The organism is Pseudomonas sp. QLc11A, from assembly GCF_052112305.1.
Lineage (GTDB): Bacteria > Pseudomonadota > Gammaproteobacteria > Pseudomonadales > Pseudomonadaceae > Aquipseudomonas > Aquipseudomonas laurylsulfatiphila.
The window spans coordinates 227815-447018 of the sequence record NZ_JAVAJJ010000003.1 but is presented as its reverse complement, the minus strand read 5'-3'; the positions used below and the strand labels follow the sequence as shown (position 1 = coordinate 447018).

Annotated in this window: 201 protein-coding genes, 5 tRNA genes, 1 other RNA gene, 2 pseudogenes and 1 riboswitch (1 of these 210 only partly in view); of the genes and pseudogenes, 99 read left to right on the top strand and 110 right to left on the bottom strand. The window is 60.4% G+C overall.

The features are described from left to right. Positions 1 to 168: 168 nt before the first annotated feature. Positions 169 to 846, bottom strand: a complete 678-nt coding sequence (locus Q8X48_RS07515) for an alpha/beta family hydrolase (RefSeq protein WP_407799579.1) — start codon at positions 844 to 846, stop codon at positions 169 to 171. Between the two features lie 95 nt (positions 847 to 941). On the opposite strand from Q8X48_RS07515, the gene ccoN (Q8X48_RS07510) reads away from it, so the two are divergent. From ccoN (Q8X48_RS07510) to Q8X48_RS07435, 16 genes are all read left to right on the top strand, one after another. Continuing rightward, positions 942 to 2366, top strand: a complete 1425-nt coding sequence (ccoN, locus tag Q8X48_RS07510; RefSeq protein WP_095965203.1) for a cytochrome-c oxidase, cbb3-type subunit I — start codon at positions 942 to 944, stop codon at positions 2364 to 2366. 10 nt (positions 2367 to 2376) lie between these two features. Beyond that, positions 2377 to 2985 (top strand): cytochrome-c oxidase, cbb3-type subunit II, encoded by a 609-nt coding sequence (gene ccoO, locus Q8X48_RS07505; RefSeq protein WP_008020035.1) that lies wholly within the window; start codon positions 2377 to 2379, stop codon positions 2983 to 2985. A gap of 3 nt (positions 2986 to 2988) precedes the next feature. Beyond that, entirely contained in the window at positions 2989 to 3183 is a 195-nt protein-coding gene (locus tag Q8X48_RS07500; protein WP_407799576.1) for a cbb3-type cytochrome oxidase subunit 3, read from the top strand. Beyond that, on the top strand, positions 3180 to 4133 hold the full coding sequence (gene ccoP / locus Q8X48_RS07495; protein WP_217837672.1) for a cytochrome-c oxidase, cbb3-type subunit III: 954 nt from the start codon (positions 3180 to 3182) through the stop codon (positions 4131 to 4133). The genes Q8X48_RS07500 and ccoP (Q8X48_RS07495) overlap by 4 nt, the downstream gene beginning before the upstream one ends. A 482-nt stretch (positions 4134 to 4615) precedes the next feature. Beyond that, positions 4616 to 6058, top strand: coding sequence for a cytochrome-c oxidase, cbb3-type subunit I (gene ccoN / locus Q8X48_RS07490; RefSeq protein WP_008050393.1), 1443 nt, complete (start codon positions 4616 to 4618; stop codon positions 6056 to 6058). Beyond that, positions 6058 to 6666, top strand: a complete 609-nt coding sequence (gene ccoO / locus Q8X48_RS07485; RefSeq protein WP_007905434.1) for a cytochrome-c oxidase, cbb3-type subunit II — start codon at positions 6058 to 6060, stop codon at positions 6664 to 6666. Before ccoN (Q8X48_RS07490) ends, ccoO (Q8X48_RS07485) begins: the two co-directional genes overlap by 1 nt. 5 nt (positions 6667 to 6671) lie before the next feature. Beyond that, a complete protein-coding gene (locus Q8X48_RS07480) occupies positions 6672 to 6857 on the top strand; it encodes a CcoQ/FixQ family Cbb3-type cytochrome c oxidase assembly chaperone (protein ID WP_003175465.1) in 186 nt (61 codons plus the stop codon). Then, on the top strand, positions 6854 to 7831 hold the full coding sequence (gene ccoP, locus Q8X48_RS07475; protein WP_407799574.1) for a cytochrome-c oxidase, cbb3-type subunit III: 978 nt from the start codon (positions 6854 to 6856) through the stop codon (positions 7829 to 7831). The genes Q8X48_RS07480 and ccoP (Q8X48_RS07475) overlap by 4 nt, the downstream gene beginning before the upstream one ends. 912 nt (positions 7832 to 8743) lie before the next feature. Continuing rightward, positions 8744 to 10159, top strand: a complete 1416-nt coding sequence (gene ccoG, locus Q8X48_RS07470) for a cytochrome c oxidase accessory protein CcoG (RefSeq protein ID WP_102673241.1) — start codon at positions 8744 to 8746, stop codon at positions 10157 to 10159. Between the two features lie 11 nt (positions 10160 to 10170). Continuing rightward, complete coding sequence (locus Q8X48_RS07465) at positions 10171 to 10710, top strand: FixH family protein (protein WP_407799573.1); 540 nt, start codon at positions 10171 to 10173, stop codon at positions 10708 to 10710. A 154-nt stretch (positions 10711 to 10864) separates the two neighbouring features. Further along, positions 10865 to 13318 (top strand): heavy metal translocating P-type ATPase, encoded by a 2454-nt coding sequence (locus Q8X48_RS07460; RefSeq protein WP_407799571.1) that lies wholly within the window; start codon positions 10865 to 10867, stop codon positions 13316 to 13318. 22 nt (positions 13319 to 13340) lie between these two features. Then, positions 13341 to 13559 (top strand): cbb3-type cytochrome oxidase assembly protein CcoS, encoded by a 219-nt coding sequence (ccoS, locus tag Q8X48_RS07455; protein ID WP_007971444.1) that lies wholly within the window; start codon positions 13341 to 13343, stop codon positions 13557 to 13559. Further along, entirely contained in the window at positions 13552 to 14235 is a 684-nt protein-coding gene (locus tag Q8X48_RS07450) for a sulfite exporter TauE/SafE family protein (protein WP_407799569.1), read from the top strand. Before ccoS ends, Q8X48_RS07450 begins: the two co-directional genes overlap by 8 nt. Before the next feature lie 199 nt (positions 14236 to 14434). Next, a complete protein-coding gene (gene hemN, locus Q8X48_RS07445; protein ID WP_407799596.1) occupies positions 14435 to 15817 on the top strand; it encodes an oxygen-independent coproporphyrinogen III oxidase in 1383 nt (460 codons plus the stop codon). Positions 15818 to 15907: 90 nt separating this feature from the next. After that, a complete protein-coding gene (gene fnr, locus Q8X48_RS07440; protein ID WP_015095997.1) occupies positions 15908 to 16642 on the top strand; it encodes a fumarate/nitrate reduction transcriptional regulator Fnr in 735 nt (244 codons plus the stop codon). Positions 16643 to 16722: 80 nt separating this feature from the next. Further along, positions 16723 to 17271 carry an adenine phosphoribosyltransferase gene (locus Q8X48_RS07435; protein ID WP_008028553.1) on the top strand — a complete coding sequence of 183 codons (549 nt, stop codon included), beginning with the start codon at positions 16723 to 16725 and terminating at the stop codon, positions 17269 to 17271. Between the two features lie 148 nt (positions 17272 to 17419). Here the strand turns inward: Q8X48_RS07435 and Q8X48_RS07430 are convergent, their stop codons facing one another. The 5 genes from Q8X48_RS07430 to dnaX all read right to left on the bottom strand — a co-directional run bounded on the left by Q8X48_RS07430 (position 17420) and on the right by dnaX (position 23239). Continuing rightward, the gene (locus Q8X48_RS07430) at positions 17420 to 18568 is read right to left on the bottom strand and encodes an acyl-CoA dehydrogenase family protein (protein WP_407799567.1); all 1149 of its coding nucleotides are present in this window, start codon (positions 18566 to 18568) and stop codon (positions 17420 to 17422) included. A gap of 193 nt (positions 18569 to 18761) precedes the next feature. Further along, complete coding sequence (recR, locus tag Q8X48_RS07425; RefSeq protein WP_008050204.1) at positions 18762 to 19364, bottom strand: recombination mediator RecR; 603 nt, start codon at positions 19362 to 19364, stop codon at positions 18762 to 18764. 79 nt (positions 19365 to 19443) lie between these two features. Beyond that, positions 19444 to 20478, bottom strand: coding sequence for an NADP-dependent oxidoreductase (locus Q8X48_RS07420; RefSeq protein WP_407799565.1), 1035 nt, complete (start codon positions 20476 to 20478; stop codon positions 19444 to 19446). Positions 20479 to 20750: 272 nt separating this feature from the next. Continuing rightward, on the bottom strand, positions 20751 to 21089 hold the full coding sequence (locus tag Q8X48_RS07415; protein ID WP_007971455.1) for a YbaB/EbfC family nucleoid-associated protein: 339 nt from the start codon (positions 21087 to 21089) through the stop codon (positions 20751 to 20753). Positions 21090 to 21157: 68 nt separating this feature from the next. Next, a complete protein-coding gene (dnaX, locus tag Q8X48_RS07410; protein ID WP_407799563.1) occupies positions 21158 to 23239 on the bottom strand; it encodes a DNA polymerase III subunit gamma/tau in 2082 nt (693 codons plus the stop codon). A gap of 123 nt (positions 23240 to 23362) precedes the next feature. Between dnaX and Q8X48_RS07405 the strand changes: the two genes are divergently transcribed. Further along, positions 23363 to 24160, top strand: a complete 798-nt coding sequence (locus Q8X48_RS07405; protein WP_407799561.1) for a substrate-binding periplasmic protein — start codon at positions 23363 to 23365, stop codon at positions 24158 to 24160. Between the two features lie 60 nt (positions 24161 to 24220). Here Q8X48_RS07405 and ffs read toward each other — a convergent pair. From ffs to Q8X48_RS07375, 6 genes are all read right to left on the bottom strand, one after another. Next, an RNA gene (gene ffs, locus Q8X48_RS07400) (signal recognition particle sRNA small type) lies at positions 24221 to 24317 on the bottom strand. A gap of 111 nt (positions 24318 to 24428) precedes the next feature. After that, complete coding sequence (locus Q8X48_RS07395) at positions 24429 to 25595, bottom strand: zinc-binding metallopeptidase family protein (protein ID WP_407799560.1); 1167 nt, start codon at positions 25593 to 25595, stop codon at positions 24429 to 24431. A 208-nt stretch (positions 25596 to 25803) separates the two neighbouring features. After that, entirely contained in the window at positions 25804 to 28161 is a 2358-nt protein-coding gene (gene ligA / locus Q8X48_RS07390) for an NAD-dependent DNA ligase LigA (protein ID WP_407799559.1), read from the bottom strand. Positions 28162 to 28418: 257 nt separating this feature from the next. Beyond that, positions 28419 to 29273: a cell division protein ZipA gene (gene zipA, locus Q8X48_RS07385; protein WP_007971469.1), complete on the bottom strand. Its 855-nt coding sequence runs from the start codon at positions 29271 to 29273 to the stop codon at positions 28419 to 28421. Positions 29274 to 29531: 258 nt separating this feature from the next. Beyond that, positions 29532 to 33020 (bottom strand): chromosome segregation protein SMC, encoded by a 3489-nt coding sequence (smc, locus tag Q8X48_RS07380; RefSeq protein WP_407799557.1) that lies wholly within the window; start codon positions 33018 to 33020, stop codon positions 29532 to 29534. 2 nt (positions 33021 to 33022) lie between these two features. Further along, entirely contained in the window at positions 33023 to 33682 is a 660-nt protein-coding gene (locus Q8X48_RS07375) for a GntR family transcriptional regulator (RefSeq protein ID WP_095965188.1), read from the bottom strand. Positions 33683 to 34139: 457 nt separating this feature from the next. Here Q8X48_RS07375 and xdhA point away from each other — a divergent pair, with 457 nt between their 5' ends. The 4 genes from xdhA (at position 34140) to guaD (ending at position 40297) form a co-directional block, all read left to right on the top strand. Next, positions 34140 to 35594, top strand: a complete 1455-nt coding sequence (gene xdhA, locus Q8X48_RS07370) for a xanthine dehydrogenase small subunit (protein ID WP_407799555.1) — start codon at positions 34140 to 34142, stop codon at positions 35592 to 35594. Continuing rightward, a complete protein-coding gene (gene xdhB / locus Q8X48_RS07365; RefSeq protein ID WP_407799553.1) occupies positions 35587 to 37986 on the top strand; it encodes a xanthine dehydrogenase molybdopterin binding subunit in 2400 nt (799 codons plus the stop codon). The genes xdhA and xdhB overlap by 8 nt, the downstream gene beginning before the upstream one ends. Before the next feature lie 141 nt (positions 37987 to 38127). Further along, a complete protein-coding gene (gene xdhC, locus Q8X48_RS07360; RefSeq protein ID WP_007971477.1) occupies positions 38128 to 38985 on the top strand; it encodes a xanthine dehydrogenase accessory protein XdhC in 858 nt (285 codons plus the stop codon). Positions 38986 to 38992: 7 nt separating this feature from the next. Then, positions 38993 to 40297 carry a guanine deaminase gene (gene guaD / locus Q8X48_RS07355; RefSeq protein WP_015096024.1) on the top strand — a complete coding sequence of 435 codons (1305 nt, stop codon included), beginning with the start codon at positions 38993 to 38995 and terminating at the stop codon, positions 40295 to 40297. A 166-nt stretch (positions 40298 to 40463) separates the two neighbouring features. Here guaD and Q8X48_RS07350 read toward each other — a convergent pair whose 3' ends face one another. Then, positions 40464 to 41228 carry a GntR family transcriptional regulator gene (locus Q8X48_RS07350; RefSeq protein WP_407799552.1) on the bottom strand — a complete coding sequence of 255 codons (765 nt, stop codon included), beginning with the start codon at positions 41226 to 41228 and terminating at the stop codon, positions 40464 to 40466. Between the two features lie 356 nt (positions 41229 to 41584). Here Q8X48_RS07350 and Q8X48_RS07345 point away from each other — a divergent pair, with 356 nt between their 5' ends. Further along, a complete protein-coding gene (locus Q8X48_RS07345; protein ID WP_126046510.1) occupies positions 41585 to 42799 on the top strand; it encodes a benzoate/H(+) symporter BenE family transporter in 1215 nt (404 codons plus the stop codon). Between the two features lie 115 nt (positions 42800 to 42914). Here the strand turns inward: Q8X48_RS07345 and Q8X48_RS07340 are convergent, their stop codons facing one another. Continuing rightward, positions 42915 to 43259, bottom strand: a complete 345-nt coding sequence (locus Q8X48_RS07340) for a YggL family protein (protein WP_007971486.1) — start codon at positions 43257 to 43259, stop codon at positions 42915 to 42917. Positions 43260 to 43494: 235 nt separating this feature from the next. Between Q8X48_RS07340 and dacB the strand changes: the two genes are divergently transcribed. Then, positions 43495 to 44955: a D-alanyl-D-alanine carboxypeptidase/D-alanyl-D-alanine endopeptidase gene (gene dacB / locus Q8X48_RS07335; RefSeq protein WP_407799550.1), complete on the top strand. Its 1461-nt coding sequence runs from the start codon at positions 43495 to 43497 to the stop codon at positions 44953 to 44955. Positions 44956 to 45093: 138 nt separating this feature from the next. Here dacB and Q8X48_RS07330 read toward each other — a convergent pair whose 3' ends face one another. Further along, positions 45094 to 47493 carry a sensor domain-containing diguanylate cyclase gene (locus tag Q8X48_RS07330; RefSeq protein ID WP_407799548.1) on the bottom strand — a complete coding sequence of 800 codons (2400 nt, stop codon included), beginning with the start codon at positions 47491 to 47493 and terminating at the stop codon, positions 45094 to 45096. A gap of 194 nt (positions 47494 to 47687) precedes the next feature. Next, entirely contained in the window at positions 47688 to 49958 is a 2271-nt protein-coding gene (gene rlmKL / locus Q8X48_RS07325) for a bifunctional 23S rRNA (guanine(2069)-N(7))-methyltransferase RlmK/23S rRNA (guanine(2445)-N(2))-methyltransferase RlmL (protein WP_126046516.1), read from the bottom strand. A gap of 530 nt (positions 49959 to 50488) precedes the next feature. Between rlmKL and rmf the strand changes: the two genes are divergently transcribed. Further along, a complete protein-coding gene (gene rmf, locus Q8X48_RS07320) occupies positions 50489 to 50704 on the top strand; it encodes a ribosome modulation factor (protein ID WP_003223300.1) in 216 nt (71 codons plus the stop codon). Positions 50705 to 50990: 286 nt separating this feature from the next. On the opposite strand, the gene Q8X48_RS07315 is transcribed toward rmf, so the two are convergent. Both Q8X48_RS07315 and Q8X48_RS07310 read right to left on the bottom strand, forming a co-directional pair. Then, positions 50991 to 52010, bottom strand: a complete 1020-nt coding sequence (locus Q8X48_RS07315) for a quinone-dependent dihydroorotate dehydrogenase (protein ID WP_057399260.1) — start codon at positions 52008 to 52010, stop codon at positions 50991 to 50993. A gap of 143 nt (positions 52011 to 52153) precedes the next feature. After that, positions 52154 to 52744 carry a hypothetical protein gene (locus tag Q8X48_RS07310; RefSeq protein WP_407799545.1) on the bottom strand — a complete coding sequence of 197 codons (591 nt, stop codon included), beginning with the start codon at positions 52742 to 52744 and terminating at the stop codon, positions 52154 to 52156. Positions 52745 to 52968: 224 nt separating this feature from the next. On the opposite strand from Q8X48_RS07310, the gene Q8X48_RS07305 reads away from it, so the two are divergent. The 8 genes from Q8X48_RS07305 (at position 52969) to cobA (ending at position 64567) form a co-directional block, all read left to right on the top strand. Then, positions 52969 to 54180 (top strand): CmpA/NrtA family ABC transporter substrate-binding protein, encoded by a 1212-nt coding sequence (locus tag Q8X48_RS07305; RefSeq protein ID WP_407799544.1) that lies wholly within the window; start codon positions 52969 to 52971, stop codon positions 54178 to 54180. A gap of 15 nt (positions 54181 to 54195) precedes the next feature. Next, positions 54196 to 54771: an ANTAR domain-containing response regulator gene (locus tag Q8X48_RS07300; protein WP_007971495.1), complete on the top strand. Its 576-nt coding sequence runs from the start codon at positions 54196 to 54198 to the stop codon at positions 54769 to 54771. 338 nt (positions 54772 to 55109) lie between these two features. Then, positions 55110 to 56321, top strand: a complete 1212-nt coding sequence (locus tag Q8X48_RS07295; RefSeq protein ID WP_015096058.1) for a nitrate/nitrite transporter — start codon at positions 55110 to 55112, stop codon at positions 56319 to 56321. A 7-nt stretch (positions 56322 to 56328) separates the two neighbouring features. After that, positions 56329 to 57996 carry a protein kinase domain-containing protein gene (locus Q8X48_RS07290; protein ID WP_407799543.1) on the top strand — a complete coding sequence of 556 codons (1668 nt, stop codon included), beginning with the start codon at positions 56329 to 56331 and terminating at the stop codon, positions 57994 to 57996. A 290-nt stretch (positions 57997 to 58286) separates the two neighbouring features. Further along, the gene (gene nirB / locus Q8X48_RS07285) at positions 58287 to 60740 is read left to right on the top strand and encodes a nitrite reductase large subunit NirB (RefSeq protein ID WP_015096060.1); all 2454 of its coding nucleotides are present in this window, start codon (positions 58287 to 58289) and stop codon (positions 60738 to 60740) included. After that, positions 60737 to 61054: a nitrite reductase small subunit NirD gene (gene nirD, locus Q8X48_RS07280; RefSeq protein ID WP_007971500.1), complete on the top strand. Its 318-nt coding sequence runs from the start codon at positions 60737 to 60739 to the stop codon at positions 61052 to 61054. The genes nirB and nirD overlap by 4 nt, the downstream gene beginning before the upstream one ends. Beyond that, complete coding sequence (locus Q8X48_RS07275) at positions 61054 to 63771, top strand: nitrate reductase (protein ID WP_407799542.1); 2718 nt, start codon at positions 61054 to 61056, stop codon at positions 63769 to 63771. The genes nirD and Q8X48_RS07275 overlap by 1 nt, the downstream gene beginning before the upstream one ends. A 10-nt stretch (positions 63772 to 63781) precedes the next feature. Then, on the top strand, positions 63782 to 64567 hold the full coding sequence (cobA, locus tag Q8X48_RS07270) for a uroporphyrinogen-III C-methyltransferase (RefSeq protein ID WP_126046534.1): 786 nt from the start codon (positions 63782 to 63784) through the stop codon (positions 64565 to 64567). A gap of 75 nt (positions 64568 to 64642) precedes the next feature. On the opposite strand, the gene Q8X48_RS07265 is transcribed toward cobA, so the two are convergent. The 8 genes from Q8X48_RS07265 to ppsA form a co-directional block, all read right to left on the bottom strand. Further along, positions 64643 to 65674: an OmpA family protein gene (locus Q8X48_RS07265; RefSeq protein ID WP_015096064.1), complete on the bottom strand. Its 1032-nt coding sequence runs from the start codon at positions 65672 to 65674 to the stop codon at positions 64643 to 64645. Positions 65675 to 65781: 107 nt separating this feature from the next. Continuing rightward, on the bottom strand, positions 65782 to 66372 hold the full coding sequence (sigX, locus tag Q8X48_RS07260; protein ID WP_015096065.1) for an RNA polymerase sigma factor SigX: 591 nt from the start codon (positions 66370 to 66372) through the stop codon (positions 65782 to 65784). An 89-nt stretch (positions 66373 to 66461) separates the two neighbouring features. Continuing rightward, entirely contained in the window at positions 66462 to 67286 is an 825-nt protein-coding gene (locus tag Q8X48_RS07255) for a mechanosensitive ion channel family protein (RefSeq protein WP_007916401.1), read from the bottom strand. Positions 67287 to 67288: 2 nt separating this feature from the next. Further along, on the bottom strand, positions 67289 to 67537 hold the full coding sequence (locus tag Q8X48_RS07250) for a hypothetical protein (RefSeq protein ID WP_007971509.1): 249 nt from the start codon (positions 67535 to 67537) through the stop codon (positions 67289 to 67291). Positions 67538 to 67599: 62 nt separating this feature from the next. After that, entirely contained in the window at positions 67600 to 68595 is a 996-nt protein-coding gene (locus tag Q8X48_RS07245) for a zinc transporter ZntB (RefSeq protein WP_126046538.1), read from the bottom strand. 27 nt (positions 68596 to 68622) lie between these two features. Beyond that, a complete protein-coding gene (gene rraA / locus Q8X48_RS07240; RefSeq protein WP_027922555.1) occupies positions 68623 to 69114 on the bottom strand; it encodes a ribonuclease E activity regulator RraA in 492 nt (163 codons plus the stop codon). Positions 69115 to 69252: 138 nt separating this feature from the next. Next, entirely contained in the window at positions 69253 to 70242 is a 990-nt protein-coding gene (locus Q8X48_RS07235; protein WP_015096068.1) for an alpha/beta fold hydrolase, read from the bottom strand. A gap of 218 nt (positions 70243 to 70460) precedes the next feature. Continuing rightward, positions 70461 to 72836, bottom strand: coding sequence for a phosphoenolpyruvate synthase (gene ppsA / locus Q8X48_RS07230; RefSeq protein ID WP_095965145.1), 2376 nt, complete (start codon positions 72834 to 72836; stop codon positions 70461 to 70463). Between the two features lie 174 nt (positions 72837 to 73010). Here ppsA and ppsR point away from each other — a divergent pair, with 174 nt between their 5' ends. Then, a complete protein-coding gene (ppsR, locus tag Q8X48_RS07225) occupies positions 73011 to 73829 on the top strand; it encodes a posphoenolpyruvate synthetase regulatory kinase/phosphorylase PpsR (protein ID WP_007971527.1) in 819 nt (272 codons plus the stop codon). Between the two features lie 221 nt (positions 73830 to 74050). Here ppsR and prpF read toward each other — a convergent pair whose 3' ends face one another. The 5 genes from prpF to Q8X48_RS07200 form a co-directional block, all read right to left on the bottom strand. Continuing rightward, a complete protein-coding gene (prpF, locus tag Q8X48_RS07220) occupies positions 74051 to 75253 on the bottom strand; it encodes a 2-methylaconitate cis-trans isomerase PrpF (protein WP_126046542.1) in 1203 nt (400 codons plus the stop codon). 66 nt (positions 75254 to 75319) lie between these two features. Continuing rightward, positions 75320 to 77914 carry a Fe/S-dependent 2-methylisocitrate dehydratase AcnD gene (gene acnD / locus Q8X48_RS07215; RefSeq protein ID WP_407799541.1) on the bottom strand — a complete coding sequence of 865 codons (2595 nt, stop codon included), beginning with the start codon at positions 77912 to 77914 and terminating at the stop codon, positions 75320 to 75322. 203 nt (positions 77915 to 78117) lie between these two features. Continuing rightward, positions 78118 to 79245, bottom strand: coding sequence for a bifunctional 2-methylcitrate synthase/citrate synthase (gene prpC / locus Q8X48_RS07210; protein WP_007971533.1), 1128 nt, complete (start codon positions 79243 to 79245; stop codon positions 78118 to 78120). A 164-nt stretch (positions 79246 to 79409) separates the two neighbouring features. Then, positions 79410 to 80300 carry a methylisocitrate lyase gene (gene prpB, locus Q8X48_RS07205; RefSeq protein ID WP_015096071.1) on the bottom strand — a complete coding sequence of 297 codons (891 nt, stop codon included), beginning with the start codon at positions 80298 to 80300 and terminating at the stop codon, positions 79410 to 79412. Continuing rightward, positions 80297 to 81016, bottom strand: coding sequence for a GntR family transcriptional regulator (locus Q8X48_RS07200; RefSeq protein WP_007971537.1), 720 nt, complete (start codon positions 81014 to 81016; stop codon positions 80297 to 80299). The genes prpB and Q8X48_RS07200 overlap by 4 nt, the downstream gene beginning before the upstream one ends. A 296-nt stretch (positions 81017 to 81312) precedes the next feature. Between Q8X48_RS07200 and rloA the strand changes: the two genes are divergently transcribed. From rloA to pabB, 4 genes are all read left to right on the top strand, one after another. Continuing rightward, complete coding sequence (gene rloA / locus Q8X48_RS07195) at positions 81313 to 81849, top strand: retropepsin-like aspartic peptidase RloA (RefSeq protein WP_015096072.1); 537 nt, start codon at positions 81313 to 81315, stop codon at positions 81847 to 81849. Positions 81850 to 81854: 5 nt separating this feature from the next. Continuing rightward, positions 81855 to 83390 (top strand): osmotic stress tolerance membrane protein RloB, encoded by a 1536-nt coding sequence (rloB, locus tag Q8X48_RS07190; protein WP_015096073.1) that lies wholly within the window; start codon positions 81855 to 81857, stop codon positions 83388 to 83390. After that, positions 83390 to 84376, top strand: coding sequence for an alpha-L-glutamate ligase-like protein (locus tag Q8X48_RS07185; protein ID WP_407799540.1), 987 nt, complete (start codon positions 83390 to 83392; stop codon positions 84374 to 84376). Before rloB ends, Q8X48_RS07185 begins: the two co-directional genes overlap by 1 nt. 235 nt (positions 84377 to 84611) lie before the next feature. Next, positions 84612 to 85955 carry an aminodeoxychorismate synthase component I gene (gene pabB / locus Q8X48_RS07180; protein ID WP_407799539.1) on the top strand — a complete coding sequence of 448 codons (1344 nt, stop codon included), beginning with the start codon at positions 84612 to 84614 and terminating at the stop codon, positions 85953 to 85955. Positions 85956 to 86067: 112 nt separating this feature from the next. Here the strand turns inward: pabB and thrH are convergent, their stop codons facing one another. Next, positions 86068 to 86685 carry a bifunctional phosphoserine phosphatase/homoserine phosphotransferase ThrH gene (gene thrH, locus Q8X48_RS07175; protein ID WP_407799538.1) on the bottom strand — a complete coding sequence of 206 codons (618 nt, stop codon included), beginning with the start codon at positions 86683 to 86685 and terminating at the stop codon, positions 86068 to 86070. A 173-nt stretch (positions 86686 to 86858) separates the two neighbouring features. Between thrH and Q8X48_RS07170 the strand changes: the two genes are divergently transcribed. The 3 genes from Q8X48_RS07170 to Q8X48_RS07160 all read left to right on the top strand — a co-directional run bounded on the left by Q8X48_RS07170 (position 86859) and on the right by Q8X48_RS07160 (position 90491). Continuing rightward, entirely contained in the window at positions 86859 to 87599 is a 741-nt protein-coding gene (locus Q8X48_RS07170) for a phosphoadenylyl-sulfate reductase (RefSeq protein WP_102673279.1), read from the top strand. 565 nt (positions 87600 to 88164) lie between these two features. After that, positions 88165 to 89706, top strand: a complete 1542-nt coding sequence (locus tag Q8X48_RS07165; RefSeq protein WP_407799537.1) for an NCS1 family nucleobase:cation symporter-1 — start codon at positions 88165 to 88167, stop codon at positions 89704 to 89706. Positions 89707 to 89762: 56 nt separating this feature from the next. Next, positions 89763 to 90491 (top strand): aspartate/glutamate racemase family protein, encoded by a 729-nt coding sequence (locus Q8X48_RS07160; protein ID WP_008017624.1) that lies wholly within the window; start codon positions 89763 to 89765, stop codon positions 90489 to 90491. 132 nt (positions 90492 to 90623) lie between these two features. Here the strand turns inward: Q8X48_RS07160 and Q8X48_RS07155 are convergent, their stop codons facing one another. After that, the gene (locus Q8X48_RS07155; RefSeq protein ID WP_407799536.1) at positions 90624 to 91547 is read right to left on the bottom strand and encodes a LysR family transcriptional regulator; all 924 of its coding nucleotides are present in this window, start codon (positions 91545 to 91547) and stop codon (positions 90624 to 90626) included. A 124-nt stretch (positions 91548 to 91671) separates the two neighbouring features. Here Q8X48_RS07155 and Q8X48_RS07150 point away from each other — a divergent pair, with 124 nt between their 5' ends. Further along, positions 91672 to 92418: a 3-oxoacyl-ACP reductase family protein gene (locus Q8X48_RS07150; RefSeq protein ID WP_407799535.1), complete on the top strand. Its 747-nt coding sequence runs from the start codon at positions 91672 to 91674 to the stop codon at positions 92416 to 92418. A 140-nt stretch (positions 92419 to 92558) separates the two neighbouring features. Here Q8X48_RS07150 and Q8X48_RS07145 read toward each other — a convergent pair whose 3' ends face one another. Then, positions 92559 to 93254 carry an HAD-IA family hydrolase gene (locus Q8X48_RS07145; protein WP_095964046.1) on the bottom strand — a complete coding sequence of 232 codons (696 nt, stop codon included), beginning with the start codon at positions 93252 to 93254 and terminating at the stop codon, positions 92559 to 92561. Between the two features lie 247 nt (positions 93255 to 93501). On the opposite strand from Q8X48_RS07145, the gene Q8X48_RS07140 reads away from it, so the two are divergent. Beyond that, positions 93502 to 96720 carry an RHS repeat-associated core domain-containing protein gene (locus Q8X48_RS07140; RefSeq protein WP_407799534.1) on the top strand — a complete coding sequence of 1073 codons (3219 nt, stop codon included), beginning with the start codon at positions 93502 to 93504 and terminating at the stop codon, positions 96718 to 96720. Here Q8X48_RS07140 and Q8X48_RS07135 read toward each other — a convergent pair. The 6 genes from Q8X48_RS07135 to Q8X48_RS07110 form a co-directional block, all read right to left on the bottom strand. Beyond that, a complete protein-coding gene (locus tag Q8X48_RS07135) occupies positions 96683 to 96925 on the bottom strand; it encodes a hypothetical protein (protein ID WP_095964044.1) in 243 nt (80 codons plus the stop codon). The two genes, Q8X48_RS07140 and Q8X48_RS07135, sit on opposite strands and share 38 nt — an antisense overlap. A 107-nt stretch (positions 96926 to 97032) precedes the next feature. After that, complete coding sequence (locus tag Q8X48_RS07130) at positions 97033 to 97215, bottom strand: hypothetical protein (protein WP_015096083.1); 183 nt, start codon at positions 97213 to 97215, stop codon at positions 97033 to 97035. Between the two features lie 16 nt (positions 97216 to 97231). Then, positions 97232 to 97699: a YMGG-like glycine zipper-containing protein gene (locus tag Q8X48_RS07125; RefSeq protein WP_407799533.1), complete on the bottom strand. Its 468-nt coding sequence runs from the start codon at positions 97697 to 97699 to the stop codon at positions 97232 to 97234. A 112-nt stretch (positions 97700 to 97811) separates the two neighbouring features. Further along, positions 97812 to 98180, bottom strand: a complete 369-nt coding sequence (locus Q8X48_RS07120) for a hypothetical protein (RefSeq protein ID WP_015096085.1) — start codon at positions 98178 to 98180, stop codon at positions 97812 to 97814. A gap of 310 nt (positions 98181 to 98490) precedes the next feature. Next, positions 98491 to 98679 (bottom strand): hypothetical protein, encoded by a 189-nt coding sequence (locus Q8X48_RS07115; RefSeq protein WP_033047548.1) that lies wholly within the window; start codon positions 98677 to 98679, stop codon positions 98491 to 98493. A 144-nt stretch (positions 98680 to 98823) separates the two neighbouring features. Further along, the gene (locus Q8X48_RS07110) at positions 98824 to 99144 is read right to left on the bottom strand and encodes a YbjQ family protein (RefSeq protein WP_015096087.1); all 321 of its coding nucleotides are present in this window, start codon (positions 99142 to 99144) and stop codon (positions 98824 to 98826) included. Between the two features lie 300 nt (positions 99145 to 99444). On the opposite strand from Q8X48_RS07110, the gene Q8X48_RS07105 reads away from it, so the two are divergent. Then, positions 99445 to 100026, top strand: a complete 582-nt coding sequence (locus Q8X48_RS07105; RefSeq protein WP_407799532.1) for a hypothetical protein — start codon at positions 99445 to 99447, stop codon at positions 100024 to 100026. Between the two features lie 155 nt (positions 100027 to 100181). Here the strand turns inward: Q8X48_RS07105 and Q8X48_RS07100 are convergent, their stop codons facing one another. The 3 genes from Q8X48_RS07100 to Q8X48_RS07090 form a co-directional block, all read right to left on the bottom strand. Next, on the bottom strand, positions 100182 to 100514 hold the full coding sequence (locus tag Q8X48_RS07100) for a type II toxin-antitoxin system HicB family antitoxin (RefSeq protein WP_008017639.1): 333 nt from the start codon (positions 100512 to 100514) through the stop codon (positions 100182 to 100184). Between the two features lie 44 nt (positions 100515 to 100558). Next, on the bottom strand, positions 100559 to 100765 hold the full coding sequence (locus tag Q8X48_RS07095) for a type II toxin-antitoxin system HicA family toxin (RefSeq protein ID WP_407799531.1): 207 nt from the start codon (positions 100763 to 100765) through the stop codon (positions 100559 to 100561). Positions 100766 to 101080: 315 nt separating this feature from the next. Further along, positions 101081 to 101170 (bottom strand) — tRNA-Ser (locus tag Q8X48_RS07090). Positions 101171 to 101478: 308 nt separating this feature from the next. Here Q8X48_RS07090 and Q8X48_RS07085 point away from each other — a divergent pair. The 3 genes from Q8X48_RS07085 (at position 101479) to Q8X48_RS07075 (ending at position 104240) form a co-directional block, all read left to right on the top strand. Then, the gene (locus Q8X48_RS07085) at positions 101479 to 102168 is read left to right on the top strand and encodes a crotonase/enoyl-CoA hydratase family protein (RefSeq protein ID WP_102702387.1); all 690 of its coding nucleotides are present in this window, start codon (positions 101479 to 101481) and stop codon (positions 102166 to 102168) included. A 214-nt stretch (positions 102169 to 102382) separates the two neighbouring features. Continuing rightward, positions 102383 to 103105, top strand: a complete 723-nt coding sequence (locus tag Q8X48_RS07080; RefSeq protein ID WP_095964037.1) for a lysophospholipid acyltransferase family protein — start codon at positions 102383 to 102385, stop codon at positions 103103 to 103105. A gap of 163 nt (positions 103106 to 103268) precedes the next feature. Next, positions 103269 to 104240: a magnesium and cobalt transport protein CorA gene (locus Q8X48_RS07075; protein WP_407799530.1), complete on the top strand. Its 972-nt coding sequence runs from the start codon at positions 103269 to 103271 to the stop codon at positions 104238 to 104240. 100 nt (positions 104241 to 104340) lie between these two features. Here the strand turns inward: Q8X48_RS07075 and Q8X48_RS07070 are convergent, their stop codons facing one another. The 3 genes from Q8X48_RS07070 to Q8X48_RS07060 all read right to left on the bottom strand — a co-directional run bounded on the left by Q8X48_RS07070 (position 104341) and on the right by Q8X48_RS07060 (position 108533). Then, the gene (locus Q8X48_RS07070) at positions 104341 to 105063 is read right to left on the bottom strand and encodes an amidotransferase (RefSeq protein WP_007971914.1); all 723 of its coding nucleotides are present in this window, start codon (positions 105061 to 105063) and stop codon (positions 104341 to 104343) included. A 95-nt stretch (positions 105064 to 105158) separates the two neighbouring features. Then, a complete protein-coding gene (locus Q8X48_RS07065; RefSeq protein WP_407799529.1) occupies positions 105159 to 107303 on the bottom strand; it encodes a 3-hydroxyacyl-CoA dehydrogenase NAD-binding domain-containing protein in 2145 nt (714 codons plus the stop codon). A gap of 24 nt (positions 107304 to 107327) precedes the next feature. Further along, on the bottom strand, positions 107328 to 108533 hold the full coding sequence (locus tag Q8X48_RS07060) for an acetyl-CoA C-acetyltransferase (RefSeq protein WP_407799528.1): 1206 nt from the start codon (positions 108531 to 108533) through the stop codon (positions 107328 to 107330). A 603-nt stretch (positions 108534 to 109136) separates the two neighbouring features. Here Q8X48_RS07060 and Q8X48_RS07055 point away from each other — a divergent pair. Further along, positions 109137 to 109959 (top strand): annotated as a pseudogene (locus Q8X48_RS07055) (c-type cytochrome). 123 nt (positions 109960 to 110082) lie between these two features. Here the strand turns inward: Q8X48_RS07055 and Q8X48_RS07050 are convergent. The 10 genes from Q8X48_RS07050 to Q8X48_RS07005 form a co-directional block, all read right to left on the bottom strand. After that, the gene (locus tag Q8X48_RS07050; protein WP_407799527.1) at positions 110083 to 110892 is read right to left on the bottom strand and encodes a transglutaminase family protein; all 810 of its coding nucleotides are present in this window, start codon (positions 110890 to 110892) and stop codon (positions 110083 to 110085) included. After that, positions 110889 to 111839: an alpha-E domain-containing protein gene (locus tag Q8X48_RS07045; protein WP_007971901.1), complete on the bottom strand. Its 951-nt coding sequence runs from the start codon at positions 111837 to 111839 to the stop codon at positions 110889 to 110891. Before Q8X48_RS07045 ends, Q8X48_RS07050 begins: the two co-directional genes overlap by 4 nt. Positions 111840 to 111851: 12 nt before the next feature. Beyond that, a complete protein-coding gene (locus Q8X48_RS07040; protein ID WP_407799526.1) occupies positions 111852 to 113261 on the bottom strand; it encodes a circularly permuted type 2 ATP-grasp protein in 1410 nt (469 codons plus the stop codon). A 413-nt stretch (positions 113262 to 113674) separates the two neighbouring features. Next, positions 113675 to 114019, bottom strand: coding sequence for a ribonuclease E inhibitor RraB (locus tag Q8X48_RS07035; protein ID WP_007971898.1), 345 nt, complete (start codon positions 114017 to 114019; stop codon positions 113675 to 113677). A gap of 210 nt (positions 114020 to 114229) precedes the next feature. Next, positions 114230 to 114463 carry a hypothetical protein gene (locus tag Q8X48_RS07030; protein ID WP_407799525.1) on the bottom strand — a complete coding sequence of 78 codons (234 nt, stop codon included), beginning with the start codon at positions 114461 to 114463 and terminating at the stop codon, positions 114230 to 114232. Positions 114464 to 114669: 206 nt separating this feature from the next. Continuing rightward, a complete protein-coding gene (gene speE, locus Q8X48_RS07025) occupies positions 114670 to 115545 on the bottom strand; it encodes a polyamine aminopropyltransferase (protein WP_407799524.1) in 876 nt (291 codons plus the stop codon). A 261-nt stretch (positions 115546 to 115806) separates the two neighbouring features. Next, the gene (locus Q8X48_RS07020; protein WP_407799523.1) at positions 115807 to 115998 is read right to left on the bottom strand and encodes a PLDc N-terminal domain-containing protein; all 192 of its coding nucleotides are present in this window, start codon (positions 115996 to 115998) and stop codon (positions 115807 to 115809) included. A gap of 83 nt (positions 115999 to 116081) precedes the next feature. After that, on the bottom strand, positions 116082 to 116612 hold the full coding sequence (locus Q8X48_RS07015; protein WP_015096101.1) for a hypothetical protein: 531 nt from the start codon (positions 116610 to 116612) through the stop codon (positions 116082 to 116084). Positions 116613 to 116843: 231 nt separating this feature from the next. Then, the gene (locus Q8X48_RS07010) at positions 116844 to 117362 is read right to left on the bottom strand and encodes an ankyrin repeat domain-containing protein (protein WP_217835898.1); all 519 of its coding nucleotides are present in this window, start codon (positions 117360 to 117362) and stop codon (positions 116844 to 116846) included. A gap of 97 nt (positions 117363 to 117459) precedes the next feature. Continuing rightward, on the bottom strand, positions 117460 to 119298 hold the full coding sequence (locus Q8X48_RS07005) for a long-chain-acyl-CoA synthetase (protein WP_407799522.1): 1839 nt from the start codon (positions 119296 to 119298) through the stop codon (positions 117460 to 117462). Positions 119299 to 119665: 367 nt separating this feature from the next. Here Q8X48_RS07005 and Q8X48_RS07000 point away from each other — a divergent pair, with 367 nt between their 5' ends. Further along, positions 119666 to 119944: a DUF3509 domain-containing protein gene (locus tag Q8X48_RS07000; protein ID WP_015096104.1), complete on the top strand. Its 279-nt coding sequence runs from the start codon at positions 119666 to 119668 to the stop codon at positions 119942 to 119944. Positions 119945 to 120068: 124 nt separating this feature from the next. On the opposite strand, the gene mtnC is transcribed toward Q8X48_RS07000, so the two are convergent. From mtnC to aroC, 5 genes are read right to left on the bottom strand one after another with little or no spacing between them, the layout of a single operon-like run. Beyond that, entirely contained in the window at positions 120069 to 120752 is a 684-nt protein-coding gene (gene mtnC / locus Q8X48_RS06995) for an acireductone synthase (protein WP_407799521.1), read from the bottom strand. 4 nt (positions 120753 to 120756) lie between these two features. Then, a complete protein-coding gene (locus tag Q8X48_RS06990) occupies positions 120757 to 121302 on the bottom strand; it encodes a 1,2-dihydroxy-3-keto-5-methylthiopentene dioxygenase (protein WP_407799520.1) in 546 nt (181 codons plus the stop codon). Between the two features lie 20 nt (positions 121303 to 121322). Further along, the gene (locus Q8X48_RS06985) at positions 121323 to 121949 is read right to left on the bottom strand and encodes a methylthioribulose 1-phosphate dehydratase (RefSeq protein WP_407799519.1); all 627 of its coding nucleotides are present in this window, start codon (positions 121947 to 121949) and stop codon (positions 121323 to 121325) included. Then, on the bottom strand, positions 121946 to 123097 hold the full coding sequence (locus Q8X48_RS06980; protein ID WP_407799518.1) for an MFS transporter: 1152 nt from the start codon (positions 123095 to 123097) through the stop codon (positions 121946 to 121948). The genes Q8X48_RS06985 and Q8X48_RS06980 overlap by 4 nt, the downstream gene beginning before the upstream one ends. A gap of 29 nt (positions 123098 to 123126) precedes the next feature. Then, a complete protein-coding gene (aroC, locus tag Q8X48_RS06975) occupies positions 123127 to 124218 on the bottom strand; it encodes a chorismate synthase (RefSeq protein ID WP_085716874.1) in 1092 nt (363 codons plus the stop codon). Between the two features lie 83 nt (positions 124219 to 124301). On the opposite strand from aroC, the gene Q8X48_RS06970 reads away from it, so the two are divergent. After that, on the top strand, positions 124302 to 125300 hold the full coding sequence (locus Q8X48_RS06970; RefSeq protein WP_407799517.1) for an alpha/beta hydrolase: 999 nt from the start codon (positions 124302 to 124304) through the stop codon (positions 125298 to 125300). Between the two features lie 95 nt (positions 125301 to 125395). Beyond that, positions 125396 to 126187, top strand: a complete 792-nt coding sequence (locus tag Q8X48_RS06965; protein ID WP_407799516.1) for a hypothetical protein — start codon at positions 125396 to 125398, stop codon at positions 126185 to 126187. 127 nt (positions 126188 to 126314) lie between these two features. Here the strand turns inward: Q8X48_RS06965 and prmB are convergent, their stop codons facing one another. Beyond that, positions 126315 to 127223, bottom strand: coding sequence for a 50S ribosomal protein L3 N(5)-glutamine methyltransferase (prmB, locus tag Q8X48_RS06960; RefSeq protein ID WP_407799515.1), 909 nt, complete (start codon positions 127221 to 127223; stop codon positions 126315 to 126317). A gap of 239 nt (positions 127224 to 127462) precedes the next feature. On the opposite strand from prmB, the gene Q8X48_RS06955 reads away from it, so the two are divergent. The 5 genes from Q8X48_RS06955 to Q8X48_RS06935 all read left to right on the top strand — a co-directional run bounded on the left by Q8X48_RS06955 (position 127463) and on the right by Q8X48_RS06935 (position 130240). After that, entirely contained in the window at positions 127463 to 128053 is a 591-nt protein-coding gene (locus tag Q8X48_RS06955; protein ID WP_007974909.1) for a cysteine hydrolase family protein, read from the top strand. Between the two features lie 131 nt (positions 128054 to 128184). Next, positions 128185 to 128505: a hypothetical protein gene (locus Q8X48_RS06950; RefSeq protein ID WP_015096113.1), complete on the top strand. Its 321-nt coding sequence runs from the start codon at positions 128185 to 128187 to the stop codon at positions 128503 to 128505. Between the two features lie 78 nt (positions 128506 to 128583). Beyond that, positions 128584 to 129141 carry a Smr/MutS family protein gene (locus tag Q8X48_RS06945; protein WP_095964020.1) on the top strand — a complete coding sequence of 186 codons (558 nt, stop codon included), beginning with the start codon at positions 128584 to 128586 and terminating at the stop codon, positions 129139 to 129141. Positions 129142 to 129218: 77 nt separating this feature from the next. Further along, positions 129219 to 129764, top strand: a complete 546-nt coding sequence (folE, locus tag Q8X48_RS06940; RefSeq protein WP_007988130.1) for a GTP cyclohydrolase I FolE — start codon at positions 129219 to 129221, stop codon at positions 129762 to 129764. 104 nt (positions 129765 to 129868) lie between these two features. Next, a complete protein-coding gene (locus Q8X48_RS06935; protein WP_007988133.1) occupies positions 129869 to 130240 on the top strand; it encodes a glutathione S-transferase N-terminal domain-containing protein in 372 nt (123 codons plus the stop codon). Between the two features lie 185 nt (positions 130241 to 130425). Here the strand turns inward: Q8X48_RS06935 and Q8X48_RS06930 are convergent, their stop codons facing one another. Further along, positions 130426 to 131592 (bottom strand): aminotransferase-like domain-containing protein, encoded by a 1167-nt coding sequence (locus Q8X48_RS06930; protein WP_407799514.1) that lies wholly within the window; start codon positions 131590 to 131592, stop codon positions 130426 to 130428. A gap of 82 nt (positions 131593 to 131674) precedes the next feature. Here Q8X48_RS06930 and Q8X48_RS06925 point away from each other — a divergent pair, with 82 nt between their 5' ends. From Q8X48_RS06925 to Q8X48_RS06915, 3 genes are all read left to right on the top strand, one after another. Then, the gene (locus tag Q8X48_RS06925; protein WP_015096116.1) at positions 131675 to 132121 is read left to right on the top strand and encodes a MarR family winged helix-turn-helix transcriptional regulator; all 447 of its coding nucleotides are present in this window, start codon (positions 131675 to 131677) and stop codon (positions 132119 to 132121) included. Between the two features lie 345 nt (positions 132122 to 132466). Beyond that, a complete protein-coding gene (locus Q8X48_RS06920) occupies positions 132467 to 133816 on the top strand; it encodes an NCS2 family permease (protein WP_126046597.1) in 1350 nt (449 codons plus the stop codon). A 72-nt stretch (positions 133817 to 133888) separates the two neighbouring features. Then, the gene (locus tag Q8X48_RS06915) at positions 133889 to 134515 is read left to right on the top strand and encodes a LysE family translocator (RefSeq protein WP_053157031.1); all 627 of its coding nucleotides are present in this window, start codon (positions 133889 to 133891) and stop codon (positions 134513 to 134515) included. 193 nt (positions 134516 to 134708) lie between these two features. Here Q8X48_RS06915 and uraH read toward each other — a convergent pair whose 3' ends face one another. Continuing rightward, entirely contained in the window at positions 134709 to 135062 is a 354-nt protein-coding gene (gene uraH / locus Q8X48_RS06910) for a hydroxyisourate hydrolase (RefSeq protein ID WP_007988144.1), read from the bottom strand. Positions 135063 to 135495: 433 nt separating this feature from the next. On the opposite strand from uraH, the gene puuE reads away from it, so the two are divergent. The 9 genes from puuE to Q8X48_RS06865 all read left to right on the top strand — a co-directional run bounded on the left by puuE (position 135496) and on the right by Q8X48_RS06865 (position 143638). Next, entirely contained in the window at positions 135496 to 136422 is a 927-nt protein-coding gene (gene puuE / locus Q8X48_RS06905; protein WP_126046599.1) for an allantoinase PuuE, read from the top strand. Further along, on the top strand, positions 136419 to 136934 hold the full coding sequence (gene uraD / locus Q8X48_RS06900; RefSeq protein WP_095964014.1) for a 2-oxo-4-hydroxy-4-carboxy-5-ureidoimidazoline decarboxylase: 516 nt from the start codon (positions 136419 to 136421) through the stop codon (positions 136932 to 136934). The genes puuE and uraD overlap by 4 nt, the downstream gene beginning before the upstream one ends. A 90-nt stretch (positions 136935 to 137024) precedes the next feature. Continuing rightward, the gene (gene alc / locus Q8X48_RS06895; protein ID WP_007988149.1) at positions 137025 to 138020 is read left to right on the top strand and encodes an allantoicase; all 996 of its coding nucleotides are present in this window, start codon (positions 137025 to 137027) and stop codon (positions 138018 to 138020) included. A gap of 124 nt (positions 138021 to 138144) precedes the next feature. After that, positions 138145 to 138648, top strand: coding sequence for an ureidoglycolate lyase (locus Q8X48_RS06890; RefSeq protein WP_008146154.1), 504 nt, complete (start codon positions 138145 to 138147; stop codon positions 138646 to 138648). 50 nt (positions 138649 to 138698) lie between these two features. Continuing rightward, on the top strand, positions 138699 to 140003 hold the full coding sequence (locus Q8X48_RS06885) for a urate hydroxylase PuuD (RefSeq protein WP_407799513.1): 1305 nt from the start codon (positions 138699 to 138701) through the stop codon (positions 140001 to 140003). Positions 140004 to 140168: 165 nt separating this feature from the next. Beyond that, positions 140169 to 141521 (top strand): nucleobase:cation symporter-2 family protein, encoded by a 1353-nt coding sequence (locus Q8X48_RS06880; protein ID WP_407799512.1) that lies wholly within the window; start codon positions 140169 to 140171, stop codon positions 141519 to 141521. 169 nt (positions 141522 to 141690) lie between these two features. Continuing rightward, positions 141691 to 142476 (top strand): outer membrane protein OmpK, encoded by a 786-nt coding sequence (locus Q8X48_RS06875; RefSeq protein WP_126046605.1) that lies wholly within the window; start codon positions 141691 to 141693, stop codon positions 142474 to 142476. Then, entirely contained in the window at positions 142476 to 142820 is a 345-nt protein-coding gene (locus Q8X48_RS06870; protein WP_407799511.1) for a hypothetical protein, read from the top strand. Before Q8X48_RS06875 ends, Q8X48_RS06870 begins: the two co-directional genes overlap by 1 nt. 32 nt (positions 142821 to 142852) lie before the next feature. After that, positions 142853 to 143638: an outer membrane protein OmpK gene (locus Q8X48_RS06865; RefSeq protein WP_407799510.1), complete on the top strand. Its 786-nt coding sequence runs from the start codon at positions 142853 to 142855 to the stop codon at positions 143636 to 143638. Positions 143639 to 143781: 143 nt separating this feature from the next. Here Q8X48_RS06865 and Q8X48_RS06860 read toward each other — a convergent pair whose 3' ends face one another. After that, positions 143782 to 144954 (bottom strand): patatin-like phospholipase family protein, encoded by a 1173-nt coding sequence (locus tag Q8X48_RS06860; protein ID WP_407799509.1) that lies wholly within the window; start codon positions 144952 to 144954, stop codon positions 143782 to 143784. 151 nt (positions 144955 to 145105) lie between these two features. After that, positions 145106 to 146038: a lipid A biosynthesis lauroyl acyltransferase gene (locus Q8X48_RS06855; RefSeq protein ID WP_126046609.1), complete on the bottom strand. Its 933-nt coding sequence runs from the start codon at positions 146036 to 146038 to the stop codon at positions 145106 to 145108. A 118-nt stretch (positions 146039 to 146156) separates the two neighbouring features. Between Q8X48_RS06855 and minC the strand changes: the two genes are divergently transcribed. The 7 genes from minC (at position 146157) to Q8X48_RS06820 (ending at position 152987) form a co-directional block, all read left to right on the top strand. Further along, positions 146157 to 146894, top strand: coding sequence for a septum site-determining protein MinC (gene minC / locus Q8X48_RS06850; protein WP_046037759.1), 738 nt, complete (start codon positions 146157 to 146159; stop codon positions 146892 to 146894). A 202-nt stretch (positions 146895 to 147096) separates the two neighbouring features. Beyond that, positions 147097 to 147909 carry a septum site-determining protein MinD gene (minD, locus tag Q8X48_RS06845; protein WP_007974946.1) on the top strand — a complete coding sequence of 271 codons (813 nt, stop codon included), beginning with the start codon at positions 147097 to 147099 and terminating at the stop codon, positions 147907 to 147909. 3 nt (positions 147910 to 147912) lie between these two features. Continuing rightward, on the top strand, positions 147913 to 148167 hold the full coding sequence (minE, locus tag Q8X48_RS06840; protein WP_007974947.1) for a cell division topological specificity factor MinE: 255 nt from the start codon (positions 147913 to 147915) through the stop codon (positions 148165 to 148167). 91 nt (positions 148168 to 148258) lie between these two features. Continuing rightward, positions 148259 to 148894, top strand: a complete 636-nt coding sequence (locus Q8X48_RS06835) for an RluA family pseudouridine synthase (protein WP_015096127.1) — start codon at positions 148259 to 148261, stop codon at positions 148892 to 148894. Positions 148895 to 149117: 223 nt separating this feature from the next. Next, on the top strand, positions 149118 to 150407 hold the full coding sequence (locus Q8X48_RS06830; protein ID WP_407799508.1) for a M18 family aminopeptidase: 1290 nt from the start codon (positions 149118 to 149120) through the stop codon (positions 150405 to 150407). Positions 150408 to 150578: 171 nt separating this feature from the next. Continuing rightward, on the top strand, positions 150579 to 150755 hold the full coding sequence (locus tag Q8X48_RS06825) for a hypothetical protein (RefSeq protein WP_015096128.1): 177 nt from the start codon (positions 150579 to 150581) through the stop codon (positions 150753 to 150755). A 78-nt stretch (positions 150756 to 150833) separates the two neighbouring features. Further along, the gene (locus Q8X48_RS06820; protein WP_407799507.1) at positions 150834 to 152987 is read left to right on the top strand and encodes a mechanosensitive ion channel domain-containing protein; all 2154 of its coding nucleotides are present in this window, start codon (positions 150834 to 150836) and stop codon (positions 152985 to 152987) included. Between the two features lie 131 nt (positions 152988 to 153118). On the opposite strand, the gene Q8X48_RS06815 is transcribed toward Q8X48_RS06820, so the two are convergent. Further along, entirely contained in the window at positions 153119 to 153832 is a 714-nt protein-coding gene (locus Q8X48_RS06815) for a UTRA domain-containing protein (protein WP_015096130.1), read from the bottom strand. A gap of 363 nt (positions 153833 to 154195) precedes the next feature. Between Q8X48_RS06815 and Q8X48_RS06810 the strand changes: the two genes are divergently transcribed. From Q8X48_RS06810 to Q8X48_RS06785, 6 genes are all read left to right on the top strand, one after another. Further along, positions 154196 to 155260, top strand: coding sequence for an ABC transporter substrate-binding protein (locus tag Q8X48_RS06810; protein ID WP_095964005.1), 1065 nt, complete (start codon positions 154196 to 154198; stop codon positions 155258 to 155260). 165 nt (positions 155261 to 155425) lie between these two features. Further along, positions 155426 to 156232: an alkaline phosphatase family protein gene (locus Q8X48_RS06805; protein ID WP_407799506.1), complete on the top strand. Its 807-nt coding sequence runs from the start codon at positions 155426 to 155428 to the stop codon at positions 156230 to 156232. Between the two features lie 5 nt (positions 156233 to 156237). After that, positions 156238 to 157074 carry an ABC transporter permease gene (locus Q8X48_RS06800; RefSeq protein ID WP_162139253.1) on the top strand — a complete coding sequence of 279 codons (837 nt, stop codon included), beginning with the start codon at positions 156238 to 156240 and terminating at the stop codon, positions 157072 to 157074. Beyond that, complete coding sequence (locus Q8X48_RS06795; RefSeq protein ID WP_126046617.1) at positions 157061 to 157861, top strand: ABC transporter permease; 801 nt, start codon at positions 157061 to 157063, stop codon at positions 157859 to 157861. The genes Q8X48_RS06800 and Q8X48_RS06795 overlap by 14 nt, the downstream gene beginning before the upstream one ends. Then, positions 157858 to 158847, top strand: a complete 990-nt coding sequence (locus Q8X48_RS06790) for an ABC transporter ATP-binding protein (RefSeq protein ID WP_007974966.1) — start codon at positions 157858 to 157860, stop codon at positions 158845 to 158847. Before Q8X48_RS06795 ends, Q8X48_RS06790 begins: the two co-directional genes overlap by 4 nt. A gap of 34 nt (positions 158848 to 158881) precedes the next feature. Next, positions 158882 to 159535: an HAD family hydrolase gene (locus Q8X48_RS06785; protein ID WP_407799505.1), complete on the top strand. Its 654-nt coding sequence runs from the start codon at positions 158882 to 158884 to the stop codon at positions 159533 to 159535. 113 nt (positions 159536 to 159648) lie between these two features. Here Q8X48_RS06785 and Q8X48_RS06780 read toward each other — a convergent pair whose 3' ends face one another. Beyond that, a complete protein-coding gene (locus Q8X48_RS06780) occupies positions 159649 to 160611 on the bottom strand; it encodes a zinc-binding dehydrogenase (RefSeq protein ID WP_126052871.1) in 963 nt (320 codons plus the stop codon). 138 nt (positions 160612 to 160749) lie between these two features. Between Q8X48_RS06780 and Q8X48_RS06775 the strand changes: the two genes are divergently transcribed. Continuing rightward, positions 160750 to 162831, top strand: coding sequence for a carboxy terminal-processing peptidase (locus Q8X48_RS06775; protein ID WP_193601766.1), 2082 nt, complete (start codon positions 160750 to 160752; stop codon positions 162829 to 162831). 146 nt (positions 162832 to 162977) lie between these two features. Continuing rightward, positions 162978 to 164762: a bifunctional diguanylate cyclase/phosphodiesterase gene (locus tag Q8X48_RS06770; protein WP_407799504.1), complete on the top strand. Its 1785-nt coding sequence runs from the start codon at positions 162978 to 162980 to the stop codon at positions 164760 to 164762. A gap of 510 nt (positions 164763 to 165272) precedes the next feature. Here the strand turns inward: Q8X48_RS06770 and Q8X48_RS06765 are convergent. The 5 genes from Q8X48_RS06765 to Q8X48_RS06745 form a co-directional block, all read right to left on the bottom strand. Further along, positions 165273 to 165680, bottom strand: a complete 408-nt coding sequence (locus Q8X48_RS06765) for a sel1 repeat family protein (RefSeq protein WP_407799503.1) — start codon at positions 165678 to 165680, stop codon at positions 165273 to 165275. After that, positions 165681 to 166052 carry a hypothetical protein gene (locus tag Q8X48_RS06760; RefSeq protein WP_003223109.1) on the bottom strand — a complete coding sequence of 124 codons (372 nt, stop codon included), beginning with the start codon at positions 166050 to 166052 and terminating at the stop codon, positions 165681 to 165683. Next, a complete protein-coding gene (locus tag Q8X48_RS06755) occupies positions 166049 to 166390 on the bottom strand; it encodes a helix-turn-helix domain-containing protein (protein ID WP_007974980.1) in 342 nt (113 codons plus the stop codon). The genes Q8X48_RS06760 and Q8X48_RS06755 overlap by 4 nt, the downstream gene beginning before the upstream one ends. Before the next feature lie 114 nt (positions 166391 to 166504). Further along, positions 166505 to 166960: a YkvA family protein gene (locus Q8X48_RS06750; RefSeq protein ID WP_407799502.1), complete on the bottom strand. Its 456-nt coding sequence runs from the start codon at positions 166958 to 166960 to the stop codon at positions 166505 to 166507. 292 nt (positions 166961 to 167252) lie between these two features. Next, complete coding sequence (locus tag Q8X48_RS06745) at positions 167253 to 167969, bottom strand: FKBP-type peptidyl-prolyl cis-trans isomerase (RefSeq protein WP_015096142.1); 717 nt, start codon at positions 167967 to 167969, stop codon at positions 167253 to 167255. A gap of 267 nt (positions 167970 to 168236) precedes the next feature. Here Q8X48_RS06745 and Q8X48_RS06740 point away from each other — a divergent pair, with 267 nt between their 5' ends. After that, the gene (locus tag Q8X48_RS06740) at positions 168237 to 170039 is read left to right on the top strand and encodes a di-heme-cytochrome C peroxidase (protein WP_407799501.1); all 1803 of its coding nucleotides are present in this window, start codon (positions 168237 to 168239) and stop codon (positions 170037 to 170039) included. 28 nt (positions 170040 to 170067) lie between these two features. After that, entirely contained in the window at positions 170068 to 171204 is a 1137-nt protein-coding gene (locus Q8X48_RS06735) for a catalase family protein (protein ID WP_407799500.1), read from the top strand. Between the two features lie 128 nt (positions 171205 to 171332). On the opposite strand, the gene Q8X48_RS06730 is transcribed toward Q8X48_RS06735, so the two are convergent. The 4 genes from Q8X48_RS06730 to Q8X48_RS06715 form a co-directional block, all read right to left on the bottom strand. Continuing rightward, positions 171333 to 171409, bottom strand: a tRNA-Asp gene (locus tag Q8X48_RS06730). Between the two features lie 19 nt (positions 171410 to 171428). After that, positions 171429 to 171504, bottom strand: a tRNA-Val gene (locus Q8X48_RS06725). Positions 171505 to 171702: 198 nt separating this feature from the next. Next, positions 171703 to 171779, bottom strand: a tRNA-Asp gene (locus Q8X48_RS06720). A gap of 19 nt (positions 171780 to 171798) precedes the next feature. After that, a tRNA-Val gene (locus tag Q8X48_RS06715) sits at positions 171799 to 171874 on the bottom strand. Positions 171875 to 172033: 159 nt separating this feature from the next. Between Q8X48_RS06715 and rdgC the strand changes: the two genes are divergently transcribed. The 3 genes and pseudogenes from rdgC (at position 172034) to sugE (ending at position 174489) form a co-directional block, all read left to right on the top strand. Continuing rightward, complete coding sequence (gene rdgC / locus Q8X48_RS06710; RefSeq protein WP_007969735.1) at positions 172034 to 172954, top strand: recombination-associated protein RdgC; 921 nt, start codon at positions 172034 to 172036, stop codon at positions 172952 to 172954. A 136-nt stretch (positions 172955 to 173090) separates the two neighbouring features. Next, positions 173091 to 174056 (top strand): annotated as a pseudogene (locus tag Q8X48_RS06705) (bile acid:sodium symporter family protein). 118 nt (positions 174057 to 174174) lie between these two features. After that, the gene (gene sugE, locus Q8X48_RS06700; RefSeq protein ID WP_007977599.1) at positions 174175 to 174489 is read left to right on the top strand and encodes a quaternary ammonium compound efflux SMR transporter SugE; all 315 of its coding nucleotides are present in this window, start codon (positions 174175 to 174177) and stop codon (positions 174487 to 174489) included. A gap of 118 nt (positions 174490 to 174607) precedes the next feature. Here the strand turns inward: sugE and Q8X48_RS06695 are convergent, their stop codons facing one another. The 3 genes from Q8X48_RS06695 to Q8X48_RS06685 form a co-directional block, all read right to left on the bottom strand. Then, positions 174608 to 176482, bottom strand: a complete 1875-nt coding sequence (locus Q8X48_RS06695) for an MFS transporter (RefSeq protein WP_407799499.1) — start codon at positions 176480 to 176482, stop codon at positions 174608 to 174610. Between the two features lie 96 nt (positions 176483 to 176578). Then, on the bottom strand, positions 176579 to 177730 hold the full coding sequence (locus Q8X48_RS06690) for a TDT family transporter (RefSeq protein ID WP_407799498.1): 1152 nt from the start codon (positions 177728 to 177730) through the stop codon (positions 176579 to 176581). Positions 177731 to 177835: 105 nt separating this feature from the next. Beyond that, entirely contained in the window at positions 177836 to 178147 is a 312-nt protein-coding gene (locus Q8X48_RS06685; RefSeq protein ID WP_126046640.1) for a cupin domain-containing protein, read from the bottom strand. Between the two features lie 207 nt (positions 178148 to 178354). Between Q8X48_RS06685 and Q8X48_RS06680 the strand changes: the two genes are divergently transcribed. After that, a complete protein-coding gene (locus Q8X48_RS06680) occupies positions 178355 to 181825 on the top strand; it encodes a hybrid sensor histidine kinase/response regulator (protein WP_407799497.1) in 3471 nt (1156 codons plus the stop codon). Between the two features lie 162 nt (positions 181826 to 181987). Here Q8X48_RS06680 and rmuC read toward each other — a convergent pair whose 3' ends face one another. Continuing rightward, positions 181988 to 183352 carry a DNA recombination protein RmuC gene (gene rmuC, locus Q8X48_RS06675; RefSeq protein ID WP_217838453.1) on the bottom strand — a complete coding sequence of 455 codons (1365 nt, stop codon included), beginning with the start codon at positions 183350 to 183352 and terminating at the stop codon, positions 181988 to 181990. A 175-nt stretch (positions 183353 to 183527) separates the two neighbouring features. Further along, positions 183528 to 183851 carry a sel1 repeat family protein gene (locus Q8X48_RS06670; protein WP_015096151.1) on the bottom strand — a complete coding sequence of 108 codons (324 nt, stop codon included), beginning with the start codon at positions 183849 to 183851 and terminating at the stop codon, positions 183528 to 183530. 997 nt (positions 183852 to 184848) lie between these two features. Here Q8X48_RS06670 and Q8X48_RS06665 point away from each other — a divergent pair. From Q8X48_RS06665 to Q8X48_RS06655, 3 genes are all read left to right on the top strand, one after another. Further along, positions 184849 to 185073: a hypothetical protein gene (locus Q8X48_RS06665; protein ID WP_007898912.1), complete on the top strand. Its 225-nt coding sequence runs from the start codon at positions 184849 to 184851 to the stop codon at positions 185071 to 185073. 275 nt (positions 185074 to 185348) lie between these two features. Beyond that, the gene (locus Q8X48_RS06660) at positions 185349 to 185831 is read left to right on the top strand and encodes a hypothetical protein (protein WP_007977587.1); all 483 of its coding nucleotides are present in this window, start codon (positions 185349 to 185351) and stop codon (positions 185829 to 185831) included. A gap of 146 nt (positions 185832 to 185977) precedes the next feature. After that, positions 185978 to 187255, top strand: a complete 1278-nt coding sequence (locus Q8X48_RS06655; protein WP_407799496.1) for an OmpP1/FadL family transporter — start codon at positions 185978 to 185980, stop codon at positions 187253 to 187255. A gap of 89 nt (positions 187256 to 187344) precedes the next feature. Here Q8X48_RS06655 and Q8X48_RS06650 read toward each other — a convergent pair whose 3' ends face one another. The 14 genes from Q8X48_RS06650 to cobO form a co-directional block, all read right to left on the bottom strand. Further along, positions 187345 to 187911 (bottom strand): glutathione peroxidase, encoded by a 567-nt coding sequence (locus Q8X48_RS06650; protein WP_407799495.1) that lies wholly within the window; start codon positions 187909 to 187911, stop codon positions 187345 to 187347. A gap of 54 nt (positions 187912 to 187965) precedes the next feature. Next, the gene (locus Q8X48_RS06645; RefSeq protein ID WP_263288213.1) at positions 187966 to 188088 is read right to left on the bottom strand and encodes a hypothetical protein; all 123 of its coding nucleotides are present in this window, start codon (positions 188086 to 188088) and stop codon (positions 187966 to 187968) included. Then, the gene (locus tag Q8X48_RS06640; RefSeq protein WP_015096156.1) at positions 188085 to 189293 is read right to left on the bottom strand and encodes an MFS transporter; all 1209 of its coding nucleotides are present in this window, start codon (positions 189291 to 189293) and stop codon (positions 188085 to 188087) included. Before Q8X48_RS06640 ends, Q8X48_RS06645 begins: the two co-directional genes overlap by 4 nt. Before the next feature lie 52 nt (positions 189294 to 189345). After that, positions 189346 to 189750, bottom strand: a complete 405-nt coding sequence (locus Q8X48_RS06635) for a MarR family winged helix-turn-helix transcriptional regulator (protein ID WP_007984513.1) — start codon at positions 189748 to 189750, stop codon at positions 189346 to 189348. 187 nt (positions 189751 to 189937) lie between these two features. Then, positions 189938 to 190669, bottom strand: coding sequence for an adenosylcobinamide-GDP ribazoletransferase (locus tag Q8X48_RS06630; protein ID WP_407799494.1), 732 nt, complete (start codon positions 190667 to 190669; stop codon positions 189938 to 189940). A 2-nt stretch (positions 190670 to 190671) separates the two neighbouring features. Then, complete coding sequence (gene cobC / locus Q8X48_RS06625) at positions 190672 to 191247, bottom strand: alpha-ribazole phosphatase family protein (RefSeq protein ID WP_407799493.1); 576 nt, start codon at positions 191245 to 191247, stop codon at positions 190672 to 190674. Then, on the bottom strand, positions 191244 to 192299 hold the full coding sequence (cobT, locus tag Q8X48_RS06620; protein WP_407799492.1) for a nicotinate-nucleotide--dimethylbenzimidazole phosphoribosyltransferase: 1056 nt from the start codon (positions 192297 to 192299) through the stop codon (positions 191244 to 191246). Before cobT ends, cobC begins: the two co-directional genes overlap by 4 nt. Further along, the gene (gene cobU / locus Q8X48_RS06615) at positions 192296 to 192817 is read right to left on the bottom strand and encodes a bifunctional adenosylcobinamide kinase/adenosylcobinamide-phosphate guanylyltransferase (protein ID WP_095963914.1); all 522 of its coding nucleotides are present in this window, start codon (positions 192815 to 192817) and stop codon (positions 192296 to 192298) included. Before cobU ends, cobT begins: the two co-directional genes overlap by 4 nt. Positions 192818 to 192967: 150 nt before the next feature. Further along, positions 192968 to 194419, bottom strand: a complete 1452-nt coding sequence (locus Q8X48_RS06610; protein WP_407799491.1) for a cobyric acid synthase — start codon at positions 194417 to 194419, stop codon at positions 192968 to 192970. Then, positions 194416 to 195408, bottom strand: a complete 993-nt coding sequence (gene cobD, locus Q8X48_RS06605; protein WP_407799490.1) for a threonine-phosphate decarboxylase CobD — start codon at positions 195406 to 195408, stop codon at positions 194416 to 194418. The genes Q8X48_RS06610 and cobD overlap by 4 nt, the downstream gene beginning before the upstream one ends. Then, positions 195401 to 196309, bottom strand: a complete 909-nt coding sequence (gene cbiB, locus Q8X48_RS06600; protein WP_007977557.1) for an adenosylcobinamide-phosphate synthase CbiB — start codon at positions 196307 to 196309, stop codon at positions 195401 to 195403. The genes cobD and cbiB overlap by 8 nt, the downstream gene beginning before the upstream one ends. Then, positions 196306 to 196956, bottom strand: coding sequence for a 5,6-dimethylbenzimidazole synthase (gene bluB / locus Q8X48_RS06595; RefSeq protein WP_407799489.1), 651 nt, complete (start codon positions 196954 to 196956; stop codon positions 196306 to 196308). Before bluB ends, cbiB begins: the two co-directional genes overlap by 4 nt. Further along, the gene (locus Q8X48_RS06590) at positions 196953 to 198335 is read right to left on the bottom strand and encodes a cobyrinate a,c-diamide synthase (protein WP_407799488.1); all 1383 of its coding nucleotides are present in this window, start codon (positions 198333 to 198335) and stop codon (positions 196953 to 196955) included. The genes bluB and Q8X48_RS06590 overlap by 4 nt, the downstream gene beginning before the upstream one ends. Further along, the gene (cobO, locus tag Q8X48_RS06585; protein WP_007984541.1) at positions 198332 to 198943 is read right to left on the bottom strand and encodes a cob(I)yrinic acid a,c-diamide adenosyltransferase; all 612 of its coding nucleotides are present in this window, start codon (positions 198941 to 198943) and stop codon (positions 198332 to 198334) included. The genes Q8X48_RS06590 and cobO overlap by 4 nt, the downstream gene beginning before the upstream one ends. 82 nt (positions 198944 to 199025) lie before the next feature. Further along, positions 199026 to 199258: riboswitch (cobalamin riboswitch) on the bottom strand. Between the two features lie 153 nt (positions 199259 to 199411). Here cobO and Q8X48_RS06580 point away from each other — a divergent pair. Continuing rightward, positions 199412 to 199996, top strand: a complete 585-nt coding sequence (locus Q8X48_RS06580; RefSeq protein ID WP_407799486.1) for a hypothetical protein — start codon at positions 199412 to 199414, stop codon at positions 199994 to 199996. A gap of 66 nt (positions 199997 to 200062) precedes the next feature. Further along, positions 200063 to 201376: a PQQ-dependent sugar dehydrogenase gene (locus tag Q8X48_RS06575; protein WP_407799484.1), complete on the top strand. Its 1314-nt coding sequence runs from the start codon at positions 200063 to 200065 to the stop codon at positions 201374 to 201376. Between the two features lie 106 nt (positions 201377 to 201482). Here Q8X48_RS06575 and Q8X48_RS06570 read toward each other — a convergent pair whose 3' ends face one another. The 6 genes from Q8X48_RS06570 to Q8X48_RS06545 all read right to left on the bottom strand — a co-directional run bounded on the left by Q8X48_RS06570 (position 201483) and on the right by Q8X48_RS06545 (position 206835). Continuing rightward, the gene (locus tag Q8X48_RS06570; RefSeq protein WP_407799483.1) at positions 201483 to 202145 is read right to left on the bottom strand and encodes an O-methyltransferase; all 663 of its coding nucleotides are present in this window, start codon (positions 202143 to 202145) and stop codon (positions 201483 to 201485) included. Between the two features lie 18 nt (positions 202146 to 202163). Next, entirely contained in the window at positions 202164 to 202700 is a 537-nt protein-coding gene (locus Q8X48_RS06565; RefSeq protein ID WP_046037633.1) for a C40 family peptidase, read from the bottom strand. Positions 202701 to 202865: 165 nt separating this feature from the next. Further along, positions 202866 to 203510, bottom strand: a complete 645-nt coding sequence (locus tag Q8X48_RS06560; protein WP_217835947.1) for a C40 family peptidase — start codon at positions 203508 to 203510, stop codon at positions 202866 to 202868. 221 nt (positions 203511 to 203731) lie between these two features. Then, positions 203732 to 204436, bottom strand: a complete 705-nt coding sequence (gene hda, locus Q8X48_RS06555) for a DnaA regulatory inactivator Hda (RefSeq protein ID WP_007898944.1) — start codon at positions 204434 to 204436, stop codon at positions 203732 to 203734. Positions 204437 to 204666: 230 nt separating this feature from the next. Then, the gene (locus Q8X48_RS06550; protein WP_407799480.1) at positions 204667 to 205740 is read right to left on the bottom strand and encodes an AI-2E family transporter; all 1074 of its coding nucleotides are present in this window, start codon (positions 205738 to 205740) and stop codon (positions 204667 to 204669) included. A gap of 36 nt (positions 205741 to 205776) precedes the next feature. After that, the gene (locus Q8X48_RS06545; protein ID WP_407799478.1) at positions 205777 to 206835 is read right to left on the bottom strand and encodes a DUF2066 domain-containing protein; all 1059 of its coding nucleotides are present in this window, start codon (positions 206833 to 206835) and stop codon (positions 205777 to 205779) included. A 385-nt stretch (positions 206836 to 207220) separates the two neighbouring features. On the opposite strand from Q8X48_RS06545, the gene purM reads away from it, so the two are divergent. From purM to Q8X48_RS06520, 5 genes are all read left to right on the top strand, one after another. Next, on the top strand, positions 207221 to 208279 hold the full coding sequence (gene purM / locus Q8X48_RS06540) for a phosphoribosylformylglycinamidine cyclo-ligase (protein WP_217835949.1): 1059 nt from the start codon (positions 207221 to 207223) through the stop codon (positions 208277 to 208279). Beyond that, complete coding sequence (gene purN / locus Q8X48_RS06535; protein ID WP_407799477.1) at positions 208279 to 208929, top strand: phosphoribosylglycinamide formyltransferase; 651 nt, start codon at positions 208279 to 208281, stop codon at positions 208927 to 208929. Before purM ends, purN begins: the two co-directional genes overlap by 1 nt. A gap of 8 nt (positions 208930 to 208937) precedes the next feature. Beyond that, complete coding sequence (locus Q8X48_RS06530) at positions 208938 to 209651, top strand: DUF3108 domain-containing protein (protein WP_407799475.1); 714 nt, start codon at positions 208938 to 208940, stop codon at positions 209649 to 209651. Between the two features lie 352 nt (positions 209652 to 210003). Beyond that, entirely contained in the window at positions 210004 to 210420 is a 417-nt protein-coding gene (locus Q8X48_RS06525) for an OsmC family protein (RefSeq protein WP_407799474.1), read from the top strand. A 62-nt stretch (positions 210421 to 210482) separates the two neighbouring features. Continuing rightward, on the top strand, positions 210483 to 211343 hold the full coding sequence (locus Q8X48_RS06520; RefSeq protein ID WP_407799473.1) for a pirin family protein: 861 nt from the start codon (positions 210483 to 210485) through the stop codon (positions 211341 to 211343). 147 nt (positions 211344 to 211490) lie between these two features. On the opposite strand, the gene Q8X48_RS06515 is transcribed toward Q8X48_RS06520, so the two are convergent. The 4 genes from Q8X48_RS06515 to Q8X48_RS06500 all read right to left on the bottom strand — a co-directional run bounded on the left by Q8X48_RS06515 (position 211491) and on the right by Q8X48_RS06500 (position 215197). Continuing rightward, on the bottom strand, positions 211491 to 212219 hold the full coding sequence (locus Q8X48_RS06515) for a dienelactone hydrolase family protein (protein ID WP_407799472.1): 729 nt from the start codon (positions 212217 to 212219) through the stop codon (positions 211491 to 211493). 66 nt (positions 212220 to 212285) lie between these two features. Beyond that, positions 212286 to 214190, bottom strand: coding sequence for a molecular chaperone HtpG (gene htpG, locus Q8X48_RS06510; RefSeq protein WP_407799471.1), 1905 nt, complete (start codon positions 214188 to 214190; stop codon positions 212286 to 212288). An 81-nt stretch (positions 214191 to 214271) separates the two neighbouring features. Next, positions 214272 to 214724 (bottom strand): PaaI family thioesterase, encoded by a 453-nt coding sequence (locus tag Q8X48_RS06505; protein WP_407799470.1) that lies wholly within the window; start codon positions 214722 to 214724, stop codon positions 214272 to 214274. Beyond that, positions 214721 to 215197: a PaaI family thioesterase gene (locus Q8X48_RS06500; protein ID WP_126046697.1), complete on the bottom strand. Its 477-nt coding sequence runs from the start codon at positions 215195 to 215197 to the stop codon at positions 214721 to 214723. The genes Q8X48_RS06505 and Q8X48_RS06500 overlap by 4 nt, the downstream gene beginning before the upstream one ends. A 159-nt stretch (positions 215198 to 215356) precedes the next feature. Between Q8X48_RS06500 and Q8X48_RS06495 the strand changes: the two genes are divergently transcribed. Beyond that, positions 215357 to 215638, top strand: a complete 282-nt coding sequence (locus Q8X48_RS06495; RefSeq protein ID WP_407799469.1) for a hypothetical protein — start codon at positions 215357 to 215359, stop codon at positions 215636 to 215638. Positions 215639 to 215705: 67 nt separating this feature from the next. Here the strand turns inward: Q8X48_RS06495 and Q8X48_RS06490 are convergent, their stop codons facing one another. The 4 genes from Q8X48_RS06490 to sucD all read right to left on the bottom strand — a co-directional run. Beyond that, on the bottom strand, positions 215706 to 216107 hold the full coding sequence (locus Q8X48_RS06490) for an MAPEG family protein (protein WP_015096183.1): 402 nt from the start codon (positions 216105 to 216107) through the stop codon (positions 215706 to 215708). Next, positions 216107 to 216844, bottom strand: coding sequence for a DUF599 domain-containing protein (locus Q8X48_RS06485; protein WP_015096184.1), 738 nt, complete (start codon positions 216842 to 216844; stop codon positions 216107 to 216109). Before Q8X48_RS06485 ends, Q8X48_RS06490 begins: the two co-directional genes overlap by 1 nt. Before the next feature lie 257 nt (positions 216845 to 217101). Then, positions 217102 to 218415 carry a branched-chain amino acid transport system II carrier protein gene (gene brnQ, locus Q8X48_RS06480; protein WP_407799468.1) on the bottom strand — a complete coding sequence of 438 codons (1314 nt, stop codon included), beginning with the start codon at positions 218413 to 218415 and terminating at the stop codon, positions 217102 to 217104. A gap of 430 nt (positions 218416 to 218845) precedes the next feature. Continuing rightward, positions 218846 to 219204 carry the 3' portion of a succinate--CoA ligase subunit alpha gene (gene sucD, locus Q8X48_RS06475; protein ID WP_003223019.1) on the bottom strand. It continues 523 nt past the right edge of the window, so the window shows 359 of its 882 coding nt (coding positions 524–882); its start codon lies beyond the right edge, outside the window; it ends in the stop codon at positions 218846 to 218848.

The following is a 219204-nucleotide window of genomic DNA, read 5'->3' as shown; positions in this document are numbered from 1 at the left end:
CTTCCGGGTTTTTTATTATCAATTTGAAAAGTATGTTGTCTGTGCGCCCGCCTTCGCGGGCAAGCCCGCTCCCACAGGGTTTTGCATTGATCACACGATCAAGCCACACCACAGATCACTGTGGGAGCGGGCTTGCCCGCGAAGAGGCCATTTGCAACACCACACCTTTCACTGAAGGAATGAAGCCACCCTCTCAGCCGCAGCCGCCAAATGCTGCTCATGGCTAAAGCCCGAAGCCTTCAACGGCTTCAAGTCATGATCCCCCGCCACCAGCCAGAACACCTCGATAACCGGCGATAGCGAATACCCTTCGACCGCCTCCCGGTTGCCCAACGCATCGCGCTCGCCTTGCACGATCAAGGTTCTAGTCTTCAGCCCGGCCAGATGCTCGACCCGTGGCTTCTGCGGCTTGCCCACCGCATAAAACGGATACCCCAGGCACACCAGCGCATCCGCCCCCAACTCATCGGCCAGTAAACTGGCCATGCGCCCACCCATGGACTTGCCGCCGATGGCCAGCGGCCCAGTGACATGGCGTCGCACCTGGGCATACACCTCACGCCAGCATTCGAGCAGTTTCGGCGCCGGATTCGGTGGGCGCTTGCCGCCGTCGAGGCGCCGCTGCGCCATGTAGGGAAACTCGAAGCGCAACACGTTGACGCCTTGTGCAGCGAGGCGTGCAGCCATGTCGCTCATCCAGTCGCTGTCCATCGGTGCGCCGGCGCCGTGGGCGAGGATCAGCGTCGGCGCTGCCTTGCCAGCGGCCGCATTCCACAACCATCCATGATCCCGCACGCACTGCGCCCATTGATCCCCGTCAATACCGGCCTTGTGCCCTTTGTCCATGCTTGCCTCGCTTTTAGTCTGCCTATAACTCCGGCCGAAGGGTGCGCTGCCTTGCGCGAGTGCGCTCACTTCGGCTGAACCGTGGATGGGGAACCATGAACACTTCTATCAGTACCGCCTACAACTACAAGGTGGTCCGCCAATTCGCCATTATGACGGTGGTGTGGGGCATCGTCGGCATGGGGCTCGGGGTTTTTCTCGCTGCCCAGTTGGTCTGGCCCGAACTCAACTTCAATTTGCCCTGGACCAGCTTCGGCCGCTTGCGCCCGCTGCACACCAACGCGGTGATCTTTGCCTTCGGCGGCTGCGCGCTGTTCGCCAGCTCGTTCTATTCGGTGCAACGCACCAGCCAGACGCAACTGTTTGCACCGAAAATCGCCGCGTTCTGCTTCTGGGGCTGGCAGCTTGTGATTCTCCTGGCGGCCATCAGCCTGCCGCTGGGCTACACCAGCTCCAAGGAATACGCCGAGCTGGAATGGCCGATCGACATTCTGATCACCATTGTCTGGGTCGCCTACGCCATCGTGTTCTTCGGCACGATCATGCAGCGCAAGACCAAGCACATCTATGTCGGCAACTGGTTCTTCGGTGCGTTCATCATCACCGTGGCGATCCTGCACATCGTCAACAACATGGAGTTGCCGGTCAGTTTCACCAAGTCCTATTCGCTGTACTCCGGTGCCACCGACGCGATGGTGCAATGGTGGTACGGACACAACGCCGTGGGCTTTTTCCTCACCGCCGGTTTCCTCGGCATGATGTATTACTTCGTGCCGAAACAGGCCGAGCGCCCGGTGTATTCCTATCGCTTGTCGATCGTGCACTTCTGGGCGCTGATCACCCTATACATCTGGGCAGGCCCCCACCACTTGCACTACACCGCGCTGCCGGACTGGGCGCAGTCGCTGGGCATGGTGATGTCGCTGATCCTGCTCGCGCCGAGCTGGGGCGGCATGATCAACGGCATGATGACCCTGTCGGGCGCCTGGCATAAGTTGCGCAGCGACCCGATCCTGCGCTTCCTCGTGGTGTCCCTGGCGTTCTACGGCATGTCGACCTTCGAAGGGCCGATGATGGCGATCAAGACGGTCAACGCCCTCTCCCACTACACCGACTGGACCATCGGCCACGTACACGCCGGCGCGCTCGGCTGGGTGGCGATGATTTCCATCGGCGCGCTGTACCACATGATCCCGAAAGTCTTCGGACGCGAGCAGATGCACAGCATCGGCCTGATCAACGCGCACTTCTGGCTCGCCACCATCGGCACCGTGCTGTACATCGCCTCGATGTGGGTCAACGGCATCGCCCAGGGCCTGATGTGGCGTGCGGTGAACGAGGACGGCACGCTGACCTACTCCTTCGTCGAGACCCTGGTGGCCAGCCACCCTGGCTTCGTCGTGCGGCTGGTGGGCGGCGCGATCTTCCTCAGCGGCATGTTCCTGATGGCCTACAACACCTGGCGCACCGTGCGGGCCTCGCAGCCTGCCGAAGTCGCCGCTGCCGCGCAGATGGCCTGAGGAGTCCGCCATGAAACACGAAACTATCGAGAAAAACGTCGGCCTGTTGCTGCTGCTGATGATCCTGGCCGTGAGCATCGGTGGCCTGACCCAGATTGTCCCGCTGTTCTTCCAGGACGTGACTAACAAGCCGGTGGAAGGCATGAAGCCCTACACCGCGCTGCAACTGGAAGGCCGCGACATCTACATCCGCGAAGGCTGTGTCGGTTGTCACTCACAGATGATCCGTCCGTTCCGCGCCGAGACCGAACGCTACGGGCACTACTCGGTGGCCGGCGAAAGCGTTTGGGACCACCCGTTCCTGTGGGGTTCGAAACGTACCGGGCCGGACCTGGCGCGGGTCGGTGCGCGCTACTCGGATGACTGGCATCGCGCGCACCTGTACAACCCGCGCAACGTCGTGCCGGAGTCGAAGATGCCCGCCTACCCGTGGCTGGTGGCCAATCAACTCGACAGTAGCCACACCGAAACCAAGATCAAGGCCATGCGCACCCTGGGCGTGCCGTACACCGACGAAGACATCACCGGCGCCGTCGCTTCGCTCAAGGGCAAGAGTGAAATGGATGCACTGGTCGCCTACCTGCAAGTGCTCGGCACTGCCATCAAGAGCAAGAGGTGAGCAATGTTTGAATTGAGCACTGGAATGATCCGCGGCCTTGGCACCGTCGTCGTGTTCGTGGCCTTCGTCGGCCTGACCCTGTGGGTATTCAACGGCAAACGCGGCCCGGAATTCGCCGAAGCGCGCCTGCTGCCGTTCGCCGACGAACCACAACCCGACCTCACCGAAGATTCAGCAACAAGGAGTACCCGGCCATGACCACCTTCTGGAGTACGTGGATCTGCGTACTGACCATTGGCAGCCTGATCGGCCTGACCTGGCTGCTGATCGGCACCCGCAAGGGCGAGACCAAGGGCAGCGTCGACCAGACCATGGGCCATAGCTTCGATGGCATCGAGGAGTACGACAACCCGCTGCCGCAATGGTGGTTCATGCTGTTCGCCGGCACGCTGGTGTTCGCCGTCGGTTACCTGATCCTTTATCCCGGCCTGGGCAACTGGAAAGGCGTCCTCCCCGGCTATGAAAACGGCTGGACCGGGGCCCACGAGTGGGAAAAGGAAATGGCCAGGGCTGACGCGAAGTTCGGACCGATCTTCGCCAAATTTTCGGCTATGCCACTGGAAGAAGTCGCCAAAGACCCACAAGCGCTGAAAATGGGTGGCCGCCTGTTTGCTTCCAACTGCTCGGTGTGCCACGGCTCGGATGCCAAGGGTGCATTCGGTTTCCCCAACCTGACCGACAGCGACTGGCGCTGGGGTGCCAGCGCAGAAACCATCAAGACCACCATCATGGGTGGCCGGATGGCGATGATGCCGGCCTGGGGTGAAGTGCTGGGGGAGGAAGGTGTGAAAAACGTCGCCGCTTATGTGCGCCATGATCTGGCCGGCCTGCCGTTGCCGGAAGGCAGCAAGGCGGACCTGCAAGCCGGACAGCAAGCCTTCAGCACCACCTGCGTCGCCTGCCATGGAGCAAATGGCCAGGGCACCGAAGCCATGGGCGCGCCGAACCTGACGCACCCGGCCGGCTTCATTTACGGCACCAGCCTGACGCAGCTTGAACAGACGATTCGTCATGGCCGCCAGGGCCATATGCCGGCGCAGAACGAACTGCTCGGCAATGACAAGGTGCAATTGCTGGCCGCGTATGTGTACAGCCTGTCCCACGGTTTGAATACCGAGCGTCTGCAGGCTGAAGACAACCGCGAATAAATCCCGACCGCTCTGCTGCCGCATTCTCCCGGATGCGGCAGTTCCCTGCCCCTTTGCGACGCATTGTCGCACCCTCTCTGACTCTTCCTTTCGGTTCCCCGGATTCAGGTCTAAGCTTCCCCCGATGCGGACTGGCCGGTGCCGGTTCCAGGTCGACCCTGAACGTTGTGTTCGACGAATCTGCCCGATGACAGGCCGCAAAGGCTGGTAGATACCGGCTGTCGCGCCAGTTGCCTTCGGTCAGCCAAACGTTGAGTTTGAACACACTCCGTTACATCCGACCTGACCCCCTCACCTGATCAGTCCACCAGGACCTTTTGCCCGCGGGCAATTTTGTCCCTACGCGGCGCATGGAAAGGCCGCAGAATCAGCATTTGAAAGCATTGACCCAGGTCATGGCGCGTTGCAATGACCCCCTGCTTTCTCCATACTTGCGGCCGATTTTTAATCCTAATAAAACACCCAAACCGTGGAACCTTAGAATGAGCACAGCAATCAGTCCGACTGCTTATAACTATAAGGTAGTCCGCCAGTTCGCCATCATGACGGTGGTCTGGGGGATCCTTGGCATGGGGCTCGGTGTCTTCATCGCCTCGCAACTGGTCTGGCCGGAGTTGAACTTCGGTCTGGCATGGACGAGCTTTGGACGCCTGCGCCCGCTGCACACCAACCTGGTGATTTTCGCCTTCGGTGGATGTGCACTGTTTGCCACTTCCTATTACGTCGTGCAGCGAACCTGCCAAACGCGACTGATTTCCGACAGCCTCGCTGCCTTCACCTTCTGGGGATGGCAAGCGGTGATCGTCGGCGCGATCATTACCTTGCCGATGGGTTTCACCACCACCAAGGAATACGCGGAACTGGAATGGCCCCTGGCTATTCTGCTGGCCATTGTCTGGGTCACCTACGGTCTGGTGTTCTTCGGCACCATCGTCAAGCGCAAAACCAAGCACATCTATGTGGGTAACTGGTTCTACGGCGCCTTCATCGTCGTGACCGCGATGCTGCACATCGTCAACCACATGTCGCTGCCGGTCAGCCTGTTCAAGTCCTACTCGGCCTACTCGGGTGCGACGGACGCAATGATCCAGTGGTGGTACGGCCACAACGCCGTGGGCTTCTTCCTGACCACCGGCTTCCTGGGCATGATGTACTACTTCGTGCCGAAACAGGCCGAGCGTCCGATCTACTCCTATCGCCTGTCGATCGTGCACTTCTGGGCGCTGATCACCCTGTACATCTGGGCCGGTCCCCACCACCTGCACTACACCGCATTGCCGGACTGGGCTCAGTCGCTGGGCATGGCAATGTCGATCATCCTGCTGGCACCGAGCTGGGGCGGCATGATCAACGGCATGATGACCCTGTCGGGCGCCTGGCATAAGCTGCGCACCGACCCGATCCTGCGTTTCCTGGTGGTGTCGCTGGCGTTCTACGGCATGTCGACCTTCGAAGGCCCGATGATGGCCATCAAGACCGTCAACTCGCTGTCGCACTACACCGACTGGACCATCGGCCACGTACACGCCGGCGCTCTGGGCTGGGTAGCGATGATCTCGATCGGCGCCATCTACCACATGATTCCGAAACTGTTCGGTCGTGCGCAGATGCACAGCACCGGCCTGATCAACACGCACTTCTGGCTCGCGACCATCGGTACCGTGCTCTACATCGCTTCGATGTGGGTCAACGGCATCACCCAGGGCCTGATGTGGCGTGCAATCAACGACGACGGCACCCTCACCTACTCGTTCGTCGAAGCGCTGCAAGCCAGCCACCCGGGTTTCATCGTTCGCGCCCTGGGCGGTGCGTTCTTCGCCACCGGCATGCTGTTCATGGCCTACAACGTATTCCGTACCGTACGCGCCTCGAACCCGGCTGAAGCCAAAGCCGCCGAACAGATTGCCGTAGTTGGAGCTCACTGATGAAGCATGAAGCAGTCGAGAAGAACATTGGCCTGCTGGCCTTCTTCATGGTCATCGCCGTCAGCGTCGGCGGCCTGACCCAGATCGTTCCGCTGTTTTTCCAGGACGTCACCAACAAGCCGGTCGAGGGCATGAAGCCCCGCACCGCCCTTGAACTGGAAGGCCGGGACGTTTATATCGCCAACGGTTGTGTCGGCTGCCACTCGCAGATGATCCGTCCGTTCCGTGCTGAAACCGAACGTTATGGCCACTACTCGGTCGCCGGTGAAAGCGTCTGGGACCACCCGTTCCTGTGGGGTTCCAAGCGTACCGGTCCGGACCTGGCCCGTGTCGGCGGTCGTTACTCCGATGACTGGCAGCGTGCGCACTTGTACAACCCGCGCAACGTCGTGCCCGAATCGAAAATGCCGGCCTACCCGTTCCTCGTGGAAAACAAGCTCGACGGCAAAGACACCGCCAAGAAAATGGAAGTGTTGCGCACGCTCGGCGTCCCTTACACCGACGAAGACATCGCCGGCGCCAAGGATGCCGTGAAGGGCAAAACCGAAATGGACGCGCTGGTGGCCTATCTGCAAGGCCTGGGCACCATCATCAAAAGCAAACGGTGAATTAGATGGATATCGGGATGATTCGTGGCCTGGGCACCGTTGTCGTGATGGTGGCCTTCATCGGACTGGCACTGTGGGTGTTCAGTCCCAAGCGCAAGTCGGAGTTTGAAGACGCGACCTTGCTGCCTTTCGCGGATGATCCCGAAGCCATCAAGCACGTCGAGCAAGCTTCTAGGAGTAACAAAGAATGACTACATTCTGGAGTCTGTACGTCACAGTCCTCAGTCTCGGTACGATCTTTTCCCTGACCTGGCTGCTGCTGTCGACCCGCAAGGGCCAGCGCACCGAGCAGACAGACGAGACGGTCGGGCACTCCTTCGACGGGATCGAGGAGTACGACAACCCGCTGCCGAAATGGTGGTTCATGCTGTTCGTGGGCACCATCATCTTCGCACTGGGCTACCTGGCGCTGTATCCGGGCCTGGGTAACTGGAAAGGCCTGCTGCCGGGTTACGGCTACCTCGACAACGAGAAGCAGACCCCCTTCGCCAACGGCCAGACCGGCTGGACCGGCGTCCACGAGTGGGAAAAGGAAATGGCCAAGTCGGACGCCAAGTTCGGTCCGATCTTCGCCAAGTTCGCGGCCATGCCAATCGAAGAAGTGGCCAAGGACCCGCAAGCCCTGAAGATGGGTGGCCGCCTGTTCGCCTCCAACTGCTCGGTCTGCCACGGTTCCGACGCCAAGGGCGCCTATGGCTTCCCTAACCTGACCGACGCCGACTGGCGCTGGGGTGGTGAGCCGGAAACCATCAAGACCACCATCATGGGCGGCCGTCATGCGGTGATGCCGGCGTGGGCTGAAGTGATCGGCGAGCAAGGCGTGGCCGACGTGGCCGCGTTCATCCTGACCAACCTCGATGGCCGCAAGCTGCCGGAAGGCGCCAAGGCCGACCCGGCTGCCGGGCAGAAACTGTTCGCCGCCAACTGCGTGGCGTGCCACGGTCCGGAAGGCAAAGGCACGCCAGCGATGGGCGCACCCAACCTGACTCACCCGGCAGCGTTCATCTACGGTTCGAGCTTCGCTCAACTGCAGCAGACCATCCGCTACGGCCGTCAGGGCCAGATGCCTGCGCAAGAGCAGTTGCAAGGTAACGACAAGGTTCACCTGCTGGCCGCTTACGTCTACAGCCTGTCTCACGGTGAGAAGGCAGCGGACGCCGAGTAAAGCAAAGGCTTGATGCAATAAAAAACGGCCCCGCCAAATCACATTGGCGGGGCCGTTTTCATTTCAAGTCCATACACACTTATTTGCGCACAGCTCCGTGGACTTGCTGGCAAGCCCTCCCGGTTATTATTTTTCACGCCCTCTTCGATCAACTAATAAAAAACGGCTTCGCCATTTTAGTTGTCGAAGCGGTTTTTAGACGTTCATGAATACACTTCGCATTCATGTGTACTGGCTGTAATCAAGGAAGGTTACCGCCACCCAAACTATCCAGACCGCCGGTCCCTTTCTTTTTGTCTGAAGATCGTCTTACCCGGGCTTCTTGCGCAGTCGACTCCAACGTATCGACAGTCGTAGAGGGTGCCGGAATCGTGCAATCTGTACCAGGCTCATGAGCTTCGACAGTGATTGGCCCAACCGTCTGAGTTGCTCGAGTGCAACCTTTATCATCATTAGACATTTTTACTCATCCTTAAGTAGACATTTAAAGTATATACGACGCACAATAAAACTTTATTGCCACCGCGCTAACAACTTATTAAATCAAGAACAAAACATCCATCTACCAATAATCACAAGGCATGACCAAAGTTAAAAATGTATTCTTTATGCAGTAGACATTGGATGTATCCTTCCCTCCGTTGAAGCTCAACGGAGAAAAAGATAAATCGTCTATAGTCGTCTCAGTAAGGCCTACGCTTTCGGCAACAGGTCCATACTTCACAAGTCAATTGACTCAGATCACGTTTTGTTACATTCGCTACACCATTCATGATTTTTACCCAACGCGACCAAAGGTCGCACCCGCAGGCTAGAGCGACAGGCGTATCATTGCGCCACTGCAACACCCCTTTTTGACCGCGGTCGGCACGTACTGACCGAGGCACTTTTCCACTGCCGTGGGATGCAATGATGAGCAACCAGATTCCGGTACACGACGTCACTCCACCTGCCAAGAACGCGAACAACAGCGTCGACCTCTACGCCGCCAGGGAAAAAATCTACACCCGCGCCTTCACCGGCCTGTTCCGTAACCTGCGGATGACCGGCGGTGCCCTGTTGTTCCTGCTGTATTTCGGTACGGTGTGGCTGGACTGGGGCGGTCATCAGGCGGTCTGGTGGAACCTGCCGGAGCGCAAGTTTTTCATTTTCGGCGCCACCTTCTGGCCCCAGGACTTCATCCTGCTGTCCGGCATGCTGATCATCGCCGCGTTCGGCCTGTTCTTCATCACGGTGTACGCCGGCCGGGTCTGGTGCGGATATACCTGCCCGCAAAGCGTGTGGACCTGGATCTTCATGTGGTGCGAAAAAGTCACTGAAGGTGATCGCAACCAGCGCATCAAGCTCGACAAGGCGCCAATGAGCGCCAACAAGTTCCTGCGCAAATTCAGCAAGCACAGCCTGTGGCTGTTGATCGGTTTCGTCACCGGCATGACCTTCGTCGGTTACTTCTCGCCAATCCGCGAACTGGTGTTCGACTTCTTCACCGGTCAGGCCGATGGCTGGTCTTACTTCTGGGTCGGTTTCTTCACCCTCGCCACTTACGGCAACGCTGGCTGGTTGCGCGAACAGGTGTGCATCTACATGTGCCCGTACGCGCGCTTCCAGAGCGTGATGTTCGACAAGGACACCCTGATCGTTTCCTACGACCCGCGCCGCGGCGAAGGCCGTGGCCCGCGCAAGAAAGGCATCGATTACAAGGCCCAGGGCCTGGGTGACTGCATCGACTGCACCATGTGCGTCCAGGTCTGCCCCACCGGTATCGACATCCGCGACGGCCTGCAAATCGAATGCATCGGCTGCGCCGCCTGCATCGATGCCTGCGACGCCATCATGGACAAGATGGATTACCCGCGCGGGCTGATCAGCTACACCACCGAGCACAACCTGTCCGGGCAGAAAACCCATAAACTGCGTCCACGCCTGATCGGCTATGCCGTGGTACTGCTGGCGATGATCAGCTTGCTGGTGACCGCGTTTTTCATGCGTGCGCTGGTGGGTTTCGATGTCAGCAAGGACCGCGTGCTGTACCGCGAGAACGCCGAAGGCCGGATCGAAAACGTCTACAGCCTGAAAATCATGAACAAGGACCAGCGCGACCATACCTACCTGCTCGAAGCCTCCGGCCTGCCGGATCTCAAATTGCAGGGCCGGCGCGAGATCAAGGTCGCGGCCGGCGAGATCGTCAGCCAGCCTGCCGAGCTGTCGGTCGCGCCGGAAAAACTGCCGTCGAGCACCAACGAGGTGAAATTCATCCTCAAGGATGCCGATGACGACAGCGTCCACATTGAAGCCAAGAGCCGGTTCATCGGCCCACAAATTCGTTGAGAGAACTGAACATGCCCGCAGCAACTGCCGCAAGCCCCTGGTACAAGCACCTCTGGCCGTGGATCATCATCGGGATCCTGGCCTGCTCGGTTGCCCTGACCTTGTCCATGGTGACCATCGCGGTGAAGAACCCGGACAACCTGGTCAACGACAACTACTACGAGGCTGGCAAAGGCATCAACCGCTCCCTCGACCGTGAACTGCTGGCCCAGAACCTGAATATGCGCGCCAGTATTCATCTCGATGACGTGACCGGCGAAGTTGACCTGCGCCTGAGCGGCGACAGCCATCCGAAAACCCTGGAGCTGAACCTGATCTCGCCGACCCAGCCGGAGAAGGATCGCAAGATCACCCTGACCCGCAGCGAAACCGAACAGGGTCGCTACATCGGCCAGTTGAGCGACAAGATCGAAGGCCGGCGTTTTGTCGAATTGCTCGGCACCCAGGACGACCATATCTGGCGCATGTTCGAAGAAGAACTGGTCAACCATGACAAGGATCTGCAGCTCGGTGATGAACCTCTGCAAGGCGCCGAAGACCTGAAGAAATAAAGCAGCGCTTCGCGCATCGCGAGCAAGCTCGCTCCCACAGTTGATCACCGCCATGCTCAGAACCTGAGTACACCTATGATCCCTGTGGGAGCGAGCTTGCTCGCGATGAGGCCCTATCAGACGCCAGAGATTCAGCAGTACTAGTGAATACTCCATGACCACCACCCCACTCCCCTGCTACCACTGCGCCCTGCCCGTCCCGGCCGGCAGTCGCTTTACCGCCGTCGTACTCGGGGAGTCCCGCGAGTTCTGCTGCCCGGGTTGCCAGGCTGTGGCCGAGGCCATCGTCGCCGGCGGCCTGGATAGCTATTACCAGCACCGCAGCGAAGCCTCGGCCAACCCCGAGGCGCTGCCGGTACAACTGGTCGACGAACTGGCGCTGTACGACCGCGCCGATGTGCAGCAACCCTTTGTCCGCCACGAAGGCGAAATGGCCGAAACCACACTGCTGATGGAAGGCATCAGTTGCGCCGCCTGCGGCTGGTTGATCGAGAAACACCTGCGCACCTTGCCGGCGGTGGCCGAAGCGCGCCTGAACCTGTCCAACCATCGCCTGCACGTGCGCTGGAGCGACGCGCAATTACCCCTGAGCCGGGTCCTCAGCGAACTGCGCCACATCGGGTACGCCGCACACCCCTATCAGGCCGATCGCGCCAGCGAACAACTGGCCAGCGAAAACCGCCTGGCCCTGCGCCAGCTTGGCGTGGCCGGGTTGCTGTGGTTCCAGGCGATGATGGCAACCATGGCCACCTGGCCTGAATTCAACATCGACCTCAGTCCCGAACTGCATACCATCCTGCGCTGGGTCGCGCTGTTCCTCACCACCCCGATCGTGTTCTACAGCTGCGCGCCGTTTTTCAAAGGCGCCATGCGCGATCTGCGCACCCGCCACCTGACCATGGACGTTTCCGTGTCGCTGGCCATCGGCAGCGCCTACGTTGCCGGGATCTGGACCTCGATCACCGGGGTCGGCGAGCTGTATTTCGATGCCGTCGGCATGTTTGCCCTGTTCCTGCTGGCCGGGCGTTATCTGGAACGGCGCGCCCGCGAGCGCACGGCCGCCGCCACCGCGCAGCTGGTGAATCTGTTGCCCGCCTCGTGCCTGCGCTTGACGCCTGAAGGCCAGAGCGAACGCATTTTGCTCAGCGAACTGCGAATCGGTGATCAGGTACTGGTTCATCCAGGCGCCATTCTCCCGGCTGACGGCAAGATCCTCGACGGCCAATCGAGTATCGACGAATCGCTGCTGACCGGCGAATACCTGCCGCACCCTCGCACCCTCGGCGATGCGGTCACCGCCGGCACCCTGAACGTCGAAGGCGCACTGACCGTCGAGGTCCAGGCCCTGGGCCAGGACACGCGCCTCTCGGCCATCGTTCGCCTGCTCGATCGTGCCCAGGCCGAAAAACCGCGCCTGGCGGAAATCGCCGACCGCGCCGCACAATGGTTCCTGCTGTTGTCGCTGATCGCGGCTGCGGCCATTGGCCTGCTGTGGTGGGAACTGGACTCCTCGCGAGCCTTCTGGATCGTGCTGGCGATGCTCGTGGCGACCTGCCCGTGCGCCTTGTCGCTGGCGACGCCGACCGCCCTCACCGCGGCCACCGGCACCTTGCACAAACTCGGCCTGCTGCTGACCCGCGGTCATGTACTGGAAGGCCTGAACCAGATCGACACGGTGATTTTCGACAAGACCGGCACACTCACCGAAGGCCGGCTGGCGTTGCGCTCGATCCGCCCCCTCGGCGCCCTCGACAGCGACCAATGCCTGGGCCTGGCCGCCGCCCTGGAAAATCGCTCCGAACACCCCATCGCCCGTGCTTTCGGTCGTGCGCCGATGGCGGCCGAAGAAGTCCACAGCACACCGGGTCTTGGCCTGGAGGGGCTGGTTGAAGGGCGGCGCCTGCGCATCGGTCAACCGGGATTCGTCTGCGAACTCAGTGGCGCCCTGGTGCCGCCGATGCCCGAAGAAGCCGGCCAATGGCTGCTGCTCGGAGACAGCAAAGGGCCGCTGGCCTGGCTCGTCCTCGATGATCGCTTGCGCGCCGATGCGCCGGCCTTGCTGGCCGCGTGCAAGGCGCGGGGCTGGCGCACGCTGTTGTTGTCCGGCGACAGCTCGCCGATGGTCGCCAGCGTGGCAGCGGAACTAGGCATCGATGAAGCGCGCAGCGGCTTGCGCCCGGACGACAAACTGCAAGTCCTGCAACAACTGCACAAGGAAGGTCGCAAGGTGTTGATGCTGGGGGACGGCGTCAATGACGTGCCGGTGCTGGCAGCTGCGGATATCAGCGTCGCCATGGGCTCGGCCACTGACCTTGCGAAAACCAGTGCCGATGCGGTGCTGCTGTCCAACCGCCTCGACGCGCTGGTGCAAGCCTTCAGCCTGGCGCGGCGCACCCGTCGGGTCATTATCGAGAACCTGTTGTGGGCCGGGTTGTACAATGGCCTCATGTTGCCCTTCGCCGCCCTCGGCTGGATCACTCCGGTCTGGGCGGCGGTAGGCATGTCGATCAGTTCGTTGACCGTGGTGCTGAACGCGCTGCGCCTGACTCGGATGCCGAGCGAGCGCGCCCTCGACACCCCGCCAGAAACCCGCCCGCTGCCGGCCTGAGCCGCGCGGGCATGGAGTCCAGATGCCAGCTCTCTACGTGATGATTCCCGCTGCGCTGCTGATCGTGGCCATCGCCGTCTATATCTTCTTCTGGGCGGTCGACAGCGGGCAGTACGACGACCTCGACGGCCCGGCCCACAGCATCCTGTTCGACGACCAGGACCCGAACCACACCGCCGCCGTCGACGAAGCCAGCGGCCAACCGGCCAAACCGCAAGACAAGGCCCCGCCCCATGCTTGAACTGGCGCCACTGCTGGTATCGGCGGTGATCCTCGGCTTGCTCGGCGGCGGTCATTGCCTGGGCATGTGCGGCGGCTTGATGGGCGCGCTGACCCTGGCGATTCCCAAGGAGCAACGCAGCCGCCGCTTTCGCCTGCTGCTGGCCTACAACCTGGGGCGGATTCTGAGCTACGCCTGCGCCGGACTGTTGATCGGCCTGGCCGGATGGGCCGTGGCCAGCAGCCCGGCGGCGATGTTCCTGCGCATCCTCGCCGGCTTGCTGCTGATTGCCATGGGTCTTTACCTGGCCGGCTGGTGGAGTGGCCTGACCCGTATCGAAAGCCTCGGTCGAGGCTTGTGGCGGCACATCCAGCCAGTCGCCAACCGGTTGCTGCCGGTATCGAGCGTTCCGCGCGCGCTGCTACTAGGTGCGCTCTGGGGCTGGCTGCCGTGCGGCCTGGTTTACAGCACCTTGCTGTGGTCGGCCAGCCAGGGCAACGCGCTGGACAGTGCATTGTTGATGCTCGCGTTCGGGCTTGGCACCTGGCCGGTGCTGCTGGCGACCGGCCTGGCCGCCGAGCGCGTCAACGCGGTGTTGCGCAAGCGCAGCGTGCGGATGGCGGGTGGGGTGCTGGTGATGCTGTTTGGTCTCTGGACCTTGCCGGGGCCGCATCAGCATTGGCTCATGGGTCATTAAACCGGCGGCGCGCCCATCGCGAGCAAGCTCGCTCCCACAGGTTTTGTGTACACAGCGACTCCCCTGTGGGAGCGAGCTTGCTCGCGATGAGGCCCTCACAAACGACAAAGATTCTGACCTTGATACAAATCAAGATGCCCAATCCCGCCCTCGCATAAAGTGGCCGACACTGCCAGCCTATCCGGGGAATGCCCGCATGATGCTCGACGCCATTCGTTGGGACACTGATCTGATCCGCCGTTATGACCTGGCGGGACCCCGCTACACCTCGTACCCGACCGCCATGCAATTCAACAGCCAGGTCGGCACTTTCGACCTGTTTCATGCCCTGCGCGACAGCCGCAAGGCCCAACGCCCACTGTCCCTGTACGTGCACGTGCCGTTCTGCGCGAACATTTGCTACTACTGCGCCTGCAACAAGGTCATCACCAAGGATCGCGGCCGGGCGCAGCCGTATTTGCAGCGCCTGGAACAGGAAATCCAGCTGATCGCCTGCCACCTCGACCCCACGCAGAAAGTCGAGCAGCTGCACTTCGGTGGCGGCACGCCGACCTTTCTCAGCCACGACGAACTGCGCCAGTTGATGGCGCACTTGCGCAAACACTTCAATTTGCTGGACGACGATTCCGGCGACTACGGCATCGAGATCGACCCCCGCGAGGCCGATTGGTCAACCATGGGACTGCTGCGCGAACTGGGTTTCAATCGGGTCAGCATCGGCCTGCAAGACCTCGACCCGGCGGTGCAGCGAGCGGTCAATCGCCTGCAAAGCCTGGAAGAAACCCGCGCCGTGATCGATGCCGCCCGCACCTTGCAGTTTCGCTCGATCAATATCGACCTGATCTACGGCCTGCCGAGACAGACGCCGGAGAACTTCGCCCGCACCGTCGAAGAGGTCATCAACCTGCAACCGGACAGGTTATCGGTATTCAACTACGCCCACCTGCCGGAGCGTTTCATGCCCCAGCGGCGCATCAACAGCAATGAACTGCCGACACCCGCGCAGAAACTGGAAATGCTGCAGCGCACCATTGAGCAACTGATCAGCGCCGGTTACCGCTACATCGGCATGGACCACTTCGCCCTGCCCGACGACGAGCTGGCGATCGCCCAGGAAGAATCGACCCTGCAACGCAATTTCCAGGGCTACACCACCCACGGTCATTGCGATCTGATCGGCCTCGGCGTCTCGGCAATCAGCCAGATCGGCGACCTCTACTGCCAGAACAGCAGCGACCTGAACCACTATCAGAACACCCTGGCCTCAATGCAACTGGCCACCAGTCGTGGTCTGCTGTGCAATGCCGATGACCGGCTGCGGCGCGCGGTCATTCAGCAATTGATCTGCAACTTCAGCCTGGAATTCTCCGACATCGAACAGGCCTTCAACGTCGACTTCCAGGGCTACTTCGGCGAACTCTGGCCCCAACTGCAAGACATGGCCAAAGACGGGCTGATCGAACTCGATCGCGACAGGATCACCATCCTGCCCGCCGGGCGACTGTTGGTGCGTTCGGTGTGCATGGTGTTCGACGCGTACCTGGAACAACACAGTCGCCAGCGATTTTCGCGGGTGATCTAATTCTGCAAGCTAGCGCCCCAGACTGGCCTCGATCTCCTATGGTGAGTTACCCTTACGTCTTATGTGTGATTTCCCACAAGGATTGAAGAAATGTCCGAGCCAGTAAAACAGCGCGCTCATAATCAAGCCCATTGCAAGGATTGCAGCCTGGCTCCTCTTTGCCTGCCTCTTTCGCTGAATCTGGAAGACATGGATGCGCTGGACGAAATCGTCAAGCGCGGCCGGCCGCTGAAAAAAGGCGAGTTTCTGTTTCGCCAGGGCGATACCTTCGATTCTGTCTACGCCGTCCGTTCCGGCGCCCTCAAGACCTTCAGCCTGAGCGACAGCGGTGAAGAACAGCTCACCGGCTTCCACCTGCCCAGCGAACTGGTCGGCCTGTCGGGGATGGACACCGAAAAGCACCCGGTGTCGGCGCAAGCCCTGGAAACCACCTCGGTGTGTGAAATTCCTTTCGAACGCCTCGACGAGCTGGCCCTGCAACTTCCGCAGTTGCGCCGTCAGTTGATGCGGGTGATGAGCCGCGAAATCCGTGACGACCAGCAGATGATGCTGCTGTTGTCGAAAAAGACCGCCGACGAACGCATCGCCACCTTCCTGGTCAACCTGTCGGCACGTTTCCGCGCCCGGGGTTTTTCCGCCAATCAGTTCCGCCTGAGCATGTCGCGCAACGAAATCGGCAACTACCTGGGCCTGGCGGTGGAAACCGTGTCCCGGGTCTTTACCCGCTTCCAGCAAAACGAGCTGATTGCGGCAGAAGGCAAGGAAATCCGGATTATCGATCCGATCCAGCTGTGCGCCCTGGCCGGTGGCTCACTGGAAGGCTGAAACAAAACGTTGCGGCTGAGCGCAACGGTTCAGCCGCCGTTATACTGCCTCGTTTGCAGCCCTGCCAGGACACCTAGACGATGGTCTTCGACTCCTTCGACATCAAATCCCTCATCCGCCCGGTCATCGACTTCCCGAAGCCGGGCGTGATCTTTCGCGACATCACCCCGCTGTTCCAGTCGCCCACGGCCCTGCGCCTGGTGATGGACAGCTTCGCCCACCGTTACGTCGAGGCTGACTTCACCCACATCGGCGCCATGGATGCCCGTGGCTTCCTGATCGGTTCGGTACTGGCCTATCAGTTGAACAAGCCGCTGGTGCTGTTTCGCAAGCAAGGCAAGCTGCCGGCTGACGTGCTGGCCGAGGGCTATGCGACCGAATACGGCGAAGCCTTCCTGGAAGTGCACGCCGACAGCCTGTGCGAAGGTGACTCGGTGGTGATGTTCGATGACCTGATCGCGACCGGCGGCACCCTGATTGCCGCCGCCAACCTGATCCGCCGCATGGGCGCGCGGGTGCATGAAGCGGCGGCGATCATCGACCTGCCGGAGCTGGGTGGCTCGCAGCGCCTGGAAGACATGGGCATTCCTACGTTCTGCCTGACGCAGTTTGCGTTGGCTGACAAGTAAGCGGCGCCTGTCCCGGCGCCATCGCGGGCAAGCCCGCTCCCACAGTGATCTCTGTAGCAAACACAATTTGTGTCTACCTATGATCCCCTGTGGGAGCGGGCTTGCCCGCGATGGCGTCAGCGGCAACACCACTGAATTCAAGCTCGGCTCAGAGCCCCATCTGCTTGCTGATGATCTCGTTCATCACTTCCCGCGTCCCGCCGCCAATCGACAAAATCCGGTTGTCACGGTACAGCCGCTCCACCAGGCTCTCGCGCATGTATCCCAGCCCACCGAGTATCTGCACCGCATCGGTCACGATCCGGTCTGCGGTATCCGTCGCAAAATTCTTGGCCATGGAAATTTCCTTGATCACGCTCTGCCCCGCCGCCATCTTTGCGGCCTGGCGGTAAGTGAACTCCCGGGATACTTCCAGCGCAGTCGCCATCTCGGCGAGGCGATGCTTGATCACCTGAAACTTGCCGATCGGTTTGCCAAAGGCTTCACGCTGGCGCGCCCACTTCAGGCTTTCCTCCAGCGCCAGCTGTGCGGTCATGTTGGCCATCAGTGCCAGGGCCAGGCGTTCGCTCTGGAAATTGCCCATGATGCAGGCAAAGCCCATGTTCTCGGCGCCGATCAGGTTTCCCACGGGCACCGGGCAATCATCGAAGAACAGTTCGGCCGTGTCTGACGCCCACCAGCCCATTTTCTTCAGTTGCCGTCCTACGGTGAAACCGGGCGTACCCTTTTCGATCAGCAACAGGCTGATGCCGGAGAACCCCGGCTCACCGGTACGCACCGCGACGGTATAAAAGTCCGCACGCACACCGCTGGTGATAAAGGTTTTGCTGCCATTGACCCGGTAAAAATCGCCGTCGCGCACGGCGCGGGTTTGCAGGTTGGCGACATCGGAGCCGCCGCCGGGCTCGGTGATGGCCAGGGCGCTGATCTTCTCTCCCGACAACACCTGGGGCAGCACACGATCCCGCACTTCGGGTCGGGCCCACTTGAGAATGGGCGGCAAGCCGATATCCAGCGACCCCAGGCCGGCCACCAGCCCGCCTGAGCCGCAACGCATCAACTCTTCACTGGCGGCAACCTTGGCGAACAGATCCCCTTCGTGGCTGCCTCCGTAGGTTTCCGGATAACCGATGCCGAGAATCCCCGCTGCGCCGGCTTTGAGGTAGAGCTCGCGAGGGAAGCTTTCGGCTTCTTCCCACTGCTCGATATCAGGAAGAATCTCGCGCTCGACGAAACGTCTGACGCTGTCGCGGACCAATTGGTGGCTGGGGTCGAAGTATTCCTGAAAGGCAGACATCGGCGAGCTCCACTGAAGGGGTCAGTGAAGTTAACCGAGCGCTTGCTTGGTTTTCAACAGGATTGTGTCATTCAGACGGACCGCGTCGCCTGCATCGCGAGCAAGCTCGCTCCCACATTGGTTTTATGTACGCCGCACTACCCTGTGGGAGCGAGCTTGCTCGCGATGGCGTCAGCATGGACGCCACATGAACTCAGAGCGAAATCGGCTTACGCCCGGCAAACGAATGCGCCAGCGTGCCGCCATCCACCAGCTCCAGCTCGCCACCGAGCGGCACGCCATGGGCGATACGCGAGGCGATCAGGCCTTTGCTGCTGAGCAACTGGGCGATGTAATGCGCTGTGGCCTCACCTTCCACGGTCGGGTTGGTCGCCAGGATGACTTCGGCGAACGTGCCGGCCTCTTCGATCCGCGCCATCAATTGCGGAATGCCGATGGCTTCCGGCCCCAGACCGTCGAGCGGCGACAGATGCCCCTTGAGTACGAAGTAGCGCCCGCGGAAACCGGTCTGCTCCACCGCGTAGACATCCATCGGACCTTCCACCACGCAGAGCAAGGTGTCGTCGCGACGGGTATCGGCGCATTGCGGGCAGAGATCATCTTCGGTCAGCGTACGGCACAAACGGCAATGACCGACCCCTTCCATGGCCTGGCTCAAGGCCAGCGCCAGTCGCGAGCCACCGCTGCGGTCACGTTCGAGCAACTGCAACGCCATGCGCTGGGCGGTTTTCTGACCCACGCCTGGCAGAATTCGCAGGGCGTCGATCAGTTGGCGAATCAAAGGGCTGAAGCTCATGGTGGAAAAGTCCGACAAGACAACGAGACGCGGTTTATACCCGCGCCTCGGTTGAGCGTCAAATTGCAGCGTCGATTACTCAGTCCCGGGAAACCTGAACCACCAGTTTGCCGAAGTTGCGCCCTTCCAGCATGCCGATGAACGCGTCGGGAGCCTGTTCCAGGCCATCGACCACGTCTTCGCGGAATTTCACCTTGCCATCACGCACCCAGGGCGCCATGGCACTGAGGAATTCCGGCTGGCGATCACCATAGTCATCGAACACGATGAAACCCTGGATGCGCACCCGCTTGGTCAACAGGGTGCGCTGCAACAGGGGCAGGCGATCCGGCCCGCTCGGCGCTTCATGGGCGTTATAGGAGGCAATCAGGCCGCACAGTGGGATCCGCGCCTTGGGATTGAGCAACGGCACCACAGCGTCGAAGACCTTGCCACCGACGTTTTCGTAGTAGATGTCGATGCCCTTGCCGCAGGCCTTGGCCAGTTCATCGGCAAAGTCAGGGCTCTTGTGGTCGATGCAGGCGTCGAAGCCCAGCTCGTCGACCACATAACGGCACTTGTCCGCCCCGCCGGCCACGCCGACCACACGCAGCCCCTTGATCTTCGCCACCTGGCCGACCACCGAACCCACAGCGCCTGAGGCCGCTGCAACCACCAGGGTTTCGCCGGCCTGGGGCTGGCCGATGTCCATCAGGCCCATGTACGCGGTCATGCCCGGCATTCCCAGCACCCCAAGGGCCATCGATGCACTGGGCAATCCCGACGGCACCGGGATGATGCTGCGCCCGTCATTGATGCTGTGGCTTTGCCAACCGGTGGCACCGACCACCAGGTCTCCTTCCTGAAACTTCGGATTGAGCGAGCGTTCGACCCGACTGACCGCACCGCCGGTCATCACTTCGCCGATTTCCACCGGTGCGGCGTAGGACGGCGCGTCGCTCATGCGTCCGCGCATGTAGGGATCCAGCGACAGGAAAACGGTCTTGAGCAGCACCTGACCGTCGGCGAGTTCCGGCAACGCCACCCGCTCCATGCGGAAGTTTTCCGGCGTTGGCGCGCCGACCGGGCGTGAAGCCAGGACAATGCGTTGATTGAGGGTCATGGGGTCGGACATGGCAGCGTCTCCTGTGATCGATGGGGTTCGGTGATATAGGGAGCAGACCTTTGTGGCGGTATGGGGTTCGATGTGTTTTCAGTTGCACCGGCGCGACTTCATCGCGAGCAAGCTCGCTCCCACAGGGGATTCTCGCCGTACACAAATCCCCTGTGGGAGCGAGCTTGCTCGCGATGACGGCACTTCAGACACCACATTTCCAATGCCAGAAACAAAAATGCCAAGCGCAATGCCTGGCATTTTTTGTAGCTCATCTGCCGCCTGAAGGCGAATCAGAATGGCAGTTTCATGCCCGGCGGCAGTTGCATGCCGGCAGTCATGCTGCCCATCTTGTCCTGGCTGTTGGCTTCGATCTTGCGCACGGCATCGTTGACCGCGGAGGCGATAACCGCTTCCAGCATTTCCTTGTCGTCTTCGCTCATGCCTTCGACCAGGCTCGGGTCGATGGTCACGCTCTTGACGTCATGGCGACCGGTCATCACCACGGTGACCATATCGCCACCGGCCTTACCGGTGACTTCGGCGTTGGCCAGCTCTTCCTGCATCTTGGCCATTTTTTCCTGCATCTGCTGCGCCTGCTTCATCAGGCCGGCCATGCCACCTTTCATCATGGTAATCACCTCAAAAGTACTTGGATCAAAACAGCGCCCGGCGGAATGTAGCCGAGCGCCTTCAGTTATTAGCCCTGAGTGACCAGGGCGTCGACAGGTTCAATAGTATCGTTACGGACCACCGCACCGAACTGCTGCATCATTTGCTGGATGAACGGATCACCGTGGATCGATTCCTCCGCCTCGCGCTGACGGTTGGCGCGGCGGCGCGAAGCCGCTTGTGCCGGGGTTTCCTGCTCGGGCTTGATCAGCTCGATGCTCAGGGTCAGCGTGCGCTGGTGATACTGGTTCAGCGCATCGTTGAGGCGACGCTGCTGAGTGGCGTTGAACAAGGCACTGTGGGCCGGGTCCAGGTGCATCAGCCAATTGTCGCCATCCACCGCGATCAGCGTGCAGTTGGCGGCGATGCTGCCGGTCATGCCGGAAATCGGCAATTTCGGGAACAGCTCCAGCCATTGCAGGGCCAGGCCGGTGGCCGGCATTGCCGCGGGTTCAGGCTCGGGCTCCGGAGCCGGGTCGGCGGCATGCTCGCTGGCCAGTTCGTCGAGGTAACTGTAGGCCGAATCCATGTCCGGCTCGATGTAATCCTCGTCCAGCGGCGGCTCGTCATCCAGGTCCATGCCCGGCGTTGCGGCATCGACGTCCGCCACCGAAGGCTCCGGGATTGGCGCGGCGGCCCACTCAGGGGCGTCCGGCACCACGCTGTCCGGCGTCGGCAACGGCATCGGCGGTAATTCGGGTTGTTCGCTGGCGGTTTCCAGCACCGGCTCCACGGCGGGTTGCTGAACGGGGGCTGGCGCGACCGGGTCATTCCACGGCAGGTCGACCACCTCTTCGACCACGACCGCTTCAACCACAGGCACAGGCGCAGGTTCTGGCACAACGACCGGCGCCACCGGTTCCGGTGCTGGCGCAGGAGCTGCCACTGGCGCAGCCGCAATCGGTGCAACGGCCGCAGCGGCTACCGGCGCAACGACCTGCGCGGCAGCCACTGAGTTTGCGGAATCAACTGTGGCCTGGCTGATCCCCACTGGCTTTAGCGGTTGCCTCGGGGCATCCGCAGTATCTGCGGGCCGGAACGCCAGCATCCGCAGCAGCACCATTTCAAAACCGCCCCGGGGATCCGGCGCCAGCGGCAAGTCGCGGCGGCCGATCAGGCCCATCTGGTAGTAGAACTGCACGTCTTCGGCCGGCAAGGCCTGGGCCAGTGCCAGCACGCGATCACGGTCGCCGTGACCGTTATCGACACCTTCCGGCAAGGCCTGGGCGATGGCAACGCGGTGCAGCACATTGAGAATTTCCGAGAGCACGCCATTCCAGTCCGGGCCTTGTTCGGCCAGGTGGCGGACGGCTTCGAGCAACGCCCTGGCATCGCCTTCGATCAGCGCATGCAGGACGTCGTAGACCTGCCCGTGATCGAGGGTTCCGAGCATCGCCCGCACATCGGCGGCCAGCACCTTGCCTTCACCGAAGGCAATCGCCTGGTCGGTCAGGCTCATGGCATCACGCATCGAACCGTCGGCAGCACGGCCCAGCAACCACAGTGCATCGTCTTCGAACGGCACGTTCTCGACACCCAGCACGTGGGTCAAGTGCTCGACAACCCGTTCCGGCGTCATGTTCTTCAGGGAGAACTGCAGGCACCGCGACAGAATCGTTGCCGGAAGTTTCTGCGGATCAGTGGTCGCCAGGATGAACTTGACGTAGGGTGGCGGCTCCTCGAGGGTTTTGAGCAGCGCGTTGAAGGAGTGGCTGGAAAGCATGTGCACTTCGTCGATCAGGTAGACCTTGAAGCGCCCACGGCTCGGAGCGTACTGCACGTTGTCGAGCAATTCACGGGTATCTTCGACCTTGGTGCGGCTCGCGGCGTCGATCTCGATCAGGTCGACAAAGCGGCCTTCGTCGATTTCGCGACACACCGAACACTCGCCACAGGGGGTCGACGTGATACCTGTCTCACAGTTAAGGCATTTGGCAATGATCCGCGCGATGGTGGTCTTGCCGACCCCACGGGTACCGGTGAAGAGGTAGGCGTGGTGCAGCCGCTGGCTGTCCAAGGCATTGATCAGAGCCTTGAGCACATGGGTCTGGCCGACCATTTCGCGGAACGAGCGCGGACGCCATTTACGTGCAAGAACCTGATAACTCATCGAAAACCGTCGCAGCGAAGGAAGCAGAAGCGGCTAATGCTAGCGGAGCAAGGCACAAATTGCATCCGGTGCGCTCGTGTATTGTGGCTAAGCTGCACATCACAGGCATTTAACGGAGTGTTTATGCGGTTGGCCTTGGGGGCATTGCTGTTGATCAGCCTGGACGGCGCGGCGGCGCCAGCACCGCTGCGCTTCGTGATAACCGACAGCTGGAGCATGCCCATGGTGCAGCTTGAGCGGGGCAAACCGACCCAGGGCATCCTCTATGACATGATGCTCAGCCTCGCGACCCAGGTCGGCGTACCAGCCGAATTCCACGTATTGCCCCGCAGGCGCATACAAGGCGCCATGGAGCAAGGCGAGGTCGATGTCCGCTGTTATGCCGCACATTCGTGGCTGCCCGAGCAGCCTGGCGATTATCTCTGGAGCATCCCGCTCTTCACTCAACCTGACGTGTTGATCACCCGGCCTGCGCCGCCCGACGCAGTCAAACCCGCCGACTTGCCGCAACAGCCCATTGGCACTGTGCTGGGCTACAGCTACCCGACCCTGCAACCGCTATTCGACAGCGGCCAACTGCAGCGCGACGACGCACGCAATCAGGAACAAGTGCTGGAAAAACTCCTGGCCGGCCGCAATCGCTATGCCGTCAGCAATCAATGGAGCCTGGACTGGTTCAATCACCGCCTGCTGCCGCAGCAGCAACTGCAAAGCGTGGCAGTACTGCAGGAAAACCGTCTCGGTTGCTACGTTCGCAACGACCCACAGGTCCCGGTGCAGAGCATTCTGCGCACCCTGGCGCGGATGAAGATGTCCGGGGAGATCGATGAAATTGTTCGGCTGTATATCGGTGGCGAGCCGGCGGCTGTGGATAAAGCGCAAACGACGAAAAACCGCCTCGGAGAAGATCCTGGCAGCTAGCGAAAGTCTGTATTCAAGAAGATAACGCGAGAGAACACTCGCGTGGCGTTAAGGTGGTAACCCTACCAGCCACACCCCGGCACACAATGTCACCGCTGCGGCTGCTCCCTTCCAGGCCTGACCGGGTTCACGGCTGATCGTTGCGGGGGGACCGATAGGGTCACCATAACGACGCTCACCTGTCGGCGAGCCGCGCCATTGTACCTATCTGAGGCGAAGTTACAACCGTTGGTTTCGGATTAAAAACATGAGGGGCTTCAAGCACTTGCTATTGCGCCTCAAGCACCGCATCCGCCCTGCCGCCCGCCTGTTGAATCACCAGGTGAATGAAATGCAGCTTGGCAACGACAGCAGGCGGCAGGACGAAGGGGTAGAAATCCGGCTGCCCCATGCTGCGTGACAGCTCGTTGAGCATGCCGGCCAGTTCGATCCAGGCGTTGACGAACGACAAAAAAGCCGCGCCGCCGGGATGCTGCGGATCGTAGAGGGCTTGGGGTGGAAACGGCTGATAGTCGAAATCCATTTCCCGGGCGCTCATGCCAAACCCCAGCGCGGTGTCCACGGCGTCCATCATGTGCAGGTAATGCGCCCAGGTTTCCGCCCAGTCTTCCCACGGGTGCATGGTCGCGTAGGCGCTGACGCAGTGCTGCTGCCAGTCGAGCGGCGCGCCTTGCTGATAATGCCGTTCGAGGGCATCGGCGTAGCTCGCGCGTTCATCGCCAAACAAGCCGCGAAACGGCTCGAGCCAATGGCTATGGGCGATCAATCGGTCCCAGTAGTAATGCCCGACTTCGTGACGAAAATGCCCGAGCAACGTGCGATAGGGTTCGTGCATTTGCACCCGTACCTGCTCGCGGTGCGCGTCGTCGGCTTCCTTGATATCGAGGGTGATCAGGCCGTTGGCGTGGCCCGTGGTCGGCGGCTTGCCTTCAAGGTCGACACCGATGAAATCGAAGGCAAGGCCAGTCTCTTCATCGACTGTCCTGGGAATCACCTGCAACCCCAGGCTGACCAGTTGCGCGACCAGACGCCGCTTGGCGGTTTCCACTTTGCGCCAGCGCTCGTGGTTTTCGGTGATCGACAGGTCGGGAATCGTGCGATTCAAGCTGCAGGCCATGCACAAGGTTTCGTGGTGATTGGCCGCAAGCAGCCAGTTGCACGCAGCCGGTGAATCGAGGTTGGCGCAGCGGCGGAATGCGCCCGCCTGCGGATCGGCGTCGAGCCACCAGGTGTCGGGGCGCTCGCCCGGTTGCAGGGAAGATAAACGACTTTGCTCAGGCTGATACCCAAGGGCTGCTGAACACGCCAGGCACTGGCTGTTGCGAAAGAACAGCGACTGCCCGCAACGACAGGACCAGACTTTGCTGTTGCGCGAGCTTTCGGCCATGAACGGTGCGGCGATGCGCGAGCTGAGCTGCTCGAAGAAAGGGTGCATGTCGATCTCTCCCTGGGGCTTGCAGAGACTAGATCATTACCGTGACAAGATCGTTCCCAACCTCAGCATACCTTGGTGATAAACCGCTTTTTGTGGCGAGGGGGCTTGTCGGATCGCCGCACCGCCCCGTTCGGCGGCGAAGCCGTCGCAAAAATGGGGGCCGCTTCGCAGCCCAACGGGGGCAAGCCCCCTCGCCACAGGGTTCGTATCAAACAGTTATGCCGTGCTCTTTCAGGAAGACCACAAAGGCCTCTTCATCCAGCACCTTCAACCCCAGCCCATTGGCCTTGGTCAACTTTGAACCGGCGCCCGGCCCTGCGACCACGCAATGGGTCTTGGCCGACACGGAGCCGGCGACCTTGGCCCCCAGGCTTTCGAGTTTGTCCTTGGCCACATCGCGGCTCATCAACTCCAGCGAGCCAGTCAGTACCCAGGTCTGCCCGGCCAGCGGCAAGCCTTCGACGACCTTCTTCTCGCTCTGCCAGTGCATGCCGAATTCGGCCAGTTGCTTCTCGGCCGCTTCGGCCAATTGGCGATTCTCTTCGAGCGCGAAGAACTCGCGCACCGAATTGGCCTGTTTCTCCGGCAGCGCCTGACGCATATCCAGCCAGTCAGCACCGATCACCGCCTGCAGCGAGCCGAACCTGTCCGCCAGTTTCTGCGCCCCGCCCGGACCGACCGATGGAATATGCAGTTTGTCGAGAAAACCGCCCAGCGTGGTGCTCGCCGAAAACTCGGCACCCAACTCGCCCTGATCCTGAATCTGCAGGCCATGCCTGAGCAAATCAGCGATCACCTGCTGGTTATGCGCGTCTTCAAAGAAGCTGTGGATCTCGTGCGCGACTTCCAGCCCGACATCCGGCAAGTACGTCAGCACCTGCGGCAAAGCCTGCTGCACCCGCTCCAGCGAACCCAGGGAACGTGCCAGCACCTTGGCCGTCTCTTCGCCGACATCGGGAATCCCGAGGGCGTAGATGAACCGCGCCAGGCCCGGCTTCTTGCTGTCTTCAATGGCGCCGAGCAGGTTCTTGCTCGACAACTCGGCAAAGCCTTCCAGATCGACGATCTGCTCGAACGTCAGGGCGTACAGATCGGCCGGCGAACTCACCAGGCCTTCGTCGACCAGTTGCTCGACGCTTTTCTCGCCCAGGCCTTCGATGTCCATGGCACGACGGGAGACGAAGTGAATGATGGCCTGCTTGAGTTGCGCGCCACAGGCCAGGCGGCCGACGCAGCGATACACCGCGCCTTCGCTGACCGTCTCGCGGCCCTTGCTGCGCTTGATCAATTGCGTGCGCTCGACATGGGAGCCACACACCGGGCACTTCTCCGGGATCTGCACCGGCCGGGCGTTTTCCGGACGACGTTCCATGACCACCTGCACCACTTGCGGAATCACGTCACCGGCACGGCGAATGATCACCGTGTCGCCGATCATCAGGCCCAAGCGCGCCACTTCGTCCATGTTGTGCAGCGTGGCATTGGCCACCGTGACGCCCGCGACCTTGACCGGCTTCAGACGCGCCACCGGCGTCACCGCACCGGTGCGGCCGACCTGGAATTCCACATCGAGCAGTTCGGTGAGCTCTTCCATCGCCGGGAATTTATGGGCGATGGCCCAGCGCGGCTCACGGGCGCGAAAACCCAGTTCGCGCTGCGAAGCGATGCTGTTGACCTTGAACACCACGCCGTCGATTTCATAGGGCAGCGCATTGCGCCGCTCACCGATGTCGCGGTAGTAGTCCAGGCACTCGGCGATACCCTGCGCCAGTTTCAACTCATGACTGATCGGCATGCCCCAGGCCTTGAGTTGCTGCAAATTGCCGATGTGCGTATCGGCAATGTCCGCCGACACCTGGCCGATGCCGTAGCAGCAGAATTCCAGCGGACGGTTGGCGGTAATCTTCGAATCCAGCTGGCGCAAACTGCCCGCCGCTGCATTGCGCGGGTTGGCGAAAGTCTTGCCGCCGACTTCCAGTTGCGTGGCGTTGAGCCGTTCGAAACCGGCCTTGGACATGAACACTTCGCCGCGCACTTCCAGGGTCGCCGGCCAGCCAGTACCGTGCAGCTTGAGCGGAATGTTGCGCACGGTGCGCACGTTGACGCTGATGTCTTCACCGGTCGTGCCATCGCCGCGCGTGGCGCCGCGCACCAGGACGCCATCCTGGTACAACAGGCTGACGGCCAGACCATCGAGCTTGGGCTCGCAACTGTATTCGACTGTTGCGCCGCCACCGAACAGGTCGCCCGCCGGCAAGTCCAGGCCTTCGGTCACCCGGCGGTCGAACTCACGCATGTCGGTTTCTTCGAAGGCGTTGCCGAGGCTGAGCATCGGCACTTCGTGACGCACCTGGGTAAACGCCGACAGCGCCGCGCTGCCCACTCGCTGGGTGGGCGAGTCGCTGGTGATCAGCTCGGGATTGGCCGCTTCCAGCGCCTTGAGCTCGTTGAACAAGCGGTCGTATTCGGCGTCCGGAATGCTCGGCTCGTCGAGCACGTGATAGCGATAGTTGTGCTGATCCAGCTCAGCGCGCAGCTCTAAAATACGGTTCTTGGCGGCGGTCATGGGTGTTCTCTCGTAAAGCAAAAGAGCAGCCGAGGCTGCTCAATTTTCATATTTCGGCCCGGCAAGGGGCTGCATTTGTGGCGAGGGGGCTTGTCGGATCGCCGCATCGCCCCGTTCGGCTGCGAAGCAGTCGTAGATCCAGTGATCGTATTTTATCTGACACAACGGGTTGGCTGGTTTTGGGGCCGCTTCGCAGCCCAACGGGGGCAAGCCCCCTCGCCACAAAAGCTCTCCTGACATAGAGAGCTCCGTTTGATTTAGCGCTTCTGGGTCAGGGCGCGGCGTTCGAATTCGACGATGCGCTGACGGTAGTGCTCAATCGTCTGGGCAGTCAGTACGCTGCGCTGGTCGTCCTTCAGTTCGCCGTTGAGCTCCTGGGACAATTTGCGCGCTGCGGCCACCATCACGTCGAAGGCTTGCTTCGGATGGCGAGGGCCTGGCAGCCCCAGGAAGAAACTTACCGCCGGGGTGCTGAAGTGGTCGATGTCGTCCAGGTCGAATACGCCCGGCTTGACGGCGTTGGCCATGGAGAACAGCACCTCGCCGTTGCCCGCCATGCTTTCGTGACGGTGGAAAATATCCATCTCGCCGAAACGCAGGCCGCTTTCCAGAATGTTCTGCAACAGCGCCGGGCCTTTGAAGCCGGCAGCGTCGCGGCAGATCACGCTGATCACCAGCACTTCTTCAGCTTGCGGCTGATCTTTTTCACTGTGCGCAGGCGAAGACTTGGTGTCATCCGGGAAATCGTCGTCGCGGCTGCTGAAGCTCGGGCCGCCATCCAGATCCAGGCTGAGGTTCATGTCGCCCTGGGACGGTTCGCTGTGGCCACGCTTGCCGCGCTTGGAGCCCGATTCACGAGGCTCGCGGGCCGGCATGCTCACCGACGGCAAGTCCTGCTCGTCCAGTTGCGGCTCTTTATGCGTGTCCAGCACGCGCGGCGGGCCCAGCAGCTCGGCGCTGCTGTCCTCGTCCGGCAGATTGGACAGACTTCGGTCAAGGCGGAATTTCAGTTTTCCCTTGCCGCCGCGCATACGGCGCCAGCCATCAAAAAGAATACCGGCAATGACAATAATGCCGATGACGATCAGCCACTCGCGCAGACCGATTTCCATGTAATCCCGTGCCTCTATAAAAAATGCTGAAAAATAAGGGGTTTACAACCTGCAAACCGCTTTAAAACGTGGCGCCAACTCTATGTTCTGACAGGCGTTTTGCCCACGTATACGAAAAATTGACATTAAACTAGCACGACCAAAGGCAACTTTACACCGTCTACCACCTTGGCTAGCGCGAATATGTCGATTGGCCAGCAAGTCGAAGCGAGGAAAAGAGTCCTACAACCCATGAACACGCCTTCCTGCAACCACGACTCAGGCATCCACCATCGCCATCGCCTCCTCGACATCCACCGCCACCAGACGTGAACAACCGGGTTCGTGCATCGTCACCCCCATCAGTTGATCGGCCATTTCCATGGCGATCTTGTTGTGGGTGATATAGATGAACTGCACTGACTGCGACATCTCTTTAACCAATTTTGCGTAGCGTCCAACGTTAGCGTCATCCAGTGGCGCGTCAACTTCATCGAGCATGCAGAACGGCGCCGGATTCAACTTGAAGATCGCAAAAACCAGGGCCAATGCAGTCAGGGCCTTTTCGCCACCGGAGAGCAAATGGATGGTGCTGTTCTTCTTTCCAGGCGGCTGCGCCATGATTGTCACCCCTGTATCGAGTAGATCTTCGCCCGTCAGTTCCAAATACGCGCGGCCTCCACCGAAAACTTTTGGGAAAAGCGCCTGTAAACCGCCATTGATCTGATCAAAGGTATCCTTGAAGCGGTTGCGGGTTTCCTTGTCGATCTTGCGAATCACGTTCTCAAGGGTTTCAAGCGCTTCCACCAGATCGGCGTCCTGGGCATCCAGATAACGTTTACGCTCCGATTGTTGCTGGTACTCATCGATGGCCGCCAGGTTGATCGCACCCAGACGCTGAATTCTCGCGGCGATGCGCTCGAGTTCTTCCTCGGCTTCCTTCTCGCTGGCCTCGGCGGTCAATGTCGCGAGTACGCCGTGGAGATCGTAGCCGTCTTCCAGCAACTGGTCCTGCAAGGTCTTGCGGCGTACGGTCAGGGCTTGCCATTCCATGCGCTGGGTTTCGAGCTGGCTGCGAATCAACTGGGATTGCTGTTCGGCCTGGCTGCGGCGCTTCTCGGCGTCGCGCAATTCGCGGTCGGCGTCTTCGAGGGCGATCTGCGCGGTCTTGAGCTCTTCGTCGACGGTCATGCGCTTGTCGAGCAACTCCTCGAGTTTCAGGCGCAGCTCTTCCAGTGGCGCTTCGCCCTCCTCCAGATTGAGGCTCAGTTGTTCGCGCTTTTCGGTCAGGCGCTCGGACTGCATCTCCAGACGCTCCAGCGCCTGGCGAGTCGAATCGTGCTGCGCCTTGAGCGAACCCAGACGCACCGCCAACTGATGGGCATGATCCTTGTGTTGCCGCGCTTCCTGCCGCACCCGATCTAGGCGCTCGCGCAAACTGTCGCGCTGGGCCAGCAGCAACTCGCGCTGCTCGGTGTCCAGCGCCATGCTGTCGAGGGCTTCCTGCAATTGCAGGCGCGCTTCACCGATGTTTTCGTGCTCCAGCGCGCGCTGTTCATCCAGCTCGGTGAGTTCTTCGTCGAGGCGGGTTCGGCGCAGGGTCAACTGCTCGGCCTTGGCTTTTCCGGCCGACAACTGGGCTTTCAATTCACCTTGCTGGCGGGCTTCGTCTTGCAGCAAGCGGCGCAAATGCTCGCGGCCGTTCTCCTGCTGACGCTGCTGCGCCCGGAGATTCTGCAGTTGGGTTTCCAGGGTTTCGACCGCGACTTCGCGCTCTTCGCGCTCAAGGCCCAGTTGCTGGATTTCCTGGCCACGGGCGAGCACGCCGCTTTCCGCTTCACTAGCCCGACGCACGCGCAGGAAATGCCGACCGACCCAGTAACCGTCACGGCTGATCAGGCTCTGCCCGGCCGCCAATTGCCCGCGCAAGGCCAGTGCCTGCTCAAGGCTGTCGACCGGCTTGACCTGCCCCAGCCATGGCGACAGATCGATCTGCGCCTCGACCTTGTCCAGCAGGCTGCCCGGTACCCGTACGCCATCGCCGGCCGGGCTGAGCAAACGCAAATCGCCCTGGGCAAAGCCCGACAGATCGAAATCGTTGAAATCATCCACCAGCACCGCCTGCAGGTCGGCGCCGAGCACGGTTTCCACCGCCAGCTCCCAACCGGCCTCGACCTTCAGGCCTTCGGCAAGGCGCGGGCGATCCGCCAGGTTCTGTTCGCGCAGCCATTCGGCGGTGCCGGTGCCCGGATCGAGCGCGGCTTGCTGCAAGGCTTCGAGCGAAGCCAGTCGACCGTTGAGCCGCTGCAAATCGCCCTGGGCCTGTTGTTGCGCCGTCAGCGTTTGCTGTAATTGCTGGCGCAGTTGCTCGAGCTTTTCGACCTGAGCCTCTTCGCTGGTCTGCAAATCTTCGAGGGTCGCCTCGGACTCGGCGAGTTGCTCGCTGAGCTCCATGATCGCCGCGTCTTCCGGGTCCGCCGAGAGCAAGGCGCGCTCTTCGCCTAGGCGCTTCTGGCGATCGGCCAGGCGCTCCAGGCTGGTTTCCAGCTGCTGGATCCGCGATTGCTGTACTTCGGCCTGACGGCGCGGTTCGGCGGCGGTGAGGTTGAACGTATCCCACTGTTCCTGCCAGCCATGCATGGTGGTTTCGGATTCTTCCAGCGCGGCGGCGGCCTCTTCGGCGGCGGCGCTGGTGACTTCCTGTTCCGGGGTCAGCATGTCCAGCTCTTCGCCCAGGGTCAGCAGCAGCGTGCGGTCATGGCCGAGGTGGGATTCGGTTTCCAGGCGCGCGCGCTCGGCTTCCTTGAGGTCGTCCTGCAATTGCCGCAAGCGTTGCTGGCCGTGCTGGATGCTCTGCTCGACCCGGGCAATGTCACCGCCGACCGAGTAGAAACGCCCTTGCACCAGATTGAAGCGTTCCGACAGGTCGTGGTGCCCGTCACGCAGGCGCTCGATGCTCGCGTCGGCATTGCGCTGTTCGGCCACCAGGGCCTCGAAGGAAACCTCCTGGTTGCCGATGATCGCTTCACGCTGGCCGACCTGATCGTTCAACGCCTGCCAGCGCAGGGCCGACAGTTGCGCCTTGAGCTGACGCTCCTCGCCCTTGTATTCCTGGTACTTCTTGGCGGCCTCGGCCTGGCGATGCAAGCGCTCGAGCTGACGCGTCAACTCTTCGCGCAGGTCGGTCAGGCGCTCCAGGTTCTCGTGGGTACGACGGATGCGGTTTTCGGTCTCGCGCCGGCGCTCCTTGTACTTGGAGATGCCCGCCGCTTCTTCGATGAAGTTGCGCAGGTCTTCGGGCTTGGACTCGATCAGTTTGGAGATCATCCCCTGCTCGATGATCGAGTAGCTGCGCGGGCCAAGGCCGGTGCCGAGGAAGATGTCGGTGATGTCACGACGCCGGCACTTGGTGCCGTTGAGGTAATAGGTGGTCTGGCTGTCGCGCGTCACTTTGCGGCGAATGGAAATTTCCGCGTAGGCGGCGTATTCGCCAAGCAAGGTGCCGTCGGAGTTATCGAACACCAGTTCGATGCTCGCCTGGCTCACCGGTTTGCGACTGGTGGAGCCGTTGAAGATGACGTCGGTCATCGACTCGCCACGGAGGTTCTTCGCCGAACTCTCACCCATTACCCAGCGAACGGCGTCGATGATGTTCGATTTGCCGCAGCCATTGGGCCCGACCACCGCCGCCATGTTGCTGGGGAAGTTCACCGTGGTCGGATCGACGAAGGACTTGAACCCCGCCAGCTTGATGCATTTGAGCCGCACGCTCAGGCGTCCGTCAGGGCGGAGATCACCAGATCGCAACTGCGCTGGCCATAGGCGGTCAGCACGGTGCGGATCTGCGCAAAGTCACGGGCGATCACGGCCGCGAGCAGGCGTTCGAACAGTTCCAGGTACTCGCTCATTGACGCCTTGCGCTGGTCCAGGGCAAGGAAATAGGCACGGCTCATGGCCGGCTGCAGATTCTCGACGGTTTCCTGCAGGTACGGGTTGTTGGCAAACCCGTACGTGGCGCGCATCACGCTGAAACTGTCGTCGACGAAGGTGTGGATGTCCTGGCGCTCGTAGCTGGCGGTCAGGCGCTGCTGGATCTGCACGAACGGCGCCAGGTCGGCCTGGACTTTCCAGCCGCTGGCCACGGCGTTGGCCAGCAGGATGTACATCTCGCTCATCAGCGTGCACAGGCTCTGCACCTTGTGCGGCGTGAGCTCGGTGACGTGGGCGCCACGTCGCGGCAGGATCGCGATCAGGTGGCGACGCTCGAGGATCAGCAAGGCCTCGCGGACCGAACCGCGGCTGACATTGAGGGCCAGCGTGACCTTCTGTTCCTGGATGCGCTCCCCGGGCTTCATTTCGCCGCGAATGATGCGTTCGGCGAGGTGGTGAGCGATTTGCTCGGCGAGGCTGTCCGGCGCCTTGAACGTCATGGTTGTCCTTCAAACTCTTTGATCTGTACAAGCGGCGCAGTGTAGCGCAATTGCTGCGTCAGGGCGGAGTGCCCGCCCGTAATGTTGTTCACTTAAGCGAAGTGATTCTTTGTGGGAGCGAGCTTGCTCCGGGCGGCGTTCCGACGATGGACTCAAGCGCGCCGCGTTTAGCCAGTAAATACGCGTTATCGTTAACGACCATCGCGAGCAAGCTCGCTCCTACAGAGGACCACATTCGCTTAACTGAACAGCATTAGAGTGCCCGCCCGGAGGTTTTTGGCACGATTCAAGCAAAAAAGCAGGCTATCGAACCAACGACAATAATTAAGGAACAAGGGGTTGATCGACAAAATGCAATTTCCTGACCTTTAAGTCAGAAAATCATTGACCGAAAAGTCAGACCTGCTAAATTCGGTTCCTATCGGTTAACAACAATAATGAGTCTGCGAGGCCTTCCGTGATCCAGTTTTTACTAAACCAGGAACTCCGTAGCGAGCACGCCCTGGACCCGAACCTGACCGTGCTCAATTATCTGCGCGACCATGTGGGCAAACCCGGCACCAAAGAAGGCTGCGCCAGCGGTGACTGCGGCGCCTGCACCGTGGTCGTCGGCGAATTGCAGACCGATGACGACGGCCGCGAACACATTCGCTACCGCAGCCTCAACTCGTGCCTGACCTTCGTGTCGTCCCTGCACGGCAAGCAACTGATCAGCGTTGAAGACCTCAAGCACAAGGGTGAACTGCACAGCGTGCAGAAAGCCATGGTCGAGTGCCACGGCTCGCAATGCGGCTTCTGCACCCCCGGCTTCGTGATGTCGCTGTTTGCCCTGCAAAAGAACAGCGATGCACCGGATCATGCCAAGGCCCACGAAGCACTGGCCGGCAATCTTTGCCGCTGCACCGGTTACCGGCCGATCCTGGAAGCCGCCGAGCAGTCCTGCTGCGGCAAGCAGCCGGACCAGTTCGACACCCGCGAGGCCGACACCATCGCGCGCCTCAAAGCCATTGCCCCAACCGATATCGGCGAACTCAACAGCGGCGACAAACGCTGCCTGGTGCCGCTGACCGTGGCCGACCTGGCCGACCTCTACGACGCTTATCCACAGGCCCGCCTGCTGGCTGGCGGTACCGACCTGGCGCTGGAAGTCACGCAGTTCCACCGCACACTGCCGGTGATGATCTACGTCGGCAACGTCGCCGAGATGAAACGCATCGAGCGCTTTGACGATCGCCTGGAAATCGGCGCCGCCACCGCCCTTTCCGATTGCTACGAAGCCCTGAACGCCGAGTACCCGGACTTCGGTGAATTGCTGCACCGCTTCGCGTCCCTGCAGATCCGCAACCAGGGCACCCTGGGCGGCAACATCGGCAACGCCTCGCCGATTGGTGACTCGCCGCCCCTGCTGATCGCCCTCGGCGCGCAAATCGTCCTGTGCAAAGGCGAAACCCGCCGCACCCTGGCGCTGGAAGATTACTTCATCGATTACCGCGTCACGGCGCGCCAGGAAAGCGAGTTCATCGAGAAGATCATCGTGCCCCGCGCCAGCGTCGAAAAACTGTTCCGCGCCTACAAGGTTTCCAAGCGCCTGGACGATGACATTTCTGCGGTGTGCGCCGCCTTCAACATTCGCCTGGAAAACGGCGTGGTCGCTGAAGCCCGCGTCGCCTTCGGCGGCATGGCGGCCATCCCGAAACGCGCCGCCGCCTGCGAAGCCGCGCTGCTCGGTTCGCCCTTCAACAACGCTACTGTCGAACGCGCCTGCGCCGCCCTGGGCGAAGACTTCACGCCGCTCTCGGACTTCCGCGCCAGCAAGGAATATCGCCTGCTCAGCGCGCAGAACCTGCTGCGCAAATACTTCATCGAACTGCAAACACCGCACATCGAGACTCGGGTGACCGCTTATGTCTAATCATCACGCCGTAGAGAAGACCCAAGCCGAATTGGCTGAACTGTTCGCCAAGGACCTGACCACCGGTGTCGGCCGCGCCGTCAAGCACGACAGCGCCGCCAAGCATGTCGCCGGTGAAGCGCAGTACATCGACGATCGCCTGGAATTCCCCAACCAGTTGCACGTTTACGCGCGCATGTCGGACCGTGCCCATGCCCGCATCATCAGCATCGACACCTCGCCCTGCTACGCCTTCGAGGGCGTGCGCATCGCCATCACCCACGAAGACGTGCCGGGCCTGAAGGACATCGGTCCGTTGCTGCCGGGCGATCCGCTGCTGGCGATCGACACCGTGCAGTTCGTCGGCCAGCCGGTGGTCGCCGTTGCCGCGAAAGACCTGGAAACCGCACGCAAGGCGGCCATGGCCGCGATCATCGAATATGAAGATCTGGAACCTGTGCTGGACGTGGTCGAAGCCCTGCGCAAGCGCCACTTCGTACTCGACAGCCACACCCACAAACGCGGCGATTCGGCCACGGCGCTGGCCACTGCCGAGCACCGCATCCAGGGCACCCTGCACATCGGCGGCCAGGAGCACTTCTACCTGGAAACCCAGATCTCTTCGGTGATGCCGACCGAAGACGGCGGCATGATCGTCTACTGCTCCACGCAGAACCCCACCGAAGTGCAGAAGCTGGTGGCCGAAGTACTGGACGTGTCGATGAACAAGATCGTCGTCGACATGCGCCGCATGGGCGGCGGTTTCGGCGGCAAGGAAACCCAGGCGGCCAGCCCCGCGTGCCTGTGCGCGGTGATCGCGCACCTCACCGGCCAGCCGACCAAGATGCGCCTGCCACGGGTCGAAGACATGCTGATGACCGGCAAGCGTCACCCCTTCTATGTCGAGTACGACGTCGGCTTCGACAGCACCGGCCGCCTGCACGGCATCAACCTGGAACTGGCCGGCAACTGCGGTTGCTCGCCTGACCTGTCGGCGTCGATCGTCGACCGCGCGATGTTCCACTCGGACAACTCGTACTACCTGGGCGATGCGACCATCAACGGTCACCGCTGCAAGACCAACACCGCGTCGAACACCGCCTACCGTGGTTTCGGCGGCCCGCAAGGCATGGTCGCCATCGAAGAAGTGATGGACGCCATCTCCCGCCATCTGGCCCTCGATCCTTTGGCCGTGCGCAAGGCCAACTACTACGGCAAGACCGAGCGCAACGTCACCCACTACTACCAGACCGTCGAGCACAACATGCTCGAGGAGATGACCGCCGAACTGGAAGAAAGCAGCCAGTACGCCGAGCGTCGCGAGGCAATCCGTCGCTACAACGCCAACAGCCCGATCCTGAAAAAAGGCCTGGCGCTGACCCCGGTGAAATTCGGTATTTCCTTCACCGCCAGCTTCCTCAACCAGGCCGGTGCCCTGGTGCACGTCTACACCGACGGCAGCATCCACCTGAACCACGGCGGCACCGAAATGGGCCAGGGCCTGAACACCAAGGTCGCGCAGGTGGTGGCCGAAGTGTTCCAGGTGGAAATGGACCGCGTACAGATCACCGCGACCAACACCGACAAGGTACCGAACACCTCGCCGACTGCCGCGTCCAGCGGTGCCGACCTGAACGGCAAGGCTGCGCAGAACGCCGCCGAAACCATCAAGCAGCGCCTGGTGGAATTCGCCGCGCGCCAGTACAAGGTCAGCGAAGAAGACGTGGAGTTCCACAACGGCCACGTGCGGGTCCGCGATCACATCCTGACCTTCGAAGCATTGATCCAGCAGGCGTACTTCGCCCAGGTGTCGCTGTCGAGCACCGGGTTCTACAAGACCCCGAAAATCTACTACGACCGCAGCCAGGCCCGTGGCCGGCCGTTCTACTACTTCGCCTTTGGCGCGGCGTGCTGCGAAGTGCTGGTCGATACCCTGACCGGCGAATACAAGATGCTGCGCACTGACATCCTCCACGACGTCGGCGCCTCGCTGAACCCGGCCATCGACATCGGCCAGGTCGAGGGCGGTTTCATCCAGGGCATGGGCTGGCTGACCATGGAGGAGCTGGTGTGGAACAACAAGGGCAAGCTGATGACCAACGGCCCTGCCAGCTACAAGATCCCCGCCGTGGCGGACATGCCGCTGGACCTGCGGGTGAAGCTGGTGGAAAACCGCAAGAACCCGGAAGACACGGTGTTCCACTCCAAAGCCGTGGGCGAGCCGCCGTTCATGCTCGGCATCGCTTCGTGGTGTGCGATCAAGGACGCCGTGGCGAGCCTGGGTGATTACAGGCATCAACCGAAAATCGACGCACCGGCGACTCCGGAGCGGGTGTTGTGGGGCTGTGAGCAGATGCGCCAGTTGAAGGTGGCGAAGGCTGTCGAGACTGAAACCGAACTGGCTTCGCTCTAAGACCGAGGTACGCCTATCGCTGGCAAGCCAGCTCCCACAGGATTTATGTGGAATCCAAATTCTGTGGGCACCACAAAACACTGTGGGAGCTGGCTTGCCAGCGATGGCGGACTAACAGACACACAGATGTCGAGGTGAAACATGTACAACTGGATCGACGCCCTCGCCGACCTGCAAAACCGGGGTGAGCCCTGCGTGCTGGTGACCATCATCGAAGAGCTCGGCTCCACGCCGCGCAACGCTGGCTCGAAAATGGTCATCAGCGCGAACCAGGCCTTCGACACCATCGGTGGCGGGCACCTGGAATACAAGGCCATGAAGATCGCCCGCGAGATGCTCGCCAGCGGCAAGCAGGACACCCATCTGGAGCGTTTCAGCCTCGGTGCCAGCCTCGGCCAGTGCTGCGGCGGTGCCACCGTTCTGTTGTTCGAACCGATGGGCCAGGTGCAGGCGCAGATCGCCGTGTTCGGTGCCGGCCACGTCGGCCGCGCCCTGGTGCCGCTGCTGGCCAGCCTGCCTTGCCGGGTGCGCTGGATCGATTCGCGGGAAGAGGAATTCCCCGAGCAGATCCCCCACGGCGTGCGCAAGATCGTCAGCGAAGAGCCGGTGGATGAAATCGATGACCTGCCCGCCGGCAGCTATTGCATCGTGATGACCCACAACCACCAGCTCGACCTGGAACTGACCGCTGCGATCCTCAAGCGCAACGACTTCGCCTATTTCGGCCTGATCGGTTCGAAGACCAAACGCGTGAAGTTCGAACATCGCCTGCGCGACCGCGGTTTCGACAACAGCGTCGTGCAACGCATGCGCTGCCCGATGGGCATCGGCGAAGTCAAAGGCAAGCTGCCTGTGGAAATCGCCATCTCCATCGCCGGCGAAATCATCGCCACCTATAACGCGAACTTCGGCCAGCAGACCTCCAGCGCCGAACCGATTGCCAAACTGCTGCCCGCGTCACGCCGCAGCCAAACCGCAAACTTGAAAGCCTCGAACTGAGAATCTCATGCCTCTGACTCGCAAAGCTTACCGCGCCGCCATCCTGCACAGCATCGCCGACCCAGCCGAAGTCGGTATCGAAGCCTCCTACGAGTATTTCGAAGACGGCTTGCTGGTTGTGGATAACGGCCAGATCAGCGCCCTGGGCCACGCCAGCGAATTGCTGCCGACCCTGCCGGCGGATATCGAGATCACCCACTATCAGGATGCGCTGATCACCCCCGGCTTCATCGACACCCACATCCACCTGCCGCAAACCGGCATGGTCGGCGCCTACGGCGAGCAATTGCTGGACTGGCTCAACACCTACACCTTCCCGTGCGAAAGCCAGTTCGCCGACAAGGCCCACGCCGACCAGGTCGCGGACATCTTCATCAAGGAACTACTGCGCAACGGCACCACCACCGCGCTGGTGTTCGGCAGCGTCCACCCGCAATCGGTGAACTCGTTCTTCGAAGCGGCCGAGCAGCTCGACCTGCGGATGATCGCCGGCAAGGTGATGATGGACCGCAACGCCCCGGACTACCTGACCGATACCGCCGAATCCAGCTACGTTGACAGCAAGGCGCTGATCGAGCGCTGGCACGGCAAGGGTCGCCTGCACTACGCGGTCACCCCACGCTTCGCACCGACCAGCACCCCGGAACAGTTGACCCTGGCCGGCCAGTTGCTGACCGAATACCCGGATCTGTACATGCAGACCCACATCAGCGAAAACCTCAAGGAAATCGAGTGGGTCAAGGAGCTGTTCCCCGAGCGCAAAGGCTACCTGGACGTCTACGACCACTATCAGTTGCTCGGCGAACGCTCGGTGTTCGCCCACGGTGTGCACCTGTGCGATGACGAGTGCGCGCGACTGGCAGAAACCGGTTCGGCCATCTCGTTCTGCCCGACCTCGAACTTCTTCCTCGGCAGCGGCCTGTTCAACCTGCCGATGGCCGAGAAGCACAAACTCAATGTCGGCATCGGCACCGATGTCGGCGGTGGCACCAGTTTCTCGCTGCTGCAAACGCTCAACGAGGCGTACAAGGTGATGCAGCTGCAAGGTGCGCGCCTGAGCCCGTTCAAGTCGCTGTACCTGGCTACCCTCGGCGGCGCCCGTGCGCTGCGTCTGGAAGACAAGATCGGCACCCTGCAACCGGGCACCGACGCCGACTTCCTGGTGCTGGACTACAACGCCACGCCGCTGCTGAGCTATCGCCTGAAGCAGGCCAATAACATTGCCGAGACGTTGTTTGTGTTGATGACGCTGGGGGATGACCGGACGGTGCTGCAGACCTATGCGGCGGGGAACCTGGTGCATCAGCGGTAAGGTTTTCCGGGCATAAAAAAATCCCCCGCAATCGTCAGATTCCGGGGGATTTTTATGCCCTTTGTAGGAGCGAGCTTGCTCGCGATGAATTAGAGAGCGCCACGGGGTGTCAGGTTTTCCGCGTTATCGTTCACGACCATCGCGAGCAAGCTCGCTCCTACAATAATCAGAGCTTGGCGGTCGATCGACCCGGCTTCTTGGTCTGCAGCAAATGCGAGAACACCGCATGCAGGTCATCCGAAGCACTTTCCTCGTCGAGGTTGAGCTTGCTGTCGATGTGATCCATGTGATGCATCATCAGGTTCACCGCCAGCTCAGCGTCGCGCTTCTCGATGGCGTCGATCAACTGGGTGTGCTCATCGTAGGAACAGTGGGAGCGGTTGCCGCTTTCGTACTGGGCGATGATCAGCGACGTCTGGGACACCAGGCTGCGCTGGAAGCTGATCAGCGGGGCGTTTTTCGCCGCTTCAGCCAGTTTCAGGTGGAATTCGCCCGACAGGCGGATGCCGGCACCACGGTCGCCACGGGAGAAGCTGTCGCGTTCGTCGTTGACCATCTGGCGCAATTCGGCGATCTGCTCGGCGGTGGCGTGCTGCACCGCCAGCTCGGTGATCGCGCGCTCGACCAGACGCCGGGCCATGAACACCTGGCGCGCCTCTTCGACACTCGGGCTGGCAACCACGGCGCCGCGATTCGGACGCAACAGCACCACGCCTTCATGGGCCAGGCGCGACAGGGCGCGGCGAATGATGGTGCGGCTGACCCCGAAAATTTCCCCCAGCGCTTCTTCGCTCAACTTGGTGCCGGGCGCCAGACGCTGCTCGAGGATGGCCTCGAAGATATGCGCGTAGACAATATCGTCCTGGGTACCGCTGCGGCTGGCTTTGCCTGCTCGCGGTTGTTTCTTTAGGGGTTGCAACTGTTCGTTCATGGGCACTCGAGTCGGAAGAACTACGGCGAATTGACCGTGACTGTAATACGGCACAGTGGGTCGCTGGCAAGTATCGCGTAAAAAACACTGCGATTGTACACAATGGATGGTGGCAACACGACTGTACGGCTGAATGTTGCCTCGGCTGTATCGCAACGCCTGATTACTTTTGAGTTTAGGCTTTAACGCAGAATCCGCCTTTTGTAATGCAATCCCTGTGGGAGCGAGCTTGCTCGCGATGACGGCGTCACATTCAGCATTCCTGTTGGCTGATCCACCGCTATCGCGAGCAAGCTCGCTCCCACAGGGCTCAGTGTTGCAGCGGACATCTTCATTTGTATAAGGAACACCCCGTCATGAACGACGCCACCCACACGCAAATCCGCCCGCTGGCCGACACCTCGCCCTCGGCCATCGTCGCCGGGTTCATCGCCATGATGACCGGCTACACCAGCTCCCTGGTGCTGATGTTTCAGGCCGGGCAAGCGGCGGGCCTGAGCAGCGGGCAGATTTCTTCGTGGATCTGGGCGATCTCCATCGGCATGGCGGTGTGCTCCATCGGCCTGTCCCTGCGCTATCGCACGCCGATCACCATTGCCTGGTCGACCCCCGGTGCCGCGCTGCTGATCACCAGCCTGGGCGGCGTGAGCTACGGCGAAGCCATTGGCGCCTATATGACCTGCGCGGTGCTGGTGACGATTTGCGGGCTGACCGGCAGCTTCGAACGGCTGGTGAAAAAAATCCCGGCCTCCCTGGCCGCCGCCCTGCTGGCAGGGATCCTGTTCAAGATCGGCAGCGAGATTTTCGTCGCCGCGCAACACCGCACGGCCCTGGTGCTGGGGATGTTCGTCACTTATTTGCTGGTCAAGCGCCTGTCGCCGCGCTATGCGGTGCTGGCAGCCCTGCTGATCGGCACGGCATTGTCAGGCTTCATGGGTCTGCTGGACTTCAGCGGGTTTCACCTGGAGGTCGCCACGCCGGTCTGGACCACACCGCAGTTCTCCCTGGCCGCGACCATCAGCATCGGCATCCCGCTGTTTGTCGTCGCCATGACCTCACAGAACATGCCCGGCATCGCCGTATTGCGCGCCGATGGCTACACCGTGCCAGCCTCGCCGCTGATCACCACCACCGGCATCGCCAGTTTGCTTCTGGCACCCTTCGGCTCACACGGGATCAACCTGGCGGCGATCAGCGCGGCGATCTGCACCGGTCCGCACGCCCATGAAGATCGCAACAAACGCTACACCGCCGCCGTCTGGTGCGGAATTTTCTACGGAATCGCCGGGGTGTTCGGCGCAACGCTCGCGGCATTGTTTGCCGCGCTGCCCAAGGAACTGGTGCTGTCGATTGCCGCACTGGCGCTGTTCGGCTCGATCATCAACGGCTTGAGCATCGCCATGAGCGAAGTGAAGGAACGTGAAGCGGCGCTCATCACCTTCATGGTCACGGCATCGGGGCTGACGCTGTTTTCCATCGGTTCGGCGTTCTGGGGGATTGTCGCGGGGGTGGTGACGCTGCTGATTCTGAACTGTGGGAGCGAGCCTGCTCGCGATGGTCGTCAACGATAACGCTGGCAACCTGACACCCCGCGTCGCTTCAAGGTCCATCGCGAGCAAGCTCGCTCCTACAAAAAAAAGGCAAAAAAAAACGGCGACCCTTGGGTCGCCGTTCTTTTTCAGAACATCAAGCTACCGGATTGATCGGCTTTTCCGGGTACCAGACGTCCAGCAGCGGGCTGACTTCAACGCTGGTCAGCTCGGTGCGGCCCTTGAGCCAGGCTTCAACGGCAGCGCGCTGTTCGGCGCTGACCGAGCCACGCTTCTGCAGGCAAACCAGACCGTAGTCGTCGCCGCCAACATAACCCAGGCCGTTGGCTTCCATGGCTTCTTTGAGGAACGCGTCGAGGAAAGCATCAATGGCTTCATCAGCCAAATCTTCTTTGAAATCCAGGTTCAGTTCGAAACCCAGCTCTTGAAATTCATCGACGCACAGTTTTTTGCGCAGACGCTGGGAACGGTTAGTCGCCATTGGAACAATCCTCTTAAGTAATAACGGGCGGCACTTTAGCAGTTTAAGCCGCCGATTGCCTGACTCTCTGGGCCACCTCGCCTACCGTCGGTAAAAAAATAGCCGATCGGACAGCCCTCGCACGGCACAAGTCGTGACACCTTGGGGCATAATGCCGACACTTTCATGACCATTGAGGGAATTTATCTTCATGCCCTCATCTTATTTCCCCCTCGGCTGTAGGGTTTTATTTCAGATGATCAAGTCTTTGCGTCCATTGCTGTTGGCCGGTTTTCTTCTCCCCCTGGCCCTCCCCGTTTGCGCCGCTCCAATCAATACCGCGTTGTCGCCCAACGTTGAAAAAGCCCTGAAAGCCAGCAAGTTGCAGGACAACGCCCTGTCGCTGGTGATGATCCCGCTCACCGGCCCCGGCACTCCTACGGTGTTCAACGCCGACGTGTCGGTCAACCCGGCGTCGACCATGAAACTGGTCACCACCTACGCAGCCCTGGAAATGCTCGGCCCGAACCACCAGTGGAGAACCGAGTTCTACACCGACGGCACCCTCAGTGGCGGCATCCTCAATGGCAACCTCTACCTCAAGGGTGGCGGCGATCCGAAGCTGAACATGGAAAAACTCTGGCTGCTGATGCGCGACCTGCGTGCCAACGGTGTCACCCAGGTCACCGGTGACCTGGTGCTGGATAAAACCTTCTTCGTGCAACCGCAACTGCCGGAGTTCAATGACGACGGCAACGATGACAACAAGCCGTTCCTGGTCAAACCCGACTCGCTGCTGGTCAACCTCAAGGCGCTGCGCTTCGTTGCGCGCAATGACTCGGGCAAGGTACTGGTCTCGGTGGAACCGCCGATTGCGAGCATCCGCATCGACAACCAGGTCAAGGCCCTCAACTCCAAACAATGCACCGGTGGCGTGCGTTACAACCCGGTGGCGCAAGCCGATGGAACCGTGACCGTTACCGTCGGCGGTCAACTGGGTGAAGGCTGCAGCTCGCAGACTTACCTGTCGCTGCTCGACCACGCGACCTACACCGCTGGCGCCGTGCGCGCGATCTGGAAGGAACTGGGTGGCAGCATCCAGGGCAGGGATGTGCTGGCGCCAACCCCTAAAGACGCCAAGGTGCTGGCCCGTGCGTTCTCGCCGGACCTGGCGGAAATCATCCGCGACATCAACAAGTACAGTAACAACACCATGGCCCAGCAGTTGTTCCTGAGCCTGGGCCAACGTTTCCGCACCGATGCCGATGGTGACGACGCCAAGGCTGCCCAGCGTGTCGTGCGTCAGTGGCTGGCGAAAAAGGGCATCACCGCGCCGCATCTGGTGATGGAGAACGGCTCCGGCCTGTCCCGCTCCGAGCGCGTCAGCGCCCGGGAATTGGCCTCGATGCTCGAAGCGGCGTGGCACAGCCCGTATGCCGCCGAGTACATCAGTTCGATGCCGATTGCCGGCACCGACGGCACCATGCGCAAGCGCCTGAAGACCACGGCGATGCGCGGTGAAGCCCACGTCAAGACCGGCACGCTGAACACCGTACGGGCGATTGCAGGCTTCAGTCGCGACGTCAACGGCAACACCTGGGCGGTGGTGGCGATCCTCAACGACAAGGCCCCGTTCGGCGCCTCGTCGGTGCTCGATCAGGTGCTGCTCGACCTGTACCGCCAACCGAAAGCGCCGCAGACGGCTTCGGTGTTGTAAGGCACAGCTCTGCCCCCCTGTAGGAGCGAGCCTGCTCGCGATGGATTCGAGAGCGCCGCGTACATCCAGTATGTCCGCGTTATCGTTATCGACCATCGCGAGCAGGCTCGCTCCTACAGGGGCAGCGTACAACCCGGGTTAATTCATCTCCTCTTCTACCCGGTCTCGCCCTGCCTGCTTCGCCGCATAAACCCCCGAATCCGCGCGCAACAGCAAGGCATCGGCGCCCTCCCCGGCGCGCCAACTGGCAATCCCGAAACTGGCGGTGACCGTACCGACGCCTTCAATGGGTGAACTGCGCAGGCTGTGCCACAATTGCTGGGCCAGCACATAGGCATGTTCGCCGCCGATATCCGGGCACAACACCATGAACTCTTCGCCGCCCAGGCGGCAGAACACATCGGTGCGACGCAGCCGGTGGCCGATCCGCTCGCACACTGCCTGCAACACCCGATCACCGATGGCGTGGCCATGCAGGTCATTGATGCGTTTGAAATGGTCGATATCGAGCATGATCACCGACAAATCCCCACCGCCACGCTCCACCCGAACCATTTCGGTGCTCAGGCGCTCCTGGAAATAACGTCGGTTATGGATACCGGTCAGGGAATCGGTGACTGACAACGCACGCAACTCTTCTTCCACCCGCTTCATATCGGAAATGTCCGAGATGTAGCCGTGCCAGAGCACGCCGCCACCGGGCAGCTCCTCCGGAGTGGCTTCGCCGCGAACCCAACGCAAACCCCGTAGCGGCAGTTGCACGCGGTACTCCTCGCGCCAGGGGCTGAGGGTTTCGGCCGAAGCGCGGATCGATTCGCGGACACGGGTAGTGTCCTGGGGGTGAATGCGGGTGAAGATCGCTTCGGCATTGAGCAGCAGTACGTCGGGTTCCAGCTCGTAGATATCGCGAATGCCGTCGCTGGCATAGATCACGCTGAAGCGCCCGTCGAATTCCATCTTGAACTGGTAGATGCCACCGGGCACGTGGGCGCTGAGTTTTTTCAACAGCAGGTCCCGCGCCGCGAGCGCTTCATGGACCCGCTTGCGTTCGGTGATGTCGATGCACACCGCCAGGTGCCCGACCCACAGGCCTTGCTCGTCGAGCACCGGCGTGGCGAGCATGTTGACCATCAGATGGCTGCCATCGCCGCGCACCAGGGTCCACTCCCGCGCCTCGTGATCGCCCTCCACGTCGCCTTCGACCAGCATCGCCTGGCAGCTCGGCACCGGCTTGCCATAGCGCGCGCTCAACTCTGCCGAGCGAGCAGCCAGCTCCCGGGGCAGGTGCAGGTTCTCCAGGGTCATATGGCCGACCACTTCGGCACTGGTATAGCCGAGCATCTGCTCGGCACCGGCGTTGAACGTGCTGATGACGCCGCGCAGGTCGGTGGCGATGATCGCAACCTGGGTGGCGGCATTGAGCACGCCACGCAACTGACCATGGGTGCCACGCAGCTCCCGTTCCCGATCGCGCAGCTCCTGGGTACGCTGCTCGACCAGTCTCAACGCCCGCTGCCGCTGACTGACCAGCACATAGAGCAAGGCACTGAGCAACAGGCTGAGCAATCCGCCCAACACGACCAGACTGGTCACGGAGGAATGGTTGGCCTGCACGAACGCATCGCTGGGCTGTATATCGACTTGATAGTCATGGTCGGCCATGCGCAACAGGCGCGTGGCCGACAGCTCGCTGACGGCTGGCGGGTTGGGCGACTCGAACAGCACTTCGTGCTGGTCGTCGGTGGACAAATCGAGGATGCGTACCGAGAGATAGTCGCGACTCGCTTCCGGCAGTCCGTCCGCCAGCAATTGGCGCATGCTGATCACGGCCATCACATACCCGTAGGGCTTCGTGGCATTGTGAGCCTGTCCGGTGCGCTGCGTGACCGGCGCGACCAGCAGCACGCCGCGCGCATAGGCCGGCTCGATACTCACCAGATGCATCGGTTGCGACACCGCCATGCCGCCACGCAGATCGGCCCGAGCGAGCGTGGCACGCCGCAGCGGCTGGGCCAGCAAGTCGTAACCGAGGGGAGCGCCGAGTTTGCTTTGCGTCTGGCTATACAGCACCGCCACGTACTCATCGCGCTCGCCGGCCAGTTGCAATTGGCCGTCGGCGTTGAGCTCTCTCAGGGTGAAGCTGTTCACGCCCTCGTCTCGCACCCTTCGCTCGAACGCCGCCCGCTCGTCACGAGTGACCCGCTGGGCGTAGGAATACGCCTGGGTTCGCAGCAACAAAGGTTGGGTGTAGCCGTCGAATTCCGCTCGGGACACTGAACTGGAATTGGCGAAAAACCGGCGCAGGCCGTCGAGGCGCTGCTCCTGATCTTCGAAACGTTCTTCGATACGGCTGTAACGCTCACTGGCCAGCAGTTGGAAGCGTTGCCGCAATTGATGGTGAAACAGATTCAGCGTCGACCACGCCAGCAACCCGGTGAGCACCCCGCCGATCAACAAAACCAGCAACGCGACCAGCCAGGCCGAGGCATCTTCGCTGATAAAACCCAGGATCCTGGGGCGCACGGCGTGCAACGACATAAAACGCAACTCAAAACGCCAGGTGCGGGAAAGCCCTTTGGCCGTGAGTGGAGTTATAGCTATTAGCCACTAATTTGACCAGCACCCTGTAGGAGCGAGCCTGCTCGCGATGGACTCAAGAACACCGCGTGCATTCAGAAAACACGCGTTATCGTTATCGACCATCGCGAGCAGGCTCGCTCCTACACAGCTATTTAGCGTGCCATGATTTTCCAGGCGCGATGGATCTTGGCGTTACGGGCAAAATCCGGATCGAGGGTCTGGGCAGTGATGTCCTCGACCGCATAGCGCTCGCCGAGATTGGCCTCCAGTTCGAACTTGCGGAAGTTGTTGGAGAAGTACAACACACCACCGGGTGCCAGGCGCGCCATGGCCAGGTCGATCAGTTGCACCTGGTCGCGCTGCACGTCGAACACGCCTTCCATACGTTTAGAGTTGGAGAACGTCGGCGGGTCGATGAAGATCAGGTCGTACTCGTCACGACTGGCTTCGAGCCACGCCATCACATCGCCCTGCTCCAGGCGGTTCTTGTCGGAAAAGCCGTTCAGCGACAGGTTGCGACGCGCCCAGTCCAGATAGGTTTTCGACAGATCGACACTGGTGGTGCTGCGCGCGCCGCCCTTGGCCGCATGCACACTGGCCGTTGCGGTGTAGCAGAACAGATTGAGGAAGCGTTTGCCGGCCGCCTCTTTCTGGATACGCATGCGCATCGGCCGATGGTCGAGGAACAGACCGGTGTCGAGGTAGTCGGTGAGGTTCACCAGCAACTTCACGCCGCCTTCATTGACCTCGACAAATTTGCCCTGCGCCGCCTGGCGCTCGTACTGTTTGGTGCCGCTCTGACGCTCGCGGCGCTTGACCACCACGCGGTTCTTGTCGATGTTCAACGCCTGCGGGATGGCGGCCAGGGCATCGAACATGCGGGCCGACGCTTTTTCCGGATCGATGGATTTCGGCGCGGCGTACTCCTGAACATGGACCCAGTCGTGATACAGGTCGATGGCCATGGAATATTCCGGCATGTCGGCATCGTACACGCGGTAGCAGTCGATACCTTCACGCTTGACCCACTTGCCCAGGGCCTTGAGGTTCTTTTGCAGGCGGTTGGCGAACATCTGCCCGCCTTCGCTCAGGCGCGGCTGCTCGACCACCGGAGCCGGTGCCGGCGTCGGTTTGATCGGGTTGCCGTTTTTGTTGAACTTGCGTTCCTGCGGTTCGTTCGGCGCCTGATCGTAGGCGGCTTGCTCACGCTCGACCTGGCGCTGTTCCGGCGTACGACGCTCGCCGGTGACGAACTGATCGGGCAGCACCTTGATCAGCAGCAGCTTGCACGGCAAGGCGCCGTTCCAGAACGAATACTGCTTGTGGCTGCGGATGCCCATGCGCTTGCCCAGGTCCGGCGCGCCGGTGAACACCGCCGCTTCCCAGTTCAGGCAGGCCTGACGCAGGCGTTCGCCGAGGTTCTGGTAGAGGTAGAGCAGGCTCGCCTCGTCGCCCAGACGCTCGCCGTACGGAGGGTTGCAGATCACCAGGCCTTTCTGGTTCTGGTCCGGGCGCGGCTCGAACGTTGCGACCTCACCCTGGTAGATCTTGATCCACTCGCTCAGGCCGGCGCGCTCGACGTTGTTGCGCCCCGGTTGAATCAGGCGCGGATCGGCTTCGTAGCCGCGAATCCACAGCGGTGTCTTGGCCAGGCCGGCCGCGGCACGCTCGGACGCTTCTTCGTGGAGTTTTTTCCACAACGCCGGGACGTGACCGAGCCAGGCAGTGAAGCCCCACTGCTCGCGGCGCAGGTTCGGCGCGATGTCGGCGGCAATCATCGCCGCTTCCACCAGGAACGTACCGACACCGCACATAGGGTCGGCCAGCGCGCCGCCTTCGGCCGCGATACGTGGCCAGCCGGAACGGATCAGGATGGCGGCCGCGAGGTTTTCCTTCAGCGGTGCCGCACCTTGCTGCAGGCGATAGCCGCGCTGGTGCAGGCTGTGGCCGGACAGGTCGAGAGACAGAATGGCTTCGCCACGGTCCAGGCGCAGGTGAATGCGCAGGTCCGGATTGAGCTTGTCGATGGACGGACGGTCGCCTTGCGGGGTGCGCAGTTTGTCGACGATGGCGTCCTTGACCTTCAGCGCGCCGAAGTGGGTGTTGTCGATACCCGAGCCATGGCCGCTGAATTCGACGGCCAGGGTGCCGTCGTTGAGCATGTGGTCTTGCCACTCGATGTCCAGAACGCCGTGGTACAGGTCTTCGGCGTCCTTCATCGGGAAACGCTTGAGCACCAGCAGCACGCGGTTGGCCAGGCGCGACCACAGGCACAGGCGATAAGCGGTTTCCATGGTGGCCATGCCGCGTACGGCAGAGGTGTGCTCCCGCGCTTCCTCAAGGCCAAGCCCGACGGCTTCCTCGATGAGCAGGCCTTCAAGGCCTTTTGGGCAAGTGAGGAAGAGTTCGAAACGATCGGACATGGGAATTCCAGAACCTTTAGCTGAGCGACCGGGCAACGCATTGCCGGTCCGGTTTTCAATCAGGCGCTTTTCTCGAAGAGCGCCCGCGTGGCACGAAGGTGTGCCGTTCCACCCCTGCTGCTCGGGTTAAATGAGCTTAGATGCAAGGACAGATAAAAAAGTTGATGCAATGAAATGTCATAAGTCGACCCTTCGTCGAATAATGCCTCCCGGCAACGGGAGCCATTCTCACTAAAGGATTAAGCCCATCATCCAGCGCAGAGCCGATCATACCGGGGTTTGACTAATAAATACGCTACAAACACTCTGTTACTTATGGCCTTAACACATGAATGGTTACGTCCTTATGACAAAACGATCATTCCCTCGATGTGACGCATTGGTTAGAACTCAACTCAGGTTGGCGCCGCAATGACGCCAACACCTTGGCTCGTCACGCCGGCAACGAGCCCCCAACGGCAGAGTTTTTCTGCCAGACCTCAATAGAGGTCGACGCGATAAATACAGTCAACAAGTGAGGGCAACACCCTATGAGAAGACTTAAGCGTGATCCGTTGGAAAGAGCATTTTTGCGCGGATATCAATATGGCGTTGGTGGCAAATCCCGTGAGCTTTGCCCATTTACTCTACCGTCGGTACGCCAAGCCTGGATCAACGGCTGGCGAGAAGGACGCGGCGACAACTGGGACGGTATGACCGGCACTGCGGGAATCCACAGACTCAACGAACTTCACGCCGTCGGCTAATTACAGGGCACAACACTCCGACACGACAATCTGATTTTGTACTGAATTAACCACGCACGTCCCATCCGGACGGCGGGCTGCGGCCCAGGGGCTCCTTTAAAGGGGCCCTTTTTTATGCCTGCTCCAAACTCAGCGACGATACCCTTGTGGCGAGGGGGCTTGCCCCCGTTGGGCTGCGAAGCGGCCCCGAAACCAATCGACTCGGTGACACAGGTAAAACACAGTGGCCGGAATTGCGGCTGCTTCGCAGCCGAACGGGGGCAAGCCCCCTCGCCACAAAAGCTCGCTAGCGCAAGGCTGCGATGGCGTCTACGGATTCACGAATCAGCGCCGGGCCCTTGTAGATGAAGCCCGAATAGATCTGCACCAGGCTCGCGCCCGCGGTGATTTTCTCGGCGGCGTGCTTGCCTTCGGTAATGCCGCCAGCCGCGATGATCGGCAGGCGACCACCCAGCTCCGATGCCAGCACTTTCACGGTGTGGGTGCTCTTGTCGCGAACCGGGGCGCCGGACAGACCACCGGCCTCGTCGCCATGCTCCATGCCTTCGACGCCGACGCGGCTCAGGGTGGTGTTGGTGGCGATGACCGCATCCATTCCGGTTTCGATCAGCGCTTGTGCAACCTGTGCGGTTTCTTCGTCGCTCATGTCCGGCGCGATCTTGATCGCCAGCGGTACATGCTTGCCATGACGCAAGGCCAGCTCCGCGCGGCGCTCGGCCAGATCAGCCAGCAACTGCTTGAGCGAGTCGCCGAATTGCAGGCTGCGCAGGCCCGGCGTATTCGGCGAACTGACGTTGACCGTCACATAGCTGGCGTGGGCGTACACCTTATCCAGGCAGATCAGGTAATCGTCCACGGCACGCTCGACCGGCGTATCGAAGTTCTTGCCGATGTTGATGCCCAGCACGCCCTTGTATTTGGCCGCCGCCACGCGGGCCAGCAGGTGATCGACGCCGAGGTTGTTGAAGCCCATGCGATTGATGATCGCCTCGGCTTCCGGCAATCGGAACAGGCGAGGCTTGGGGTTGCCCGGCTGCGGACGCGGAGTGATGGTGCCGATTTCGACAAAACCGAAACCCAGCTGGGCGAATCCGTCGATGGCCGCGCCGTTCTTGTCCAGGCCGGCGGCCAGGCCCACGGGATTGGGGAAGTCCAGGCCCATGACGTTCACCGGCACTTTCGCCGGGGCCTTGCACAGCAAACCGTTGAGCCCAAGACGCCCGCCCGCGCCGATCAGGTCCAGGGACAGATCGTGGGAGGTTTCCGGGGAAAGTTTGAACAACAGCTGACGGGCCAGGGTGTACATGGGCGGGTTTGACTCAAGGCTACGAAAAGTGGGGCGATTATAGCCATGTGGAGGGTGGCGGGCGAGAAACTCTGCGATTCAACGTCGCAGACCTGATCCACCACCCGGATCGCCGCTGTCGAGCCGGGTGGTGGCGCATCAGATTACGCCTGCGACTGCGCTGCAGGTTTAGGCTCAGGATCTCTCTGGGAGCAACTCCAGATGAATGGGAAGTAGATGAGCATCATCATCATCCCCAGGGCGGCATTCACGAGTTGCACTTGAGTGTTTTCACCAAGTTCAGTCAACGACAGTTCCAGCAGGAAGCGCACAAGTCCGTAACTTTCGGTATGACGCAGCACGCCGGCGAAGGTCTGGTAAGCCATCCCCCCGACCATGGCCTGTTCGATGTACCAGCGCTCAAGCACCCGCCCGGACCACACGGCGGGGTACGCCACCGGCAATGCCGCCCAGGATGTCGGGCCGGGTCGTTGATCAACCAGTGTGTTTCCCAGATCGATGAACACTTGCAATTTAACCAGCGCCGCTTCTGCAACCGCCCGGGTCTGCACGCCGCCGCTCAGCTCGAATGTATCGCTCGTTGCAATCAGCCCTTCCCAACCGACCGGCAGACAGACCCGTGGGCGCTGCGCCGAAGCCAGATACACAGGGGATTCGCTGACCCGCACATGCAGCACCCGCTCGCTGCAACGAGCATCGGGCAGACCGGTGGCGCGTAGTAATTGAATTTGCACGCCAACCTCCTTTGCGGCCTGACGATTAACGGCCGGCAGGATGAAAGACATGGCGCGATGAATCCTGATGTAAAGCTGATGAACCGGTGATGGCATATGCCTTGCACCCTTCCGGGCACCAGCACCCACGCCAGCGTCGGAATGGGTGCAAAGACAATGGCGTCGTCCCCGACCTGCCCATGCACGGACCCGGGACGACGTTTTTTTTGCAAGGTGAACGCGCGATGAACGAACCGTCAGCCGGCCCTCTGGCTTGGGTCAATGGCAGCGATGCCCCGGAAAAAACCGAAATCAATCTCGGCTTCATGGCCCTGAGCGACTGCGCCTCGGTGGTGGTCGCCGCCACCCAGGGCTTCGCCCAACCCTATGGCTTGACCCTGAACCTCAAGCGCCAATCGTCCTGGGCCAGCCTGCGGGACAAGCTGGTCAGCGGCGAACTCGATGCAGCCCACAGTCTCTACGGTCTGATTTACGCCGTTCACCTGGGCATCGGTGGCGTGGCCGCGACCGACATGGCCGTGTTGATGGGCCTGAATCAAAACGGCCAGAGCATCAATCTGTCCCGCGGCTTGCAGGCGCTTGGGGTGACCAGTCCTGAGGCATTGGATCGGCACGTGCACCAAACTCGCGCAAAACTCACCTTCGCCCAGACGTTTCCTACCGGCACCCACGCCATGTGGTTGTATTACTGGCTGGCCAGCCAGGGCATTCACCCGCTGCTGGATGTCGACAGCGTCGTAGTGCCGCCGCCGCAAATGGTCGCCCACCTGCGGGCCGGGCGTATCGACGGGTTCTGTGTCGGCGAACCCTGGTCCGCCAGCGCCGTGCAGCAGAACCTGGGTTTCACCCTGGCCACGACCCAGGCCCTCTGGCCCGATCACCCGGAAAAGGTCCTCGGCTGCACCCGTGCGTTCGTCGAGCAATATCCCAATACCGCGCGGGTATTGGTGATGGCGATTCTGGAGGCCAGCCGCTTCATCGAACAAAGCAGCGAAAATCGTCGCAGCACCGCGCAATTGCTCAGTGCAGCGCAATACCTGGATGCGCCGCTGGAATGCATCGAGCCGCGCCTGCTGGGCGACTATGTCGATGGCCTGGGCAATCGCTGGCAAGACCCGCACGCCCTGCGCTTGCATGGTGAAGGCGCGGTCAATCTGCCGTACCTGTCCGACGGTATGTGGTTCATGACCCAGTTCCGTCGCTGGGGCTTGTTGCGCGATGACCCGGATTACCTCGCCGTGGCCCGTCAAGTCCATCAACTAGACTTGTATCGTGAAGCGGCCAGCGCTGTAGGTGTCGCGGCACAGGGCAAGGAGATGCGTAGCAGTCAATTGGTCGACGGCAAAATCTGGGACGGTTCGGACCCGGCCGGTTATGCCCGCAGCTTCAAACTGCACGCCATGAGCGACAGCTCCCACCGATCCGCCAGCCGCTGACAGGAGACGACAAACATGCTGCGTATCCTGCTGATCAACGACACCGCGAAAAAAGTCGGACGCCTGAAGGCCGCCCTGACTGAGGCCGGGTTCGAAGTGATCGATGAGTCCGGCCTGACCATCGACTTGCCCGAACGCGTCGAAATGGTGCGTCCGGACGTGATTCTGATCGATACCGAGTCACCCGGCCGCGATGTCATGGAACAAGTGGTGCTGGTCACTCGCGACCAGCCACGACCGATTGTGATGTTCACCGACGAACATGACCCCGATGTGATGCGCCAGGCGATCAAGTCCGGGGTCAGTGCCTACATCGTCGAAGGCATTCACGCACAACGCCTGCAGCCGATTCTCGATGTGGCCATGGCACGCTTCGAAAGCGATCAGGCTTTGCGTGCCCAGTTGCAGGCCCGCGACCAGCAACTGGCCGAGCGCAAGCGCATCGAGCTGGCCAAAGGGCTGCTGATGAAAATGAAGGACTGTAACGAAGAAGAGGCCTACACACTGATGCGCCGCCAGGCGATGAGCCGCCAGCAGAAGCTGATTCAAGTGGCGGAACAGATTATTGCCATGAGTGAGTTGCTTGGCTGAAGTGCTGTGGCGCCTTTGAGGACGCCATCGCGAGCAAGCTCGCTCCCACAGGGGAATGGCGTCGAACACAAATCACCTGTGGGAGCGAGCTTGCTCGCGATGGCAGCGACTCGATTTCGAGTGTTGGCACAGATCTGGCAAAGCAATCACCACAGGTAACCAACGGCGGTTGCCCCACCTACGACAAAGACGTCGCTCACCTCATTTGCCCTTGGCGGATCGGGTGGCGGCGTTTTTTCGTTTTGGCCCCAGAGCACGGGGCCGGTGGAGCGGCCGTAGCGGCGCCCCACCTGCAAGCTCATGACTCCTTTCGAGACTCTTCACAGCTGAGGTGCGCAATGAATTCAAGCTTCTGGAAATCCGGCCATACCCCCACATTGTTCGCAGCCTTCCTCTATTTCGACCTGAGCTTCATGGTCTGGTACCTGCTCGGCCCTCTGGCGGTACAGATCGCCGCCGACCTGCACCTGACGACACAGCAACGCGGGCTGGTGGTTGCCACGCCGATTCTGGCCGGGGCGGTCTTGCGTTTTGTCATGGGGATGCTGGCTGATCGCCTGTCGCCCAAAACCGCCGGTCTGATCGGCCAGGTCATCGTGATCTGCGCGCTGTTCGGCGCCTGGAAGCTCGGCATCCACAGCTACGAGCAAGCACTGCTGCTGGGTCTGTTCCTGGGCATGGCCGGCGCATCCTTTGCCGTTGCCCTGCCCCTGGCCTCGCAGTGGTATCCGCCGCAGCATCAAGGCAAGGCCATGGGCATCGCAGGCGCCGGGAACTCGGGGACGGTATTCGCCGCCTTGATCGCTCCGGTACTGGCGGCGGCGTTTGGCTGGAGCAACGTATTCGGCTTCGCCCTGATTCCGCTGATCCTGACCCTGATCGTCTTTGCCTGGATGGCGAAAAACGCCCCCGAGCGACCAAAAGCCAAATCCATGGCCGACTACTTCAAGGCCCTGGGCGACCGTGACAGCTGGTGGTTCATGTTTTTCTACAGCGTGACGTTCGGCGGCTTCATCGGCCTGGCCAGCGCCCTGCCCGGCTATTTCAACGACCAGTACGGCCTGAGCCCGGTGACGGCCGGTTACTACACAGCGGCCTGCGTGTTCGGCGGTAGCCTGATGCGCCCCTTGGGCGGCGCGCTGGCTGACCGGTTCGGTGGCATTCGGACCTTGTTGGCGATGTACACCGTCGCGGCGATCTGCATCACCGCGGTCGGTTTCAACCTGCCGAATTCCTACGCCGCACTCGCACTTTTCGTCTGCACCATGCTCGGCCTGGGTGCCGGCAATGGCGCGGTATTCCAGTTGGTGCCGCAGCGTTTTCGTCGGGAGATCGGTGTGATGACCGGCCTGATCGGCATGGCCGGCGGCATCGGTGGCTTTGCCCTCGCGGCCGGCATGGGCGCGATCAAACAAAGCACTGGCAGCTATCAACTGGCACTGTGGTTGTTCGCCAGCCTCGGCATTCTGGCCTGGTTCGGCCTGCACGGCGTGAAACGGCGCTGGAGAACCACCTGGGGTTCGGCGGCCGTGACGGCTGCGCGGGTCTGACGCCTCGATGAGCCTGCAACTGAGTTTCGCCGAAGCCAGCGCCATCGGTCCGCGCGAGGAGAATCAGGATGCCCTGCGCCTGGTCACGCCGGCCCCGGCGCTGGCGGCGAGCAAAGGCTACCTGTTCGCCATTGCCGACGGTGTCAGCCAGTGCGCCGATGGCGGCCTGGCGGCCCGTTCGACGCTGCAGGCCCTGGCACTGGATTACTACGCCACGCCGGAAACCTGGAGCGTGGCGCAGGCACTTGATCGCCTGTTGCTGGCGCAAAACCGCTGGTTGCAGGCCAACGGCGGCGGACAACCGCTGCTGACCACCCTCAGTGCGCTGGTCCTGCGTGGCCGGCGTTTTACCCTGGCGCATGTCGGCGATTGCCGGGTGTACCGCTGGCACGCCGACCGATTGCAGCGAATCAGCGAGGATCACGTCTGGGACCAGCCGGGCATGCAGCATGTGCTGAAACGGGCGCTGGGTCTCGATCAACACCTGGTGCTGGATTTTCTCGACGGTGAATTGCGCCCCGATGAAAGTTTCGTCCTGCTCAGCGACGGCATCTGGGCCGTCCTGGGCGATACCGCCATTGCGGCGATCCTGCGTGATCAACCTGACTTGCACAGCGCTGCGCAAACCCTGGTCAATGCCGCACACCTGGCAGGCAGCCAGGACAACGCCAGCGCCTTGCTGGTGCGGGTCGACGCCCTCGGTGAAGCGAGCATTGGCGATGCATTGATGCACTTGCAGCAATGGCCGCTGCCGCCGGCCCTGAAACCGGGCCAGGTGTTCGAGGGCTGGCAGGTCGAAGGGATCGTCGCACAGAGCCAGCAATCGCTGCTTTATCGCGTGCGCGACACTCAGCAACGACCCTGGCTGCTGAAAACCCTGCCGGGGCGCCTGCACGACGATCACCAGGCCGGGCAAGCGTTGCTGTCGGAAGAGTGGTTTCTCAAACGCGTGGCCGGCCGGCATTTTCCTGAAGTACATGCCGCCAGTCAGCGTCAGCATTTGTACTACGTGATGCGCGAATATTCGGGCGCTACCCTGGCGCACCGGCATGAGCAAAACGGGCCGTTGCCGCTGCCCCAGTGGCAAGACATCGCCGAACGCTTGCTGCGAGCGGTCGGCCTGTTGCATCGACGGCAGATTCTGCATCGCGATATCAAACCGGAAAACCTGTTGCTGGGGGACGACGGTGAACTGCGCCTGCTGGATTTCGGCCTCGCCTACTGCCCCGGTCTCTCGCAAGACCTGCCCTGGGCTTTGCCGGGTACACCCAGTTACATCGCGCCGGAAGCCTTTCGTGGCGACGCGCCGACGCCACAGCAGGACCTCTATGCGGTGGGTGTGACCTTGTATTTCCTGCTCACCGGGCACTATCCCTATGGCGAAATCGAAGCGTTCCAGCGCCCCAGGTTTGGTCTCCCGATCAACGCCAGCCGCTACCGGCCCGACCTGCCGGACTGGATCGCCCATCACCTGGAACGCGCCGTGGCGGCGGCCCCCGAACAGCGTTTCGAAACGGCGGAAGAATGGTTGCTGCTGATCGAGCAAGGCGAACGCCGCAGTTTGAGCGTGCGCCCAAAACCCTTGCTGGAGCGTGAGCCGCTGAAAGTCTGGCGGACATTGGCGCTGGTATCGCTGCTGCTCAATCTGGTGCTGCTGGTGGCGGCGCTCCATTAGCGGGCAACGCGCCTTTAATCGGTGCATTCCCTCGCGACCCTGCCCTTGCGAACGGGGAGAACGCCAACAAACACGGGACCTGAGCAACTTGGCACAACCACTGCATTACCCTTTTCAACAGACATAAAGCGCAGGCTTCAACGACGAAGGCTGCACTTCCCGAGAGAACGGGACCAGGACAAAGGCGTCCTCGCTAGGCAACTAGCGGGACGCCTTTTTTTGTTTGCGCAAAATTTGTCGAGCATGGCCTGAACCCTGTTGAGGCAGGCCTGAGCTCCCCGGAGAACCTGATGAAAAAACTAAAACTGGTGATGATCGGCAACGGCATGGCCGGGGTCCGGACCCTGGAAGAACTGCTCAAGCTGAGCACAGAGCTGTACGACATCACGGTCTTCGGCGCCGAACCGCACACCAACTACAACCGCATCCTGTTGTCGCCGGTGCTGGCGGGCGAACAGACCTTCGAGGAGATCGTGCTCAACGATCTGGACTGGTACCTGGACAACAACATCAAACTGCTGCTCAACCGCAAAGTGGTGGAGATCGACCGGGTCAAGCGCCGGGTCATTGCCGAAGACGGCAGTGAAGCCGAATACGATCGCCTGCTGATCGCCACCGGCTCGACGCCTTTCATCCTGCCCATTCCCGGCAACACCCTCGAGGGCGTGATCGGCTACCGCGACATCGCCGATACCCAGGCCATGATCGACACCGCGAAAACCTACCGCCACGCCGTGGTGATCGGCGGCGGCCTGCTCGGCCTGGAGGCCGCCAACGGCCTGATGCTGCGGGGCATGCACGTCACCGTGGTGCATCTGGGCGAATGGCTGCTGGAGCGACAACTGGACAAGACCAGCGGCCAGTTGCTGCAAACCGCCCTGGAGTCTCGCGGCCTGCATTTCCGTCTGTGCGAGCAGACCCAGGCCTTGCACGACGCGGGCAACGGTCGGGTCGGTTCGGTGCAATTCAAGAATGGCGACATCATCCCCGCTGACCTGGTGGTGATGGCCGCCGGCATTCGCCCCAATACCGAACTGGCGGAGAAATCCGGCATTCCGTGCAACCGCGGGATTGTGGTCAACGACACCCTGCAAACCTATGACCCGCGGATCTACGCCATCGGCGAATGCGCCAGTCACCGCGGCATCGCCTATGGCTTGGTGGCGCCGTTGTTCGAACAGGCCAAAGTTTGCGCCAATCACCTCGCTCAACTGGGTTTTGCCACTTACAAGGGGTCGGTGACCTCGACCAAATTGAAAGTCACCGGCATCGATCTGTTCTCCGCCGGCGACTTCATGGGCGGTGAAGGCACCGAGACCATCACCCTCTCGGACCCGATTGGCGGGGTCTACAAGAAACTGGTGATCAAGGACGACGTGCTGGTCGGCGCCTGCCTGTACGGCGATACGGCCGACGGCGGCTGGTACTTCCGGCAGATCCGTGAAAACCACGCCATCGGCGAGATCCGCGATCACTTGATGTTCGGTGAAAATGCGCTTGGCGACGTCGGGCATCAGGGCCAGGACAAAGCCATGAGCATGGCCGATACGGCCGAAGTCTGCGGCTGCAACGGCGTGTGCAAAGGCACCATCGTCAAGGCCATTCAGGAACACGGGCTGTTCAGTGTCGACGAAGTGAAGAAACACACCAAGGCTGCCAGCTCCTGCGGTTCGTGCGCGGGTTTGGTGGAGCAGATCCTGATCAACACCGTGGGCGGCGCCGCCGACGTCAAACCGAAAAGCGAAAAGGCCATCTGCGGCTGCAGCGACCTCAACCACGGGCAAATCCGCCAGGCCATCCGCGAGCAACACTTGCTGACCATCGCCGGCACCCTGAGCTACCTGAACTGGCGTACACCCAACGGCTGCGCCACCTGTCGGCCGGCGCTCAACTACTACCTGATTTCCACCTGGCCGGGGGAAGCCAAGGATGATCCGCAATCGCGCCTGATCAACGAACGCGCCCACGCCAACATTCAGAAAGACGGCACCTACTCGGTAGTCCCGCGGATGTGGGGCGGTGTGACCAATCCTTCGGAACTGCGGCGCATTGCCGACGTTGCCGACAAGTACAACGTGCCGATGGTCAAGGTCACCGGTGGCCAGCGCATCGACTTGCTGGGGATCAAGAAGCAGGACTTGCCAGGCGTCTGGAAAGACCTCGACATGCCCTCCGGCCATGCCTACGGCAAATCCATCCGCACCGTTAAGACCTGCGTCGGCAGCGAGTTCTGCCGCTTTGGCACGCAGAACTCCACACAACTTGGCATTGAACTGGAACATGACCTGTTCAACATGTGGTCGCCACACAAAGTGAAACTGGCTGTCTCCGGTTGCCCGCGCAACTGTTCGGAGGCGGGCATCAAGGACGTCGGCATCATCGGTGTCGATTCCGGCTGGGAGATGTACATCGGCGGCAACGGCGGGATCAAGACCGAAGTCGCGGAATTCTTCGTCAAACTGAAAACCGCCGAAGAAGTCCGCGAATACAACGGCGCATTCCTGCAGCTCTATCGCGAAGAAGCCTTTTACCTCGAACGCACCGTGCACTACCTGCAACGGGTCGGTATGGACCACATCAAGAAAGCCGTGCTGGAAGACCCGGAGCGGCGCAAGGCGCTCAACGATCGCCTGCAGTTCTCCCTGTCATTCGAACAGGACCCGTGGAAGGAACGCCTGGAACAGCCACAACTGAAAAAAGAATTCGACGTCATCCCCGTGAAAAACCTGGAGGTGCTGGCATGAACTGGCTGGATATCTGCGCACTGGATGAAATCAATGCCCTGGGCTCGCGGATCGTTGCCGGCCCTAAAGGTGACATCGCGATTTTTCGTACCAGCGACGATGAAGTGTTCGCCCTCGACGACCGTTGCCCGCACAAGGGCGGACCGCTGTCCCAGGGTTTGATCTACGGCAAACGCGTGGCCTGCCCACTGCACAACTGGCAAATCGACCTGGAAAGCGGCGAAGCCCTGGCCCCGGACGTCGGCTGCGCCCACCACCATCCGGCGCGGGTCGAAAATGGCCGAGTGATGCTGGCCTTGCGGGACGCAGGCTGATGGACCGCCAGATCACCGCGTCCACCTGCTGCTATTGCGGGGTCGGCTGCGGCGTGCTGATCGAGCATGACGGCGAGCGCATCCTCGGCGTCAGCGGCGATCCGGCACACCCGGCCAATTTCGGCAAGTTGTGCAGCAAGGGATCAACCCTGCATTTGACCGGCGACTTGACGGCAAGGGCGCTGTACCCGGAACTGCGCCTGGGCAAAGGCCTGGCGCGCAGCCGCACCGACTGGGATAGCGCGCTTGATCACGCCGCCAGCGTTTTCGCCCAAACCATTGCCGAGCATGGCCCGGACAGCGTGGCGTTCTACATTTCCGGGCAGTTGCTGACCGAGGACTACTACGCCTTCAACAAACTGGCTCGGGCGCTGGTGGGCACCAATAACATCGACAGCAATTCACGGCTGTGCATGTCGTCGGCGGTGGTCGGCTACAAGCGCAGCCTGGGCGCCGACGCCCCGCCATGCAGCTATGAAGACCTGGAATTGAGCGATTGCGTGATGATCGTCGGCAGTAACATGGCCTACGCCCACCCGGTACTGTTTCGCCGACTGGAAGAAGCCAAGTCCCGCCGGCCGCAGATGAAAGTCATCGTCATTGACCCACGCCGGACAGACACCTGCGATCTGGCTGACCTGCACCTGGCGATTTTGCCTGGCACCGATGTCGCCTTGTTCCATGGGATTTTGCATCTGCTGCTGTGGGAAGACTGGATCGACCGTGACTTCATCAAGGACCATACCGAAGGCTTGCCCGAGCTGAAGAAACTGGTGCGCGATTACACGCCGCAGATGGTCTCGCAGCTCTGCGGAATCAGTGTCGGGCAATTGCAGCAATGTGCCGAGTGGATCGGCACGTCACCGTCTTTCCTGTCGCTGTGGTGCATGGGGTTGAACCAGTCCACCGCCGGCAGCGCGAAAAACAGTGCACTGATCAATCTGCACCTGGCCACCGGGCAGATTGGCCGTCCGGGAGCAGGTCCTTTCTCATTGACCGGTCAGCCGAATGCCATGGGCGGGCGGGAAACCGGTAGTCTGTCTAACCTGCTGCCGGGCCATCGTGACGCCGCCAACCCTGAGCACCGTGCCGACGTGGCCGCTTACTGGGGCGTTGATCAACTGCCTGAAAACCCGGGGCTGACTGCCATCGAGTTGTTTGAGCAGGTGGGCAGCGGCAAGATCAAAGCCTTGTGGATCGCCTGCACCAACCCCGCGCAGTCTCTTCCCGATCAGGCGGCCGTGCGCGCGGCACTGGATGCCTGCCCGTTCGTGGTCTTGCAGGAGGCCTTTCGCACCACCGAAACCGCCAGGTTTGCCGACCTGTTGTTGCCCGCCGCCAGTTGGGGCGAAAAGGACGGCACGGTGACCAACTCCGAACGGCGTATTTCCCACGTCCGCCGCGCGATCGTCGCACCAGGTGAAGCGCGTCCGGACTGGACGATCACGGTGGATTTCGCACAGCGCCTGGAGAAACATCTGCGTCCGCAAGCCACTAGCCTGTTTGCCTTTGACACCCCGGCGCAGGTCTTCGACGAATACAAGCAGCTGACACAGGGCCGCGATCTGGATTTGTCCGGGATCAGCCACGAATTGATCGACACCATCGGCCCGCAGCAATGGCCCTTTCCTGCGGGGTCCAGCGCAGGCACCGCCCGCCTCTATCTCGACGGCATTTTCCCGACTTCCAGCGGACGCGCGCAGTTCGTGGCCGACCCGTATCGCGCCGCCAAGGAACAACGGGATGCGCGTTTCCCGCTGACGCTGATCACCGGTCGTCTGCGCGATCAGTGGCACGGTATGAGCCGCACCGGCACCGCCGCGCAGTTGTTCGGCCATGTCAGTGAAGCCGTATTGAGTCTGCACCCGGATGAGCTGCGCAGGCATCGCCTGCAAACGGGCGATTTGATCAGCCTGAAAAGCCGCCGCGGCGCAGTGATCGTGCCGGTCGCCAGTGACGACAGCGTGCGTCCGGGCCAAGCCTTCTTGCCAATGCATTTTGGTGACCGTTTTCTCAAGGGGGGCGTAAACAGCCTCACCCTGCCCGCCTTCGACCCGTTGTCGAAACAACCGGAGCTCAAACACAGCGGCGTGCGCCTGGAACCGGTGCAATTGCCTTGGCACCTTTTCGCGCTGATAGAAGGCGATGTCCAACAACACTTTGAGACGCTACGCCCCCTCTGCGAGACGTTTTCCTACGTCAGCCTCAGCCTGACCGGTCGTGAGCGCCCTGCGCTGCTGATACGTGCTGCCAGCGCCACGGCACCAGATCCGCAACTGCTGCGCGATATCGATCAATGCCTGGGGCTCAACGACGGACCGGTCCTGGCCTACGACGATCCACGACGCTCCATCGGTAAGCGGGTGCGGATCGAGAACGGCCGGATCACCGCGATCCGCCTGGCGGGTGAAACCCTCGCCCGGCACTGGCTGCAAAACCTCTGGCTCGAAGGTCGCGCCGATGAACAGCTACGGCGCTGGCTGCTCGCGCCACTGAGTGCCCCACCGGGCCAGGTTGACGCCGAAGCGATCGGTAACAAAACCCTGTGCAACTGCAAAAACGTCAGCCAAAACGCGGTCTGCGCCGGCATCCGCCGCGGCCTGGACTTGCCGGGGTTGAAACAAGAATTGGGTTGCGGCACGCAATGCGGCTCCTGCGTCCCGGAAATCAAGCGTTTGTTGGCCGCCACCGCGCAGCCGCAAGCCGCCATCTCGTGAGGAAAACACTATGAGCGCAAAAGTCTGGCTGGTGGGTGCAGGTCCCGGTGATCCTGAATTGCTGACCCTCAAAGCCGTTCGGGCGTTGAGAGAGGCGGATGTCGTGCTGATCGACGATCTGGTCAACGACGCGGTGCTGGAGCACTGCCCCGGCGCGCGGATAATTCCTGTGGGTAAGCGCGGTGGCTGTCGTTCAACGCCGCAAGCCTTTATCCATCGCCTGATGTTGCGTTATGCCCGCCAGGGCAAATGCGTGGTGCGCCTCAAGGGTGGCGACCCGTGCATCTTCGGGCGTGGCGGTGAAGAAGCGCAGTGGTTGCGCGAGCGTGGTATCGAGGTTGAGCTGGTCAATGGCATTACCGCCGGCCTGGCGGGCGCGACGCAATGCGATATTCCATTGACCCTGCGCGGCGTGGCACGAGGGGTAACGCTGGTGACCGCCCACACTCAGGATGACAGCAGCCTGAACTGGCAAGCGCTGGCCCAAGGTGGCACGACACTGGTGATCTACATGGGGGTGGCAAAGCTCAGCGAGATCCGTGAGCAACTGCTGGCAGGCGCAATGGCGGCCGATACGCCGGTGGCAATGATTGAAAATGCATCGTTGCCGCATCAACGGGAATGTCGAAGCAACCTGATGGCAATGGAGGAAGATGCCTGTGCCTTCGAGTTGAAAAGCCCGGCAATCCTGGTGATTGGCGCAGTCGCTGCCAACGCCATCTCCTCCTGCGGGAGCGAGCCTGCTCGAGAAGAGGCTCTGTCCATCGACATCAATGTTGGAAGTCAGCGCGCCTGACGCGTCCCTCCTCACCAAATCGCAGACAAAGAAAAGCCCGGCCTGAGCCGGGCTTTTCTCAGAGCTGCGGGCTAATTACTTAGCTTGAGCTTCAACCTGCGCTTCTACGCGACGGTTAACAGCGCGACCAGCTTCAGTTTTGTTGTCAGCAACTGGGCGGGATTCGCCGTAGCCAACGGACTGAACGCGGGACGATTCAACACCGTACTGGTTGGTCAGAACTTGTTTAACGGCGTTTGCACGACGCTCGGACAGTTTCTGGTTGTAAGCGTCAGGACCGACGGAGTCAGTGTGACCTTCAACAGTAGTGCTGGTGGATGGGTACTGCTTCATGAAGTCAGCCAGGTTCTTGATGTCGCCGTAGCTGTTTGGCTTGACTACCGACTTGTCGAAGTCGAACTTCACGTCCAGCTCAACACGAACAACTTCAGCAACTGCCGGGCAGCCGTCAGCGTCAACAGTTACGTTAGCTGGGGTGTCTGGGCACTTGTCAACGTTGTCGCAAACGCCATCGTTGTCGCTGTCAGAGCAAACTTCCGGAGCTGGAACTGGAGCAGCAGCTGGCTTGCTGCCGCCACCGAAGTTCACACCGAGACCGACGCTAGGAGCCCACTCGGTGTTGCCCTGGTCGATGTTGTACTGAGCTTCAACGCCAGCACGGGCGTAGAAGTTGTCGGTGAAGTACAGCTTGGCACCGCCGCCAACGTTGGCGAAGGTGGAACGGTTACGACCGTTCGAGCCGTTCTGGTCGATGCTCTGGTCGGAGAAACCGCCCGAGACGTAAGGACGCAGCATGTCGCCTGGGTTGTTGAAGTGGTACAGAGCGTCCAGAGCGGTGTTCGCGCCCTTAACGTTCTTGCCATCGTTTGCACGGGCATTGTGCACTTCGTCGTAGGCCAGACGCAGTTCAACGTCGTCTGTCAGGAAGTAACCGATCGAACCACCCGGCAGGATGCCGTCGTTCTTGAAGTTACGGTCGCTATCGAAATATTGCTTCTTTGCGTAGCCTTCGATTTCAACTGCGCCTTGGCCCTGTGCCAGAGCGCCGATGGAAGTGGCGGCAATAAGAGAACCAATGGCCAAGCCCAAGGTGTTTTTCAGTTTCATCCGTTAAATCCCCATCTGGTGATTGTGAAGCAGTCCCGCAAACCGGGGGACAACTCGGCGGCAAGTCTAACAGAACTTGCCTACACGTAAGAGATATTTGCGCTGAACTAAGTTTCAGCAATGCCTGCAAATTTCTCACGCAATTTATCTAGAGCGCGTTTGTACCGCATTTTTGTTGCGCTCAAACCCATATGCATGATGTCTGCGATTTCCTGAAACTCCAGTTCTGCGACAAATCGTAGCACCAGAATTTCACGATCAATCGGGTTGACATACACCAACCAGCGATCAAGTCCGCCTTTTTCCTCAGGTTTCGGCGTCTTTTCTTCGGACGCTTCCTCGAGGGGGTCAAGACTCAATGCGTCCATCAAGCGACGCTTTCGCCGTTCCTTGCGATACTGTGTGATGCACTCGTTGTACGTGATGCTATATAGCCATGTCTTGAACTTCGATTTACCCTCGAAGTTCTTCAGGCCATACAGCACCTTCAACATGACCTCCTGACAGACATCGTCTGCATCGCGATCGTTCCCGAGATATCTTGCGCACACATTAAATAATGTTCGCTGGTAACGCCGCATCAGTTCTTCGTAGGCGCGTGTTACGTGAAACAGCTCGGTATGCGAGCGCGCGACCAACTCCTCATCAGAGAGCTCGCGGGGGTCGTAGCGCATGGAGAGCGATTGAGCTTTATTCAAAACAAGTCGGGCCGACAGTCAGGTCAATATCCTCCGCAGCCAGCGTCAGCTGGCATTTGCGGCGGCATACATTAGCAGGGTTTGCCGGGTTAGCGGCTACTCACATGCTGCTCGAGGAGGATCCGATTGGAAAGAGAGACTAGCTCACCCTCATCGGTCAGCAATGTGGTTTTAACCGTGCCGATCTCTTCGATCTGGCCTTCGACCTCGCCAACACGCACTTGTTGCCCAACCTGGTACAGCTCACGCACGTAGATTCCCGCAAGAATCTGGCCGGCAATTTCCCGGCTTCCCAACCCCATGGCCAGCGCTACCGCCAGACCAACGGTAATCAGCACAATCACGATCACGTGGTTCAGCAGGTCGGTCTTGACCTCCAACTGGCTGATCGCCACCGAAATACTGATGATGATCACCAGGCCCTGGGCAATTCGTCCAAGCCCTGAAGCATAGTCCAGACCCACGCCTTCTGCCGCTCCGCGCACCAGCCCGTTGGCCAGTTGCGCCAGCAAGACACCTACCAGCAACACCAGCGCCGCGCCGAATACCTTCGGCAAATACAGCGCAAGCATATCCAGCGTAGCTGATACTCGCTCAAGTCCAAGGGATTCTGCGGCAGAAACCAGAAAAATAAGCAGAACGAACCAATAGACGATCTTGCCGATCAGGGTCGAAATGGGAACCTGCAGGCCGGCGCGGGACATCAGCTTGGTCAGGCCAGTGCCGCCCATCAAGCGGTCCAGGCCCAGTTTGGCGAGCAATTTGGAAAGCAAGGTGTCCAGCAGTTTGGCCACGACAAAACCCAACAGCAGCACAACCAGTGCGCCGAACAGGTTTGGAATGAAGTTCGCAACCTTGGTCCACAACGCAGTCATTGCAGTGACGAGGCTCTGTGTCCAGAGATCAAGTTCCATATTCAATCAGCCTTATCAGCAGTGCGGGCAGCAGGTTTACGGAGACGGGAAACCGGCGAGACATGGGCCGATCCGTTATTCAGGGCAATCATCAGTGCGGGCAACCAGCGCCCCAGCAAGCTGAACAAATCACCGGCGCCGACCTGGCGGTTGGCGGTTTTCAGCACACGCCCCAGACACGCATCGTCGTCCCGGGTGGACGGTGAGGCGTTGAGCATGTCGCGCAAAGACTGTTCAAACGGATCGTGCATACGCACCTCTCGTGATGTCTGTGGGAGACGCGGTCAGTTTTGGTCGGGTCACATGCTTTCCCTCAGACCCAGCGCAAACGCCGGAATAACCACCATTGCCCCAGCGCCACCGAGGCCATCATCAGGCAGGCGATCAGAAAGCCATAAGGGCTGGCAGAGAATGGAATGCCACCGACGTTGATCCCCAAAAGCCCGGCCAGAAAACTCATCGGCAAAAAGATCCCGGTGATGATCCCGAAGCGATACATCGTGCGGTTCATGCGCACGCTCAAGCGACGGTCTTCAGCCTCCAGGACCAGCCCCACCCGCTCCCGGGTCAGTTCCAGCTCCTCGAGGTAGCGGGTCAGGCTGTTGTTCAATTCGTTCCAGTAATCAGCGTCGTCCTCAACGAACCAGGGCAACTTGATTCGCGTCAATTGCCCGAAAATATCCCGCTGCGGAGCAAGAAAGCGCTTCAACGCTGCCGCCCGCCGACGAATCTGCAAAACCGCCCCGTGTTCAGGCGTATACCGTTCGTCGGCATCCAGCTTTTCCTCTTCCTCATCGACCACTTCCGAGAGACAGCTGACCAGATCCTGCACCTTGTTGGTGAGGTACTGCGCCATGCACAGGATGAGTTCGGACGCGGTTTTCGGCCCCTTGCCCTCGGACAGTTGCACCAGCAACTCGTCAGTGGCACGCAACGGACGCAAACGCAGGGAAATGACACGCTGGGCAGAACCGAAGATCCGCACCGACACCATGTCTTCCGGTTCGGCACCGGGGTTCAGATTGACCCCGCGCAGAAACAGCAGCAGTTCGCTGTCCGAAAGCTGTAAAAGTCGCGGACGGGTGTTTTCTTCGAGTAACAGGTCACAGCTGAATTCGCTCAGACCGCTGGATTTGCGTAGCCAGGTCCGGGTTTGCGGATGACTGCGATCCCAGTGCAACCACAGGCTTTCATGGGCCTGCAACTGCAAGTCGTCAAGTTCAGTCCGGGCAATCGAACGCGCACCGCCTCTACCGTCCAGCACCAGGGCATGCACCAGCCCCCATTGCGCGTTTTCTTCCTCGAACATCCGCACTCCTCTGGTCTGCAGCCGTTTTTATTCAGGCATTTTCAGCGGGCTGGGCGAGATGATCACGCCGTTGTTGTCCGCATAGATGTAATGGCCCGGATGGAAGGTCACGCCGGCGAAGGTCACGGCAACGTTGAGATCGCCGATACCGCGCTTGTCGGTTTTCATCGGGTGGCTGGCCAGCGCCTGAACCCCCAGATCGGTTTGCGCGATGACGTCGACGTCACGGATGCAACCATAGATCACCAAGCCTTCCCAGCCGTTTTTCGCGGCTTTCTCGGCGATCATATCGCCCAGCAACGCACGGCGCAGGGAGCCGCCACCATCAACGACCAGGACCTTGCCATTACCTTTGAGCTCGGCTTGCTCCTTGACCAGCGAGTTGTCTTCGAAGCACTTGATGGTCACGATTTCGCCACCGAAGGAATCACGGCCGCCGAAATTGCTGAACATCGGTTCCAGCACCTGCACCAGCTCCGGATAGGCGTCGCACAGGTCAGGCGTGAGGTAATGGTTCATCGAGAAACTCCTGTTAAAGAGGAAGACAGCACGAACATCAGTGATGACTCAATCACGCAAAGTGACTGGAACAGCTCAATGCGTCATATCTTAGCCGCAAGCCGACCGGAGCGAAATGCCCTTGTTAGAGCATCAGGCTCAAACCGCCGCGGCCAAATCCCCTTGTTCACCCAACAAGGGTGTCTGCTGATCCGCCAGCCAGCGGGTCACCAATGGCCAGACTTCGGCCTGGGCAGGTTTGCTGACGAGCATTTCAACGTGACCGAAATTGTCGCTGAACCCCTGATCACGACCCAGATTGATAAATTGCTTGTGCTCGGAACCGAACTGCTCGAACAGTTTGCGGCACGCCCACGCAGGATCCTGATGATCACCCGCTGCACTCACGGCGAGCACCGGCAACCTGACCTCGGCCAAACCGGCCCACCAGTCTTTATCGGCATCGCCAAAGCGCCCGAACAGGCCGAACCAACGCATGCTTTCCAGGGCCAGGCCGATAGGCTCGTCCTCCGGGCCGCGTTTGAGCCTTGCTCCGGACAACTGGGCAAAACGCTTGAGAATGAAGCGACTGCTCCACTCCACCGGCGGAATCTTCAATGGCCAGTAGGTGCGGCTGACTTGTGTACCGAAAAAAGCCGCCGAGGCCACCACCGGCTCACCGATGTACTCGCCACCCAGCGCTGCGGCCAGTGTAGTACCGCCCAGCGAGTGACCGATCCAGTGCGGCACCTGCCCGCTCTGTTCACGCACGAACGCGCCGATGGCCGGCAGGTCATAGCGTGCGTAGTCGGCGACCCGGTTCTTGCGGTAGTCGTGGTTACGCTGGGACAGGCCATGGCCGCGCATTTCCGGAATCCAGACGTCGAACCCCAGGCGCGCCAGATAGGCGCCCAACCCCAGGCCCTTGGGAGAAAACCAGAACCGGCGATTGGAAAAGCTGCCGTGCAGCAGGATCACCGGCACGCCACGGGATGACGGCTCATCGGCCATGCCAAGGCGTGTCACAGCCAGTTCGACAGTGAAGTCGGGGCTGTTACCGGGTTTCAAGCGATACACATCTTCGCTCAGATCACCGCGCCGTTCGGCGCTGATCAGGGCGACAGGAAATAGGTTGCTGCTGCTTTGCATAATCTCTTGCACAAAAAAGGGCGGCATCCGGAGGAGCCCGCCCTGCTTGAATCTCTAAAACGTCCGCTCACTGACACTGCATCACCCCTGTAGGAGCGAGCTTGCTCGCGAAAAACTTCAGGACACCGCGTTTATCCAGGATAAACGCGTGATCGTTGACGTCCATCGCGAGCAGGCTCGCTCCTACAAAGGCATGTGAGCGGCCCGTTCACATGGGGTCAAGCCTGCGCCTGACCCTCTGCCAGGAAGAACCAGGTTTCCAGTACGGAGTCCGGGTTCAACGAAACGCTTTCAATGCCCTGCTCCATCAGCCACTTGGCCAGGTCCGGGTGGTCCGAAGGACCCTGACCGCAGATGCCGATGTACTTGCCGGCCTTGTTGCAGGCGGCAATGGCGTTGGCCAGCAGCTTCTTGACCGCCGGATTACGCTCGTCGAACAGGTGCGCGATGATACCGGAATCGCGGTCCAGGCCCAGGGTCAGCTGAGTCAGGTCGTTGGAACCGATGGAGAAACCGTCGAAGAACTCGAGGAATTCTTCGGCCAGGATGGCGTTGGACGGCAGTTCGCACATCATGATCACGCGCAGGCCGTTTTCGCCACGGGCCAGACCGTTTTCCGCCAGCAGATCCACCACCTGGCTCGCTTCACCCAGGGTACGAACGAACGGCACCATGATTTCGACGTTGGTCAGGCCCATCTCGTTGCGCACGCGCTTGAGGGCGCGGCATTCGAGTTCGAAGCAGTCGCGGAACGATTCGCTGATGTAACGCGAAGCACCGCGGAAGCCCAGCATCGGGTTCTCTTCTTCCGGCTCGTACAGCTTGCCGCCGATCAGGTTGGCGTATTCGTTGGACTTGAAGTCCGACAGACGCACGATGACCTTCTTCGGCCAGAACGCAGCCGCCAGGGTGCTGATGCCTTCGACCAGTTTCTCGACGTAGAAACCGACCGGGTCGTTGTAACCGGCGATGCGCTTGTCGACGCTTTCCTTGATGTCCAGCGGCAGACCGTCGTAGTTCAGCAGTGCTTTAGGGTGCACGCCGATCATGCGGTTGATGATGAACTCCAGGCGGGCCAGGCCCACGCCGGCGTTCGGCAGTTGGGCGAAGTCGAAGGCGCGGTCCGGGTTGCCGACGTTCATCATGATCTTGAACGGCAGCTCAGGCATGGCATCCACGGAGTTCTTCTTGATGTCGAAGCCCAGTTCGCCTTCGAAGATGAAACCGGTGTCGCCTTCAGCGCAGGAAACGGTCACGCCCTGGCCGTCTTTCAACAGCTGGGTAGCGTTGCCGCAACCGACTACCGCTGGAATACCCAGCTCACGGGCGATGATCGCCGCGTGGCAAGTACGGCCGCCACGGTTGGTGACGATGGCACTGGCGCGCTTCATGACCGGTTCCCAGTCCGGGTCGGTCATGTCGGACACCAGTACGTCGCCTGGCTGGACCTTGTCCATCTCGGACACGTCCTTGATGATGCGGACCTTGCCGGCGCCGATACGCTGGCCGATGGCGCGACCTTCAACCAGCACGGTACCGGTTTCTTTCAACAGGTAACGTTCCATGACGTTGGCCTGGGTGCGGCTCTTCACGGTTTCCGGACGGGCCTGCACGATGTACAGCTTGCCGTCGTCACCGTCCTTGGCCCACTCGATGTCCATCGGGCACTGGTAGTGCTTCTCGATGATCATCGCCTGCTTGGCCAGTTCGCTGACTTCAGCGTCGGTCAGGCAGAAGCGTGCGCGCTCGGCCTTGTCCACGTCGACGGTCTTGACCGAACGACCGGCCTTGGCCTCGTCGCCGTAGATCATCTTGATGGCCTTGCTGCCCAGGTTGCGGCGTAGGATGGCCGGACGACCGGCCGCCAGCGTGCCCTTGTGGACGTAGAACTCATCCGGGTTCACCGCACCTTGAACGACGGTTTCACCCAGACCGTAAGCGCCGGTGATGAACACCACGTCACGGAAGCCCGATTCGGTATCGAGGGTGAACATCACGCCGGCAGTGCCGGTTTCGGAACGGACCATGCGTTGCACGCCGGCCGACAGGGCAACCAGCTTGTGGTCGAAGCCCTGGTGCACGCGGTAGGAAATGGCACGGTCGTTGAACAGCGAGGCGAACACCTCTTTGGCGGCGCGAATGACGTTTTCGACACCACGGATGTTCAGGAAGGTTTCCTGCTGACCGGCGAAGGAAGCGTCCGGCAGGTCTTCGGCGGTAGCGGAAGAGCGCACGGCCACGGCCATGTCAGGGTTGCCGGCGGACAGCGTGGCGAACGCGGTACGAATTTCGGCATTCAGTTTTTCAGGGAACTCGGCTTCCATGATCCATTGACGGATCTGGGCACCGGTCTTGGCCAGGGCATTCACGTCATCGACGTCCAGTGCATCGAGTGCGTCGTGAATCTGCTTGTTCAGGCCGCTCAGCTCCAGGAAATCACGATAAGCCTGAGCGGTCGTGGCGAAGCCGCCGGGCACCGATACACCGGCACCTGCAAGGTTGCTGATCATCTCGCCCAGGGATGCGTTCTTGCCCCCCACATGCTCAACATCGTGTTTGCCGAGCTTATCGAGGGAAACTACGTACTCTACCAAGGTGATCTCTCCACTAACTGTGTTGGAAAAGCTCAGAAACCGGCTGCTTAAGTGAGCATTTGCCGGCTATATGGCCTGGACCTGGAAAATAAGTGAGAATGCGGGCCATTGGCGGCCGGCAAATCGCGCCTATCATATCCAAGAATGATCATTAGCTTAAGGCCCAAGGTGCAAATGAAACGATCTGCTTTCTTTATCTCCGATGGTACCGGCATTACCGCCGAAACCCTGGGTCAAAGCCTTCTGGCGCAGTTCGAAAACATTACCTTCAGCAAAGTCACGCGGCCGTACATCGACAACGTGGACAAAGCGCGGGCCATGGTACAACAAATCAACAAAGCCGCCGAAACCGACGGTTTCCGTCCAATTATCTTCGACACCATCGTCAATCAGGACATTCGTGAGATTCTCGCAACCTCGAATGGTTTCATGATCGACATTTTCTCGACGTTCCTGGCACCGCTTGAGCAGGAGCTGACCGAGCATTCTTCCTACACCGTCGGCAAGTCCCACTCCATCGGCGCCAACACCAATTACATGGAGCGTATCGAGGCCGTTAACTTCGCCCTCGACAACGACGACGGCGCCCGCACGCACTATTACGACAAGGCCGACCTGATACTAGTGGGCGTGTCGCGATGTGGTAAGACGCCGACGTGCCTGTATATGGCGATGCAGTTCGGTATCCGCGCAGCCAACTACCCGCTGACCGAAGACGACATGGAGCGCCTGCAACTGCCAAACGCCCTGCGCGCCCACCAGCACAAGCTGTTCGGCCTGACCATCGACCCGGACCGCCTCACCGCGATTCGCAACGAGCGCAAGCCCAACAGCCGCTATTCGAGCTACGCCCAGTGCGAGTTCGAGGTGCGCGAGGTCGAGAACCTGTTCCGTCGCGAAAACATTCCGCACATCAACTCCACGCATTTCTCCGTGGAAGAAATCTCCGCGAAGATTCTCGTGGAGAAAGGTGTGGAGCGGCGTTTCAAGTAAATCTCCCGGGCCTGTTCCGGCCCTATCGCGAGCAGGCTCGCTCCCACAGGTTTTGGTTTGGATGCAAAACTTGCCAACACCAGAAAACCTGTGGGAGCGGGCTTGCCCGCGATAGCGCTGTATCAGCCAACTCCCATTTTGGATGTGCCGGCCTCTTCGTCGGATCGCCGCCCGGAGCAAGCCCGCTCCCACAGGGTCTTGTGTTGAGTTTCAGATAGGGTTTAGAACGAATCCCCCGGCACCCGCACAAAACCTTCCATCAATACCCGCGCACTGCGGCTCATGATCGCCTTGTTCACGGTCCATTCACCATTGACCAGGCTGGCCTCGGCGCCGACGCGCAGGGTGCCGGACGGGTGTCCGAAGCGCACCGCGTTGCGTTCGATACCGCCTGCCGCGAGGTTCACCAGGGTGCCGGAAATCGCTGCAGCCGTACCGATCGCCACGGCCGCCGTACCCATCATCGCGTGGTGCAACTTGCCCATGGATAACGCACGCACCAGCAGGTCGACATCGCCTGCGGCAATCGCCTTGCCGCTGGACGCCACGTAGTCCGCCGGCTTGGCCACGAAGGCGACTTTCGGCGTGTGCTGACGCTTGGCCGCTTCGTCGATGTTGGCAATCAGGCCCATGCGCAATGCGCCGTAGGCACGGATGGTTTCGAACATCAGCAAGGCTTTCGGGTCGCCATTGATCGCGCCCTGCAACTCGGTGCCCTTGTAGCCGATGTCTTCGGCATTGACGAAAATCGTCGGGATGCCGGCATTGATCATGGTCGCCTTGAAGGTGCCGACACCGGGCACTTCCAGGTCATCGACCAGGTTGCCGGTGGGGAACATCGAACCGCCGCCGCCCTCTTCTTCCGCTGCCGGATCGAGGAACTCGATCTGCACTTCGGCCGCCGGGAAGGTCACGCCGTCGAGTTCGAAATCGCCGGTCTCCTGCACCTCACCATTGGTGATCGGCACATGGGCGATGATGGTCTTGCCAATGTTGGCCTGCCACACGCGAACCACGGCTACGCCGTTATGCGGGATACGGCTGGCGTCCACCAGGCCGTTGCTGACCGCGAACGAACCGACCGCCGCCGACAGGTTGCCGCAGTTGCCGCTCCAGTCAACGAAGGGCTTGTCGATGGACACCTGACCGAACAGGTAATCGACGTCGTGATCGGCCTTGGTGCTTTTCGACAGGATCACGGTTTTGCTGGTGCTGGAGGTCGCGCCGCCCATGCCGTCGATTTGTTTGTCGTACGGGTCGGGGCTGCCGATCACGCGCAGCAGCAACGCGTCGCGGGCCGGGCCTGGGACCTGTGCGGCTTCAGGCAGGTCCTTGAGACTGAAGAACACGCCTTTGCTGGTGCCGCCGCGCATGTAAGTGGCGGGTATCCTTATTTGCTTTGGAAACGTAGCTGCGTGAGCCATGGTGCTCGTTACTCCTGATCTGAAAGCAGACACGGGACTTGAAGTCCCGTGCCTGTATTGCGTGCGTTAAACGGCAACCGCCGACTCTTCGAGGAAGTCCTGGGCGAAGCGTTGCAGCACGCCGCCGGCCTCGTAGATCGACACTTCTTCGGCGGTGTCGAGGCGGCAGGTCACCGGCACATCGACGCGCTCACCGTTCTTGCGATGGATCACCAGCGTCAGCTCGGCGCGCGGCGTACGATCGCCGATCACATCGTAGGTTTCGCTGCCGTCGATGGCCAGGGTGTGCCGGTTGGTGCCCGGCTTGAATTCCAGCGGTAACACGCCCATGCCCACCAGGTTGGTGCGGTGAATGCGCTCGAAACCTTCGGCGGCAATCGCCTCCACACCCGCCAGACGCACGCCCTTGGCCGCCCAGTCGCGGGACGAACCCTGACCGTAGTCGGCACCGGCGATGATGATCAGCGGCTGCTTGCGATCCATGTAGGTTTCGATGGCTTCCCACATGCGCATCACTTTGCCTTCCGGCTCGACACGGGCCAGCGAACCCTGCTTGACCTTGCCGTTTTCCTGAACCATTTCGTTGAACAGTTTCGGGTTGGCGAAGGTGGCGCGCTGCGCCGTCAGGTGGTCGCCGCGGTGAGTCGCGTAAGAGTTGAAGTCCTCTTCCGGCAGGCCCATTTTCGCCAGGTATTCGCCGGCGGCGCTGTCCATCATGATCGCGTTGGATGGCGACAGGTGATCGGTGGTGATGTTGTCCGGGAGCACCGCCAGCGGACGCATGCCCTTGAGCGGACGAGCACCGGCCAACGCGCCTTCCCAGTACGGCGGACGGCGGATGTAGGTGCTCATTTCGCGCCACTCGTACAGCGGCGCGACTTTCGGGCCGGTGTCTTCGTGGATGGCGAACATCGGGATGTACACCTGGCGGAACTGCTCCGGTTTCACCGACGCCTTGACCACCGCGTCGATCTCTTCGTCGCTCGGCCAGATGTCTTTCAGGCGGATTTCCTTGCCATCGACCACACCCAGCACGTCTTTTTCGATGTCGAAACGGATGGTGCCGGCAATCGCATACGCAACCACCAAGGGCGGCGATGCGAGGAACGCTTGCTTGGCGTACGGATGAATCCGGCCGTCGAAGTTACGGTTACCGGACAACACCGCCGTGGCGTACAGGTCGCGGTCGATGATCTCTTGCTGGATCACCGGGTCCAGTGCGCCGGACATGCCGTTGCAGGTGGTGCAGGCGAAGGCCACGACGCCGAAGCCGAGCTTGTCCAGTTCTTCGGTCAGGCCGGCTTCATCGAGGTACAGCGCCACGGTCTTCGAACCCGGTGCCAGGGACGACTTGACCCAAGGCTTGCGGGTCAGGCCGAGCTTGTTGGCGTTGCGCGCCAGCAGGCCGGCGGCGATCACGTTGCGCGGGTTGCTGGTGTTGGTGCAGCTGGTGATGGCGGCGATGATCACCGCGCCGTCCGGCATTTGCCCCGGCACATCGTCCCACTGACCGGAGATGCCTTTAGCCGCCAGATCCGAAACCGCCACACGGGCGTGCGGGTTGCTCGGGCCGGCCATGTTGCGCACGACCGAGGACAGATCGAACGTCAGGCCGCGCTCGTACTGCGCGCCTTTGAGGCTGTCAGCCCACAGGCCGACCTGCCTGGCGTAGTTCTCGACCAGTTGCACCTGCTCGTCTTCACGGCCGGTGAGCTTGAGGTAGTCGATGGTCTGCTGGTCGATGTAGAACATAGCCGCGGTGGCGCCGTATTCCGGGGCCATGTTGGAAATGGTTGCGCGGTCGCCGAGGGTCAGCGCGGACGCGCCTTCGCCGAAGAACTCCAGCCACGCGCCAACGACTTTTTGCTTGCGCAGAAACTCGGTCAGCGCCAGCACCATGTCGGTGGCAGTGATGCCCGGTTGCAGCTTGCCAGTCAGTTCGACGCCAACGCTTTCCGGCAGACGCATCCAGGATGCGCGGCCGAGCATCACGCTTTCGGCTTCGAGACCACCGACACCGATGGCGATCACGCCCAACGCATCGACGTGCGGGGTGTGGCTGTCGGTACCGACGCAGGTATCAGGGAAGGCCACGCCGTCGCGCACCTGGATCACCGGAGACATTTTCTCCAGGTTGATCTGGTGCATGATGCCGTTGCCCGGCGGGATCACGTCGACGTTCTTGAACGCCTTCTTGGTCCAGTTGATGAAGTGGAAACGGTCTTCGTTGCGACGGTCTTCGATGGCGCGGTTCTTCTCGAACGCGTCCGGATCGAAGCCACCGCGTTCGACGGCCAGGGAGTGGTCGACGATCAGTTGGGTCGGCACCACCGGGTTGACTTGCGCCGGGTCACCGCCTTGCAGGGCGATGGCGTCACGCAGGCCGGCGAGGTCGACCAGCGCGGTCTGGCCGAGAATGTCGTGGCACACCACGCGGGCCGGGAACCACGGGAAATCGAGGTCGCGCTTGCGCTCGATGAATTGCTTCAGGGATTCGGTGAGCGTGGCCGGGTCGCAGCGACGCACAAGGTTTTCCGCCAGCACACGGGAGGTGTACGGCAGGGTGTCGTAGGCGCCAGGCTGGATCGCCTCGACCGCTGCGCGGACATCGAAGTAATCCAGGTGGCTGCCAGGCAGCGGTTTACGGAATTGTGTGTTCATCGTCAGGACTCGGTCACGGTAGTTACAAAAGGTGGGGCTTGGCACCAGACTTGAAGTTCACACCATCCACTGTGGGAGCGAGCTTGCTCGCGATGACTGAGTCACATCCAACATACATGTCGACTGACCCACCGCTATCGCGGGCAAGCCCGCTCCCACAGGGATTTCGGTGAACTTCAATATCAGTGCTTAGCCTCCACCATTCAGCGCTGTTCGATTGGCACGAACTTGCGCTGTTCAACGCCGGTGTATTCGGCGCTTGGACGGATGATGCGGTTGTTGGCGCGTTGTTCGTACACGTGTGCAGCCCAGCCGGTCAGGCGCGAGCAGACGAAAATCGGTGTGAACAACTTGGTCGGGATGCCCATGAAGTGGTACGCCGAGGCATGGTAGAAGTCGGCGTTCGGGAACAGCTTCTTCTGCTCCCACATGGTCTTGTCGATGGCTTCGGAGACCGGGAACAACACCTTGTCACCCACTTCGTCGGCGAGTTTTTTCGACCAGCCCTTGATCACCTCGTTGCGCGGATCGTTGTCCTTATAGATCGCGTGGCCGAAGCCCATGATCTTGTCCTTGCGCTCGAGCATGCCGAGGGTGCCCTTGATCGCGTCTTCCGGCGACGAGAAACGCTCGATCATTTCCATCGCCGCTTCGTTGGCGCCGCCGTGCAGCGGGCCGCGCAACGAGCCGATGGCCGCAGTGATGCACGAATAGAGGTCGGACAGGGTCGATGCGCAAACACGGGCGGTGAAGGTCGACGCGTTGAACTCGTGCTCCGCGTAGAGGATCAGCGAAACGTTCATCACCTTGACGTGCAGCTCGCTTGGTTTCTTGCCGTGCAGCAGGTGCAGGAAGTGGCCGCCGATGGACTGCTCGTCGCTGACACAATCGATGCGCTTGCCTTCGTGGCTGAAGCGATACCAGTAAGTCATGATTGCCGGGAATGCAGCCAGCAGGCGGTCAGTCTTGTCGTGTTGCTCGGAGAAATTGTTCTCCGGCTCGAGGTTGCCCAGGAACGAGCAGCCCGTGCGCATCACGTCCATCGGGTGGGCGTCGGCGGGGATGCGCTCGAGCACTTCCTTGAGCGCTTGCGGCAGGTCACGCAGCTTGCTCAGCTTGGCGATGTAGGCGTTCAGTTGCGCCTTGCTCGGCAGTTCGCCGTACAGCAGCAGGTAGGCGACTTCTTCGAACTGTGCGTCAGCCGCCAGTTCACGTACGTCATAACCACGATAGGTCAGACCGGCACCCGACTGGCCCACGGTGGACAGTGCGGTTTGCCCGGCTACCTGGCCACGGAGCCCGGCGCCACTGAGTACTTTTGCTTCGGCCATTGCTGTCTCCAGTTTTCTTGAATTTTTTAGGGGAAACTCATTGCTCTTCTGTGGGAGCGAGCCTGCTCGCGATGGTGGACGGCACACCGCGGGGTATCAGGCTTCCCGCGTCATCGCTGACGTCTATCGCGAGCAGGCTCGCTCCCACAGGTACAGGGTGTTCGTTACTTCTTCGCGGCAAACAACGCATCGAGCTTCTGCTCGAAGGTGTGGTAGTCGATGCGATCGTAAAGCTCCATGCGAGTCTGCATGGTGTCGATGACATTCGCCTGCGTGCCATCGCGGCGCAGTGCTGTGTAGACGTTTTCCGCGGCCTTGTTCATGGCGCGGAAGGCCGACAGCGGGTACAGCACCAGCGACACGTCGACAGCGGCGAGTTGCTCGGTGGTGTACAGCGGGGTCGCGCCGAATTCGGTGATGTTGGCCAGGATCGGCGCTTTCACGCGGCTGGCGAACAGCTTGTACATCTCAAGTTCGGTGATGGCTTCCGGGAAAATCATGTCGGCGCCGGCTTCGATGCAGGCAGCGGCGCGATCCAGGGCAGACTCCAGGCCTTCCACCGCCAGGGCGTCGGTACGGGCCATGATCACGAAGCTGTCATCGGTACGGGCATCGACGGCAGCCTTGATGCGGTCGACCATTTCCTGCTGGGTCACGATCTCTTTATTAGGACGGTGGCCGCAGCGTTTGGCGCCGACCTGGTCTTCGATATGAATCGCCGCCGCGCCAAACTTGATCATCGACTTGACGGTACGAGCGACGTTGAACGCCGAGGAACCGAAACCGGTGTCCACGTCCACCAGCAATGGCAGATCGCAGACGTCGGTGATACGGCGCACGTCGGTCAGCACGTCATCCAGGCCGGTGATGCCCAGGTCAGGCAAGCCGAGGGAGCCGGCAGCCACCCCGCCACCCGACAGGTAGATCGCCTTGAAACCGGCGCGCTTGGCCAGCAGCGCGTGATTGGCGTTGATTGCGCCGACCACTTGCAGTGGATGTTCGCTGGCGACCGCATCGCGGAAACGCTGACCTGGTGTGCTCTTGTTCGAACTCATGACTCACCTCGTTTGGCTGTCGGGTTGACGCCGTCCTGGTAATGACGGGCGATATTGCGTTTGGAGGCGCCGATGTGACGGCGCATCAACAACTCGGCCAGCTCACCGTCACGGTCGGCGATGGCATCGAGAATGCGGTGGTGCTCGGCGAACGCCTGGTGCGGGCGATTGGGCGTGGTGGAAAACTGGATGCGGTACATGCGCACCAATTGATAGAGCTCGCCGCAGAGCATTTGGGTCAGCGTGCGGTTGCCGCTGCCCTGGATGATTCGGTAATGGAAGTCGAAATCGCCTTCCTGCTGGTAGTAGCCGCGACCTGCCTGGAATGCCTCATCACGCTCATGGGTTTCCAGCACCCGACGCAGCTCGTCGATTTCTTCGAGGCTCATGCGCTCGGCGGCCAGGCGACATGCCATGCCTTCCAGGGATTCGCGGATTTCGTACAGTTCAAGCAGCTCGGCATGATTGAGCGACACCACCCGCGCCCCGACATGCGGCACGCGTACCAGCAGGCGCTGGCCTTCCAGGCGATGGATGGCCTCACGCAGCGGGCCACGGCTGATGCCGTAGGTACGCGCCAGCTCCGGTTCGGAGATTTTGCTGCCCGGCGCGATCTCGCCTTTGACGATAGCCGCCTGAATGCGGCGGAAGACGTTCTCGGAAAGTGTCTCCGTATCGTCTTGCGTAGAAACCGGGGGATCGAGTTGATCCAGCATATTGTCGACACCTTGTGAGCCAATGCCGCAAAAACTAACGAATACCGGGAGCGCAGTCAAAGGTTAAATCGATATTGTCGACAATCTTCTGATAACCGGTTGCACCATAACGAAGCAACCCGCTGGTTTATAGCCACCGGCCAGCGCTGGCGCCGTCAAACCACCGTGCTAGAATGCCGCCGCATTTGTTTGTCACATCTGCACTGCCTGTCATATAAACCTGCCAGGCATACGAGGGAGCTTGCGCAGCGATGCCAGGGCCTTGAATCAAGTCGGACCGCTGCGCACCAGGATTTATGAGACTCAAGCCCTTCCCTGCTTTCCTTTACTTTCTTTGCCTGCCCGGGTTCGCATTGGCCGGGGAAAAGACCGTGTACGGCCTCAATGAGTACGCATCGCTCAATGGCATCGACCTGGAAGTGGCGGCTAAACTCGACACCGGGGCGAAAACCGCTTCCTTGAGTGCACGGGACATCAAACGCTTCAAACGCAACGGCGAATCCTGGGTGCGGTTTTACCTGGCCATCGACGCCGCCCATTCGCATCCGATCGAACGCCCGCTGGCCCGTGTCAGCAAGATCAAGCGCCGGGCCGGCGACTACGACCCCGAGGAAGGCAAGAAGTACACCGCCCGCCCCGTGATCGAACTGGACATCTGCATGGGCTCGGCCCTGCGCAGCATCGAAGTGAACCTGACCGACCGTAGCGCGTTCCAATACCCGCTCCTGATTGGCTCCGAAGCGCTCAAGCGTTTCGATGCCCTGGTTGACCCCAGCCTTAAATATGCTGCCGGCAAACCCGCCTGCACCACCGACGCTCATACCGCCGAGTAATTCAAATGCGCTCTCTTACCCTTCATCTGAAACTGCTGATCGCCATCCTGGTGGTGCTGGGCATTTCAGTTACGGCCTATCAGATCTTCGTGCTGGGCATCCCGGTGACCGAAGACGCCACTGACGACCTGTGGAACATCGACGCCAAGGTCGAGTTCGTCGCCAGCGCCAAGGATCCGGTCAAGATCCAGATGTTCGTGCCACCGCTGAGCCGCGACTTCGTCAGCCTCAACGAGAGCTTCATCTCCAATAACTACGGCGTGGCCGTGAACCGGGTCGACGGCAACCGCAAGGTCACCTGGTCGGCACGCCGGGCCAAAGGCAATCAGACGCTGTATTACCGCCTGGTGCTGACCAAGCGTTATTCCGGCGAGAAGGCCAAGATCAAAGGCCCGACCTTTCGCGACAGCATCACCATCGAAGGCCCGGAAAAAATCGCCGCCGAAGCCCTGCTCGCACCGATTCGCCAGCACTCGGCCGACGTCGAAACCTTCGTCGGCGAAGCCATCAAGCGGGTCAACAACCTCAACGACGACAACGTGAAACTGTTGCTGGCCGGTGATCCATCCACCGCGCACAAAGCGAAAATCGTCGAGCTGCTGCTGTCCATCGCCCACGTGCCGATCGAGAAGGTCCACACCATTCGCCTGGTGGCGGACCAGCCGCAGATACCGGAACTGTGGCTGCGCAGTTTCAATGGCACCGACTGGCTGTACTTCAACCCGGAAACCGGTGAGCAAGGGTTGCCGACCGACCGCCTGCTGTGGTGGACCGGCGACGAAAACCTGATCACCGTCGACGGCGGCAAGAAGGCCAATGTGACCTTCAGCCTGAACAACAGCGAAATGAACGCCATCCGCCTGGCCAAGCTGACCGACGAAAACACCGACGCCAACTTCCTCGAGTACTCGTTGTATGGCCTGCCGCTGCAAACCCAGCAGACCTTCATGATCATGGTGATGATCCCGATCGGCGTGCTGGTGATCCTGATTCTGCGCAACCTGATCGGCATCCAGACCCTGGGCACCTTCACCCCGGTGCTGATCGCCCTGGCCTTTCGCGAAACCCAGCTCGGCTTCGGTATCGTGCTGTTTACCATCATCACGGCGTTGGGGCTGTCGCTGCGCTCCTATCTCGAACACCTGAAACTGCAGATGCTGCCGCGGCTGTCGGTGGTACTGACCTTCGTGGTGGTGCTGATCGCGGCGATCAGCCTGTTCAGCCACAAACTCGGCCTGGAGCGCGGCTTGTCGGTGGCGCTGTTCCCGATGGTGATCCTGACCATGACCATCGAACGCCTGTCGATCACCTGGGAAGAGCGCGGCGGTGGCCATGCCATGAAAGTGGCCATCGGCACGCTGTTCGCCGCGTCCCTGGCGCACCTGATCATGAGCGTGCCGGAACTGGTGTACTTCGTGTTCACTTTCCCGGCGATTCTGCTGATCCTGGTGGCCTTCATGCTGGCCATGGGTCGTTATCGCGGCTATCGCCTGACCGAACTGGTGCGTTTCAAGGCCTTCCTGAAAAAGGCTGACGCCTGATGTTCGGCTTCTGGAAGACCTGGAAAGCCCTGGAAGCCCGGGGCATCATGGGGATCAATCGGCGCAACGCAGACTATGTGCTCAAGTACAACAAGCGCAGCCTGTACCCGATCGTCGATGACAAGATCATCACCAAGGAACGCGCCATCGCCGCTGGCATCCATGTGCCCGAGCTCTATGGCGTGATTTCCACCGAGAAGGAAATCGACAATCTCGAAGAGATCATCGGCGCACGCAATGACTTCGTGATCAAACCGGCCCAGGGCGCTGGCGGCGATGGCATTCTGGTCATCGCCGACCGCTTCGAAGGACGCTATCGCACGGTGTCCGGCCGGATCATCAGCCATGAAGAAATCGAGCACCAGGTTTCCAGCATCCTGACCGGCCTGTACTCCCTGGGCGGTCACCGCGACCGGGCGCTGATCGAGTACCGCGTGATTCCGGACCAGATCTTCAAGAGCATCAGCTACGAAGGCGTGCCGGACATCCGCATCATTGTCTTGATGGGTTACCCGGTGATGGCCATGTTGCGCCTGCCGACGCGCCAGTCCAACGGCAAGGCCAACCTGCACCAGGGCGCCATCGGCGTCGGCGTGGACCTGGCCACCGGCCTGACCCTGCGCGGCACCTGGCTTAACAACATCATCAACAAACACCCGGACACCACCAACGCGGTGGATGGCGTGCAACTGCCCTACTGGGACGGTTTCATGAAACTCGCCGCTGGCTGTTATGAGTTGTGCGGGCTGGGCTACATCGGTGTCGACATGGTCCTGGACCAGGAAAAAGGCCCGCTGATCCTTGAGCTCAACGCCCGGCCGGGGCTGAATATCCAGATTGCCAATGACTGCGGGCTGACGTTGCGTACTCATGCGGTGGAAGCACGACTGGAAGACCTGAAGGCTCGTGGCGCGACCGAAACGGTCGAAGAGCGCGTGGCGTTTGTGCAGGAGATGTTTGGGCATATTCCTGCGGTCGAGGGTTGATCCCTGTGGCGAGGGGGCTTGCCCCCGTTCGGCGGCGCAGCCGTCGCAAACCAGGCTGACTCGGTCTACCTGATAAACCAGGGGGCCGCTGCGCAGCCCAACGGGGGCAAGCCCCCTCGCCACAGGTTTCCCGCAGCCGCTCGTAACCTGCCAATCCCCGACATCTCCCTCTAGGAGCAATTCCCCGAGGGGACTACAATCGCCACCCCGCCTCAATGGCTGATCTCCCCCGCCCATGTTGACCTGCTCCGTACACCCACTGCCCTATCGCGCCAACCCCGCCCACTACTTCGCGGCGATTCGCCATGCCCCCGGCGCCGTGCTGCTCGACAGCGGCCGCCCCAGCGCCGACCGCGGCCGCTATGACCTGCTCAGCGCCTGGCCGCTGGAACAACTGACGGTATCGCCCGACGAAAGTGGCGAGGCTTTCCTGCAACGCCTGCGCGATAACCTGACACGCCTGGGCGAAGCCTCTTTGCCGGCACCTTATGAGTTGCCTTTTGCCGGTGGGTTGATCGGCTACCTGAGTTACGACTTCGGCCGACATCTGGAGCGCCTGCCGAGCCAGGCCTGTGACGACCTGCATCTGCCCGACGCGCGTTTCGGCCTGTACGGCTGGGCATTGGTCAGCGATCACCTGGCGCTGACCAGCCAGTTGGTGTTCCACCCGACCCTGCCCGACAGCGAGCGTCAGCGCCTGATCGGGCTGTTCAGCCAACCGGCACCTGAAGCGATCGCGCCCTTCAAACTGCTCACCCCGATGACCGCCGACTTGAGCGCTGATGAGTATCAACAGGCCATCGAGCGCATCCAGCAGTACATTCAGGCCGGTGACTGTTACCAGGTCAATTTCGCCCAACGGTTTCGCGCGCCCTGCCAAGGTGATTCGTGGGCCGCCTATTGCGCCTTGCGTGAAGCGTGCCCGACGCCTTTTTCCGGATTCCAGAGCTTGCCTGACGGCGATGCCGTACTCAGCCTGTCGCCGGAACGCTTCGTCAAAGTCAGCCAGCGCCATGTCGAAACCCGCCCGATCAAGGGCACTCGGCCTCGGGGCCTGACGCCTGAGCAAGATGCCGCGAATGCCGCCGAACTGCTGGCCAGCCCCAAGGATCGCGCGGAAAACCTGATGATCGTCGACCTGCTGCGCAACGATCTCGGCCGGACCTGCCGCATCGGCTCGGTCCGGGTGCCGGAGTTGTTCAGCCTGGAAAGTTACCCGAACGTGCATCACCTGGTGAGCAGCGTCACCGGTGAACTGGCGGATGATCGAGACGCTCTGGACCTGATCGCCGGCAGCTTCCCCGGCGGTTCGATCACCGGCGCGCCAAAGATTCGCGCGATGCAGATCATCGACGAACTGGAACCGACCCGACGCGGCCTGTATTGCGGTTCGTTGTTGTACCTGGACGTGCGCGGCGAGATGGACAGCTCCATCGCCATCCGCAGTTTGCTGGTCAAGGACGGGCAGGTGTGTTGCTGGGGCGGCGGCGGGATAGTCGCGGATTCGGAGTGGCAGGCTGAGTATCAGGAGTCGATCACCAAGGTGAAGGTGCTGCTCGATACCCTGCAAAACCTTTAAACGCATCGCGGGCAAGCCACGCTCCCACAGGTTTTGTGTCTAACCACAATTGTGCGATCAACACAAAACCTGTGGGAGCGTGGCTTGCCCGCGATGAGGCCCTGTCAGACGACTACAGACTCAAGGCCCGGCTGGAGGCTTTGATGAACTCCTGCTTCAAGTCTTCAAACGTGTGCACCGCCGGGAACTGCGGGAACTCGGCGATCACGTTATCCGGCGCATGGAACAGGATCCCGGCATCGGCCTCGCCCAGCATTGTGGTGTCGTTGTAGGAATCCCCCGCCGCGATCACCCGGTAGTAAAGGCTCTTGAAGGCCAGGACCGACTGGCGCTTTGGATCTTTCTGACGCAGTTGATAGCCCGTGACTCGCCCGCTGTCGTCGGTAATCAGACGATGGCAGAGCAAGGTCGGGAAGCCCAGTTGGCGCATCAACGGCTGGGAGAACTCATAGAAGGTGTCCGACAGGATCACCACCTGGAAGCGCTCGCGCAGCCAGTCGACGAACTCGATGGCGCCGTCCAGTGGCTTGAGCGTAGCGATCACTTCCTGAATGTCGGAAAGCTTCAGGCCGTGCTCGTCAAGAATCCGCAGGCGTTGCTTCATCAGCACGTCGTAATCGGGAATGTCCCGGGTGGTGGCCCTGAGGGATTCGATCCCGGTTTTTTCGGCGAAGGCGATCCAGATTTCCGGGACCAGCACACCTTCAAGATCCAGACAGGCAATTTCCACAAGACACTCCCATTTGTATTGATTATTGAGTCGAGCGAGCAAAAAGATTGCCGAACTCTAGCGACTCGGGCCTGCCTGCGCAACGCAGAGGATGCCCCGGCCCATGCAGCTTTTTGTTACCATCGGCCCTATATAGAGCGCCCAGCGCCACCGACCTGTAGGAAGCCGCCCTGATGAGCCCAACGTTCGACGTCGTGGAACTCGCCACGACCTATGCCAACAAATCCGCCCAGGACATCCTGAAACTCGCGTTTGCCGAGTTCGGCGATGACCTGTGGATATCTTTCAGCGGCGCCGAGGACGTGGTGCTGGTGGACATGGCCTGGAAGCTGAACAAGAACGTCAAGGTGTTCAGCCTCGACACCGGCCGGTTGCACCCCGAGACCTACCGCTTCATCGATCAGGTACGCGAGCACTACAAGATCGACATCGAGCTGGTGTCGCCGGACTACACGAAACTCGAACCCTTCGTGAAGGAAAAAGGCCTGTTCAGCTTCTACAAGGACGGCCATGGCGAATGCTGCGGCATCCGCAAGATTGAACCGCTGCGCCGCAAGCTGTCCGGCGTGAAAGCCTGGGCCACCGGCCAGCGTCGCGACCAGAGCCCCGGCACCCGCAGCGCCGTCGCGGTGATGGAAATCGACACCGCGTTCTCCACCGCGGAACGCACCCTGTACAAGTTCAACCCGCTGGCGCAAATGACCAGCGAAGAGATCTGGGGCTACATCCGCATGCTGGAGCTGCCGTACAACAGCCTGCACGAACGCGGTTTCATCAGCATCGGCTGCGAACCCTGCACCCGCCCGGTACTGCCGAACCAGCATGAGCGTGAAGGGCGTTGGTGGTGGGAAGAAGCGACGCAGAAGGAATGCGGGTTGCACGCGGGGAATATCATCAGCAAGTCCAAAGCGTAAGCCCACTGTAGGAGCGAGCCTGCTCGCGATGAACCCGAGAACGCAGCGGGGTATCAGGCACCCCGCGTTATCGTTGACGACCATCGCGAGCAGGCTCGCTCCTACAGTGTTATCTGCAGCTTAAAAAATGTGTACACAGGATTGTCACCATAGGTGCCATTTGTGTGTGCACTTTTAGTTTTTGCGCCCCAAAAAGTTACATTCCTGCCTCCGCCGTGAGCCGCCACGCCCTCCTGAATCCCCCATTCAAAATAAATACCTGTTCAAACGGTCAATTTATATTGTCAATTTTTCAATAACTTGGCGAAAAGCCATAACAAAACGAAATGAAAAGCGCCGTTCATAGAACGCTCGACTGGCATGGATCTAGCTTAAGTGCATACATGTTTTGTATACAATCACCTCAAAACATACACACACTTTAGATCCGCAAGCCTGAAGCGCCCTATCCCGTACAGGCTGCAGATGCCCCGTAACCAAGGATATTCGCCACCCGCGACGAAGATTTGTCGAGCCAAGGCTCATGCACAGTCATCGCGGCGTCGAGCATCAGGAGCCTGCCGGAATGCGTACCAGTCTCTCCAGTAACAATATCGCTCTGGATCTACCCTCCCCCCATTCCACCCACACCGCCGACAATCAGGCGCATGACTCCCCCGTGGTGCTCAGTCCTCGACTGCACAACAAGGACCTGGCACCGACCAAGGCCGAAGGCCGACGCTGGGGCCGCTACAGCATCTTTGCCCTGTGGACCAATGACGTTCACAACATTGCCAACTACTCCTTTGCCATCGGCCTGTATGCCCTGGGCCTGGGCGGCTGGCAGATCCTGTTGTCCCTGGGGATTGGTGCGGCGCTGGTTTACTTCTTCATGAACCTGTCCGGCTACATGGGCCAGAAAACCGGGGTGCCGTTTCCGGTCATCAGCCGGATCAGTTTCGGTATTCATGGGGCGCAGATTCCCGCGTTGATCCGCGCCGTGATCGCCATCGCCTGGTTCGGTATTCAGACGTACCTCGCGTCCGTCGTCTTTCGTGTGCTGTTGACGGCGATCCATCCCGGGTTCGCCGACTACGACCACGACTCGATCCTCGGCCTGTCGACCCTGGGCTGGGTATGTTTCGTCGCGATCTGGTTCGTGCAACTGGCGATCCTGGCCTATGGCATGGAGATGGTGCGGCGCTACGAAGCGTTTGCCGGCCCGGTGATTCTGCTGACCGTTGCCGCCCTCGCCGCGTGGATGTACTTGCAGGCCAACGCGACCATTGCCTGGTCGATCCGTGAGCCGCTGACCGGTGGTGAGATGTGGCGCAACATCTTTGCCGGTGGCGCATTGTGGCTGGCGATCTACGGTACCTTGATCCTCAATTTCTGCGACTTCGCCCGCTCTTCTCCGTGCCGCAAGACCATCAAGGTCGGAAATTTCTGGGGCTTGCCGGTGAATATCCTGGTGTTTGCCGGCATCACTGTCCTGCTGTGCGGCGCGCAGTTTCAGATCAACGGCCGGATCATCGAAAGCCCGACCGAAATCATCGCCTCGATCCCCAACAGCTTCTTCCTGGTACTCGGTTGCCTGGCGTTCCTCATCGTCACCGTGGCGGTGAACATCATGGCCAACTTCGTCGCCCCGGCGTTCGTCCTAAGCAACCTGGCGCCGAAGTACCTGACGTTCCGTCGCGCCGGACTGATCAGCGCGACCATCGCCGTGCTGATCCTGCCGTGGAACCTCTACAACAGCCCGCTGGTGATCGTGTATTTCCTGTCCGGCCTCGGTGCCCTGCTCGGCCCGTTGTACGGCGTGATCATGGTCGACTACTGGCTGATTCGAAAAGGCCAGGTCAACGTGCCGCAGTTGTACAGCGAAGACCCCAACGGCCCTTATTACTACAGCCGCGGGGTTAATTTGCGCGCCGTGGCGGCGTTCATTCCCGCAGCGTTGATCGCCATCGTCCTGGCCCTGGTGCCGGGTTTCCACAGCGTGTCGCCGTTCTCCTGGCTGATTGGTGCCGGCATCGCCGGAATGCTCTACCTGATCATCGCCAAGCGCCAGCCGCACTACGCCGACGTCAGCGGTGAAGCCATCGCGGTCGAAAACGTCAGCCATTGACTCCATGGCGGCCCGGCAATGTCGGGCCGCAGAACCATCCGCAATAAGGACTCCCCATGCGTATTCTCGTGGTCAACGTCAACACCACCGAATCCATCACCCAGGCCATCGCCCGCTCGGCGCAGGCCGTGGCCTCCCCCGGCACGGAAATCGTCGGCCTCACCCCGCACTTCGGCGCCGACTCCATCGAAGGCAATTTCGAAAGTTACCTGGCGGCCATCGCGGTCATGGACCGGGTGATGTCCTACGACCAGCCATTCGACGCGGTAATCCAGGCCGGCTACGGCGAGCACGGCCGCGAAGGCTTGCAGGAACTGCTCAACGTACCGGTGGTGGACATCACCGATGCCGCCGCCAGCACGGCGATGTTTCTCGGTCACGCCTATTCCGTGGTCACCACCCTCGATCGCACCGTGCCGCTGATCGAAGACCGCCTCAAGCTCTCGGGCCTGTGGGACCGTTGCGCCTCGGTACGGGCCAGTGGCCTGGCGGTGCTGGAACTGGAGCACGAACCGCAACGCGCACTGGAAGCCATCGTGCACCAGGCCGAACTGGCGGTGACCCAGGACAAGGCCGAAGTGATTTGCCTCGGTTGTGGCGGCATGGCCGGGCTGGACGAGCAGATTCGCCGGCGTACCGGGGTACCGGTGGTGGATGGGGTGACGGCGGCGGTGACCATTGCCGAATCGCTGGTGCGGTTGGGACTGTCGACCTCGAAGGTGCGGACCTATGCGACGCCGCGGCCGAAAAACATCATCGGCTGGCCGGCGCGGTTTGCCCGGTAGACCGCGTTATCGCTCATCGCGGGCAAGCCACGCTCCCACAGGTTCTGTGTCGTATCGCGGTGGTGAGAACGACGCAATACCTGTCGGAGCGTGGCTTGCCCGCGATGGCCACGCCTCGATCCCGAGCCTTGCTCAAACCGCACTAAACCTCTGCCCCAACCCCCGCTCGGCAAACTGCTCGATGACGAAATCGACAAACGCCCGGGTCTTGCCAGGCAGCAGTTTATGTTCGGCGTAATAGATGGAGGTGTAGCCGTCGTCGATGTACCAGTCCGGCAACACCCGCTGCAACCTGCCCGCTTCCAGGTATCCCGAGGCGAACGGCATACTCACCAGCGCAATGCCCAGACCTTGTGCGGCGGCGACGCAGGCGGCCTCGGAGTCGCTCATGGTCATCCGCGCCTTGAGCGTCAACGGGCTGTGTTGCTGATTGCGGTGGGTCAACTGCCAGGAGCGCACGCGACCGGTTTGCGGCGAGCGGATCAGAATCCCGTCGTGGTGCTTGAGGTCGTCCGGCTCGGTGATTGACGCATGTATCGCCAGGTAATCCGGCGAAGCCACCAATACCCGATGCGCCGGACTCAGCTTGCGCGCGACTACGCCCTGGGGTAATTCGAAGCCGCCGCCGATTGCCGCGTCGAACCCCTGCCCGATCAGATCGACCTGGCGGTTGTCGAAGTGCCAGTCCGGGTTGATCGCCGGGAATCGCCGCAGAAACTCGCCGAGCATCGGCACTATGTACAGGCAACCGAATACCGTCCCCATGCTGACCTTCAATGTACCCGCTGGCTGCCCACCGGCGCTGGCGAGGTTGGCCACGGCATTCTGGATGGTGTGCAGGCTGGTGCTGACTTCGCCGAGAAACAACTGACCGGCCTCGGTCAGCGTCAGGCTGCGCGTGCTGCGCTGAAACAATCTGACGCCCAGGCGCGCCTCAAGCTTGGCAACGCTCTTGCCCACCGCCGCCGGCGTCAGGCTCAAGCGTCGCGCCGCTTCGGCAAAGCTGCCGACCTCGGCGCTGCGCACAAAGCATTCGATACTGCTGAAGGTTTCCATAGACGCCACTATAAACTTTTGGTTTACACAGACTATCGCAATTATGGCCTACACAGCTCGTAATCCTGAATCGATACTAGCCTCCATCAACCGGGACACCTCGCCTCGGAACTTGGAGATCGACATGACTACTCAGAACCTCAGCGGCAAAGTGGCATTGATTCAAGGTGGTTCCCGCGGTATCGGTGCAGCCATCGTCAAGCGCCTGGCCGCTGAAGGCGCGACCGTTGCCTTCACGTATGTCAGCTCGACAGCCAAAGCTGAAGAGTTGCAACACAGCATCACCGCTACAGGCGGCAAAGCCCTGGCCATCAAGGCCGACAGCGCCGACGCCGACGCGATCCGCGGCGCCGTGTCCGCCACGGTGGAAGCCTTCGGTCGCCTGGATATCCTGGTCAACAATGCAGGCGTGCTGGCCGTCGCACCGCTGGCCGAGTTCAAACTCGAAGACTTCGACCAGACCCTGGCCATCAACGTACGCAGCGTGTTCATCGCCACCCAGGCCGCAGCCAGGCACATGACCGAAGGCGGTCGCATCATCAACATCGGCAGCACCAACGCCGACCGCATGCCCTTTGCCGGTGGCGGCCCGTACGCCATGAGCAAGTCGGCACTGGTCGGCCTGACCAAAGGCCTGGCCCGTGACCTCGGCCCGCAAGGCATCACCGTCAATAACGTGCAGCCGGGTCCCGTCGACACCGACATGAACCCGGCCGAGGGTGACTTTGCGGAGAGCCTGATCCCGTTGATGGCCGTGGGCCGGTACGGCAAGGCTGAAGAGATCGCCAGCTTCGTCGCCTACCTCGTCAGCCCGGAAGCGGGTTACATCACCGGGGCCAGCCTGACCATCGACGGTGGCTTCGGGGCCTGATGCATATCTGTCAACTGCAATAACTGTGGGAGCGAGCCTGCTCGCGAAGAGGGAGTATCAGACACGTTGATGTTGTCTGAAACACCGCTTTCGCGAGCAGGCTCGCTCCCACATTTGCCAGAGTCATCCCGTCTTTTCAGCTAGGCCCACTCAAGCGCAGGCAAACCAAAGGCGTCCGGCTCGAACGCCTTCAACGTACGAAGAATGCCATCGGCGTGTGCGTATCGGGCGTCGGCCATTGCCGCATCCGGAATCGCAATCGCCGTCATCCCCGCCGCTTTCGCCGCGGTGACACCAAAGGGCGAATCCTCGAACACCAGGCAATCCTCGGGCGCGACGCCCAGACGCCGCGCCGCCGTCAGGAAAATATCCGGCGCCGGTTTGGCTGCCCCCACCTCGGGGTCATCGGCGGTGACGATGAAGTCGAACAAGGTGAACCAGTCGCGGTGCAGGGTGGTTTTCTGACCAAACGACTGGCTCGATGAACTGGTACCCACGGCAATGGGAATGTTGTTGGCCTTCAGATGCCGTACCAGTTCCTGTGCGCCAGGCATCGCCTGCGCTGTAGGAAAGCGCTCGCGCATCAGCGGCTCGCGGATCACCAGAAACTCTTCGGCGGTAATCGGCAGGTCGAGCGCTTCAACCACATAGCGCGCCAGATCCCCTGCGCCCCGGCCAATGATGTTCTGCTTGATGCTCCAGTCGAACGTTCGGCCATAACGCGCGGCGATGATGGACGTGACTTCGGTGTAGATGCCCTCTGTATCCAGCAGCAAGCCGTCCATATCGAAAATCACGGCCTTGATCGGGCCGAATGTTTTGAGCGGTGCATTCATCGCATCTGATCCGTTTTCCTAGGCATCCCGGGCGGCGCAGGTGAGGCCCGCACCCGAATGGATTAAAGGATTCAGCAGCATAACGAGCGTGGCCGTATCAGAGCAACGTTGAAATCCCGATCCACGCCGAATGGCTCTCGTGATTTAGCGATTCGCCCTACATCAAACGCCAACTTTCCCGACTTCTTTCCTGGAAGATCCTCCGCAGAGTCTCAGGTCCTACATTCCGCCAAGCGAAAGTCTGCAGATGTTCGATTCCCAAAAGGTATTGGCATGTCCCGCCAGCGGTTCCCTGACACAGGCGCACAGGTTCGCCGCCAGTATCGATACCATCGAGCGCACCGCCCCCCAAAAAGGCCCGGTGTCGATGGTCACCGGTGAAGTTTCGCTGGCCCTCACGGACGGCACCCTCGACGGGAACTTGCCGTTCGACTTCACCCGCCTCTATCGCACCCGTACCGTCGAACTCGACAACGGGCTCGGTTTCGGCTGGCGGCACTCGCTGTCCCAGCATCTGGAATTCCACGGCGAGCAGGTGCTGTGGATCAACGCCGAAAACCGCCGCACGCCATTTCCATGGCCGACGACGGCGCGCCCATTGATCCGTAACAGACTGTCGCGGGCGGCGATTTACCTCGGCGAAGAACCGGGCGAACTGATTCTCGCCCAGGCTGGCGACGCGGCACGCTTTTTTCATTTCCGCGATGGCCGACTGATCGCGATCAGCGACGCCTACGACAACCGCCTGACGGTACATCGGGACGGCCTTGAGCGGATTCAGCGCCTGGACAACGGCGCTGACCGTGCCTTGCTGCTGCGTTATGACCTCAAGCACCTGGTGGCCGTCGACTATCAGGTGTTTCAGCGCTGCGGGCCCAAGGCGTACACCTGGCGCACCGAACAGACACTGGCCAGCTACCGCTACGACGCCCGCCAGCGTTTGGTCGAGGTGACCAACGCCGCGGGTGAAAGCGAGCGTTATGACTACGACGAGCAGCACGTGATCCTGCAACGGCAAATGGCGGGCGGCGCGAGTTTCTTCTGGGCGTGGGAACGCTCCGGCAAAACCGCCCGTTGCGTCCATCATTGGGCTTCGTTTGCGCAGATGGAGACGCGTTACGTCTGGAACGATCAAGGCACCGTGACGGTGAACAACGCCGACGGCAGCCAAGAGGTTTACGTTCATGACCCATTCGCGCGCTTGGTGCACCACATCGGGCTGGACGGCGGCGAACAGCACAAGGCCTACGACAATCTGGGCCGATTGATCTTCGAGCAGGACGCCCTCGGCGCCGTCACCCAATACCATTATGACGAAGCCGGTCGACTGAGCGCGCTGCTTGCGCCGGATGAGGCGCCCACGTCCTACAAGTATCGCCACGGTTTCCTGCACGCCCGCACCCGCGCTCAGGCGACGTGGAGCTACCAGCGCAATGCCCAGGGAGACATCACTGCCGTCACCGATCCCGACGGACAGATCACCCACTATTCCTACGACTCGCTGGGGCGCTTGCTGACGATCCGCTTTCCAGACCAGAGCATTCACCGGTTTGTCTGGAGCGTCCTGGGGCAATTGCTGGAAGAAACCTTGCCCGATGGTTCTCAGCGCATTTTTTCCTACGATGCGTTGGGGCGAAGGATTACCGGGCAGGACGAACACGGTGCCATCACCCGTTATGAGTGGGACTCCGTGGGTCGACTGAGCCGGACCACGTTGCCCACGGGCGCCTGCCGTGCCTGGCGCTACAACGCCTACGGTCGGATCACCGCCGAGACCGACGAACTGGGACGGGTAACCCGTTACGAATACGCCGACGACCTGCATTTGATCAGCCGTCGGATCAACCCCGACGGCAGCGCGCTGAAGTACCGCTACGACCATGCGCAATTGTTGCTGACCGAGATCGAAAACGAGGTGGGCGACACTTACCGTCTGGACTACACCCCGGGAGGATTGATCCGACAGGAAACCGCCTTCGATGGACGTCGTACCACCTACAACTACGACCTCAATGGCCAATTGCTGAAGAAAACCGAGTTTGGCGACGAAGGTTCACAGCTGGTTACCGGCTATCAGCGTGACAGCGCCGGGCGGTTACGGGTCAAAACCTTGCCCGACGGAGTCAGGGTCGAGTACCACCACGACACGCTCGGGCGACTGGTCAGCGTCGATGACGGCCGGGACCCACCGTTGCAGTTCGAATACGACCTTCAGGACCGACTGATCAGCGAGCATCAGGGCTGGGGCACCCTGCGTTACGACTACGACGTCTGCGGTCGGCTCAAGTGCCTGCACCTGCCCGACGCCTGTATCCTCGTCTACCACCACGCCAAGGGAGGCGCCCTCACGGCCATCGACCTCAACGGCACACCCCTGACCCGCCATCGCTTTGTCGGCGGGCGCGAACAGCAGCGCCAACAGGGCCTTCTGCTCAGCGATTACACCTACGACGAGCAAGGCCGTTTGCAGGCCCATGTCATCAGCCAAAAACAACGACCGCTGTACCGCCGTGAGTATGCCTACAGCGCCAAGGGCAACCTCTTGAAGGTTACCGACAGCCGCCACGGTTCACGCCGCTATCAATACGATGCACTCGACCGCCTGACCGGCGTACATCACGCCCGCGACCAGTGCGCAGAGCACTTCACCCACGACCCGGCCGGTAACCTGCTGATCCACGAACATCCCGGCCCGTGTGTTTTCCAGGGCAACCGCCTGCAGCGCAGTGGCAGTGGCAGTGGCAATGACGGCAGCTACTACGACTACGACGCCTTCGGCAATCTGATCCGCGAACGCCGCGGCCTGCCGCCCCAGGTCACCGAATACACCTACGACAGCCAGCACCGCCTGATCAGCGTCAGCCCCCCGGACGGTAAAGGTGTCAGCTATCGCTACGACGCTTTCGGCCGGCGTATCCAGAAAACGGTTGAAGGCTACACCACGCAATACTTCTGGCAAGACGACCGGCTGATCGCCGAAAGCGGCCCCCGGCACTACCGCAGCTACATCTACGAACGCAGTGAACCCGGCAGCTTCCGCCCACTGGCGCTGCTCGACGGCAAAGGCCGGGCACAAGCCTGCGCCTACTACTTTCAACTCGACCACCTCGGCACCCCGCAGGAACTGACCGGCCACGGCGGTGCGATCGTCTGGTCGGCCAAATACACCGCCCACGGCAAACTCCGCAAATCGAGTCGCGAATGGCTCGAACAACCCTTACGGTTTCAGGGGCAATACTTCGACGCTGAGAGTGGCCTGCACTACAACCGGCATCGCTATTACCATCCGGACTTCGGTCGTTTTCTGACACCGGATCCGCGCAAGTCGGGCGGTGGGTTGAACCCGTATCGGTACACCCGCAACCCGACGGGGTGGGTGGACCCGCTGGGATCGGGCGACCCCCTCGGCTCGATTCGCTCAGGAAGCATTAAGGACCCGGATGCCCTCGCCGCCGCTTCGAAGTAGCCGGCTCTCCCGAGCCGTCGGTATCTGCATCGCGCTGATCGTGCGGATCTGCCTCGACATTCTCGTCGCTCTCGTCGCTCGGCACTTGCTCCACGCCGGCATCATCGTCCGGCGGTCGTTGGTCGCGGCTCAAGGAGTCGGTAGGTGACGGCAGCGGATATTCCGGAGTTTCATCAACGTCGAAGGCCTTTGGATCAGTGTTCATATCGCACCTCTCATCTGACCTCAAGAGCAGGTCATGACATATCGAGGACTGCGCGATGGACGCGTTCGACCAGATAGACGATCGGTTGATTCGGCAACAGGGTTCAATCAGTCCTCGTCCTCTTCCTCATCATCAAACTCGATATTTCCCACATCGCCTGCGTCATCGGCATCGTTAAGTGGCACCGTGGCATCATCCATCAGCGATCCCGGATCTTCATTGCCGGGATCGTTGATGGATGGTTGTCCACTTGGGTCTTTGTCTTCCGTGCCTTCGGATTCCAGAGTCATGGTATGCCTCACTCAATCAGTGATGCTTTTTGTGGTGCTTGTTCGAGTGTTTATGGCCGCCACCGGAATGGGAATGACCACTGTCATCCCCCAGATCATTGCCGATCGCGCCGCCGGCTGCACCGCCAAGGCCGGCACCGATGGCCGATCCGGTCGAACCGCCAAGACTGTTGCCGACCACCGATCCGCCCGCCGCGCCCAAACCACCGCCTACCGCCGCTTCGGTGCGATTGCGCTTGGGCGCGGCAACGGCACTGCCGGCTGCTCCACCGACACCCGCACCAATCGCTGCGCCAGTACTGCCACCCACCTGGCCACCAACCACGTTACCCAGCACCCCTCCAAGACCACCGCCCACCGCGGCATCTCCGTTACCGCCTGCCAGCGCCACCTGGGAGAGCAGCAATCCAAAAACAATTGCAGGCAACATCAATCGTCGAGTCATCGGGCTTGCGTTTTGTTTGCCGTCGGTTTTGGGGTTCATGGCACGCCTCGCATTCTTCAGGGGTATGGAAGATTTGAGCCGTTGCGGCGTAAATCGTTCATATATGAAAAAGCCCGGCATCAAGCCGGGCTTTTTCACATCTGGATCAGCATCAGTGACGCTTGTGACCGTTGGCCAGGTTGCTGCCTACACCGCCGCCCAAAGCACCGCCCAGGCCTGCGCCAATGGTGGCACCGGACTTTCCACCCAGGCTTTTACCGATCACCGAACCACCGGCTGCGCCGACACCGCCACCGATGGCAGCGCTGGTGCGATGACCTTTTTTGGCGGCAACTGCGCTGCCCGCCGCGCCAGCAACGCCCGCACCGATCACTGCGCCAGTGCTGCCGCCCATCTTCTGGCCGACCACGTTACCCAATGCGCCGCCCAAGCCACCACCCAACGCGGCAGTACCGTCACCGGCCATTGCACCTTGAGCAACCAGAAGCCCCAGAACCAGAGCAGGCAGTGTTAAACGCATGACAAAAACCTCAAAAAATAGGGGTACACACAAGGGGGCGAGATTGAATGCTTTGGCGCGGATAGAGTCCAGCACGCCGGTCCAACTTCGCGATTGGCGACGGTTGGACAGCTATTTTGGAAAAGGTTTTACGACGGGCAAAAAAAAGCCCGCTGGGGAAACGGGCCAGGTGTTGCTTTCTAACGGATAAGTCGAGACTACGGCAGCTGTTGTGAAAAGTTTGTGAAAGATCGCCACTTTAAAAAATTAGTCATGAAAACCTTTCAGACATGAAAAACCCCGCTCAATGACGGGGTCTGCCTGGGTTCGCCTACTTCCTGACCGGTGCTGTCACCTTGGGCAGGAACTTGCCCTTCAGGACTCGGCACGCCCTGGTCTTGATCTTGTCGACCTCTGTCTGGTCTTCGCCGAAACTGGCCACATACTGAGTCTGGCCACACTGCACGCAATTGTTGATCGGAAACTCTGCGCCATCGTCCTCGATATACGGATCAGCCATCTCTTCACCCCTTTCAAAGAGCGGGATCGACACCGGCAAGCCCTTTGCCTGAAAAATATCGATCGCCAAGGCTTTTGAGACTAGCCGGTCACTAATGGACTGTCCGTTCGAATCTCCATGTGACCGACGAATGGCTGCGATCCCTCATCGCAACTTGACCGCTGTCCCGGTCACAAACACGACGACCATCCCGCCCTTGCCGGCCGGCATGCTGATCTCATAGTCAAGCCCCACCACCGCGTCCGCCTGAAGCGCCCGCGCCCGCTCCTTGATCTCATCAGTGGCCTGAATGCGTGCTTCCTTCAACGCTCGCTCCAGCGTCTGGGAGCGCCCGCCGAAAATGTCGCGCATCCCGGCAAATACGTCACGAACAACGTTGATCCCTTGCACTGACTCGGCGCTGACGATGTCCAGGTAGGCGGTAATTTGCCGGCCTTCAATGGAGTGGGTTGTGGTGGTGATCATTGCTGTTTATTCCTGTTCAGATATTCAGCCGGCGCATCAAACGCCGGCAAAGTCACGGGATCATTGGCGAGTTGCTGGTCACCGGGTGTGATGCGTAACGGACGATGACCATCGGCACAGTCGCTATGAACCTGGCTGTGCCACGAAAACTTGCGGAGGATGGAGCATGATGTCGATTCCATTCGTAGAATCCGGACAGTCTAACAGCCGGCTCACCCTGTTCACTTCTTGCATGGCCAATGCCAGAGCGCCCTGCTGCTATGCTGAAAAGATCGGTTCCCTGCACTTGAGACCATCAGCATGGCGGCAGAAGGCAATCATTCCTCGTTCACTTGCAAGGCTATGGCCTACTCGGCTGCAGGCTTCCTTATCGCCTTGATCATTGCCACAAAGCTACTCGACACTTACTTCGAGCTGACGTTGTTGGCTGAGACCAAGGGATGGCTGCTACGTACATGGAGTTGGCTTCAGCTGGAAACGCCAATGCCGAATTGGTCACTACTGACGATTATCGTGGCTTTCGTCAGCACCCTGACTTTAGTGATCTACTACCGCAGCAATGATGGAGCCTACAGCGAGCTACATGAGATAGAGCGAAAAATTTACAAAAAGAACAACCCACAGTTTCCACAGTTGACAGATAACCAAACGCTGCTGATGGAAGTTTTGGCCTATCACGCAAACTTCAGAAAAGTTGCAAACCTGGACTCGATTTGCAAACTGGTCTCACTCAGCAAGCTTGAAGTGGAAGAGGGTCTGAAGCAACTCCAGGCTAAACGTCTTGTGAATCAAAAAGTGACACGGGGTACGTTCGGCGCCACCATTTTTGAACTTACCCTGGCAGGTAAGGACTATGCGCAAGAGCGGTTTGAGCTGACTTAGTGGGTTTTTCTGCCACGACTTTACACATGTAAAAACTGAATGCGGTGCAGGCCAGTGAGCTTGGCCATTTCTTTGCAAAAGCACTGATGCCATTGCAGCAGTCCGATTCCGCAGTCACACCTGACCAGGTACCGCAGTGAACAAATAACACAACCTTAGGCATGCGCTTCGCGATCAAGCACGTCGGCGACCCACTGATTGATACTCTTGTGAGCTAACTGCGCTTTTACCGCGACCGTTGCATGCAGTGCGGGGGCCAGACGCAGACTCAGATTGCCCGAATAGGGTTTCTGCGGTGCACGTCCGAGCTTGGCGCACGTTTCCAGATAGTCAGTGACGGCCTCTTCGAACGCCGCTCGGAGCTCCTGGACTGACTCGCCGTGAAACCCAACGACATCCTTGATGCCTGCGATGTGGCCGACAAACAGGCCATCTTCGTCGCTGTACTCAATTCTGGCTGCATAGCCGTTGTAATTCATCACGTTCACGGCGTAACTCCTGCTTGTTCAAGGAAAGCCCGAGCGTCACGCACCTAGTAGGGCTTGGCTTCTTTGTCGGGGTGGGGACGGTGAAAGGTGGCCACCACGCCATTGAGTTCAAAACGTACTCGCGATCCATTGCCTTCAATGGTTCTGGCGCCTGCTGCGCCGAGCAAGGACTCGATACGCGCCCACTCCAGCGTGGCCGGGGCTGGCCTTGAGAACACAGCTTTGAGCGTACTGAGCTGTTTATTATTCATGGTATTATATCATGATACCGCGCCGAGTTTAGCAACCGCGAATGACATCGCTGATGCATGAAGCCCTTCAACACGTGCGAAGAAAACGCCGCTTACCCAGCAATAGGAAAGCGGCGTTTTCGTGTCTGAGGTTCAGATTTTGTTTGGGGCGGTTACAAGAATATCCGGTGGGTCTCGCTGAAGTTGTAGGCAAAATCTGAGAGTTGCGTAAGGAGGTACGCTGCTTATTGTTCCTATATCGCCTTTTTTCAGACGCAAAAAACCACAAACCCCTGACTCTCTCTAGGAAAATCAGGGGTTTGTGATTACTAAATGTGGCGGTGAAGGAGAGATTCGAACTCTCGATACAGTTTCCTGTATACACACTTTCCAGGCGTGCTCCTTAAGCCACTCGGACACTTCACCGTATCTCTTCAAACATGTTCTGTCTGTCGAGGCGCGCTAATGTAGTCGAAAGCTTTTCCGATGGCAAACATTTTTTTCAGAATTTTCATGCGGTTAACGCGATTCAGCGTTTGCGCGCCCTGTGGACCATGGCAAACCGGCCAATCTCCGGCTTCGTGCCCTCCTCTATATAGAGGGGAATGTGCAGCAGGCGCGGCGGGCTGCGCCTGGCGGGTAGGCAAAGGGTGACTGGCGGGTCAGTCACGGCGCTTTACCTGGCCTGCGGCGGTGGGTAACGTCTGCCCAACTTTATTGAAAGGAATAGCGTCATGAGTGAGTTGATTTCCTACCATCTCGAAGACGGTATCGCGACCCTGACCTTGAGCAATGGCAAGGTCAATGCCATCTCCCCGGATGTGATTGCCGAGTTCAACGCTGCGCTGGATCGGGCAGTGACTGATCGTGCGGTGGTGATCATTACCGGCCAGCCGGGCATTCTCTCTGGCGGTTATGACTTGAAGGTGATGACGGCCGGCCCTAGAGAAGCCGTGGCACTGGTGACCTCCGGCTCCACCCTGGCCCGCCGCTTGCTGTCGCACCCCTTCCCGGTGATCGTGGCGTGCCCGGGGCATGCGGTGGCCAAGGGTGCGTTCCTGCTGTTGTCGGCCGACTATCGCATCGGCGTAGACGGTCCGTTCAGCATTGGCCTGAACGAAGTGCAGATCGGCATGACCATGCACCACGCGGGCATCGAGATTGCCCGTGACCGCCTGAACAAAGTGGCGCTTCAGCGCTCGGTGGTCAACGGTGAGATGTTCAATCCACAAGGCGCCGTGGCTGCCGGTTTCCTGGATGTCGTGGTGTCGGCGGAAGAACTGCAAGGCACGGCACTGGCGGCGGCTCGTCAGTTGAAGAAGATCAACATGACCGCGCACAAGAACACCAAATTGAAAGTGCGCAAAGCACTGCTGGAGGCCCTGGACAACGCGATCATCCAGGACCAGGAGCATTTGGGGTAAGCCCGGATCTGCTGCAACGAAGAGCCCGACCGTCGTGTCGGGCTTTTTCGTACCTGTCCTGGTAAAACTTCTGTGACCGCTCTAGACCGCATCTGACCAATTGGTCGGAAACATCAACACAAACATCGGCTATCTCTCACTACTCTGGCAGCAATTGCCGAAAACAGTGCACATCCGTACACTGCGCCACCTTTTGTCCCGGTGGTGCCTGTAAATGCTGTTTTTGTTCCGTATGTCATTGATGGGCCTGCATTTTATCGTGGCGGGTGTGCTGGGTGTAATCCTCGGCCTGTGCCGGCCTTTCAACCCGGACAACAGCCGCCTGTGCGCACGCCTGTATGCGTGGCCGGCCATGTGCATTTTGCGTTTGCGGGTGAAGGCCGAAGTCGGGCCGTTGATGGATAAACCTGACAGCTGCGTGATCATCGCCAATCATCAGTCCAACTATGACTTGTTTGTGTTTGGCAACGTGGTACCCCGCCGTACCGTGTGCATCGGCAAAAAGAGCCTGAAATGGGTGCCACTGTTCGGGCAGTTGTTCTGGCTGGCCGGCAATGTGCTGATCGACCGCGGCAATGCGCAAAAGGCGCGCAAGTCGATGTTGACCACCACCCACACCCTGCAAAACAAAGACACTTCGATCTGGGTATTCCCGGAAGGCACGCGCAACCTGGGTGAGGAGTTGCTCCCCTTCAAGAAAGGCGCATTCCAAATGGCCATTGCCGCCGGGGTACCCATCGTGCCGGTGTGTGTCAGCAGTTACGTCAAACACATGCAATTGAACCGCTGGCGCAGCGGGAAAATCCTGATTCGCTCGTTGCCGGCGATTCCTACCGCCGGATTGAGCCTGGACGACATGCCCCTGCTGATTGCCCAGTGCCGCGAGCAGATGCGTGAATGCATCGAGTCGATGGACCGGCAACTGCAAGCCGCCTGAACAAGAAAACCCGCCTGGTGCGGGTTTTCTTTTGCCTGCGAGACTTTACCGGCGAACTCGGCAGATTTAACTGACTCTCAAACCCTCGCGAGGCTAAGCTGATCGACACTGCCATTGCATTTGTTGCCAATTGAAAGCGGCCAAGAAGAAGTGAATCACCATCATGGGTAGAGTTGTTGCTGCTGCGGTTTATAGCGCCGGTAAGAAAGTCACCAATATCACCCTCGACGAAGGCGCAGCCTGGGCGGCAAAGCCCGGGCACTTTGTCTGGATCGGCCTGGAAGAGCCGAATGCCGAGGAACTCTACAACCTGCAACGCCAGTTCAACCTGCACGAGCTGGCCATTGAAGACGCCCTGGAAAAGCACAGCCGGCCGAAGCTGGAAACCTTCGGCGATGCGCTGTTCATCGTTACCTACTCGCCGATTCGTAATGAAGGCAAACTCGAGTTCATCGAAACACATATCTTTGCGGGCAAGGGTTACATCATTACCGCACGCAACGGCCATTCGGCTTCCTACGCCTATGTCCGACAGCGCTGTGAGGCACGTCCGATTCTGCTGGAGCACGGAGAAGATTTCGTACTTTACGCCATCCTCGACTTCGTCATCGAAAACTACCAGCCAATGGGTGAAGCCATCCATGCTGAAATCGATGAGCTGGAACACAACGTACTTTGCAGTGCGCTGAATGAGCATGACATTCAGAAACTTCATGGCTTGCGCCGGGATGTCTTGCGCCTGCGTCGTTACGCGGCGCCGATGGTGGAGATTGGCGAGGAACTGCAAAAGCTGAGCTTCCCGTTCATCGACAAGAACATGCGTCCGTACTTTCGCGATGTGCAGATCCATGTAACGCGGCAGATGGAAGACCTCACGACCCTGGCGGATATTGCCAGCCAGACGATTGAGGTCGGGGTGCTGCTGGAGGCCTCTCGCCAGAGCGTGGTGCAACGCAAGTTTGCGGCCTGGGCGGCGATTCTGGCCTTTCCGACGGCGGTGGCGGGGATTTACGGGATGAACTTCCAGAACATGCCGGAGTTGAGCTGGCACTACGGCTATTTCGGGGTGCTGGGGTTTATTACGGTGGGCTGCCTGGGGTTGTGGGCCAGTTTCAAGAGGTCCGGCTGGTTGTAGGAGCGAGCTCGCTCGCGAAAAACCTGAGAGCACCCTGGGCTGTCAGGTTTGGCGCGTTATCGTTCACGACCATCGCGAGCAGGGCTCGCTCCTACAGGTTTTAAACAGCGGCCGGCTTGTGCGCGACAAACCGCATCATCCATTCGGCAACCGTTGTGCCGTGGTGCTCCTGCTCCAGGCTCGCAATGCCTTTGGAGTAAATCTGCTGGCCCAGCGCATCCTGACGAATCTCCAGCAAGGCGCGGGAGTAGTCGTGGATGAATTCCGGATGCCCCTGGAAGCACAGCACCTGATCGTTGATGTGATAGGCGGCATAGGGGCAGAAATCGCTGGAGGCGATGACCGTGGCGTTCTCCGGCAGCGACGTGACCTGATCCTGGTGGCTGATCAGCAGTGTCAACTCCTCGCGTACAGGACTCATCCACGGCGCCTTGGCGGCCAGTTTGTAGTTATGGGTGCCGACGCCCCAGCCCTGGGTCGCACGCTCGCTCTTGCCACCGAGCAGCAATGCCAGCAACTGATGACCGAAGCAGACGCCGAGCAACTTGTCGCCACGCTCGTAGCGGGTCAACAGGTACTTCTTGAGGGTTTCGATCCACGGGTCGGTGCCGAAGGAATCGGCCTTGCTGCCCGTCACCAGGTAGGCGTCGAATGTCAGGTCGTCGCTTGGGTATTCACCCTGCACCACGTTGTAGACGGTGAACTCGGCGGCAATCGGCTGCTGCGAAAACAGGTGTTTGAACATCTGCCCGTAGCCCTGATATTGGTCAACCAATTCCGGACGCAGGTGGTCGGTTTCCAGAATGCAGATGCGTAACGACATAAAAAATACCTGACACGTGATGGGAATAATGCACACCCCAGAGCCTGCCTCGAAACACGGTGACAAGGCAAGCCCCGAAATGTGTCATCACACCCTTAGAAGACCTCCCCTTTCGCCGCTTTTTCCAGGAGCAGCGCAGGCGGCGCGAACCGTTCGCCATATTGCTTGGCCAGGTACTGGGCGCGGGCGACAAAGTCCTGTACGCCGTACTGATTGATGAACTGCAGTGCACCGCCGGTCCAGGGGGCGAAACCGATGCCGAAGATCGAGCCGACGTTGGCGTCGGCCGTCGAGGTCAACACGCCCTCCTCCACACAACGCACGGTTTCGATGGCTTGCACGAACAGCAGGCGATCACGCACATCCACTGGCGAAATCTGCCCGTCGGCTTTCTCGAAGCGTTTTTTCAACTCCGGCCACAGGTGTTTCTGGCCGCCCGCCGGATACTCGTAGAAACCTCCACCGGCAGCCTTGCCCGGACGCTTGAACTCATTGAGCAGCAAGTCGATGACGGCAAACGCAGAATGCTCTGTCAGCAACTTGCCTTCTGCTTGCAGATCCTTGGCCGTTTGCAGGCGGATATGGTTCATCAGGCTGAGGGAAACTTCATCAGAGATCGCCAGCGGTCCTACAGGCATGCCGGCCTTGCGTGCTTCAGTCTCGATCATCGCCGCGTTCACACCTTCGCCCAGCATGGCAATGCCTTCGTTGGTGAAGGTGCCAAACACCCGCGACGTGAAGAAACCGCGGCTGTCGTTGACCACAATCGGAGTCTTCTTGATTTGCAGGACGTAATCGAATCCGCGGGCCAGGGTTTCGTCGCTGGTATTGGCACCCTTGATGATTTCCACCAGCGGCATTTTTTCCACGGGGCTGAAAAAATGCAGGCCGATGAACTTGCTCTGATCGGGCACGGCGCACGCCAGGCCGCTGATCGGCAAGGTCGAGGTGTTGGACGCGATCACCGCGTCCGCGCCGACGACCTTCTGCGCGGCCAACGAGACTTTGGCCTTCAGGTCACGATCCTCGAACACCGCCTCGATGATCAGGTCGCAACCGGCCAGGTCAGCATCGTTTTCGGTGGCTTGAATACGCGCCAGCACCGCATCACGCTGCTCGATGCTCATTTGTCCGCGGCCGACTTTCTTGTCCAGCAGCGCTGCCGAATGCGCCTTGCCCTTCTCGGCTGCGGCGAGATTGATGTCCTTGAGTACCACATCGATACCCGCCGACGCGCTGACAAACGCAATACCGGCGCCCATCATCCCGGCGCCGAGCACGCCAACCTTGCGGGTGGCATAAGGCGCAAAACCTTGAGGTCGCGAGCCGCCAGCATTGATTTCGTTGAGCTGGAACCAGAATGTACCGATCAGGTTTTTCGAGACCTGGCCGGTGGTCAGCTCGGTGAAGTAGCGGGTTTCGATCAGGTGCGCGGTGTCGAAATCCACCTGCGCACCCTCGACCGCTGCGCAGAGGATTTTCTCCGGCGCGGGCATCGTGCCCTGGGTTTTGCTGCGCAGGATAGACGGGGCAATCGCCAGCATCTGGGCAACTTTCGGATTCGACGGGGTGCCGCCCGGAATCTGATAGCCCTTCACATCCCAGCGTTGTACCGCCACCGGGTTGGCGAGAATCCACGCCCGCGCCTTGACCAACAGATCTTCGCGGTCGGTCGCCAAGGCGTCGATCAGGCCTGCCTGCAATGCCTGTTGCGGCCGCACCTTCTTGCCTTCCAGCAGGTACGGCAGGGCTTTTTCGATCCCGAGCATGCGCACCATGCGCACCACGCCACCACCGCCCGGCAACAGGCCGAGGGTGACTTCCGGCAGGCCGAGTTGCACCGCAGGATTATCCAGCGCCACCCGATGATGGCAGGCCAGGCAGATTTCCCAGCCGCCGCCGAGTGCCGCGCCGTTGATCGCCGCAACCACCGGTTTGCCGAGGGTTTCCAGGGTGCGCAACTGCCCCTTGAGGGTCAGCACCATGTCGTAGAAGGCTTTGGCTTCGGGCTTGCCGACCTTGATCAATTCATTAAGGTCGCCACCGGCAAAGAAGGTTTTCTTGGCCGAAGTGATGATCACACCGGCGATGTTGTCCTTGTCGCCCACCAGGCGCGCGACGCAGTCGGCCATGGCCTCGCGGTACACCGCGTTCATGGTGTTGGCGCTCTGGTCCGGCAGGTCGATGGTCAAGACGACAATGCGGTCCTGGTCTTTTTCGTAACGAATGGCTTCGCTCATAACGGGATTCCTTGAAGTCCGGGCTCAGAGGCGTTCGATGATGGTGGCAATGCCCATGCCGCCGCCGACACACAGGGTCGCGAGGCCATAACGCAGGCGTCGGGCTTCCAGTTCGTCCAGCAGCGTGCCGAGAATGGCGCAACCGGTGGCGCCCAGCGGGTGGCCCATGGCGATGGAACCGCCGTTGACATTGACCTTGTCCGGGTCGACCGCCATGTCCTTGATGAATTTCAACACCACCGAAGCAAACGCCTCGTTGACCTCGAACAGGTCGATGTCTTCGACCCGCAGCCCGGCCTTGGCCAACGCCTTGCGGGTCGCCGGCGCGGGGCCGGTGAGCATGATGGTCGGGTCGGTACTGGTGACCGCCGTGGCGACAATCCGCGCCCGGGGCTGCAGCCCCAACTCCCGGCCCTTGGCTTCGGAGCCGATGAGCATCAGCGCCGCGCCATCGACAATCCCGGAGCTGTTGCCGGGGGTGTGAACATGATTGATCCGTTCGACATGGCTGTAGACCCGCAGCGCGGTGGCATCGAACCCCATCTGCCCCATCATCTCGAAACTCGGCTTGAGCTTGCCCAGGCCTTCCAGGGTCGATTCGGCGCGAATGAACTCATCATGATCGAGCAGGATGATGCCGTTCTGGTCCTGCACCGGCACCAGCGACTTGTTGAACGAACCGTCGGCCCGCGCCCGCGCTGCCTTCTGCTGGGAATGCAGGGCGTAGGCATCGACGTCCTGACGGCTGAAGCCTTCAAGGGTGGCGATCAGGTCGGCACCGACCCCTTGGGGAGTGAAATGGCTGTGTAAATTGGTCGCCGGGTCCAGCGCCCAGGCGCCGCCATCGCTGCCCATCGGCACCCGTGACATCGACTCGACACCACCGACCACCACCAGATCCTCGAAGCCGGAACGCACTTTCATTGCGCCGAGGTTGACCGCCTCCAGCCCCGAAGCGCAGAAACGATTGATTTGTACCCCCGCCACACTGACATCCCAATTGGCCACCTGGGCGGCGGTTTTGGCGATGTCAGAACCTTGATCGCCAATCGGCGTCACGCAGCCGAGCACAACGTCATCGACCTGGCTGGTGTCCAGCGCCGTGCGCTGCTGCAGCGCAGTGAGCAAACCGGCCACCAGGTTAACCGGCTTGACACTGTGCAAGGCGCCGTCGGCCTTGCCTTTGCCACGGGGCGTGCGTAATGCGTCGAAAATCAATGCTTGGGTCATGACGTCCTCGAACCGCAGTGCAGGAGAGTAAAGGCAGAGTGCCCACTCTTGGCCCGAGCCGCGTTTGATTCAATGACCGCAGCGCTCACAGTTGTTGACGCACACGCTCAGACGGACGGTCATGAACGACCGGATTAACCGATTCAGGACACCAAGCTGTCTAGCCAACGGGCGGCAAAGAAGCTGGCAATAGGCCTCATACCTTTTTTAAAGCAAATCGTGACAACACCATACGAAATGGATCTAAACCAAGCGCTGCGCGGGCTCTAAGGTGAACTTGTACGAAGTTGTCGTCGGGTTTTGCCGAGGCGCTCGTCACTACAGGAAGTGCAACGCGCTGCCAACATGGAGATATGCAGGCAGGCATCAGGAAATAACAATAAAGGCGGTCAAGCCATGTTCAAACAATCGAAAGTACGTCAAGCCGGGCTCATCCTTTTTGCCACCACGCTGTTGTTGATAGTGCCGAACCTGACCAAGGTCATCGGCTAGTCGCGTCTGAAAGATACGGCGTCACAGTTTTTGAATTGCCACTATCAAAATGTGACTGGCCCGCTACCCGGGCCAGCGTGGCTGTGCCACCCTTCATGGCACTTCCACGACATGGACGGCAATCACTTTGAAAATGCTCATTCTGCTCGGGGCCCTGCTGTTCGGCTCGCCCCTTTATGCCGCACAGCTGAATCTGGAGCTGGGCGCGAACAGTCGCACCTGGCAGACGGAGGAATTGCTCAAGCATCCCCAAGTGCAAACCATCAACATCAGCAACGACGTTTCCTACAAACGGGACATGAGCTACCGCGCCGTACCTCTGTCCGCCCTGCTGACCGGCATCAGGCCTGACGACCACCTGCAAGCCGTGGCCCTGGATGGCTTTGCCGCCGAAATGGCCGCGGCGCCGCTGCTCAATACCCAAGGGGCGCGGGCCTGGCTGGCGATTGAAGACCCGGCCAAACCGTGGCCAGCGCTATTGGAAGGCAAGCCGGGTGCCGGGCCGTTCTACCTGGTCTGGACCGATCCGCAGGCCGGCAACATCAGCCCCGAGCAATGGCCGTTCCAGGTGGCGAGCATCAAGCGCCTGGCGCCCGTGGCCGAGCGTTTTCCCGCCCTGCTGCCCGATCCGTCCTTGAAGGCGGATGATCCGGTGAACAAGGGGTTTGCATTGTTCCAGAAGAACTGCCTGGCATGCCATCGACTCAATGGTGCCGGGGATGCGCAGTTCGGGCCGGACCTGAATATTCCATACAGCCCGACCGAGTATTTCGGCGCGGACTTCCTCAAGCGCTACATTCGCGATCCACAGAGTTTGCGCCAATGGCCGCAGGCGAAGATGCCCGGGTTCTCGGCCGAGGTGTTACCGGATGGGGACCTGGGGATGCTGGTGGGGTATTTGCAGCATATGGTCGGGCGCAAGATTCAGCACTAGCACTGACATGATCCCTGTGGGAGCGAGCTTGCTCGCGATAGCGGTGTGTCAGTCACGGTAGTATCGACTGAAAGATCGCCATCGCGAGCAAGCTCGCTCCCACAGGATTTTGCAGACCTCTAGTTATTGCTGCTGCACTGAAATCACCGGCGCGGGCGTCGGTGAGACCAGCACCTTCGCATGCATCTGCTCACACCCGCCGCCCCGGCGCATCCCGCGTACCGGGCAGGCATCCAGGTAATCCAGGCCCACGGCCAGTTTCAGGTGACGCTCCGGCCGGGCCAGTTCGTTGGTCACGTCGAAGCTGTACCAGGCGTCATCCAGCCAGGCTTCGGCCCAGGCGTGGCTGGCCAGGTGTTCGCTGCTTTCGCTGTACAGATAGCCCGACACATAACGTGCAGGAATGCCCAGGCTGCGGGTGCAGGCAAGAAACGCATGGGTATGGTCCTGACAGACGCCAGAGCGTCCGGCAAAGGCCTGGGCCGCGCTGGTGTCCACTTCCGTGGAACCGGGCGTGTAGGTCATATGCTGGTTGAGTCCATGCATCAGATCGATCAACGCCGTGCGGTCGCGGCGTTGCTTGCACGCCTTCTCCGCGAACGCTCGCAGGGCGGCATCAGCTTCAGTCAAACGGGTGAATCGCAGAAACGGCAGTGCCGACTGGCTTTCCTGTTCGGCCTCACGCCACTCATCGATATCGACCTGGCCGCGGGCACCGATGATGATCGCCTCGTGAGGCTCATCCATGGTCAGCACATGCAGAATATTGCCGAACGGATCGAGTTGCGCCCGCACCGGACGCGGCAGGTCGAGCTCCCAGCTGAGCACGTGCTGGCGCTCGCTGTCGTGGGGCGTCAGCCGCAGATACTGGATGCTCGCCCGCACCTTGTCTTCGTAGTGATAGGTGGTCTCGTGGCTAATGGAAAGTCTCATGCCGCCTCCAGATAAGAACTGTGAATCGCGTTACCCAACTGGCGCACCAGCGGGATGAACTCGGTCAGCCAGGCGTGCAGGCCTTCTTCGAGAATTTCATGGATGCCGGTGTAGCGCAGGCGTGCATCCATTTCTGCCGCCAGGCGCTGTGCAGGACGACCGTTGGCCCCCGGCAATTGTGCGAGGATCTGGTCGATTTCTTCGGTGCATGCGCGCAGGGAACGCGGTACATCGGCGCGCAGCAACAGCAATTCGGCAACATGCCGGGCGCCAGGGGCGTCGCGGTAGATTTCCGTGTAGGCCTCGAACGATGACAACGCCCGCAACAACGCGCTCCACTGGTAATACGCGTGAGCGGTGCCATCGCTGACCGCTTCGGCCTGGTCGCCGGCCATTTCGTAGCGGGCATCGAGCAGGCGCAAGGTGTTGTCCGCACGCTCGATGAAGGTCCCCAGACGAATGAAGCGAAACGCATCGTTACGCATGATGGTGCCGTAGGACGCGCCCCGGAACAGGTGGGAACGCTCCTTGATCCACTCGCAGAAACGGCTCATGCCGTAGCGACTGAGGCCCTGCTCGGCGATGCCGCGAATTTCCAGCCAGGTGGCATTGATGTTTTCCCACATGTCGGCGGTGATGCGCCCGCGCACCGCATGGGCGCTGGCCCGTGCGGCACCGAGACAGCTGTAGATGCTCGCCGGGTTGGCCGCATCCAGGGCGAAGAAATGCAGCAGCCGTTCGGCATGCAGTTCGCCATGGCGCTCCAGATAATCGTCCAGGGTGCCGGTGATCAACAACGGCATGGCCAATTCGTGCAAACCGTCGCCACGGCCGTCTTGCGGCATCAGCGACAGCGAATAGCTGATGTCGAGCATCCGTGCGAGGTTTTCCGCCCGCTCCAGGTAACGCGACATCCAATACAAATCCGAGGCAGTTCTACTTAACATGGCAGGCTTCCTTTAATCCTCGACCACCCAGGTGTCCTTGGTTCCGCCACCCTGGGAGGAGTTGACCACCAGGGAGCCTTCGCGCAGGGCGACACGGGTCAAGCCGCCGGGCACCACCCGGGTCTCGCGACCCGACAGGACAAACGGCCGCAAGTCGATGTGGCGTGGCGCAATACCGTTTTCGACAAAGGTCGGACAGGTCGACAGCGACAGCGTGGGTTGTGCGATATAGGCATGGGACTTGGCGATGATGCGCGCGCGGAAGGCTTCGATTTCCGCCGCCGTCGCGGCCGGCCCCACCAGCATTCCGTAACCGCCGGAGCCCTGGGTTTCCTTGACCACCAGTTCTGGAAGATTGGCCAGCACATGGGAAAGCTCAGACGGATTTCGGCACTGCCAGGTCGGCACGTTCTTCAGGATCGGTTCTTCATCGAGGTAGAAACGGATCATGTCGGTCACGAACGGATACACCGATTTGTCGTCTGCCACCCCCGTGCCGATGGCATTGGCCAATACCACGTTGCCGGAACGGTAGGACGACAACAGCCCCGGCACGCCGAGCATCGATTCCGGGTTGAAGGCCAGTGGATCGAGGAAGGCGTCGTCGAGGCGACGATAGATCACGTCGACCGCTTTCGGCCCGTCGGTGGTGCGCATGAAGACCTTGTCGTCACGCACGAACAGGTCCGCGCCTTCCACCAGTTCCACACCCATTTCCCGCGCCAGAAACGCATGCTCGAAGAACGCACTGTTGAAGCGCCCCGGCGTCAGCACCACCACGCTGGGGTTATCGATGGGGCTTGAGCTTTTCAGGGTATCGAGCAACAGGTTCGGGTAATGGTCGATGGGCGCGATGCGTTGCGCCGCGAACAGTTCGGGGAACAGGCGCATCATCATCTTGCGGTCTTCGAGCATGTAGCTGACGCCGCTCGGTGTGCGCAGATTGTCTTCGAGCACGTAGTAGGTGCCGTCGCCGTCGCGCACCAGGTCGACGCCGGAGATGTGCGAGTAGATATCGCGGTGCAGGTCCAGCCCCTGCATCGCCAACTGGTACTGCTCGTTGGCCAGCACCTGCTCGGCCGGAATGATGCCGGCCTTGATGATGCGTTGCTCGTGATACAGGTCGGCGAGGAACATGTTCAACGCCTTGACCCGCTGGATGCACCCGCGCTCGACGACCCGCCATTCACTGGCGGGAATACTGCGGGGGATGGTGTCGAAGGGAATCAGGCGCTCTGTGCCCTGCTCGTCCCCATAGAGCGTGAAGGTAATCCCGGCGCGATGAAACAACAGATCGGCCTCGCGTCGCCGTTGTGCCAGAAGCTCGTCAGGCGTCTCGGCCAGCCAACGGGCAAACTCCCGATAATGCGGGCGGACCTGGCCGCCGGCATCGTACATCTCATCAAAATAGGTGCGGATCATGCCGTACTCCTTGTCACTCGGACGTCCAGACCTTCGCAAGGCCCGTGCCAGCGGCATAAACGCTTTGATATCAATCAGTTGGATAATCAATGCGCAAGTACCGCACCATTCCTGTGCGGCAAATGCTCCAATCTGATCGCCCCCGCTTCATTGCAAGGCGTGGTTATCGCCTATCACCAGCATAGCCAGAGTTGATTTCACTGCCCGGTAACAGGTGCGGATAATCCAGGCATTCGCTGAAAAGCACACTGAACTTCCCTTTTAGCCGCCTGCTCAGGCGGCTTTTTTTGCCTTGTTGAAATGTTGAGAATCAAAATCAAAAGATCGCAGCCTGCGGCAGCTCCTACAGGCCATAAATGAAAACGGCCAACCCGAAGGTCAGCCGTCAATGCCGGTTGTCACTGTTCATAAGCCTATGCGAGTCGCCCTCGTACCTCCTGTTTCACACCCCAGCCTTCGATGATGCCGCCCAACGGCTCGACAACCGCTTCGAAACCCTGTTCGAAGTCGCCGATGTCGTCGTAGGTGGCATACATGACTTTGCACAACTCCAGCGCCCAGGCGCCATCGTCGCGCACACTGACTTGCGCATCCAGGGATTCACCACGGTGGAAATGACCTGCCGCCCTGCGTGCCCGCTCCTCATCCGGGAAAATGGCGTAGAACTCGATGGGATGAAACCGCGAAAAGTCAAAACCGCCTTCTTTCATGCGGCGCAACACGCTGCTGCTGATGTCTTCTTGATAGGCTGTGCTCATGAAACGTCCTCCTCAAAACGATGGATAGACTTTCCGTACTCCCTCACCCGCAACCGAACAGCGCGAGCGACGGCAACCGATGTGCCGGCGGGAAACAAGCATGGAGCTGACAAGACCAGACCTTAGCGATTCATTCGCTGATCTCGCTTGCAGAGTAGCCTCAAGATAGAGCCTCTGCCAAGGCCCGGATGTGAATGCGACAGGTGTCGTTCAGATTGCAGTAATGCCGAGGATTTCAATGCTGTTCTGGGACTTGAGCTCTTTGACGCTCGCATCGGCGGTCCGCCCTTCCAGATCGTTCAGATCCAGTTCGGCAGCGACGGGAAGAAGCCGGGACTTGATGAGCTTGGCGGCGCACTCGTTGTCCGGGCGCTCATCGCACTCAAAGACCTCGTTAACGGTTTCGCCATGATCATCCACGAAAGTGATTTTCCACTTTTGCATTGATGCCTCCTCGATAAAACCCATGGATGGGCTTACACATATCTGGACCTTGTTAGCTGGCTAATTGTTCCATCGGGGTCAGATAAGGACCTGTGGGAGCGTGGCTTGCCCGCGAAGGCGGTGTTTCAGACACATTAATGTCAACTGACACACCGTATTCGCGGGCAAGCCACGCTCCCACAGGTTTGCGAACCAACCTATGGAAATCAGTCGTTGCTTGGCTTGCTCACTGCCTGCAACACGTATTGCGGCAGGGCGAAAGCGCCGATGTGGATCTCCGGATTGTAGTAGCGGGTGACGATGCCGCTGCCCGTGAAACGCTGTTGCAGGGTTTCGCGGGACAACTTGCGATAAGCGGTATCGGTCGCGCCCCAGGCGAAGGTCATCGAGCCGCCGATGTAGGTCGGCACAGCAGCCTGGTAGAAGTGCCAGTCCGGGAATAGGCTGCGCAGGCGACCGGCGGTCGTCTTCACTTCTTCGATCTGCATGAACGGCGTGCCGTTCTGGGTCACCAGGATGCCGCCTTCGTTCAGGCAGCGGTGGCAAGCCTGGTAAAAGTTTTCCGAGAACAGCACTTCGCCCGGCCCGATCGGGTCAGTGGAGTCGGAAATGATCACGTCGAACTTTTCAGTGGTGGTAGCGACGAAACGCATGCCGTCGTCGATCACCAGGTTCAGGCGTGGATCGTCGAATGCACCCTTGGAGTGATTCGGCAGGAATTCCTTGCACATGTCGACCACGGTGCCGTCGATCTCGACCATGGTGATGTGCTCGACACTGCGGTGCTTGGCTACTTCACGCAACATGCCGCCGTCGCCGCCGCCGATGATCAGCACGCGCTTGGCGCTGCCATGGGCGAGGATCGGTACGTGGGTCAGCATTTCGTGATAGATGAACTCGTCGGCTTCGGTGGTCTGGATCACGCCGTCCAGCGCCATCACGCGGCCCATGCGCGGGTTCTCGAAGATCACCAGGTGCTGGTGTTCGGTGCGCACTTCGTGCAGCAGTTTTTCCATGCGAAAACGCTGGCCGTAGCCTTCGTAGAGGGTTTCCAGGTAGTCGCTGGTCGGGGTGATGCTCATGGGAAGTGCTCCGATGAATGCGGGTGGCAACGGACGGTTACCCGCCCATGATGGCCATTCGTTTGTCTCGAATGACCGGGAAAGGCGCGCATTCTACGTTGCGGAACATGACAGGTCGAACCTCACTTGTTCGACTTGCCACAATCCTGTGGGAGCGGGCTTGCCCGCGATGCAGACGCTGCGGTATGTCAGAGACACCGCGGCGATATCATCGCGGGCAAGCCCGCTCCCACAGGGTCGGTGTAGTTTGTGGGAATTCGGTCAGAGTTTGACGTTGCCCCGCGGCCCGGCGATAGCCCAGATGATCAGCCCCAGCACCGGTAACAGTGCGATCAACAGTACCCAGAGGACTTTCATCCCGGTCCCGGCACTACTTTTGAATACGTTGATGATGGCCCAGATGTCCAAGACAAAAATGATCAAGGCAACCAGGCTGTTGAACGTGGAACCCATGGTGACGCTCCTGAAGAGTGATTTGCCCTCTTAGGATAGACGGTCGTCGTGAGGGTTCCCTTTGATTTGACAGTATTTGGCTATCAGACGTGAATCGCCACTTTCAGGGCTTCCAGGGCGGGCGCGGCTGCGATGCCGGCTTCTGCGCACAATTGCAGCACGCGGGGCACGTCATTGCCGTACACCAGCACCACCTGCAATTCGTCATCGAGCAACTGGCTGAAGTTCATCAGCGTGTAGCCGCCGTTTTCCTTGTTCAGGCTGCTCATTTGCACCTGGATGCGGTTGAGCGCGGTCAAGGCTTCGGTCTTGGCCAGTTGCTTGGGCTTGAGATTGAATTCCACACCCGGGCCGAACGAGGCGACGATCTGCGCGAACAGGTCCATGTAGGTGTCAGCCTGGAACAGCACCGTTTCCGGCAGGCTGCCGACCACCACCCATTCACCCAACGGGATCGGGAAGGTTTCGTCGTAGTTGATGTCCGGATTGGCGCTCAGAAAAGCCTGCGGATCGGCGTAGGCCTGGGCCGCTTCGTCTGCGACCTTGAGGATTTCGTCTTCGCCCATGCACCCGGAGCTGATTTTGCTGATGAGTTCGACGAGTGCGGTTTTCATGGGGAGGATCCTGTAGCGAGGGGGATTTTGAGGGCGCGAAGGATAGCGCATTAATGAGGGAAATGCGGACCTGTGGCGAGGGGGCTTGCCCCCGTTGGGTCGCGAAGCGGCCCCGAAACATTCAATTGGGGTACATCAGAAAGACCGCATATGCTGACTTTACGACTGCTTCGCAGCCGAACGGGGGCAAGCCCCCTCGCCACAAAAGCTCCCTCGCCAAAGGGTTCAACGTCAGCCCAGCAGTTTTTCCAGTTGAGCAACCGTATCGGAAGCCCCCATGGTCCTGGCAGCCTCCAGCGCAGTGATGCCATTGGCGTCCTTGGCCTGCGGGTCGGCGCCCTTGCTGATCAGGTAGTCGACCACTTCGACGCGGTTGAACATCGCCGCCATCATCAGCGCCGTGCGGCCATCGAAGGACGAGCCTTCAACCTGCGCGCCGCCCTCGACCAAGGCCTTTATCACCGCCAGGTCGCCCTTGAAGGCGGCGCCGGCAATCGGGCTCTGGCCGTTGTCGTTGCGGATCTCCGGGTCGGCCTTGTGCTCCAGCAGGACTTTTACCGTGTCCACATGACCGTGGTACGCGGCCAGCATCAGCAAGGTATCGCCCTTGTGGTTACGCAGGTTCGGCGGCAAACCCTTGGTCAGCAGCGCGGCCATCATCGCCGCATCGCCCTCCCGTGCCTTGTTGAATACCTGTTCGGCAAATTCGGCGGCTTCTTCGGGGGTCATCTGGCGGCTTTTGTCTGACATTGGGCACTCCCTTTTCTGTCATTCGTAAAAGCCGACAGTTTCCCGAGCGGTCCTGGCACTGTCACTTGTTTTTTCTCATGGGCGGCCATAGCCAGATTCAATAGCGGTACTTGCCGCCGTGAATGTCGGACAACAATTGCTCCGTGACCTGCACGTAAGTCTGGGTTCCCGGCAGCCAGGCATAGATCGGATCATCACCGGTCCTACCCGGGTCGAAGGCTTCGTCCTTGAGCCGGGTCTTCTGATACTTGAAAGTCCCGGTGGTTTCCATTTTCACTTTCACCCGCAGGAACAACGGCACCGCATAGGCCGGCATTTGCTCACGGGCAAAGGCCAGCAGTTCGCTGAAGTCCAGGGTGGCCAGGGATTCGGCGGGCGTGATCGCGGCCATCCCGGCCCGGCCATTGGTGTTGCGGATTTCCACGCCGTAGGCCACGGCTTCGGAAATATGCGGGTGTTGCAGGAGGATGTTCTCGACCTCCGTGGTCGACACGTTTTCGCCCTTCCAGCGGTAGGTGTCGCCCAGGCGGTCGACAAACTGCGCATGACCAAAGCCGATGTTGCGCAACAGGTCGCCGGTGTTGAAGTAGCGGTCACCCTTTTCGAACACATCCTCAAGCACGACCCTGGCGGTTTTCTGCGGATCGGTGTAGCCGTCCAGCGGAGCCTTGTCGTCGATTTTTGCCAGCAACAGCCCTTGCTCGCCCTTGGCGACCTTGCGCATCAAACCGTTGGCTTCACGAATCGGCGCGCCGCTGTCGTGGTCATAGGCGACCAGTTCCCAGGACATCAGGGAAAAACCTATGGTGTTGTCGAAATTGAGAATGTTGGTGAACCCGATATTGCCGTCGCTGGCGGCATAGAGTTCGCAGATGTGATTCACCGCAAAGCGGGTCTTGAACTCGTTCCAGGCGCCGGGACGCAGGCCGTTGCCGATCATCTTCTTCACATCGTGCCGGCTGTCGTTGACGCTCGGTGGTTGATCGACCAGGTAGCGGCACAGTTCGCCGACATAACCGATGGTGGTTGCCTGGTATTTGCGTACGTCGCTCCAGAATTGACTGGCGCTGAATTTGCGGCGGATGGCGAACCCGCTGGCACCACTGACGGCCGAGCCCCAGCACACGCAAAGGCCGGTGGCGTGGTACAGCGGCAAGGTGCAATAGACGACATCCTCCGGGCGCATGTCCAGCGCGATCATGCCGAAGCTCGCGCAGCTGCGCATCCAGCGGCCATGCTTGAACACACCAGCCTTGGGCAGCCCCGTGGTGCCCGAGGTGTAGATATAAAAGCAGGGATCGTCGAAGAAAATCTGCCGGCTGCTGGCCGGGTTGTCGCAGGCGTCGTCGAGGCTGACGGTCATCAGGTTGATGAACCCTTCAGGCGCGATACCCGGTTGGCGAGAGGTGTCCCGATCGGCGACGAACCAGGTTCGGGCAGACTGGATCGCCACCCGATCTCGTATCGCCAGATACGCCGGGACCAGCTCCTCACCGACAATGATCGCCACCGGCGCCACCAGATTCACACTGTGCACCAGGGTATCGCGGGTCTGCGAGGTATTGAGCAAGGCACTGATCGCGCCGACCTTGGCCACCGCCAGAATCGTCACCAGCAGTTCCGGACGGTTCTCGATGAAGACCGCCACCACGTCACCCTTGCCGATACCTTGGCCGATCAGGTGATGGGCAATGCGGTTGGCCCACTGATTGACCTCGGAGTAACTGAGCGTGACGTCGTCCTGCAGCAGCGCCGGGCCATCCGGGTTGCGCGATGTGGCTTGTTCGAAACTCCAGCCCAAACCACACGCCTGGGTCGGGTCCTTGACGTTGGCGGCCTTCATGCCCTTGACCACCCGGGGGATGGCTTTGGCGATGGAAGGCAGCTTGCGGAGCATCATGCCCCAGGTAATCGTGTCGTTCGACGTGCGGCTCATGATGCTCCCGTTCGCTGTTTTTTTATTGTCGGGCGGCGATGTCTGAGGCCGAAAATACGTCAACGGTTCTTGAGCTGTACACGCGGTTTTTGAAATGTTTTGTATCTGCGATCTTGATCCGCGATCTGATCCACGGTCGATACGATGCCCCGCGTGAACCCTGCCATGAACAATGGTTCCATCGAATCGCCGAGCGACCTCGCAAAATGCAGGATGCACGATGGCCATTCATGCAGATTGCACGAATGCAAAAATCGCCAAAAACAGTAAGCCATTGATTTTTATTGATATTGATCAACTAAAAACACTGGCACAAAGGCTGCAACGGTCTCTCCACGCCATTCAAGTCATCACGGAGCTGAACGACATGAGCCTGATCCAGGAAAAGTTTTCGTCCCTGTTCTCCAACTACACAGTTGCCACCCAGGCCCGTCCTGACGGCGGGATCCTGCTGACCCTGAGCGGCGGCGAAGGCAAAGTGTTCAAACGCTCGATTTCCTACCAGCAATTGCACAACGGCGACCAACTGACGTGGGTCATCAGTGCGATTCGCCGCGACCTCGCCGAACAAGCCAGTGAACTGCCGCAGATTTCCTTGCTGCAAAGCCAGCAACGGTTTGCCTTGCCGACTTATCACTCGCTGTAAAAAAATGTGGGAGCGGCGGTGCGGCGATCCGACTTGCTCGCGAAAGCGGTGTGTCATTCAACGTTGATGTTGACTGACATACCGCTTTCGCGAGCAAGCCCGCTCCCACAGGGGTTTTTGGCGTTTAGAAATTAGCGGGGTTTATCCGCGCAAAGCTGTCCACAGTGACGTGCCCCACCAGCTCCCCGCCTTCACGAGCCAGGCCGCAAGTGGCCATTCCTGCCGCGCGCGCCGCGTCGAGTTCTTCGACTATGTCCGACAGAAACAGAATCTGCCCCGCCTCGAGGTTGATCGCCCGGGTGATGTTGGCGTAGGACTGCGCCTCGCGCTTTGGCCCCGAAGTGGTATCGAAATAGCCGCTGAACAGCGGCGTCAGGTCCCCCGCCACCGAACAGCCGAAGATCAACCGCTGGGCCTGGATAGAACCGGACGAATAAACAAACAGTTGAAAGTCATCCTGATGCCAGCGCTTGAGCGCTTCAACGGCGTCCGGGTACACGTGGCCCTGCAACTGCCCGGCCTGATAACCCTGCTCCCAGACCATGCCCTGCAACGCTTTCAACGGCGTAGCCTTGCGGTCTTCGGCAATCCAGCCCAACAGGATCTCGACGACCCGTTCGACGTCGGCGTCCGGCTCATTGCTGTCGCGGCGTACGGCGGCCAGTTGTTCGGCCACGTCAGCACGCCCGGCCTGCTGACGAACAAACGCCGGCAGGTGTTTGGCGGCATAGGGAAACAGCACGTCGAAGACAAAACTCACCGCGCTGGTGGTGCCTTCGATGTCGGTGAGAATCGCTTTGATCGGCATCGACTCAGTCCTCCAGACGCGGGAATTGGTTGGCGATGTCTTCACCGGTGAAATTGGCCACCCAGCCTTCCGGGTTGTTGAACAGGCGGATCGCAATGAAATGCGGGTGCTCGCCCATGTCGAACCAGTGTTTGGTACCGGCCGGCACCGAGATCAGATCGTTTTTCTCGCACAGCACGGCGTAGACGTAATCGTCGATGTGCAGGGTAAACAGGCCACGGCCGGCAACGAAAAATCGCACTTCGTCTTCGCCATGGCGGTGTTCGTTGAGGAACTTGGCGCGCAGTTCGGCTTTTTGCGGGTGATCGCTGTTGAGGCTGATCACATCGACTGTGATGTAACCGCGCTCGGTCATCAACTGGTCGATTTGCGCTTGATAGGCGCCAATCACTTCTTCCTGAGTGGCGCCCGGCTGAAGCCTGGTGGCGGCTTGCCAACGGTCGAAGCGCACGCCTTGTTCAGCCAGGGTCGAGGCGATGTCTTCGAAATGGGTCAGCACCTTGTTGGGGATTTCAGGGCTGGAGACGTGATAAACGGACAGGCTGCTCATCAGGGCAACTCCTTAACGGTTCATGCTTTAACGTTCGAGAGCGAGCGCATCTTCAACTCGCACTCGAACAAAAATTCAAAGGCCTCGATCTGCCGCAGGGCATCGCTCATGCGCGCACCCCAGGTGTACAGGCCATGGCCGCGAATCAGGTAGCCGACGCAATCGGGATGGGCGTCCAGCCAAGGCTGCACCTTGGCGGCCAGGCGCGCAATGTCCTGATCGTTGTCGAAAATCGGCACACGCACCCGGGACTCGTGGGTCGTCACACCGCTGAAGGCTTTTTGCAGTTCGTAGTCTTCGAATTCGATGAAGTCTTGCGGCGTCAGGCGTGACAGTACGGTGGCATTCACCGAGTGGGTGTGCAGCACCGCGCCGATCTCGGGCCGCCAGCTGTAAAGCTGAGTGTGCAGCAGGGTTTCGGCGGACGGTTTCTTGCCCGGCTCCAGGCTATTGCCTGACAGGTCGGTGGCCAGTACATCGTCCATGCCCAACTGGCCCTTGTGCTTGCCGGAGACGGTCAGCAAGGCTTCGGTCGGCGACAGACGGGTCGAGTAATTGCTGCTGGTGGCCGGCGACCAACCGCGGCCATAGAGAAAACGCCCGGCGTCGATGATTTCCTGGGCGAGGTGTTCACGGGTAAGGCTCATGGCCTGTCCTCTTGCATACATGTGGCAATGATAACGGCAGCCGCGAGCGCTGCGAGGCTGGCAATACTAAAGGTCAATGCGGCGCCAAGGGCGTTCCAGCTGTAACCGGAATACAAGGCGCCCATTGCGCCACCAGTGCCGGCCAGCGCGGCGTACAGGGCCTGACCCTGACCTTGCTGGCGCGCACCGAAGCTACGTTGCACGAATTGAATGGCAGCGGCGTGAAAGCTGCCGAATGTCGCCGCGTGCAACACCTGGGCAAACAACAGTACCCAGAGAAACTCCGCCAGCGAGCCCAGCAACAGCCAGCGCAACGCCGCCAGCAGAAAGCTGGCCATCAGCACCCGGCGCAACGAGACGCGCGCGAGTATCCGGCTCATGGCCAGAAACATCAGCACTTCGGCGACCACGCCGACCGCCCAGAGCATGCCGATCACGCCGCGGCTGTAGCCCAGCCGCTCGAGGTGCAGGGTCAGAAACGTGTAGTACGGCCCATGGCTCATCTGCATCAGCGCCACGCAGGCGTAAAACGCCAATACCCCAGGGCTGCGCAGTTGCTTGAGAAATCCTTCCCCCGCCACCCGATTGCCCGGTGTCGGTTGGGCATTGGGCACCCACAGGCTGCTGAGCACGATGCCGGCCAGGATCAGCACCAGCGCCGCGGGGTAGATGTCGAGGCTCAGCCATTCGAACAGCCGGCCCAGTGCGACCACGGTGATGATGAAACCGATCGATCCCCACAGGCGAATCTGGCTGTAACGCGCGGTCTGCCCCTGCAAATGCGCCAGGGTGATGACTTCGAACTGCGGCAACACCGCGTGCCAGAAGAACGCATGCAAGGCCATGACCATCGCCAGCCAGGCGTAGGTCTTGCTGACGAAAATCAGCGAGAAGGTCAGCAGTGTGCACACCGCGCCAAAACGCACGATGGCCAGCCGCTGCCCCGTGAAGTCGCCCAGCCAGCCCCAGATGTTCGGCGCTACGCAGCGCATCAACATAGGGATCGCCACCAGCTCGCCGATGCGTGCGGCACTGAATCCCAGGTGATCGAAATACAGCGCCAGAAACGGCGCTGTCGAACCGAGCAAGGCGAAATAGAACAGATAGAAACTGGAGAGCCGCCAGTACGGGAGCGCCGCAGTCGCCATCAGACGGCTGCGACCAGGAGGTCAGCCATTTACAGCTGACCCAGCACCGGCGTGCTCACACGCACATCGGCGTTCTGCCCACGGTGACGCAGCAGATGATCCATCAGCACGATGGCCATCATCGCCTCGGCGATCGGCGTGGCACGGATACCGACGCACGGGTCGTGACGGCCCTTGGTGATCACCTCCACCGGGTTGCCATGGATATCGATGGAACGGCCCGGCGTGGTGATGCTCGACGTCGGCTTCAGCGCCAGGTGCGCAACGATAGGCTGACCGGAGGAAATACCGCCGAGAATGCCGCCGGCGTTGTTGCTGAGGAAACCTTGCGGGGTCATTTCATCGCGATGTTCGGTGCCGCGCTGGGCGACGCTGGCGAAACCGGCGCCGATTTCCACGCCCTTGACCGCATTGATGCTCATCAGTGCATGGGCCAGTTCGGCATCGAGACGGTCGAAGATCGGTTCCCCCAGGCCTGGCATCACACCCTCGGCCACCACGGTAATTTTCGCGCCGACCGAATCCTGGTCGCGGCGCAATTGGTCCATGTAGGCTTCCAGTTCCGGCACTTTGTCCGGATCCGGGCTGAAGAAAGCGTTCTGCTCGACCGACTCCCAGGTCTTGAACGGGATTTCAATCGGTCCGAGCTGGCTCATGTAGCCGCGAATCACGATGCCCTGGCTGGCCAGGTATTTTTTCGCAATCGCACCGGCCGCGACGCGCATCGCGGTTTCACGGGCCGAGCTGCGACCGCCACCGCGGTAGTCGCGCTCGCCGTATTTGTGGTGGTAGGTGTAGTCGGCGTGGGCCGGGCGGAACAGATCCTTGATCGCCGAGTAGTCCTTGGACTTCTGGTCGGTGTTGCGGATCAACAAACCGATGGCGCACCCCGTGGTGCGGCCTTCGAACACGCCAGAGAGGATTTCGACTTCGTCGGCTTCCTGGCGCTGGGTGGTGTGGCGGCTGGTGCCGGGCTTGCGGCGGTCCAGGTCCCGCTGCAGATCCTCCAGGGATATCTCCAGGCCCGGCGGGCAGCCATCGACAATGGCGACCAACGCCGGGCCATGGCTTTCGCCCGCGGTGGTGACAGTGAACAGCTTGCCGTAGGTATTGCCGGACATGCAGGACGCTCCGTGAAATGAACCTGAATACGTAATGCGCGCCAGTATACGCAGGCTACCCAAGTAGTTCATCCTCGAACCTTATGGGTGCCTGTGAGTCCAACCGGCATCTTCTTGATGATGGCGTGATGATGCTGCGAGTTCTAGCCTTGAGCCTTACCCTGATTTCCGGCTTCGCCCAGGCGACTGTCCTGCAACGGCCGATCACGTTGGACACCGGCACCGGCGAGCTTTTCGGCTCTTTGCTGCTGCCCAAGTCCGACAACCCGGTACCCGTTGTCCTGATCATTTCCGGCTCCGGCCCTACGGATCGCGACGGCAACAACCCTGACGGCGGACGTAACGACAGCCTCAAGCGCCTGGCCTGGGTGCTGGCCAAACACAACATCGCCAGTGTGCGTTACGACAAACGCGGTGTTGCAGCAAGCCTGGCCGCGACGCCGGACGAACGCAATCTGACGGTCGACGCGTACGTTTCCGACGCCGAGGCCTGGGGCCAGAAGCTCAAGACTGATCCGCGCTTCGGCAAACTGATCGTGCTCGGACACAGCGAAGGCGCCTTGATCGCCAGCCTGGCCGCGCCAACCATCGACGCCGATGCGGTGATTTCCGTCTCGGGTAGCGCGCGACCGGTCGATCAGGTGATCCGCCAGCAACTGGGCAATCGCCTGCCACCGCCGTTGCTGCTGCGCAGTAATGAGTTGCTCGACAGCCTCAAGGCCGGGAAACCCGACGACAATGTGCCGCCACCCTTGCAGGCCATTTTCCGTCCGAGCGTGCAGCCGTACCTGATTTCCCTGTTCCGCCAGGACCCGGCTGCAGCGTTTGCCAGATTGAAGATGCCAGCGCTGATCATCCAGGGCAGCAACGACATCCAGGTCGGCGTCAATGACGCCAGGCTGCTCAAGGCCGCCAAACCGGACGCCGAACTGGCCCTGATCGAGGGCATGAACCACGTCATGCGCATCGTGCCCAACGACGTCAAACGCCAGCTGGCTTCCTATAAAGACCCGCAATTGCCTCTGGCAGCGGAACTGGGCGCGCGAATCCTCGGGTTTATTGACGGACTTCGCTCCAGTTAAGACTTACCCTCCAGTCCTGGGAAAAACGGCCGATAAGCCTTTGTCGCCAACACATTGGTTGGCGACAAGCTGAGCTTGGACAGGATCTCGCCGTTATGACTGACACCCAGACTTCACCCGACACCCCCGCTGAAACAGAAGCACCGCCAGCGGTCGAGCTGCCCTGGGCGGACGTCCACGTCGAGCACCACAAGATGCTCCGTCTGGCACCGCTGAAGACTGATCGCAATACAGGCGGGCGCCCATTGCGCTTTATCGAGTTCGGCTATGCCGAGCGCAACGACAAGGCGCGCAGCCTGATGCGCATGAGCATCACCCTGCCCGCCCAACGCGTGCGCAAGGAACAGAATCATCTGGATGTGTGGGTCGATCACGCCGAAAAGCGCATGCATTTCGGACCGGAAAGCGGTTTGCAGGTCGAACCGCTGAACCGCGGCATCGGCCGATTCATGATCGCCCAGGGCATCAACTGGGCGAAGAAGCGCTGGCCCACCTACACCGTCGACGGCTTTGACCTGAACAACAAGGAAGCGCTCAACGAAGACACCCGCCTGCGCCGCGATCATTTTTTGCGCGTGCACGGTTTCGACGTGGTGTATGCCGATGCCCAGCATTTGAAAGGCAGTGTCAAAGCAGTCAAGGTCGGCGACCTCGCGGGGGACTGGAACAGCGAAAAACTGCAGGTCGTGGAGATTCTCGAGGCGGCACAGATGCTCCAGCAAGCCGAGCAGAACCTGGCCGAGCAGGAAGTCAAACTCAAGAAACACGAAGAGAAGGTCAGCAAATACAAACGCGAAGACGCCGGACTGCGTTTCACCATTACGTGCCTGGTGGCGTTTGCGGTGTTTCAGGCGGGGTTGTTGATCTGGATTGCCACGCACCGCTGAAGGCTTGAGACCGCGGCGCGGCTATCGCGGGCAAGCCACGCTCCCACAGGATTCGCGCCGTACTCAAATGATGCGGCACACGCTGAACCTGTGGGAGCTGGCTTGCCAGCGATAGGATTTCAACCAATCAGACGCGGGAAGCGAACAACGCCTGATGCTCTCGGCACTGCTGCGCGCTCAGCATGAACACACCGTGACCACCGCGCTCGAACTCCAGCCAGGCGAAGTCGACTTCCGGGTACAACGCCTCGACGTGCACCTGGCTGTTGCCCACTTCGACAATCAGCAAGCCTTTCTCGGTCAGATGATCCGCCGCTTCGGCAAGCATGCGACGCACCAGGTTCAAACCGTCATCGCCGCACGCCAGGCCCAGTTCCGGCTCGTGCTGGTATTCGTCCGGCATGTCGGCGAAATCTTCCGAATCGACGTAGGGCGGGTTCGACACGATCAGGTCGAAGCGTTGTCCCGGCAAGCCCTCGAAACCGTCGCCCTGCACCGTGTACACGCGCTCATCGAGACCATGGCGCTCGATGTTCTGGTTGGCCACTTCCAGCGCTTCGAACGACAGGTCCGCCAACACCACTTCGGCATGCTGGAACTCGTAGGCGCAAGCAATGCCGATGCAACCGGAGCCGGTGCACAAATCGAGAATCCGCGCCGGCTCGTTGGCCAGCCACGGGGTAAAACGGTTTTCGATCAGCTCGCCAATCGGCGAACGCGGGATCAACACACGCTGATCGACGATGAACGACATGCCGCAGAACCAGGCCTCGCCCAGCAGGTAGGCCGTTGGCACGCGCTCTTCGATGCGGCGCTTGAGCAGCAGCTGCAGGTGAACCACTTCGTCTTCTTCCAGATTGCAGTCGAGGTAGCTGTCGGCGATTTCCCACGGCAGGTGCAGCGCGCCCAGCACCAGTTGACGGGCTTCGTCCCAGGCATTGTCGGTGCCATGGCCGAAAAACAGATCCTCCCCATGGAAGCGGCTGACGGCCCAACGGATATGGTCACGCAGGGTGCGAAGGCGGGAAGTGATCACGACGGCAAACTCCAGAAAAATCGACGGGCGATTCTACCAGTCAAACGGCGCCACGACGACGCAGGAAAACGACCGACTCAAATGTAGGAGTTATCCGTTTTTTCGCCAGGCTATTGAACAAAACGTGACTATTGACAAGGCTAGAGGCCAGCAACCACGGCACCTACGATCGTAGCGATTCACAGAACCGCTCAGCCAGAGGACAATGGCGCAAAAGCCCCACTCCAAGGAGCCCCAGAATGTCCGTTCCAAAAACGATGTTTCAACTCAGCGGTCGCGGTTATCCGGCAGCCAAACTGAGTCATGCGACCCTTATCATCATCGATGCCCAGAAAGAGTATTTGAGCGGGCCGCTGGCCCTCAGCGGCATGGATGAGGCCGTCGCGAACATCAAGCAGTTACTCGCCGCGGCCCGTGCCGCCGGCCGGCCGATCGTGCATGTGCGCCACCTCGGCACGCTCGGTGGCATGTTCAACCCGCAAGGCGTCGGTGGTGAATTCATTCCGGGTCTTGAGCCACAGAGCGACGAAACCATCATCGGCAAATTGCTGCCGAGCGCGTTCCACGGTACCGAACTGGCCAAACGCCTGGAGGACCTCGGCGCCCTCGACCTGATCGTCTGCGGCTTCATGAGTCACTCGAGCGTCAGCACCACGGTGCGCGCCGCGAAGAACCTGGGCTTCCGCTGCACACTTATCGAAGACGCCTGCGCCACACGCGACCTGCCCTACAAGGGCGGTGTCCTGAGCGCAGCGCATGTTCATCAGACCGAAATGGCGATCATGGGCGACAACTTCGCCACCCTCGCGCTGACCTGTGAACTGATCTGATCGACGCTCAATGAGCGGCCTGGAGCGCCGCTCATCCGCAAAAACCTCTCATTTGCCGTAATTGTCTTAGCCTCAGGAACATCCCGGTCAACTCCCGGTCGAAGGGCCGATACCCATTGAGGAAGGTCGGAATGAAGTTATCCGATGGTTTTGACGCTCGCCGCTTGCGGCCCAAAGGCCAACGCAACTGGCGTTTTCGAATTGGCGCGACGTTCGCGGCATTGCTGGCGATGTGCGGCGTGTTGCTCGCCATGGCCGGTGCCGCCAGCCTGTTCGGCCACGTACCTGCCCTGGGTGAACTGAACACCAGCCGCACCGGTGCTGCCGTGATCCTGGCCATTGGCCTGTTCGTGCTGTACCTCGGTGTATGGCTGTGGCGCCGTTGCCGCCGTCGCTCGCGGCAGTCGCGGGAACTGGCCATGTCCCCGCACCTGATGAAAAAACACGACTGAGCCAAGCGCCGCGCGCGTTTTTGTCGCGCCCGATTCGCTTCGAGTTGGGTAAACTGGCCGCCCTTCGCGGAGGCTGACATGCAAGACGACGATTTTTCCCTGTTCAAAAGCGCGATCCAAGGCGTCAAGCCGATCAAGCACGATCGCGCCGAAACCGGCAAACCCAAGAGTGACCGTGCGCAGATTGCCAAGCTGCGTCAAGCGGCCACCGTGCGCACCGATGCCACCACCGTTGACGGTCTGTCCGATCAGTTCGTCATCGACGTCGGCCCTGAAGACGAGCTGATGTGGGCCCGCGATGGCGTGCAAGAAAGCCAGATGCGCAAGCTCAAGATCGGTCAGATTCCATTCGAAGGCAGCCTCGACCTGCACGGCATGAGCGTGGAAAAGGCCCGGGAAACCCTCTGGGCGTTCCTCGCCGAAGCAACCAGATTCGAAATCCGCTGCGTGCGCGTCACCCATGGCAAGGCGGTACGCCTGGACGGCAAGCGGCCGATGATCAAAAGCCACGTCAACACCTGGCTGCGCCAGCATCCACAGGTGCTCGGCTTCACCTCGTGCCAGGCCAAACACGGCGGTGCCGGGGCGGTCTATGTGATGCTCAAACGCACCATGATGGAAGGTCGCGACGAGTAAAGCTGATGCGCCACGCTTGCAGCGTCGTGTCCGTCACCGTACCCTTGCCCTTTGCGTAAAATCCCACAGGTAGTTTCATGTCCCTGGAACAGAATTACACGGCGATCCTCGGCCAGCTCGGCGAGGACGTTTCCCGCGAAGGCCTGCTCGACACGCCAAAACGTGCCGCCAAAGCCATGCAGTACCTCTGCCGCGGCTATGAACAGACACTGGAAGAGGTCACCAACGGTGCCCTGTTCAGCTCCGACAACAGCGAAATGGTGCTGGTCAAGGACATCGAGTTGTACTCGTTGTGCGAACACCACCTGCTGCCGTTCATCGGCAAGGCGCACGTTGCCTACATTCCGAGCGGCAAGGTCCTGGGCCTGTCGAAGGTGGCGCGGATCGTTGATATGTACGCCCGTCGCCTGCAGATCCAGGAAAACCTCAGCCGCCAGATCGCCGACGCGGTCCAGCAGGTCACCGGCGCCCTGGGCGTTGCGGTGGTGATCGAGGCCAAGCATATGTGCATGATGATGCGCGGTGTGGAGAAGCAGAATTCGACGATGATCACTTCGGTGATGCTCGGTGAATTCCGCGAGAACGCCGCGACCCGCAGCGAATTCCTCAGCCTCATCAAGTAATTCGCGGCACGAAGAAAACCGGCATTCATCGCCGGTTTTTTTTCGTCCGTGAAAAATCAGGTAAGCTGCGCGCCCTTCTTCGTTAGCACCGTGAGGCTTTCAACGTGTTCGTAAAAGCGCTTCGTGTCGGCCTTGGCCAACTGATCATCTTCATCGACTTCATCACGCGCCCAGGCAAGAAAAAGCGCCCCGCCGCGGCTCAGGCCCAGGTCGAAGCGGCCGCCAAAGGCCTGACCCTGTATCAATTCCACGCCTGCCCGTTCTGCGTGAAGACTCGCCGCACCCTGCGCCGCCTGAACGTGCCGGTGGCCCTTCGCGATGCGAAGAACAACGAACAGGATCGCCAGACCTTGCTCGAGCAAGGCGGCAAGATCAAGGTGCCGTGCCTGCGTATCGAAGAAAATGGCCAGACCACCTGGATGTATGAGTCCAAGGTGATCATTGATTATCTGGACAAGCGATTTGCGGCTGCCTGATGTTGATGTGGTGTTGCTGATGGCCCCATCGCTGGCAAGCCAGCTCCCACAGGGATCAGGTCCGCCCCACAAAATTTGAGTACACCTCGGTAGCTGTGGGAGCTGGCTTGCCAGCGATGAGGCCCGCTAAAACGGCACATGACTCAGACAAAAATAAACCGGCCCTTGCGCCGGTTTATTTGTTTTCAGGCCGCTTGCGCCGCCTGCGCCTGACGCACCACCGCCGCCAGCCGCTTGAGCCCCTCCTCCAGCCGCGCCGGGTCAATGTGGCTGAAGTTCAACCGCAAATACCCGTGATGCTTGTCCGGATCGGGGAAGAACGGCTCGCCCGGCATGAACGCCACATCCTTGGCCAACGCCGCGTTGAGCAAGGTTCGAGTGTCCAGCGGCTGCTTGAGTTTCAACCAGAAAAACAGCCCGCCCTGTGGCTCGTTCCAGTCCGCCAGATCACAGAAGTGAGTTTGCAGCGCCAGCTGGAACGCATCCCGGCGTTCCCGGTAAAAATCCCGTAGTTCACTGCGATGCTGCTGATACTTCTCGGTTCCGATCCATTGCAGTGCCTGCCACTGGCCAACCCGGTTGGTGTGCAGGTCCGCCGACTGCTTGAGTTTCAACAGATGGGGAAACAGGTCCGGGCTGGCGATCAGATAGCCAACGCGCAAACCTGGCAACAGGGTTTTCGACACCGTACCGGTATAGATCCAGCTGGCCTTCTTCAAGCGACCGGCAATCGGCGTGGCGCTACCACCATCGAAAGTCAGTTCGCGATAAGGCTCGTCTTCGATCAGGGTGACGCCGAACTCATCGAGCAGCGCTGCCACCGCGTCGCGTTTGGCTTCGCTGTAACGCACCGCCGAAGGATTCTGGAAGGTCGGGATCAGGTAGATGAAGGCCGGGTGGTGGTGTTCCAGGCGAGCGCGCAGCTCTGCCAGGTTCGGCCCGTCAGCCTCCAGCGGCACGGTCAGGCAATCGGCGCCGAACAGCTGGAAAATCTGCAATGCCGCCAGATAAGTCGGCGCTTCGAGCAGGATTTCGGTGCCCTTGTCGATGTAGAGCTTGGCGGCCAGATCCAGGGTTTGCTGTGAACCACTGACCACCAGCACCTGACTTGCCGCACATGCCACTCCCAACGCTCTCGCCTCGGCGGCCAACGCCTCACGCAACGCCGGTTCGCCCTCGCTCATGCCGTATTGGCCTATGGAAAGCGGCATGTCGGCCCAATCGACCTTCGGCAGCATGACTTCAGCCGGCAGACCTCCGGCGAACGACATCACTTGCGGACGCTGGGCCGCGGCGAGGATTTCACGGATCAAAGAACTTTTAAGGCGTGAGACACGTTCGGAAAAAGCCATGGGGATCACCGGTAGCGAGGCATGAGGAAAATGAGTCAAACTTGTTGACCGAAATTACGCTTCTTCGAATGGATACGTCAACATGCTTGACCTTAAAAACCCGCTTTCCCAACAGCAAGCCATGGAAGCGTTTTTCTTCGGCTACCAGGCTTTCACCGCCAAGGCCGATGAAATGCTCGAACGCCGCGGCCTGAGCCGGGTGCATCAACGCATTGTGTTTTTCATCGCTCGTTATCCGAACCTGAGCGTCAAGGAATTGCTGGCCTTGCTTGGCGTGAGCAAGCAGGCGCTGAACATGCCGTTGCGGCAATTGCTGGAGATGCATCTGGTCGACAGCGTCGCGTCCGAGTCGGACAAGCGTAAGCGGTTGCTGGAGTTGACTGCGGAAGGCGCGCGGTTTGAGCAGGCGTTGAGGCGTGAGCAGGTGAAATTGCTGGAGCGGGTGTTTGCCGAGGCTGGGGAGACGGCGGTGAATGGGTGGCTGGCGGTGAATCTGGCGTTGGGGAAAAGTCAGGCGCTTACCGACTGAATCAGTCTGCCTGCTGATTTTTATGCTGGCTGTTCCGGCCTCTTCGCGGGCAAGCCCGCTCCCACAGTGATGGATGGTGTCCACAAATCTTGTGCCTGACCGGGTTTCCTGTGGGAGCGGGCTTGCCCGCGAAGGGGCCGGTACAGGCGATATATCCCTATTGCCAAACTTTTCGTCGACAAAATCAAAAACATTATTTGCATTCTTTGTATACAAAAGCATAATCCACTTCGTGCGAGTTCCTGACCAAGCGGTCAACAAATTCGCAAGTGCCTCAAAGGGCCGCTGCCACCCTCATGGGTCCGGCCCTGGAAATAAAAATAAAACTCTTGAGGAGTATTCGCTGTGGAAAGCCGCAAATCCGAAGCATCGACGCTGGATCTCTCGCCGCCATTACGCAATGGCTTGCTGGAGCGTCTGTTCAAACTCAGCTTGCACGGCACCACGGTGAAGACCGAGCTGATTGCCGGTCTGACAACCTTCATCACCATGGCTTACATCATTTTCGTCAACCCCAACATCATGGCTGACGCCGGGATCGATCACGGTGCAGCATTCGTCGCCACCTGTATCGCTGCGGCCCTGGGTTGCCTGTTGATGGGTCTGTACGCCAACTGGCCAGTCGGTCTGGCGCCAGGCATGGGGCTCAACGCCTTCTTCACTTACACCGTGGTCGGCACCATGGGCTACAACTGGGAAACCGCCCTCGGCGCGGTGTTTGTGTCCGGTGTGTTGTTCATGATCCTGACCTTCTCCCGGATCCGCGAATGGCTGCTCAATAGCATCCCGGTCAGCCTGCGCTTCGCCATGGGCGCCGGCGTGGGTCTGTTCCTGGGGCTGATCGGCCTGAAAACCGCGGGCATCGTCGTCGATAGCCCGGCCACGCTGATCAAGCTCGGCTCCCTGCGCGAACCCGGCCCGCTGCTCGCCGCCGTATGCTTCCTGATGATCGCCATCCTCAGCTATCACAAGGTATTCGGCGCGATCCTCATCAGCATCATCACCGTGACCCTCGCTGGCTGGGGTCTGGGCTTGGTGCACTACGAGGGCATCATGTCCGCCCCGCCGAGCCTGGCTCCGACCTGGATGGCCATGAACGTCGCCGGTGTGTTCAACATCAGCATGGTCAGCGTGGTCCTGGCCTTCCTCTTCGTGCACATGTTCGACACCGCCGGCACCCTGATGGGTGTTGCCCAACGCGCCAACCTGGTAGGCGCTGACGGCAAGATCGAAAACCTCTCTCGAGCCATGAAAGCCGACAGTGCTTCCAGCGTATTCGGTGCAGTAGTCGGCGTTCCGCCGGTCACCAGCTACGTGGAAAGTGCAGCCGGTGTTGCAGCGGGTGGTCGGACTGGTCTTACCGCAGTGACCGTAGGTGTGCTATTTATTGCAGCCATGTTCTTCGCGCCGCTGGCCGGGATGATCCCTGCCTATGCAACCGCGGGTGCACTGATCTACGTAGCGATGCTGATGATGGGCGGCATGGCCCACATCGAATGGGATGAAGCGACCGACAGCATTCCGGCGATCGTTACCGCAATCATGATGCCACTGACCTTCTCGGTCGCCGACGGCATCGCGCTGGGCTTCATCACCTACGTGGCGATGAAGGCCGGTACCGGCAAGCACAAGGAAATTTCGGTGAGCCTGTGGGTGCTCTGCGCGATCTTCATCGCCAAGTTCATCTTCTTGTAAGCCACACGCGGTACACGCTTGAAAACAGCCTCACCCCGTCGGGTGGGGCTTTTGTGCAAATGGAGGAAAGTGATGAGTCTGGAAACCTGGCTGCTGTTCAGCGGCGCTGCGCTGATAGTGATCCTGATCCCGGGGCCACTGTCGTTGCTGATGATCAGCAACAGTCTGAATTACGGCCTGCGCCGCTCTTACCCGGCCTTTCTCGGCGGCGTGTCTGCATCGATCTGCCTGCTGAGTGCTTCGGCGCTGGGCCTGGGTGCGTTGTTGCTGGCGTCGGAACAGCTGTTCAGCGCCCTGAAGATTCTGGGTGCCCTTTACCTGTTCTACCTCGCCTGGCAGAGCTGGCAACAGTCGCGCCTGCCCTCCCATGGCGCTGAAGTGCCACAAGCCGCGCCGGTGCCACGTTTTCGTGCGCTGTTCGGGCGTGCGTTCATGCTGGGCGCCAGCAACCCGAAGGACATCCTGTTCTTCGCCGCTTTCCTGCCGCAGTTCTTGAGTGCCGAACAGCCGTTCCTGCCGCAGCTGCTGGTGATGATTGTCACCTGGACACTGCTGGATCTGGCCTGCAAGTTGGCTTATGGCCTCGGCGCCCATGGCGCGGCGCGGTATCTGCGCAGTGGCAAGGGCCAGAGTTGGTTCAACCGGATCAGTGCGGGGTTGTTCAGTGGTGCGGGGGCTGCGTCTCTGCTGAGCCGCTAACAGCTGTAGGAGCGAGCTTGCTCGCGATGGACGTTAACGATGACGCGGGCCATCTGAATGCCCTCGTTGTCTGGGCCTCCATCGCGAGCAAGCTCGCTCCTACAGACGAAAAAAAGCCCGCAGTGTGAGCGGGCGAAAGACCAAAGAAGCTATATGCGCAGTCGCTTCCAGGGTGCAGCAGCTGCTTGGGGGATCAGCTGCCGCGATAGGTGGAGTAGCTGTAAGGCGAAATCAACAACGGCACGTGGTAGTGATCCTGCTCGGCAGAGATGCCGAAACGCAGCACCACCACATCCAGGAAAGCCGGCTCCGGCAGCTTGACGCCGCGGGCGCGGTAGTAATCGCCGGCATGAAACTGAACCTGATAGACCCCGGTGCGGTAGTCATCACCTTGCAGCAGCGGTGCATCGACACGGCCATCGCTGTTGGTTATCGCGCTGGCGACCAATTCCAGTTGCGATCCTTCAACGCGGTACAACTCGACCTTGATCGAGCTGCCCGGGCAACCGTGTGCTGCGTCCAAAACGTGTGTAGTCAAACGTCCCATTGATTCTGCGCGCCTGCCTGCGTGGAGCAGTCAGACTTCGCGCCTCCCGAAGTCAGTTGAAAAGGAGACCGCACCGATTCGGAGCACGAAAAGTTGCGGCGAGCGACTGATTAAGACACTTTTAAAAAAAATTGTACACAATAAAAACGACATTTTTCGCGTTATACCCGGCACTTGCACATTTACCGGCGATTTCCCGCCGAACTGCACACTCCATAGACCCGTCATCAAATTACTGACCAGTCAGGCAGATTTCTTGCAGGCTCACGCCAATAGCAGTAAAAGATGACAGTCGGTTAAAAATGCGAAAATTCAGGCTTACAAAGTGAATATAAAGTTGTATACAATCAGCCCATCGCTGTGACGCCAGCCTGCCACCAATCTCCAGCTGCGTCACACCAACCGTCATCATCGAACAAGAAGGAAGCCTGCAGTGAGCGCTGACTACCCACGCGACCTGGTCGGTTACGGCAGTAACCCTCCTCATCCACACTGGCCGGGCAATGCCCGCATAGCCCTGTCGTTCGTACTCAATTACGAAGAAGGCGGCGAGCGCAACATCCTGCACGGCGACAAAGAGTCCGAAGCCTTCCTCTCGGAAATGGTGTCTGCCCAGCCGCTGCAAGGCGCGCGCAACATGAGCATGGAATCGCTTTACGAGTATGGCAGCCGTGCCGGCGTGTGGCGGATCCTGAAGCTGTTCAAGGAATTCGACATTCCACTGACCATTTTCGCCGTGGCCATGGCCGCCCAGCGTCACCCGGACGTGATCCGCGCCATGGTCGATGCCGGCCACGAGATCTGCAGCCACGGCTACCGCTGGATCGACTACCAGTACATGGACGAAGCCCAGGAACGCGAGCACATGCTCGAAGCGATCCGCATCCTCACCGAAATCACCGGCGAACGCCCGCTGGGCTGGTACACCGGCCGCACCGGCCCGAACACCCGTCGCCTGGTAATGGAGGAAGGCGGTTTCCTCTACGACTGCGACACCTACGACGACGACCTGCCCTACTGGGAACCGAACAACCCGACCGGCAAGCCGCACCTGGTGATCCCGTACACCCTGGACACCAACGACATGCGCTTCACCCAGGTCCAGGGTTTCAACAAGGGCGACGACTTCTTCGAATACCTCAAGGATGCGTTCGACGTGCTTTACGCCGAAGGCGCCGAAGCACCGAAGATGCTGTCGATCGGCCTGCACTGCCGCCTGATCGGCCGTCCGGCGCGTCTGGCTTCGCTCAAGCGCTTTATCGAATACGCTAAAAGTCATGAACAGGTGTGGTTCAGCCGTCGCGTCGACATAGCACGCCACTGGCAGCAAACCCACCCGTACCAAGGGGCCGCGAAATGAGCGCCTTTCAAACATTGAAACCCTCGACATTGAGCCGCGACGCCTTCGTCAAAGCCTTCGCCGACATCTACGAACATTCGCCATGGGTGGCCGAAAAGGCCTTCGACCTGGGCCAGGATGCCTCGATCGACGAGATCGAAACCCTGCACCAGCGCATGAGCGACATCCTGTTGAGCGCCGATCACGCCAGCCAATTGGCTCTGATCAACGCTCACCCGGACCTGGCCGGCAAAGCCGCCGTCCAGGGCCAGTTGACCGAAGCCAGCACCCATGAACAGGCTGGCGCCGGTATTCACCAATGCACGGCCGAAGAGTTCCAGCGCTTCACCGAGCTGAACGACGCCTACAAAGCCAAGTTCAAGTTTCCCTTCATCATGGCGGTAAAAGGCAGCAACCGGCATCAGATCCTCGCAGCGTTCGAAACGCGCATCCACAACCCGGTCGACACCGAGTTCAAGTGCGCGCTGGCGCAGATCAACAAGATCGCCCTGTTCCGATTACTGACCCTATAGCAAGCCTGGCCCTCGCGAATTCAAGAACGCCGAATCCGCACAGGGCCTCGCAAGCATCCCAAGCCACTTATTTAAAGGCAGACAAGAAGAATGAAAGCTTACGCCGTACCTTTCGAGAAGTTCGTCAACCTGGCCGACGCCCGCCTGGGCACCAAAATCATCTCGGTCACCGATGACTGGTTCGCAGACGCCAACCGTCTGTTCCAACCGACCCCGGCCGTATGGAAGGAGGGCGTGTTCGATGACAACGGCAAGTGGATGGACGGCTGGGAATCGCGCCGCAAGCGTTTCGAAGGCTTCGACAGCGCCGTGATCCGCCTCGGCGTACCGGGTTCGATCAAGGGCGTCGACATCGACACTTCATTCTTCACCGGCAACTTCCCGCCATCGGCGTCCCTGGAAGCCTGCTTCCTGGCGTCGGGCGAGCCTGATGAAAACACCCAGTGGACTGAAGTGCTGTCCGCTGTCGAGCTGCAAGGCAACAGCCACCACTACCACGAAATCAACAACGACCAGGCCTTCAGCCACCTGCGCTTCAACATCTACCCGGATGGCGGCGTGGCCCGTCTGCGTGTGTACGGCGTGCCGTTCCGCGACTGGTCGGCCATCGGCGACAACGAGCAAGTCGACCTGGCCGCCGCCCTCAACGGCGGCCGCGCCCTCGCCTGCTCCGATGAACACTTCGGCCGCATGAGCAACATCCTCAACCCGGGCCGTGGCATCAACATGGGCGACGGCTGGGAAACCGCGCGTCGCCGTACCCCGGGCAATGACTGGGTCATCGTCGCGCTGGGTCATGCCGGTGAAGTCGAGAAAGTCATCGTCGACACCCTGCACTTCAAGGGCAACTACCCGGACAGCTGCTCGATCCAGGGCGCCTTCGTGAAGGGCGGCACCGACAGCCAGATCGAAACCCAATCGCTGTTCTGGCGCGAACTGTTGCCAAGCCAGAAGCTGGAAATGCACGCCGAACACACCTTCGCCGAGCAGATCAAGGCACTGGGCCCGATCACCCACATCCGCCTGAACGTGTTCCCGGATGGTGGTGTGAGCCGCCTGCGTGTACTGGGCAAGGTCGCTAAATAAGCGCTGAACCCAATCGCGAGCAAGCTCGCTCCCACAGGTTTTGTGAACGCCACAGTCCACTGTGGGAGCGAGCTTGCTCGCGATGGCGTCAAAACAAACAACACAGAATTCGGAAAAGAACAGCATGCGCACACTGACGATTGAACCGCTGACCAAAGAAGCCTTCGCCCCTTTCGGTGACGTGATCGAAACCGACGGCAGCGATCACTTCATGATCAACAACGGTTCGACCATGCGCTTCCATAAACTGGCGACGGTCGAAACCGCCAAGCCAGAGGACAACGCGATCATCAGCATCTTCCGCGCCGACGCGCAGGACATGCCGCTGACCGTCAGCATGCTGGAGCGCCATCCGCTGGGCAGCCAGGCTTTCATTCCGCTGCTCGGCAACCCCTTTCTGATCGTGGTCGCGCCACTTGGCGATGAACCTGTATCAGGCTTGGTCCGCGCCTTCGTTACCAACGGCAGGCAGGGCATTAATTACCATCGCGGCGTCTGGCACCACCCGGTGCTGACGATCGAAAAGCGGGATGACTTCCTGGTGGTTGATCGCAGTGGCACAGGCAATAACTGCGATGAGCATTTTTTCAAAGAGGATGAGCGTTTGATCCTCGCCCCCCACCAATAAGAGAAGGTCTGATCACTCGACAACAGAGTGACAGGCGAGAGGTAAAGACTGTGGAAGCACATCTGTTGGAATGGCTGAACCTGAGCGTGCGCTGGGTTCACATGATTACTGGCGTGGCCTGGATCGGTGCGTCGTTCTATTTCGTCTGGCTGGAAAACAACCTCAACCGGGTCAACCCGAGAACCGGCCTGGCCGGCGATTTGTGGGCGATCCACGGCGGCGGTATCTACCACCTGGAAAAATACAAACTGGCTCCACCGACCATGCCGGACAACCTGCACTGGTTCAAATGGGAAGCCTACTTCACCTGGATGTCGGGGATCGCGCTGCTGTGCGTGGTGTTCTACTCCAACCCGACGCTCTACCTGCTGGCTCCGGGCAGCACCCTGAGCGGTCCTGAAGGCGTGGCCATCGGTCTCGGCTCGCTGTTCATCGGCTGGTTCATCTACTCCTTCCTGTGCGACTCGGCCCTGGGCAAACGCCCTGCCCTGCTAGGTTTCATCCTGTTCGTCCTGATCATCGGCGCGGCCTATGGCTTCAGCAAGGTGTTCAGCGGTCGGGGTGCGTACCTGCACGTCGGCGCGATCATCGGCACCATCATGGTCGGCAACGTGTTCCGCATCATCATGCCGGCACAGCGCGCACTGGTGGCGGCGATCGCCGAGAACCGCACGCCGGATCCGGCCCTGCCGGCCAAAGGCCTGCTGCGTTCGCGTCACAACAACTACTTCACCTTGCCGGTGCTGTTCATCATGATCAGCAACCACTTCCCGAGCACCTACGGCAGCCAGTACAACTGGTTGATCCTGGCCGGGATCGCGGTACTGGCGGTGTTGGTGCGTCACTACTTCAACACCCGTCATGACAGCCACAAGTTTGCCTGGACCCTGCCGGTGGCAGCGGTGGGCATGATCTGCCTGGCCTATGTGTCCGGTCCGAAGCCGATGTCCAGCGCCCCTGAAGTGGCCAACGCTCCAGCGACAATCGAATACCAGCCGCTACCGGAAACCGCAGTGGGCGGTGGATTGAAACCTGCTGAAGCCAAACCTGCACAAGCGCCTGCTGCCGCTGCGGCTCAGGCCTCCAATGCCGGCCCGGGTTTCGACAAGGTGCACAGCGTGATTCAGGAACGCTGCACGGTCTGCCACTCGGCCAAGCCAACCAGTCCGCTGTTCAGTGCAGCACCGGCAGGTGTGATGCTGGACACTCCCGAGCAAATCCGCCAGAACGCACCGCGGATCCAGGCGCAAGCCGTCACCAGCCAGATCATGCCACTGGGCAACATCACCCAGATGACCCAGCAGGAACGTGACCTGATCGGTGCCTGGATTGTGCAGGGAGCCCAGACCAATTAATCGCTGAACGCTTCACGAGCAGGCTCGCTCTCACACAGGCAACACAAAACCTGTGGGAGCGGGCTTGCCCGCGAATGGCCGCAAAGCGGCCTACCTGATTCGAATACAGTTGCCGGCAGCATTGCGGCTGTAAATCACAAGAATAAAAAAGATCCGAGGTGTTGCATGTCCGAGCTATCCGCAGCGCGCATCCCCGACGCACCCGCCATTCAGCGCTTGCCCCTCTTGCAACTGATCCTGGTCGGTTTGCAACATGTTCTGCTGATGTACGGTGGCGCCATCGCGGTGCCGCTGATCATCGGACAGGCCGCTGGCCTGAGTCGTGAAGAAATCGCCTTTCTGATCAATGCCGACCTGCTGGTGGCCGGTATTGCCACCATCGTCCAGTCCCTCGGCATCGGCCCCATGGGCATTCGCATGCCGGTGATGATGGGCGCCAGTTTCGCTGCCGTCGGCAGCATGGTCGCCATGGCCGGCATGCCTGGTATCGGCCTGCAGGGGATCTTCGGCGCGACCATCGCCGCCGGTTTCTTCGGCATGCTCATCGCCCCGTTCATGTCCAAGGTCGTGCGCTTCTTCCCGCCGCTCGTGACCGGCACGGTCATCACCTCGATCGGTTTGTCGCTGTTCCCCGTGGCCGTGAACTGGGCTGGCGGCGGTGCCAGCGCCGCTCAATTCGGCTCGCCGATCTACCTGGCCATCGCCGCTTTGGTGCTGGGCACCATCCTGTTGGTCCACCGTTTCATGCGCGGCTTCTGGGTCAATATTTCCGTGCTGATCGGCATGTGCCTGGGCTACGTGCTCTGCGGCCTGCTCGGCATGGTCGACCTCAGCGGCATGGCGCAGGCGCCATGGCTGCAATTCGTTACGCCGCTGCACTTCGGCATGCCGAAATTCGAACTCGCACCGATCCTGTCGATGTGCCTGGTGGTGGTGATCATTTTCGTCGAGTCCACCGGGATGTTTCTTGCGCTGGGCAAGATCACCGGCCAGGAAGTCTGCCCACGCATGCTGCGGCGCGGCTTGCTGTGCGATGCCGGCGCCTCGTTCTTCGCCGGATTCTTCAACACCTTCACCCACTCCTCCTTTGCCCAGAACATCGGCCTGGTGCAGATGACCGGTGTGCGCTGCCGCTCCGTAACCATCGTCGCCGGCGGTTTGCTGATCGTCCTGAGCCTGCTCCCCAAGGCCGCGTTCCTGGTGGCCTCGATCCCTCCGGCAGTCCTGGGCGGCGCAGCGATTGCGATGTTCGGCATGGTCGCCGCCACCGGGATCAAGATTCTCCAGGAAGCCGATATCGGTGATCGTCGCAACCAATTGCTGGTGGCGGTGAGCATCGGCATGGGCCTGATCCCGGTGGTGCGCCCGGAGTTTTTCGCCCACCTGCCGGTGTGGATGAGCCCGATCACCCACAGCGGCATCGCCATGGCCACCCTCAGCGCGCTGACGCTGAACCTGCTGTTCAACATCCTCGGTGGCGCCGAACGCGCGGCCATCAAGGATTGCCACGCCCACTAAGACAGAAATACACACCCCCTGTAGGAGCGAGCCTGCTCGCGATGAACCCGAGAACACCGTGTTTATCCAGATAACACGCGTAATCGTTGACGACCATCGCGAGCAAGCTCGCTCCTACAGGGGTAGGGGTTTCCTGCGCCTCAAAAATAAAAACAAGAGGGAGCAACAGATGATTCGGACACAAACCAACCTGCTGTTGGGTGCTGGCCTGCTGGCCGCGAGTCAGGCCATGGCCGGCGATTTACTGCTGTGGCAAACCAACAGCCTGAGCTATCTGTACGGCAAGGATTTCGCGGTCAACCCGTCGATCCAGCAGACGATAACCTTCGAGCACGCCGACCGCTGGAAGTACGGCGACAACTTCATGTTCATCGACAGCACCTACTACAACGGCGAGAAAGACCGGAACAAAGGCGTCCACGCTTACTACGGCGAGTTCAGCCCGCGCCTCTCCCTGGGCAAGATCCTCGACCGTCGCTTCGAATTCGGCCCGATCAAGGACGTGCTGCTGGCCATGACCTACGAGAACGGCGAAGACGATACCGAGGCCTACCTGATCGGCCCCGGATTCGACCTGGCAGTACCGGGCTTCAATTTTTTCACCCTGAACTTCTACTACCGCCAGACCGAAGGCTCGCGTCCCGGCGACGATGTCTGGCAGATCACGCCGGCCTGGTCCTTCACCCTGCCATTGGGCAACTCGAACCTGTTGATCGACGGCTACATGGACTGGGTAGTGGATAACGACCAGAACGCCCATGGCACCTATCACGCCAACCTGCACTTCAACCCGCAGATCAAGTACGACCTGGGCAAGGCCCTGGGCTGGCGGGAGAAACAGGTGTACGTCGGCGCCGAATACAGCTACTGGAAAGACAAGTACGGCATCGAAAACAGCGGCAAATTCGACACCAATGAAAACACCACCAGCCTGCTGGTGAAGGTGCATTTCTGATGCTGCCCCGCAACCGTGCGCCAAACCTGTCGTCGGTGCGCCGTTGCGGAGCACTTGAGACCTGGCCGAGGAGTCAGTATTCTCCGCGGCCGCCCGAATCCGGTTTAAAAAAAAGCCCGGATGTAAAACCTGACCAGCAGGCCAACTTATCCCGGCGCTGGCAGGCACCAAGGCACTCCACCCCCCCTCTCAATCGACCGCTTTTGAGCCGTCGAGCGGGAGTTTTTTTGCTTTTTGAAAGCCTTGGCTCAGCTTTTGCTATCAGCACAAAGCTGACCGACTGGATGATTTTTTACCGCTACGGAAAAAGGCGCCACACCAGAGCGTCGACCTTAAAAAAATAACGTGGAACCACCTACTTTTTGGGAGCAACCGAATGAAACGTACGTGCACTAGCCTGATGCTGGCGGGATCGATGCTGGCCGGGGGCCAGGCCATGGCTGGCGATTTGCTACAGTGGCAGAACAACAGCCTGACCTACCTGTATGGCAAGGATTTCCAGGTCAACCCGCGCATCCAGCAGACGGTGACCTTCGAACACGCCGATGGCTGGAAGTACGGCGACAACTTCTTCTTCATCGACAAGATCTTCTACAACGGCAAGGAAGACCACTTCGCGGGTGAAAACACCCACTACGGCGAGCTCAGCCCGCGCCTGTCGTTCAACAAGATCTTCGACCAGAAGTTCGAGTTTGGCCCGATCAAGGACGTCCTGCTGGCCATGACCTATGAGTTCGGCGAAGACGACACCGAGTCGTACCTGATCGGCCCTGGCTTCGACCTGGCTATCCCGGGCTTCGACTACTTCCAGTTGAACTTCTACAACCGTCACACCGAGGGCGACCGCCCGGGCGACAACATCTGGCAGGTCTCGCCGGTCTGGTCCTACACCATCCCGGTGGGTGACTCGGACGTGCTGATCGACGGCTTCATGGACTGGGTCGTCGACAACGATGTCAACAGCAAAGGCGAGTACCACGCCAACCTGCACTTCAACCCACAGGTTAAATATGACCTGGGCAAGGCGCTGAACCTGGGTGCCAAGCAGTTGTACGTCGGTGTCGAGTATGACTACTGGAAAAACAAGTACGGGATTGAAGACAGCCAGGGCTTCAAGACGGATCAGAGCGTGACCAGTTTCCTGGTTAAGGTTCACTTCTGATCATTTAATTCTGTAGGCGTCTGTATGGGCGCCTTCGCGAGCAAGCCCGCTCCCACATTTGATCTGCGCCGTACGCAATTATTGTGTTCGCTGAAAATCGAGTGTGGGAGCGGGCTTGCTCGCGAATGGCTGCACCGCCTATCTCAAGCCGAGACTGCAGGCTCCACCAAGCCGAGAAACCGGCATAACTCCCCGCGCTTGGCCAACGCATCGCTGCGCCCCAACTCGATCAACTCGCTGCAATACCCCGCCTCGAACAGCAGGTAGCTCAGTACTCCTGCCCCGCTGGTCTTGGTCGCACCCGGCCCCCGCAGGAACAGACGCAGCGCCGCCGGTAATTCCTGACGATGTCGCGCGGCAATCTCATCGATCGGCTGGCTCGGTGAAATCACCAGCACGTCCACCGGCGCCACGCCCAATGCGCGGGTCGGTGTGCCATCAGGCATCAGGTGACTGAACTGGTTCAGGCGCTGCAACAACTCGATGTCACTTTCCAGGCTGTCAATGAACGTACTGTTGAGCATGTGCCCGCCGATCTGCGCCAGGGTCGGCTGCTGCCCGGTGTAGCTGCGCTGCAAGGGTCGTTGCGGGTCGAAACCGCGGGGGTTGCCGCTGACGCCCACCACCAGCACCCGACTGGCGCCCAGATGCAGCGCCGGGCTGATCGGCGCCGACTGACGCACCGCGCCATCACCGAAATACTCTTCGCCGATTTTCACCGGGGCGAACAGCAGCGGAATCGCCGAACTGGCGAGCAAGTGTTCAACCGACAGTCGGGTGGGAACGCCGATGCGTCGATGGCGCAACCAGGCATCGATCTTGCCGCCGCCCTCATAGAACGTGACGGCCTGGCCGGACTCATAGCCGAACGCCGTGACCGCCACCGCATGCAATTGCTTCTGTGCGATCGCTTCGGCGATGCCCCCCATATGCAGCTTGTCGTTGAGCAGATCCCGCAGCGGCGAACTGTTGAGCAGCGCCACCGGAACCTGGGAACCGATGCCGAGCAAACTATGGCTGACAAAGCGAGTGGCCTGGCGAATGACCCCGGGCCAGTCGCTGCGCAATACCAGAGGGCTGCGAAAGCCCTGCCAGAAGGCCGTCAGGCGCTGGATGGCATGACGAAAATCCATTGCCCCGCTGGCGAGGCTGACGGCGTTGATCGCGCCCGCCGAAGTGCCGACGATCACCGGAAACGGATTGCTCGCCCCCGGCGGCAGCAATTCGGCAATCGCCGCCAGCACCCCGACCTGATAAGCCGCCCGAGCCCCGCCGCCGGAAAGAATCAGCCCTGTAACCGGTTCAGCTGGACTCATGCACAACTCTCCATGGTGCTTGATGGGATGACGCTGCCTTGTAGGAGCGAGCCTGCTCGCGATGGACGTCAACGATAACGCGGGTAACCTGACGCCCCGTGGCGCTCTCCAGTCCATCGCGAGCAGGCTCGCTCCTACAGGGGATCGGGATTCAACCGCGTTTGGCGTACAGCTTCGGCTCGCCCGGTGGACGGCTCTTGAAGCGGCGGTGGGCCCACAGGTATTGCTCGGGATATTGGCGCAGGACGCCTTCAATCCATTGGTTGATGCGAATGCAGTCTTCTTCCTCGGTTTCGCCGGGGAAGCCTTCGAGCGGCGCATGGATCACCAGGCGATAACCGCTGCCGTCCGCCAGACGCTCCTGGGTGAACGGCACCACCAGCGCCTTGCCCAGCCGCGCAAACTTGCTCGTGGCAGTGACGGTCGCCGCCTGAATGCCGAACAGCGGCACGAAGATGCTTTGCTTGGCGCCGTAGTCCTGATCCGGCGCGTACCAGATCGCGCGGCCCGAGCGCAGCAATTTGAGCATGCCGCGCACGTCTTCACGCTCTATCGCCAGCGAATCGAGGTTGTGCCGCTCGCGGCCCTGGCGCTGGATATAGTCGAACAGCGGATTCTTGTGCTCGCGGTACATGCCGTCGATGGTGTGCTGCTGACCGAGCAACGCCGCGCCGATTTCCAGCGTGGTGAAGTGCAGCGCCATCAGGATCACGCCCTTGCCTTCGCGCTGGGCCTGCTGCAAGTACTCCAGCCCTTCAACGTGAGCGAGACTCGCCAGACGCTTGCGCGACCACCACCAGCTCATCGCCATTTCAAAAAACGCGATACCGGTGGAGGCGAAGTTTTCCTTGAGCAGGCGTTTGCGTTCGGCGGCGGTTTTTTCCGGAAAACACAGTTCCAGATTGCGCTTGGCAATGCGCCGTCTGTCGCCGGCCACGCGATACATCAATGCGCCCAATGCTCGGCCGATCCACAGCAGTGCCGGATACGGCAACTGGACGATGAGCCACAACAGCCCCAGGCCACACCACAGCGGCCAGAAACGTGGAGATAGAAATGCTTTTCGAAAACGCGGGCGGTCCATTAATGCTTCCGGAATGACAATGGCCGCGCATTCTACATCGTTCGACCCGGCTTGCGGCCTGCGGGCGTTCTCGTTATAAGTCTCGGCACTTTTAGTGACAAGTCGTTGTATGCCGACCATGAGCCAAACCGAACCGCTAGACCAAGATCCCGTGTTCCAGTTGAAGGGCAGCATGCTGGCCATTACGGTGCTGGAACTGGCCCGTAACGACCTCGAAAGCCTTGATCGGCAACTGGCCGCCAAGGTCGCCCAGGCGCCCAACTTCTTCAGCAATGCGCCGCTGGTACTGGCCCTGGACAAACTCCCGGCCAACGAAGGCGCGGTCGATCTGCCAGGTCTGATGCGCGTTTGCCGCCAGCATGGCCTGCGCACCCTGGCGATCCGCGCCAGCCGCATCGAAGACATCGCCGCCGCCATTGCGGTCGACCTGCCGGTGCTGCCACCGTCTGGTGCCCGAGAGCGTCCACTGGACCTGACCGAAGGCGAACCGAAGAAAAAACCGGAAAAACCGCCTGAACCGACCATCAAGCCGACAAAAATCATCACCTCGCCGGTACGCGGTGGCCAGCAGATTTATGCCCAGGGCTGCGATCTGGTGGTGATCTCCTCGGTCAGCCCGGGGGCGGAACTTCTCGCCGATGGCAACATCCATGTATACGGCCCGATGCGTGGTCGCGTGTTGGCCGGCGTCAAGGGCGACACCAAGGCGCGGATTTTCTGTCAGCAAATGAGCGCTGAACTGATTTCCATTGCCGGACATTACAAGGTTTCCGAAGATCTGCGCCGCGATCCTCTGTGGGGTTCGGGTGTGCAGGTCAGCCTGTCCGGCGACGTGTTGAACATCATTCGGCTTTAACGGATACTGCCGCATTTTCCAAGCATCTCTAAAACGTAGCGAAAACGGCTCAAACGAAGTAGGAAAAAGGCCGAAAGCAGTGTTTACCGGGGGTAAGCGCCGCTCAAAACCGGATTCCAGCCAAGGCTGTCCGACTGCAGTAGTTTTTCAGGAGATGTTTTTCAGGGGCTGAAAAGTCCTTTTTCCTTAGGGGTGAAACACCTTGGCCAAGATTCTCGTGGTTACATCCGGCAAGGGTGGTGTGGGTAAGACCACCACCAGCGCCGCTATCGGTACCGGCCTCGCTCTGCGCGGCCACAAAACAGTTATCGTCGACTTCGACGTGGGCTTGCGTAACCTCGACCTGATCATGGGTTGCGAGCGCCGCGTGGTGTACGACTTCGTCAACGTGGTCAACGGCGAAGCCAACCTGCAACAGGCCCTGATCAAAGACAAGCGCCTGGAAAACCTCTACGTGCTGGCCGCCAGCCAGACCCGCGACAAAGACGCGCTGACCGTCGAAGGCGTGGAAAAAGTCCTGATGCAACTCAAGGAAGACTTTGAGTTCGTGGTCTGCGATTCTCCGGCGGGCATCGAGAAAGGCGCCCACCTGGCCATGTACTTCGCCGATGAAGCGATCGTCGTGACCAACCCGGAAGTCTCCTCGGTACGTGACTCCGACCGCATGCTCGGCCTGCTGGCCAGCAAGTCCCGTCGCGCCGAACGCGGCGAAGACCCGATCAAGGAACACCTGCTGATTACCCGTTATCACCCGGAACGTGTGAGCAAAGGCGAAATGCTCGGCGTAGAAGACGTCAAGGAAATCCTTTCGGTGACCCTGCTCGGCGTGATCCCTGAATCCCAGGCGGTGCTCAAGGCATCCAACCAGGGTGTTCCGGTGATTCTCGACGACCAGAGCGATGCCGGCCAGGCCTACAGCGATACCGTTGACCGCCTGCTGGGCAAAACCGTGGATCATCGATTCCTTGATGTACAGAAGAAGGGATTCTTCGAGCGCCTGTTTGGAGGCAACTAAGCAATGAACCTTTTTGACTTCTTTCGTGCCAACAAAAAGCAAAGCACCGCGTCGGTAGCGAAAGAGCGTCTACAGATCATCGTGGCGCACGAACGCGGCCAACGCAGCACCCCGGACTACCTGCCGGCCTTGCAGAAGGAACTGGTCGAGGTGATACGCAAGTACGTCAATATCGGGTCCGATGACGTGCACGTCGCACTGGAAAGCCAGGGCAGCTGCTCGATTCTGGAACTCAACATCACCCTGCCTGATCGCTGAGTCGATCCGCCAGGAGCCACGGCGGCTCAGGCCCCTTCTGCAACCGGAAGGGGCCTGAGCCGCCGTTGGCGTTTGTTACGAGGCTGTTTTAATGCCGTTGTCCAACATCCACATCATCCATCAGGACGCTGCCGTACTGGTGGTGAACAAACCGACCCTGTTGCTCTCTGTCCCTGGCCGGGCCGATGACAACAAGGACTGCCTGATTACCCGCCTGCAGGAAAACGGCTACCCGGAAGCGCGAATCGTCCATCGGCTGGACTGGGAAACCTCCGGCATCATCCTGCTGGCCCGCGACCCGGATACCCATCGCGAGCTGTCCCGGCAATTTCACGACCGCGAAACCGAAAAGGCCTACACCGCCCTGTGCTGGGGTCAGCCGGAACTGGACAGCGGCAGCATCGACCTGCCCTTGCGCTACGACCCGCCGACCAAGCCGCGGCATGTGGTCGATCATGAGTTCGGCAAACATGCGCTGACCTTCTGGCGCGTGCTGGAGCGTTGCGGCGACTGGTGCCGCGTTGAGCTGACACCGATTACCGGCCGCTCCCACCAGTTGCGCGTGCACATGCTTTCGATCGGTCATCCGCTGCTGGGTGACGGGCTCTATGCCCACGAGCAGGCGTTGGCGGCCTGGCCGCGCCTGTGTCTGCACGCGAGCATGCTGACCTTCACCCATCCGCAAAGTGGCGAGCGCCTGCGCTTCGAGTGCCCGGCACCGTTCTGAACGCAACGCACTCCCCCCTGTAGGAGCGAGCTTGCTCCGGGCGGCGTTCCGACGATGGTCGTCAACGATAACGCGGGAAGCCTGGCGCCCTGCGGTGTTCTTGGGACCATCGCGAGCAAGCCCGCTCCTACAGGGCGGGGCGGGGCGCCACTCCACCCGCACACCACCGCCAATTCCCTGACCAATACGTTAAACTGGCGCCACTGCTGTCTGGAGCTACTTTATGCGCGAAGAGTTGAACCAAGGCCTGATCGATTTCCTCAAGGCCTCCCCTACCCCGTTCCATGCCACCGCCAGCCTTGTTCAGCGCCTGGAAGCGGCGGGTTATCAACGCCTCGACGAGCGCGAGCCGTGGAATACCGAAGCCAACGGTCGCTACTACGTCACCCGCAATGACTCTTCGATTGTCGCGATCAAAATGGGCCGCCATTCGCCGCTGCACGGCGGCATTCGCCTGGTCGGCGCCCACACCGACAGCCCGTGCCTGCGCGTCAAGCCGCAACCGGAGCTGCAGCGCCAGGGTTTCTGGCAGCTGGGTGTCGAAGTCTATGGCGGCGCCCTGCTGGCACCGTGGTTCGACCGCGACCTGTCCCTGGCCGGCCGCGTGACCTTCCGGCGTGACGGCAAGGTCGAGAGCCAGTTGATCGACTTCAAGGCCCCGGTCGCGATCATTCCGAACCTGGCGATTCACCTCAACCGCGAAGCCAACATGGGCTGGGCCATCAACGCACAGACCGAACTGCCGCCGATCCTCGCGCAATTCGCCGGTGACGAACGCGTGGACTTTCGCGCAGTGCTCACCGACCAACTCGCCCGCGAACATGGCCTGAACGCTGATGTGGTGCTCGATTACGAGCTGAGTTTCTACGACACCCAAAGCGCTGCGGTCATTGGCCTGCATGGCGACTTCATCGCCGGTGCGCGCCTGGACAACCTGCTGTCGTGCTACGCCGGCCTGCAAGCGCTGCTGAAGGCCGACACCGACGAAACCTGCGTGCTGGTCTGCAACGACCACGAAGAAGTCGGTTCCTGCTCGGCCTGCGGTGCCGACGGCCCGATGCTTGAGCAAACCTTGCGTCGCCTGCTGCCTGAAGGTGATGAATTCGTACGCACCATTCAGAAATCCCTGCTGGTTTCGGCTGACAACGCCCACGGCGTGCACCCCAACTACGCCGACAAGCACGATGCCAACCACGGCCCGAAACTCAACGCCGGCCCGGTGATCAAGGTCAACAGCAACCAGCGCTACGCCACCAACAGCGAAACCGCCGGGTTCTTCCGTCATCTGTGCATGGCTGAAGAAGTGCCGGTGCAAAGCTTCGTGGTGCGCAGCGACATGGGCTGCGGCTCGACCATCGGCCCGATCACCGCCAGCCACCTGGGCGTGCGCACCGTGGACATCGGCCTACCGACGTTCGCCATGCACTCGATCCGCGAACTGTGCGGCAGCCACGACCTGGCGCACCTGGTCAAGGTACTGAGCGCGTTCTACGCCTGCCGCGAGTTGCCGTAAACCCTGTAGGAGCGAGCTTGCTCGCGATGGACGTGAACGGTCATGCGTGCTTACTGGATAAACGCGGCGCCCTGAAATCCATCGCGAGCAAGCTCGCTCCTACACACACATCACGCCGGCCGCGTCAAAAGCGGCCTAGACTTCAAGTATCCCTTCGACAAGGCTGTCTCCATGATCTCGATGTCCTCCTTTCACGCCATGCTGATCCCGATTCTTGCCGGGATGCTCCTGCTGGCCGTCGGTTTCAACTTTCGCGACAAAAATGCCGGTGTGTTCGCCATGTGGATCGGCATGCTGACCATCCTCGCGACCGTGGTGATCAAGATCCTCGCCAAACTCAACGAATAATTCATCGCCCTTGGCTCGCATTGATTTTGACGGGCTCGTACACTCGGTCGATCCGCTCCTTGCGAGGTTGACCGCCTAGTGTTCGCTCGTCTTTTTGCCCTTCCGTATTTTTTCCTTGCCTGCCTGATGCTGCTGCCAGTGGCACCTGCACAGGCGGCCGGCCTGCCAAGCCTGCTCGGCGGCCAGGCCAAGGCACAGCCCGAAGCACAGGAACCGCTGGGGCAGTCCCTGGACGAAGTGATCAAGTCACTGGAAAACGATCAGCAGCGCACCCAGCTGCTGGCCGATCTGAAAAGGCTGCGTGACACCACCAAACAGGCCCAGCCGATTACTGAAGAAGGCGTGCTGGGCCTGATTGGCGGAACCCTGGCCACGATCGAAAAGAAATTTTCCGGCGACGACAGTCCGCTCACGCGCTGGTCCAGCGAGTTCGACCAGGCCCAGGAAGAGTTGATGGCCCTGGCGCTACCGGCCAATGAATGGCTGCCGATGCTCTTTGCGTTCGCCATGATTCTGATGGTCTGGAGCCTGCTGGCCGCCGCGCTGATCTGGATCAGCCACCGCGTGCGCATGCGTTTCGGCCTGACTGAAGAACTGCCGCAGCACCCCCGTGCCCTGGACATGTTGCGCTTTGCGTTGCGCAAGCTCGGGCCATGGCTGATCGCCCTGGTGATCACGATCTACATGAGCTATGCCCTGCCCTCGTCCCTGGGCAAAAGCCTGGCCATGGTACTGGCCTATGCGTTGGTCGTCGGCACCTGCTTCTCGGCCATCTGCGTGATTGCCTTTTCCCTGCTCGACGGCCCACACCGCCACCGCGCCTTGTACATTCTGCGGCACCAGGCGTTTCGACCGCTGTGGCTGATCGGCAGTTTCGCTGCGTTTGGCGAAGCACTGAGCGATCCAAAACTGGTCGACAGCCTCGGCAGCCATCTGGCCCATACGGCAGCCACGATTGCCAACGTCCTGGCAGCCTTGTCCACCGCCCGGTTCATCTTGCGTTTCCGCCGCCCGATCGCCCACCTGATCCGCAACCAGCCGCTGTCCCGACGCCTGACCCGCCGCGCCCTCAACGACACCCTGTCGATTCTCGGCACCTTCTGGTACGTGCCGGCGCTGGTGCTGGTGGCCATTTCCCTGTTCGCGACGTTCATTTCCGCCGGCGACACCAGCACGGCCCTGCGCCAGTCACTGATCTGCACCGTGTTGCTGGTGTTGTGCATGGTCATCAACGGCCTGGTACGCCGCCACGCCCTCAAACCCCAGCGTGGCATCCGACGTTACGCCGTGTATTCGGAACGGCTGAAAAACTTCTTCTACACAATCCTCCACCTGTTGGTGTGGCTGGCCTTTATCGAACTCGGCCTGCGGGTCTGGGGCATGTCGTTGATCCGCTTTACCGAAGGCGACGGCCACGAAGTCAGCGTCAAGCTGTTCAGCCTCGCCGGCACGCTGCTGTTCGCCTGGTTGATCTGGATTCTCAGCGACACCGCCGTGCACCACGCACTGACCCGCTCGCGCAAAGGCCTGGCCAATGCCCGCGCGCAGACGATGATGCCGCTGATTCGCAACGTGCTGTTCGTGGCCATTTTCATTGTCGCGCTGATCGTTGCCCTGGCGAACATGGGCATGAACGTCACGCCCCTGCTGGCCGGTGCCGGGGTGATCGGTCTGGCCATCGGCTTTGGTGCGCAATCGCTGGTAGCCGACCTGATTACCGGGCTGTTCATCATCATCGAAGACTCACTGGCCATCGACGACTACGTGGATGTCGGCGGTCACCTCGGTACGGTCGAAGGCCTGACCATCCGCACCGTGCGCCTGCGGGACATCGACGGCATCGTCCACACCATTCCGTTCAGTGAAATCAAAAGCATCAAGAACTACTCCCGGGAATTCGGCTACGCGATCTTCCGGGTCGCGGTGCCGGCCAACATGGACATCGACAACGCCATCAAACTGATGCGCGAAGTCGGCCAGAAAATGCGCACCGATCCGTTGCAGCGGCGCAATATCTGGTCGCCGCTGGAGTTCCAGGGGGTGGAAAGTTTCGAGTCGGGCAACGCGATCCTGCGCGCCCGATTCAAGACCGCGCCCATCAAGCAGTGGGAAGTGTCGCGAGCGTTCAACCTGTCACTCAAGCGGCACATGGATGAAGCCGGACTGGACCTGGCGACACCGCGGATGAGCATTCAGGTGATTACCGCGGGTGGTGGTCCGCAGAATGAATAACCCGTGCAGGAGCGAGCTTGCTCCGGGCGGCGTACCGACGATGAACTCAAGAACACCGCGTTTAGCCAGTAAACACGCGTAATCGTTAACGACCATCGCGAGCAAGCTCGCTCCTACAGAAAGGTCGGACGCTAGACAACATCCACACCGACATGAATCGCATCATGCCGCCAGAACTCCAGGTCACAGTCGATCAGGCGTTCATGCTGGTCATAGTTGACACGGGCAATCCGTAAGCCCGGGCTACCCGCCGACACCTTCAACGCCGCCGCCGCATCCACCGACAACGCCGTGGGCACAATCTCGAAGCGCACCCGCCCATAGTGCAAATCGTAATGCCGTGCGTACAACTCGGTGATCGACTGATTCAAATCGAAATCGAGGATTCCCGGAAAGTACTGCGGGTTCAGATAGTGCTCCACATACAGCACCAGCCGCCCGTCGATCCGCCGTGAGCGGCAGATCTGGATCACGCTCGACAGCGCCGGCAATTGCAGCCAGGCACAAACGGCCGCCGACGCCGGTTGCAATCGCGCCGAAATCACCTCAGTGGACGGCACCCGCCCCTGGGCGCTGACCATCGCGTGAAAGTGGCTGCGCTGCATCAGGTTGTACGCCAGGCGTGGTGGCGAGACGAACCAGCCACGACGCTCCTCGCGGTAGATTTGGCCCTGCGACTCCAACTGCAACAACGCCTCACGCAAAGTGATCCGCGTGGTGCCGAACAATTCACTGAGCTTGCGCTCGGCCGGCAATTTGCTGCCGGGGGTCAACAGTCCGTGGTCGATCTGCTCCTGAAGCACCTGACCGATGGCTGTTACCGCTTTTGTTGCCTCGTCACGCATCAATGTTTCCTATCTGGACTAGACCAGCACCAATTCAGGGCAGAACCGCCACGCAAACCGGCTCATTCAATAGTCTGCAAGCGTAGGCAGCGTAGATGACCGAGATGTGACAAAGCTGCCCAACGGTCGCCATTCTGTGAACTCGAAAACCTGCAATTCATCGGCCAAGTCCCTTGCCAGCCGAGGCCTTGACCATGGTCTACGCTTATCAGGCCAGTCGCGATACCGCTGAACAAAAAGTCCTCCATGGCGACGAGCGACATCAAAGTGTCATCCAGCCCCCTTAAATTGGCTCAGGTATTGCTGACCTAGACCAACACAAACCGCAATCGCAGCGTTGAACACGACCCAAGGAGCTTCGGAATGAAAAAGCTTTTCCTGGCATCACTGTTAGGCTCGACCATCGCAATGTGCACTGCCGCCATGGCGGCCGATGATTTGAAAACCCTGGAAGCCGCTGCGAAAGCGGAAGGCGCCGTCAACAGCGTCGGCATGCCCGATGACTGGGCCAACTGGGCCGGCACCTGGAAAGACCTGAGCGACAAATACGGCCTCAAGCACATCGACACCGACATGAGTTCGGCACAGGAAATCGCCAAGTTCGCCGCGGAGAAAGACAACGCCAGCGCCGACATCGGCGACGTCGGTGCAGCGTTCGGCCCGATCGCGGTCAAGCAAGGCGTGGTCCAGCCCTACAAGCCTTCCACCTGGGATCAGGTGCCAGCCTGGGCCAAGGACAAGGACGGCAACTGGGCACTGGCCTACACCGGCACCATCGCCTTCATCGTCAACAAGAAGTTGCTGCACGGCTCCGAAGCCCCGACCAAATGGGCTGACCTCAAGAACGGCAAATACAAGGTGTCCATCGGTGACGTGAGCACCGCGGCCCAGGCAGCCAACGGCGTACTGGCCGCGGCACTGGCCAACGGTGGCGACGAGAAAAACCTCAAGCCCGCCCTGGATCTGTTCGCCGACATCGCCAAGCAAGGTCGCCTGTCGATGTCCAACCCGACGATTGCCACCATGGAAAAAGGCGAAATCGAAGTCGGCGTGGTCTGGGACTTCAACGGCCTGAGCTACAAGGCCAAGATGGCCAACCCGGATGACTACGTGGTGCTGATCCCGTCCGACGGCTCGGTGATTTCCGGTTACACCACCATCATCAACAAATACGCGAAAAACCCGAACGCCGCCAAGCTGACCCGCGAATACATCTTCAGCGACGCCGGCCAGATCAACCTGGCCAAGGGCAACGCCCGTCCGATCCGTGCCGAGCACATCACACTGCCGGCCGACGTGAAGGCCAAGCTGCTGCCTAATGAGCAGTACAAGAAAGTGACGCCGATCAAAGACGCGGATGCGTGGGAAAAGACCTCCAAGGCCCTTCCTCAGAAGTGGCAGGAAGAAGTCATTATCAATATGCAATAACCGACGGGAGACCTGATGGAGATCCCTGTGGGAGCGAGCCTGCTCGCGATAGCGGACTGACCGTCGACAACGATGCGACTGTTCCTCCGCCATCGCGAGCAGGCTCGCTCCCACAAAGGATTGGTTGCGTACTTGAATCATCTGTTACACGGAGTTTTGCCCCCTATGAAGCACAACGTCATCCTTGTGGTGCTCGACGGCCTCAACTACGAGGTCGCCCGTCACGCCATGGGGCACCTGCAGGCGTACGTCGGAGCAGGACGTGCGGCACTCTACAAACTGGAGTGCGAGTTGCCGGCCCTGTCCCGCCCGCTGTACGAATGCATCCTGACCGGCGTTGCGCCCATCGACAGCGGTATCGTCCACAACAACGTTTCGCGCCTGTCCAACCAGCGCAGCATCTATCACTACGCCACCGACGCAGGTCTTGTCACCGCCGCGGCGGCCTATCACTGGGTCAGCGAACTGTACAACCGTTCGCCCTTCGTGGCGGCACGGGACCGTCACACCGATGACCCGCATCTGCCGATTCAGCATGGGCATTTCTACTGGAACGATCACTACCCCGATTCGCACCTGTTCGCCGACGCCGAAAACCTGCGCCAGCGCCATGCGCCGCACTTCCTGCTGATCCACCCGATGAACATCGACGACGCCGGGCACAAGCACGGCCTCGACACCCCGCAGTACCGCAACAGCGCCCGCTCGGCCGACATCATCCTGGCCGACTACCTGCAAGGCTGGCTCGATGCAGGTTATCAGGTGCTGGTCACTGCCGACCACGGCATGAACAACGACCGCTCCCACAACGGCCTGCTGCCGGAAGAACGTGAGGTGCCGTTGTTCGTTCTCGGCGACGCATTCAGCTTCGACGCCGGTGCAGCGCCAAAACAGACCGAGATCTGCGGCACCATCTGCGAGTTGCTGGGCGTGCCTCACGACAAACCGGTCTGCCGGGAGCTGCTCAAGTGAATGCCATGACCCGCAGTAAATGGCTGGCAGCCTTATGCCTGGTTCCGTTCGCACTGTTCTTCATCGTGTTCGAGATCGCACCGCTGACCTGGGTGATGATCAACAGCCTGCAATCGGAAGAATTCGGCTGGGGCCTGGCCAACTTCAACAAAATCTTCAGTTCGAAGTTTTACCTGCAGGCGATCCAGTACAGCCTCGAGATCAGCTTCTGGTCCAGCGTGTTCGGGATCATCATCGCGATACTGGGCGCCTACTCCCTGCGCCGGGTCGATTCGAAACTGCGCAACTTCGTCAACGCCTTCGCCAACATGACCAGCAACTTCGCCGGCGTGCCACTAGCCTTTGCGTTCATCATTTTGCTCGGCTTCAACGGCAGCTTCACCATCATGCTCAAGCAGGCCGGCATCATTCAGGATTTCAACCTGTACTCGAAAACCGGGCTGATCATTCTCTACACCTACTTCCAGATTCCCCTCGGCGTGCTGCTGCTATACCCGGCCTTCGATGCGCTGCGCGAAGACTGGCGAGAGTCCGCTGCGCTACTCGGCGCCGACAGTTGGCAGTACTGGCGGCACATCGGATTGCCGGTGTTGACGCCGGCACTGCTGGGCACCTTCGTGATCCTGCTGGCCAACGCCCTCGGTGCCTACGCCACGGTGTACGCCCTGACCACCGGCAACTTCAACGTGCTGCCGATCCGTATCGCGGCGATGGTGTCCGGTGACATTTCCCTGGACCCGAACCTGGCCAGCGCCCTGGCCGTGGTGCTGGTGGCCTTGATGACCCTGGTGACCATCGTGCATCAGTTGTTGTTGAAGAGGAGCTACCATGTCTCGCGCTGAACTGGGGCCCGCCGGTGTCTACCACCGCGTCGTGGTTTACCTGTTGTTTGCCATCCTGCTGTTGCCGCTGGCCGGCACGCTGATCTATTCGATCGCCAGCAGTTGGTCGGCGACCATTCTGCCCAGCGGTTTCACCCTCAAGTGGTACATCCAGCTGTGGAGCGATCCGCGCTTCCTGCATGCGTTCGGGCAATCGCTGCTGGTCTGCGTCGGCTCACTGATTCTTTCCGTGGTGCTGATCCTGCCGTTGCTGTTCGTGGTGCATTACCACTTCCCGAAACTCGATGCGCTGATGAACATCCTGATCCTGCTGCCCTTCGCCGTGCCACCGGTGGTGTCGTCGGTGGGGCTGCTGCAGCTCTATGGTTCCGGACCGTTCGCCATGGTCGGTACACCCTGGATCCTGATCGGTTGCTACTTCACCGTGGCGCTGCCGTTCATGTACCGGGCGATCACCAACAACCTGCAAGCGATCAACCTGCGCGACCTGATGGACGCCGCCCAGTTGCTCGGCGCCAGTACCTGGCAAGCCGCCTTCCTGGTGGTGCTGCCGAACCTGCGCAAGGGCCTTATGGTGGCGCTGCTGCTGTCGTTCTCGTTCCTGTTCGGTGAGTTCGTGTTCGCCAACATCCTCGTCGGCACCCGCTACGAAACCCTGCAGGTCTACCTCAACAACATGCGCAACAGCAGCGGTCATTTCACCAGTGCGCTGGTGATTTCCTACTTCTTCTTTGTGCTGGTTCTGACCTGGATTGCCAATATCTTGAACAGGGACAAAAGCGAATGAGCTATGTCAGCGTCCAACATCTTCAGAAAAGCTTCGCCGGCACCACGGTGTTCAGCGACATCAATTGCGAAATCCAGAAAGGTGAGTTCGTCACCCTGCTTGGCCCCTCCGGCTGCGGCAAATCCACCCTGCTGCGCTGCATCGCCGGCCTGACTTCGGTGGATGGCGGCAAAATCTTGCTCGATGGTGCCGATATCGTGCCGGTGAGCCCGCAGAAACGCGGGATCGGCATGGTGTTCCAGAGCTATGCGCTGTTCCCCAACATGACCGTGGAACAAAACGTCGCCTTTGGTTTGCGCATGCAAAAGGTCAATGCCGATGACAGCCACAAACGCGTCGCCGAAGTACTGAAACTGGTGGAGTTGCAGGACTTCGCCGCGCGCTATCCACATCAGCTGTCCGGTGGCCAATGCCAGCGCGTCGCCCTCGCCCGCTCGCTGGTGACCCGGCCACGCCTGTTGCTGCTGGACGAACCGCTGTCGGCGCTGGATGCGCGCATTCGCAAGCACCTGCGCGAACAGATCCGTCAGATCCAGCGCGAACTGGGCCTGACCACGATTTTCGTCACACACGATCAGGAAGAAGCCCTGACCATGTCTGACCGGATTTTTCTGATGAATCAGGGAAAAATCGTACAAAGCGGCGACGCCGAAACCCTCTACACTGCGCCGGTGGATGTGTTCGCTGCCGGTTTCATCGGCAACTACAACCTGCTGGACGCCGACAGCGCCTCGAAGCTGCTGCAGCGGCCAATCAACAAGCGCATCGCCATTCGCCCGGAAGCCATCGAACTGAGCCTCAACGGTGAACTGGACGCGCAGGTACGCAGCCACAGCCTGTTGGGCAACGTAATCCGCTATCGGGTCGAAGCCCGGGGCGTGGAACTGGTGGTGGATGTGCTGAACCGCTCGGCGGCCGACCTGCATCCCGATGGTCAGCGCCTGGCGCTTTCCATCGATCCGACGGCCCTGTGTGAGGTAGCCTGATGCCTTTGCTTATGCTGAAGAGAGAACTGCACTGATGGCCCTGGCAATTTTTGATCTGGACGAAACGCTGATCCACGGCGACTGCGCCACCCTTTGGAGCGAGCAGATGGGTCGCCTGGGCTGGGTCGACCCCGAGTCGTTCATGCGACAGAACAACGAGCTGATGGACGCCTACAGCCACGGCAAATTGCGCATGGAAGAATTCATGACCTTCAGCCTGGAGCCGATGATCGGCCGCACGCCACAAGAGGTCGAGCATCTGGTTGGCCCCTGGGTGGAAGACTACATCGAGCCGATCATTTTCAGCGACGCCACCAAAGCCATCGCGGCGCATCGCAAGGCCGGCGACCGGATTCTGGTGATCTCGGCCTCGGGCACCCACCTGGTCGGTCCCATCGCCGAGCGCCTGGGCATCGACGAGATTCTGGGCATCGAACTGGAAGTGGCTCAGGGCGTTTACACCGGCCATACCGTGGGCACCCTGACCTACCGCGAAGGCAAGATCACCCGCTTGCTGGAGTGGCTGGATGCGGAGGAGGAAAACCTCGAAGGCGCGAGTTTCTATTCCGACTCACGTAATGATTTGCCGCTGTTGCTGAAGGTGGACTACCCGCATGTGGTCAATCCTGACCCGGTATTACTGGAACACGCCGAAAAAGCCGGATGGCCGATCCACCTCTGGAAATAACCCGGCCCCCCTGTGGGAGCGAGCTTGCTCGCGATGGCGGCGAGTCAGTTGCATTAATATCAACTGACACTCCGCTAATCGCGAGCAAGCTCGCTCCCACAGGTTTCTCGTTGTCAGCTCAGACTCTCATCAATCACCAACACCACCTTCCCCGCCACGTTATTACTCGCCAGCTCGGCAAACGCTGCCTCGGCATCCTTGATAGGGAATGTCCTGGCCAGTTGCGCACTCAAGCGCCCCTCGGCGAACAACGGCCACACGTGCAGGCCAAGATCGCTGAACAGATCTGCCTTGAACTGATCATCCCGGCTGCGCAGGGTCGAGCCCAGCAACTGCACGCGCTTGGCCAGTACCTGGGCCAGATCCAGCTTGGCCTCGCGCCCGCCCATCAGACCGATCAACACCCAGCGACCATCCTGAGCCAGCAACTTCAGGTTCAATGCCGCGTAATTGCCACCCACCGGGTCGAGAATCACGTCGAACGGCCCCAGATCCCGCAAGCCCTCCAGATCACCGTTACGCACCACGCCACCCTGGGCACCCAGCCCTTCGCAGTACGCCAGTCGCTCGGCAGAGCCGACGCTGACCCAGCACGGGTTACCGAAGGCCTTGCACAGCTGAATGGCCGCTGAACCAATGCCACTTGCTCCGGCGTGCAGCAGAACTTTCTGTCCCGGCTTGAGCGCAGCCAGTTGAAACAAATTCAGCCAGACTGTTGCATAAACTTCGGGCAATGCCGCCGCTTCGACCAGTGACATTCCGTCGGGAACCGGCAGCACATGCCGCCCGTCGACGACCACCTCTTCGGCCATCCCGCCCCCGGCCAGCAAGGCGCAAACCCGATCGCCCACCTGCCAGGAGGAGCCGGCGCCAACCTCGCTGATGACCCCCGAGCACTCTAGACCGAGCACCTGGCTGGCCCCTGGCGGTGGAGGATATAGACCGGCTTTCTGCAACAAATCGGCACGATTGAGGCCCGCTGCCGCCACTCGAATACGAACTTGCCCTACATCGCATGCAGGACCGGGTTCATCAACCCATACCACTTGACCGTCAACGCCTTGCAATGCTTTCACAGTGCCTCCATAGTGAGTCTGGACTGAGCCCGAAGCTATATCGCCGGGCTTTTTGCATTATGCGACCGGTTCCCAAAGAGCCGGCGACTTCAAAGACGGCCTAATATGCGTTATCAATTGTCCCCGCGTCGAATCAGCATGAAGCATCTGTTCCCCAGCACTGCCCTCGCCTTATTCATCGGTATCGGCTTGCTGCCGCTGTCGAGCAATACATTCGCAGCCAATAGCTGGGACAAGCTTCAACCCGATCGTGACGAAGTGATCGCCAGTCTGAACGTCGTGGAATTGCTCAAACGCCACCACTACAGCAAGCCGCCACTCGATGACGCGCGCTCGGTGATCATCTACGACAGCTACCTCAAGCTGCTGGATCCATCGCGCAGCTATTTCATGGCCAGCGACATTGCCGAATTCGACAAGTGGAAGACGCAGTTCGACGACTTCCTCAAGAGCGGCGACCTGAACGCCGGGTTCACCATCTACAAGCGCTACCTGGATCGTGTAAAGGCGCGTCTGGACTTTGCCCTTGCCGAGCTGAACAAGGGCGTCGACAAGATCGACTTCACCGCCAAGGAAACCTTGCTGATCGACCGCAAGGACGCCCCTTGGCTCAAATCCACCGCGGAACTCGACGACCTGTGGCGCAAACGCGTCAAGGACGAGGTCCTGCGCCAGAAGATCGCCGGCAAGGATTCCAAGCAGATCCAGGAAACCCTGACCAAGCGCTACAAGAACCAGCTGGCGCGCCTGGACCAGACCCGCGCGGAAGACATCTTCCAGGCGTACATCAATACCTTCGCCATGTCCTACGACCCGCATACCAACTATCTGTCGCCGGATAACGCGGAGAACTTCGACATCAACATGAGCCTGTCCCTCGAGGGCATCGGCGCCGTGTTGCAGAGCGATAACGACCAGGTGAAAGTCGTGCGTCTGGTGCCGGCAGGTCCGGCGGACAAGACCAAGCAGGTGGCACCGGCAGACAAGATCATCGGCGTTGCCCAGGGCAACAAGGAAATGGTCGACGTGGTGGGCTGGCGCCTGGACGAAGTGGTCAAGCTGATCCGTGGTCCGAAAGGCACCGTGGTACGCCTGGAAGTGATCCCGGCCAGCAATGCGCCGAACGACCAGACTACCAAGATCGTGCCGATCACCCGCGAAGCGGTGAAGCTCGAAGACCAGGCCGTGAAGAAATCGGTCTTGAACCTCAAGCAGGACGGCAAGGACTACAAGCTCGGCGTCATCGAGATCCCGGCGTTCTATCTGGACTTCAAGGCCTTCCGTGCCGGCGACCCGGACTACAAGAGCACCACCCGCGACGTCAAGAAACTGCTGACCGAACTGCAGAAAGAGAAAGTCGACGGCGTGGTCATCGACCTGCGCAACAACGGCGGTGGCTCCTTGCAGGAAGCCACCGAGCTGACCAGCCTGTTCATCGACAAAGGCCCGACCGTGCTCGTGCGTAACGCCGATGGCCGTGTTGACGTGCTGGAGGATGAAAACCCGGGCGCGTTCTACAAAGGCCCGATGGCGTTGCTGGTCAACCGCCTGTCCGCTTCGGCTTCGGAGATTTTTGCCGGCGCCATGCAGGACTACCACCGTGCACTGATCATCGGCGGCCAGACCTTCGGCAAAGGTACCGTGCAGACCATTCAGCCACTCAACCATGGCGAGCTGAAGCTGACCCTGGCCAAGTTCTACCGGGTTTCCGGACAGAGCACCCAGCATCAGGGCGTCTTGCCGGACATCGATTACCCGTCGATCATCGACACCAAGGAAATCGGCGAAAGCGCCCTGCCCGAAGCCATGCCGTGGGACACCATCAAGGCGGCGATCAAGCCGGCGGTCGACCCATTCAAGCCGTACATTACGCAACTCCAGTCCGAGCATGACGTGCGTACGGCCAAAGATGCGGAGTTCGTATTCATCCGCGACAAGCTGGCCCTGGCGCAGAAACTGATGGCCGAAAAAACCGTCAGCCTCAATGAAGTCGAGCGTCGTGCCCAGCACGCCGACATCGAAGCCAAACAGCTGGCCATGGAGAACATCCGTCGCAAGGCCAAGGGCGAAGAACCGCTCAAAGAGCTGAAGAAAGAAGACGAGGACGCCCTGGCGGCCGAGGACGACAAGACCAAACCGGAAGACGACGCCTACCTCAGCGAAACAGGGCGGATTCTGCTGGACTACCTGAAACTCAATACGGCAGTGGCGAAGCACTGAGTGCTTACAAACAGGTGATGGCAATTTAATGCTAACGCCCTCCGGGGCGTCATCAAACAGTCATCATTCTGTCGTGAAATACGGGACTGGCGTGCTCCTTGTCGAAAGGGACCACGCCAGTCCTTTTTTTATCGCCAGAGATCGCCATGACCACAACCGAACAACTGAGTGCATTGAGCTCGATCCTGACTCAAGGCGGTTTGCACAGTTTGTTCCAGCCGATCATCAGCCTCTCTGAGCGGCGCGTTCTCGGCTACGAAGCCCTCAGTCGCGGGCCGTCCAACAGCCCTCTGCACTCCCCTGTTGCGCTGTTCGCCGTCGCCCGTCTGGCCGGTCGTTTGAGCGAGCTGGAAATTGCCTGCCGCCAAAGCGCTTGCCGACGCTTCAATGAACAACAACTGCCCGGCCTGTTGTTCCTCAACGTATCCCCCGAATCCCTGCTCGAAGCGGCCCATCAACCGGGACGCACCCTGCAATTGCTGCAGGACTTCGGCATTGCGCCGAGTCAGGTGGTCATCGAGCTCACGGAACAGACGCCGACGGATGATTTCCAGCTGCTGCAAACCGCCCTGCATCACTATCGGGCGATGGGATTTTCGATTGCGCTGGACGATCTGGGAGCGGGTTATTCGAGCTTGCGTTTGTGGTCCGAACTGCGGCCGGATTACGTCAAAATCGACCGGCATTTCATTGATGGCATTCATCAGGATGCGCTCAAGCGCGAGTTCGTCGGCTCGATCCTGCAAATCGCCAAGGCCTCGCGGGCGCAAGTCATAGCCGAAGGTATCGAGTTACCGGAAGAGCTCACGGTACTGACCGAGATGGGCGTCGATCTGGTCCAGGGCTATCTGCTCTGCCGCCCTCAGGAACACCCGCCACGGGATGCCCGGGCATTGATGCCCCGCCAGGACAGCACCAGCGTTGTACTGAGCGAAGACGGCAGCGACCTCAGCGCACTGCTCAACGAGCAACCCGCCGTGAACCGGGACACCCCGACCGCCACGGTGCTCGAAGCCTTTCGCCGCCAGGCCAACCTGAACTCGCTGGCGGTCCTGGATGCACAGGGTCAGCCTTGCGGTATCGTCCATCGGCATTCGCTCTCCGATGCCCTGCTCAAGCCCTTTGCCACCGATCTGTTCGCCCGCAAACCCATCAGTCGCCTGATGAACGATGACTTCCTCGCCGTCGAGCTGAGTCAGTCGCTGCAACAAGTCAGTCGCCTGATCACAGGCCGTGCCCGCCAGCGCATCGAAGAAGATTTCATCATCACCCTCAATGGCGGCTATCTTGGGCTGGGCCGCGTGATAGACGTACTTAAACTGATTACCGAACTGAAGATCCAGCAAGCCCGCTATGCCAACCCGCTGACCTTGCTCCCAGGCAACGTGCCGATCCAGCAATGCCTGACGCGGCTGCTGCAACAGCAACGGGAGTCGCTGATCTGCTACGTGGACATCGATAGCTTCAAACCCTTCAACGACATCTACGGCTATGGCCGCGGCGACGAAGTCCTGTTGTGCCTGGCGCAATGCCTGAACGACCGCATCGACCCGTCCCGCGACTTTGTCGGCCACATTGGCGGTGATGATTTCCTGCTGGTGCTCGGCCCGGAAGACTGGCGCAAACGATTGAACCAGTTGCTCGACGACTTCCAGAGCCAGTGCCGGCGCTTCTACCGCAGCGAGCACCTGGAAGCCGGCTGCTTCATCGCACCGAATCGCCAGGGCGTGCGGCAGGAGTTTGCGCTGTTGTCGCTGTCGATCGGCGTGGTGCATCTTCATCCACAGGCCTGTGGACAACTCGATGCGAGCCAGCTGGCGGAAATGGCGTCACAAGCCAAGCACCACGCGAAGAATGTGCAGGGCTATAGCGTGCATGTGATGGATAGCCTGGTGGGGCAGGAACGTGAAGGTGCTTGCCTGATGGGGTAGCGGTGAATGACAGGACGCCTTCGCGGGCAAGCCCGCTCCCACAGAAGAGCAGAGCAAAAGCAGATCCGCGTCCCCCCACGCTCCTCACCATTCAACAGGCCGAGCGTTAGCTCGCCTGCCGCTCTTGATCTTGATCCACCCGCCCCCTCGGCAGGCTGAGCGCAGGTGTTCATCCGGGGATGGGCGCGCAGCGCCGTTCGACGCAGTCGAACTCATTGCATGTAGGTCGAAGCGAAGCCGACCGGAGGGCAATGCCCCCGGATGAATACCGCAGCGAAGGAACCCCGAGCCTCAGCGAGGGGCCGTACGTAAGGGGCGAGCGTTTTTTGCTTACTTTTTTAGGCGCTTGTAAAAAAGTGAGTCGCCGTAAGGGCGAAACCATAAGCCGCCGTTACCGAAGAAACGGATATGTACACAGTCAACAAAAGACAAGCAGCCTTCGCGAGCAGGCCGCCTTGCAGACAGGCGCAGGACAACTCCCCAAATAGCCATCCCCCCGCCAGCCCAGGGTTATAGCTCAGCCTCGCGAGACGCCAACTCTTGCAACTTGATCGGCGCCAACGGATGCCCGGCCTTCGCCGCGATCTCCCAAAACCGAGCCGCTTCAAGGGGATCCGGCGCCTTGCTCGCCGTCCCGGCCAGACTGATCACGCCCACTTGATACGCTGCCTTGCCATCGCCCGCCAATGCCGCCAGGCGCAACAAACGCGCGCCCTCTTCACGAGCACCGAGGCCGACACCGCGAAACGTCAGGATGTGCCCATAGAAGCTCTGGGCGCCGACGTCGCCCAGGTTGGCCATGCGTGCAAACTGGCCTTCGAGCCAGCGCCAGCCCTGCGGCTGGCGAACAAACCACGACCAGTGAAACAACCGGCGCGCGAGCCAATATCCGGCTCGCGCCTTGAGTTGCAAAAACATTCAGGCTTCGGCCGATTCCGGGTATTCGTACTCGAACACCCGCACCACTTCCGAAGCGTGCCAGGACGCGGCGGCAACGCCGTCCGACGGCCCGGAAAAACGCCCGAGGCGCTCGACACACTCAAAGAATCCGGTGCGCGGCAAACGGCTGGCACCCTGGCTGATCACCAGTGAACTGCGCAATGGCTGCTCCGCCTTGGCGTCCAGAGCCGCCAGATGCTCAAGGGCTGCCGTCAGGGTCTGCATGGCCGGGGTCGGCAGCTGCAAACGTTCCAGCAATGCCCGATACGTCAACAGATGGCGCTGGCGCCGCGCCTGATCCAGTTCGCCCAGCAATCCGTCCCAGTGTTGACGGCTGATGCGTACACTCACGATTCGTCCCTCCATCCTGGCACCGTCAATTCCCAAGCCAGGCTGCGGCGAATCGCGGCGTCGGGCAGACGCTCGCCACTTTCGATCATGGCCAGGTAAGACGGGCTGATGCCTACCGTGCGGGCCAGCGCCTCGATGGCGATGCCCTTCCCCTCGCGCAAACTGCGTAGTTGATCCAGACCCGGAAGAATCGCGTCTGGTGTCGCCGCCTGAGGCTTCGTGGCTTGAGGCGACGCTTGCTCCTTGATACCCGCTGCTTTCAATAACGCCTGATATTGAGCCCATGGCAGAACCGCATACTCGGGCTCGCCTTCGCGTGTAATTATCTGAATATCCATCACTACCCCGTAGGACAACAACACTTAGCGAGTCGGCACTTTTCCCTAGAAGTGTAATCCTAACAGCGGCCAAGGTCGCGGGGGGCATCAATCTATGAACTCGTCGAAATCGACTCAGCGTTTTTTCGGGCCTTGCAGTTGAAGTTGCTCGGGGGTATCGGGCAGGCGCTCAACCACCGCGAGCTTCTCCGGGACCTGCCGTTTGCGCCAGGCGCGGAAGGCATTGAGCTCGTCATCGAGCACTTTCATCAACCACGCCAGGACTGCGATGTCATCGAACATGCCGAACAGCGGAATGAAATCCGGGATCGCATCCACCGGGCTGAGGAAATACATCAGGCCCGCGACAACCGAAACCAGCGCCTTGGGGCTGATGGCGCGATACTCGCCACGCCAGTAGGCCAGGCAGAGTGCCTGCAACAGCTTCAGGTCGTCCTTGATCTTGCCCAGTCGATTGCCCTGGCTTGCGCCTTTACTGGCGACTGCGAACAACAGGGTCGGCAATCGACCGCGTGCCAGCAGACGTCCGGCCAGTGGCAGGAAACGAGCGAAACTCCAGGGTGCTTTCATCATTCCTCCCGTTGAAATGTTATCCACACAAATTGTGGATAACCTTGTGAACAGAGCTGCTTTTCATCGCTGCAAGCCCCGTTTTACAAGGCCTGCGTTCAGATCGGGCGTTTTTTACTCATCAAAAAAAACCCATAATTTCATTGACTTGGCGGCCTTGTGCGTCTACCGCCGACACTACTATGCCTAAGACTCCGGCCTAGAGCGTCTGTTCGTTTTGTTTACCCCTGCCGAACGCCAGATGCAACAACGCCCCGCATGAGCGAGGCGTTGTTATCGAAGCAGGCGCTGCTTACTTGGCAGCGGCGTCTTCTTTTGCCGGGTCCTTGATGGCCATCAGTTCCAGGTCGAATACCAGCACCGAGTTGGCCGGAATCGCCGGGCTCGGGCTCTGGGCGCCGTAAGCCAGGTCAGCAGGGATGTACAGCTTGTACTTCTCGCCAACGTGCATCAGTTGCAGGCCTTCGACCCAACCCGGGATCACACCGCTGACCGGCAGATCGATCGGGCTGCCGCGCTCGACGGAGCTGTCGAATACGGTGCCGTTGGTCAGCTTGCCGGTGTAGTGAACAGTCACTACGTCAGTCGGCTTTGGCTGAGGGCCATCGGCTTTCTGCACGACTTCGTACTGCAAGCCCGAAGCGGTGGTCGTCACGCCGGCTTTCTTGCCGTTTTCCTCGAGGAATTTCTTGCCGGCAGCGGCCGACTCTTCGCTCATCTTGGCCATGCGTTCTTCGGCACGTTTTTGCAGTGCGGCGAACGCCTCGACCAGTTCTTCGTCCTTGAGCTTCTGCTCTTTCTTGCCGACGGCGTCTTCGATGCCCTGGGCTACAGCTTTGGAATCCAGGTCATCCATGCCTTCCTGAGCCAGGCTCTTGCCCATGTTCAGGCCAATGCCGTAGGAAGCTTTTTGCGCCGGAGTTTTCAGCTCTACGCTGGTCTGCGAATCACAACCCGCGAGTACCAGGCCAACCAGGGCCACCGCCGCCGCCAACCGATGCTGTTTCATGCTATTTCCTTGTTCATGCGCCTAAAGGGCAATCGAGTAAAGCCGCGAGCTTATCAGGCCGCCACGACCAATGGCTACCGGCATGAGAGCCGGAATCAATTGATAAGTTCAGGTGTTTTAACGCTTTTCACAATTGGAGTGATGAAGCTTCTTTCATCTTGTTCCGACAGGGGCTGATTGCTGAACCTGCAATCTGGCGTAATGGCCTCTTGCCGCACCTTGGGCACTCGGGCATAACGGCATGATAATTCGACAAGGATGTTTATCTTGCGCCTCTTCCTACGCTTGCTGGTTCTCATCGCAGTCCTGCTCGGGCTGGCCCTGGCCGTGGTTCTCTATTACGTCGCCAATCCGAAATTGCCGGCCTGGTCGCCTGCCCGACAGGTGCATTACCTGGAGCAATGGAGCGCCGTCGACCGAGAGACTTATTACTTCACCCCCCAGGGCACCCAGGTCAAAGGCTTGCGCTATGACTGGTTCACCGCCCTCGAACTGCCCTTCTCGCAGCAACGCTTTGCCGCCTCCGAGTACCTCGCGCGCTTCGGTTTTCTGGTGGACCCCGGCCAGAAACCGACGCCGAACAACCCCGGCAATCTCCCCGCAGGCTTTACCCGGCATCAGAATGCCGGCAGCCCGGAGGTGTTTCTGGATATCACCTGTGCGGCCTGCCACACCGGTGAACTGCGCTTCAAGGGGCAAGCCGTGCGTATCGACGGCGGTTCGGCGCAGCATGTCCTGCCGTCCAGCGTTCCTACGCTCAAAGGGGGCAGTTTCGGACAAGCACTGGTCGCCAGCCTGGTCTCGACCTACTACAACCCGTGGAAATTCGAACGTTTCGCACGCAACGTACTGGGCCAGGACTACGAGACGCGCCACAAGCAACTGCGCAAAGAATTCAAGGCTTCACTCGATACATTCCTCAAAGTGGCCTGGAACGACACCCATCGCGGGCTCTATCCAACCGAGGAAGGCCCGGGCCGCACCGATGCCTTCGGGCGCATTGCCAACGCCAGCTTCGGTGACGCGATTTCCCCCGACAACTATCGCGTGGCCAACGCTCCGGTCGATTATCCGCAGCTGTGGGACATGTGGACGTTCGAATGGGTGCAGTGGAACGGCTCGGCGAAACAACCGATGGCCCGCAACATCGGCGAGGCGTTGGGCGTCGGTGCCACGCTGAACTTCTTCGACCAGAACGGCCAGCCGCTGATGGGCGATGCCCGCTATCCCTCCAGTGTCCGTGTGCGCGACCTGCACCTGATCGAACAAACCCTGCAACGACTCTCGCCTCCGGCCTGGCCTGAAGACCTGCTGGGCACCATCGACAAGCCGCTGGCTGCCAAGGGGCGCACCCTGTTCGCGGAAAACTGCGCGGGCTGTCATGTACCGCGTACCACCCAGGGCGAGGGACGATACGTTCAGCACCTGAAAATGCTCCCGGTGGATGACATCGGCACAGACCCGGGCGCGGCCAACAACATCGCCGACCATCGCTTTGACCTGACGGCGCTGCAATGGAAGCAGGCGGAACTGGAAAAACTTGATGTGGAGCCAAAACCCGACGAACCACTGGACCTGAGCAAGATGTCCGTAGCCAAGGGGCTGGCCTATGTCACTGCATTTGTCCGCGACCGCGCCTATCGGGACGCCAATGTCACCCCCGCCGAGCACCCGGAAATGGACGGTTTCGGCCTGCCAATCGGCGTACGCGAATTGCGTTCGTACAAGGCCAGGCCGTTGGCGGGTGTATGGGCGACAGCGCCGTTTCTGCACAACGGCTCGGTACCGAGCATCTATCAATTGCTGTCGCCTCAGAATGAGCGAGCAACCACGTTCTACAAAGGCACTTTCGAATATGACCCGAGACACCTGGGTTACCGCACCGAAGCCTTTACCAATGGTTTTCTGTTCGACACGCGAATCACCGGCAACCACAACAGTGGTCATGAATTCCGTGCCGGCAAACTCGGCAATGGCGTGATCGGCCGCTGGTTGCAGCCACAGGAGCGTTGGGCACTGCTGGAGTATCTGAAAGTGCTGGGCGGCCCGCTGGAAGCGCAATTGCCATGACCATGAACTCGGCCAAAAGGACGCTCTCATGCTGATTACACTCTGGCTGCGCCTGGGCGCCTTCATCGGCAAGCTGTTGCTGTGGCTGCTGGTTCTCGGCGCGCTTGGCTGGGCATTGGCCACCGCCTGGTTTGCCTGGCAGCAGCGCGGACCGGTCTCGGCGCAAGAGTCGATTGCGGACGGTGAAGCCGCAATGACCCGGGATATCATCCAGACCGCCGTGCGCATCGTCGATCAGCACCGCGAAAGCACCCGCTACCTGCGCGATGCCCACGCCAAGGCCCACGGTTGCGTCAAAGCCGAAGTCCAGGTGTTACCGGAACTGGCCAGCGAATTGCGCCAGGGGGTGTTCAGCGAACCGGGCAAAACCTGGCAAGCGACGATGCGCCTGTCCAATGGCAATGCCTACCCGCAGTTCGACAGCATCCGCGACGCCCGGGGCATGGCGATCAAGCTGTTCGATGTTCCGGGCAAACAACTCTTGAGCGATCAGCCGGGGCGAAGCGAACAGGACTTTGTGATGTTCAGCCATCCGAACTTCTTTGTAAGTGACGTGGCCGAATACCGTCAGAACGTCGCTGCCCAGGCCGAGGGTAAAAAAATGATGGCGTTCTTTCCGGGGTGGGATCCGCGTTCGTGGCAGGTTCGCCACCTGTTTATTGCCCTGGCGACGTTGTCCCCTGCTCCATCGAGCCCAACCCGGACAACGTACTTTTCGGTTTCACCCTACAAATTCGGTGAAGCCAATGCGAAGTTCCGGGTCATGCCCGATCCGGGCAGTTGCCCGGCCTACAACCTGCCGGAACAAAACCGCGAGTTGCCGAACTTCCTGCGCAATGCGCTCAATCAACAGTTGTCGACCGACCGGGTACCCGCGTGTTTCGTCTTGCAAATCCAGCGACAGGACGCCAACAAGTACATGCCGATTGAAGACACCAGCATTGAATGGCGCGAAAGCGATGCGCCCTTCGAGACGGTGGCGCAGATCAGGGTGCCGGCGCAGGACTTCGATACACCGGCACTGAACCTGCAATGCGACAACCAGTCATTCAATCCCTGGTTCGGTATCGAGGCACACCGTCCCATCGGCGGGATCAATCGCCTGCGCAAAGCCGTGTATGAAGCTGTCAGCGACTACCGACACAGCCGCAACGCCGAGCAATAACTGCGCAGACACAAAAAAAGCGATCCCGGGATCGCTTTGAAGGCCGGCCAAATGCCAGACAGCAAAAAGCCCGCACAAGGCGGGCTTTCTGTGGTGACCTGGCGTTCAGTGTTCCAGGTTACCGAATATGGCGCAGCGGACGGGACTCGAACCCGCGACCCCCGGCGTGACAGGCCGGTATTCTAACCGACTGAACTACCGCTGCGCGAAACGCTTGAAACGAATGGTGGGTGATGACGGGATCGAACCGCCGACATTCTGCTTGTAAGGCAGACGCTCTCCCAGCTGAGCTAATCACCCTTCGCTTCGTTACGGGACGCATTATGCCACAAGTTTTCGTAAAGTGTTGATTTATTTGAAGTTTTTTTCAAATAAATCCGAAAACCGGTAAAACGACACATCCCGCGGGTACAACGTACAAACTTGAGGCAGAAAAAAACCCGCTATCGCGGGTTTTTCCGTGGTGACCTGGCGTTCAGTGTTCCAGGTTACCGAATATGGCGCAGCGGACGGGACTCGAACCCGCGACCCCCGGCGTGACAGGCCGGTATTCTAACCGACTGAACTACCGCTGCGCTAAACACATAAAACGAATGGTGGGTGATGACGGGATCGAACCGCCGACATTCTGCTTGTAAGGCAGACGCTCTCCCAGCTGAGCTAATCACCCTTCGCTTCGGTGTGGCGCGCATTCTACGGAGCGACCCAACCTCTGGCAAGCACTTTTTTAAATAATTTTCTCAGGCCTTCCAAAGGCTTAGAGAAAGGTTGGCCTATGGCACGGCGAAGACAATAATGCCCCCCTTTGTATAAAGGAGAGACTCACCCCATGTGGTTCAAAAACCTGCTTATCTATCGCCTGACCCAAGATCTGCCTGTTGATGCCGAGGCGTTGGAAACTGCACTGGCCACCAAACTGGCGCGCCCATGTGCAAGCCAGGAGTTGACCACCTACGGTTTCGTCGCGCCGTTCGGCAAAGGCGAAGATGCGCCACTGGTGCACGTCAGCGGTGACTTCCTGCTGGTGTCCGCGCGCAAGGAAGAACGTATTTTGCCAGGCAGCGTCGTGCGTGACGCGGTCAAGGAAAAGGTCGAAGAGATCGAAGCCGAGCAAATGCGCAAGGTCTATAAGAAGGAACGCGATCAGATCAAGGATGAAATCATCCAGGCCTTCCTGCCCCGCGCCTTTATCCGCCGCTCGTCGACCTTCGCCGCCATCGCGCCGAAACAGGGCCTGATCCTGGTCAACTCGGCCAGCCCGAAACGCGCCGAAGACTTGCTGTCGACCTTGCGTGAAGTGATCGGCACCCTGCCGGTGCGTCCGCTGACCGTGAAAATGTCGCCGACCGCGACCATGACCGAGTGGGTCACCACGCAGAAAGCCGCGGACGATTTCTTTGTGCTGGACGAGTGCGAACTGCGCGACACCCACGAAGACGGCGGCATTGTGCGTTGCAAGCGCCAGGACCTGACCAGCGAAGAAATCCAGCTGCACCTGAGCACCGGCAAAGTGGTCACTCAACTGTCCCTGGCCTGGCAGGACAAGCTGTCGTTCGTCCTCGACGACAAGATGGTGGTCAAGCGCCTGAAGTTCGAAGACCTGCTGCAGGACCAGGCGGAACAGGACGGCGGCGACGAAGCCCTGGGCCAACTGGACGCCAGCTTCACCCTGATGATGCTGACCTTCGGCGACTTCCTGCCGGCGCTGGTTGAAGCGCTGGGTGGTGAAGAGACTCCGCAGGGGATCTAAAGGCTAGCGATCTCTTCTGTAGGAGCGAGCTTGCTCGCGATGGTGTGTCAGTCGCCCCTCTTTGTCTGACACACCATCGCGAGCAAGCTCGCTCCTACAGGGGTTTTGTAGCGTCACTTAAAACAAGGATCAGGCCATGCGTGCACTGGCTGCATTGAGTCGTTTTGTCGGCAACACCTTCGCCTACTGGGTACTGATTTTCGCTGTCGTGGCGTTCCTGGAACCGGCATGGTTCCTCGGCCTCAAAGGCGCCATCGTGCCACTGCTGGGGCTGGTGATGTTCGGCATGGGCCTGACCCTCAAGCTCGAAGACTTCGCCGAAGTCGCTCGCCATCCCTGGCGAGTGGCCCTGGGCGTGGTTGCCCATTTCGTGATCATGCCGGGCGTGGCGTGGTTGCTCTGCCAGGCGTTCCACTTGCCGCCGGAAATCGCCGTCGGTGTGATTCTGGTCGGCTGCTGCCCAAGCGGCACCTCGTCGAACGTGATGACCTGGCTGGCCCGTGGCGACCTGGCGCTGTCGGTGGCCATCGCCGCCGTCACCACCCTCCTCGCCCCCCTGCTGACGCCGGCGCTGATCTGGTTGCTGGCCTCGGCCTGGTTGCCGGTGTCGTTCATGGAGTTGTTCTGGTCGATCCTGCAAGTGGTGCTGTTGCCGATCGTGCTGGGCGTGGTTGCCCAACGGGTACTCGGCGACAAGGTTCGACATGCCGTGGACGTGTTGCCTCTGGTGTCGGTGGTCAGCATCGTGATCATTGTCACGGCAGTGGTGGCCGCCAGCCAGGCGAAGATTGCCGAGTCGGGCCTGTTGATCATGGTCGTGGTCATGCTGCACAACAGCTTTGGCTACCTGCTGGGTTACTTCACAGGGCGCCTGTTCAAGCTGCCACTGGCCTAGCGCAAGTCCCTGGCCCTGGAAGTCGGCATGCAGAACTCCGGCTTGGGCGCCGCGTTGGCCAGTGCACACTTCTCGCCGCTGGCGGCAGTGCCCAGTGCATTGTTCAGTGTCTGGCACAACATTTCCGGGGCATTGCTCTCCACGTATTTCCGTCGCATGAGCGAGAAACAGGATCGGGAAATGCCGGCACAACAGGTCAGCGACTGACTGGAAAACTTGATCCCCGGGTTAATGCTGGGCACTATATTGCCCATCGCGAGGACGACCTCGCGGCTCGATCGAGTCATTAATCAGGGGACGACCCCGTCAGACGATGGAGGTCTTCATGTCCTGGATCATTCTGTTTTTCGCCGGCCTTTTCGAAGTCGGCTGGGCCGTCGGCCTCAAGTACACCGACGGTTTCACCCGCCCGCTCCCCACTGTATTGACCGTTGCGGCCATGGCTATCAGCCTTGGCCTGCTCGGCCTTGCAATGAAGGAACTACCGCTGGGTACGGCCTATGCGATCTGGACCGGTGTCGGCGCCGTTGGCACAGTGATCGCCGGGATCATTCTGTTTGGCGAGTCGATGGCGCTGGTGAGGTTGGCGAGTGTGGCGTTGATCATTTCCGGGCTTGTTGGCCTGAAGGTCAGCGCTTAGGCCACTGACGGCATCGCGGGCAAGCCCGCTCCCACAGGGCCGGAGGTGAATCACACATTTTGTGTACACCTGCGATTATTGTGGGGCTTGCCCGCGATGGGGCCTGCATATACAACTGTTATCTAACAGCCCCGCGCAAATCCCCCACCAACGCCTGCAACTTCACCGGCTGCGCCACCTCAACCGCCACCGCCGGCCCGGCCACCAACGTCACCCGCGACCACAACCGGCGAAACAGCCCTTTACCCGGATCGCGGCTGAAGAAACTCCCCCACAACCCCTGCAAGGCCAGCGGAATCACCGGCACCGGCGTCTCTTCGAGAATCCGCGTCAGCCCGCCTTTGAACTCGTTGATCTCGCCATCGGCGGTCAATTTGCCCTCGGGGAAGATGCACACCAGCTCCCCGTCCTTCAGATACCGGGCAATGCGCGTGAAGGCTTGTTCATATATCTGGATGTCTTCCTGGCGCCCGGCAATCGGAATCGTCCCCGCGGTACGGAAGATGAAGTTCAGTACCGGCAGGTTGTAGATCTTGTAATACATCACAAAGCGAATCGGCCGACGTACCGCGCCGCCAATCAGCAAGGCGTCGACGAACGACACGTGGTTGCACACCAGCAGCGCCGCGCCTTCGTCGGGGATCAGGTCCAGATTGCGGTGCTCCACGCGATACATGGAATGGCTGAGCAGCCAGATCATGAAACGCATGGTGAACTCGGGGACAATCCTGAAGATGTAGGCGTTGACACCGATGTTCAGCAACGACACGACCAGGAACAACTGCGGGATCGACAGCTTGGCCACGCTCAACAGGACGATCGAGACAATCGCCGACACCACCATGAACAGCGCGTTGAGGATGTTGTTGGCGGCAATCACCCGCGCCCGCTCGTTCTCCGCCGTGCGCGACTGGATCAGCGCGTACAGCGGCACAATGTAGAAACCGCCGAAGACGCCCAGGCCGAGGATGTCGAGCAACACCAGCCAGGTGTGACCGAAACCGAGGATGTCGATCCAGCCATGGCCGGCGGCGCTGTCCGGAATTCCACCGGAATGCCACCACAGCAGCAGACCGAAGACGGTCAGGCCGAACGATCCGAACGGCACCAGGCCAATCTCGACTTTGCGCCCGGAAAGCTTCTCGCACAGCATCGAACCCAATGCGATACCAACCGAGAACACCGTCAGAATCAGCGTCACCACGGTTTCGTCGCCGTGCATCCATTCCTTGGCATAAGCCGGGATCTGCGTCAGATAGATCGCCCCGACAAACCAGAACCATGAGTTGCCGACAATCGAGCGTGACACCGCCGGTGTTTGCCCCAGGCCCAGTTTCAATGTGGCCCAGGACTGGCTGAAAATGTTCCAGTTCAGGCGCATTTGCGGCGTGGCGGCCGCCGCCCGGGGAATGCTGCGGCTGGCCAGGTAGCCGAGCACGGCAATGCCGATGATCGCCGCGGACACCACCGGTGCGTAATGCGCCGAAGACATCATGACCCCGGCGCCAATGGTGCCGGCGAGGATCGCCAGGAAGGTGCCCATTTCCACCAGGCCGTTGCCGCCGACCAGTTCTTCCTCACGCAGGGCCTGCGGCAGGATCGAGTACTTCACCGGCCCGAACAGCGCCGAATGGGTGCCCATGGCGAACAGCGCCAGCAGCATCAACGACAGGTGATCGAACAGAAAACCGACGGCGCCGACCGCCATGATGGCAATTTCCCCAAGCTTGATCAGGCGGATCAACGCGTCCTTGGCGAACTTTTCCCCGAATTGCCCGGCCAGGGCCGAGAACAGGAAAAACGGCAGGATAAACAGCAGCGCACACAGGTTGACCCAGACAGAGCGGTCACCCTCGATGGTCAGCTTGTACAAAATCGCCAGGATCAACGACTGCTTGAACACATTGTCGTTGAATGCCCCAAGGGACTGGGTAATGAAGAACGGCAGGAAGCGCCGGGTACGCAACAAGGTGAACTGTGAGGGGTGACTCATCTTCCATGTGTCCCTGATTATGTAGAGAGTGGCCTGGATACTGTAATTGGAGTATCGAAACTCGATCCAGGCCACACCTTACCTAATCTTTGTCGGTTATTTCTTCAAACCGGCAATGCATGGCGAGACAAACAGTTCACCACGCCAGGCGCCCAGCACCGTGCGCTTGCCGACGATCAGCCACATCACCGCCAGCAACGCCACCAGCACACAGCCAGACACACTGAAAAAGGTCAGGTTCAAGGTACTGGCCAGCTTCAACGTCGCCAGAGAATAGACGCCCAACGGAAAGGTGAAGCCCCACCAGCCCAGATTGAAGGGGATGCCGGCCCGCAGGTAGCGCACAGTGATCAGCAACGCCATCAGCATCCACCACAGGCCCAAGCCCCACAGGGTGATACCGGCCACCAGGCCCAATCCCGCAGCAATCTCACCGACGCCCGGCAAACCGTTGGCCGCGAAAATCAGCGGTGCATCGCCGCCCAGTACCAGCATGCCCAACGCGCCGGTGCCGATCGGGCCAAGGGCCAACCAGCTCGAGGCGGCCATGTTTTCATGGGGCAATTTATGCAGGGCCATGCGCAGCAACAGAATGGTCAGGATGCTGAAGGCCACCGGCAAGGAAAATGCCCAGAGCACGTAGCTGGTCACCAGCACCACCAGTTGTGAGTGAGCGTCGGCCAAATGCGGCGCCAACAGGCCACCACTGACGGCCGCCACTTCTGCAGCGACCACCGGCAACAACCAGACGGCGGTCATCTGGTCGATGCTGTGCTCCTGACGCGTGAACATCATGTAGGGAATCAGCACACCGCAGGCCAGCGACATCGCCACATCCAGCCACCACAGCACCTCGGCGAGGTGAATCACACCGTCGCCCCAGCGCGGCAGGCCGAACACCAGAAAGCCGTTGATGATGGTCGCCAGGCCCATCGGGATAGTGCCGAAAAACATCGAGACCGTGGAGTGTCCGAAGATCCGTCGTGCTTCGTCGAAAAACAGCAGCCAACGCGCGGCGTACAACGCCGTAAACAGCAGGAACAACGCGATGTTGAACAGCCACAGGGCTTCGGCAAAGGCGCGCAAGGCGGGCATGGCGACCGGCAATTGCGCCAGTGCCAACGCCAGCACACCGGTGCCCATGGTGGCCGCGAACCAGTTGGGGGTGAACTGGCGGATCACTTCGCGGGGATGCTGCAAGTGACTGAAAGGTTTGATTCCGGGCTTGATGCTATTGGCGCATGTCATGGCGAACTCCTGTCCTCTCGTGAGGTGGAGCCCATGTTAGATCCGAATAGAATATCTATATAACGGGTAATATCTCTATATCTTATCGATAATACTTATATATGGTCAGACACTACCCTCCGATTCGACCACCAATATCCGAGCCGGCCCTACCGGATGCGCCACATGCTCAGTACCAACCGAGGCATGAAAAATGTCACCGACTTCCAGCAACGCTTCCCGCTCCACCCCCTCTTCGCGATAACGCATCCGCACCTGGCCATCGAGCACCACGAACACTTCCTCGCCGTCGTTGACGTGCCATTTGTAGGGTTGATCGGTCCAATGCAGCCGCGTGGTGATGCCGTTCATGCTGGCGATGTCCAGCGCGGCCCAGGCACGCTCGCCAGTGAACGATTTGCTGCGGATGATCTTCATGGTCCGATCCTTCGAGTGAGCTCAGAGGAGGCCAAGGCTAACCCGGATCCAAGCGCTGGTGGAATGTGGCAAGGCCAGTCCAGACACTGAAAATCAACCTGCGACACCCCGCCACGCCGCGACCTTGGTCGACACTGACTAACGCTGGCGGTCGTGCGAGACTGTCTGTCCGGGCGAGAGGCCCGGGTGTCTTTGTCTGGAGTCCCCATGCCGCTGTCCACCGGGCTGATTGCCGTCGTCGCCCTGGCCTATATGGCCATCATGTTCGCCATCGCCTTCTATGGCGACCGTCGCAGCGCGCCCTTGCCGCCGCGTGTGCGTGCCTGGGTGTACAGCCTGTCGCTGGCGGTCTATTGCACCAGCTGGACGTTCTTCGGCGCCGTGGGCCAGGCCGCCGAACAGCTCTGGTCGTTCCTGCCGATCTACCTCGGGCCGATCCTGTTGCTCGTCGGCGCGCCGTGGGTCCTGCAGAAAATGGTGATGATCAGCAAACAGGAGAACATCACCTCGATCGCCGACTTCATCGCCGCGCGCTATGGCAAATCCCAGTCGCTGGCGGTGGTGGTGGCGCTGATTTGCCTGGTCGGCGTGCTGCCCTATATCGCGTTGCAGCTCAAAGGCATTGTGCTCGGCGTGAACCTGCTGATCGGTGCCGGCGCCGACGCCATGGGCACCCGGGCCCAGGACACGGCGCTGATCGTATCGCTGGTGCTGGCGCTGTTCACCATCGTTTTCGGTACCCGCAACCTCGACGCCACGGAGCACCACCGCGGCATGGTGCTGGCCATTGCCTTCGAGTCACTGGTCAAGCTGTTCGCGTTTCTCGCGGTCGGCGCGTTCGTGACCTACGGCCTGTACGACGGTTTCGACGACCTGTTCGACCAGGCCATGCTGGCGCCGCGTCTCGAACAGTACTGGAAGGAAACCATCAACTGGCCGTCGATGGTGGTGCAGACCGGTGTGGCGATGATGGCGATCATTTGCTTGCCGCGGCAGTTCCACGTGACCGTTGTCGAGAACATCGATCCCCAGGATCTGCGCCTGGCCAAGTGGGTATTCCCGGCCTACCTCGCCCTGGCTGCATTGTTTGTCGTGCCGATCGCCCTGGCCGGCCAGATGCTGCTGCCCAGTTCGGTGTTGCCGGACTCGTTTGTCATCAGCCTGCCCCTGGCGCAGGCGCATCCGGCGCTGGCCCTGCTGGCGTTTATCGGTGGCGCATCGGCGGCCACCGGCATGGTGATCGTGGCCAGCGTGGCGCTGTCGACCATGGTGTCCAACGACATGCTGCTGCCCTGGCTGCTGCGTCGCAACAACGCCGAGCGCCCGTTCGAAGTGTTCCGCCAGTGGATGTTGTCGGTGCGCCGCGTCAGCATCGTGGTCATTCTGTTGCTGGCCTACGTCAGTTACCGCCTGCTGGGCTCGACCGCCAGCCTGGCGACCATCGGCCAGATCGCCTTCGCTGCCGTGACCCAACTGGCCCCTGCCATGCTCGGTGCGCTGTACTGGAAACAGGCCAACCGCCGCGGCGTTTTCGCCGGCCTCGCCGCAGGCACCTTCCTGTGGTTCTACACCCTGATCCTGCCGATTGCCGCCCTCAGCCTCGGCCTTTCCTTGAGCTCATTCCCGGGGCTGGCCTGGTTGCACAGCAATCCACTGAACCTGCCGATCACCCCGCTGACCCAAGGCGTAGTGCTGTCGCTGGCTGGCAACTTCACGCTGTTCGCCTGGGTCTCGGTGCTGTCGCGCACCCGGGTTTCCGAGCACTGGCAGGCGGGCCGATTCATCGGCCAGGAAATCAGTGCCCGCCCCAGCGCACGCTCGATGCTGGCAGTGCAGATCGACGACCTGCTGCAGCTGGCGGCGCGCTTCGTCGGCGAAGAACGCGCCCGTCAAAGCTTCATCCGCTTTGCCTATCGCCAGGGCAAAGGCTTCAACCCGAGCCAGAACGCTGACGGGGAATGGATCGCCCATACCGAACGCCTGCTGGCCGGTGTGCTGGGTGCCTCTTCGACCCGCGCGGTGGTAAAAGCCGCCATTGAGGGCCGGGAGATGCAACTGGAAGACGTCGTGCGCATCGCCGACGAAGCCTCGGAGGTGCTGCAATTCAACCGCGCCTTGCTGCAAGGCGCCATCGAGAACATCACCCAGGGCATCAGCGTGGTCGACCAGTCGCTGAAACTGGTGGCCTGGAACCGTCGCTACCTGGAGTTGTTCAACTACCCGGACGGCCTGATCAGTGTCGGTCGGCCGATCGCCGACATCATTCGCCACAATGCCGAGCGCGGCCTGTGCGGCCCTGGCGAAGCCGAAGTTCACGTCGCACGTCGCCTGCACTGGATGCGCCAGGGCCGCGCGCATACCTCCGAGCGCCTGTTCCCCAACGGCCGGGTCATCGAGTTGATCGGCAACCCGATGCCGGGCGGCGGCTTCGTCATGAGTTTCACCGACATCACTGCGTTCCGCGAAGCCGAACAGGCGCTGACCGAAGCCAACGAAGGCCTGGAGCAACGGGTCACCGAACGGACCCACGAACTGTCGCAGCTCAACGTCGCCCTGACCGAAGCCAAGGGCACCGCCGAGGCGGCCAACCAGTCCAAGACCCGCTTTCTCGCGGCCGTCAGCCATGACTTGATGCAACCGCTGAATGCGGCACGCCTGTTCTCCGCCGCCCTCTCCCATCAGCACGATGGACTCTCCGGCGAAGCGCAGAAACTGGTCGGACACCTGGACAGCTCGCTGCGCTCGGCCGAGGACCTGATCAGCGACCTGCTGGACATTTCCCGCCTGGAGAACGGCAAAATCAACCCGAATCGCCAGCCGTTCGCGCTCAACGAACTGTTCGACACCCTCGGTGCAGAGTTCAAGGTGCTGGCGCAGGAACAAGACCTGGAGTTCCGCGTTCGTGGCAGCACGCTGCGAGTCGACAGCGACATCAAACTGCTGCGGCGAATTTTGCAGAACTTCCTGACCAATGCGTTTCGCTACGGCAAAGGGCCAGTACTACTGGGCGTTCGTCGGCACAAGGAAGCATTGAGTCTGGAAGTCTGGGACCGCGGGCCGGGTATTCCGGAAGATAAACAACAGGTGATTTTCGAAGAGTTCAAGCGCCTCGACAGCCACCAGACACGGGCCGAAAAAGGCCTCGGCCTTGGGCTAGCCATTGCCGACGGGCTATGTCGCGTGCTCGGTCATACCTTGCGCGTGCGCTCCTGGCCGGGACGTGGCAGCGTGTTCAGCGTCAGCGTACCGCTGGCCCGGGCACAAACCGTAGCGCCGGTCAAAGTCGCCGAGCTCAATGGCAAATTGCTCAATGGCGCACAGGTGCTGTGCATCGATAACGAGGACAGCATCCTGATCGGCATGAACAGCTTGCTCAGCCGCTGGGGTTGCCAGGTCTGGACCGCACGCAATCGCGAGGAATGCGCAACACTGCTGGGCGAAGGCATGCGCCCGCAATTGGCGCTGGTGGATTACCACCTCGATCATGGCGAAACCGGAACCGATCTGATGGCCTGGTTGCGCACGCAAATGGGCGAGCCGGTTCCTGGTGTGGTGATCAGCGCCGATGGCCGGCCGGAGACGGTCGACAAGGTGCATGCAGCAGGGCTGGATTACCTGGCCAAACCGGTGAAACCGGCGGCTTTGCGGGCGTTGTTGAGTCGGTATTTGCCGTTGTAACCCGGGCTGACTCAAAACCCTGTGGCGAGGGGGCTTGTCGGAATGCCGCACCACCCCGTTCGGCTGCGTAGCAGTCGTCAGACAATCCAAATGGTATGGGGGCCGCTGCGCGGCCCAACGGGGGCAAGCCCCCTCGCCACAGGGTCCACGCTCGACCTAGGGCTACTCCGGCAATTCGACCAACCCATCCACATCGGTCATCGCCCGCTCCAGCAAATCCGCCGGCAGGCTCTTGCTCGCCCGTGCCCCCAGCAGCTTGAGTTGTTCACTGCGACTGACCAGGTTGCCACGCCCCTCTGTCAGCTTGTTGCGTGCCGAACTGTAAGCCTTGTCCAGTTGCTGCAGGCGATTGCCGACCTCGTCCAGATCCTGAATGAACAGCACGAACTTGTCGTACAGCCACCCGGCCCGCTCGGCGATTTCCCGGGCGTTCTGGCTCTGGCGCTCCTGTTTCCACAGGCTGTCGATGACACGCAGGGTCGCCAACAACGTGGTGGGACTGACGATCACGATGTTGCGGTCGAATGCCTCCTGAAACAGCGTCGGCTCAGCCTGCAACGCGGCAGAAAACGCCGCCTCGATCGGCACGAAGAGCAACACGAAATCCAGGCTGTGCAAGCCATCGAGGCGCTTGTAATCCTTGCCGGCCAGGCCTTTAACGTGATTGCGCAATGAAAGCACGTGCTGCTTGATGGCGATCTGGCCAATAGCCTCGTCCTCAGCCGCCACGTATTGCTGATAGGCCGTCAGGCTGACCTTGGAGTCGACCACCACCTGCTTGTCGCCCGGCAGGTAAATGATCACGTCCGGCTGGAAGCGTTCGCCGTCCGGTCCCTTGAGATTGACCTGAGTCTGGTACTCGCGGCCCTTCTCCAGCCCTGCATGCTCGAGCACGCGCTCAAGGATCAGTTCGCCCCAATTGCCTTGGGTCTTCTGCCCTTTCAAGGCGCGGGTCAGGTTGGTGGCTTCGTCGCTCAAGCGCAAATTCAGCTGTTGCAGGCGCTCCAGTTCCTTGGCCAGGGAGAAACGCTCACGAGCTTCGTTCTGATAGCTTTCCTCGACGCGCTTTTCGAAGGACTGGATGCGCTCCTTGAGCGGATCGAGCAACTGTCCCAGGCGCTGCTGGCTGGTTTCGGCAAAACGCTGCTCGCGCTCATCGAAAATCTTCCCCGCCAGCTCGGCAAACTGCGCACGCAATTCGTCCCGCGAACCTTGCAGGTCGTCAAGGCGTTGCTGATGGCTGTCCTGTTGCTCGCGCAATTCGGCGTTGAGCGACGCGGCCTGGGCATCCAGACGGCGCAGTTCGGCTTCCTTGCCAGCGCGTTCGATATTCCACGCATGGGCGGCGTCCCGGGCGTCGTCGCGCTCGATCTGCAGCAGTTCGACTTCACGACGCAGCGCAGCCAGATCAGCCTGCTTGGCGGAGTTGGCCTGGGTCAGATCAGCGATTTCATCGCGGCTGGACTCGAGTTGTGCATTCAAGCCGTCCTGTGCCAGTTGCGCCATGGCCAGGCGCTCCTGCAGCAGTGCAACGTCTGCCTGCGTGGTGCTGGCCCGCCGCTGAAGTTGCCAGGCCAATACCAGCAACGGCAACCCTGCCGCTGCCAGACCCAGCAATACGCTGGTCAAGTCCATTGCCATAGCCACTCCTGCCATTCGGATAAAGCCTGAAGGTTAACCAAGGCGTCCGGTCTTGGACAGCTCAGTCTTCGATCAGCCCCAGTTCCTGTTGAGCGCGGCGATCGCCAGCCCGAGCGGCCTGACGCAGCAGGTCCTGACCGATACGGCGGTCCCGGGCATTCCCGCATTCGCGGCACATCAGCTGGCCAAGGCGACTTTGCGCAGCCACCACACCCTCACGGGCCGGTTGCTTGAGCAGACGTCCGGCGATGTGTTTGACGTTAGGGTTTTCGCCCAGGTGCGGACTGTCCAACAGCCACTCTGCCACGCGCATGGAAAAACGCTTGGTAGGGGCAACAGAGGGTGGTGTGGAGGTAGAGGAAACAGGAGCTGAGCGAAACTTCATAAAGCACTGTGGGGCAGATCGGAAGGCGCGCAACTTTACTCTCTTTTTCTTACAGGTAAAGCTGAAAATGTCCCGGCACGCCCGTCCTAGAGCAAGCGCTCGGGACAATCCACAGAAGCTGTGGATAACTCAGTGGACAACCGTCTCTGAACCCGCTCAAAGCCCTGTGGAATGGGGTTCGCAGTCAAACTGACGATTTTTTCACCAGTAAAAAAAAGCGATGTTTTTCATTGACTTAAATTTTGGTTACAGGCAGCGATTGCGCTTGAACGTGAGATGACAGCGGGGTGACAGACTCTGCAACTAATGTGCACAAGTGCCTCTGCGACGGTTATATCAATGCACTTTTTCGGCGCGTTTTTTGGTCATGCCTGGGGATAAGCCCTGGCAAACCCGGTATTTAGACAGCTGCGTTGCTACCAACATCGAAGACCGATGGTCGGATTCTGCTCTGCTACAGGGCGTATCAATTGGAGGCAGCGCCGCTTCATGCGCTTATCTACAAGGCAAAACAGCACCCGCAGGGAAATTCTTTTTGCTATCACACTTCCCTTGGCCAGTTCAATCCGTTAGTATCCGCGGCGTTAGTACCAAGCTGAAAGTCAATTCTGGTCGAACAAATCCCCCCGGTCAGCCTTCCCGAAGGAAGCCTCCACCGAACAAGCGGGATCGACCACCTCGATGGTTTCCAGGTAAATCTTGCGCCGACACAACCTTTGAATCGAAAGCGAAGGGTGTTGCTCCGCCTGCCTACTCTGCTCGAACCAACCTGCAAATTGATCAGGATCTTCACCCCGGGCCCAGAACCTTTGCCCTCGATGTGTTGCCTGCCCTCCTAAGTACCTACCTGCCAGCCCAAGCGCGCCAACTTATCAGCGCTTCAAACTGGCTGCTTTGTTCCAGTCGGGTTCTTCGTTCGATCAATGGTGATCGACGTTACTGGAACGTTTTAACGTTGCACGGTTCTTATCCGTGTCATTTGTAGGAACACCCAATAATGTCTACTCAAATCCACACTCAGGATGCCATTCGCACCCTAACCAACGCTTTTGCACCAATGAACTGCCTGATCATGGCCGCTCGCAAAGGCTGCTTCAGCTTCACCCTGGTCAACGAACACGGCATCGCTCGTCACAGCGAACGCCTGTACCCCGATCAATACTCCAGCGCCGAGCCGCTGCAGGCCGTGATCGAGCGTACCCGTCAGGCATTGGTTGCCTGAAACGCCAGAAAGGCTGAAAAACCCGAAAGCCCTGCCCGAAAAGCAGGGCTTTTTATTGCCCGATGTTTCCCCACACTCGAACCACGACTAAGCACGATCCGATATAAGGGCTATAACTGGTCGCTGGAAATATTTTAAAAACAGTCCTTTACAGCGCGAATATGACACTACACTTCAACTCAAGCGGCTTGACCCGCTTGCGGCGAGCCTGAACCGATTCACAGCTGCCAAGCCCCCTTCAGGTATCGCCGTCCAATTCAGGTTTCGAGGGTTTTATGGGTATCGCTGCCAGCGAACTGTGCCGCTATGTGATTCGTCCGACATTGATCTACCTCGGACGCCATAGCGCTACTGCCGAATCCCTGCTGCTGGGCATCGCCGCCAGCCAGTCAGCCCTTGGTTCCGCCCTGCATGACCGCCGTGGGCACGGCCTGTACCGCATCGCCGAACCCCGCCACCAGGCACTTTGGGACCATTACCTGGCCCTTGATCCGGAGCGTGCAAGCCTGGTCCGCGGTCTGGCCAGCCAGCATGCATTTCTGAGCGGGCCGCACCTCGAGTTGACCGTCAACCTGCGTTACGCCACAGCCATCGCCTGGCTGCTGGTGGAAGAACAGAATACCCCCCTCCCCTCCCCTGATGATCTGTTGGGCATGGCCAGGATCTGGCGCCAGACATTTCACCCCCAGGGGCGTCTGCGTGATTTCACCAGTGCCTGGCAAACCTGTGTTTCACCCCTGAATCAGGTAGCCTGCTGATACTTCTGGATCCAAACATCGCGCAACATGTGGTGATTTTGGTCGGATTGTCCTACAAAACCGCTCTAAATCAAGGCATCCAGCCTATGGCGCCGGGACGAAAATGTTGGTAATTTTCGCCCCGGTGATCACCAGGAGTTCTAATAATGAAAAAAGTAATGCTCAAAACCACCATTAGTCTCGCCGTTGCCATGGCATCCACCCAGATTTTCGCAAGTGGCTTTGCCCTCAACGAACAAAGCATCAGCGGGATGGGGTCAGGTTTTGCCGGGCGATCTTCCTCTGCCGACGACGCATCCACCATTTTTGGCAACCCTGCCGGCATGTCTCGCCTCAAACGCGAACAAGTGACCGGCGGCGTTGCATTTATCGACGCGCACACCGACATCAGTGATGCCAGCTCCAGTCCGAACAGCGGCACCAACAAGGGTGACATGGTCCCCTTCATGGGCGTGCCGATGGGCTATTACGTCAAGCCAATCGATGACCAGTGGGCCTTCGGTATCGGCGTGTACGCACCATTCGGTCTGGTCACCGACTACGAAAACAACTTTGCCGGCCGCTACTTCGGCAGCAAGAGCGAAGTTAGAATCGTCACCCTGCAACCGACTGTCAGCTACGCCTTCAACGACAAGGTCTCCATCGGTTTTGGCCCGACCATCAACCGCATCGACGGCACCCTGGAATCGAACCTGTCGATCACCCAGTCCCAGCCAGATGGCAAGGTCAAGATCACAGGTGACGACACCGCGCTGGGCTACAACATCGGCGTGCTGGTTCAAGCCACCGACAGCACTCGCGTCGGCCTGACCTACCACTCGAAAGTGAAGTACAAGCTCGAAGGTGACACCAAGGTCAACTACGACTTTCTGCGCCAGGTCGGCCAGAATCCGAACCAGAAGTACGACGCTTCGCTGGACCTGACCACACCTGAATCGGTGGACTTCTCGGTCACTCACCAGCTCGACGACAAGTGGACTCTGTACGCAGGCAGCACCTGGACCCGCTGGAGCCGCCTGAAAGAAATCACCGTTGAAAACACAGGTGTTCCACCCGCTCTGAATGGCCAGTTCGGCACCATCACCGAAGAACAGAACTGGCACGACACCTGGGCTCACGCCATCGGCGCGTCTTACCAGCTGAACAAGCAATGGGTACTGCGTACCGGTCTGTCCGTTGACCAGGCACCGACCAACAACGTTGACCGTTCCCCACGCATCCCGACTGGCGATCGCAAGATTTTCAGCGTGGGCGCCGGCTGGAGCCCGACCGACGACCTGACCATCGACCTGGCGTATTCGTACCTGCGCGAAGAGTCGGTCAAGATCGACAACAAAACCGACGATTTCCGTAATCAGAAATACAACGCCAAGTATGAAAACTACGCGAACGGTTTCGGTCTCGGTGCAACCTACCGCTTCTGATGATTCCCGGCGAGCCTGAACCGCTCGCCATCGGAATCAAAAAAAGCCCCGCTCTCTTTATAGAGGCGGGGCTTTTCAGTGGGCGTCGATCAGGGGGTCGAAGCGAGCGGTGGCGAAGCCAGGGCTTTTTCTACCGCGGCGATGAACTCGGGATCATCCGGCTTGGTCAGGCTGGAGAAACTGGCGATCACCTTGCCCTGGCGATCGACCACATACTTGTAGAAATTCCACTTCGGCGCACTGGCTTGACTGGCGAGGACTTTGAACAAGTGCGTTGCGTCTTCGCCGCGAACCTTCTGTGGCTCAGTCATGGTGAAGGTCACGCCGTAGTTGGCATAGCAGACTTTCGCAGTCTCGGCGCTGTCTTTGGACTCCTGCTTGAAGTCGTTTGACGGCACGCCGAGTATTTCCAGCCCTTGCCCCTTGTAGCGCTGATTGAGTGCCTCAAGGCCCTCAAACTGCGGTGCGAAGCCGCAGAAACTGGCGGTATTGACCACCACCAGCGGTTTGTCGGCGTAACGCTGGCACAGGTCGATGGACTCCTTGGCCCGCAACTTCGGCAGCGAGCCCTGCAGCACCTCCGGACAGTCAGCGGCCCAAGCCGGCCCGGACAACGCCATCAGCAACGCGGGAACAGCACACCAGCGCTTGAGCATCTCGAGCCTCCTTGATAATTCGTCAAAAGCGACGTTACTCGCCCTCGCCGCTCACTAGCAAGCCCCCATGCCCAACTGCATCAACGCCAGCCCGCCCTGATGCCAGCCCCACCACGACAACGCCAGCAACAAGGCGCAGACGGCGGCTACAGCGATCCGGGGCCAAAGTCTGTTCATGTCGCACTCATCTGTGTTTGCAGGCGCGCCACCGGCCGTTCACGCACCGGCCAGTTGAGGGCAGCGGCCAACAGGCTCAAGAGAATTGCCACTTGCCAGATCAAGTCATAACTCCCGGTTCGGTCATACACCACCCCGCCCAACCAGCCGCCCAGGAACGAACCGAGCTGGTGAAACAGGAAAACAATCCCGCCGAGCATGGACAGGTTTCGCACGCCAAACAAGGTCGCTACCGTACCGTTGGTCAATGGCACCGTCGACAGCCACAGGAAGCCCATGGCCATGCCGAACAGGTAGGCCGTGGTGGTGGTCACCGGTGCCCACAGGAACAACGCAATGACCACCGCCCGCAACAAGTACAGACCGGTGAGCAAACGCGGTTTGGACATCCGCCCGCCGAGCCACCCGGCGGTATAGGTGCCGAAAATGTTGAACAGGCCGATCAGCGCCAGCACCGTGGTGCCGACCGTGGCCGGTAGATGCTGATCCACCAGATAGGCCGGCAAGTGCACACCGATGAACACCACCTGGAATCCGCAGACAAAAAAGCCGAACGCCAGCAGCCAGAATCCGGAATGCGAGCAGGCTTCGCGCAGTGCTTCGCCAAGGGTTTGTTCGTGGCCCAGGACGGGTAATGGCTTGTCCTTGAGCATGCTCACCAGCGGTACGATCAGCGCCACCAGCAAGCCCAGCGCGAGCAACGCCGCGGACCAGCCAAGCCATCCGATCAAACCAAGCGTACCGGGCAACATCGCGAACTGGCCGAACGAGCCGGCAGCACTGGCGATCCCCATGCCCATGCTGCGCTTTTCCGGCGGTACTGCGCGGCCGACCACACCCAGAATCACCGAGAACGACGTGCCGGACAGACCGATACCGATCAGCAGGCCGGCGCTCAGGGAAAGGGTAACCGCCGAGTCGGAGAGCCCCATGCAAATCAGCCCGGCCGCGTACAGGACGCCACCGATCAGCACCACTTTCGCCGCGCCGAAGCGATCGGCCAGCGCACCGGTGAATGGCTGGGCGAGGCCCCAGATCAGGTTCTGCAAGGCGATCGCGAAGGCAAAGACTTCACGACCCCAGCCGAACTCGGCACTCATCGGCGCCAGAAACAGCCCGAAGCCATGTCGAACCCCCAGAGACAACGCAAGAATCAGCGCACTCCCCAACAGAACCCAACCGCACGTACGCCACATCGATGTCATTGTTGTTCTCCGGTAGCGGGTATATACCCGCTTATGTTCGGAAAAACCGGCGTCACGCCAGTTCGTCCAGCAGCTTCAATAAGATTTCGCGCTTCTCGGCCCCCAGGCGATCGATCAAGCGCTGCTGTGCGGCTTCCCAGGCCGGCAAGGCAGCCTTGAGACGCTCCGCCCCGGCCTCGGTCAGCAGGACGATGCGGTTGCGCATGTCTTCGCCCTCGACCAGTGTCACCAGGCCCTCCCCCTCCAGCACCCGCAAATTGCGCCCCAAGGTGCTGCGATCCAGGCCCATGGCCTCGGCCAGGGTTGAAATGCTCGGCTGATCCAGACGCTGCAGATTGCACAGCAAAGAATACTGCGCAACGTTGATCCCGAAGCCGTCGAGAGCGCCGTCGTAATGCCTGCTGACGCCACGGGCGGCGCGACGCAGGTTGATGCATAAACATTGGGAATCGAGCATGGTGCGTGTATATACCCGCGAGCGTGTTAAATCAAGTTACATGGGAAGTGGCGCCTGCCAGATAGCCATCGCGGGCAAGCCCGCTCCCACAGAGATCGTCGGTGTGCCCACTATTTTGCCAACAAAACAGAAACCCTGTGGGAGCGGGCTTGCCCGCGAAGGGGCCAGAACATTCAACACAACCCCATCAGAACAGCGCCAAGCCTACCAGCACTGCAACTTCCAGCAACTCCAGCATTGCCCCTGCCGTATCGCCCGTCGTTCCACCGAGCCGCCGCAGCATCACCAGCCGCAACCAGACAAACCCGAGAACCGCCAACACCACCGCCAGCACACCACTCAAACCGGCAATCAGCACACAGGCCAGTGCACTGACCGCCAACACCTGCCTGCCCGCCGAGCGCGGAAGATGATCGGCCAATGCCTGCCCCAGGCCACCGGCACGCACATAGGGTGTGGTCAGGAACAAGCCGAGCAACGCGCTGCGACCGATCAACGGCACGATGATCAATGCCAGCGAATTCGGTTGCCCGATCAACGCCAGCAGCGCAGTGAACTTGAGCAACAACACCATCACCAGCGTCACCACGGCGATCGGCCCGCTGCGTGGGTCTTTCATGATGGTCAGCGTACGCTCGCGGTCGCCAAAACCGCCGAGCCAGGCATCGGCGCTGTCCGCCAGACCATCGAGATGCAACCCGCCGCTGAGCAGTACCCAGACGCTCAGCAATAACGCCGCGTGCAACAACGCCGGTGTGCCCTGCAACAGCCAGTTCATTGCCCACAAAATCACGCCAAAGAGCAATCCCACCAGCGGATAAAACAACAGCGACCGCCCCAGCTCCCCAGGCTCAGGCATGCCCGGCAGGCGAATCGGCAGGCTGCTGAGAAATTGCAGGGCGATCCAGAATGGCAACATGGTCAGCGCACTTCCTTCAACATACCAGCGGACTCCATCGTCAGCGAAAACAGCGCGCCATGCCCGACCTCAACGTTGAGCAGTTGCTCTCGCGGCAACCCGCGAGCATGTGCCAGCAACAGGCGCATCACCCCGCCGTGGCTGATCAGCAGAATGCGCTCACCAGCACAGGTCGCGTACAAACGCTCCAGCGCTGCCAGCACCCGTGTCGAAAAGTCCGCAACCGGCTCGCCCTGAGGCGGCGTGAACGAGTAAGGATCGGCCCAGAACAAGCCCAGCGCCTGCGCGTCGGTCTCCATCAACGCCGCCGCGCTCTGTCCTTCCCAGGCACCGAAATGCAACTCTTGCAGGTCTTTATCCAATAGCACCGGCACACCCAGTTGTGCACCAAGTTCCTCGGCAAACCGCGCACAACGCTGCAATGGCGAACTGACTAACCGGTCCCATGGCCCTTGCCCGACCACGGCGGCGCGCATCTGCGCCCAGCCCGTTTCGGTCAACGCATCATCGATGCTGCCGCGCAGGCCACCGCCGAATTCGGTTTCACCGTGACGCAACAGATCCACGCGCAGGGTCATGCCGGACGATCTGCCACGGCGGCTTCGGCAAAGGTCGCCATCTGCCCGTGCAGGTCGCACGCCAGACGCAACAGCGGCACAGCCAATGCCGCGCCACTGCCTTCACCAAGCCGCAGACCAAGATCGAGCAAGGGTTGCGCATCCAGGGTTTCCAGCACATGACGATGCCCCGGCTCGGCACCGCGATGACCGAACAACAGCCACTGACGGCATTCGGGATTCAAGCGCACCGCAACCAGCGCAGCGACACTGCAGATGAAGCCGTCCACCAGCACCGCGACACCGCCTTGAGCACAGGCGAGATAGGCACCGACCAGCGCCGCAATCTCGAAGCCACCGAGGTTGAACAGGGTCTGCAAGGCATCGCCCCGCTGTGCGGCGTGCAATGCTAGGGCGCGCTCGATCACCCGGGCTTTATGGCTGACACCTTCGGCGTTGAGCCCGGTGCCAGGCCCGGTCAAATGGCCCACCGGGCAATCGAGCAAGGCACAGGCCAGGGCGCTGGCGGCGGTGGTGTTACCGATGCCCATTTCTCCACCGATGAACAACTGCGCACCGGTGGCAATCGCCCGCTGCACGCTGTCACGGCCGGCCTGCAAAGCGAGTTGTCCCTGGGCTGCGGTCATGGCCGGCCCCTGTACAAAATTCGCCGTGCCCGGGCCGACGTTCAGGTGACGCACACCGGGCAGGTTCAGCGACGACGTCACCGTGCCAAGGTCAACCACCTCAAGGGAAGCACCCAGTTGCCGCGCCAGTACGCTGATCGCCGCACCACCGCTGACGAAGTTGAGCAGCATCTGCCCGGTGACTTCCTGGGGAAATGCCGACACGCCCTCGGCGACCACACCATGGTCGCCGGCAAATATCGCGATCCACACCTGCTCCAGGCTCGGCTTGACCCGCCCCTGCAACCCCGCCAGTTGCACCGCCACCGATTCCAGCTGACCAAGGGAACCGGCCGGCTTGGTCAGTTGCTGTTGCCGCGCCAGGGCCTGTTTGAGCGCTTGGGTATCGACCGGCCTGCACGGGTTCAGCCACCAGGATTGAGTCATAACGCAGTTCCTTTCAGAGTCAGGGGCAGGCCGGCGACGGTCAGGACGACACGCTGACAACGCTCAGCCAGAGCTTGATGCAGCCAACCGGCTTCATCGACATAGCGGCGAGTCAATTCGCCCAGCGGCACGACACCCATTCCGGTCTCGTTGCTGACAAAAATGATTTCACCCGGCAACGCTGCCAGGCAGTCCAGCAGGGCATCACGCTCGGCTTGCAAGCGCTCGGCATCGTCGAGCATCAGCAGGTTGGTCAACCACAGGGTCAGGCAATCCACCAGCAGACAGCGGTCGGCACGGGCGCTTTCACGCAGTACCCGAGCCAGTTCCAGGGGTTCTTCAATCAGTGCCCACTCGGCAGGACGACGGGCACGGTGATGAGCCACCCGCTCGCTCATTTCGCCATCCAATGGCTGGCTGGTGGCGATGTAGGTGACGGTCAGGGCGCTGTCGATGGCGAGTTTTTCAGCCAGGCGACTCTTGCCGGAGCGGGCGCCGCCGAGGATCAGTTGGAGCATGGTTGTTTTCCTTGAAATTTTCGCTGAGGCGACTGGCCTCATCGCGGGCAAGCCCGCTCCTACAAGGTTATTGGGCGTTCCCGGGATTTGTGTCTGGTTGCAATCCCCTGTGGGAGCGGGCTTGCCCGCGATGAGGCCAGCACAGACGCCTCAAATTCCACAGAGCCGCCTCAACAGCCCGGTATCCAGATGCTTCTCCACCAGATCCGCCAGCCGCTCGATATCGCGCTCGCGCAAGGCGTGGTAATCCACGGCCTGCACCTCCTGCAAACCGGCCCAGCGCAACAGCGCACTGCACGCCGTCGGCGATTCGAACAGCCCGTGCAGGTAGGTGCCGAAAATCTGCCCGTCCGCACTTTGCGCACCATCGCAGCGTCCGTCATCCAGTTGCACGGCGGCGTTTTCCAGAGCCGGTCCGGTGGTCACGCCGGCATGGATTTCATAGCCCGATACCGGCGCATCTTCTAGCGCCAGGCGGCCACACACATTGCGCAACTGTTTCTCTTGTTCGAGCCGGGTCTGGAACGCCAGCAGTCCCAAACCGGCACTGGAACCCGGCGCGCCCTCGAGGCCCAGCGGGTCATGCACCTGCTCACCGAGCATCTGCAGGCCGCCACAGATCCCCAGCAGTTTTCCGCCGTAACGCAGATGCCGGGCAATCGCGGTTTCCCAGCCGTTGGCCCGCAGGTACGCGAGGTCGCTGCGGACACTTTTCGAACCAGGAAGAATGATCAGGTCGGCAGGCGGAACCGCTTGGCCGGGCCCGATGAATTGCAGGTCCACTTGCGGATGCAGGCGCAGCGGATCGAAATCGGTGTGATTGCTGATGCGCGGCAGCACCGGCACCACGACTTTCAGCACCCGTTCGGCTTTATCGGTCTGGCGCTGATCGATGCCGTCTTCAGCCTCCAGGTGCAGGTCCATCACGTACGGCAGCACACCCACCACCGGTTTGCCGGTGCGTTCTTCAAGCCAGTCGAGACCGGGTTGCAGCAACGCGAGGTCACCGCGAAAACGATTGATGATGAAGCCTTTGACCCGCGCCTGTTCGCTCGGCGACAGCAGTTCGAGGGTACCCACCAGATGGGCGAAAACCCCGCCGCGATTGATATCGGCAATCAGCAACACCGGGCAATCCACCGCTTCGGCGAAGCCCATGTTGGCGATGTCGCCGGCGCGCAAATTGATTTCCGCCGGCGAGCCTGCGCCTTCGACCATCACCAGCGAATACGCCGCGCTCAAGCGCTCGTGGGAGGCCAGTACCGCTTGCATGGCGATGCTTTTGTAGTCGTGATAGGCGACGGCGTTCATGGTCGTGACGGCGCGGCCATGGATGATCACCTGGGCACCGGTGTCACTGTTGGGCTTGAGCAATACCGGATTCATGTCGGTGTGCGGTTCAAGGTGCGCGGCCTGGGCCTGAACCGCCTGGGCACGGCCAATCTCGCCGCCGTCGGCGGTCACCGCACTGTTGAGTGCCATGTTCTGCGGCTTGAACGGCACTACCCTGACGCCCTGGCGCGTGGCCCAACGGCACAACGCAGTCACCAGCGTGCTTTTACCGGCATCCGACGTGGTGCCCTGCACCATCAGCGTGGTCATTGGTTTTCCTTGGCGAAATCTTCGAATGCCTGCGCCAGTCGCACCCAGGCAGCTTCGTCACCGGGCAGGCCGAATCGCAGGCTGCTGTTGTGCGTGAACAACCGCAGGAGAATGCCGCGCCGGGCCATGAACTCATGCAGTGTTTCGGCGCGTTCGGTAATCAGCCACTGGAACAGCGCACAGCCGCCCTGGGGCTCGAAGCCGTGTTGCTGCAGCAACGACGCCAGGCGCTCGCTGGCCTCTTCGGTGCGCAGCCGTTGCCGCGTTTGCCCCTGCGTATCGCGCAGGCAGGCCTGCCCCACTACCCGGGTTGCCCCGCTCACGGCCCAGGGCCCCACTTGTTCTGCCAGCAACTTGAGCAACTTGCGCTCGGCCAGCACAAACCCAAGGCGCACACCGGCCAGGCCAAAAAACTTGCCGAAGGAGCGCAAGACGATCAGCCCGACCTGATGGGCAAACGGCGCCAGGCTCAGTTGCGGCGTGTTATCCATGAACGCTTCGTCCACCACCAGCCAGCCACCGCGCTGGGCCAGTCGCGTGTGCCAGTCGAGCAGGCGACTGGGGGTGAGGCTCAGACCCGTGGGGTTATTCGGATTTACCACCACCAGCACGTCGAAACTGTCGATGAAGAAGTCGACTTCCTGCTCCAGTACTTCCCGCACGATGTAGCCATTGCGACGCCAGGCTTCGGCGTGCTCGGCGTAACACGGCGACAACACACCCACCTTGCCTGCCCGCCGCAATCGCGGCAGCAGCTGGATCGCCATTTGCGAACCGGCCACCGGCAATGCCTGCAAGGTGCCGTAGTAATCACAGGCGGCCTGTTCCAGACCATCGTCCGCCTCCGGCAAACGGGCCCAGGCCCGCAGCGGAATCTCCGGCACCGGGAACGGCCAGGGCGCAAGGCCCGTCGACAGGTCCAGCCAGTCGGCTTCATCTATGCCGTATTCGAGCGCCGCCTTGCGCAATCGTCCACCGTGCTCAAGCATAAAATTCGGCCCCCAGGCAGAGAATCAGCAGCCATAACCATACCCCGCGCTGGACCAGTTGCCAGCCCTGGTCAATGGAGTCGGCGTCCGCCGGCACGCCTTCGCCCAGTTGCGGACGCTGGTGCAGTTCACCGTGATAAATCGCCGCGCCGCCCAATTCAACGCCAAGAGCCCCTGCCCCTGCCGCCATTACCGGGCCGGCGTTCGGGCTGTCCCAAGTCGGGCCCTGGGTGCGCCAGCATTTCAACGCCAGCCGGGTTTTGCCCAGCAGCGCGTAAGTCAGCGCCACCAGACGCGCAGGAATGTAATTGAGCACGTCGTCGATCTTCGCCGCCGCCCAGCCGAACCGTTCGAAGCGCTCATTGCGATAGCCCCACATCGCATCCAGCGTATTGCTCAGGCGATAGAGCACCACGCCCGGCGCACCGGCCACGGCAAACCAGAACAACGCGGCGAACACCGCGTCGCTGCCGTTCTCCAGCACCGACTCGGTGGCGGCACGGGCGACTTCGGTTTTATCCAGGTCACTTGTTTTACGGCTGACCAGATAACTCACACGCTTGCGTGCTTCATCAAGATCATCGCCGCGCAAGGCCTTGGCCACCGGCGTGACGTGTTCACCGAGGCTGCGCATGCCGAGGGCGCAGTAGAGCGCGAGAATCTCGACGATCCAGCCGACGTAAGGCGCCCAGGAAAATGCCGTGACCAACAGCACCAGCGGCAGCACGGCGATCACCCACGCGGTGACGCCATGGCTGCGCCAACCGCGACCGCCGCCGTTGAAACGTTGCTCGATGCGATCGGCAAAACGGCCGAACGCCACCAGCGGATGCCAGCGTTTAGGTTCGCCCAGCAGCGCATCCAGCGCAACCGCGGCGACACTCAACAACGCCACACTCATTGACTCACTCCCCAATAATTTTCATACAGCAATTCATGCAGCGCACGCGCCTGCGCCCAGCCTTCGAGCACCAGCATCGGCGCCGGGTAGAACGCCTTTACCGGCCCCAGGCACAACACCGCCAGCGGTTTGGCTCCCGGCGGCAGCTTCAACAGGTCCGCCAGTGCCTGGGGGTCGAACAGCGACACCCAGCCCATGCCCAGCCCTTCGGCGCGAGACGCGAGCCACAGGTTCTGGATGGCACAGGACAACGAGGCCATGTCCATTTCCGGCAAGGTGCGACGGCCGAAGATATGCTGCTCGCGGTCGTCCATCAGTGCGGCGACCAGTACCTCGGCGCAATCGTTGATGCCTTCCACCTTGAGCTTCATGAACTCGTCGCTGCGCTCGCCGAGGGCTTCGGCGGTGCGCACGCGCTCCTCTTCCACGAGCCCCTGGATTTGCCCGCGCAAGGCGCGATCACTGATGCGGATGAAGCGCCAGGGTTGCATCAGGCCGACACTCGGCGCCTGGTGTGCAGCCTCGAGCAGACGCCGGAGCAATTCGGGCTCGACGGTGCCGCCGCTGAAGTGGCGCATGTCGCGACGCTCGGCGATGGCGCGGTAGACCGCTGCGCGTTCGGCTTCGGTGAATGCGTTGTCGGTCATGGCCTCTTCGCGAGCAAGCCCGCTCCCACAGAGGATTGCGTTTCTTCAGGCAACGCGAGCCTGCTCGCGAAGGCGGTCCCACGGTCCGGCGCAAACAGCGCGGCAATCGCCGAGGGGTTCGACGGAAAATAAAAGTGCACGTAAGAGGCGGTCATCCGCCCCTCGCGATAAACCGCCTCCGCGCCGCGCCCGCCGTTAGGGCTCACGCCCCGGGCAATCGGCGCCAGTTCAGTGCTGGTCAGCGAATGGTGATAGGTGTGCCCGCGCAGCGAACCTTCCGGCAACTCCACCGCTTGCAACGCCAGCGCCGCCAGACGCTTTTGCATGACCGCATCACCGGTCAGCAAACCAACCAGTTCGGCACGAGTGCCCTCGACATCGGTCAGGGAGTCGAGCAGATACAGCATGCCACCACACTCGGCGAGCAACGGTTTGCCGGCGGCGTGGTGCGCGCGGATCGCGTCGAGCATCGCGGTATTTTGTGCCAGCGCAACATGGTGCAGTTCCGGGTAACCGCCCGGCAGATACAGGCTGTCCGCCTCCGGCAATTGGCGGTCGCGGATCGGCGAGAAGAACGACAACTCGGCACCCATCGCCCGCAGCAAATCCAGGCTCGCACCGTAGGTGAACGCAAAGGCTTCATCACGGGCCACCGCAATGCGCACACCGGCCAGCAGCGGTTCGGCGACGATGACATCGGGGGCGGCGAACTCGACTGCCGGTGGCAGCGCGACCTCGCAACTGCTGGCCAGGGCATCGGCTGCCGCATCGAGGCGCAGGTCGAGATCGTTCAGTTCACTGGCTTGAACCAGCCCCAGGTGTCGGCTCGGCAGTTCAATCCCGGTTTCCCGGGACAGCGCGCCGTACCAGCGCAACCCTTCAGTCAGGCTGCCCTCGAGCAGTTGCGCGTGGCGCAGCGTGCCGACGCGGTTGGCCAGCACGCCGGCGAACGGCAAGTCCGGCTGATAACGCGCCAGCCCCAGGGCCAGTGCGCCGAAGGTCTGGGCCATGGCGGTGCCATCGATCACACCCAGCACCGGCACACCGAAATGCCGCGCCAGATCGGCGCTCGACGGCGTACCGTCGAACAGCCCCATGACGCCTTCGATCAGGATCAGGTCGGCGTCAGCAGCCGCTTCCCACAGCAACCGGCGACTCTCCTGCTCGCCGACCATCCACATGTCCAGTTGATACACCGGCGCACCACTGGCGCGTTCAAGGATCATCGGATCGAGAAAGTCGGGGCCGCACTTGAACACGCGAACCTTGCGCCCCTGATTGCGATGCAATCGGGCCAGCGCCGCGGTGACGGTGGTCTTGCCCTGGCCGGAGGCCGGCGCGGCAATCAGTACCGCCGGGCAATGACGAGGCTGGTTCACAGCTCGACACCTTTCTGCGCTTTGATCCCGGCCTGAAAGGCGTGTTTGATCATGCCCATTTCGGTGACCGTGTCGGCCATCTCGATCATTTCCGGCTTGGCGGCACGCCCGGTGACCACCACGTGTTGCATCGGCGGTCGGGCCTGCAAATCGCTGAGCACCTGATCGAGATCGAGGTAGCCGTGCTTGAGGGCGATGTTCAGCTCATCCAGCACCACCAGGCCGATGGACGGATCGCGCAGCAGTTCCCGGGACACCGCCCACGCCGCTTCGGCGGCAGCGATGTCGCGCTGACGGTCCTGGGTTTCCCAGGTAAACCCTTCGCCCATCACATGAAAACGCACCTGCTCGGGAAAGCGCCGGAAAAACAACTCTTCGCCGGTACTGTTGCGGCCCTTGATGAACTGCACCACACCGCATTGCATGCCGTGCCCCATGGCGCGGGCGAGCATGCCGAAGGCCGAACTGCTCTTGCCCTTGCCGTTGCCGGTCAGCACCAGCAACAGACCACACTCGTTCGGGGAATTGGCGATGCGCTCGTCGATCACGGCTTTTTTGCGCTGCATGCGCGCCAGGTGGCGTTCGTCACGATCGGGGGTATCAGTCATGGGGGAGCTCTCCGTTGAGGCAGGAATAACGGCGGGCAGGCACAGCAATAGAAGGCAACAAGCCTGGCATCGCCCACCGTGATGCCGCTGGATGAATCAGGCCGGTCTCCGGGCTCATGAGTGGCGCAAAGCCAGACTGTGCGCCTTCCCGCATCGAATCGACACAGTGGCATCAGACACAGTTTTCACTCATTTACCGTTGCGGGGGCAGCGCCGGAATTGCGGTTCCTCGACCAACAGAAGAACTCGCTCACCGGCTTCCCTGTTTCACTCTGTCGACCCAAGTCACAGAGCACCTGAAACAAGCCGCGAAGGTTAGAGGGTTGGGGGTGGAGCGTCAATTAAAGCCGGGAGGCCAGCTGCCGAATAACTGTCGTCAATCAAAAAACTGACGTCAATCTTGTGCCTCGCTCTCAGCAGTGATATCAAAGAGCCACAACCTCACAACACAATAACAAGGGTGAGCCCATGCAAGGCATGATCATCAGCAATCCAAAGCTGGAATTCCTGCGCCCCGTGCTCGAGCGCTGGTTCGAATGCATCGACCGCTACAACGCCATCCGCGGTGATGGCGACACACCCTACTGGCACGACGAAAAAGCCAATCTCGGACTGCTGTCGGCCGCCGCCTGGATGGCCGAGATGGTCACACTGCAACAGGCACCCACCCGCAAGCAGACCGAAGAAGGCGAACGCAACAGCCGCGCCGACCTGTTCCTCGCCTCGCCCGAAACCCGCGCCTACATCCAGACCAGCCAGCGCTGGCCACGGGTCAACAGCCTCAATCTGAGCCAGGCCCTGCTCGACATCGCCAGCGATGCGAAGCGCCTGAGCCACGCCAGCGACCTGAAACTCGGCTGCCTGTTCGTCGCCCCGCAAAAAGCCCAGCAAGGCGCGACACCGGAAGAACTCCAGGACATGGTCGACGACCTGCAAAAGGAACACACCTGCGCAGTCGCCTGGTATTTCCCGTATGCCTACCGCAAGTTGCGCAATGAAGCCGGCAACTATCACCCCGGCATTGCGGTGCTGTTCAAGGAAGCACGTGGCTAGGGGTTGAACCATTGGACGACAACGCGTCTCTATGATTAGAACAAGGCATTCATAGGGAACACCCGTATGCGCACGCCCCCGCTCGTTCTCGTTATCGCGATCTGCGGAGGGCTCGCCGGTTGTAGTGAGACCGCCGGCCTGCAAGTCTCCGACGGCACCGGCCCTTCACCCCAACTGCCGCCCCCCAACAAAACCCTGATCCCGACTGTGAACATCGCCCCGGCCATCGGCTGGCCACAGGGCGCGAAACCCGTCGCCGCCGCGGGCACTCAAGTGGCCGCTTTTGCCGAAAACCTCGATCACCCCCGCTGGCTTTATGTACTGCCCAACGGCGACGTACTGGTGGCGGAAACCAACGCGCCACCCAAACCCGAAGACGGCAAAGGCATTCGCGGCTGGGTCATGAAGCAAGTCATGGGACGCGCCGGGGCCAGGGTGCCCAGCGCGAACCGCATCACCTTGCTGCGCGACAAGGACCACGATGGCGTCGCGGAAACCCGCACGGTGTTTCTGCAAAACCTCAACTCGCCCTTCGGCATGACCCTGGTCGGCAAGGACCTGTATGTGGCCGACACTGATCGCCTGCTGCGCTTTCACTATGAAAGTGGCGATACGCTGATCAAGTCGCCACCGGTCAAAGTGGTCGACCTGCCGGGTGGCCCGCTGAACCACCACTGGACCAAAAACGTCATCGCCAGCAAGGACGGCCGCAAGCTCTACGTCACCGTGGGCTCCAACAGCAACGTCGCGGAAAACGGCATGGACAAGGAAGAAGGTCGCGCAGCGATCTGGGAAGTGGATCGTGCCACCGGCCAGCAGCGGATCTTCGCCTCCGGCCTGCGCAACCCCAACGGCATGGCCTGGGAACCGCACAGTGGCGCGCTGTGGACTGCGGTCAACGAACGGGATGAAATTGGCAGCGACCTGGTCCCGGACTACATCACCTCGGTCAAGGACGGCGCATTCTATGGCTGGCCTTACAGCTATTACGGCCAGCATGTCGATAGCCGCGTCGAGCCGCAAAACCCCGGTCTGGTGGCCAAGGCCATCGCTGCGGACTATGCCGTCGGCCCGCACACGGCATCACTGGGCCTGACCTTCGCTGAAAACAGCAAGCTGCCGCCGCCGTTCACCCAAGGGGCCTTCATCGGCCAGCACGGTTCCTGGAACCGCAACCCCCACAGTGGCTACAAAGTGATTTTCGTGCCGTTCAGCGCTGGTAAACCTGCGGGACAACCGATTGAAGTGCTCAGCGGTTTTCTCAACGAAAAGGAAGAAGCCATGGGTCGCCCGGTGGGCGTGGTGATCGACCGTCAGGGCGATCTGCTGGTGGCTGATGATGTGGGGAACAAGGTGTGGCGGGTGTCGGCAGTCAAGTAAGCCACTTAACCTGTGGGAGCGAGCCTGCTCGCGAAAGCGGTGTATCAGTCACCAAACTTGTCGACTGACCGTGCGCATTCGCGAGCAGGCTCTCTCCCACAAGGGCTTAGCGTTTGCGACAGAGTGTGAGCCCATCACCCAACGGCAACAACGACAGATCCACCCGCACATCGTCCTTCAACGCCAGGTTGAGCGCCTGGATCGCCCGGGTGTCCGCGCTCTCGGGGCTGCTCTCAAGCACGCGCCCGCTCCATAGCGTGTTGTCGAACAGCGCCAGCCCACCGACCCGCAGCAAACGCAGGGCATGTTCCAGATAAGCCGGGTAGTTGGCCTTGTCGGCATCGATGAACACCAGGTCGAACTGCTCGCCCTGAACTTGCCGCTCAAGCTCGCCGAGGGTTTCCAGTGCGGGTGCCAGGCGCAGGTCGATCCGACCGGCGAGTCCCGCTTCCTGCCAATATCGCCGTGCGATGGCGTTGTAGTCGCCGGGGATATCACAGCAAATCAGCGAACCGTCAACCGGCAATGCCGCCGCCATGCACAGCGCGCTGTATCCGGTGAAAGTACCGACTTCGAGCAAGCGTCTGGCGCCTGTCAGCTTTACCAGTAAGGCGAGAAACTGTCCCTGCTCCGGCGCCACCTGCCAGCGCGCCATCGGCAGCGCCTGGGTCTCATCGCGCAAGCGCTTGAGCAGTGGCGTTTCGCGCAGGGAAACATCGAGCAGGTATTGGTACAGCGCGTCGTCGAGATTCAGCGTGCGAGCAGTCATGAGCAGCAGCTCCGGACGTTACGGGTTGCGCGCCAGATGTTCAGGCTGCAGAACACGCTTGGCGCTCAGGTAAGCCTTTTGCCAATAGGCCTTGGACAGGCTGTCGAGCTTCACGGTGCCGCCAGTGGCCGGCGCGTGGACGAAACGCCCTTCTCCCACGTAGATGCCGGCATGACTGACCTGGGAACCGCCATTGGTAGCGAAGAAAAGCAGGTCACCCGTCTGCAGGCCTTCCTTGCCGACATTCGCCGCTTGCATGGAGATCATCTCGCGAGTCGTGCGCGGCAAGGCAATGCCGGTGACATCCCGGTACACGTACGCGATCAGGCCGCTGCAATCAAATCCGGAATCCGGCGTGTTGCCACCCCAGCGATAAGGCGTACCCACCAGGCCGAGCGCGCGAAACAGCACGTCCTCCGCTTCGGGCGAAAACGCTTGTGGGGAACCAAATACGATGGGCGCGCGAACCACCGGCGCAGGAGGCGGTGTGCGGCTGGCGCAGGCACTGAGCAGCGCTGCGAAGAACATGATTGCGAGGCGGGCCGACGTCGTCATAAGCAGAACATCCTGATCTGGCTGCGGCTTTTTCTGCGGGGAGCGCAGAAAAGAAAACCGCCTGCGTAGGACGCAGGCGGTTTGCCATCATTTGTAGATCAAGATTCTAGCGGCTACACGACAAACTTCAAGTAAGACTTTAAGTTCGCCTTACAAAATGTCCGCTTATTTACGTGCAGTGACAATTGGCGACGTGTTAGGTGCCATCGCCAGGGCGCGCTTGGCCTCGATGAAGGTCTTGCTCCAGTAGCTGTCGCCCAGGCTATCGATGCGCACACCACCGCTGCGGCGGCTGCTGGAGTGAATGAACTGGTTGTCGCCCAGGTAGATCCCGGCGTGACTGACGCGACCACGACGACCGTTGGTTGCGAAGAACAGCAGATCGCCCGGCTCAAGCTTGCTGCGCGAGACCAGCGGAGCGTCCACGTTGATCATTTCGCGGGTGGAGCGCGGCAGGTTCATGCCCGCTTCTTCGCGGAACAGGTAGCCGATGAAACCGCTGCAATCGAAGCCGGCTTCAGAAGTGCCGCCGAAACGGTAACGGGTACCGATCAGGGACATGCCGCGTTCGAGGATGCTGTCGGCCAGGACTGGAAGCTGGTAGGACTTGCCGCCAGCGAAGTCTGCGAGTTCTTTTTCGGTAGCCTTCTCTTCTTGGTAAAGAGCTTCCTGAAAGAGAGCGGAAGACTGGGCAGTGGCCGGATTTTGAACCTGCTGTTGCTGCTGCTGGACCACTGGAGTGTGGGCAGCGCAACCGAACAACAGGGTGACGAGTGCGAGAGGCACGAGGGGTGCGAAGCGATTTAGCATGGGCACGACCGTGGCTGAAGTTGTAAAGAAGTCGAGACTATGCCCGCTATCGACCTCATTTGCAAATTCAATCAATCTTTTTGTGACTTATTGGTTTCTCGTTTACATCTAAGCGCTTAAGCCCATTTTAAACATGCACGCGGCCTGCAACCTTGCAGGAAAGCGGGATTTCTGGCGCCTGAAATATGCCGAAACGGCTATAAGCCCCGGTTCCAGCGGGTCTACCAGCCGAGGGTTTCTTTCAAAAACGGGATTGTCAGCTTGCGCTGAGCCTGGAGGGAGGCCTGATCGAGGCGCTCAAGCAGCTCGAACAGTGCACTCATGCTGCGGGTGCCGCGAGTCAGGATGAAATGCCCGACCTCATCGGTCAGGTGCAGTCCGCGACGGGATGCGCGCAATTGCAGGGCACGCAATTTGTCCTCGTCGGACAGTGGGCGCATCTGGAAGATCAAGGCCAGGGTCAGGCGTGACTTGAGGTCCGCAAGCTTCACCGGCAACTCGCGCGGGGATGTCGACGCGGCAATCAGCAGGCGCCGGCCGCTGTCGCGCAGGCGATTGAACAGATGGAACAGCGCCTCTTCCCAGTCCGCCTTGCCGGCAACCGCCTGCAGGTCATCGAGACAGACCAGTTCGTACTGCTCAAGGTTATCGAGAATCTCGATACCGCGATCGAGCAGCTCGGCCAGCGGCAGATACACCGCAGGCTCCCCCAATTGCTCGAAGCGCAGGCAGGCAGCCTGCAACAGGTGCGTACGCCCTACCCCATCCTTGCCCCAAAGATAGATCAGGCTTTCTGTCCAGCCAGCGTCGGCTTCGCATAGCCGCTCGACATAGCCGAGTGCAGCGGCATTGGCGCCTGGGTAGTAGTTGATAAAGGTGGCGTCGTCACGCAGACGCACACCTAGGGGCAGCTGAATCGGTTTCATGCTGACTGAACAGTTCCAAAGGAACCGTTAGTGGCCTCTGTGTAAAGTTTGCGAAGTTTATACCCGTGAAGCGGGCCGCACAATGCGATAGACCACAAGCAAAATCAAAGGTTTGCGTTAACGCACCGGTTTTATGACAGTTTCTTTGGCGGTGCATGTAACAGTCGCGCTGTGTAATCAGGCTGACCCGGCACGAACCCGGGCAGCCCGCCATCGCCCATCGACACCTTTTACCCCTGCGGTTCGTCGACGCCCCCGTAGATATCGGAATCCTTATACAAATCTTGCACATGGCGCACCAGCACCATGATCACCGCGGCGACCGGCAATGCCAGCAGCACACCGGTAAAGCCGAACAGCTCACCCCCGGCCAGAATCGAGAAAATCACCGCCACCGGATGCAGACCAATCCGGTCACCGACCAGCAACGGCGTCAGCACCATACCCTCCAGCGCCTGGCCGACCATGAACACCGCGACAATGCCGAGCATCGGGTATAGATCGCCACCGAACTGGAACAGCCCTGCAATCAGCGCCGCACCGATGCCGATGATAAATCCCATGTACGGCACGATCGCTGCCAGACCGGCAATCAGGCCAATCAGCAAGCCCAGCTCCAGCCCGACCAGCATCAGGCCTGCTGCGTAGATCACCCCCAGGGCCACCATGACCAGCAACTGGCCACGAATGAACGCACCGAGTACTTCATGGCATTCACCCGCCAGCGATACCGCGCGCTCCTCACGATCACGGGGCAGCAGGTTGCGGACCTTGGCCATCATCAGATCCCAATCGCGCAACAGATAGAAGCTCACCACCGGGATCAACACCAGATTCGCCAACCAGCTAATCAACGCCAGCCCCGAGGCAGTGGCATGACTCAGTACCACGCCGACCACATCGGAGGTCTGACTCATATGCTCGCCGATGGCTGCCTTGAGCCGGTCGAACTTCCAGAAGCCCTCCGACAGGCCGAACTTCGATTGCGCCCAGGGCAGCGCCGTGTGCTGCAGCCAGTCAAGCATCTGCGGGGCCAGCTCATACAAACGAAACAGCTGCCGGGCGAGCAACGGCACCAGGACCAACAGCAGCGCGGTGAGGATCAATGTAAACAGGGCAAACACCGCCACTACACCCCAGGTGCGAGACAGTCCCGCCTTCTCCAGTCGATCCACCAGCGGGTCGAACAGATAGGCCAACAGCAGGGCCACCAGGAACGGCGTCAGGATCGGATGCAACAACCAGACAAAAACACAAAGCAGGACCACCCCGCCGAGCCAGAACCAACGCCGCGTATCGGCCATGAACCACTCCATTGCTTCTATATAAAGAGAGAAAAACTACCAGCGAAACCGCAGTTGCGGTGTCGGGGCAGGCGCAGGCGCCGGGGTAGGCACCGCACCACCGGCGGCAGGCTGAACCGGCACTGCCGGAGTCGGTGCCTGAGCCGCCGGCGCTTCCTGCAACCTTGCCAGCGACAGTTGAGCACGCAACTGCTCGACGCTGCCATTGACCCGGTAGACGATCCGGTCGCCGTCAACGCTTTGCACGCGCCCGCCAAATGGCTCCAGCAAGCGCCCAAGGGACGCGTAGTGTTCAAGATTCATACCTTGCACTTCCAGCAATTGCGCACTTGAAGCACCGGGCTTGGCGACAAACCGCGGCGCCAGGCGCTCATTGACCGCCAGCATCACCGCATCAGCCACGGCGGCCTGATCGGCGCCCTGCACGCTGCCTGCCTCTTTTTTATCTCCCAGCCACAATTGCCACTTGGCTTGCCACTGCCCGCCCTCCTCTTTGGCGTGTACCGCGAGCAGGGCGTCGGCGTTGTAGCGTTCCGATGCCGCAAGCAAAGGGCCGGCATCTGCGCCTTCCAGATTCGGTGCGGTCGCGACGATCTGCTCGTTCAGGTCCGCCAATGGCAAGCGCAATGGCAAGCCCCGGTGCTGGGCAGCCCGACGCAGCGGAGCCGCGCTGGCCTGGCCGTCGCCCACCAGGCTTGAACCCTCGGTGGAATCGTTGAGCCACCAGCCGAGGATCGACGGCCGATTGGCCCCCCACATGGCCAGGCCGGCGCGGCGCAAGGCCTGCTCGGTGGTACCCGGGTCGAAATCGACTTTCAGGACTTCCGGCGGACCGGCTTCAAAGCCGTATTGGCTGATGATCTGTTGCGGCTCTTTACGAATGGCCGCCAGCCCCGGATTTTGAGCGGCCTTGGGATCGCCGGTCAGGCGCAACACCAAAGTGTCCAATGCACGTTGAGTCGCCTGCTCACGCTCCTCGGGCGACTGGCCATTCACCGGCTCGCGCACCTGATAAAGGCCTTTGACGGTTTCGGCTTGACTGACCAGGCTGACCACTGACAAACAACTCACAAGCAAGAATTTACAAAAACGCATGGAAGATTCCTGACGACAAGAGCGGCTGGAACAGACCGCATGAAGACGATCGAGCAAGGCTGTGACCATTGCCCGATGCAAAACATTCACACGTTCCGGGTAAGTTTTCGCACTGTCATAACGATAGACGGTTAATCGCGACACCTTATACAGCCAGGCAGGATGCCACCGACACCGTGCATCAACGGTTTTTTTTAACGGATATGGCCCTGCTGTCGGCCTGAGGATGGCCGCTGCGGCTCAAGCCTGATAAAATCGCGCGCCTTCGCAGACCGGCAACAGCCGGGCAGTGTCCGAATAGCGCGCATGGTTCTCGCCTACGCAGCTTCGGCGCTCCCGACGGACTCGGTCGTTACCCAGAAATCCCCCCCTAAAGGCCTGGATCATGAGCAAGCAACCCTCCCTGAGCTACAAGGACGCCGGTGTAGACATCGACGCCGGTGAAGCATTGGTCGAACGCATCAAGAGCGTCGCCAAGCGCACTGCGCGCCCGGAAGTCATGGGCGGCCTGGGCGGTTTCGGCGCCCTCTGCGAAATCCCGGCCGGCTACAAACAGCCTGTGCTGGTTTCCGGTACTGACGGCGTCGGCACCAAGCTGCGCCTGGCATTGAACCTGAACAAGCACGACAGCATCGGCATCGACCTGGTTGCCATGTGCGTCAACGACCTGGTGGTGTGCGGCGCAGAACCACTGTTCTTCCTCGACTACTACGCCACCGGCAAACTGAACGTCGACACCGCTGCCCAGGTTGTTACCGGCATCGGCGCTGGCTGCGAACTGTCGGGCTGCTCGCTGGTTGGCGGTGAAACCGCTGAAATGCCGGGCATGTACGAAGGCGAAGACTACGACCTGGCCGGCTTCTGCGTCGGCGTCGTGGAAAAATCCGAAATCATCGACGGCTCCAAGGTTGCTGCCGGCGACGCCCTGCTCGCCCTGCCGTCTTCCGGCCCGCACTCCAACGGCTACTCGCTGATCCGCAAGATCATCGAAGTGTCCGGCGCCGACATCGAAAACACCCAGCTCGACGGCAAACCACTGACCGACCTGCTGATGGCCCCGACCCGTATCTATGTGAAGCCGCTGCTCAAGCTGATCAAGGAAACCGGCGCGGTCAAAGCCATGGCCCACATCACCGGTGGTGGCCTGCTGGACAACATCCCGCGCGTTCTGCCAAAAGGCGCTCAAGCCGTGGTTGACGTGGCGAGCTGGACCCGTCCGGCCGTGTTCGACTGGCTGCAAGAGAAAGGCAACGTAGAAGAGAACGAAATGCACCGCGTGCTGAACTGCGGCGTCGGCATGGTTATCTGCGTCGCTCAAGAGCACGTTGAAACCGCGCTGAACGTTCTGCGTGAAGCGGGCGAGCAGCCTTGGGTCATCGGCCAGATCTCCACCGCTGCCGAAGGCGCGGCTCAGGTAGAACTGAAAAACCTCAAGGCTCATTGATGTCTCAGACCTGTGATGTGGTGGTGCTGTTGTCCGGCACCGGCAGTAACTTGCAGGCCCTGATCGACAGCACGCGGACCGGCGACAGCCCGGTCCGCATCGCTGCGGTGATTTCCAACCGCGCCGACGCCTACGGCCTGCAACGCGCCAGCGACGCGGGTATCGACACCCGCACCCTGGATCACAAGGCTTTCGAAGGTCGCGAGGCCTTCGATGCCGCGCTGATCGAACTGATCGACGCCTTCAATCCCAAACTCGTGGTACTGGCCGGATTCATGCGCATTCTCAGCGCGGGTTTCGTACGCCACTATCAGGGTCGCCTGCTCAATATCCATCCCTCGCTGCTACCCAAATACAAAGGGTTACACACTCATCAGCGCGCGCTGGAGGCTGGCGACACCGAGCACGGCTGCTCCGTGCACTTCGTCACCGAGGAACTCGATGGCGGACCACTGGTCGTACAAGCTGTAATACCGGTAGAGTTACAGGATTCGCCGCAGAGTCTGGCGCAGCGGGTCCATGTTCAGGAACACCTGATCTACCCGATGGCCGTACGCTGGTTTGCCGAAGGTCGTCTAGCCCTCGGCGAGCAAGGTGCTTTACTGGATGGACAGCTACTCGCGGCCAGCGGCCACTTGATTCGAAACTAGGAGATTTTATGCGTCGCGCCCTGCTCTTCGCTTGCGCTCTGCTCGCTATGCCCTTCGCTCAGGCGGCAGAACTTCAACCCTTCTCCGCCAGCTACACCGCCGACTGGAAACAGCTCCCCATGAGCGGCACTGCCGAGCGCAGCCTCGAAAAAACCAGCGACGGCAAATGGAAACTGAGTTTCAAGGCATCGATGATGATTGCCAGCATATCCGAGGAAAGCACCCTGACCCTGGACAAGGACACGCTGCTTCCGGAGTCGTACCACTTTGAACGTGGCGGCCTGGGCAAGGCCAAGAAATCCGACCTGGATTTCGACTGGAACACCAAGATGATCACCGGCACCGACCGCGGTGACGCCGTCAAGCTCCCCCTCAACCGCGGCATGCTCGACAAGTCCACCTACCAGTTGGCTTTGCAACATGATGTCGCTGCCGGCAAAAAGACCATGAGCTATCAAGTGGTCGATGGCGGTGAAGTCGACACCTATGACTTCCGCGTGCTGGGCCCGGAAAAAGTCGACACCAAGGCCGGTCAGATCGATGCGATCAAGGTTGAGCGCGTGCGCGACCCGACGCAGAGCAAACGCATCACCGTGATGTGGTTCGCCAAGGACTGGGATTACCTGCTGGTCCGCCTGCAACAAGTCGAAACCGACGGAAAGGAGTACAACATCATGCTCCTGGACGGCAAGGTCAACGGCAAGACTGTCAAAGGCAGCTAATCCGGATCGACACGAAAAGCCCCGCCATCGCGGGGCTTTTTTTTTGAGGTCCACCGCCAACCGCGACAGCTCCTGACTCGCCGCACTGGTCTGATTCGCTCCGGCCGAGCTCTGTCGACAGCACCGTCTGATGCACTTGTTCGCAACGGTATTGGGCAATGCGGTCGGACTCGCGCGAAGCTTGCGACGTTGCTGCGCCATGGCTGCATGCAAAACACCATCACTGCTACGGTAACGATTCAGCGAAAAGCCCCACCTGTACAAGAAAACCGGAACGCACATCCGGCACCATGCTCTATACCTTCAAGGTCTTTTTGATCGAATAAATATCCTGTTGCTTGCGAGGTTTCCCATGACTGTCACCGTCAACACCGTTTCTGCCGAAGGCTTTCGCCACAGCGTACAAATCGATGACCATGAACTCTTCGCCGACGTGCCCGTCACGGCGGGCGGTGAAGGCAGCGCGCCGGAACCGCACGACTATTTCGATGCCGCGCTCGGCGCCTGCAAAGCCCTGACCCTCAAGCTCTATGCGAAGAAGAAAGACATCCCGTTGACCGGTGTCGGCGTCGAGGTCAAGCGCGACAACAGCCTGGAACAGAAAGGCCAATACAAGCTGCACGTCAAACTGACCCTCAAGGGCGCACTCAGCGACGCCCAACGCGACGAGCTGCAGCGCGTGGCCGATCGCTGCCCGATCCACAAGCTGATGACCACGTCTGAAGTCAGCATCGAAACGCATTTGTCCGAAGGCGCCTTCAGCCAATAGCGGCAAGGGCTGCGCAAGCGGGTTATGCTCGAACGCATCACCCGCCCAGCCTGGAACGCACCATGAACACTCCGCTCGTGATCCGCCCCCGCACCGAAGACGTCGAAGGTCAGCCGATCCTGCGTCCACTGCCATCCGCCAAGTGCCGCAGCGTCGGGCCATTCGTGTTTTTCGATCACATGCTGGAAACCCGTTATCCGCCGGGCAAAGGCATGAATATCCGCCAGCACCCGCACATCGGCCTGTCCACCCTGACCTATTTGTTCCAGGGGAAAATCCAGCACAAGGACAGCCTGGGTTCCGATCAGGTTGTTGATACCGGTGATGTCAGCTGGATGACGGCCGGCAGCGCCATTGCCCACGTCGAACGCACGCCCGAAGCTCTCAAGGAGAGCGGCTTCACGATGCACGGTTTGCAGATCTGGCTGGCATCGCCCAAGGAAAAAGAACAGGGGCCGGGGCATTACAGCCACCATCCGGCGTCCACCTTGCCAGTCAGCGAAAACCTGGGGGTGAAGATCCGCATGATTGCCGGGTCGGGCTTTTGCCTGGAGTCACCGGTGCCGGTGCTTTCTCCTACGTTGTACGCGGAACTGCACCTGCAAACGGCGACGACATTGCTGATTCCCACCGAGCATGAAGAACGTGCGCTGTATGTGTTGAGCGGCGAGATGCAACTGGATGGCGAGCTGATAGAACCGCACTCGCTGTTGGTACTGCCTGCCGGAGAAGAGTTGACCCTGTTTGCTGAAAGCGACAGTCACGCCGTGTTGTTTGGCGGCGCGCCGCTGGACGGGCCACGGCGGATCAACTGGAATTTTGTCGCGAGCGATCCGGCGGCGATTGATGAAGCGCGCCGGCGCTGGGCGGCCGGGGACTGGCCGACGGTGCCGGGGGAAAATGAGAGGATCGAATTGCCTTAAAGTTTTCGGCGCCAGTTACACCGCCATCGCGGGCAAGCCCGCTCCCACAGTTGATCGTGTCGATCACAAAAATTGCAAACAACGCAGGTTCCTGTGGGAGCGGGCTTGCCCGCGAAGGGGCCGGCACTCACACCGACCCAATCATGGTCAGCCCCTGAACACTTCATCCAGCAAGTTATGCATCGACGTGAACGCCCGAGCGGCGATCTTCGCGTCATACATCATCATCCCCGGCACATTCGCATGCGGATCGGTGAACGAGTGAAATGCACCGCCGTAGCTCAGCAACTGCCAGTCCACACCGGCCGCGTTCATTTCATCTTCGAACGCCGGCAACTGCTCCTTCGGCACCAGTGGATCGGAGGCACCGTGCAGGACCAGGACCTTACCCTTGATGTTTTTCGCGTCGGCCGGATTCGGTGTGTCCAGCGTGCCGTGGAAGGATACCGCGGCCTTCACCGGCGCACCGGTACGGGCAAACTCCAGGGCACAGCAGCCGCCGAAACAGAAACCGTAGGTCGCCAGCTTCGACGTATCGACTGCCGCCTCGCCCTGGCTCTGCAACTGCTCGAACGCCACCTGCATGCGCTTGCGCAGTAACCCACGGTCATTCTTCAACGGCATCATTGCCGCCCCGGCTTCGTCATTGTTCGACGGACGAACCGATTGCCCGTAAAGGTCGGCGATCAGCACCACGTAGCCCTTGGCCGCCACGGACCTGGCGATCTCCTCGGCACCGGCGCTGACGCCCATCCAGTTCGGCGCCATCAGCAATCCCGGACGTGGGCCTTTATGGTTGGCATCGAAGGCCAGACGGCTTTCGTAGGCCTGGCCATCAATCTGATAGGCAACGGAACGTACAGTGATTTGGCTCATTTCTGACTCCTGATTGTTGAACACCAGAATGAAAAAACCCGCCGAAGCGGGTTTTCTGCAGCACGGTTAAGCCGATAGCTCGACCAACAGTTTGTTCAGACGGCGCACATAGGCCGCCGGATCTTTCAAGCTGTCGCCGGCCGCCAGGGCCGCCTGATCGAAGAGGATGTGCGACAGATCACCGAAGCGCTCGTCGCTCTGCTCGTTGTCGAGCTTCTCGATCAGCGGGTGAGCCGGGTTGAATTCGAAGATCGGCTTCGAATCCGGAACCTTCTGCCCGCTGGCCTCCAGAATCTGGCGCATCTGCAGGCCCAGGTCCTGCTCACCGATGGCCAGGATCGCCGGCGAATCGGTCAGGCGATGGGACACCCGAACTTCCGCAACGGATTCGCCCAGCGCGGTTTTCAGACGCTCAACCAGACCTTCTTTGGACTTCGCGACTTCTTCCGCGGCCTTCTTGTCCTCTTCCGAGTCCAGGTTGCCGAGGTCCAGGTCACCGCGCGCCACGTCGACGAAGCTCTTGCCGTCGAAGTCGCTGAGGTAGCTCATCAGCCATTCGTCGATGCGGTCGGTCAACAGCAGCACTTCGATGCCTTTCTTGCGGAAGACTTCCAGGTGCGGGCTGTTCTTGACCTGTGCGTAGGTTTCGCCGGTCAGGTAGTAGATCTTGTCCTGACCTTCCTTGGCGCGCGCCAGGTACTCGGCCAGACCGACAACCTGCTCGCCATCGTCGCCGTGGGTCGATGCGAAACGCAGCAGACCGGCGATTTTTTCCTTGTTGGCGAAATCTTCTGCCGGGCCTTCTTTCATGACCTGACCGAAGTTTTTCCAGAAGCCCTTGTATTGCTCAGGCTCGTTCTTCGCCAGTTTTTCCAGCATGTCTAGTACGCGCTTGGTCAGCGCCGACTTCATGGAGTCGATGATCGGGTCTTTCTGCAGGATTTCCCGCGACACGTTCAGCGACAGGTCGTTGGAGTCGACCACACCCTTGATGAAGCGCAGGTACAACGGCAGGAAGGACTCGGCCTGATCCATGACGAACACGCGCTGCACGTACAGCTTCAGGCCTTTTGGCGCTTCACGCTGGTACAGGTCGAACGGAGCACGGGTCGGCACGTATAACAGCGAGCTGTATTCCAGCTTGCCTTCGACCTTGTTGTGGCTCCAGCTCAGCGGGTTTTCGAAATCGTGAGCGATGTGCTTGTAGAACTCCTGGTATTCCTCGTCCTTGATCTCGGTACGCGGACGGGTCCACAGAGCGCTGGCGCGGTTGACGGTTTCCCATTCAACGGCAGGCTTCTCTTCGCCTTCGGCGGCTGCCACTTCTTTGGGCAACTCGATCGGCAAGGCGATGTGGTCGGAGTATTTCTTGATGATGTTGCGCAGGCGCCAGCCATCGGCGAACTCGTCTTCACCGGATTTCAGGTGCAGGACGATGCGAGTGCCGCGCTCAGCCTTGTCGATTGTCGCGACTTCGAAGTCACCTTCGCCCTTGGACGACCAGTGCACGCCTTCGCTGGCAGCGCTGCCGGCACGACGGCTGTACACATCGACCTTGTCGGCGACGATGAAGGCGGAGTAGAAACCGACACCGAACTGGCCGATCAGGTGCGAGTCTTTCTTCTGGTCGCCGGTCAGGTGCTTCATGAAATCGGCGGTGCCGGACTTGGCGATGGTACCCAGGTGGGTGATCGCATCTTCGCGGCTCATGCCGATACCGTTGTCTTCGAGAGTGACGGTTTTAGCGTCCTTGTCGAAGCTCACGCGGATTTTCAGTTCGGCGCCGCCTTCCAGCAGCTCTGGCTTGGCCAGGGCTTCGAAACGTAATTTGTCGACAGCGTCAGAGGCGTTCGAGATCAATTCGCGAAGGAAAATTTCCTTGTTGGAATACAGCGAATGGATCATGAGATGCAGCAGCTGCTTCACCTCGGTCTGGAAGCCCAGGGTTTCCTTTTGAGTTTCCACACTCATGGTCATCAAACTCCAATCAGATGGCATAAGCCGCGACCTTGAGGGTCAGCGGCGGGTTGTCATCAGAGTTTGGGGCTGAGTTCAGGATTTCAAGGGCTCTTCGAGTTTGAAATGTGCACGGGCCGTGGCGATGGGTTCGCCCTCAGTGCTTTGCCAGGCGGTAATCGCCACGTTGGCAACCCGCCGCCCCTGGCGGCAAACCTGGCATCGGGCCCAGGTGTCGCGAAACTGCCCGGCTCGCAGGTAATCCAGGGAGAAGTCGATGATCTTCGGCACCCCGGGCGATCCGGTAAACACCAGCAGGTGCAGCGCCGCCGCCAATTCCATGAACCCGGCGATCACACCGCCATGAATCGCCGGCAGCAATGGGTTACCGATGTTGTCCTTGCTCGCCGGCAGCTTGAACAGCAGCTCATCGCCCACCCGTGAACATTCGACGCCGATCAGCCGGGCATAGGGAATCAAACCCAGCAGCGAGGCGTAATCGCCCTGCTCATGGGCCTTTTGCAATTGATCCTTCAACGAGTCGCTCATTGCGCACCTCCGGCAACCGCGCCACCAAAGCCCTTGGTGCCTTTAATGTTCTTGCCCATGCGCATGAATGTGCCCATCACATGGGCAATGGGTTGCCCGGGATCATCCTGATAGGCGAAGCCACGGGCAAAAATTACGTCGGTGGTGACCCGGTAGCACTGGGCGAAGCCATAGACGTCCTTGTGCGGTTCAGCGGCGTGCATGTAGTCGATGCGCAGGTCGAGGGTCGGACAGACTTCGAACTCCGGGAGCACACAGAGCGTCGCCATGCCACAGGCCGTGTCCATCAGCGAGGTCAGTGCCCCGCCATGAATCACGCCGGTTTCGGGATTACCAACGATCTGTGGGCTGTACGGCAGCACGATCGTCAGTCCTTCGCTGCTGGCGCTGTGAACGCTTAGTCCAAGTACCTGACAATGTCGCAGCGCCGACAAAAAGCGCTTCGCTCGCTCAAAAACGGGGTTCTCAGCCATTTGATAAACACTCTTGTTTACGTTCGTGCAATGCGGTGGCAGTCGGGGTAAAAGTTCCGCATTAGAACAAAACTTATATATCTGAAAGAATTAAGGAACTTAACCCTGATGTGTGAGCTCTTAATGCCAGTACATGCTTTTCATCAGGAGAAACACCCCATGCGTAAGACTTTAGCTATTGCCTTGATGTTGACCGCTTCCCTCGGTCTCGCTGCCTGCGATAAAAAATCCGAGGACAAAGCTCAAGAAGCTAACAAACATGCTGAGCAAGCTCAGCAAGACATGAGCAAAGCTCAGGATAAAGTGAACGACGCCGCGAAAGAAAACGCCGAAGCTGCCAAAGCTCAGGCTGAATCGAACGCGGAAGCGGCAAAAGAGGCTGCTCCGGCCACTCCAGCCGCTCCAGCCGCTCCAGCCGCTCCGGAAGCGCCTAAGAACTAATCCGGTTTTTAGCGTGATAAAAGAAAACCCGCCAAGTGCGGGTTTTCTTTTGCCTTCAAAAAAATGCTTAGAGCAAAATCGTTCGAAAAGTCGGACTAATCATCAGCAACAGCGAGCAGATTAATCCCACCAGCCAGACCAGGCTGCGTTGCCAGGCAAGGTCCTTCCAGTAACACACCAGATAAATAACCCGAGTGATCACAAAGATGATCGCGAGCAAATCGATGAGCCAGCCTGCCGTCTGCGTTGTATGCGCCATCAGCACACCCACCGCAAACAATATGAAGGCTTCAAAACTATTCTGATGCGCCGCCAGCGCACGGGCACCAAAACCTGTGAGTTGGCCCTGCTGCTGGCGCGGCAGGTGATTGTTGTAACCGCCCTGCTCTTTCATGGCCTTGGTCACAGGCATACGCGCCACGTAAATCAGCACGGCACTGATAAACACACACCAGAACGGAACACTCATCAAGCAGCCTCTTTGATCACCTCGGGCGATGGCGCCTCTGTAGGGGTATAGACCATCACGTCGAGAACGTCGGAATGAAACTCGCGACGGTACAACACAAATACCACGCCGGCACTCATCAACATGAACAACCAGGGGCTGACAAACCAGGCCAGCATGGTCATGCCGAAGTAGTAGGAACGCAGCCCGAAGTTGAACTGGTTGGCGGCCATGGAGATGACGCGGGCCGCACGGGAAGCAAACGCCTTGCGCTCTTGCTCCGACACAAGACGCTCGCCGACCATTGGCGCCGACCCCACCAGTACCGCCGCAAAGTTGTACTGGCGCATGCACCAGCTGAACGTGAAGAACGCATAGACAAACACCAGCGCCAGGCACAGCAACTTGATTTCCGACATGCCCTGGGACGCCTGTTGCACCATCGGGATATCCGCCAGCAACGATACCGCCCTTTCCGAAGCCCCCAGCACCGTGAGAATACCGGCCAGGATAATCAACGTACTGGAGGCGAAGAACGAAGCGTTGCGTTCCAGGTTGCCGATCACGCTGGCATCGGCGATGCGGTTGTCGCGCAGCAGCATGCGGCGCATCCAGTCTTCACGATAGAGGTGCAGCACACTGGCCAGGCACGCAGTGTCACGGCCTTTCCAGGTGGCATAGCGGGTGTACCCGCCCCAGCAGATGACGAACCAGATGGCGGCAAGGATGTGGATCAGGTTGGCTTGGATGAACGACATGCAGGTCCTTGTGATGTAGTGGCGGAACACCGTCCCCCTGTAGGAGCGAGCTTGCTCGCGAAGGTCGCGAACCATGGCGCGTGTTACCTGGATAAACGCGTCGCTCTCAGGTTCTTCGCGAGCAAGCTCGCTCCTACAAGTGGATTGCGCAGTCTTTCGACGTTAGCGCAGAAGAAAAGACACCGCATCCCCCCATAAAAAAATGCCCCGTATCGATTGATACGGGGCATTTCTGTTTTGTGACGGGCCGGTAAAGCTTAAGCCAGCGCTTCTTCGCGCTTGCCCAGCAGACGGTCGCAGACAACGGCAACCACCAGCGTCATCACCGAAGGCACCAGCCAGGCCAGGCCCTGCTCGCTCAGCGGCAGGTGGGCCATTTGCGTCGGCATCCAGTCCGCCAGGCCTGCCCCCTTGAGGGCGTCGATCAGGCCGAAGAGGAACGACACCAGCATGACCGGGCCGAGAATACGACCCTGCTCATGCCAGAAGTCCTTGCAGAAGCTCAACGCCACCAGAACGATGCACGGTGGGTAGATCGCGGTGAGCACCGGGATCGAGAACGCAATCAGCTTGGTCAGGCCCAGGTTGGACACCAGCAGCGAGAACACCGCGAGGATGACCACCAGTGTCTTGTAGGACAGCGGCAGCACTCGGCTGAAGTACTCGGCGCAGGCACAGGTCAGGCCGACCGCGGTCACCAGGCACGCCAGGGAAATCAGCACGGCCAGGAAACCACTGCCCAGCGAACCGAAGGTGTGCTGCACGTAAGCGTGCAGCACCGCCGCGCCATTGGTAGCACCAGCGGCCACTTCATGGCTGCCCGAACCGAGACGGAACAGGCTGACGTAAACCAGCGCCAGGCCGACGCCGGCGATCAGGCCGGCGATGATCGCATAACGGGTGATCAGTGCTGGCGACTCGACGCCGCGGGAACGGATGGCGTTGACGATGACGATGCCGAACACCAGGGCGCCCAGGGTATCCATGGTCAGGTAACCATTGATGAAACCTTGGGAAAACGGCGCCGCCACGTATTCAGGCGTGGCCTGGCCAATGTCTCCGGCCGGCAGGGCGAATGCTGCAATGCCCAGCACGGCCAGGGCGATGATCTTCAGCGGAGCGAGGAAGCGCCCTACGGTATCCAGCAAACGGCCTGGGTACAGCGAAATGAAGAACACCAGCAGGAAGTAAACCGAGCTGTACAGGAACAATGCCAGCGGGCTCTCGCCGGTCAGCGGTGCCAGGCCCACTTCGAAGGATACCGTCGCGGTACGTGGCGTCGCGAAGAGCGGGCCAACAGCGAGGTAGCAGGCCGCTGCCAACAGGCCACCGGCGACTTTACCGATCGGGCTGCTCAAGGCATCCATTGCGCCGCCGACCTTCGCCAGCGCCACAACGGTGATCACCGGCAGACCAACGGCCGTGACCAGGAAACCCAGCGCCGCCATCCAGACATTGGGCCCGGACTGCAAACCGACGATAGGTGGGAAGATGATGTTGCCAGCCCCGACGAACAGGGCAAACGTCATAAAACCAAGTGCCAGGATGTCCTGGCCTTTCAACACTTTCATTAAGGAAATACCACACTACTGAATCGGAATTTAGAGAGGGATTTCCCTATGGGTGAGGGAAATGCTGTCAGTCCGTATAAGACCGACCCTTTTAGCGCGTTGGTGCCTTGTGGGCCGCAGACGCAAAAATGGCGCGTAGCCTAACGAATTTGGACCAGAAACGCACTGTTAGAGGGCGAACTATCCGATCTACGACATTTTCGTGTCGCGTTTATGCATGTAAATGGTTGGTGCTTGTAAGTCCGTCATCGCGAGCAAGCTCGCTCCCACAGGGATTTGTAGTGGTCATGCAATCTGATCCATACCGCAAAAACTGTGGGAGCGAGCTTGCTCGCGATGAGGCCCAGCCAAACAACGCATAAACCCCGGAAACGACAAAGGCCACCCGAAGGTGGCCTTTGTTTGGTGAAGCGTCAGCCAAGCACGAGGCTTACTTGACAGCCCAACCGGTCAGCTCGGCCAGGGCCTTGCCGATGTCTGCCAACGAACGCACGGTTTTAACGCCTGCGTCTTGCAGAGCAGCGAATTTCTCGTCTGCAGTGCCTTTGCCGCCAGAGATGATTGCGCCAGCATGGCCCATGCGCTTGCCCGGAGGAGCAGTCACACCAGCGATGTAGGAAACAACCGGCTTGGTCACGTGTGCCTTGATGTAGGCAGCCGCTTCTTCTTCAGCCGAACCGCCGATCTCACCGATCATCACGATCGCTTCGGTCTTCGGGTCTTCCTGGAACAGCTTCAGGATGTCGATGAAGTTCGAACCCGGGATCGGGTCACCACCGATGCCGACGC

Bases quoted from the DNA above. Each gene is read 5' to 3' on its own strand.
- Q8X48_RS07515 (WP_407799579.1), bottom strand. From the start codon at position 846: ATGGACAAAGGGCACAAGGCCGGTATTGACGGGGATCAATGGGCGCAG.
- ccoN (WP_095965203.1), top strand. From the start codon at position 942: ATGAACACTTCTATCAGTACCGCCTACAACTACAAGGTGGTCCGCCAA.
- ccoO (WP_008020035.1), top strand. From the start codon at position 2,377: ATGAAACACGAAACTATCGAGAAAAACGTCGGCCTGTTGCTGCTGCTG.
- Q8X48_RS07500 (WP_407799576.1), top strand. From the start codon at position 2,989: ATGTTTGAATTGAGCACTGGAATGATCCGCGGCCTTGGCACCGTCGTC.
- ccoP (WP_217837672.1), top strand. From the start codon at position 3,180: ATGACCACCTTCTGGAGTACGTGGATCTGCGTACTGACCATTGGCAGC.
- ccoN (WP_008050393.1), top strand. From the start codon at position 4,616: ATGAGCACAGCAATCAGTCCGACTGCTTATAACTATAAGGTAGTCCGC.
- ccoO (WP_007905434.1), top strand. From the start codon at position 6,058: ATGAAGCATGAAGCAGTCGAGAAGAACATTGGCCTGCTGGCCTTCTTC.
- Q8X48_RS07480 (WP_003175465.1), top strand. From the start codon at position 6,672: ATGGATATCGGGATGATTCGTGGCCTGGGCACCGTTGTCGTGATGGTG.
- ccoP (WP_407799574.1), top strand. From the start codon at position 6,854: ATGACTACATTCTGGAGTCTGTACGTCACAGTCCTCAGTCTCGGTACG.
- ccoG (WP_102673241.1), top strand. From the start codon at position 8,744: ATGAGCAACCAGATTCCGGTACACGACGTCACTCCACCTGCCAAGAAC.
- Q8X48_RS07465 (WP_407799573.1), top strand. From the start codon at position 10,171: ATGCCCGCAGCAACTGCCGCAAGCCCCTGGTACAAGCACCTCTGGCCG.
- Q8X48_RS07460 (WP_407799571.1), top strand. From the start codon at position 10,865: ATGACCACCACCCCACTCCCCTGCTACCACTGCGCCCTGCCCGTCCCG.
- ccoS (WP_007971444.1), top strand. From the start codon at position 13,341: ATGCCAGCTCTCTACGTGATGATTCCCGCTGCGCTGCTGATCGTGGCC.
- Q8X48_RS07450 (WP_407799569.1), top strand. From the start codon at position 13,552: ATGCTTGAACTGGCGCCACTGCTGGTATCGGCGGTGATCCTCGGCTTG.
- hemN (WP_407799596.1), top strand. From the start codon at position 14,435: ATGCTCGACGCCATTCGTTGGGACACTGATCTGATCCGCCGTTATGAC.
- fnr (WP_015095997.1), top strand. From the start codon at position 15,908: ATGTCCGAGCCAGTAAAACAGCGCGCTCATAATCAAGCCCATTGCAAG.
- Q8X48_RS07435 (WP_008028553.1), top strand. From the start codon at position 16,723: ATGGTCTTCGACTCCTTCGACATCAAATCCCTCATCCGCCCGGTCATC.
- Q8X48_RS07430 (WP_407799567.1), bottom strand. From the start codon at position 18,568: ATGTCTGCCTTTCAGGAATACTTCGACCCCAGCCACCAATTGGTCCGC.
- recR (WP_008050204.1), bottom strand. From the start codon at position 19,364: ATGAGCTTCAGCCCTTTGATTCGCCAACTGATCGACGCCCTGCGAATT.
- Q8X48_RS07420 (WP_407799565.1), bottom strand. From the start codon at position 20,478: ATGTCCGACCCCATGACCCTCAATCAACGCATTGTCCTGGCTTCACGC.
- Q8X48_RS07415 (WP_007971455.1), bottom strand. From the start codon at position 21,089: ATGATGAAAGGTGGCATGGCCGGCCTGATGAAGCAGGCGCAGCAGATG.
- dnaX (WP_407799563.1), bottom strand. From the start codon at position 23,239: ATGAGTTATCAGGTTCTTGCACGTAAATGGCGTCCGCGCTCGTTCCGC.
- Q8X48_RS07405 (WP_407799561.1), top strand. From the start codon at position 23,363: ATGCGGTTGGCCTTGGGGGCATTGCTGTTGATCAGCCTGGACGGCGCG.
- Q8X48_RS07395 (WP_407799560.1), bottom strand. From the start codon at position 25,595: ATGCACCCTTTCTTCGAGCAGCTCAGCTCGCGCATCGCCGCACCGTTC.
- ligA (WP_407799559.1), bottom strand. From the start codon at position 28,161: ATGACCGCCGCCAAGAACCGTATTTTAGAGCTGCGCGCTGAGCTGGAT.
- zipA (WP_007971469.1), bottom strand. From the start codon at position 29,273: ATGGAAATCGGTCTGCGCGAGTGGCTGATCGTCATCGGCATTATTGTC.
- Q8X48_RS07375 (WP_095965188.1), bottom strand. From the start codon at position 33,682: ATGACGTTCAAGGCGCCGGACAGCCTCGCCGAGCAAATCGCTCACCAC.
- xdhB (WP_407799553.1), top strand. From the start codon at position 35,587: ATGTCTAATCATCACGCCGTAGAGAAGACCCAAGCCGAATTGGCTGAA.
- xdhC (WP_007971477.1), top strand. From the start codon at position 38,128: ATGTACAACTGGATCGACGCCCTCGCCGACCTGCAAAACCGGGGTGAG.
- guaD (WP_015096024.1), top strand. From the start codon at position 38,993: ATGCCTCTGACTCGCAAAGCTTACCGCGCCGCCATCCTGCACAGCATC.
- Q8X48_RS07350 (WP_407799552.1), bottom strand. From the start codon at position 41,228: ATGAACGAACAGTTGCAACCCCTAAAGAAACAACCGCGAGCAGGCAAA.
- Q8X48_RS07345 (WP_126046510.1), top strand. From the start codon at position 41,585: ATGAACGACGCCACCCACACGCAAATCCGCCCGCTGGCCGACACCTCG.
- Q8X48_RS07340 (WP_007971486.1), bottom strand. From the start codon at position 43,259: ATGGCGACTAACCGTTCCCAGCGTCTGCGCAAAAAACTGTGCGTCGAT.
- dacB (WP_407799550.1), top strand. From the start codon at position 43,495: ATGATCAAGTCTTTGCGTCCATTGCTGTTGGCCGGTTTTCTTCTCCCC.
- Q8X48_RS07330 (WP_407799548.1), bottom strand. From the start codon at position 47,493: ATGTCGTTGCACGCCGTGCGCCCCAGGATCCTGGGTTTTATCAGCGAA.
- rlmKL (WP_126046516.1), bottom strand. From the start codon at position 49,958: ATGTCCGATCGTTTCGAACTCTTCCTCACTTGCCCAAAAGGCCTTGAA.
- rmf (WP_003223300.1), top strand. From the start codon at position 50,489: ATGAGAAGACTTAAGCGTGATCCGTTGGAAAGAGCATTTTTGCGCGGA.
- Q8X48_RS07315 (WP_057399260.1), bottom strand. From the start codon at position 52,010: ATGTACACCCTGGCCCGTCAGCTGTTGTTCAAACTTTCCCCGGAAACC.
- Q8X48_RS07305 (WP_407799544.1), top strand. From the start codon at position 52,969: ATGAACGAACCGTCAGCCGGCCCTCTGGCTTGGGTCAATGGCAGCGAT.
- Q8X48_RS07300 (WP_007971495.1), top strand. From the start codon at position 54,196: ATGCTGCGTATCCTGCTGATCAACGACACCGCGAAAAAAGTCGGACGC.
- Q8X48_RS07295 (WP_015096058.1), top strand. From the start codon at position 55,110: ATGAATTCAAGCTTCTGGAAATCCGGCCATACCCCCACATTGTTCGCA.
- Q8X48_RS07290 (WP_407799543.1), top strand. From the start codon at position 56,329: ATGAGCCTGCAACTGAGTTTCGCCGAAGCCAGCGCCATCGGTCCGCGC.
- nirB (WP_015096060.1), top strand. From the start codon at position 58,287: ATGAAAAAACTAAAACTGGTGATGATCGGCAACGGCATGGCCGGGGTC.
- nirD (WP_007971500.1), top strand. From the start codon at position 60,737: ATGAACTGGCTGGATATCTGCGCACTGGATGAAATCAATGCCCTGGGC.
- Q8X48_RS07275 (WP_407799542.1), top strand. From the start codon at position 61,054: ATGGACCGCCAGATCACCGCGTCCACCTGCTGCTATTGCGGGGTCGGC.
- cobA (WP_126046534.1), top strand. From the start codon at position 63,782: ATGAGCGCAAAAGTCTGGCTGGTGGGTGCAGGTCCCGGTGATCCTGAA.
- Q8X48_RS07265 (WP_015096064.1), bottom strand. From the start codon at position 65,674: ATGAAACTGAAAAACACCTTGGGCTTGGCCATTGGTTCTCTTATTGCC.
- Q8X48_RS07255 (WP_007916401.1), bottom strand. From the start codon at position 67,286: ATGGAACTTGATCTCTGGACACAGAGCCTCGTCACTGCAATGACTGCG.
- Q8X48_RS07250 (WP_007971509.1), bottom strand. From the start codon at position 67,537: ATGCACGATCCGTTTGAACAGTCTTTGCGCGACATGCTCAACGCCTCA.
- Q8X48_RS07245 (WP_126046538.1), bottom strand. From the start codon at position 68,595: ATGTTCGAGGAAGAAAACGCGCAATGGGGGCTGGTGCATGCCCTGGTG.
- rraA (WP_027922555.1), bottom strand. From the start codon at position 69,114: ATGAACCATTACCTCACGCCTGACCTGTGCGACGCCTATCCGGAGCTG.
- Q8X48_RS07235 (WP_015096068.1), bottom strand. From the start codon at position 70,242: ATGCAAAGCAGCAGCAACCTATTTCCTGTCGCCCTGATCAGCGCCGAA.
- ppsR (WP_007971527.1), top strand. From the start codon at position 73,011: ATGAAACGATCTGCTTTCTTTATCTCCGATGGTACCGGCATTACCGCC.
- prpF (WP_126046542.1), bottom strand. From the start codon at position 75,253: ATGGCTCACGCAGCTACGTTTCCAAAGCAAATAAGGATACCCGCCACT.
- acnD (WP_407799541.1), bottom strand. From the start codon at position 77,914: ATGAACACACAATTCCGTAAACCGCTGCCTGGCAGCCACCTGGATTAC.
- prpC (WP_007971533.1), bottom strand. From the start codon at position 79,245: ATGGCCGAAGCAAAAGTACTCAGTGGCGCCGGGCTCCGTGGCCAGGTA.
- prpB (WP_015096071.1), bottom strand. From the start codon at position 80,300: ATGAGTTCGAACAAGAGCACACCAGGTCAGCGTTTCCGCGATGCGGTC.
- Q8X48_RS07200 (WP_007971537.1), bottom strand. From the start codon at position 81,016: ATGCTGGATCAACTCGATCCCCCGGTTTCTACGCAAGACGATACGGAG.
- rloA (WP_015096072.1), top strand. From the start codon at position 81,313: ATGAGACTCAAGCCCTTCCCTGCTTTCCTTTACTTTCTTTGCCTGCCC.
- rloB (WP_015096073.1), top strand. From the start codon at position 81,855: ATGCGCTCTCTTACCCTTCATCTGAAACTGCTGATCGCCATCCTGGTG.
- Q8X48_RS07185 (WP_407799540.1), top strand. From the start codon at position 83,390: ATGTTCGGCTTCTGGAAGACCTGGAAAGCCCTGGAAGCCCGGGGCATC.
- pabB (WP_407799539.1), top strand. From the start codon at position 84,612: ATGTTGACCTGCTCCGTACACCCACTGCCCTATCGCGCCAACCCCGCC.
- Q8X48_RS07170 (WP_102673279.1), top strand. From the start codon at position 86,859: ATGAGCCCAACGTTCGACGTCGTGGAACTCGCCACGACCTATGCCAAC.
- Q8X48_RS07165 (WP_407799537.1), top strand. From the start codon at position 88,165: ATGCGTACCAGTCTCTCCAGTAACAATATCGCTCTGGATCTACCCTCC.
- Q8X48_RS07160 (WP_008017624.1), top strand. From the start codon at position 89,763: ATGCGTATTCTCGTGGTCAACGTCAACACCACCGAATCCATCACCCAG.
- Q8X48_RS07155 (WP_407799536.1), bottom strand. From the start codon at position 91,547: ATGGAAACCTTCAGCAGTATCGAATGCTTTGTGCGCAGCGCCGAGGTC.
- Q8X48_RS07150 (WP_407799535.1), top strand. From the start codon at position 91,672: ATGACTACTCAGAACCTCAGCGGCAAAGTGGCATTGATTCAAGGTGGT.
- Q8X48_RS07145 (WP_095964046.1), bottom strand. From the start codon at position 93,254: ATGAATGCACCGCTCAAAACATTCGGCCCGATCAAGGCCGTGATTTTC.
- Q8X48_RS07140 (WP_407799534.1), top strand. From the start codon at position 93,502: ATGTTCGATTCCCAAAAGGTATTGGCATGTCCCGCCAGCGGTTCCCTG.
- Q8X48_RS07135 (WP_095964044.1), bottom strand. From the start codon at position 96,925: ATGAACACTGATCCAAAGGCCTTCGACGTTGATGAAACTCCGGAATAT.
- Q8X48_RS07130 (WP_015096083.1), bottom strand. From the start codon at position 97,215: ATGACTCTGGAATCCGAAGGCACGGAAGACAAAGACCCAAGTGGACAA.
- Q8X48_RS07125 (WP_407799533.1), bottom strand. From the start codon at position 97,699: ATGAACCCCAAAACCGACGGCAAACAAAACGCAAGCCCGATGACTCGA.
- Q8X48_RS07120 (WP_015096085.1), bottom strand. From the start codon at position 98,180: ATGCGTTTAACACTGCCTGCTCTGGTTCTGGGGCTTCTGGTTGCTCAA.
- Q8X48_RS07115 (WP_033047548.1), bottom strand. From the start codon at position 98,679: ATGGCTGATCCGTATATCGAGGACGATGGCGCAGAGTTTCCGATCAAC.
- Q8X48_RS07110 (WP_015096087.1), bottom strand. From the start codon at position 99,144: ATGATCACCACCACAACCCACTCCATTGAAGGCCGGCAAATTACCGCC.
- Q8X48_RS07105 (WP_407799532.1), top strand. From the start codon at position 99,445: ATGGCGGCAGAAGGCAATCATTCCTCGTTCACTTGCAAGGCTATGGCC.
- Q8X48_RS07095 (WP_407799531.1), bottom strand. From the start codon at position 100,765: ATGAATAATAAACAGCTCAGTACGCTCAAAGCTGTGTTCTCAAGGCCA.
- Q8X48_RS07085 (WP_102702387.1), top strand. From the start codon at position 101,479: ATGAGTGAGTTGATTTCCTACCATCTCGAAGACGGTATCGCGACCCTG.
- Q8X48_RS07080 (WP_095964037.1), top strand. From the start codon at position 102,383: ATGCTGTTTTTGTTCCGTATGTCATTGATGGGCCTGCATTTTATCGTG.
- Q8X48_RS07075 (WP_407799530.1), top strand. From the start codon at position 103,269: ATGGGTAGAGTTGTTGCTGCTGCGGTTTATAGCGCCGGTAAGAAAGTC.
- Q8X48_RS07070 (WP_007971914.1), bottom strand. From the start codon at position 105,063: ATGTCGTTACGCATCTGCATTCTGGAAACCGACCACCTGCGTCCGGAA.
- Q8X48_RS07065 (WP_407799529.1), bottom strand. From the start codon at position 107,303: ATGAGCGAAGCCATTCGTTACGAAAAAGACCAGGACCGCATTGTCGTC.
- Q8X48_RS07060 (WP_407799528.1), bottom strand. From the start codon at position 108,533: ATGACCCAAGCATTGATTTTCGACGCATTACGCACGCCCCGTGGCAAA.
- Q8X48_RS07050 (WP_407799527.1), bottom strand. From the start codon at position 110,892: ATGAGACTTTCCATTAGCCACGAGACCACCTATCACTACGAAGACAAG.
- Q8X48_RS07045 (WP_007971901.1), bottom strand. From the start codon at position 111,839: ATGTTAAGTAGAACTGCCTCGGATTTGTATTGGATGTCGCGTTACCTG.
- Q8X48_RS07040 (WP_407799526.1), bottom strand. From the start codon at position 113,261: ATGATCCGCACCTATTTTGATGAGATGTACGATGCCGGCGGCCAGGTC.
- Q8X48_RS07035 (WP_007971898.1), bottom strand. From the start codon at position 114,019: ATGAGCACAGCCTATCAAGAAGACATCAGCAGCAGCGTGTTGCGCCGC.
- Q8X48_RS07030 (WP_407799525.1), bottom strand. From the start codon at position 114,463: ATGCAAAAGTGGAAAATCACTTTCGTGGATGATCATGGCGAAACCGTT.
- speE (WP_407799524.1), bottom strand. From the start codon at position 115,545: ATGAGCATCACCCCGACCAGCGACTACCTGGAAACCCTCTACGAAGGC.
- Q8X48_RS07020 (WP_407799523.1), bottom strand. From the start codon at position 115,998: ATGGGTTCCACGTTCAACAGCCTGGTTGCCTTGATCATTTTTGTCTTG.
- Q8X48_RS07015 (WP_015096101.1), bottom strand. From the start codon at position 116,612: ATGAAAACCGCACTCGTCGAACTCATCAGCAAAATCAGCTCCGGGTGC.
- Q8X48_RS07010 (WP_217835898.1), bottom strand. From the start codon at position 117,362: ATGTCAGACAAAAGCCGCCAGATGACCCCCGAAGAAGCCGCCGAATTT.
- Q8X48_RS07005 (WP_407799522.1), bottom strand. From the start codon at position 119,298: ATGAGCCGCACGTCGAACGACACGATTACCTGGGGCATGATGCTCCGC.
- Q8X48_RS07000 (WP_015096104.1), top strand. From the start codon at position 119,666: ATGAGCCTGATCCAGGAAAAGTTTTCGTCCCTGTTCTCCAACTACACA.
- mtnC (WP_407799521.1), bottom strand. From the start codon at position 120,752: ATGCCGATCAAAGCGATTCTCACCGACATCGAAGGCACCACCAGCGCG.
- Q8X48_RS06990 (WP_407799520.1), bottom strand. From the start codon at position 121,302: ATGAGCAGCCTGTCCGTTTATCACGTCTCCAGCCCTGAAATCCCCAAC.
- Q8X48_RS06985 (WP_407799519.1), bottom strand. From the start codon at position 121,949: ATGAGCCTTACCCGTGAACACCTCGCCCAGGAAATCATCGACGCCGGG.
- Q8X48_RS06980 (WP_407799518.1), bottom strand. From the start codon at position 123,097: ATGGCGACTGCGGCGCTCCCGTACTGGCGGCTCTCCAGTTTCTATCTG.
- aroC (WP_085716874.1), bottom strand. From the start codon at position 124,218: ATGTCCGGCAATACCTACGGCAAGCTGTTCACTGTCACCACCGCGGGC.
- Q8X48_RS06970 (WP_407799517.1), top strand. From the start codon at position 124,302: ATGGGTGCCTGTGAGTCCAACCGGCATCTTCTTGATGATGGCGTGATG.
- Q8X48_RS06965 (WP_407799516.1), top strand. From the start codon at position 125,396: ATGACTGACACCCAGACTTCACCCGACACCCCCGCTGAAACAGAAGCA.
- Q8X48_RS06955 (WP_007974909.1), top strand. From the start codon at position 127,463: ATGTCCGTTCCAAAAACGATGTTTCAACTCAGCGGTCGCGGTTATCCG.
- Q8X48_RS06950 (WP_015096113.1), top strand. From the start codon at position 128,185: ATGAAGTTATCCGATGGTTTTGACGCTCGCCGCTTGCGGCCCAAAGGC.
- Q8X48_RS06945 (WP_095964020.1), top strand. From the start codon at position 128,584: ATGCAAGACGACGATTTTTCCCTGTTCAAAAGCGCGATCCAAGGCGTC.
- folE (WP_007988130.1), top strand. From the start codon at position 129,219: ATGTCCCTGGAACAGAATTACACGGCGATCCTCGGCCAGCTCGGCGAG.
- Q8X48_RS06930 (WP_407799514.1), bottom strand. From the start codon at position 131,592: ATGGCTTTTTCCGAACGTGTCTCACGCCTTAAAAGTTCTTTGATCCGT.
- Q8X48_RS06925 (WP_015096116.1), top strand. From the start codon at position 131,675: ATGCTTGACCTTAAAAACCCGCTTTCCCAACAGCAAGCCATGGAAGCG.
- Q8X48_RS06915 (WP_053157031.1), top strand. From the start codon at position 133,889: ATGAGTCTGGAAACCTGGCTGCTGTTCAGCGGCGCTGCGCTGATAGTG.
- uraH (WP_007988144.1), bottom strand. From the start codon at position 135,062: ATGGGACGTTTGACTACACACGTTTTGGACGCAGCACACGGTTGCCCG.
- uraD (WP_095964014.1), top strand. From the start codon at position 136,419: ATGAGCGCCTTTCAAACATTGAAACCCTCGACATTGAGCCGCGACGCC.
- alc (WP_007988149.1), top strand. From the start codon at position 137,025: ATGAAAGCTTACGCCGTACCTTTCGAGAAGTTCGTCAACCTGGCCGAC.
- Q8X48_RS06890 (WP_008146154.1), top strand. From the start codon at position 138,145: ATGCGCACACTGACGATTGAACCGCTGACCAAAGAAGCCTTCGCCCCT.
- Q8X48_RS06880 (WP_407799512.1), top strand. From the start codon at position 140,169: ATGTCCGAGCTATCCGCAGCGCGCATCCCCGACGCACCCGCCATTCAG.
- Q8X48_RS06875 (WP_126046605.1), top strand. From the start codon at position 141,691: ATGATTCGGACACAAACCAACCTGCTGTTGGGTGCTGGCCTGCTGGCC.
- Q8X48_RS06870 (WP_407799511.1), top strand. From the start codon at position 142,476: ATGCTGCCCCGCAACCGTGCGCCAAACCTGTCGTCGGTGCGCCGTTGC.
- Q8X48_RS06865 (WP_407799510.1), top strand. From the start codon at position 142,853: ATGAAACGTACGTGCACTAGCCTGATGCTGGCGGGATCGATGCTGGCC.
- Q8X48_RS06860 (WP_407799509.1), bottom strand. From the start codon at position 144,954: ATGAGTCCAGCTGAACCGGTTACAGGGCTGATTCTTTCCGGCGGCGGG.
- Q8X48_RS06855 (WP_126046609.1), bottom strand. From the start codon at position 146,038: ATGGACCGCCCGCGTTTTCGAAAAGCATTTCTATCTCCACGTTTCTGG.
- minC (WP_046037759.1), top strand. From the start codon at position 146,157: ATGAGCCAAACCGAACCGCTAGACCAAGATCCCGTGTTCCAGTTGAAG.
- minE (WP_007974947.1), top strand. From the start codon at position 147,913: ATGAACCTTTTTGACTTCTTTCGTGCCAACAAAAAGCAAAGCACCGCG.
- Q8X48_RS06835 (WP_015096127.1), top strand. From the start codon at position 148,259: ATGCCGTTGTCCAACATCCACATCATCCATCAGGACGCTGCCGTACTG.
- Q8X48_RS06830 (WP_407799508.1), top strand. From the start codon at position 149,118: ATGCGCGAAGAGTTGAACCAAGGCCTGATCGATTTCCTCAAGGCCTCC.
- Q8X48_RS06825 (WP_015096128.1), top strand. From the start codon at position 150,579: ATGATCTCGATGTCCTCCTTTCACGCCATGCTGATCCCGATTCTTGCC.
- Q8X48_RS06815 (WP_015096130.1), bottom strand. From the start codon at position 153,832: ATGCGTGACGAGGCAACAAAAGCGGTAACAGCCATCGGTCAGGTGCTT.
- Q8X48_RS06810 (WP_095964005.1), top strand. From the start codon at position 154,196: ATGAAAAAGCTTTTCCTGGCATCACTGTTAGGCTCGACCATCGCAATG.
- Q8X48_RS06805 (WP_407799506.1), top strand. From the start codon at position 155,426: ATGAAGCACAACGTCATCCTTGTGGTGCTCGACGGCCTCAACTACGAG.
- Q8X48_RS06800 (WP_162139253.1), top strand. From the start codon at position 156,238: ATGACCCGCAGTAAATGGCTGGCAGCCTTATGCCTGGTTCCGTTCGCA.
- Q8X48_RS06795 (WP_126046617.1), top strand. From the start codon at position 157,061: ATGTCTCGCGCTGAACTGGGGCCCGCCGGTGTCTACCACCGCGTCGTG.
- Q8X48_RS06790 (WP_007974966.1), top strand. From the start codon at position 157,858: ATGAGCTATGTCAGCGTCCAACATCTTCAGAAAAGCTTCGCCGGCACC.
- Q8X48_RS06785 (WP_407799505.1), top strand. From the start codon at position 158,882: ATGGCCCTGGCAATTTTTGATCTGGACGAAACGCTGATCCACGGCGAC.
- Q8X48_RS06775 (WP_193601766.1), top strand. From the start codon at position 160,750: ATGAAGCATCTGTTCCCCAGCACTGCCCTCGCCTTATTCATCGGTATC.
- Q8X48_RS06770 (WP_407799504.1), top strand. From the start codon at position 162,978: ATGACCACAACCGAACAACTGAGTGCATTGAGCTCGATCCTGACTCAA.
- Q8X48_RS06765 (WP_407799503.1), bottom strand. From the start codon at position 165,680: ATGTTTTTGCAACTCAAGGCGCGAGCCGGATATTGGCTCGCGCGCCGG.
- Q8X48_RS06755 (WP_007974980.1), bottom strand. From the start codon at position 166,390: ATGGATATTCAGATAATTACACGCGAAGGCGAGCCCGAGTATGCGGTT.
- Q8X48_RS06750 (WP_407799502.1), bottom strand. From the start codon at position 166,960: ATGAAAGCACCCTGGAGTTTCGCTCGTTTCCTGCCACTGGCCGGACGT.
- Q8X48_RS06745 (WP_015096142.1), bottom strand. From the start codon at position 167,969: ATGAAACAGCATCGGTTGGCGGCGGCGGTGGCCCTGGTTGGCCTGGTA.
- Q8X48_RS06735 (WP_407799500.1), top strand. From the start codon at position 170,068: ATGCTGATTACACTCTGGCTGCGCCTGGGCGCCTTCATCGGCAAGCTG.
- rdgC (WP_007969735.1), top strand. From the start codon at position 172,034: ATGTGGTTCAAAAACCTGCTTATCTATCGCCTGACCCAAGATCTGCCT.
- sugE (WP_007977599.1), top strand. From the start codon at position 174,175: ATGTCCTGGATCATTCTGTTTTTCGCCGGCCTTTTCGAAGTCGGCTGG.
- Q8X48_RS06695 (WP_407799499.1), bottom strand. From the start codon at position 176,482: ATGAGTCACCCCTCACAGTTCACCTTGTTGCGTACCCGGCGCTTCCTG.
- Q8X48_RS06690 (WP_407799498.1), bottom strand. From the start codon at position 177,730: ATGACATGCGCCAATAGCATCAAGCCCGGAATCAAACCTTTCAGTCAC.
- Q8X48_RS06685 (WP_126046640.1), bottom strand. From the start codon at position 178,147: ATGAAGATCATCCGCAGCAAATCGTTCACTGGCGAGCGTGCCTGGGCC.
- Q8X48_RS06680 (WP_407799497.1), top strand. From the start codon at position 178,355: ATGCCGCTGTCCACCGGGCTGATTGCCGTCGTCGCCCTGGCCTATATG.
- Q8X48_RS06670 (WP_015096151.1), bottom strand. From the start codon at position 183,851: ATGAAGTTTCGCTCAGCTCCTGTTTCCTCTACCTCCACACCACCCTCT.
- Q8X48_RS06665 (WP_007898912.1), top strand. From the start codon at position 184,849: ATGTCTACTCAAATCCACACTCAGGATGCCATTCGCACCCTAACCAAC.
- Q8X48_RS06660 (WP_007977587.1), top strand. From the start codon at position 185,349: ATGGGTATCGCTGCCAGCGAACTGTGCCGCTATGTGATTCGTCCGACA.
- Q8X48_RS06655 (WP_407799496.1), top strand. From the start codon at position 185,978: ATGAAAAAAGTAATGCTCAAAACCACCATTAGTCTCGCCGTTGCCATG.
- Q8X48_RS06650 (WP_407799495.1), bottom strand. From the start codon at position 187,911: ATGCTCAAGCGCTGGTGTGCTGTTCCCGCGTTGCTGATGGCGTTGTCC.
- Q8X48_RS06645 (WP_263288213.1), bottom strand. From the start codon at position 188,088: ATGAACAGACTTTGGCCCCGGATCGCTGTAGCCGCCGTCTGCGCCTTG.
- Q8X48_RS06640 (WP_015096156.1), bottom strand. From the start codon at position 189,293: ATGACATCGATGTGGCGTACGTGCGGTTGGGTTCTGTTGGGGAGTGCG.
- Q8X48_RS06635 (WP_007984513.1), bottom strand. From the start codon at position 189,750: ATGCTCGATTCCCAATGTTTATGCATCAACCTGCGTCGCGCCGCCCGT.
- Q8X48_RS06630 (WP_407799494.1), bottom strand. From the start codon at position 190,669: ATGTTGCCATTCTGGATCGCCCTGCAATTTCTCAGCAGCCTGCCGATT.
- cobC (WP_407799493.1), bottom strand. From the start codon at position 191,247: ATGACCCTGCGCGTGGATCTGTTGCGTCACGGTGAAACCGAATTCGGC.
- cobT (WP_407799492.1), bottom strand. From the start codon at position 192,299: ATGACTCAATCCTGGTGGCTGAACCCGTGCAGGCCGGTCGATACCCAA.
- cobU (WP_095963914.1), bottom strand. From the start codon at position 192,817: ATGCTCCAACTGATCCTCGGCGGCGCCCGCTCCGGCAAGAGTCGCCTG.
- Q8X48_RS06610 (WP_407799491.1), bottom strand. From the start codon at position 194,419: ATGACCACGCTGATGGTGCAGGGCACCACGTCGGATGCCGGTAAAAGC.
- cobD (WP_407799490.1), bottom strand. From the start codon at position 195,408: ATGCTTGAGCACGGTGGACGATTGCGCAAGGCGGCGCTCGAATACGGC.
- cbiB (WP_007977557.1), bottom strand. From the start codon at position 196,309: ATGAGTGTGGCGTTGTTGAGTGTCGCCGCGGTTGCGCTGGATGCGCTG.
- bluB (WP_407799489.1), bottom strand. From the start codon at position 196,956: ATGACCGACAACGCATTCACCGAAGCCGAACGCGCAGCGGTCTACCGC.
- cobO (WP_007984541.1), bottom strand. From the start codon at position 198,943: ATGACTGATACCCCCGATCGTGACGAACGCCACCTGGCGCGCATGCAG.
- Q8X48_RS06580 (WP_407799486.1), top strand. From the start codon at position 199,412: ATGCAAGGCATGATCATCAGCAATCCAAAGCTGGAATTCCTGCGCCCC.
- Q8X48_RS06575 (WP_407799484.1), top strand. From the start codon at position 200,063: ATGCGCACGCCCCCGCTCGTTCTCGTTATCGCGATCTGCGGAGGGCTC.
- Q8X48_RS06570 (WP_407799483.1), bottom strand. From the start codon at position 202,145: ATGACTGCTCGCACGCTGAATCTCGACGACGCGCTGTACCAATACCTG.
- Q8X48_RS06565 (WP_046037633.1), bottom strand. From the start codon at position 202,700: ATGACGACGTCGGCCCGCCTCGCAATCATGTTCTTCGCAGCGCTGCTC.
- Q8X48_RS06560 (WP_217835947.1), bottom strand. From the start codon at position 203,510: ATGCTAAATCGCTTCGCACCCCTCGTGCCTCTCGCACTCGTCACCCTG.
- hda (WP_007898944.1), bottom strand. From the start codon at position 204,436: ATGAAACCGATTCAGCTGCCCCTAGGTGTGCGTCTGCGTGACGACGCC.
- Q8X48_RS06550 (WP_407799480.1), bottom strand. From the start codon at position 205,740: ATGGCCGATACGCGGCGTTGGTTCTGGCTCGGCGGGGTGGTCCTGCTT.
- Q8X48_RS06545 (WP_407799478.1), bottom strand. From the start codon at position 206,835: ATGCGTTTTTGTAAATTCTTGCTTGTGAGTTGTTTGTCAGTGGTCAGC.
- purM (WP_217835949.1), top strand. From the start codon at position 207,221: ATGAGCAAGCAACCCTCCCTGAGCTACAAGGACGCCGGTGTAGACATC.
- purN (WP_407799477.1), top strand. From the start codon at position 208,279: ATGTCTCAGACCTGTGATGTGGTGGTGCTGTTGTCCGGCACCGGCAGT.
- Q8X48_RS06530 (WP_407799475.1), top strand. From the start codon at position 208,938: ATGCGTCGCGCCCTGCTCTTCGCTTGCGCTCTGCTCGCTATGCCCTTC.
- Q8X48_RS06525 (WP_407799474.1), top strand. From the start codon at position 210,004: ATGACTGTCACCGTCAACACCGTTTCTGCCGAAGGCTTTCGCCACAGC.
- Q8X48_RS06520 (WP_407799473.1), top strand. From the start codon at position 210,483: ATGAACACTCCGCTCGTGATCCGCCCCCGCACCGAAGACGTCGAAGGT.
- Q8X48_RS06515 (WP_407799472.1), bottom strand. From the start codon at position 212,219: ATGAGCCAAATCACTGTACGTTCCGTTGCCTATCAGATTGATGGCCAG.
- htpG (WP_407799471.1), bottom strand. From the start codon at position 214,190: ATGAGTGTGGAAACTCAAAAGGAAACCCTGGGCTTCCAGACCGAGGTG.
- Q8X48_RS06505 (WP_407799470.1), bottom strand. From the start codon at position 214,724: ATGAGCGACTCGTTGAAGGATCAATTGCAAAAGGCCCATGAGCAGGGC.
- Q8X48_RS06500 (WP_126046697.1), bottom strand. From the start codon at position 215,197: ATGGCTGAGAACCCCGTTTTTGAGCGAGCGAAGCGCTTTTTGTCGGCG.
- Q8X48_RS06495 (WP_407799469.1), top strand. From the start codon at position 215,357: ATGCGTAAGACTTTAGCTATTGCCTTGATGTTGACCGCTTCCCTCGGT.
- Q8X48_RS06490 (WP_015096183.1), bottom strand. From the start codon at position 216,107: ATGAGTGTTCCGTTCTGGTGTGTGTTTATCAGTGCCGTGCTGATTTAC.
- Q8X48_RS06485 (WP_015096184.1), bottom strand. From the start codon at position 216,844: ATGTCGTTCATCCAAGCCAACCTGATCCACATCCTTGCCGCCATCTGG.
- brnQ (WP_407799468.1), bottom strand. From the start codon at position 218,415: ATGAAAGTGTTGAAAGGCCAGGACATCCTGGCACTTGGTTTTATGACG.